The following is a 229,589-nucleotide window of genomic DNA, read 5'->3' on the forward strand; positions in this document are numbered from 1 at the left end:
TTCAGTGACGGCAATTCTATCGCGCAGCATCCTGCGACACCGGCCGAGCCCTATCAACAGCCGCTGATGGTGCCGCAATTTCTGACTGAGCAAGTGCTGCGCGAGCGTCTGTTGGAGCTGGGGCATCGGCCTGAATTCGGCTGTGAACTACTGGACTTTGTTCAAGACGACGACGGCGTCACGGCGCAGGTGATGGGGCCGACGGGCGCCGACACCGTTCGCGCGCGCTGGCTGGTGGGCGCCGATGGCGGTCGCAGTTTTGTGCGGCATGCGCTGCAGATTGGCTTTCCTGGCAAGACGCTGGGCGTACGCGCGCTGGTGGCGGACGTGGTGCTCACCGGGCTGTCGCGTGACCATTGGCACCGTTTTGGCGAGGGCGATGTGCAGCGACAAGTCGCGATATGCCCGTTGGCCGGCACCGATCTGTTCCAGATCCAGGGCCCGATTCCTCTGGAGGTTGATGTCGACATGAGTGCAGAAGGGCTGACGGCGCTCATCGCCCAGCGCACCGGGCGTGAGGATATTGAAGTGCATTGCGTGTCCTGGGCATCGGCCTACAGCATGAATGCGCGCCTGGCCGACCACTACCGCGTCGGCCGTGTGTTGCTGGTGGGCGACGCCGCCCATATCCATCCACCCACCGGCGGCCAGGGCCTCAATACCAGCGTGCAGGACGCCTACAACCTCGGCTGGAAACTCGCCGCGGTGGCCCACGGCGCGTCCGATGATCTGCTCGACAGCTACGAGGCAGAGCGCCGTCCCGTCGCCGCGTCCGTACTCGGCCTGGCCACCCAACTGCTGGGCGCGATGGCCAACGGCGACTTGCGCCGGGGCAGGGAAGTGCACCAGCTGGATATCGGCTACCCGCAGTCCTCGCTGGCCCTGGCGCAGCCGACACGTACCGCCAGCCTGCGCGCCGGCGACCGGGCACCGGATGCACCGATCCGGGGGGCGGCAGGCCAATCGTTGCGACTGTTCAACCTCTTCCAGGGCACGCATTGGACATTGCTCGGGTACGGGGTAAAACGCGGCTCGGTGGCCGCGCGGCCGGGGCTGCATATCCATCGGTTCGGCCTGCAAGGCGACATGATCGACGCGCAGGGACACTTTCAGCGCGCTTATGAACTGGCGCTCGGTGACTGGGTGCTGGTGCGCCCTGACGGGTATATCGCCGCGATTGTTTCATCCGCGCAGGTTGACGTTCTTGAGGGTTACCTTCAGCGGGTCTTGCTCTAGACAGCGCCACCGCCATCGCAGCCTCGCTGGCGCTACACGGATTGTCGTGGGCATTAAACGAGTCCGAGCAAACGCCCCGATCCCCTCCTGTGGGAGCCGTCGAGCCCTGGCGAGGCCGCGAAGGCGGCGGCATTGCCAATGAATTTAGTGCCTGACCCACCGCTTTCGCGGCCTCGCCGGGGCTCGACGGCTCCCACAGGGGATCGGCGGTGTTGGCCTCGATACGGGCCCACCCCAAGCAGCCTTGAGTCACACCCCATAATCCGCCGCCCCAAAGATCAAATGTGGGAGCCGTCGAGCCCCGGCGAGGCCGCGAAGGCGGCGGGTCAGGCAACGAAGATATCGCCCGTGCCGAAGGATCCAGATGCAACCCGCTTCAGCCAAATCAAGGACACTTTATGGCGCTCATCACCGAGCGCCTGGAACAAGCCCGCAATGGCATCAACCCCAAGCCCGATCTTGGTGTGCGTTCAAACCGCGATTTGTTTGAAAACAACCGCTACACTGCCGCCCCCCAATTTCAGCAAGGATGCTCAGGATGCGTGCGTACTTCGCCGGCGTAATCCTCTTTCTGGCCCTGGCCACCGCCGCCATGGCCGAACCCCGATCGTTCTCGGTCAATGAGCCCAGTGGCAAGTTCCTGGTCGAAGTGCTGTTCCCCGAGGTCCCGCAGGACCTGCAAACGTTGGCACCAGCCTTGATCACCGTGCGCGACAGAGCGACGCTCGCGATTCTCCAGCAGTTGCAAACGCCCGCCGGCAATGTGCCGCTGGATCGCCACGGCAAAACCGACGCGGACCATCTGGTGGGCGAGTACGGGCTGTTGTATTTCGCCGATATCAACGGTGATGGTCGTCAGGACCTGGCTATCCGCAATGGCAGCGGCGCCGCTGAAGATTTTCAATTCAATTACGATGTGTACCTGCAAGACCCGCAACAGGTGCAATGGATCTTGAACCAACCCTTGACCGACCTGGCGAACGAGACCTCCGGCGGGATGTTTTCGATCAATCCCACGGATGGCGTTATCCATTCGCAAACCGACCGCGGTTGTTGCTGGATGCGCGCCAGTCGCTGGCAGATGCAGGGCGACCAATTGGTCCGGCTGAGCTTCTACACCCAGGAAGAAGTGCCGGCAACAGACAGCAATGAAAATACCAGCATGCCCAGCGGCTACATGCTGCGCACCACCGGCGAATGGAAGGATGGCCAGTGGCTGGAAACACCCAGGCTTGAGGGGCCGGTCAACGAGGACGCGCAGCGACTGGTCGGCACGCTCGATGGCAAGATTCCGGTGGAAATCTGGTACCAGCAACAGGGCGCGGTCTTGATCGGCGAACTGCGCTACACCAAAAGTGGCAGCGGCCAGCCGATCAAGCTGGTGGGTGACCGCGGTGAGTATGCTGGTGAACCCTTCTTCTACCTGCATGAATACACCGATGACGGCCATCAGACCGGCATCTGGCGCATCACCCGTGATTACACCGGTACCTGGGTCAGTGGTGCGAAGGGCGACACGCGCGAACTGGCCATCCAGTTGCACGATGAGCACCAGCAACCGGATTACGATAAATTCGATGAAGTCGCCCGCGACCAGCGCGACGGTCACTACCAGATGCGTGATGATTTCCTGGACCGTGACGGCGACCTGGACTTGAAAATCCTGCCCGAGCGCGATGCCCAGGGGCGCGAAGTCGCGGAGTTCACCGTGACGCTCAAAGACACCGGCACCTCAAAAGTCATCGTCACCGCCCACCACCGCGTGCCGATGGAAACCGAAAATCTCATCATCGTGCCGGAACCGCTGGCGACTCGCCGTGCAGGTCCGTACCACATTCAATTGGTGAAAAACTTCGCGGTAATCGAACACAACTCAGCGCCGGACAGCCCGGATTACCTGACCGGTTATTACCGCAAGCAGCCCTGAGTCACCCCCCATAATCCGCCGCCCCAAAAACCAAATGTGGGAGCCGTCGAGCGCCAGCGAGGCCGCGAAGGCGGCGGCATTGCCAATGAATTTAGTGCCTGACACACCGCTTTCGCGGCCTCGCCGGGGCTCGACGGCTCCCACAGGGGAACGGCGGTGTTGGCCTCGATACGGGCCCACCCCAAGCAGCCTTGAGTCACACCCCATAATCCGCCGCCCCAAAAACCAAATGTGGGAGCCGTCGAGCCCAAGCGAGGCCGCGAAGGCGGCGGCATTGCTAATGAATTTAGTGCCTGACCCACCGCTTTCGCGGCCTCGCCAGGGCTCGACGGCTCCCACAGGGGATCGGCGGGGTTGGCCTCGATACGGGCCCACCCCAAGCAGCCTTGAGTCACACCCCATAATCCGCCGCCCCAAAGATCAAATGTGGGAGCCGTCGAGCCCCAGCGAGGCCGCGAAGGCGGCGGCATTGCCAATGAATTTAGTGCCTGATACACCGCTTTCGCGGCCTCGCCAGGGCTCGACGGCTCCCACAAGGGATCGGCGGTGTTAGCCTCGATTCCGGCCCACCCCAAGCAGCCTTGAGTCACACCCCATAATCCGCCGCCCCAAAGATCAAATGTGGGAGCCGTCGAGCCCCAGCGAGGCCGCGAAGGCGGCGGCATTGCCGATGTATTTCGCGCCTGACCCACCGCTTTCGCGGCCTCGCCGGGGCTCGACGGCTCCCACAGGGGATCGGCGGTGTTGGCCTCGATACGGGCCCACCCCAAGCAGCCTTGAGTCACACCCCATAATCCGCCGCCCCAAAGATCAAATGTGGGAGCCGTCGAGCCCCAGCGAGGCCGCGAAGGCGGCGGCATTGCCAATGAATTTAGTGCCTGATACACCGCTTTCGCGGCCTCGCCAGGGCTCGACGGCTCCCACAAGGGATCGGCGGTGTTAGCCTCGATTCCGGCCCACCCCAAGCAGCCTTGAGTCACACCCCATAATCCGCCGCCCCAAAAACCAAATGTGGGAGCCGTCGAGCCCCAGCGAGGCCGCGAAGGCGGTGGCATTGCCAATGAATTTAGTGCCTGACCCACCGCTTTCGCGGCCTCGCCAGGGCTCGACGGCTCCCACAGGGAATCGGCGGTGTTCGCCTCGATACGGGCCTACCGCAAGCAGCCTTGAGTCACACCCCATAATCCGCCGCCCCAAAGATCAAATGTGGGAGCCGTCGAGCCCCAGCGAGGCCGCGAAGGCGGCGGCATTGCCGATGAATTTAGTGCCTGACCCACCGCTTTCGCGGCCTCGCCGGGGCTCGACGGCTCCCACAAGGGGGGGCTTTGTCTCACCCGGAGAATTCAGTCATGTTGGCGTTACGCGTGGTTCGGAGAGCGAATGGCTCAGCGCCTGCTGAACGCCAGCCGCGCGGCAAACAACACGAAGATCACGCCGGTGGTGCGGTCCATCCACTGGATGACTTGCTCGCGACGCAGAAAGCCGGACAGTTGCTGCGTGGCGCCGATCAGCATCAGCGACCACAGCAGCCCGAGCACCACGTGGATGCTCACCAGGCCGAATGTCCAGGCGATCAGCGAATGCCCTTGCGGAATGAATTGCGGCAGGAAGGACACGTAGAAAATTCCCACCTTGGGGTTCAGCACATTCCCCAGCATGCCCTTGATAAACCAGTTGCCGCCGGGTTTCGCTTCGGGCGAAGCCGGCGCCAGTGAGCGACGTGGACGCAGCAGCATGTTCAAGCCCAGCCAGGCCAGGTAGGCCGCGCCACAGTATTTGAGCAGGTTGAATGCCACCTCGGACACCGCAATCAACGCGCCCAGGCCGAAGGCCACCGCCGCGCCCCACAGCAGGCAACCGGCGTTGATTCCCAGGGTGGCCTGCAGCGCCTGGCGTTTGCCTTCTACCGTGGCGGTCCGCAGCACCAGTGCGGTGTCGAGCCCGGGCGTGAGCGTCAGCAGGGTGGCGGCGAAGGTAAAGGCGATGAGGTTATCGGCAATGGACATGGCGAGGGGCTTCATGAGGGCGCGTGGGTGGACGTTACCTCATGCAGGTCCAGGTCGCAAAGGCGCGGGTAGCTTATGGGGGATAGCGTTGCTGGGGTGGGGGGCTTGTCGAGTCGTTGCACTGCTCGAGTTGGGTTGGGCAGGGGCCCTAATCAAGCAGAATGTGCAATGTCAGGCGAGGGTATTGGGGCTGCTGCGCAGCCCAACGCGGGCGGTGCGACGATTCGACAAGCCCGCTCGCCACAGGGGGCGCCTCTGCCACAGGAAGGTCCTTTGCCACAGAGGGCGCCTCTGCCACAGGAAGGTCCTTTACCACAGAGGGCCCCTTTGCCATAGGAAGAACCTTTGCCACAGGAAGAACCTTTGCCACAGGGGCCCCTTTGCCATAGCAGGGTCCTTTGCCCAGGGCTTCCTATGTCACAGGAATGTCCTATGTCACAGGAATGTCCTATGCCACAGGAAGCCCGCTGCCCCCATCGCACTCAGCGGTTGAAGCGTTCAACCAACGCGTATTGGGTGGACGCGGTATGGGTCAGTTCCTTGCTCAGGTCCGTGGATTGATGGGCTTGGATCGAGGTCTGGTCGGCCAGTTCGGCGATGGTGGTGATGTTGCGGCTGATCTCCTCGGCGACCGCGCTTTGTTCCTCGGTCGCGGCGGCGATCTGGGTGGTCATGTCGGTGATATGCGACACCGCTTCGCTGATGCCCACCAGTGCCTGGTCCGCTTCCAGCACCCAGGCCACGCCTTCCTCGGCCTGGCGCTGGCCGTGTTGCATGCTTTGCACGGCATTGTTGGAAGATGCCTGCAACTGAGTGATCAGCGCGTGGATCTGGGTGGTTGATTGCGTGGTGCGCTGGGCCAACTGGCGTACTTCGTCGGCCACCACCGCGAAGCCACGGCCCATGTCGCCGGCGCGCGCAGCCTCGATCGCGGCGTTGAGCGCGAGCAGGTTGGTTTGGTCGGCGATGCCCTTGATCACATCCACCACGCTGCCAATTTCGTCACTGTCCTTGGCCAACTGCGCCACGGTGACGCCCGTCTCGCCGACCACGGCAGACAGGCGCTCGATGGCTTCGCGGGTATCGCGCGCCACTTCGCGGCCACGCCCGGTCAGCACGTTGGCTTGCTGGGTGGCATCGGCGGTGCGTTGCACGTGACTGGCGACTTCCTGGGTGGTCGCGGCCATCTGGTTGACGGCGGCCGAGACCTGCTCGGTTTCGACGCGTTGGCGGTCCAGGCCGTTGGAGCTGGCCGTGGCCAATTGATCGGATTGGCCGGCGAGGGCGCTGAGTTGTTCGGCGCTGTCCTGCAGGCGGGTCAGGCACGTCTTCAGGCGTGCAGTCTGGCTGAGAAACGCGGTTTCCAAACGGGCTTGAGGCCCGCGTGCGTCACTGTACATCTGCGCGATCAAGGCATCCGAGGTCGACGGCTCGACACCCGCCAGCAGGCGCAAGGTGCTGCCCTGGCGAACTTGCGAGCACAGCACACCCACCGGCACTGCGACCGCCACGGCCACCGCAATAGCCAGCGGTGCACTGAGGAACAACCCGGCAACGCTGCCGGCAACGGCGGTCGCCACATAGGGTACGCAGCTCAAGGCCGCCGGCAGCCATGCATCCTGGCGCGGCACGCCTGGCTTGCCTTGGCTGATGCGCCGGTACAGCGCCTCGGCGCGACGGATTTCATCGGCGCTGGGTTTGACCCGCACCGACTCGAAACCCACCACATTGGCGCCTTCGAAGATGGGGGTGACATAGGCGTTGACCCAATAATGGTCGCCATTTTTCGCACGGTTCTTGACGATGCCCATCCAGGGCAGGCCTTGCTTGAGCGCGCTCCACATGTGCGCGAACAAGGCGGGGGGGACATCGGGGTGACGCACGATGTTTTGCGGCGCGCCGATCAGGTCGGCGCGGTTGAATCCGCTGATGGCGACAAAGGCATCGTTGCAGTAAGTGATCACACCCCGGACATCGGTGGCGGAGATGAGTTTTTGCGAAGACGCGAGTGAAATCTCGCGTTGTGTAACAGGCTGGTTGTTGCGCATTCCGACTACTCCCTGGTTGCACTCAGTCCATCGGCGCCAACTGCCAAAAGGTTAATGCACATTCGACAATTCGCCAGCCACTGGTCAAAAGCCTGAAACTTCCCGGTGAAACACTTCATAATGGCGGCCATTTTTATATAGCCCGTTATTCTGGTGTGCCCGCATGGAAATCAAGGTCAACTTTCTCGACAATCTCCGACTTGAAGCCAAGTTCGATGATTTCACGGTCATTGCCGACCAGCCTATTCGCTACAAGGGCGATGGCTCGGCGCCGGGGCCTTTCGATTACTTCCTGGCGTCATCGGCATTGTGCGCGGCGTACTTCGTGAAGTTGTATTGCCAGACGCGCAATATCCCCACCGACAATATTCGCCTGTCGCAGAACAACATCGTCGACCCGGAAAACCGCTATAACCAGATCTTCAAGATCCAGGTTGAATTACCCGCCGATATTTCTGACAAAGATCGCCAGGGCATCCTGCGTTCCATCGACCGTTGCACCGTGAAGAAAGTCGTGCAGGCCGGTCCCGAGTTTGTGATCGAGGAAGTCGACAACCTCGACGCCGACGCCCAGGCGTTGTTGATGCCTGGCGTGGGCACCGAAGCCGGCACCTATATCGCCGGCAAGGACCTGCCGCTGGAGCAGACCATCGCCAACATGTCGGCGATCCTCGCCGGCCTGGGGATGAAGATCGAGATCGCGTCGTGGCGCAATATCGTGCCCAATGTTTGGTCGCTGCACATCCGCGACGCGCATTCGCCGATGTGCTTCACCAATGGCAAGGGCGCGACCAAAGAGGGCGCACTGGCCTCGGCGCTGGGCGAATTCATCGAGCGGCTCAACTGCAACTTCTTCTACAACGACCAGTTCTGGGGTGAAGAGCTGGCCAACGCGCCATTCGTGCATTACCCGGACGAACGCTGGTTCCAGCCGGGTCGCAAGGATGAGCTGCCGAGCGAAATCCTCGATGCCTACTGCCTGAAGATCTACAACCGTGACGGCGAGTTGCGCGGCTCGCACCTGTACGACACCAACTCCGGCAATGAAGCACGTGGCATCGTTTCGCTGCCCTTCGTGCGCCAGTCGGACGGCGAAGTGGTGTACTTCCCCTCCAACCTGATCGAAAACCTCTACCTCAGCAACGGCATGAGCGCCGGCAACACCCTGGCCGAAGCCCAGGTGCAGTGCCTGTCGGAGATCTTCGAGCGCGCGGTGAAACGCGAAATCATCGAAGGCGAATTCGCCCTGCCGGATGTGCCGGCCGAGGTGCTGGCCAAATACCCGAGCATCCTCGCCGGTATCCAGGGCCTGGAAGCCCAGGGCTTCCCCGTACTGGTCAAGGACGCGTCCCTGGGCGGTGAATTCCCGGTGATGTGCGTGACGCTGATGAACCCGCGCACCGGCGGCGTATTCGCCTCGTTCGGCGCACACCCGAGCCTGGAAGTCGCGCTGGAGCGCAGCCTCACCGAGCTGCTCCAGGGCCGCAGTTTCGAAGGCTTGAACGATCTGCCCCAGCCGACTTTCGAAGGCCACGCAGTGACCGAGCCGAACAACTTCGTCGAGCACTTCATCGATTCCAGCGGCGTGGTCTCGTGGCGCTTCTTCAGTGCCCAGTCGGACTACGAATTCGTCGAATGGGACTTCTCCGGCCAGGGGGAAAACTCCAACGCCGAAGAAGCCGCGACGCTGTTCGGCATTCTGGAAGGTATGGGCAAAGAGTCCTACATGGCGGTGTACGAACACCTCGGCGCTACGGCATGCCGCATCCTGGTGCCGGACTACTCGGAAATCTACCCGGTGGATGACCTGATCTGGGACAACACCAACAAGGCGCTGTTTTTCCGCGCCGATATCCTCAACCTGCACAGCCTCGACGACGAGGCGCTGCAGGCACTGGCCGAGCGCCTGGTGGAAAGCGAGCTGGACGACTACACCGACATCACCACCTTGATCGGCATCGAGTTCGACGACAACACCGCGTGGGGCCAACTGACCATCCTGGAGCTGAAGCTGCTGATCTACCTCGCCCTCAAGCAGTACGAAGAGGCCAAGGAGTGCGTGGAGATGTTCCTGCAGTACAACGACAACACCGTGGAACGCGGGTTGTTCTACCAGGCGGTGAACGCGGTGCTGGAGATGGAACTGGACGAAGACTTGGAGCTGGCGGACTACGAGGCCAACTTCCGCCGCATGTTTGGCAATGAGCGGATGGACGCGGTGATCGGCTCGGTCGAGGGCAGCGTGCGTTTCTACGGGCTGACGCCCACCAGCATGAAGCTGGAAGGGCTGGACCGGCATCTGCGCCTGATCGACAGCTACAAGAAACTGCACAGCGCACGGGCCAATGTAACGTCAAGCTGATGGACTTATGTGGGAGCTTGGCCGGCGATTGCATCACCGCGAAGCAACTGGTGCCCCGAGGTGTCTGCATCGCCGGCCAAGCTCCCACAAAGGCCCGTTTCCTCGGTTAGATCTGCGCCAACGCCTGGGCCAGGTCGGCGCGCAAATCCTCCACATCCTCGACCCCTACCGACAACCGCACCAACCCATCGCCGATCCCCAACTGCGCGCGCGTGGCGGCGGGGATGCTGGCGTGGGTCATGATCGCCGGGTGCTCGATCAGGCTCTCCACGCCGCCGAGGCTTTCGGCCAGGGCGAAGATCTTGACGTTCTCCAGGAAGCGCGTGGCGCCCGCCAGGTCGCTGTTGAGGTCCACCGAGATCATCCCGCCAAACCCACGCATCTGTTTACGCGCCAGTTCATGCTGGGGGTGGGACGTGAGGCCCGGATAGTACACCCGCGCCACTCGCGGTTGCTGTTCCAGCCAGGTGGCGAGGTCGAGGGCGTTGCTGCAATGGCGTTCCATGCGCAGCGCCAGGGTTTTCACGCCGCGCAGGGTCAGGAAGGCGTCGAAGGGGCCGGCGATGGCGCCGACCGAGTTCTGCAGGAAGCCCAGGCGCTCGGCGAGCGCGGGGTTGTCACCGACGATGGCGATGCCGCCGATCACGTCGGAGTGGCCATTGAGGTATTTGGTGGTGGAGTGCACCACCACATCAAAGCCCAGCTCCAGCGGACGCTGGATCCAAGGGCTGGCGAAGGTATTGTCGGCCACGCAGATGATGTCGCGGTCGCGGCAGATACGTGCGATCGCGCTGAGGTCGGTGAGGCTCAGCAGCGGATTGCTCGGGGTTTCGACCCAGACCATGCGCGTGTCGTCCTGCAACGAGGCTTCGAAAGCCGACAGGTCACTCAGGTCGACAAAGCTGAAGCGGTGCCCGGCGCTGCGTTGGCGCACTTTGTCGAATAAACGGAAGGTACCGCCGTACAAGTCATTGCCGGAGACGATATGAGCGCCGGCGTCGAGCAGTTCCAGCACGGTGGAAATCGCCGCCAGCCCGGACGCAAAGGCAAACGCCTGGCTGCCGCCTTCGAGGTCGGCGACGCAGCGTTCCAGGGCAAAGCGCGTGGGGTTGTGGGAGCGGCCATAGTCGAAGCCCTTGTGTACACCGGGGCTGTCTTGCAGGTAGGTGGAGTTGGCGTAGATCGGTGGCATCAGCGCGCCCGTGGTCGGGTCGGGTGATTGCCCGGCGTGGATCACGCGGGTGGCAAATGCACTTTTATCGGGCTGACTCATACAAGGGATCTCCGCAGGTGGTTAAGCAGGTCGACGCGCGTGATCAGGCCGTGGAAGCCCGAGGCGTCGGCGATTATGGCGACCAGGCCGCGATCCAGTTCCGCCTGCAGTTCGGCGAGGCTGGCGCTGGGGGCCAGGGTCTGCAGGTGATCGGTCATGGCGCTGGCGACGACCATGGAAAAATCTGCCGCGTCGTGATGCAGGCCGAGCAGGATGTCGGACTCGTCGATGACGCCGACCAGGGTCTGGCCGTCGACCAGTACCGGCAGTTGCGAGACATCCGCCAGGCGCATGCGCTGGAAGGCGGTGAGCAGGGTGTCATCGGGGCTCACGCTGATCACGCGGCCATCTTCGAAGCGGCGCGCGATCAGGTCGCGCAGGTCGCCGTAGTGTTTGTATTGCAACAAGCCGGCGTCGTTCATCCACTGGTCGTTGTAGACCTTCGACAGGTAGCGCGTGCCGGTGTCGCACACAAAGGTCACCACGCGCTTGGGTTCGGTCTGTTCGCGGCAATAGCGCAGGGCGGCGGCGAGCAGGGTGCCGGTGGAGGAACCGCCGAGAATGCCCTCGGCCTTGAGCAGTTGGCGCGCGTGGTCGAAGCTTTCTTCATCGCTGATGGAGTAGGCGTGGCGCACGCTGGAGAGGTCGGCAATCGAGGGGATGAAGTCTTCGCCGATGCCTTCCACGGCCCAGGAACCGGGAGTTTCCAGCTGGCCGCTGCGGCTGTATTCGGCCATCACCGAGCCCACCGGGTCGGCCAGGACCATTTCCAGTTCCGGTTGGACGCGCTTGAAGAAGCGGGTCAGGCCGGTGAGGGTGCCGGCCGAGCCGACACCCACCACGATTGCGTCGACATCATGCTGGGTCTGCGCCCAGATTTCCGGCGCTGTGCTGGTTTCGTGGGCCAGGGGGTTGGCCGGGTTGTTGAACTGGTCGGCAAAGAATGAACCGGGAATATCCTTGGCCAGGCGCGCGGCCACGTCCTGGTAGTACTCGGGGTGGCCCTTGCCCACGTCGGAGCGGGTGATATGCACTTCGGCGCCCATGGCCTTGAGGTGCAGCACCTTTTCCGTGGACATCTTGTCGGGCACCACCAGCACCACCCGATAGCCCTTCGCCCGGCCGACCAACGCCAGGCCCAGGCCAGTGTTGCCGGCGGTGGCCTCGATAATGGTGCCGCCCTCGCGCAGGCGGCCGTCGCGTTCGGCGGCGTCGATCATGGCCAGGCCGATGCGGTCCTTGATGGAGCCGCCGGGGTTCTGTGATTCAAGTTTGAGAAAGAGTGTGCAGGGGCCGGTATCGAAACGGCTGACCCGAACCAGCGGCGTATTGCCGATCAGCTCGAGGACGGCGGGGCGGGAAAGCGTGGGCATGTCTTCACCTGATTGCGAATGGGATGGACAGCAAAATGCACGGCATGGCTTGGAACATAGGCCGGTATCGGGCGGGTCGCAACCGCGCGGTCCGCTGAATGTCTTTTTTTGGCGCATGGGCGATGGGTGGGTGCGCTATCAGCGGGCAGGGTTTGAGTGCATGTCCGCGCATTCATTGGGTTTCGAGGTTGGCCTGGGGTTTGCTTCCACTTATCCAAACTTGGATACAAGATGGAGTTTCCCATGCACAACGCGTTTGGCTGGACCCTCGCCGAGTGGCTTGACGGCTACCGTAGCGGCAGCATCACCCCGGATATTCTGCTGACCCTCGCCGCTGAGTACCCCGGCGATGACAACGCCTGGATCGCCCGTGCGACCCCGGCGCAGTTGACCGAACAACTGGCGCAGTTGAGCGCGCGCCTGGCGGCGGTGGACGGTGATGTCACCCAGCTGGCGCTGTATGGCGTGCCATTCGCAATCAAGGACAATATCGATGCGGCCGGCTGGGACACCACGGCGGCCTGTCCAGAATTTGCCTACACGGCGGCGCAGGATGCATCTGTAGTCCAACGGCTGCGCGAAGCCGGCGCGATCCTGATGGGCAAGACCAACCTCGATCAGTTCGCCACGGGCCTGGTGGGCACACGCTCGCCCTATGGCGCGGTGGGCAATAGCTTTGACGCGGATTACGTCAGCGGAGGCTCCAGCTCTGGCTCGGCGTCGGTGGTGGCGCGTGGGCTGGTGGCGTTTTCCCTGGGCACCGACACCGCAGGCTCCGGGCGCGTGCCGGCGGGGTTCAACAATATCGTCGGGTTGAAGCCGACCAAGGGCCGCCTGTCCAATACCGGGCTCGTGCCGGCGTGCCGCACCGTGGATTGCATCTCGGTGTTTGCGTTGACCGTCGAATGCGCCGAAAGCGTGATGCGCGTTGCTGAGGGCTACGATGCCAGCGACGCCTATTCGCGTGTGAACCCGCATACCGCACCGGTCGCGGTGGGGGCGGCGATCAAGCTGGCGATTCCGGCGAGCCTGGAGTTTTTTGGCGATACCCTCAACCAGGCGGTGTTTGAGCATGCGGTGCAAGGCTTCAAGGCCCTGGGCGCGGTGATCACCCCGGTGGACTTCAGCGCGTTCAAGGCCCTCGCGGACCAGTTGTATTTCGGCCCGTGGGTCGCCGAGCGTACCGTCGCCCTGGAACGCATGCTGGAGCAGCAACCGGAGGCGATCAACCCGGTGGTGCGCGGCATTGTCGAGAGTGGCCGCCAGTACAGCGCGTGCGACGCCTACAAGGCTGAGTACTTGCGGGCCGAGCTGAGCCGGCGCATCAACGACACGCTGGCGGGTATCGACGCGTTGCTGGTGCCCACGTCGCCAACGCTTCGCACCCAGGCGGAAATGGCCCAGGAGCCGGTGCGCTACAACTCGCAGTTCGGCTATTACACCAACTTCACTAACCTCGCCGACCTGTCGGCCCTGGCGCTCCCGGCGGGCCTGCGCAGCGATGGGTTGCCCAGCGGGATTACCTTGCTGGCACCGGCCTGGCACGACACGGCCTTGGCCCACCTGGGCAAACGCTGGCAGGCCAGCCTGGACCTGCCCTTGGGCGCCACCGAACGTTATTTGCCCGCGCCGGCCACCGCGCTGCAGGCGCCTGGCAGCGTGCGGGTGGCGGTAGTGGGCGCGCACCTGACCGGCATGCCGCTGAACGTGCAACTGACCTCGCGCAACGCGGTGTTGGTAGAGCAAACCCTGACGGCCGACAACTATCGGCTCTATGCCCTGCCGGGCACCGTGCCGCCCAAGCCGGGGCTGGCCAGGGCAGACAGCGGGCGTGCGATTGTTGTCGAGCTGTGGGATATGCCGATTGCGCGCTTCGGTGAATTCGTCGCCGAGATCCCGGCGCCCTTGGGAATCGGCAATCTGCTGCTGGCGGATGGGCGCAGCGTCAAAGGTTTTATCTGCGAGCCTTGGGCCCTGGCCGACGCCCTCGACATCACCGAGTTTGGCGGCTGGCGCGCCTTTATTGCGAGCCGGGGGTAGGCATGCAACTGGCGACGATGACAACCGCCAAGCCACGGCCGCACAGCCTGGCTGAACAGGTCTATGCGCAGCTCAAGGCGGATATTTTCGAGTTCCGCCTGCTGCCGGGCGATCGCTTCAGCGAAGGTGACGTGGCCATGCGCATGCAGGCCAGCCGTACCCCGGTGCGCCAGGCGCTTTATCGCCTGGAGAAGGAAGGGTACGTGCAGGTGTATTTTCGCAGCGGCTGGCAGGTCAAGCCGTTCGACTTCGCGTATTTCGAAGAGCTGTATGACGTGCGCATTGTGCTGGAACTGGCAGCGGTCAGCCGCTTGTGCGCGATGGACGAACCGAGCCCTGTATTGCAGGCCTTGCAAGCGATCTGGCAGGTGGAAGCGGCGGAGCGGTTGCAGGACACCCAGGCCGTCTCGGCACTGGATGAGCGTTTTCATTGTGACCTGGTGCACGCCACGGGCAATGGCGAAATGGCGCGTATGCATTACGCCATTACGGAAAAAATCCGCATCATCCGCCGGCTCGACTTTACCCAGGCGTCACGCATTGCGGCGACGTACGAGGAGCACGGGCAAATCCTCGCGGCCATCCTGCAACGCCAGACCGATCAGGCGCAGCACCTGCTCAAGCGCCATATTGAACTGAGTAAACAGGCCGTGCGCGAGATCACGCTGCACAGGTTGCATATGGCGAGGCAGGGTTGAGGTTCTGAATCAGGCTGAGCTGTTGTGGCAAGTGGGCGGATTGTGGCAAGTGAGTTTTTTGTGGCAAGCAGGCCTTTTTGTGGCAGGCAAGCTTTTTTGTGGTGAGCGCGCTTGTTGTGGCGAGCGGGCTTGCCCCGCGTTGGGCTGCGAAGCAGCCCTAAAACCATCCACCGAGAATTGCCTGACACACCGCATTTTGCTGGACTGGGGCTGCTGCGCAGCCCAACGCGGGGCAAGCCCGCTCACCACAAAAAAGCCTGCCCACCACAAAAAAGCCTGCTCACCACAAAAAAGCCAGTTCACCACAAAAAAGCCTGCTCACCACAAAAAAAAGCCCACTCACCAGAAAAATGCGGGCCCTGGCAACAAGAGGCCTGTTTATCAGCGCTTATGCGCGAACTCCTTGAAGCTCGCGCAACCGTGTCACCACCGCCTCGCTGGCCCGTTGCATCGGGGCGCGCAGCTCGTCGCTGATCAAACCTTCGAGGGCCAGCGCTGCCTTCACCGGTGCCGGGTTGGGCTCCATGAACATCGTGTTGATCAACGGCACCAATTCCAAAAACGTCGTCCGGGCCTCGGCCAGTTGGTTATCGCGCACCTGCTGCCACAGCGCCACAAACTCTGCGGTACGCACATGCGCCGATGCCGCAATCGCACCGCTGGCACCCAGGCACAGCGCATTGAAGATCTGGATATCCTCGCCGCACAACACATCCACCGCACCACTGGCCAGCAGCGCCAGGGTGGTGTCCAGGCTGCCGCCGCAATCCTTGATCGCCACGATGCGTTCGTGCGCGACGATGTTGAGCAAGGTCGCCTGCTCGAAGGTCACGCCGGTGCGGTAGGGAATGTCGTAGAGAATGATCGGCGCGCTGGACGCGTCGGCCACTGTGCGAAAGAACGCCTCAAGGCCGGCCTGGGACGGGCGGATGTAACTCGGCGCAGGCACCAGCAGGCCAGCCACTGGGCGCTTGAGGACCTCGCCCTGGAACTGCAGCAGTTCACCCTGGTTATTGCCCGCCAGGCCCATTACCACGCGGTGCGCCGGCACCCATTGCAACACCGCATCGAGCACGGCCAGTTGTTCCGCACGGCTCAGCGACGCCGCTTCGCCGGTGGTGGTACACACCATGATTCCGGCTACGTGCTGTTCCAGCAGATGGCTGACCAGCCGGTGCAGGCCGATGAAATCGATGGCGCCGTCCTGGAACGGCGTGACTACGGGAACCCAGATACCTTGAAACGAGGACATGCATTTTCTCCTGATGATTGACCGCTTGAGTCACCGTCAGAAGGGCATGGGAAATTGTGCAAAGGGGGAGGGAGTCCGTCGCGCTCAATGTCCTGTCAGCTCATCTGACGGGACAGCGCGCCCCGGTCACATGAGCGACTGTTTCTTCGATTTGAGGGCGTGCGCAACGCAACCTTGCGCCTTGGCAATCAAGCCAATGACGGAAAGGTTAACGGAGGACATTGCGGACATTGACTGACACACCCTGAATAAGGCCTCCATCTTCATGGAATATTACAGGGTGTGTCAACGATGTTTATTTGGCGCTGTTATTCGAATCGATCGATGCGCGAATCGGAGTAGAAAAACTCATTCTTGTCCGTGCTGGACTCGTGGAAATACGCATAGTCGGTCAGGTAGAACAGGTGGTTGACGCGGTTGTACTTGTCGTCGTCGGTACGGCACGACAAGGCCTTAGCGCTGCCCAGCAGCTTGGGATTGAGTTCACTCGCCGGCAATTCGCGCTCGACCACGCAGCGCGTGACCTGCTGCTTGTTGTAGCTGCCGAGCAAGCTGTTGAGGGTCGAGCGATTGATCTGGTAGACCACCGTGTCGCCGACCGGCAGTTCCTTCCAGTTACCGGTGAGGCTCAGCTGGGTCAGCGTCGAGCTTTCGGCCATGCTCGAGAAGGTCGACTTGGACACCAGTTCGATCAGGTTGCGCCAGCTCACCGACTGCGACTCGTAGCCATCGCCACGCAGGGCGATCGCCTGCTGGCCGCTCGCCGCGTCCTGGCTGATGAACTGCTCGATGGTCGAATTGCTGGTCTTGCCTTTCATGGTCGAGGTGCCGGTGAAGTGCACGTACTTCAGGGTCCGCGCCGGCTTGTCCTGCTTGAACGGCGCCAACGCGGCGAGGACTTGTGGCTGCACCGAGGTCAAGGCGATGTTGGCCGGCGCTTTCAGGCGCGGCTTGAACACCGGCAGTGCGGCGATTTTCTCTGGGGTGGCGCAGACATGCTTGAACAGCAACTCGTAGTCGTCATTGCTGCCGGCCATCGCGCGCGGCGTCGGGAAGCTGTCGACGCGGCCGTCGCTGACACGATTGCGTGCGTCCAGGTCATACCCGGCCAGTTCCTTGTAGGTGCCGTTTGCGCAGGACACCGCAAAGTGCTCGCGTTTTTGCGCGTACGGCGCGTCGTAGGGCAGGTCGTTGAGCACCGTGGGGTTATCGAACGCCGCCCAGAAGCGGGTTTCACCCTGCACGGTCTTGACGCTGGCGGCGTCGATCAGCACCCAGTTATCGCGATCGTCGCTCTTGACCAGGCGCCAGTCAGGCTTGGGCGTCTCGGCACAGGCACGCACGAAGGTCGGGTTGGCGGCCAACTTTGCATACAGGTCGGCGGACAGCTCGCGCGCTTTGCTGTAGCGCCCGGCTTTCAGCGGATAGACACGCTGCGAGCCGTCGATGTACAGCAGGTACAGTTGTGGCGACGAGCACGCGGCTTCGAACTGCATGGTAGGGCGCATGCCGGTTTTGAATTCGGGCATCAGCACTTCGAAACTCAGCAGGTCGCCTTCGCGCACGATGCTGTTCTCGACCAGCGGTTGGCCCAAGGTAACGGCGAACATTTGGTCGACTCTGTTGGCCTGGGTGGCGCAACCGGACAAGGTGGCGATGCCACCGGCAAGCAATAGGGAAGTTAAAACGCGCACAAGAGCCTCATTGAGTCCATTCGGGGATGTAAGGGTGACGGCAGGGGAGTGTCAATCTTTAAGGTTATCGCATCGGGGCCTCAGGGACCTAACCCCAAGGCCCGCCGTTGTTTAGCCCTTGATGGCGGCTTCAATGGCGGCAATGTCGATTTTGGTCATGGTCATCATCGCGTCGAAGGCACGCTTGGCGATCTTCTGGTCCGGATTGGAGACGGCGGCGGTCAATACCCTCGGCGAGATCTGCCACGACAGCCCCCATTTGTCCTTGCACCAACCACAGACGCTGGCCTGGCCGCCGTTGTCGATGATTGCATTCCAGTACCGGTCGGTTTCCGCCTGATCATCGGTGGCCACCTGAAAGGAAAACGCCTCGGAGTGCGTGAAGATCGGGCCGCCATTCAGGCCGATGCACGGGATGCCCATCACCGTGAATTCCACGGTCAGCACATCACCCTGCTTGCCGGAAGGGTAGTCGCCGGGTGCCAGGTGCACGGCATCGACCGTGCTGTCCGGGAAGGTGCTGGCATAGAAGCGGGCAGCCTCCTCGGCGGCGCCGTGGTACCAGAGGCAGAGGGTGTTCTTGCTTTTCATGGTCGGTCTCCACAGGTGACGGGTGTATGGAGTCTAGACGCCGAGCTGCGCTTCGATAGCCGCCTTGTCGATCACCGACCATACGTGCGCAAACCGGCCGTCGAGCACTTCATAAAACACGTTTTCATCGAATTTCACCTGCCGGCCATTGATCGGCAGCCCGAAGAATTCGCCCCTGGGCGTGACGTTGAAATTCAGCCGGCTGGCCACCGTGGGCGGGTCGGCGACCAGCAGTTGGATGCGAAATACCAGGTCGGGGATTTCGCGGAAGTCACGCTCCAGCATCGCGCGGTAACCGTCGAGGCCGACCCGTGTGGCGTTGTAGGTCACGTCCGGGTGGACGAAGTCGCCCAGGCGATCCCAGTCCTGCTGGTTGAGGCAGTCGATGTAGCCTCGGTAAAGGTCGGCGAGTTCGTTGCGGGTCATGCGCAGGCTCCTCGGTCAAAAGCGCTCGTCCAGAATCGCCGGCAGGGTGATGTCCTTGACGAAACTGGCGGAAGACAGACTCAGCGTCATGCGCACCACCTGCACCACATCGTGCACGGGAATCGAGTGGCCTTCACCGCGTTGCTCGGCCACCGCACGCGGTGTGCTCAAGGGGTCTTCGGTGTTGAGGTAGCCGAGGTTCAGGCAGGTGACGCCCAGGCGTTGCTGGCGATAGCCTTCACGCAAGGCATCGGCGATACCGCGCAAGGCGAACTTGGAAGCTCCGAAGGCAACCTCAGGCCGGCCACTTTGCGGCAGGCCGGAAGTGGAGCCGGTCAGGATGATGCGTGGATTTTTGCTCTTCAGCAGCACCGGCAACAGCCGCTTGATCAGCAGGATCGTCGAGGTGATGTTGCAATTGACGATGGCTTCCAACTGGTCATCGTCGTCAGCCAGGAACGCGTAAGCCGGGTCAAACGCCAGTGCCTCCCAGATGCCGAGGTTGTAGATCAGCGTGTCCAGGCCGTCATCGGCTATTGCGTCTGCGATGACCTGTGCCGCCTTGGCCGGCTCCGCGAGGTTGGCCTCGACCCAGCGCACCTGCACGCCGGCCCGTTGCTCCAAGTGTCCGGGATGGGAGCGGGACACGCCGATCAGTGTGTCCCCAGGCTCACCAAGCCCCTCGATCAGGGCCTTGCCCAACCCTTTGCTTGCACCGACCACCATGGTTTTCATTGAGTGTCTCCTTGACAGGGAAATCCGCTGAGGCGAGCAAGCTTACGCCCGACGCGCCATCAACAACACCGTCGCCGCTGCCGACAACAGCCCTGCGCAGCAACGATTGAAGATCCGCTTGCCGCGTGGCTCGGCGAACCAGCGCCGCATATGCAGGCCCATATAGGCGTAGGCGCTGATAGCAATCCATTCGAGCATCAGGAACAACGCACCCAGCAGCGCAAATTGCGGCGTGATCGGCTGCCCCGGCACCACGAACTGCGGGAGGAACGCGGTGAAGATCAAAATTGCCTTCGGATTACCGGCCGCGACCAGAAACTCCTGGCGCGCCAACGCCCACAATCCCACCTTGGCCGCGGTCGATTGCGCCTCTGCCTCGGGATTCGCCCGCCACAGCTGAAACGCCAGGTAGAACAGATACGCCGCGCCCACGATCTTGATCGCGTAGAACAACAACTCCGAGGTTTGCAGCACCACCGCAAGGCCGGCGGAGGCGAGGGCGATCATGCCGGCGAAGGCCAGCAAGCGGCCGATCCCCGCGAGGCAGGAGGTGCGGTAGCCGTAGCGGGTGGAGTTGCTCACGGACAGCAGATTGTTCGGGCCAGGCGCCATGTTCAGGGCGAAGCAGGCAGGGAGGAAAAGGGCGAGGGTGGCGAGGTCCATGGCGGCTCCGGTTCTCGGGTCTGGGGAGAAGGAGGATAACGGCAGTCGGTGCGGTTGAGCCAGCGCAAGGGCGGCCGTCGTAGAGACTCACACCTCGGTGTGCGTGGCGAGGTTGCAATATTGTCCTTTGAAATACAGCAATGGCTGCGTGGCAGCGGTCTCTTGCAGGTTCAACGCTTTCACTTCACCGATCACGATCAGGTGGTCACCTGCGGCGTATTCGGCATGAATTTCGCAATCAAGCCAGTGCAGGCTGCCGCCAAGGAGCGGATTGCCCAGCGGCGATGCCTGCCATTCGACGCCGTGCCATTTGTCGGTGCCTCGGCGAGCGAACTGGTTGGAAATCGTGACTTGCTCACCGGACAGGATATTCACGGCGAACCGACCCGCCTGGCGGATTCTGGGGTAGCTGGCCGAACTCGACATCACGCTGAAAGACACCAACGGTGGGCTCACCGACACGCTGTAGAACGACTGGCAAGTGAAGCCAATGGGCTCGCCATCCACGTGTGAAGTAATCACGGTGATACCGGATGCGTAGTGCCCGAGCGCTTCGCGAAAGCTCAATGGCTCGATAGCCATGTTGGCGAGTGACATAGTAGGTCCTGGATAAGGGCGGCAGCTTGATCGTAGTGAGAAAAGCCTGGGGGCGACTGGATGTTTGGCGGGCTGCAGGCTTCAGGAAGTCTTTTTCAGAATCTCCCTGAAACCCTCGCCGGCCTGGATCACCCGCCTATGGCTGGAGCCATGAACTCACGCGTTCAAGAGTTCTCGTCGAACGATTTCTGCGCCTGCACTGAGCGCGTTCAGTTTGCCTCTCGCTACGCGACGCGGTAGGGGCGCCATGCCGCAGTTGGTGCACGGATAGAGCTTGTCGGCATCGACAAACTGCAGGGCTTTGCGCAGGGTGTTGGCGACTTCCTCGGGTGTCTCAATGGTGTCGGTTGCCACGTCGATGGCGCCGACCATCACCTTTTTACCCCGGATGAGTTCAATCAACTCCATCGGGACATGAGAGTTGTGACATTCCAGCGAGATGATGTCGATGCTGGATTTTTGCAGCTTGGGGAAGGCCTCTTCATATTGACGCCATTCCGAGCCCAGGGTCTTTTTCCAATCGGTATTGGCCTTGATGCCGTAGCCATAGCAAATATGCACAGCGGTTTCGCACTTGAGGCCTTCGATGGCCCTTTCCAGGGTTGCCACTCCCCAATCGTTGACTTCGTCAAAGAAAACGTTAAAAGCGGGCTCGTCGAATTGAATAATGTCGACGCCAGCCGCTTCCAGTTCCCTGGCTTCCTGATTGAGGATTTTGGCGAATTCCCACGCGAGTTTTTCGCGACTCTTGTAGTGGTTGTCATAAAGCGTATCGATCATGGTCATCGGGCCTGGCAACGCCCACTTGATCGGCTGCCGGGTCTGCTGACGCAGAAACTTGGCATCTTCAACAAACACGGGCTTTTGGCGGCTCACCGCGCCCACCACCGTCGGCACGCTCGCGTCATAACGATCACGAATCCTGACCGTCTCGCGTTTCTCGAAATCTACGCCGCTGAGGTGCTCGATGAACGTCGTGACGAAATGTTGGCGCGTCTGCTCACCGTCACTGACGATGTCAATGCCGGCGTGTTGTTGCTCCTGCAGCGCCAAACGCAACGCATCCTGCTTGCCCTCGATCAATGCCTCATCCTGCAGCTTCCAGGGTGACCACAGTGTCTCTGGTTGTGCGAGCCAGGAGGGTTTCGGCAAGCTGCCAGCCGTGGAGGTGGGTAACAATTTTTTCATTCGGGATAACCTTGTATTGGCTGAGTCAAAGCGCGCAGTTGGCGGACCATTGTTCAAGAATGGCGTGGTACGGCTTGATGAAGTTCTCTTCAACAAACTGGCCCTGCTCAATCGCCAGGCGGCTACGTTCCTCACGGTCATAAACAATGCGCGTCAAGGAGTAGTCCTGGTGCTTCAAGCTCGGTTGATAGGACTTTCCGGCTGCAGAGTTCGCGTTGTAGATCTCGGGCCGGTAAATCTTCTGGAACGTGTCCATCGTGCTGATAGTGCTGATAAGTTCAAGGTTGGTGTAATCACCCAGCAGGTCGCCGGAAAAATAAAACGCCAACGGCGCAACACTGTTTGATGGCATGAAATAACGGACTTTTAAACCCATCTTCCTGAAATAGTCATCGGTCAAGGAGTGTTCATCTTGCTGATATTCAACCCCAAGTACCGGGTGCTGGTTTTCAGTTCGGTGATAAGTCTTGGTGTTTGAAACGCTCAGGCATATCACCGGCGGTTTATTGAAGTTGTCCTTGTAGGTGCTGGAGTTCACGAAGTATTTGAAGAGCTTGCCGTGCAAGTCTCCGAAATTCTCTGGCGTGCCAAAGGTGGGCTGATGCTTGTTGTGGTCCAGCAGTACCACGCTGAAATCATAGTCGCGCACGTAGGAAGAGAAGTTGTTGCCTACGATGCCGTCGATGCGCTCGTTGGTGTTCAGGTCGACGATGGTGGTTTTCAATACTTCAATCAGCGGAATGGCACGGCCACTGTGTTCGACATCAATGCCCATTTCAACCGAGATGATTTCAAGTTCAACGGTGTAACGATCGCCTTTGGGATTGTCCCAGTGCGCCAGGGCATTGAAGCGATTGTCAATCATCCTTAGTGTATTGCGCAGGTTCTCTTGACGACTCTGGCCCCGGGCCAAGTTGGCGAAATTAGTGGTGATGCGTGTATTTTCCGAGGGGTGATAGTGCTCGTCGAAGCGAAGGCGCTTCAGCGTAAATGTAAACTCGTTGTTCATTTTGATCTGACACCCTGATGCCTGAGATAAAACCCGACGACATGAAATGCACTGATGAGTGCTATTCCGCCGGCCTGTTTGGTTTTGGCTCAGTAGTCTTTATATGATCTGTCTTAGAGGTGTAGTTTAGGCCGGGGGTTAGAGTTAGAGATAATGAATTGATTTCACTGAAGCGTTAGCCCTCCTCATGATGGGGTGGGTGGGTTCAGAGTTGATATCTTCAGTGCCTGACAGGGCCTCTTCGCAGCCTCGCTGGGGCTCGACAACTCCCACAGGGGATTGGGGTTGTTTGTGGGGTTGGGGTTGGCTTGATGATGGGGCGGCGCCTGGGATTTTTTTCATGGTGCGGAATAGCCTGCTGATAAAACACGGGCCCCCTGTGGGAGCTGGCTTGAACTGGTCAAGTAATCTTGGACACCGATTAAGGTTTCACGCCACCAGCTTCTCCCTGGCGACTGGTGACCGATAGTCGTTGTAGCTATGCGGCCTGGTGATGTTGTAGCGCGATACATAGCGCTGCACATCCGCTCGGGCCTCATGTTCCGACCCGTAGCCTGCTTCTGGCACCCACTCTGATTTCAAACTTCCAAAGAAACGCTCCATCGGAGCGTTGTCCCAGCATTCGCCTTTACGGCTCATGCTTTGTCGGAGTCCATGTTCCAGCAGTTCATTTCTGAATTTATGGCTGGTGTACTGGCAACCTTGGTCGGAGTGAAACAGTACGTCTTTTGGGCGACCGCGCAGTTCAATCGCCATGCGCAGGGCTTCGCAGGTCAGCGTGGCATCAGAGATCATCGAAAACGACCAGCCCACAATCCGGCGAGCGAACAAGTCCAGAACCGCCGCAAAATACAGCCAACGCTTGCCGACTTTGATGTACGTCACGTCCCCACACCACACCTGATTGACCGTCGCAACATCAAACTTGCGTTTGAGCACATGCGGTGCCACCAAAGCCTCCACGCCAGGTGACTTGTACTTATGGCGCCGGCGTTGACGGCTGACAATGCCTGCTTCTCGCATCAAGCTGCGAGCCATGAACCGCCCGACATCATGCCCGCCGGCTTGCAGCTGTTTAGCCAAGGTACGAGCGCCCGCAGACTCTCTCGACGCCCTGTAGTGCTTGACCAGCATAGCCTTGAGTTTCTCTCGCTTAGGGCTCACCTTGCCTTGGCGCTGACGCCATGCGTAAAAGCTACTGCGGTTTATTCCGAACACACGACAGCAATCGTTAACGCCGTACTGCTCGCCCAGCTCACAGATCAACGAGAGTGATCTTTGGCGTCCAAAAGCAGGAGAGCACTGGCCTTTTTTAGGATTTCGATATCCCGGTCTCTTTGCCTGAGCAAGGCTTTAAGTTCCTGGATCTCTCGCTGATCCGCGGTAATCGCCTTGGCTCCCACCGGAGTCGAGCCCAAGCGTTCCTTGCGAACTTGATCGACCCAGCGGCGCAAGGCCGTAGGGCCAATATCCAAGCTGGCACAGACCTCGGGAACCGACTGCCCCTCGTCCAGCACCATGCTGGCAGCCTTGAGTTTGAACTCACATGAATAAGATTTACGCATATCCAAACACCTCAGATTTGGACGCCATCATAGCGCCCGATTGAGGTGTCCAAAATCATTAGGCCAGTTCAAGCCCGCTCCCACAGGGGATCCTGATATGGCTCGGGTATGCGGGTGTATGGAGATCAATTGTGGGAGCAAGCTGTCGAGCCCCGGCGAGGCTGCGAGGGCGGACTCACAGTCGACATCTCTATCGGCTGACTGGACCTCTTCGCAGCCTCGCTGGGGCTCGACAACTCCCACAGGGGATTGGGGTTGTCTGTGGGGTTTAGCGCGAGAGCAGCGGCGCGGGGGCTTTTTCCTGTGGGCCTACATCATGCAGGGAAATCCGCGAGGTCTCCGGCAGTGCCAGTCCGCCGGCCAGCGCGAGCAATGCCACGGCAATCAGGTAAAACGCCGGTGACAGGTTGCTGCCGGTGGTGCTGATCAGCCAGGTCGCCATCAACGGCGCGGTACCGCCGAAGATCGTGTACGCCATGTTGTAGGTGATCGCCGAAGCGGTGTAGCGCGTGCGGGTCGGGAAGGTCTCCGAGAGCAAGGCGGCGGTGACCACGCCGCACAGCACGGCGCCGACCGCGAGCAACATCACCCCGACCACCGAGGCTGCGAACGAGCCGGAGCTGGCCATCAGGAACGACGGATACACCACCACGATCAACAGCGCACAGGCGGTCATCACCGTGACCCGGCGCCCCACCCGATCCGAGTACAGCCCGGCCAGCGGGCAAATCGCCGCGGCGAAAATCAGCGCAATCAGCGACACCAGCAACGCCATCGCCCGACTCAGTCCGCCGGCCACTTGCAGATACGTCGCGAAGTAGGTGGTGAACATATAAAACGACAGCGCCGTGAGTGACACAAAAGCGCCCAGGCAGCAGATCGCCGCACCATGGTTGCGCAAGGTTTCCTTGAGCGGGGAGTGGGCTACCGCATGCTCCTGCTTGACGGCCTGGAAGGCGGGCGTCTCATCCAGCTTCCAGCGCAGGTAAAGCCCGACCAGCCCCAGTGGCGCCGCGATCAGGAACGGCAGGCGCCAGCCCCAACTGCCCATCGCTTCGGCGGACAACGACGCCTCCAGGGCGTAGGCCACCACGGCGGCGGCAGCGAACGCGGAAAACGTCGACACCGGCACGAAGCTGCCGTACCAGGCGCGCTTGTCACTGGGCGCGTGTTCCATCAGATAGGCGCAGGCCCCGGCGTATTCGCCGCCAGCGGAGAAACCCTGGGCGCAGCGGATCAGCGACAGCAAAATCGGCGCTGCAACGCCGATGGCGGCGTAAGTCGGGAGCAGGCCGATCAAGGTGGTGGCGCCGGCCATCAGCAGGATCGTCATGGCCAGCGTGCGTTTGCGCCCGATGCGGTCGCCGAGCATGCCAAAGAACACCCCGCCCAGGGGCCGGAAAGCGAAGGCCACGGCGAATACCGCGAAGGTCTTGAGCAGCGCGGCACTGGTGTCGCCGCTGGGGAAGAATTGTTGCGCGATGGTGGTGGCGAGGAAGCCGTAGACGGCGAAGTCGAACCACTCGACGAAGTTACCGATGCCGGCGGCGATGATGACCTTTCGCAGGGTGTGGGGGCTGACCTGTTCGGTGGAGGGGCTCGTCATGGGGGAAGGCCTCGGGATGGGATCGGGGATGCTTGATTATCGGGGGAGGGGCTTGCGCGGCGGGGCTCAAAAGAGTCGTCCGCGTAGTCAACAGCGACGTGTCGACGCAGGAGAACGCAGGAATTGGGCCAGGTGCCGCGAGGGGACTATCGATGGGCGAAGCTGGATGATGTTGACACGCAGGCGTGACGAAAAAAACGGCCTGTGTCGATCTGAAAACACACGCCGTTCAAGCCTGCATCAAGCCTTACACGGCCTTGGCGACAGGCTGCGCAGACTTGCGATACGTCAGCAGCACAATCCCGGTTACCACGATGACGCCACCGGCGATCTGCCCGGCGCTGAGCATTTGATCGAGCACGATCCAGCCCATCAGCAGCGTCGCCAGCGGCTCGATGTTCATCACCGGCGCGTTTCGCGGCATATCCAGGCGCGGCACCGAAATGAACAGCACGATGAAGCCTGTGCCGTAGAGCACGACCAGTGTGGCGAGTGCCAGCCAGCCGGTGCTGGTTGCCGGCAGGTTCAGGCCGTCGGCGAGGGCACCACTGACGCCGGCAAGGTTGACGCTACTGAACACGATGAAGATCGTCAGCAGGCTGCGCACGGAACCGCGTACCTGCGACAACTTGTGGTCGGTGATCCACAGGGCGCAGGCGAACACAAAGGCGGCGCAGAACGCCAGGGTGATACCGAGCAGCCATTGCGGGCCGATCTCTGCGCTGGCTGAGAGGCGCCCGGGAACGTCCAGCACGAACACCAGGCCCAGCAGGATCAAACCCATCAGCAGTGCGGTGCGAGCAGTGGGGCGCGGGCCGCCGAATGCCCAGGTGAGCAGCGCGAGCAAAATCGGAAAGACATTCGCCACCAGTAACGCCAGCGCGACCGGCACGCGGGCCACGGCCGAGTACAGGCACAGGCTTTGAGTGGCGATGAGCAGGCCCAGCAGCACTTGCCAGCGCCATGCACCGGGCGGCAGGCGCAGGCTTTGGCGTTGCCATAGCACCAGCACGGCGAGTACCAACAAGGTACCGCCCGAGCGCATCAGAATCGCCAGCAGCACGCCGGCCCCATCATCAAACGCCACGCGAGCGGCAATGTGGTTACCGGCAAAGGCGCAGCCCATGCAGAGCAGAATCAACACGGCGATGTGCCGCGAGAACAGGGCAGGCGTGGTTTGAATGGGGGCAGGCGCAGTCATGATGGGGGCTCGAACAGTGGGCGCCATCATCGGGGATGGCGATTTATTGTTAGGACGTCGTACAACTTGCTGAGGGCTTTGTAACGTGTTTGTCGCGAAGGTGCAAGGATGTCGTTTTATTCAATCAGGGTGGATTTAGGCTATCGTGCGGGCCTCGAAATCGATGTGTCTCCAGGGAGGAAAAATGCGCGTTTACATCACCGGTGCTTCGTGCGCGGGCGTGACCACGCTGGGCCAGAACCTCGCAGCGCGGCTGGGCGTGCTCCATGTCGATGTCGATGATTTCTACTGGATGCCCACGGACCCACCGTTCACCACCAAGCGTGCCGCGCCTGAGCGCGTGTCATTGATGCAGCAAAGACTCGGCGACGAAGACTGGGTGTTGACGGGCTCGTGTATGAACTGGGGCGACGAATTGATCACCCAGGTCGAGCTGATCGTCTTCGTGGACACTGCAACGCCAGTCCGCCTTCAACGCCTGACCGCGCGTGAACAGCAACGCTTTGGCGACCGGATCGCACCCGGCGGCGACATGCACGCGATCCATGTGGCCTTTCGCGAATGGGCCTCGCAGTACGACGATCCGCACTTTGGCGGCCGCAATCGAGCCTGGCACGCGCGATGGCTGGCCAGTCAAAGCGCTGCGGTGCTGCAGGTTGACGGGACCCACAGCACCGACAGCCTGGTGGCGCAGGTCATTGAGGCGTTGTCGCTGCGCCTGGCCCCGGATTAACGCACGATTGAGTTTCCAGCGGCAGCCACCTCAACCGTGCGGGCCTGGGAGCGCGTTGCGCGCACGGCGATCACCAGCGTCACGCCGTGAGCATCAGGTGTGACGCTTGGCGCTGCAGGCATGCGCGCTCGCTGATAACGCCCGAAATAGCCAGGCAATGCTCGAGCCTTTCGGGGGCCTGGAGCCTTAGTGCATGCCCTTGCTCACCACTTCCCCCGTCGCCGAATCCTCCAGCCAGATCTTCAGCCGATTCAGTCCAATGTACTGCGAGCGCGCGATGATCTTCTGCCCGGGTTTTCCCTCGAATTCCAAGTCCGCAAACATGAAGTACCGCGGCAGCCGGTACTCCAGTTGAATTGTGTAGCTGCCCGGCACCAGCACGGCGCGTTGCGGTGAGTCATTTTTGTAGTAGTAGGTCGAGAACGGAATATTGCCGACCTTTTTATCGTTGACCCGGATGATGTTCAGGTCCGGCTGCAGGTCCAGGAAGCTGCGGTCGCGCCTTCCCGCGTAGGTGTCGGTTTCGACGATGGTGTAGCGAGACTCATCGCGCGGTTCACTGGGATCCACATTCGAGTAGGCCGGCATTTCGGCGCAGCCTTGAAGGCACAAGAGGGTCAAAAACGGCAGGGCAATTTTGCGCATGAAAAAACCTGAATCCATGTCAGAAAGTACAGTCGATGATCGATGAGGGGCCGCGGCAGGCTTACTCGTGTGCCGTCCATACGGCCAGTTCATAGCCGTCGAGGTCGGTGAAGTGGAACCTGCTGCCGCCGGGGAAGGCGAAGGTCTGGCGGGTGATGACCGCGCCGAGGGTGTGCAGCCGCTGTTGTGTCTCAGCGAGGTTGTCCGCATACAGGATGATCAAGGGACCACCCGGTCGAACCGGTTCGCCGGTGGTGAAGCCACCCGTGAGGCGGCCGTCGGTGAACTCGGTATAGGTGGGCCCGTAGTCGACGAATGTCCAGCCGAATGCGCCACCGTAAAAGGCTTTGCTGCGTGCAATGTCGCCGACGTTGAACTCGATATTGTCGATTTGTCGGTCTTTACCGCGAACGCTCATGGTCGCCTCCCTGGCAGATGTTTAGGGCGGCGAGTGTAACGTATCCGCCGATGCCTGGACCCTATCGATTACGCGGGCAACGCTGGGGTTCATGAGCGCTCGGGCCTCAAGCGTGAAATTTGCGCCCCAGTGCGTCCAGCCGCACCGCAATAGGTGGCAACTGCTCGCTGCTGCGCGCCAGGGTTTCCACGTCATTGGCGGTGCTCTGCGCAATGCTCTGCACGGCCTGCAATCGCCCGACTATCTCCAGGTTCGCCGAGGTCTGCTCGCGGGTGGTGCTGACGATGTGGCCGTTGAGCTGGTCGATCTGCGCGATGTCGAGGCCGACCGCCTGCAGCATTTGCACGGCGACCTGGCTGTCTTGTACGCAGCGCTCCACACCCTGGCGACTGTCGTGCATGGCCTCGACGGCTTCGCGGCTGCCTTGTTGCAGGCTTTCGATGATGGTTTTGATCTCTTGGGTGGAGACGGCGGTGCGTTGCGCCAGGCTGCGGACTTCGTCGGCGACCACGGCAAAACCACGGCCTTGCTCGCCCGCGCGGGCTGCCTCGATGGCGGCGTTGAGGGCCAGGAGGTTGGTCTGGTTGGCGATGCTGTTGATCACCTCCAGCACCGTGCCGATCTGCTCGGCTTGCACCGCCAGGCCTTCCACGGTCTGGTTGGCACCGCTGAGGCGCGAGGCCAACTGGGTGATTTCCTGCTGGGCGCGGCCGACGCTTTCCTGGCCGCGAATGATCTGTTGGCTGGCCTTGCCGGCGTGTTCCACCGCGTGCTCGACGTGCACCGCGATGTGGCCCATGGCGTCTTCCATGCGTTGCATCGAGCCGGTCATCTGGCTGATTTCGGCCAGTTGGTGCCGCGCGCCTGTTTCCAGGGTGCCGCTGGTACTGGCGAGGGCCTGGCCGAGTTGGCCGAGGCCGTGGGAGTCGCGGGCGACGCCGTCGATCAGATGGGTGATCTGCTGCAGGAAGTGGTCGAAACGCTGGGTGAGGGAAACGTGCACCTTGCCTTCGCCCTGGGCGGTTGCCACGGTGAATTGGGAGGTGACGGCGAGCATTTTCTCGAGCATTTCCTGGCTTTCTACAGCCTCGGCCTGGCTGTGCACGGCCAGGTAGAGCAGGGCGATGGTTTCCATCACCACATAGAAGGCGTGGACGAACACCATGCCCCAGCCGCCGTGATGCTCCATCACGAACACCGGGAAACCCTGATGCTGCAGCGCATGGAAGACCACGTGGTGCACGGCGATGGTCAGCGCCGCGATCAGGATCGGCAGCCAATCGCGGTAAAATGTCAGCACTGCCAACAGCGCGAAGATGCCGAAGTGGGATTCGATCACGCCCTGCGCCTGGTTGATGTGCAGCGCGGCCATCACCATCAGTCCGGCCCCGAGCGCGCAACGCATGACGCGGCGGCCGCCAACGGCGCGATACAGCGCAGTGAGCACCACGCTGGTGCCGCCGCCCACGATCACCGCCTGCAGCAGGGTGTCGTGCCAGAACGCCAGGCCCAGCGAGAACAGGAACATCAGCCAGATCAACGCCAGCATGATGCGGTCGGCCTTGCGGTAGTGCTCCAGGAAACGCGTGCGGACGGGCATTCACTCTTACTCCATGTGGACTGGCCAGGAACAAAGCATGCGGCGTGCCACGTGGGCCCGCAGGTAGAGCAAAGCAGGTATCAGGATTTGTGCAGGATCAGGGATGCCAAGAGTTTATCGGCATCCCTGTGGGGGACTTTAAGCGCGGCGAGCAGCGTGACCCACAAGGCCTATTGGGGCACGCCGTGGGCGTCCAGCCTGGATCAGAAGCTGTACTTGGCCGTCATCATCATGTTGCGCGGGGTGCCGTAGGCGTCGCCGCCGTAGCTCACCGAGTTGGCGATGGACGAGTAGTAGCGGCGGTCGAAGATGTTGTTGGCGTTGAGCTGCAGGTCCAGGTGCTCGTTGACCTTATAGCCGGCCATCAGGTCGGTGACCGCGTAGGCGCCCTGTTTGAGCCGGTAGTTGCCACCGTCATTGAGCGGCACGTCGTTGTACATGCGGCTCTGCCAGGAAATGTTGCCGCCGACCCGGAGTTTTTCCAGCGGGCCCTGGAAGTTGTAGCGGGTGGTCAGTTTGAACAGCTGCTCCGGGGTGTCGGTGTCGAACTGCTTGTTCACTTTCTGCGGGTTGGCGTCGTCCTTGATGGTGTGGGTTCGCGCGTAGGTGTAGCCCCCGCCGACCTGCCAGTTCTCGGTCAGGGCGCCTTGCAGCTCGACGTCGATACCCTGGCTGCGAATCTCACCCGAGGCTTCGTAGCACGTGGCCTGTGGGCAGGTTTGCGGGAAGATCTGGACGGCGCGGTTTTCCTGGTCGACGTTGAACAGCGCGAGGCTCGCATTCAGCGCACCGCCGAGGTATTCGCCCTTGATGCCGACTTCATAGTTCTTGCCGACGATTGGCTTGACCGGCGTGCCCGCGGTGTCTTTTTCGCTCTGCGGCGTGAAGATGTCGCTGTAGCTGACATAGACCGAGTGATGGTCGTCCAGCTCGTAGATCAAGCCGGCGTAGCGGGTCAGGTTGCGGGTGACATGGTAGTCGCCGTCGCCATCACGGTTGTTGTAGTCATACCAGTCCAGGCGCGCGCCGAGGATCAGCTTCAGCGGGTCGGCCAGGCTCAGGCGGGTGGTCACGTAGACGCCATCCTGGGTGGTGACTTCGTGGTCGTTGTTGGTGTGCACAAAGTCCGGCTTGCCGGCCGTGAGCGGCCAGTTGGTGTCGTACGGGCTGTAGTTGTGGGTGGTCAGGTCGTAGACCCGCTTGCTGGCTCCCACTACCAGTTCGTGGGTGCGCCCGAAGGCCTGGAAAGGCCCGCTGGCAAAGGCGTCGACGCCGGCCTGGTCTTCATCGAAGGCGGCCTGGTAGACCGTCCGTGCCGGTGTGTTGTTGACCCAGCGCGACTGGTAGGAACCGGAGAACAATGCGTTCTGCTGGGCGTAGTTGGCGTTAACCTGGAGGTTCCAGTCATTGGCCAGGCGCTGGCGCAGTTCGGCGAAGACCGTGTTGATTTCCTGGTCCTTGTTTTCCCAGTCGGTGCCGGGGTTGTAGGAGCGCGGCAGGTTCAGGTGGTGGCCGTCCTGGCCGATCATCGAGGAACCCCAGAAGTAGTTGGTCTTGTCCTTCTGGTTGGAGAAACCCAGGGTCAGGGTGGTGTCTTCGCTGAGGTCGGCTTCGGTGACGGCATAGAACAGGCCGTGATCTTCCTCGACCTTGTCGATGAAGCTGTTGGCGTCTCGGTAGGAGGTGACGACCCGGCCACGCAGGGTGCCGCTGTCATTCAGTGGGCTGGAGGCGTCGAGTTCGCCACGGTAGTCGTCCCAACTGCCGGCGGCACCGGTGAGGGTGACTTTCTGCTCATCCAGCGGGCGCTTGCGGATCAGGTTGATGGCGGCTGAAGGGTTGCCTGCGCCGGTCACCAGGCCGGTGGCACCGCGCACGACCTCGACGCGATCGAACATCGCCAGGTTCGGCTGGGCACCCACGTTAACGCCGTTGTAGCCACTCGGGATGCCGTCGTACATCAGGTTGTCGATGTCGAAACCGCGTGAGGTGTAGGACTGCCGGCCAGGGCCGCTGGAGTAATTGAGGAACAACCCCGGCGTGGCGTTGACCACGTCGTTGATGCTGGTCATGGCCTGGTCGTCCATGCGCTGGCGGGTGATGACGGTGACGGCCTGTGGCGTTTCACGCATCGTCAATGGCAGCTTGGTCGCGGTTTTCATCGCGCCGGTGGTGTAGGACTGCGTGCCTTCAGTGGTTTCGCCGAGCTGGCTGTCACCGGAGATTTGCGTGGCACCCAGCTCGAGCGTGGCCGCTGGCGCTTCGGTGTCGGCCGCAAAGACCGCTTGGGAGCTGGCCAGGCAGACTGCGAGGGCCATCAGGTTGAATGAAAAACCGTTACCGCCGTGTTGTTGCACAGACATGAAGCTGACTCTCCCCGAGCGCCCTCCATGGCGAATAATAAAGATGTTGATAATTATTCGCATCAGTGTGCCAGAAGCTTCTGTCGCAAAAAAGCCATTGGGGAGAATTAGTTAACGAATTTTTCACATCTGCAGTGGATGGCATTTGGCTATGCGCTGCAGCAGTGACCTTTGGGGCGAGGGGTCAGTCGCGTCGCGCGATCGCCACTCGGCTGGTTGCCTTGACCTCCCTCAGCGCCAGGCTCGATTGGATCGACGCAATCCCCAATTGCCGGCGCAAAACGCTTTCGACGAACTCGCTGTAGCTGTCGAGATCCGCGGCGAGCACCTGCAACAGGTAATCGGCATCGCCGGTGATCTTGTGGCACGACAGCACTTCGGGCAGGTCTCTGACCACCGCCTCGAAGGCGTCCGGCGCATGGTCGGTATGGATCGCGAAGCGCACATGCACAAACGCCAGGATGTCGAGCCCGAGCATCTTGCGGTCGAGGTTGGCCTGGTAGTCCTTGATCACGCCTTCCTCTTCCAGGCGTTTGCGGCGCCGCCAGCAGGGCGTGAGGCTCAGCGACAGGCGCTCACTCAGTTGCGCATTGGAAATGCTCGCGTCCTCCTGCAAGAGAGCGAGGATGGCGAGATCAGTGTCGTCGAGAGCGACCTGTTTGGTTTTATTTTTCATGATGGGCAGCCGAAGAGGTAAAAATTCCCGATAAACCTAACAGTGGCGCAAGTAAAAGCAAAGAAAGCCCGGCTCTGCCAGAACAAAATAGAGCCTGTCTTTTACTGGCGGATACCGACAAATGCTGACTGTTTTTAGTGATGACCACCGTTTGCACCATGGCACCGAACTCAAGGACGGCGTGCTCAAGCCCTCATTCGAACAACCCAGCCGCGCCGACACCGTGCGTGACCGCGTCCGGCATGTCGGGCTGGGCGATATCATCGTGCCGCGCCATTTTGATCGGGCCTGCTACGTCAACGCGCACAGCGAACGCTATGTGGCGTTCCTTGAACATGCCTGGGCCGAATGGACCGCCATCGGCCGCAGCCACGACGCACTGCCGCTGGTATGGCCGGTGCGTGACCTGGCCAATCAACAGGTGCCGGAATTCATTGATGGCAAGCTCGGCTTCTTTGCCATGGACGCCGGCTCACCGATTACCCGTACCACCTGGAACGCGGTGAAAACCAGCGCTGACATCGCACTCACCGGCCTGGCCCTGATCGATGAAGGCCATCACAGCGCCTTCGCCTTGTGCCGTCCGCCGGGACACCACGCCGCCCGCGAGTACATGGGCGGTTATTGCTACCTCAACAACGCCGCGATTGCCGCGCAACAGGCCATCACCCAGGGGGCCCAGCGCGTGGCGGTGCTGGATGTGGACTTCCACCACGGCAACGGCACGCAGAACATTTTCTACTCGCGGCCGGACGTGCTGTTCATCTCGCTGCACGGTGACCCGGCCGTCTCCTACCCGTACTTTTCCGGCGCCAGCAGTGAGCGCGGGGACGGCGCGGGGGAGGGCTTCAACCTGAACTACCCGTTGCCGAAAAACACCACGTGGGCCGACTACCGGGTCGCGTTGCTCGACGCCTGCCGCCAACTGCGCGCCTTCGCTCCCGAGGTTCTGGTGATCTCCCTCGGCGTCGACACGTTCAAGGACGACCCTATCAGCCACTTCCTGCTCGACAGCCAGGACTTCGTCGGCATGGGCGAGATCATCGCCAGCGTAGGCGTGCCGACGCTGTTCGTGATGGAGGGTGGCTACATGGTCGATGAGATCGGCATCAACGCCGTCAACGTGCTGCACGGATTCGAAAGCGCGACCGCCTGATTCCAACAACCCTCGCTGCTCGACTTTTTTTCTGCCAAAACTCAAAAACATAACAAGAGGTTTTGTGATGAAAACAACCACGCCCGGGCTGGACGAAAAGCCTGCGTTGCAACGCACCCTGAGCAACCGCCATATCCAGCTGATGGCGATGGGCGGTGCGATCGGCACCGGCCTCTTCATGGGCTCCGGCAAGATCATCGCGCTGTCCGGCACCTCGATCATCCTGATCTACATGATCATCGGGCTGTTCGTGTATTTCGTAATGCGCGCCATGGGTGAGCTGCTGCTGTCGAACCTCAACTTCAAGAGCTTCGCCGACTTTGCCGGCGCGTACCTGGGCCCGCGTGCGGCGTTCTTCCTGGGCTGGTCGTACTGGCTGAGCTGGAGCGTGGCGGTGGTCGGGGATGCGGTGGTGGTCGGCGGATTTTTCCAGTACTGGTTCCCGGACGTGCCCGCCTGGATGCCGGCCGTGGGCATGCTGCTGACGCTGTTCGCGCTGAACGTGCTGACGGTCAAGCTGTTTGGCGAAGTGGAGTTCTGGTTCGCGATCATCAAGATCATCGCCGTGGTCACGCTGATCAGCGTCAGCGTGGTGATGATTGCCAGTGCGTTTGTCTCGCCCACCGGTGTGACAGCCTCCCTGGGCCACTTGCTGGATCGACAGGCAGCGTTTCCGAATGGGCTGTTCGGCTTTTTCGCCGGCTTCCAGATGGCGATCTTTTCCTTTGCCGGCACCGAGTTGATCGGCACCGCAGCCGCCGAAACCCGTGCGCCGGAGAAGACCTTGCCGAAGGCGATCAACTCGATTCCGTTGCGCATCATCCTGTTCTACGTGCTGGCTTTGGCGTGCATCATTGCAGTGACGTCCTGGCAGCAGGTATCGCCGAGCAAAAGCCCGTTTGTGGAACTGTTCCTGGTGGCCGGTTTCCCCGCGGCCGCAGGCATCGTGAATTTCGTGGTGCTGACTTCGGCGGCGTCGTCGGCCAACAGCGGGGTGTTTTCCGCCAGCCGCATGCTCTTCGGCCTGGCCGACCTGGGCGATGCACCGGGCATCTTTCGGCGACTGTCGACGCACAGCGTGCCGTTTATCAGCCTGGCCTTCAGCACCGTGTTGATGCTGCTCGGCCTGGTGCTGCTGTTTGTGGTGCCGGAGGTGATGACGGCCTTCACGATTGTGTCGACGGTGTCGGCGATCCTGGTGATTTTTACCTGGTCGACTATCCTCGCGTCCTACATCGCTTACCGCAAAAAACGCCCGGACCTGCATGCCAAATCCACTTACAAGATGCCCGGTGGTGTACCGATGGCATGGTTTTCCCTGGGGTTCCTGGGGTTCGTGCTTTGCCTGTTGGCGCTGCGCCCGGACACGCGCCTGGCGCTGTGCGTGATGCCCGCGTGGTTTATCTGGCTGGGGATTGCCTATCAATTGTCGCGTTTTCGTCAGCGCTTCAAGGCACAGGTGAACCGGACTGCGGCGCTATGAGTTGCCGAGTGCGGTGTTGATCAAGTAAGCGCGGCACTGGAAGTGCTTGAGCGACTCGGCGTTGGTCATGTGCTCGGTTTCCGGGTGCAGCGGACCGTTCAGGGGCACCATATCGCAGGTCTTGGCCAGGCTTTCCAAGGTTTCGTGATCGGTCAGCTTGAGCTCTTTTTCCACGGCGTCCGGCAGGCGGTGACGGTGCCCACATGCATGCCTTCCACGTCGTAGGAACGACCACGCACTCGGCGATGTTCCAGCCACCCTTGAGCACCCACGGGGGTTGATGGCAGGTAGTTGAGCACCAGCGCCAGTACGCTCATCACCAGATGCTCGGCGACGCTGTTGCTCAAGGTAGTTGCGCAGGCCCACTTCTCCGCAAGCACTGCCAGGCAACGTGCCGGGCCGAAAGTCTATGGCCTTGGGCGTCGGCACGGTCTGGCCGTTGGGGGCGCATTACAGGTGCGGTAGGTCATCACCCTTCGCGATGTCATAAAGGCGATAGTGAAAGGTTGCGCCTCACAGGTGATCCGCATCGATCACCGCCCTGGCAAATGCCTCCGGGGCTTCCTGCGGCAGATTGTGGCCGATCCCACCCTTGACCAGGCGGAACTCATACTTGCCGGTGAAGCGCTTGGCGTAATCTTCGGGCGCCGGGTGCGGGGCGCCGTTGGCGTCGCCTTCGAGGGTGACGGTCGGCACGCCAATGGCGGGGGCCTGGGCGAGTTGCTGCTCCAGCCCGGCGTATTGGGTTTCGCCCTGCACCAGGCCCAGGCGCCAGCGGTAGTTGAACACGGTGATGGCGACGTGATCGGGGTTGTCCAGGCCTTTGGCGCTGCGTGCGAACGTGGCGTCGTCAAACGCCCATTTTGGCGAGGCCAGTTGCCAGATCAGCTTGGCGAAATCGTGCGTGTTTTTCTGGTAGCCGGCGGCGCCGCGCTCGGTGGCGAAGTAGAACTGGTACCACCACTGCAGCTCGGCCTTGGGCGGCAGTGGGGTCTGGCCGGCGGCCTGATTGCCGATCAGATAGCCGCTCACCGAGACCAGCGCCTTGACCCGCTCTGGCCACAAGGCCGAGACGATATCCGCCGAGCGCGCGCCCCAGTCATAGCCACCGAGCACGGCTTGCTGGATGTGCAGGGCGTCCATGAAGTCGATCACATCGCGGGCCAAGGCCGCCGGTTCGCCGTTGCGCAGGGTCGTGTCCGAGAGAAAGCGTGTGCCGCCATAACCTCGCGCATAAGGGATCAACACCCGATAGCCCTTGGCGGCGAGCAGCGGGGCGACCTGTGCGTAGCTGTCGATATCGTAGGGCCAGCCGTGCAGCAGGATCACCGCCGGGCCAGTGGCCGGGCCGACTTCAGCGTAGGCCACCTCCAGTTGCCCGGCCTTGATGTGCTTGAGCGCACCCAAGCCTGCCTGAGGGCTCGCAACCGGCGCACGCACGGGCGGCTCGGGCATTTCGGCCTGCGCCAGGCCACTGGCACCGAAGGACAACAGGGCCAGGGCCAGGAACAGCGGGTGACGTGTGGGGCGACGGTTCAACTGAGCGTGCATGGCGAGCCTCCTACGGCTTGATGTGTGCCTGATGCTCAGTTGAACGCTGCGCTGTATCTGGGTTGTTTCAGGAAACCCGTCGAATCAAACGCTGTGTATCACCGCCGGTCCCGTACACAGTGCGATACATACCTAGAAGGCCACCTTCACGCCCAACGTGCCTTGGCGCCCGTTGAACAGGTTGCTGTCGAGGTTGCGGTCATAGCCGACTTCGCCATACAGGTTCACGCCATTGGCCACCTCCAGCGTGGCGCCGGCACTCAGGTCGAGGGTGGTGGACTTCTGCTCGGTGTCGATATCCGTGACGTCATTGAAGGTGACGGTGTCAGTCCCGGCGCGTGAGTGCCAGACGTTCGCGCGCACATAGGGCTGCAGTGGCAGGCCGCTGACCGTGTACTGGCCGCGCAACCGCACGCCCAGGCGCGTGGTGATGCGGGTGTCAGCATCGTACGAAACATCCGCGATGCCGTCGTTTTGCTTGTCCAGCCAGGTCTTGCCGACGATCACCTGGGCCTGGGGCTCGACCACCCAGTTGTTGACCAGCGCGAACGGCCAGCCGACTTCGGCGGATGCGCTTACGTTGTGGCCCTGGGTGTCCATTTTCACCCCGCGATCCGACGCGTTGTTGCCGTCGAAGCGGGTGCCCATCAGGACCAGATCGAGGTAAGCCTGGTTGGCGCCGATCAGCGTCCAATAGACCCCCAGGCTGTCACCGCGCAAGGTGGTCTTGCCGGCGTCGCGGTCTTCCCAGCCGCCATTGAAGCCTTTGACGTTGCCCCTGAGGGTGCTGTGGCCGACAAAAAAACCGGCGCGCTGGGTCTGGCCGCTGTCGCTGCTGCTGGCGTAGACGTCGCTGCCGACCTGGAAAGCCGTGACCGAACTGTCCAGCGTTGGGCTGACGGTCCCGGCGGAATGCTGGCGACTGCTGCTGCCGTACACCCGTCCCCAACCCGCCGGGAACGTACCGACCGGTTGTGGCTGGTCCTGGTCCCCCATGCGCTGGTGATAGGTGCCCAGCATGCCCCGCACGATTTGGTCGGCCGCCGGAAACAGCGCAGCGTAGATCGGCACTTCCTGGCGGTAGATCGGGATCGGGGTCAGCCCGGGGTTGGATGGCAGGGGCGGCTCACCGGGGCCCGGCACGGGCACGAGCACGGGATCGGCCGGCGCCACGGGGACGGTAGAGCGCAAGTAGTAGTTTTCTGCCGTGCCGGCCGATACGCCGCCCTTGAACAGGCGATAGTCGAACGCCCCGGCGGACACCGGCCCTGCGAGGCTGAACGCGGTGCCGCTGCCGCTGGCGCCGTTGATGGCCTGGACGACCTGGATGCCGTCCTGCAGCGTAGCGCCGCCGACCCCGCCCAGGTTGCTGACGCTGATCGCGGTAGTGCCGCCGAGGGTGCCCTGGCTGACCACCAGTTTATCGCTGGGGGAACCGTCAGCGCCGAGCACGCTTTGCAGCGCGAGCCCGCCGCCGTTGCCGTTGTAGTTGCCATTTACGGTCAGCGTGTCGCTGGCGATGGCGCTGCCGCTGGTCATGTCGATCAGGCCACGGTTGTTCACGTTCACCAGCTGGCCAGCGGTGAACGCACTGATAACTCCGGTATTGACCAGCAGCGTGCTGCTGCCGTTGACCGACATCGTGCCGGTGCCTGTGTCGACATCGCCCAGCACGAAAGTGCCGCCCAGTGTGAAGCGGGCATTGTTGTCCAGTATCACCTGTTCCCAGTTGGCATAGCGCCCGGGCGTGCTGGCCTGGGTATTGTCGAACGTCAGCGTGTCGGTGCCCGTGCCACCATCGATCAACGCGGTGGATGACAGTTGGGTTTCAGTCAGGTTTTGCAGGAGGGCAGTGTCGTTATCGTTGCCCATCAGGATTGGCCCGCGGATTTGCCCGCCGCCGATCCAACTGAACAGGTCATTGCCGGCACTGGCCAGGATCTGCCCGTTGATGGTGCCGCCGGTCACCGTGATGATATCCGCGCCGCCACTGGTGCTGACGTTGCCGCCGATCAGGCTGGTGCCCGAGACCAGGATGGTGTCTTGGCCAAAGGCGGTCAGCAGGTTGCCGATGATCGTGCCGCCGCGCATATCGAAAATGTTGTTATCGAGCTTCATGTCCACCCGGCCGATGGTGCCGCCGCTCATCAGTGCCTGGTCGCCGTCCTCGAACGCGCCGGTGATCGTGCCACCGCTCATGAAGAACTGATCGCGCCCGTCGCCCTGGGCCAATGAGGCAATGGTGCCGCCGCTCATGGAGAAACTGTCGATGCCTTCACCCTGGATGATCGCGCCGGCCAGGCCGCCAGTGACCTGCGCCACATCATTGCCCGAGCCTTGGGTCACCGAGCCGGTGATGCTGCCCAGGTTGAGGCGGAAGATATTGCTGCCGTCGCCTTGGTTCAAGTTCCCGTCGATCCCGGCGCTCGGGCCTTCCACATCCACCAGGTCATTGCCGGCGCCATAGGTCACCGCCCCGGTGATACGGCCGGTGGCAGTGAGATTCAGGGTGTTGTTGCCGCCAGTGTCGGTAAAGCCCGGCGCGGTGCCGCTGTCACAGGCAGAGGTGTCGTCGCCGGCGGTGTTATTGATGACGCAGGCTCCGTAAGAGCTCAGTGGCGTCGCTGCCAGGGCGACCAGGTACAGCCAGGCAAAGGTCCGTGTGCGCATGATCCGTCCTCGATTGAGGGGATAATTGCCCCGGCACCTGCAACGGCAGGCGCGGGCCAGACCATGACAACGAAATGCACGATACAGATCAGGAAATACCGGTCACCTGTTCGAAAACACCGGCCAATGCAACAGGTTGGCATGGCTTTCTCGACTGCGCTTCAAGCGGCACAGTCCTGTCGCAGCATAGCCGTGTATGGACAGGGCGCCACTGTTAGAAATAACAGGTATAGACGAGTCAGAAGGATGGCGGCAGCACGATCTCGTAGGGTTCGCGCATTCGCTCCAACAACACCTGGGCGAGAATCGGCGCCAGGCCGATCTGTGGGTCGCCGGCCAATTGGCTGGCATACGCGTGGGCGGCGTGGAGTTTGCGCGCCACGCTCCACGTATCCAGGCGTACCTTGCGCGCGCGCTGCCAGGGGATCACCGCTCCTTCGCGGGCTGGCCAGTGCCAGGCCCAGATCGGCACTTCATACAGGTGCGCGCCTACCAGGCTGCAAGCCTTGGCGCTGGCGCGGCCGACGGCGTCATGGTCGTCATTGCCGTCGTTGCGCCAGGTGGAAAACACCACGTCACCGGGGTGCAGGTAGCGGGCGATGAACTGGCTCAATTGCGGTTCGCGGGCGGCGAGGGCGTTATCGCAAAAGCCACCGCGAATCCACTTGAGGCTGTGCAGCGGCATGCCCAGGCGGCGCAGTGCTTCGGCGCTTTCCTGGGGCCTGACCACGCTCAGGCGACTGGCCGGCCACACGTGCGAGCCGGGGTGGCTGGCGCTGCCGTCGGTGATGGAGATCAGTTGCAGCGGGTGTTCCAGGGTGCTGAGCAGTTGCAGCAAGCCGCCGCAGGCCAGCACTTCATCGCCAGGATGGGGGGCGATGATAACCACGCGTGCGCCAGGAGGCACCAGTGAATGAGGGGCGATCGGCGGGATTTGCGCCAGCTGCGGTGCGCTGTTCCAGATTTGGGCGGGGCCACGGCGGCCGTCGCCTAATGAGGCAAGCTTCATGGGTGACAGATCCTTGTCAATTGATGCTGGGTCGTGCTCCGTTGACGGGACGACGCTCTTTTTACCCACCACAGGCTCCGTCGTGGTGGTTGCATGGCAATCCAATCCTGGATTGCCAGCAAGGCGTCCTCAGCATAGCCAAGGTTTGGTCGCTTTTACATTCAGTAATGGCGTTTTTTTCAAGAGGCCAGCATCAGGCTCTTCAAATAATCGCCAAAGCCGCCCTGGGCCCGCGCTTCCAGGCGTGCACTGGTGATCACCTGCGGCGAGTGGCTCCAGGCGATCGAGGCGCCGCAGCGCTCCAGGTTGCGCACCAGTTGCACATCTTCATGACAGGCCAGCGGTTCGAAACCGCCGGCCCGCACATAGGCCCCAGCGCTGATGCCCAGGTTGGCGCCGTGGATATGCCGGTGGCCGTCGCGGGCCTGGTAGGCCTGGTTGTAGCGGATCTGCGCGGCCGGGTCGAACCCTTCGCTCCAGGCGTCCACCGTGACCGTGCCGCACACGGCGTCGGTACCCAGGGCCAACTGTGCGACCAGCCAATCCGGGGCCACGCGGCTGTCGGCGTCGGTGCACGAGATCCAGCGCGCGCCCTGGTTGAGCAGATGCCGCGCACCCACCCCGCGTACGTGGCCGACATTGCGTGCCTGCACTTCCAGACGCTGCACCTGGAAGGCTTCGGCAATCGCGGCGCTGCTATCGGTGCAACTGTCGAGCACCACCAGCACCTGCACCGCTTCGCCTGCCAGGCCTGGATGGCTGGCCGCGATCAGCGCCGCGTCCAGGCACTCGCCGAGCAATGCTTCTTCATTGTGTACCGGGATCAGGATACCGATCATCGCAGGCCCTCCAGCGTGGCAACCGAGGTCGCGTCGCGGCTCCACAGGTCGAGGAGAAAGTCGTGTTCGTGATGCCGGGCAACCAGCGGCATCGCCAGCCGTTCGTGCAGCAATGCATGCACCTGCTCGGCGGTCTGCGGGCAGCCGTCGATGGGCGGGCGCCAATGGCAGGCGAGGACTTGCCCGTTGGGGGCGAGGCTGGTGAGGGCGCGGTCGATCAGGCCGCCGAGGTCATCGGCGTCGAGGTAGTAGCACAGCTCGCTGAGCACGATGAGTTCGAACTGTCCCTGCGGCCATTGCTCGGGCAGGCGGCTCTGTTGCACCTGGGCATGGGCAAAGCCCAGCAGGCGACCACGGGCCAGGGCCACGGCGGCCGAAGCGGTGTCGCAACACAACAGGCGATCGCAGCGCGGTGCCAGTTCGGCGCTGAGTTCACCGTTGGCGCAACCGGGCTCGAAGATCGAGGCATACCGTGGGCGCGTCAGCATCGCCAGGGTCAGCGCGCGCTTGCGGCGCTCATACCAGCGTTGGCGAAAGGCCCAGGGGTCATCGTTATCAGCGAACAGTTGATCGAAATACGGCGTGGCCACGCTCATACAAACACCACTTCAAAAGGTTGCAACAGCCGCTCGACCACGTACGGCGCCAATACAGGCGGCAAGCCGATCTGCGGATCGCCTTCCAACTGGCTGGCGAATGCATGGATGGCGTGGCGCTTGCGGGCCACGGCTTCGCAGGTCAGCGGAATCTTGTGGGCGCGGTGCCACGGCACTTGGCTGTCTTCGGGAGACGCCCAGTGCCAGGTCCAGACTGGCAGCTCATACAGCGTGGCGCCCACGGCCTGGGCCGCCTGGGCGCTCGCGCGGCCAACGGCTTCATGGTCGCAATGGCCGTCTTCGCGCCAAGTGGTGAACACCACGTCGGTCGGCTTGAGGTAGCGTTGGATAAACGCAGTCAGCTCGTCCTCACGTGCTGCCACCTGGCTGTCGCTGAAGCCGGCGCGCAGCCATTTCAGACTGTGCAGCGGTAACCCCAGGCGGTGCAGGGCCTGCGCCGATTCCTGCGGGCGCACCACGCTCAAGCGTTCTACCGGCCAACGCCGGGATCCAGGGTGACTGGCACTGCCATCGGTAACGGAAATCAGCTGCATGGGCCGGCCCAGCGCCGCCAGGCCTTGCAGCAGGCCGCCACAGCCGAGCACTTCATCATCCGGGTGCGGGGCAATGATCACGGCGCGATGGCCCTCGGGCACCAGCTCTTCGACACTGATGTGCGGCAGCTCCGCCATCAGGCTAGAGGCCTGCCAATGTTGCAGCGGCGTGCCCTGGCCGACGATCGGGTTGGGTCTCATAACTGCCACCTCCCTGTGGGTTCGCCGGCAACCAATTCGCCCAGGCCGGCCAGGTCGCGCTCGGCATGGCTCTGGCGCACATACACCGGCAGGTCCGTCATCAATTGGGCAAAGTGTGGGTCCTTGCAGTACGGCCCCGCGCCCACGGCCCGGCCAACATGGCGCATGACCTGCTCGACAGCCTCCTCGATACACGCGCGGGTCTGCTGGGCCAGTTGCTGGGCGTCAGCCTTGGGGTCGCGGTCGATCTGTTCGGCGCTGGCGCGCAGTACGCAGGCGGCCCCGTTCAAGGCGCTGTCGACGGCGCCGAGGTGGGCGAGGGCATGCGGTTCCGGACGTTTGCTGCAGTGTTCGCGCAGGGCCTCGGCCAGGCGTTGCGCGGCGCCGTACCAGCACGCGGCGATGCCGACGCCGCCCTGCCAGAAACCCGGACGGGCGAGGTAATCGCCGGGGCCGCCCACGGCAATCCCGAGGGCCCCGTCAAACAGCACCTCGACACTGCCGGTGGCCGCCATGCCCACCGCATTCCAGCCTTCGTTGGTGACGGTGATACCCGGTTGATCCATCTGCACCGCCACCAACTGCTGACGGCCCTGGTCATCCCAGGCCGTCAACAAGCCATGGCTGACCACCGCCGCGCCTGAGCACCAGGCTTTGCGCCCGTCCAGGCGCAAACGGTGCCCGTCCTGGCGCACCTGGACCCTGGCGGTCGGCGGTTCGGCCGCCCACATGCCCCATGTGCTGCCCAAGGGCGGCAGTGGGCTGTCGAGTTCGGCAATGATCGCCAATGCATCGGTATGACCTTCGAACAACTTGCACAAGCGCAGGTCGTGGCCTGCCACCTGCGCCAGGCGACTGAATCGCGCCAGGGTCTCGCCGCTGCCAGGCAGCGGCAGTTGGTCGAGGCCTTCTTCCTGAAGTGCCTTCAGCGCCTTGCCCAGGTCTTGCGTGTCCGCGTAACCCTGGAAGCTCTGAAGGAATCCATGCAGTGCCATGTCACACCTCTTCGTCACGCTGCAGTTCGAACAGTAGCAGCGAGCGGCCGGTCACCGCGTACTCGTGATCAAAATCAAACCGTTCCTGGCCGCGTACCGCCGGCTGGTTGGTGTCGAGCATGCAGGTCCAGAACTCACCTTCAGGCACCGACGGCAGGCGGAAATTGACCATGTCGTGGTGCGCGTTCACCACCAGCAACAAGGTGGCGTCGGCACCGGCACGTCGAATCCCGGTTTCCTGCGCGCGACCATCCATCAGCATGCCGAGGCAGCGGCCATGGCTGTCTTCCCACTGTTCGGTGGTCATCTCGTTGCCATCCGGCGACAGCCAGGTCACATCCTTGACGCCGATGTCTTCGTTATAGTCGCCCACCAGGAAGCGGCCACGACGCAGGATCGGATAGGCCAGGCGCAGCTTGATCAGGCGTTTGACAAACTTGAGCAGCGCCTTGCCGTCATCGTCCAGCTCCCAGTTGACCCAGCCGATCTCGCTGTCCTGGCAGTAGGCGTTGTTGTTGCCGTGCTGGGTGCGGGCGAACTCATCACCGGCGACGATCATCGGCGTGCCCTGGGCCAGCAGCAACGTGGCGAAGAAGTTGCGCATCTGGCGCAGGCGCAGCGCGTTGATTTCCGGATCTTCGGTCGGGCCTTCGACGCCGTGGTTCCACGACAGGTTGTTGTTGCTGCCGTCCTGGTTGTTCTCGTCGTTGGCTTCGTTGTGCTTGTCGTTGTACGACACCAGGTCATGCAGGGTGAAACCGTCATGCGCGGTGATGAAGTTCACCGAGCTGTAGGGGCGGCGACCCCGATGGTTGAACATCTCGCCCGAAGCGGTCATGCGCCCGGCGAAGTCCGCCAACTGGCCGTCATCGCCTTTCCAGAAGGCACGTACGGTGTCGCGGAAACGGTCGTTCCATTCGACCCAGCCCGGCGGGAAGTTGCCCACCTGATAACCGCCTGGGCCACAGTCCCAGGGTTCGGCGATCATTTTCAACTGGCGCAGTACCGGGTCCTGGCGGCACGCCACGAGGAAGCTGTGGCGCTCGTCAAACCCGTCGCGGTAGCGGCCCAGGATGGTCGCCAGGTCGAAACGGAAGCCGTCGACGTGCATCTCGGTGGCCCAGTAGCGCAGGGAGTCGGTGACCATCTGCAGCACGCACGGGTGGCTCAGGTCGAGGGTGTTGCCGGTGCCGGAGTCGTTGATATAGAAGCGCTTGTCATCGGGCATCAGCCGGTAGTAAGAGGCGTTGTCGATGCCACGCATGGACAGGGTAGGGCCGCGCTCGTTGCCTTCGGCGGTGTGGTTGTAGACCACGTCGAGGATCACTTCCAGCTTCTGCTCGTGCAGGTGCGCGACCATCTCCTTGAACTCGGCGATCTTGCCGCTGGCCAGGTAGCGCGGGTCGGGGGCAAAAAACGCGATGCTGTTGTAGCCCCAATAGTTGGTCATGCCTTTTTCCAGCAGGTGCTGGTCGTTGACAAAGGCGTGTACCGGCAACAGTTCGACCGACGAGATGCCCAACTGGCGGATGTGCTTGAGCACGTCATCTTCCATCAGGCCGGCGCAGGTGCCGCGCACCGATTCGCCGACCGAAGGGTGGCGCATGCTGATGCCGCGCAAATGGGTTTCGTAGATGATCGTGCGGTCCCACGGCACGCGTACCGGCTGGTCGTTGCCCCAGGTGTGCGCGGGGTCGATGACCTTGCACTTGGGCACGAAAGGCGCGCTGTCGCGTTCGTCGAAGCTGAGGTCGTCGTCCGGGTGGCCGATGGTGTAGCCGAACAGTGCCTCGGACCATTTGAGTTCGCCCACCAGCTGTTTGGCATAGGGGTCGATCAGCAATTTGTGGTGGTTGAAGCGATGACCGTTGGCCGGGTCATAAGCACCGTACACGCGGTAGCCGTAAATCAGCCCTGGGTGGGCGTCGGGCAAGTAACCGTGGAAGATTTCGTCGGTGTATTCGGGCAGTTCGATGCGTTCCAGCTCAACTTCGCCGGCGTCGTCGAACAGGCACAGCTCCACTTTGGTGGCGTTGGCCGAGAACAGCGCAAAGTTGACGCCCAGTCCATCCCAGGTGGCGCCGAGGGGGAAGGGCAAACCTTCACGAATCCGCGACGGCTCGTTGCCCGGCGTCGAAGGGGTTTTATGGGGTTTGCTCATGGTGTTGCTCCTGCAAGGGTCTTTTTTCGGGCCGAACGGGGCCGTGCTGACGAATATTCAGCTGACAATCGGGGTGGAAAAATCACCGTTTGCCGGCAGGGCCGGCAAACGGTGCGGGGGTCAAGGCTTGGGCTTTTTCGGCGCCGCTGGCTTCTTCGCCGCCGGGGCTGCCGGCTTGCTCGCGGCCGGTGGTGCAGGCTTGGCCTTGGCCGGCGGTTTAGGCGCGGTCTTGGGTTTGGCCGAGGCCTTGGGCTTGCTCGGCGTCAGGGCTTCGGCTTCGGCAAGCTTGCGCGCCATCTCCCAATGACGTGCGTCCTCCCCATGGGGTTTGCCTTCAGATTCCCAGATCTGATGCGCCAGCTCGCGTATGCGTTTGTCTTCAGTACTCATCACAATGCTCCTCACAGAAAATTTTCAGCTTTCTTGATCATCAGGATTGATAAAGACATTGACCGGGAAATCCCCCAGGGCAGCGCTGATCAACAGCTCCTTGTCTGGTGTGACTGCGCCTGTATGAAAAAGTCCCTTCCAGTTTTGAGTTGGCGCGGCGAACGGTAATTTCACCCGTGTATCGCCCCAAACCTGCGCATTGATCTGGGGATGCACACCGTTTTCAAGCAGGTCAAACGGCCAGCGCGGCACCACCACCAACAGATGGCGGCCCTGGTGTTCGCGGTGGAACGCGACCACCCGCCCGGCGTGTTGGCCGAGCACTTCCAGCGGCGTATAGCTGCCTGCGCGGAACAGTCCGGGATCGGCCTTGCGCAAGGCCAGCGCCTGGGCAATCACGGCCTGCTTGATGCGCCCGTCTCGCCAGTTGAACAGCAGTTCGCCGGGATCCGGTGGGGTATCCAGCGCGCGTTGCCGTGCGTTGAAATCCACCGGGCGACGGTTGTCCGGGTCCACCAGGCTGAAGTCCCAGAACTCGTCGCCCTGGTACAAATCCGGCACACCCGGCACGGTGATGCGAAGCAAGGATTGCGCCAGGCCATTCACCGCGCCGGCGGGGGCGATCACCTGGGCTGCGTTGCCGATTGCCGTGCGCAACGGACGGCCTTCCTCGCTCAGCAGCAGGCGTGACAGGAAGGCTTCGACGCCCTGTTCATAGGCTTCGTTGGGCGCGCTCCAGGCGCTCTGCAGCTTGGCCTCGCGCAGGGCTTTCTGTTGCCATTGCCACAGGCGCTGATGGTAGTCCTCGAAGTCATCGGCCTGGTCCAGCGGCCAGCTGCCGAGCAGCACTTGGTAAAGAATCAACTCGTCGCCGGCGGACGGCGCACTGGCGTCAGTGCGCAGCGGCGCGGCGAGCCTGCGCCACTGCTCGACCTGCTCGACGTACCACGCTGCGCACTCGCTGAGTACCGCCAGGCGCGCGCGGGTGTCTTCGCCGCGTTTGTGGTCGTGGGTCGCCGTGGCCAACAGGTTATCGGGGAAGGTCTGCAGGCGTTGCTGGTTGACCGCATGGAACTCGGCCAGCGGCGCGCTGAACTGCTCGGTGCTGAAACCCACGTCATTGCGCGACAGCAGCACGCCCGAGCGATAGAACGCAGTGTCTTCCACGGCCTTGGCGGCCGCCGGCGACGTCAGTTGCTGGAAGCGCACGCAGGCATGCTTGAGCATCTTGCGCTCGCGGCCCACCGGGCGATGGCGCCAAGGCTGGCCGCCGAGCCATTTTTCCAGGTGTTCGAGCACCGGCCAGTCGCCTTCGCCGAGGGTGCCGCGGGCACCGTCCATGGCGTGCTGGAAGACTTTGTCGTCAGCCGCGCTGCGGCCCAGCGCGCTGATGTAGGTGCGGTACACCGGGAAGTGCACGATCAGCTCCTGCAAGGCACGGCGAATTGCACCGAGGGTCAGGTCGCGGGTCATCACATCGTCGCGCGCGACTTGCAGCAGGGCCCGCGCCACGCTTTCGAAATCGCCGCCGAGGGAGCCATTGAGGATCTGCTGACGTGCCAGCCGCGCCTCTTCGATAAACGCCGAGGGCCGTTCGCTGTGCTGCGTCCACAACGCGGCCAGCGGCGCAAAGCCCTCCGGGTGGTGTTGCAGCAGTGACAGCTGGTTCATGAATTCGTAGCCGGTGGTGCCGTCCACGCGCCAGTCTTCACGCAGGGTTTCGCCTTCGCCGAGAATCTTTTCGACAAAGATCGGCAGGTGCCGCTCCGGCGACAGCGAATCCACGCGCCGGCGCAGCTTGCGGCAGTAGCCGCGAGGATCGGCGAGGCCGTCGATGTGGTCGATGCGCAAACCGTCCACCAGGCCTTCACGGATCAGCTCGAAGATCTTGCCGTGGGTGGCTTCGAACACGGCGCTGCGTTCCACGCGCAGGCCGCCAAGTTCGTTGACGTCGAAGAAGCGCCGCCAGTTGATGTCGTCCGCCGCGGTGCGCCAGCTGGCCAGGCGATAGGTCTGTTGCTCAAGCAGTTGGTGCAGGCGCTTGAAGCCTTCAGGCTGGCGCCCGTCGAACTCGGTCAGCCGGCTTTCGATGGAGGGCATCACTTCGGTAGCGCGCTCGGCCAGCGCCTGCTTGAGCCAGGCGGCTTCGGCGTAGGCGTCATCCTGGTAGGCGAGGGCGCTGAAGCGGTCGGCCAGCGGCTTGAGCAATGGGTCGTTGCCGAGGATCAACGCGTAGTCGCGTGGGCAGATCGGAAAGCGGTGTTGGTAATGCTCGACGTAGAACGCCCCATGGGCTGCGTCGAAATGCAGGGTCAGGGTGCCGGTCTGCAAGGCTTCGCCGTAGTCGCTGCCGAGGAACGGCATCAACAACTGGCCCTTGAGCAGCGGGTCGGGTGAGTGCCATTGGATGTCGAAGAACTCGCTGTAGGGGCTCAGGCGCCCCCACTCCAGCAGGTCCAGCCACCAGGGGTTGTCGGCGCCGCCCACGGCCATGTGATTGGAGACGATATCGAGGATCAGCCCCATACCGTGCTCACGCAAGGCCGCGACCAGACGGCGCAGCGCCGCTTCACCGCCAAGCTCGGGGTTGACGCTGGTCGGGTCGACCACGTCGTAGCCGTGCATGGAACCGGCACGTGCGCTGAGCAGCGGCGAGGCATACAGGTGGCTGATGCCCAGTTGGGCGAAATACGGCACCAGCGGCACCGCGTCATCGAGGGTGAAACCTTTATGGAATTGCAGGCGCTGGGTAGCGCGCAGGGGCAGTGCTTTCATCGGTCACGCTCATAGGCTTGGTTGCGCGCGACGGCCAGCAGTTCGAGGCGGCGGGCGGCGCCGGCATTGTCGAGCAGGCTGGAAGCCTCGCCCGCCAGGCGGCGGCGCCAATTGGGATGGGTATCGGTGGTGCCGGGCAGGTTGGCTTGTTCTTCAATGCCCAGCGCGTCCTCGAGCGGCAGCAGCACCAGCGGCGCACGGGTGTGGCCGAGGTAGCGCACGCTGGCGTCGATCATGTGGTCGGTTTCATTGCGAATTTCTTCGACGAAATTCTGCGGGTCCTGGCTCAAGGCCTGGCGCAGCGCCTGGCGTTCGCGCAGGCGGTGTTCGCTCCATTGCTCCACGGTGGGCGCATCGATGAGGCCGAGCTGGATATTCCAGTCGATATCGCGGCTGTGCCACCAGCCGTTGAGGGTCGGCAGGTCATGGGTGCTGGTGGTGGCCAGGGCGTTGTCCGGCCAGTCGAGGATCGGATTGAACTGGCCATCGTGGCCTTGTTCGAACAACAGCACGCGCATGCCCAGGATCGAGCGGCCGCTGAGTTTTTCGCGCAGGCCGTCGGGCACGGTGCCGAGGTCTTCGCCGAGGACGATAGCCTTGTGGCGGTGGGACTCCAGGGCCAGCAGCCGCAACAGGTCATCCACCGGGTAATACAGGTAGGCGCCTTCGCGCGGCGAGGCATCCATGGGAATCACCCACAGGCGCTGCAGGCCCATCACATGGTCGATGCGCAAGCCGCCGGCGTGGGCGAAGTTGGCGCGCAGCATTTCGATGAAGGCGCGAAAACCGTTGCGCTTGAGGCCTTCGGGGGAGAACGCGGAAATCCCCCAGCCTTGGCCGGAGCGGTTGAGAATATCCGGCGGCGCGCCCACGGTCAGGTCGGCCAGCAGTTCATCCTGGCGGCTCCAGGCCTGGCTGCCGCCGCCATCAGCGCCAACCGCCAGGTCGGCGATCAGGCCGATGCCCATGCCGCTGCCTCGGGCGGCTTGCTGGGCTCGCTCCAGACAGCGCGCGATCAGCCATTGGGCAAAGGCGTAGTAGCCGATTTCCTCGCGGTTGGCTTCAGCGAACTGTACCAGTGCCGGGCTTTGCGGATTGCGCCACTCCTGCGGCCAGTGACGCCAGTCGAGATCCTCGCCGGCGGCGGCACGCTGTGCCTGCACGGCCTCAAAGCGGCAGTGGTTCTCCAGTGCTTCGCCACCGGCCTGGCGGAAGCTGAGGAAGTCGGCCTGTTGCGGGTGCTGGCCGTGGCGGAAATCTTCATACAGCGCGCGCAGCAGGCGTTGCTTGGCGTTGGCGGCGGCGGGCCAGTCGATCAGCGTGTGTTGCTCCAGCGTGTGCAGTTCATCTTCCAGGCCAAGGGCCTCGATGGTGCTGCGCACTTCGCGTTCGCCGAGGATGCAGGCCGGGGAGGCATACAAGCTGTTGAGGAACAGGCGACTGGATGGCGAGTACGGGCTGTAGCGGCCGGTGTCGGCACTGAACATCGCGTGCATCGGGCTGATCGCCAGGGCGTCCGCGCCACGTTCTGCAGCGGAACGCGCCAGGTGTTCCAGGGCCAGGGTGTCGCCGAAACCACCATCTCCCAAGCGGCGCAGTGCGTACAGCTGGGCACTCAGGCCCCAGGCGCGGGCGGGCTGGCTGTCCACCGCTTCGGCCACGCTGTAGCAGTGCGTGGGCGCGACGGCCAGGGTGAAGCTCTGGTCGTTGATATGCACCTGGTGATAACCCAGGGCGATCACGCCAGGCAGAACCGCGTTGCCGTCGAGGCGCAGCTCCAGGCTTTCGCCGCCTTCGAGGTTGACCCGGCACAGGGTATCGGGCTCGAAGTAACGTGCCAGGTCGAGGCCTTCGCCGGAGTCGATGGTCATCAAGGGGGGCAGGTGTTTGTCGTGTTGCACCTGCTCCAGTTCAAGCAGGCTGGCGTCGATCTCGGCATCGGTGTCGGCCGGGTGGCCCAGGCCTTTGAGAACGGCGCGCAGGGCGTCGGGTTTCACTCGTTGCGGGCGGCCGTTTGCGTCGATCCAATCGACGGCCAGGCCCGCGCGGCTGGCGAGGATTTCCAGGTTCGCTTCGCTCAAGGGTGCTCTCCAACAGGGGATAGGGTCACGCGTGCGCTGTACGGCGGCAGTTGTGCGCCGTGCTCGGCAGGCGTTTGAAACAGAACGTGGGCGGCCGCCGGGTGGTCCACGGCGGTTGTGCTCAGGTTCAGGTCGATCTGCAACAGGCTGCTGTTGCCCAGGCGCCAGCGCGCACTGACGGCGCCGTCGGCCAATACCTGCGCACCCAAGGCCACGGTGCCGGGCAGGTGCGGCACGATATGCGTGTGGCGCAGGTTCAACAGATGCCGGTAGAGCTCGGCGTGGGGGTGATCGGCCAGCGCCGGGGAGGATTGCTTGAAAGTGGCCAGGGCGTTCGGGTCCGGGATGCGGTCACGACGCTCCGGGTCCTGGAAGGCGGCAAAGTCGGCAAATTCGCCGCGCCGGCCCTCACGCACCGCTTCGGCCAGTTCGCCGTGGTGATCGGTGAAAAACAGGAACGGCTCGCTGGCATTCACTTCATCGCCCATGAACATCAGCGGGATCATCGGTGACAGCAGCAGCAGGGCGGTCGCCGCCTTGAGCGCCTGGGGCGGGCACAGCTGGTGCAGGCGCTCGCCCATCGCGCGGTTGCCGATCTGGTCGTGGTTCTGCAGGAAGGCTACAAAGGCGGTGGGCGGCAGATCGCCGCTGGGTTCGCCGCGCTCATGGCCGTGGCGGGTAGTGTGGCCCTGGTAGACAAACCCCTCGCCCAGGCAACGCGCCAGTTGGGCGGTAGGTTCCTTGGCAAAGTCGCTGTAGTACGCGTCGGTTTCGCCGGTCAGCAGTACGTGCAACACGTTATGAAAGTCATCATTCCATTGCGCGTCGAAATCCTGCTTGAGCAGGCTGGCCTGGTTGAGTTCGTTCTCCAGCACCAGCCACACATGCCGGCCGGTGTCGACCTGCTGGCGCACCCGCTGCGCGAGCTCCTGCAGGAAGCCTGGGTTGTCGATGGCGTGCACGGCGTCCAGGCGCAGGCCGTCGAAGCGGTATTCCAGCAACCACATCAGCGCGTTGTCGAGGAAGAAATTGCGCACTTCACGGCGGTCGAAATCGATACCGGCGCCCCACGGCGTGTGCACGTCTTCCTGAAAGAAGCCGGCCGCGTACTGGCCCAGGTAATTGCCATCGGGACCGAAGTGGTTATAGACGACATCCAGGATGACCGCGAGGCCATGCTCGTGGGCGCAATCGACCAAGTGCTTGAGCTGTTCGGGAGTGCCGTAGGAGGACTGGGGCGCATACGGCAGCACGCCGTCATAACCCCAGTTGCGTTCGCCGGGAAATTGCGCCAATGGCATCAACTCAATGGCGGTGACGCCCAGCTCGGCCAGGCGTGGCAGATGTTTTTCGACCTCGGCGTAGCCCCCCATCGCGCCCACGTGCAGCTCGTAGATCACCGCTTCGTGCCAGGGGCGGCCTTGCCAGTGGCTGTGACGCCACGGGTAGGCGAGTGGGTCGACGACTACGCTCCAACCATGCACGTCCGCAGCCTGGGCCCTGGACGCGGGGTCGGGTACATCCATTTCTCCATCGATGTTGAAGCGGTAGCGGGTGCCGGCGGGGCACTTCACTTCTGCCTCGAACCATCCCTCTGCCTGCGGCAGCATGGCGATGGATTTGCCGTCTTCCAATTCAACGCTGACATAAAACGCGTCTGGCGCCCACAAGGCAAAACGCGTGTGTTGCGCGTCCAGCATGATTGCGCCGTGGGGCCAGGTTTCCAAAGTCCGTAACGGCATCTATGAAGACCTCCCTTGATTATTTAGTCGATTTCCCCAAGGCCTTGGCCACCAGTTGTTCATACAGTTCGGCGTAGGGTTCTACCGCCTGGCACCAGTTGAAGGGCTGGGTCATGGCGCGGCTGCGCATGGCGTTGAGCAGGCCCTTGTTGGCGAACACGCGAAACGCGCGGCTCAGCGCCTCTTCGTAGCTTTCTACCGTGGATTCATTGAACAGGAACCCGGTGACGCCATTCTCGATGGTGTCCGCCAGCCCGCCGGTGTTGCGTGCCACCGGCAGCGAGCCGAAGCGCTGGGCGTACATCTGGCTCAGGCCACAGGGTTCGTACCGTGAAGGCATCAGCAGGAAGTCGCTGCCGGCGAACATGCGGCGGGCGTCGGTTTCGTTGAAGCCGATGCGCACGCCGACCTGCCCAGGGAAGCGCAGCGCCAATTCACGCATGGCTTGCTCTTCTTCGGGCTCGCCGCGACCGATGATCGCGATCTGGCCGCCGTTTTCGACGATAAAGCTCGACACGGCCTCGGTCAGGTCCAGGCCTTTCTGGTAGACCAGGCGCGAGACCACGGCGAACAGCGGGCCGGTGGAGTCATGCAGGCCGAACAATTCGCGCACGTGGCCGGCGTTGATCGCCTTGCCTTCCCAGTCGCCAATGTTGAAGTTGTGGGTCAGGTGCGTGTCGGTGGAGGTTTCCCAACTTTCATCAATGCCGTTGGGAATGCCACTGAGCAGGCCTTGCTGGGTCTTGGCGGCAAGGAAACCGTCGAGGCCGCAGCCGAATTCCGGGGTGGTGATCTCCTGGGCGTACGTCGCGCTCACGGTGGTGATATGGCTCGAGTAGGCCATGCCGGCCTTGAGGAACGACATCTTGCCGTAGAACTCCATGCCTTCCTGTTGCAGCGCGTGGGGTGGAATGCCCAGCTCCGGCGTCGAGGCCAGGCTGACCACACCTTGGTAGGCCAGGTTATGGATGGTGAACAGGGTCGGGGTGCGTGACCCACGCCAGTGCATATAGGCCGGGGCGAGGCCAGCGGGCCAGTCATGGGCGTGCACCAGGTCCGGGCACCAGTGGATCTGTGCGAGGTTGGCGGCCATGTCGGCGGCGGCCAGGCCCAGGCGGGCGAAGCGAATATGGTTGTCGGGCCAGTCTCGGCCGTTATTGGCGCCGTAGGGCGTGCCTTCACGCTCATAGAGCTCAGGGCAGATCAATACATAGATAACCAGGCCGTCCTTGAGGTCCATGCGCCCGATCTTGCACGGCGGCAGCGCGGCATGGCCACCCAGCTCACCAATGATATGGATCGGGTTGTCACTTTCCATTACCTGCGGGTAGCCGGGGATCAGCACACGCACATCGTGCAGGTGCGCCATGGCACGGGGCAGGGCGGCAGACACGTCGCCCAGGCCGCCGGTCTTGACCAGGTCGGCGAATTCGGAGGTGACGAACAGGACTTTCTTGCGATTGGGATTATGACTCGGGACCGGCCGCACCGTGTTGAGGTCGACTAAAGCTGTCGACCCGCCAACTGGCTGACTAACACGCTCTCCTTGAATACTTGCAGCGGCACTGATCATAGTTCTCTCCACGTGTTGGTCGGCTAGTGGCCCGCTGCCACTAGCTCCGTTGACCGCATCCTGCGGCCAGGCGCACAAGCGCAATGACAAACTGGCAAGGCGTATGCCAGTTGCACGGTTAGCTCAAAAAGAATGGATAGACGGCATCTGGTGTGAACCGCTTGTGCGCGCCTTACCCTAAACCTGACCTATGGCAGAGTTGGAAAGTTTCGATTTTTTCGCGGGGTTTTTGTTTTGAAACGGACCCATCGGTCATCAGTCTAGGACAGATCCTAGAGCCTGTAGGGTTTGTGGGGGATTTTTGTAGGACAAAATACTTGTAACGATATGCAAAGCTGGGAAAATGGGGGTGGGGTTGGTGGGCGGGTTAGGCGGAGGTAGGGTTGCAGGGGGTGTGACGGTGAAGTGCTCCGATGTGGTGCGTGTGGTGCATCAGGTTGGGCGGGGGGGCAGGTTTTGGGGCTGCTGCGCAGCCCAACGCAGGGCAAGCCTGCTCGCCACAGGGGGAGCGGCTTGCTAAGGAGCAGGGGTTCCCTTACGAAGTTTGCTTGCTAAGGGGGAGGGGTTCCCTCATGAAGTTTGCTTGCTAAGGGAGGAACGGTTCCCTGATCAAGTGTGCTTGCTAGGGGAGAATTGCTGCTCCCCACGCTGTCAGTTGAGCGGTCGGAGGGGGGCCTGATTGGCCCAGGCTTGGATGTCCTCGATCATCTGCTGGTAGAACTGCCGGTAGTTCTGCTCGCTGACATACCCCACGTGCGGTGTGGCCAGGACATTGTCCAGTTGGCGAAACGGATGGTCGGCGGGCAGCGGTTCTTCGCTGAACACGTCCAGCGCGGCGCCGGCCAGTTGGCCGTTTTGCAGGGCCCGTACCAGTGCCTGCTCATCCACAATCGGACCGCGCGCGGTGTTCACCAGGCGTGCGCTGGGTTTCATCCAACCCAGCGCCTCGGCATCCACCAGGCCGCGGCTGCGGTCGCTGAGCACCAGGTGAATGGTGAGAATGTCGGCCTGTTCAAACAACTCGCGTTTGCTGACCCACGTCACGCCCGAGGCGGCTGCGCGTTCCGGCGTGAGGTTTTCACTCCAGGCAATCACGCGCATGCCGAACACCTGGGCGAACTGCGCGACTTTCTGGCCGATGCTACCGAGTCCGAGAATTCCCAGGGTCTTGCCATACAGGTCGCCGCCCAGTCCCACCTGCCAGCCGCCCGCTCTCAGCGAGTTGGCTTCGGCCACCAGGTTGCGCGTGGAGGCCATGATCAGTGCCCAGGTCAGTTCCGGCGCGGCCTGTTTGTAGCTGTCGGTGCCACACACCTGGATGCCCAGCGCCTTGGTCGCCGGGATGTCGATGGCCGCGTTGCGCATGCCGCCGGTCACCAGCAGTTTGAGCTTGGGCAAGCCCTGCAGCAGGGCCTTGTCGAAAGTGGTGCGCTCGCGCATCACGCAAATCACCTCAAACCCCTGCAACCGCTCGATCAGAGTGGCGGTGTCCGCCGGGTAGTCGTGCAGGAAATGCACCTGGCCTACCGACTCCAGCACCGACCAGTCCACCACGCCACTGGCTACGTTCTGCCAATCATCAATGACTGCGATCTGTACCGACATTCACGCGTGCCTCGAAAAAGGTTGGATTAAAGGGCGTTCAAGCCCTGCAACAATGCTTTATTGAACTGTGCCGGTTCTTCCATTTGCGGTGCATGGCCCAGGCCCGGGAATTCCACCAGGGTGGAATGCGGGATCAGCTTGGCCACCTGCTTGCCGAGTACCGCGTAGTTGCCGAGCTTGGCCTTGACCTCCGGCGGCGCCAGATCCTTGCCGATCGCGGTGTTGTCCGCGGTGCCGATCCACAGCAGGGTCGGCATCTGCAGGTCCTTGAACTCGTAGTACACCGGCTGGGTGAAGATCATGTCGTAAATCAAGGCCGAGTTCCATGCCACCTGGGTATGGCCCGGGCCTTTGTTGAGGCCGGCGAGCATATCCACCCAGCGGTCGTATTCGGGCTTCCAGCGCCCTACATAGTAGGTGTTGAGCTCGTACTTGCGAATGCCTTCGGCGCTGAGTTTAAGCTCGCGCTGGTACCACTGGTCGACGCTGCTGTAGGGCACGCCGAGGGCTTTCCAGTCTTCCAGGCCAATCGGGTTCACCAGCCCAAGCTGCTCGGTCTGGGCCGGATAGAGCAGGGCGTAGCGGGTGGCGAGCATGCCGCCGGTGGAGTGGCCGATAATGGTCGCCTGGTGAATGCCGAGCTTTTCCAGGAGTTGATGGGTGTTTTGCGCCAGTTGCTGGAAGCTGTACTGATAATGATCAGGCTTGCTGGAGGTGCAGAAGCCGATCTGGTCGGGCGCGATCACCCGGTAACCGGCCTCGCTCAAGGCCTTGATCGAGCCTTCCCAGGTAGCGCCGCAGAAGTTCTTGCCGTGCATCAGCACCACGCTGCGCCCGTTGGCCTTGCCGGTGGCGGGGATGTCCATGTAGCCCATCTGCAGGGACTTGCCCTGGGACTGAAAGTTGAAGTGCTCAAGCGGATAGGGGTACGCAAAGCCTTGCAGTTCAGGCCCGTAGGCAGGGCCTTCAGTGGCTGCGAACACCGGGGTGACACTGGCGGTGAGCAGGCCGGCAAGGCAGAAGGTGCGGATCAGAGGCATGGGCGGGGCTCCAGACAAGATGTCTCGGATGCTGTTGGGAGGCGATTAAGTGGGGATTAACACCCACTGCAAGGTCAGGGCTGCCAGCACCCCGTAACGCACGCCCTTGGCCAGGGTCACCAGCAGCAGGAAACGCCACAACGGCTCGCGCATCACCCCGGCCACCAGCGTCAGTGGGTCACCGATGATCGGCACCCAACTGAGCAGCAGTGTCCAGTGCCCCCAACGCTGGTAATGGTGCCGGGCTTTGGCCAGTTGCGGGTCGCTGACCGGAAACCAGCGCCGGTGCTTGAAGCGCTCCACCCCGCGCCCGAGCAGCCAGTTCAGCACCGACCCCAGCACATTACCCAGCGTCGCGACCACCAGCAGCCACCACAGGCTGTAATGCCCGCTGAGCAGCAGGCCAACCAGCACGGCTTCGGATTGCAGGGGCAGCAGGGTCGCGGCGCCAAACGCAGCGAGAAACAGCCCCAGGTAACCGGCAAGCATCGGTCAGTGTGCCGGGTACTCGGCCACCACCACATCCTGGCCGTCGCGGGTCAGGCCGATGACCTGATACGCCTCGCTGCGCCCTTCGACTTCCATGCCCGGCGAACCCATGGGCATACCCGGTGCGGCGATTCCCAGCAGGTCGTTGCGCTTGCGCAGCGCCAGCACCTGCTCGGCGGGCACATGGCCCTCGACGAACTTGCCGTCGATCACGGCGGTGTGGCACGAGCCCAGGCGCGGCGCCACGCCAAGGCGTTGCTTGACGTCACTCATATTGGCTTCGACATGGTCATTGACCTTGAAGCCGTTGCTTTCCAGGTGGCTGATCCATTTCTTGCAGCAACCGCAGTTGGCGTCGCGGTGTACGTCGATGGGGATCAGGTCGGCGGCCTGGGCCAGGGTGGTGGTGAACAGGGCCGACAGCAGGGCCAGGCGCAGGGTGGTTTTCATCAAAAGGCTCGCAAGCAGGAAGTGGCGATTGGGATGGCGGCGATCATGACGACGTCATCGCAGGCAAGCCAGCGCCCACCGGCGAGCAACCTTCGCGGTAATGTTTCAAAATTATACGAAGGGCGGATTTTCCAGCCGATGCTTGAGTTGGTCCAGGGCAATCGCGGACAACTCGATCATGCGCTCATGCAGGGTGGCCAGCTGCAATTCGGTCTCATAGGTCAGCACGCGCTTGAACAGCGTGCCGCCGCGAAACGGCTGCAGGAAGTAGTGAATGGAGCCATCGACGGCGAGGGAGGTAAACACGGTCTTGAACTCGCCGGGGCGGCGGGCGACCTGTACGCGGTAACTCATGGGCACGCGCACGCCCAAGAGGTCGATCATTTCGGTAAAGCGCGTGCCGACGGGGAGTGAACCGGTGGTGCCGGTGTCGGCACTCAGGGATGTGGGGTGCCATTCGTGCCAGCGATCCGGCTGGGTCACATAGTCGTAGACGGCATCGATGGGGGCCTGGATAAAGCGTTCCTGACTGATCCGCTCCAAGCGGACTGACTGCTCTGCAGCGCGCATGGCACACCTCCTGTGTGGCTGTGAACTGTCAGAATAGTCCGACTCCCGCGCATTGCACGGGAGTATCCAGGCCATTTATCAGCTCACCTTGAAACGCCCCATCAAGGCAATCACGCGTCCATTGGCGTCCAGCAGGGTCTGCGTATTGGTTTGCGTGGCATGGCCGCTCTGCACCAGTTCCTCGACCATATGTCGGATCTGCACCATGCTGCGGTTGATCTCCTCGGTCACCGCGCTTTGCTGCTCGGCGGCCGTGGCGATCTGCGTACTGAGGTTGTTGATATGGCTGACCGAGCCTGCCATCTCGTCCAGGCCGGTGTTGACCCGCGCGGTGGCATCCGCCGCCGATTGGCAACTGGCCTGGGTGTTTTCCATGGCCGCCACCGACGAACTCACCCCGGTGGTCAAGCGCGCGAGCATTTCGTTGATCTGCGAGGTGCTGGCCTGGGTGCGCGCGGCCAGTGCTCGGACTTCGTCGGCGACCACGGCAAACCCCCGGCCTTGTTCGCCGGCCCGTGCCGCTTCGATTGCGGCGTTGAGCGCCAGCAGGTTGGTCTGGCCCGCAATCGCGCCGATCACGCCCAGGGTTTCGGTGATGCGCGCGGCGTCCTGGCGCATGTTCTCCACGGTGTGGGTGGCGCTGGCCACTTCGCCGATCAGGGCGCTGACACTGCTGGAGGCTTCGCCGACCACCACGCGGGAACGGTCGGCGTGTTCGTTGGCGCGTTGAGTGAACGAGGCGGTTTCTGCGGCGTTCTGCGCAACCGTGTCGGCGGTGGAACTCATCTCGGTGATGGCGGTGACGGTCTGGTCGGTCTCCGAGGCGTGGCGCACCAGGATCTGGTTGGTGTGCGCCGAGGTTTTCTGCAGTTGTTCAAGGCCCGACGACATGGCGCCGGTGGCCTGGGTGACCTCGCCGATCATGTTTTGCAGGTACACGATAAAGCGGTTGACCGAGTGGCCGATGGCGCCGAGTTCGTCTTCAGCACGGATGGTGATGCGTCGCGTCAGGTCGGCGTCACCGGCGGACAACGCGTCAATATTGGCTTTCAGCGTGTTCATGCGCTGCACCAGTTGGCGGATCGCATAGGCCGCCAGCAGCACCAACAGCAGCACCATGGGGATTTGCACCAGGGCCAGGCTGCCGAGCACGTCGTCGCGCTGGGCGGTGATCAACGAGGTGGGCAGGGCGGTCGCCAGGAACCACGGCGTGCCTTCGATGGGGCGCATATAGAACGTGCTGGCCACGCCCTGGTTGTCGAACTCGCTGCGCTGCAAGGCCTGGTCACGGTGGGCCAGGGCTTTGCTGACCTGGGCGGCAAATGCCGAGGTGCCGGTGAGTTCGCTGATGTTCTTCAACACCACCGGGCCACTGAGGCGCGTGCTGTTGCTGATGATCTTGCCGTCGCCTTCGACGATCAGCATCTGCCCGCCGATGTCTTTTTCCTTGCTGGCCACCAGCGCGTTGAAAAAGCCCAGGGTCACATCAATGGTGGCGACGCCATACGCCGCACCGTCCCGCTGGATCGCCATGGCGCAGTTGGTGCGCGGCTCCTGGCTGGCGTCGTCCTTGTAGGCTGCAGCCCAGGCACATTGGCCACGCGGCGCGGCGAGGCCGCCCTTGTACCAGCTCTGGTCGTAGTAATTGGGGGCAGGGTCGCTGTTCCAGAACGTGTTCACTACGAGCTTGCCCGACGCATCGCGGTGCCAGAACGTGCTGTGCTTGTTGCGCCCCGGCGTGCGCTGGTTGGGCAGCGGCCAGATGCCGCCGCCGAAGACTTTCAGCTCGCCGTACTGGTCCACCAGGCCGGGCAGGACCTTGTCGATGGCATCGCTGTCGAGCAGCACAATGGTCTGGGTGATGCTGCGTTGCTGGGCCTGGACCTTGTTCAGTTCGCCCTGGATCTGCTCGGCCACTTCACTGATGCGGTTGAGCACCACCTGTTCTTCGGTGTACTGCAGCTTGGGCGCAACCAACTGGCCGATACCCACGACCGTCAAGACCAATAACACCAGGACGAACAGCACCAGAAACAGGGTGTAGCGAGTTTGGATGGAGCGCAGTGGGGGCATGGGATTCGTCCTTACGAAGCGTTTATTGTCGACGCGGCTTTTTGGAGCTTCGTAGGGCTATCGGCGTGGATGGGCGGAGCTTTAGGTACGATGGTGCTAAATAGCTGGGGCTGACCAGAGCGAGGCCGACTACCCGCCGCGCTCCGTGTCAGAACCGATATTGAGGCGCCGCTCTACGTCCCACGACCTTGATCGCTAGGTGACCATAAAACGGTCTTCCTCAAGGGTTTGCCCATCTCTTCATTCAGGGCGTTTTCGGTGAACGGTCTCGGATTGACGGTGCTCGGCGGTGTCGAGGGGTCATTGTCGAAATCAAAAGGTTCGGCATCGCTGGGCAGGCCAATGGCTTGACGTACTTCATTCCTGGCGAGACCCGATTCTCCCGGCGCTTCGCGGGTTTCCCCCGGCAGAAATGTTCCGGTTGCGCCATTGTAGGCGGAGGCCACCTGAGCGAAGAGAGCGGTGGCGGGTACCCGTGTGTTGGTGCGGTCGGCGTTTTCGAGCGTAGCCGGCGAGTCAAAGTGAATGATGCCGCGATCGGCGCGGGCACCGGGCACGCCATTGGTGATCGTCCCGAAGGCCCCTTCGCCTGCGCTTTCGGACTCCTCAGGTGTCATGTTTTCCAGTCCAGTGCTGCCAAACAGATATTCGTTACCGCCGTGGTTGATCGGCCGTATGCTGACCTTGGCGCCATTTATTGCCGCAAGTTCATCCATTCGCTTGAGTGCCTGTTGCCCCGTGGGTGAACTGCGCAGAAATTCAAAATCGTCGGCGACGCTCTGCTTGAACTCCTGTGCCTGGTCCTCGTTGACTTCTGGTGGGACGTCCACGCTGAAGCCGCGGTTGCCGGCATTGCTGGGTTTGACCTCGGTGAAAGCCGATCCTTGAGTACGGTCGAAACTATCCCCGGCCTTGGCGTAGATACGGTCATTGGGCTGGTTGTTCCAAATGCTGTCTTTGCCTTTGCCGGTGTAGAAGGTCGTGCGTGCGTTCCCGACCAAGTTGTCATCGCCATTGCCACCATGTGCAACGGTGTGCCCGCTGCCGGAGAAGAGCACATCGTCGCCGTCGCCACCGTCCATGTAGGTTTGCTTGGTGGCGGGGCCAGAGCCCGCGATGAGCAGGTCATTGCCCTTGTTGCCGTACATCACGCCGTTGCCGCTGCCGCCGATGATCGTGTCGTCGCCCTCGCCGCCGGCGGCATAACCCAAGCCACTGCCCAACACCAGGGCATCGTTGCCGCGCCCTCCGAACAGCCTGCTGCGACCGCCGCCAGCCTGGATGCGATCGTCACCATCACCGCCTTCCACTCTTGTACGAAGCTTGACGTCATCGTCGATGATGATCGTGTCGTCGCCGCCGTGGGTATCGATCGCCAGCTCCTGCTCGCGGTCTTCCTTGCTTTTGACGTCGAATACATGCGGTTTATCGTTGATTGTGATCTGCAGCTTGTCATTCGGTAAATTGCGCACATGGACCCGGTCAGCGCGATCACCGGTTTCTACGTGCAGGAAATTGTTCAGGATCTGCGGCTTTTTCGGGTCACTGGGGTCCCAGTCGATTGACCGGCTGATTTTGTTGCCACCTTCGTCAAACAGCACCTGTGTCCGGCGGTTAACCATGTCTGGCTTGAGGTCGGTCGGTGGGGTATAGGGCGAGGTGGCTGTCTCGGGAGGCTTGGGTAGCTGGGCGTAAGGCTGGGTGGCCGAGGGGTTGGATGGCGTGGATATCATGACAGGTCCTTTTTATCGACTCTTGAGGCGCGCCTGATGACGCATCAGGGCTGCTCTTACGTGGCATCGCGCCTGCAAACGTTCCTCTCGCCCGGGGCCTATTGAGTGCCAAACGTTTCGTCGTGGGGGCGCCTCCCTCCAGGCGCCCCGTGGGTTTGGCGGTCAGATATCCAGCATCGCCATTACCGCCTCGGGATAACGCAGGCCGGCGGTGGCATCGGCCGGGAAGATCGCCTCCAGCGCGGCCAGCTCGCGGGTGCTGAGGGTCAGTGAGACGGCGGCGACGTTTTCTTCCAGGTACTTGCGCTGCTTGGTGCCGGGGATCGGCAGAATGAATTCGCCCTGTGCCAACACCCACGCCAGTGCCAGTTGCCCGGCCGTTACGCCTTTTTCGGCTGCGAGTGCCTGGACCTGTTGGACCAGCAGCAGGTTTTTCGCAAAGTTGTCGCCCTGGAAGCGCGGGCTGAAACGGCGGTAATCATCGGCAGCGAAATCATCCGGGCTTTTCAGCGCGCCGGTGAGAAACCCCCGGCCTAATGGACTGTACGGCACAAAGGCGATGCCCAGGCGTTGGCAGGCAGCCAGGCAGCCGTTGAGTTCCTGGTCGCGGCTCCACAGTGAATACTCGCTTTGCAGGGCGCTGATGGGGTGCACGCGATGGGCGCGCTCCAGTGTGACGGCAGACGCTTCGCTCAGCCCCAGGTAACGCACCTTGCCCTGTGTGACCAGATCGGCCATGGCGCCGACGGTTTCTTCGATGGCCACGTCGGGGTCGATACGGTGCTGGTAGTACAAATCCAGGGTGTCGATGCCCAGCCGTTGCAGGGTGCCGTCGATAGCATTGCGAATGTATTCGGGCCGGCCATTGACCCCGCGCACTGCCGGATTCGCCGGGTCACGGACGATGCCGAACTTGCTCGCCAGGAACACCTGGTCGCGCTTGCCGGCGATGGCTTTGCCGATCAGTGCCTCATTGGTGTGCGGGCCGTAGATGTCGGCGGTATCGAGGAAGTTGATTCCCAGTTCCAGCGCGCGATGCAACGTCGCGACGGCCTCCTGGGTATCACTGCCGGTGGTGTAGAAATCCGTCATGCCCATGCAGCCGAGGCCGATGGCGGAGACGTGCGGGCCGTTTTTACCGAGTTGACGAGTGTGCATGGGTCCAGCTCCTGGGTGGGGAAGGGCTCCATTGTCATCCTCGACAAAACCTTGATAAACCGGCTAAAAGCACTATCACTATTCGTAATTTCTAAATAGTCAGCCAGGAGCCGGCCCGTGGACCGTTTTAATGCGATGCGTGTGTTCACCCGGATCGTCGAATTGGGCGGGTTCGCCAAGGCGGCCGACAGCCTGCAATTGCCACGCGCCTCAGTGACCATCCTGATCAAGCAACTGGAAGCGCACCTCGGCGTCCAACTGCTGCAACGCACCACGCGCCAGGTCAGCCCGACCCTGGACGGTGCGGCGTACTACCAGCGCTGCGTGCAATTGCTTGCCGACCTTGAGGAAACCGAGGCAGTGTTTTCCACGCGCCGGCAGAACCCGCGCGGCACCTTGAGCGTTGATATGCCCTCGGGTATCGGCCGCTTTCTGGTCATTCCCGCCTTGCCGACATTTACTGCTCGATACCCGCACATTGATTTGGAAATTGGCCTCAACGACCGCCCGGTGGACCTGATCCGCGAGGCCGTGGATTGCGTGTTGCGCGGTGGCCTCGCCTTGGACGAATCGCTGGTGGCGAGGCCGTTGGCAATGATGGATCAAATCACCTTGGCGAGCCCCGGTTATCTGGCGCGCAAGGGCGTGCCGGCAAGTCTTGATGACCTGGCCGGGCACCACATGGTCGAGTACGTTTCCAGTGCCAGCGGCAAACGCTTTGGCCTGGAGTTTCAATTCGGCGCTGAACTGCGTGCGGTCAACCTGCCCAAGGTGGTTGCGGTCAACAGTGCCGACGGCTACTTCTGTGCCTGTGAAGCGGGCTACGGGTTGATCCAGGCGCCGTACTACCACGCGATGCAGCGCCTGGCGCAGGGCAGCCTGGTGGAAGTGCTGGGGCAGCTTGCAGTGCCGAAAATGGCGCTCACGGCACTGTACCCGCCACACCGGCAGCTGTCGCAGCGGGTGCGGGTATTTGTCGATTGGCTGGTGGAGTTATGCGCCCAACCCGGCACCGGGCTGCAACGTCAGCGTCTCAGGTGAGGTAGGTTTTGCGCTCTGGAAGACCCATTTCGCGCCTCATGCCATTCTCCGTGAAATGCTCGGGGTTGATGCGGGTGGGCGGGGTGGATGGATCGTTATCGAAATCGAAAGGCGACGCGCTGCTCGGCAAACCGACGACCTGGAACTCAGTGTTCCTGGTAGGAATTGAAATGTCAGGGCGTGCTGGCGGGTGCTCTATGGTTGTGCCTGGCAGGTTTGTTCCCGTCGCACCGTTGTAGGAATGCCCCACTTCATGAACCAGCCCGATGAGTGGAAATCCAAAGGTGCGTCCATCCGGTGCGACCGTAGTGCTTGTGTCGTAAGCGATCACCCCCTTATTGGCGCGCGAGCCAGGTTTATTGTCGGTGATCTTGCCCCTTTTAGGGTCATCACCGTCTATACGGCGACCGTTTTCCCAAGCCTTATCCAGTTCCAAACTCCCGAAATTGTAAGCGTTGCCTCTGTCTGTTTGTTCCTCGATAGTGACTTTTCCCCCTGCCACGGCGGCTTCCCTGTCCATATCCGTGAGCATCTTTTGCCCAGTGGGAGAGCCGCGCAGAAACTCGAGATCATCCTCTACGCGTTGTTTGAATTGTGGCGTGCCTACGACCCCAAATCCCGCACCGCCAGCAGTGCTGGGTTGCACCGGGGTCAATGTTGAGCCTTGCGACCGGTCGTACACATCGCCGGTCTTGGCATATATATGATCGCCTTGCTGGTTGTTCCAGACTCGATCCTGACCTTTACCGGTGTAGAACGTCGTTCGATCGTGCCCGACCAAATCGTCGTCACCTTTGCCACCATGGAGTACCGTATGCCCATTACCGGCGTACAGCCGGTCGTTGCCTGCTCCCCCATCCAGATAGCTCTGTTTTGTGGCGGGGCCGGCGCCCGCATACAGCCGATCATCCCCGTTGTTCCCGTACATGGCTGAATTGCCGGGGCCGCCGATGATGGTATCGTCGCCGTCGTTGCCTTCGGCATAGCCTGCATGCGAGCGCAGCTTAAGCGTGTCGTTGCCCGGCCCGCCCAGAAGCCGAGTGATGCCACCGCCGCCAGTGAGCGTGTCATCCCCTTTGCCCCCTTCAATCGTCAGCGGGTTTTTCACGTCTTCACTGACGGTTACCTGGTCGTTTCCGCCGTGGGTTTTGATCAGCAAATGCAGGGGCTTCCCGTCTCGGTCCTTGTCATCGAGCGCGTATGACTTTCCATTGATCTGGACCTTGAGACGGCCATCAGGGTTTTTGCCGACATGGACCGCGTCGGCAGCATTGCCCGTTTCCATCACCAGTGTGAGTTGCTTTAACTCCGGCGGTCTGCTCAGGAAGTCCCACTTGGCCTGCCGTGAAATCTTTGAGTAATCGTCGTTGTGCAAAACCTCGGTCTTGGTTTGCATCGGGCCCTTGCTCGGGTCCAAACGCGGCTGGACGTAGATGGAATCCTCGGACGCTGAATGTTTTGCATCGCGCAGCGGATCATGGTTTTGGCGGCTTGTCGGAGGTGCTGCGGGGTTGATCATGGGTGAGAAGTTCCACAGTTTGCCGAAGATGTACTCCTTGTGTGTGAGCGCCGGAAAAACAGTTCCATATTTTCTTACAGCTTGATTGGCGTAAAACTACACACTTGCATTTTATTTCGACGCCAAACCCTTGCGGTAAGCCCCGGGCTGCTGCCCGGTGACCTTATGAAACGCGCGCGTAAACGCCGCCACTGATTGATACCCCACCGCCAGCGCTACATCGGCCACGGTCTGGTCCTGCTTGAACAGTTGGCAGGCATGGCGCACGCGCATCATCAGCAGCACTTGCCCCGGCGATTGCCCGCACAGCTCATTGAACCGCTTGAAAAACGCCGAGCGCGACAGCCCGGTGCAGGCGGCCATGCTTTCCAGGCTCCAGGGTTGCTCGGGGTGGGCGATCAATTGCTCGAGCAAATGCGCAAATGTCGGCTGCCGGGCCAGCGCGGCAAGGCCGCCAAGTTCGGTGTTATCCAACACCTGTTGGCGCAGCACATACAGGAACAGCAGATGGCAGAGGCGTTCCAGCAAGGCGGAAGAGGGCGGAGTGCGTGCGCATTCTTGCAGGATCAGGTCGAACAGGTTGCGCGCAGCCGTGAGTGACGGATCGCCGGCTCGCAGCACGATCCAGGCGGGCAGGGTGTCGACAATCATCGCCGACAGGCCGGACTGGAAATGGAAGAACCCGCAGACCAAGCCCACGCCGTCGGTGGCGCTGCTGTCCAGCGGCTCCATTGGGCGACGCGGGCATTCCTGCGCGCCCGCCGCCGTGGCTTCACCCGACAGTCGATACTCAAGGTCACGCAGCAGGAACACCGCGTCGCCGTTGTCCAGCGCCACCGGGGTGGGCTCGCCATCGATGTGCAACCAGCACTGACCCTGCACGATCAGGTGGAAACTGGCCCGGGCCAGGCCGTGGGTACTGGCGTGCCAGTCGCCGCAATAACGCCCGACGTGGAACAGGCTGGTGTTGAGTTCGAGGCTGTCTAATAACCAATCGACAAGTGCACTGGACGAATTCATCTAATGGAAAGACTCAAGAGCAAGTAATCGCTACTTTAGCCTATTGAGGGGTTTTTTTATAACCAACAGACTGGTTACACCAACCCCCAAGGAGACCACTCCATGTCCCGTGTACCGCTGCTCACCCCCGAAACCGCCCCGGATGCGGCCAAACCCTTCCTCGAAAACGCGCTGAAAGGCTCGGGGTTTATTCCTAACCTGCTGGCGGTGCTGGCCAATGCTCCGGCGGCGCTGGAAACCTACATCACCGTCTCCGGCCTGAACGCCAAGACCGAACTGAGCCTGGCTGATCGTGAAGTGGTGCAATTGATTGCCGCGACGACCCATGGCTGCGACTTCTGCGTTGCCGGTCACACCGCCGTGGCGCGCAACAAAGCTAAGCTGCCGGAGGCGGTGATCGAGGCCCTGCGCCAGCGTGGCGAATTACCCAATGCGCGGTATGAGACACTCGCCGCCTTCACCCGTGAAGTGATCGCCACCCGCGGCGATGTCAGCGATGCCGGTTATGACGCGTTCCGTGCGGCAGGCTACTCCGAAGGCCAGGCCCTGGAAGTTATTTTGGGCGTCAGCCTGGCAACCCTGTGCAACTTCGCTAACGTGTTTGCCCGTACCCCGCTGAACCCGGAGCTGGCGCAATACCGTTGGGAAAAACCGGCCAGCTGAAGTGGCGATGGTCCCTCTGCGTTAACAAGGAGAAACATGAATGCTTGACCCTATCTTGAGCCGTTGGCTCGATGTTCAAGCGCAGGCCCTGGATGTGGGCAGTTGCGATCCACAGGAAGTGCTGCCACGGCTGGCAGAAGCCAATGTATTGCGTATCGGTGTGCCCACGGCACTCGGCGGGCTGGGCGGGGATGTGGCCGGCGCCGTGGAGGCCATCGCCAATGTCGCCAGCCATTCGCTGGCGGCGGCCTTCGTGTGCTGGGGCCAGCGTTCGTTTATCGAGTATTTGCTGCAAAGCCCAAATGCGCGGCTGCGCGAGCAACTGCTGCCGGACCTGCTCAGCGGCAAGCTGGCGGGGGCGACCGGATTGTCGAATGCGATGAAGTTTTTGTCGGGCATCGAGACGTTGCAGATCAGCGCCGAGCCCAACGACCACGGCTGGACCCTCAACGGTCGCCTGCACTGGGTGACCAACCTGCGCAAGAACGGCTTTGTTGCCGCTGCGGCGATTGAACATGCCGGCGGTGGCGCACCGTTTATCCTGGCGATTCCGGACTCGGTGGCCGGCTTGCAGCGCTCGCGCGACCTGGAGTTGCTCGGCCTGCAATCGAGCAACACCGCGGCGTTGGGCCTGGAAGGCGTGGAGCTGAGCCGCGACTGGTTGCTGCATGACGATGCGCGCAAGTTTCTGCCAGCGGTACGCCCGGCGTTCCTTGGCCTGCAGTGCGGCATGTCGATCGGCCTGGCGCGGCGCTCACTGGCTGAAGTGGCCAACCATCTGGGGGCCAGCCGTACGGTGTTGCGTGAAGAACTCGAGACATTGCGCGTGACCCTCGATCATTTAGTCAGCGAGTTGAAGAGCGGTCTGTTGGCCGGGCGCTTTGCCGCCGAGCCGGTGCCGTTGTTCAAGCTGCGCATCGCCCTGGCCGAAACCGCCGCCAGCGCTGTGCAGCTGGAGTTGCAGGCCAGCGGTGGCAAAGCCTATCTCACCGCGCATGGCAGTGGGTTTGCGCGACGCTGGCGTGAGTCGGCTTTCGTGCCGATCGTCACGCCAAGCCTGGTGCAATTGCGCACCGAGTTGCAGCGTCAGGCCAACCTATGAGCCCGGCGGTATTGACGGCCCAGGGGATTTGCCTGGGGTATTCCAGTGGCCCGGTATTGCAGGGATTCGACCTGCAGTTGCAACCTGGCGAAGTGGTGTCGATCCTGGGTCCCAGTGGTGTCGGCAAGTCCAGCCTGTTGCGTGTGCTGGCCGGTTTGCAGGTGCCTCAAGGCGGCAGCGTACGTGTGCTCGGTGAGCCTTTGAATGGCCCGCATCCACGCGTCGCGGTGGCGTTCCAGGACCCCAGCCTGTTGCCTTGGCTGAGCCTGGAAAAGAACGTCGCCTTCGGCCTGGATTTCGCTCGCCAGCCGCACCTCAGCCCTGAAGAACGCCGCCACCGCGTCGACCACGCCATCGCGGCCGTAGGTCTTGAGCACGCGCGCCAGCAGTTTCCGGCGCAGTTGTCCGGTGGCATGGCGCAGCGCACGGCGTTGGCGCGCTGCCTGGCTCGCCAGCCGCAGGTATTGCTGCTGGATGAGCCATTCGGCGCCCTCGACGAAGTTACCCGCGCGGACATGCAGCACCTGTTGCTCAAGGTCAATCGCGAGCAAGGCGCGGCGGCGGTGCTGATCACCCATGACATTGATGAAGCGCTGTTGCTGTCCGACCGCATCCTGCTACTGGGCAACCGCCCGGCGCGGACGCTGGGCGAATGGCTGATCGACCTGCCGCAGCCGCGTGAAGAACAGGTGGAAGCCATCGGCACGCTGCGCATCGAGATTCTCAAAACCCTACGGCAGGCGAGCCGCCCCCAACCCAACCCCCTTGACCTGCCGGAGCCCTGCCATGTGCCTGGATGACCTGACTCACTCGCGCCGTGATTTTCTCAAACTGTCTGCCGTACTCAGCGCCGCCGGCGCGTTGCCCCTGTTGAGCAGCCTGCAGGCGCGCGCCGCCAGCGAGCCGGATGCGCCGGTACGCATCGGCTACTTGCCGATCACCGACGCCACGCCGTTGCTGGTGGCCCACAACAATGGCCTGTTCGAAGCCGAAGGCATCAAGGCCGAACGCCCGGTGCTGCTGCGCAGTTGGGCGCAGGTGATCGAGGCGTTTATCTCGGGCCAGGTCAACGTGATCCACCTGCTGTCCCCCATGACTGTGTGGGCGCGCTATGGCAGCAAGGTGCCGGCCAAGGTGGTGGCGTGGAACCACGTCGGCGGTTCGGGCCTGACCGTGTCACCGGGCATTACTGAGGTGAAGCAACTGGGTGGCAAGTCGGTAGCGATTCCGTTCTGGTATTCGATCCATAACGTGGTGGTGCAGCAGCTGTTTCGTGACAACGGCCTGACCCCGGTCGCCCGTGCGGCCGGCAGTGCGATTGCCGCGAACGAGGTCAACCTGATCGTGCTGCCGCCCTCGGACATGCCGCCGGCCCTGGCCAGCAAGCGCATCGATGGCTACATCGTCGCCGAGCCGTTCAACGCCTTGGCGGAGAACCTCAAGGTCGGCCGTGTGCAGCGCTTTACCGGTGACGTGTGGCGCAACCATGCGTGCTGCGTGGTGTTCATGCATGAACATGACCTGACCAACCGCCCTGAATGGTCGCAGAAGGTGGTGAACGCTATCGTCAAGGCCCAGGTCTGGACCCGCGACAACCGCGAGGAGGCGGTGAAACTGCTGTCCAAGGACGGCCCGAACCGCTACACGCCGCATGCCGAACCGGTGCTCAGCAAGGTGCTCGCCCCGGTGGCCGGCGACCGCGCGGCCTACCTCGCCGATGGCGCTATTCAGCACGCCAATTGGGATGAGCACCGCATCGACTTCCAGCCCTATCCGTTCCCCAGCTACACCGAGGAACTGGTGCGGCGCTTGAAAGACACGCTGATCGAGGGCGACAAGAAATTCCTCGCTGACCTCGACCCGGCCTTCGTGGCCAAGGACCTGGTGGACGACCGCTTCGTGCGCAATGCCATCGAGGCGGTGGGCGGCATGAAGACCTTTGGTTTGCCGGACGGCTTTGAGCGGACCGAGGAGATTGGCGTTTGAACAACCGCAGAGTCCCGGGCTGGTTGCTCGGGTTGAGTGGCCTGGCCGGTTTGCTGGTGCTCTGGTGGCTGGGGGTGAAGGTATTGGGCGACGCGGACGGCCTGTCCGCGCGCTTTTCGCTGGCGGCGACGTTCACCAGCCTGTGGGAATTGCTCGGGCGGAGTGAGCTGTATCTGCACATCGCCGTCAGCCTCAAGCGCATTTTTGTCGGGCTGTTCCTGGCCTTGCTGGTGGGGGTGCCACTCGGGCTCCTGGTGGGCAGTTCGCGCAACCTGGAGGCGGCGACCACGCCCGCGTTCCAGTTCCTGCGGATGATCTCGCCGTTGTCCTGGATGCCCATCGTGGTGATGCTGATGGGGGTAGGGGACCCGCCGATCTACTTCCTGCTGGCCTTTGCCGCTGTGTGGCCGATCATGCTCAATACCGCAGCCGGCGTGCGTCAGTTGGATCCGCGCTGGTTGCAATTGAGCCAGAGCCTGAGCGCCACGCGCTGGGAAACCTTGCGCCGCGTGGTCATCCCCGGGGTGGTCGGGCATGTGCTGACCGGCGTGCGCCTGGCCATCGGGATCCTGTGGATCGTGCTGGTGCCGTGCGAAATGCTCGGGGTCAGTGCGGGGCTGGGGTATTACATCCTGGATACGCGTGATCGGTTGGCTTATTCGGAACTGATGGCGATGGTGCTGTTGATCGGGGTGTTGGGGTTTGCGCTGGACGCGCTTGCACGCGGGCTGCATCAGCGATGGGTGCATGCGGGCTGACAGGCCCTGAAACGAAAGCCCGGCATTTCGCCGGGCTTTCGTGGGTCGGTTCATCGACCCGGCTTACGCCGCCACTGAATTCCTGGGTGGCGCTTTTTCCTGTTTGAAGATGTGCAGGTCACCAGGCAGGTCGTCCGGTTTCAAACGCTGGGCTGGATCAGGCACGTGATTGGTTTTCCTGAGCCCGAGGCTTGGCCCCGGATCGGTCCTTTTAAACACCCCGACACCGATGCTGCCCGTCAACTCTGCCACGCCCGGGATACCTTGGCTGGTTTTCATGTGGGCGTTGCCCACCAAGGCAATCCATTTTTCGCCCGCGGAGTTTTGCCGGATGGTCTGCGCGGCGTAGTAGTTGAATTCCTTTAGCCTTGGCACAAAGTCCTCGGCCTTCATCGCTTGCTTGTACAGCTCGCGTTCATCCTTGTGCCGGGTCAAGTAACAATGGTCCAGCGGCACGACTTCAATGCCTGCATCGGAAAACTGTTTAACCAGTTGATTGAAAGAGGGGAACCGTGGGGTTATGCCATCCCCAAGGTAGCCGATGCCGTCGTCGACGAGCTTCATCTGTGCGTCATAAAACGTGGCTTCCATATACAGCTTCTTCACGCCTTTTTGCTTGAAGGTGTCCACGTTGTCGAACAGTGTCTGGAAGCTCGCCAGGTCTTTGTGAACGTCACCAAAGACTACCCCATCTGCCGCGTCCAGCGCTTTTTCGATCAGTTGTGAAGGTGTGACACTTTTGGGGATCTCGGGAATGGTCGGGCGTGCTGGCAGTTCGCCAGAGGCCATGCGTTGGTAGAAGGCGTCCATTTCCCGACTAAACTTTTCGCGGGTCGCGGCTTTTCTGCTGGGGGTGAAATGGGCGTCATTGCGCGCACCGTTGATGCTCGTTACGTACTCTGCGTCAGGCAAGTGGTCGGTTTTGGGCGCGGTGTGGACGTGACGGCCCTGCCGGTCGATGGGGTTATAACGGGCGTTACCTGGCCGTCCTATGGCGCCCTCCATCCTAGGCGAGGGCGGCATCATTGCATCCAGAGGGTTGAAGTCGTCCAACGGGGTGCCGTAAGGCCTCATCTGGACCGGATCGTAGGCATAGCGTTGGCCATTCGCCAGGATGGTGTCGGCCTCGTAGGTCTGGCCTGCGTACTTGAACGAACCGTACGTCAGGGGCCCATGTTCGCGGCTCATCGTATTGGCCAGGTTCAAGGAGTCTGTCGCGCCCTTGATCTTGTCCACACCCTTGCCGATCAGCTTGGCGCCACCTTCCACCAGGTCGCCGAGCCCACCCAGCGGGTTGAGTTCACTGATGACGGTGGTCCCGAGGATTTTCGCGACCTTCAAGGCCTTGCTCGCCGCGCCGGCAGCTTTAGCGCCGACCTTGGCAACCTTCCCCGCGCCGGCGGTGACAAACCCGAAGATATCCATGCCCAGGTCGATTGCGCCGTCCAGGTGGTTACCGTTTTGAAAGTTGACGATCGCCGACCTGAGGGGAATCAGGTCGAGAAAAAAATCCGCCAGTTTCCCCTCGGTTTCCATTTGCTTGTCGAACGTCGTGGTGCCCTTGGCCTGCTTGACCACATCGTTGTTATCAATATCCAGGTGTTCGACAAAAGCATCGGCAATGGCCTGGGTTCGCGTGCTTGCAAAGCTGTTGGGGGTGGCGCGTGGCTCGCTCGCTTGACCGCCTGAAGCCAGGGCTGCGGCAACGGTATCGGAGGGTTTGAACGACTCTATCGGAAAGACACGGTTGGCTTCGCGCTCGCGTTCTTGAGTCAGGACGGTGTTCGGCACCGCGGTGATGGACCCCCGTTTAAAGTCGATCTCATAGACCTTTTCGCCGTCTACCCCCGTGGTTTTGACCAGCAACGCCTGGTTTTTTTCTGCGAGGGTTCGATCGGTAAAGCCCAGGCCCAACTGGTAGGTATGATTTTGAAAGAACTCGAGCTTGCCGTATTCGAATTGTTCCCTGTCAGGCAGAGGGAGCTGGGCAATCATCTGTTTGACGGCCGTCTTGAGGCCTTGTTTGCGCTGGTCGATGGCTGTGGTGAATTGAGTGTCGAACTCGGTTTTCACCTCCAGATTGAGGGACTTGCCTCGTGTCGCCTCAACGATCCGATCATCGGTGGATTCCCATTCATACTGGTGCAGGCCGCTCATGGCGATATCCAGCAGCGAATGCGGGCCGGCGGGCGCGCGATTGGGGTCGTAGAGCGGCTGGGCGTGAGGCTGCACGGTCTGCTTGACCGTCAGGAGTTTCTCTTCAAAAGGTACGTTCTCGCCAAACCGTTCTTTCAGCTTGGCCAGCGCAATTTCCTTGCGGCTGGGAATAGGGGCCTCAATCTGGCTGCTGGCGTCGACGCGCATGCGTGCCTGCTGATTGAAGGCACTCCTGACCTTCTCAACGTCGGTGGTGTTGTAACGGCCAGCCTCTGTTTCAGAAAGCACGCCGTTGACCACCCCCCAGACTCGCAGCGCCGCGGTCTGTGCCTGTTGGGTCATGGCAAGGTTTTGCAGGCCGGCATTCTCGGCCTCCAGCATGACTTGGGCAAAGGTCATATTGGGCACCTTACCAGGTGCCTGGTGTTCTATCGTGGCCGCTGCGATCGATAGGCTGACCCAGGCAGGGCTGCCATAGGTGACATTGGCGGGGATATCTTTGATCAGCAGTTCAGGGGCTGTCCTGGCCAGTAGCAGGTAAGCACCGACCTTGGCCATTCCAGATGTGGTGTAGCGTTTGGTCTCCAAATGCTTGCTGAGGTTGTCCACTATCGTGGAAGCGGGTTTGCCCCAATGACTTTGCTGGACCAGATCGAAGCCAGCAACCTTGGTTTTATTGGGCTCAGCAATCGATGTCGGGTCCAGAAACAAATTCATCGCCGCCAACGTGTAGTCGTTTACGCTGGTATCGGTGGCAATCCCGTTCAATTGGGTCTGCAAGGCTTGGCCCAACCCTTGCGCACGCGCGGTGCCAAGGAGTGTTTCCAGTGCCTTTGCCGGGTCCTTCAGGGCCTCGGCAGACAGTGGCTGGTTGCTGTTCAAGTACTCCAGAAGCCCCTGGCTTGTCACCATCGGTGGGGGATTCGGATGCTCTGTCACATAGAGCCGCGCGTTTTCCATCAGCGAGCGCTGCGCCTGGCTACTCAACGGCACTGGCCAGGACAGCGCGCCACCAAAGTTGCCCAGTGGGTGTTCCATGGAGCGGTCGAGCACCGCGTCGGCCAGCGCGGTCAGGGAAAAATGGCTGTTGGGCATCTTCAACCCGTAGTCGGTGATGAAGTCTTCAAGCGTCGATGCGGTGTCTACTTGCGAGGCGTAGGTTGAGGCCGGATGAATATCCATGAGAGCGGTCGTCAGCGCGGAGATGATGGCCTGGGGCGTGGTGTTCACACCCAGGCGGGCGGCTATCTCGTTGAGCTTTTGCCCCAGGGTCCGCAGGTTCTGGTTGTCCGCCAGGGACCGTGACAGCCCGGTATGGCTGGTGTCGGTGGGTGAGCGCCGCTGGCGCCCTGTAGGTGTCTGGTCGGCGTCCTCTGAAGGCTGAGGTGTCGGTGCAGGGCTGACCAATAATGCGGGTGTCGCAGCGGGAGTGGGAAGCGGGAGAGTTTCAGCGCTGGGCTGGTGGGGAGGTGTATAGGCAGATATTGACATCGGTGGGTACCTTTTTGACTTGCCAAGAAAAGCGCCTGTCATTAGGAGGTTCCCTGTTCCTCAGGCGCCTCTTTGGGTGTGGAAAACACCCGCCGAGGTTCCTCCTGAGGAGACTGCTGTGTGTAAGACCGAGTGTCGGTGAATCAGAGAATTTTCTGATACCGCTCAGGCGTCAGCGGTGGTAGTACCCCGGCCCGCCTTCTGAATAGCGATGGTCGTGCCAGCCGCCTCCGTGCGGGAAAAAGAAGCAGCCGCTCATGCTCAACATGACCAGCAAGGGGATCAGCAGTGCGATACGACGAAGCATGTCCAAGTCCTCCGGGGGCTTACAGGATCAATCAGGCGTCAGACAAGCCAAAGCTTTTCATCGCCTGTAACATAGGACCCTGCCGACCCGCGTCCATCCCCGTTGCCGGGTATGTACTTGGCATGTTCGGCGATACAAAGTGGATACATTTTTCAGGTTCAGGAACCCGTCATGACCCAAAAGCAACGTTTGAAATACTCGATTCTGATCGCCCTGGCGGTACTGGCGACGATGTTTGGCCTGTCCTATCTGCAGAACATCGGGGCGATCAGTGAGAAGACGTTCCAGACCATCGCCATTGCCGTTGCAGTGGTCGTGGTGGTGATCAACGGCATCATGCGCCGCAAGGTCAAGCTCTAAGCCTGCGACGCAACGTCAGGCGCGACCTTCGAGTACCTTCGCAGCCTCTTCATGGAGGCTGTAGCTTTTATCTGCATTGAGGGTAATCACGCCCTCGCTGCACAGGCGCTTGAGCACCTCGCGCACACTCAGAAACGACAGCGGGATGCCCAGTTCGAGCAAATGGCTGTGCACGCCGCGCACGCCCAGCGTGCGCTGGTTGTCGGCGGCGGTGAGCAGGGCGTCGATGACCTTCAGCCGAATCAGGCTGGTGCGCAAACCGAAACACTTGAGCAAATGGCGAATACGCTGGTTGCCTTGCTGTTCGGGCGCTTTGCCGAACGTCTGTGCGCCGCTGCCGTAATGGGCGTCGGCTGCCGGTGAATGTCCGTCCGTGGGCACTTGCGGGTTGTACATGCAAAACTCCTTATCAGAGCCTGATCAGGAAAATGATGGCGCTCTTAGTTAATAAGACGTACGAGCGAGCAAAATCATGAAGTCTCGGATGTAGAAATTTTGTCGGTATCGGTTTTGTCACAGTCGCGCCGCCTTAAATAAACCTCGGCGCGCGCTAAATTGTCCGCGGCTTTTTGCGTCCTTACGGTGGGGTAGCTACCCCTGGTGAGGGTGTTCAATTTGACTGTGGAGTCTGCGTGATTATTTCCAACGGGTTGTCCAGGGTGTGCGTGGCGGGGCTGTTGCTGGGGTTGAGCCTGGCCGCATCGGCGCGGGAACAGTCGACACAAGCGTCGGCGGATATTCGGCGGACCAGTTTCGGCGTGCCACATATTCGTGCCAGCGACGAGCGCGGCCTGGGCTTGGGCATTGGTTACGCGTATGCCCAGGACAACCTGTGCCTGCTGGCCAATGAGGTGGTGACGGTGAATGGCCAGCGCGCCAAATTTTTCGGTCCCGAGCAGTCGACCCTGGAGGAACGCAACAACCTGGCCAGTGACGTGTTTTTCACCTGGTTGAACACGCCGCAGGCCGTCGCCGCGTTCTGGAACGCGCAAAGCCCGCAGATCCGCCAGCGCATGGAGGGCTACGTCGCCGGCTACAACCGATACCTGAAAGAGCAGGGCGCTCCCGCGCAGTGCCAGGCGGCATGGGTGCGGCCGCTGGAGGTTGGCGACCTGGTGAAGCTGACGCGCAGGTTGTTGGTTGAAGGCGGTGTCGGCCAGTTTGCCGAAGCCCTGGTGGGCTCGGCGCCGCCTCAGGCGACCGCCAGCGTGCGGCCGACCGCCAAGGCTTTTGCACTGGCAGACGCCCAGCAACAGCGCTTTAGCCTGGACCGCGGCAGTAACGCGGTCGCGGTCGGCCGAGAGCGTTCGTTCAATGGCCGTGGCATGTTGCTGGCCAACCCGCATTTCCCGTGGGTGGGTGGCATGCGTTTCTACGAGATGCACCTGACCATCCCCGGCCAGCTCGATGTGATGGGCGCCGCATTGCCCGGCCTGCCGGTGATCAATATCGGTTTCAACCAGCATGTGGCGTGGACCCATACGGTGGATACCTCCAAGCACTTCACGCTGTATCGCCTGACGCTGGATCCCAAGGACGCCACGCGCTACCTGCTCGACGGCAAATCCATCGCCCTGGAAAAAAACACGGTGACCGTGCAGGTCAAACAGCCGGACGGCAGCATTCAACCCATGGTGCATCCGGTCTACAGCTCGCAGTTCGGCCCGGTGGTGCAATGGCCGGGCAAGCTCGATTGGGACAACCACTACGCCTTCAGCCTGCGCGATGCCAACCTGGGCAACGACCGCGTGCTGCAGCAGTGGTACGCGATGAACCAGGCCAGCGACCTCAAGGCCCTGCAAACCTCGGTGCATACGCTGCAAGGCATTCCATGGGTCAACACCGTGGCCGCCGATGATCAGGGCCAAAGCCTGTACATGAACCTGTCGGTGGTGCCCAACGTCAGTGCGGCGAAGCTGGCGCAATGCAGCGACCCGCGTGCCGGCCTGCAGATGATCATCCTCGACGGCGCCCACAGCGCCTGCGCCTGGGATGTGGATCCGCGCGCGGCCCAGGCCGGCATCTTCGCCGCCGACCAATTGCCACAACTTGCGCGCACCGACTACGTGCAGCACTCCAACGACTCGGCCTGGATGGCCAATCCCAAGGCGCCGCTGACCGGCTTCTCACCGGTGATCAGCCAGGACCACATCGGCCTTGGCCCGCGTGCGCGTTTTGCCCTGCAGCGGCTGCAGTCCCTGGAGAAGCAACCGATCCGCGTTGCCGACTTGCAGAACATGGTCATGGACAATCAGGTCTACCTCGCCGGCCAGGTCATGCCTGACCTGCTCGAGTTCTGCGCCAAGCAACTCGGCGCCGACGCCACCACGTTGCAACCGCTGTGCAGTCGTCTGAACACCTGGGACCGGCACGCCAACCTCGACAGTGGCCTGGGCCTGGTGCACTTCATCGATCTGGTCGAACACCTGCAGCAAATCCCCGACGCCTGGCGCGTGCCTTTCGACCCGACCCAGCCGCTGACCACACCACGCGGCCTGGCCATCGACCGCGCGCCTGTTGCCCAAGCCCTGCGCGAAGCCATGCTGGCTTCCAGCGCAGCGGTCGCCAAACTCGGCCTGGGTGCCGACAGCCGATGGGGCGATATCCAGGTGTCCGGCCAGACCCCGGTGCATGGCGGCCCGCAGGAGTTGGGGATCTACAACGCCATGCAAACCGTGCCTCGCGCCGACGGCAAGCGCGAAGTGGTCAGCGGCAGCAGCTACCTGCAAATCGTCACCTTCGACGACCAGGGCCCCCATGCACAAGGCGTGCTGGCATTCTCCCTGTCGAGCAACCCCGCGTCCGCGCATTCCAAGGACCAGACGCAGCTGTTTTCACAGAAAAAACTGCGCACGCTGCCCTTCACCGACGCCCAGATCAAGGCCGACCCGGCGTATCAGGAACGGCGCGTACAGGAGTAGGGCAGGCACGCAACTCCTTGATCCCCATGCGAAATATTTTTGAAATCAAGGGGTTGCAGGCAAAAGCAAATGAGTACATAATGGCGCCCATCGAACGCAACGAAGCATTAAAAACTTCAATGTATTCAATGAGTTAGAGTAGAGGCAGGGTTTTATAGCCCACTCAAGTTTTTATGCGGTGAATGTCAGTGGTAAGGGCATTGATCGTTTGAGGCCGAGTAGCAAAATGGTTATGCAGCGGATTGCAAATCCGCCTACGCCGGTTCGATTCCGACCTCGGCCTCCACTCTTAGAAACCCCGTAGATTAACGTCTACGGGGTTTTTTATTGCCTGGGATTTGGGCAATCACTTCCGCAATTTTTTGGATCGCTTCCACAAGTAGCCTGTTTTTAGCATCGAGCTGACAGAGAACTTTCACCGTTTTTGTTATGAGCTGCCTTCGCTCCCTAGCCATAGCTGCATTCAGATTAGGTTCTTAGGAGCGACAGCTTTCGGCCCAGAGTGTGTAAAAACGCTTCGCCAAAATTGAAGTGTGCGCGTCTACGTTAAATCTGAAATTTATCGGCACGTCAGCAGTAGCCTTGAACTCCCCCTCGCTATCTCCCCCTCAACCCTTTATGATGAGATCTATTCTCATAAACGCCAGTTCTCGGAATGCCCACACATCACCCCCTGATGGCCGCCCTGGCTCTCCATTACGACGACCTAGTTGACTACATCAAGCGTCGCTTCCACGGCCGAGACTTCGCACGCGACTTGATGCATGAAGTGTGCGTGCAGATGCTGGAGAAACCACCCCGCGACCCCATCGCCACGCCTTTGGCGTTCCTGCGTAAAACGGCGTTCAACCGCGCCATCGACCGTATTCGCGCCGAGCGTACGCGGCAGGCTCATTTAAATGGCCATGTGCCCGAGTACCTGAGCGTCGACGATTGGGACGGCGCCCAGGCGCTGGATTTCGAGCAGCAGCTGGCGGCGTTGCTAGACATCATCCAGGCGTTGCCCGTGCGTCAGCGGCAGGTATTCCTGCTGCATCGCATCCATGACATGTCGCAACGGGAGATCGCAGAGGAGCTGGGAATTTCGGTGAACATGGTGACCCAGCATTTCGGGCGGGCCATGAAGACCATCGGTCAGCATTGGGAGCCGGCGCGCCGAGCCCTTCGGAAAAACCCATGAATTCCTCGCCTTCCCGTGACCCCAAAAACGATCTGCTGCAGCCGTTCGCGGACGCTTTGCGTGAGCGCGTGCCGTCCAAGGAAACCTTGCTGGCCGAAGGTAAAGCCTTCACCAAAAGCTGCCGCAGCAAACAGAAATCCCTGGGTGCCGGATTGTTGGTCCTGGCGCTGGCAGGTGGCTTGTGGCAGTTGGATCCGGCCTGGCAGACGGAGGATGTGCAGGTCGCCATCGGCCAACGTCAGGAAGTGCGTTTGCAGGATGGTAGCTTGGCGATGCTCAATTCCGGCGCTCATCTGCGTATCGAAAAACGCCTGCGCAGCCGTCAATTGGAATTGCTGAACGGCGAAGCGATGTTCACCGTGGTACATGGCGATTCGCCGTTTATTGTGCGTAGCCAGGGCGTACGAGTGCGGGACATAGGCACAATATTCAATCTACGCAGCGATGAGCGTGGGGTGGATGTGGGTGTGATCGAGGGCAGTGTCGAGGTCAACAATGACCACACCGCGCCACGCCTGCTGAAGGCGGGCGAGCAGGTGCGTGCCACCGCTGAAGGGGTCGGCACGGTGGCACCGGCAAGCCGCGAGGCGCTGACGGCCTGGCAGCAGGGTAAGTTGCGCTTCGACGGTACGCCACTGAGTGAGGTCGTGCGCGACCTTCAGCAGTACCGCGAGCAGCGTATTAAAGTGGCCAACACAGCCACCGGTGAACTGCGCCTGTCGGGGGAGTTCGACAGCAAAAGCGTCGAGACACTGATCGAAATGCTGCCGCGGATTCTACCGGTGAGCCTGATACGTACCGCCGATGGCCGCGTGATTCTCAACAAGACTCGCTAACAGACAAGAATTATTTTCAACACGACATCAAGATTCCTACAGCGTCATACGCCATTGCCCATAGAGAGCACTTTCATCACTGGGGATCACAATGGGTAAGAACACGCGAGTGCAACGTCTGGCATTACTGGCTTCCAGCCTGTTACTGGCGGGGGCCGCCAATGCGCAATCCGCCACCTACCGCTTGGATATTCCCGCGCAAGCGCTGGATAAGTCCCTCAATGCGCTGGCGCAACAAACCGGCAGCCATGTGCTGTTCGCCACGGATATCGCCGAGGGCCGGCAAGCCCCGGCGCTGCACAGCCAGATGACCGTGGAGCAGGCCCTGCAAAGCCTGATCGGCCAAAGCGGCCTGCAGGTGCAGAAGGTCGACGACGGCAGTTATTTGATCGCCCCATCCGCCAGCGATGACGCGCTCAACTTAGGCGCAACCACGATTCAGGGGCACGCGCTGGGTGTGACGACGGAGAACTCCGGGTCCTACACTACGGGCGCGACGAGTACGGCAACCAAGTTGCCGCTTACCCTGCGCCAAACACCACAATCAGTGACGGTGATCACCCGCCAACAAATGACTGATCAGGGCTTGGGCACAATCTCTGAAGTATTGGGGCAAACCCCCGGTGTGTCGGTGATGCATGACGACAGCGAGCGCTTCAACTTCTATTCCCGTGGTTTCGCGCTGAATAGCTTCCAGTACGACGGCGTGCCTACTTCAGATTTCACCACTAACACCAACGGCCTGGGTGTGCGGGACATGGCCATCTATGACCGGGTGGAGGTCGTACGCGGCGCCACTGGATTGATGAGCGGCGTCGGCAGCCCGGCGGGCGTGGTCAACTTAGTGCGCAAGCGTCCTACCACGGAATTCCAGGGGTACGTGTCTGGCAGTGGCGGTAGCTGGGATCGCTATCGCACTGAGATGGACCTGTCCGGGCCACTCACGCAAAACGGCGCAGTGCGGGGTCGGGTCGTCGCGGCATACGACGACTCCAACTCCTTCATCGATTACTACTCGTCGAAGAAAAACGTGTTCTACGCCATCGGTGAAGCCGACATCAGCGACAACACCATGGTGTATGGCGGTATCGACTATCAAAAGATCAACTCCAACGGTTCCAGCTTTGGCCAGTTGCCGTTGTTTTACGCCGATGGCACGCGTACCGATTTTTCCCGCTCGAAAAACCCGGCGGCCAGATGGGCCTATGCCGACAGTGAAAGCACCAAGTACTTTGGCGGTGTCGAGCATCATTTCGACAATGACTGGATGCTGCGTGTCGAAGCCAGCCACTGGAAAGGCGACACCGAGCAACTGCAAGGCAACCTGATCGGTTGGGGCCCTTACCCAGACCAAACGACCCGTCAAGCCCAGTTGTTCCGTAGCCACAAGACCTATGTCATCAACACCGATTCGGTGGATGCTTATTCCACCGGGCCGTTCTCCTTGCTCGGTCGCACCCACGACTTGATCCTGGGGCTTAATGTCAGCGACCGCCGCTCGGATTACTTCTCGCAAAATGCCGATGCAACCTCTGCGCGCCCGAGCGTGGACTTTGACAACTGGGGCAATAATGCGCCTCGCCCTACGTCCTACGTAACCTGGAGCTCCCAGGATTATCACATCAAGGAAGTCGGCGCTTTTGGCGCGGTGCGCCTCAAACCTACGGACGATCTGTCCGTTATCCTAGGTAGCCGCGTCGTCAACTACAAGCGCGAAGGCGAACTGGGTTATAACTCTGACCCGGCCAACCCTGACCATGATGATGCCAAGAAAACCGGCAAGGTCATCCCCTACGCTGGCGTGGTCTATGACCTGACTGAGCAGCATTCGGTCTATGTCAGCTATACCGACATTTTTGAACCGCAAAGCAACATCGATATCAGCGGCAAAGTCTTGGAACCCATGGCCGGCAAGAACTACGAGGCTGGCCTCAAGTCCGAGTTCTACGGCGGTGCATTGAACACCAGCATCGCGGTGTTCAAGACCAAGCAGGACAACTTTGCGCAGTACGTAGGCAGCACCGACGACGGTCGTGATGCTTACGAGGGTGTGACCAATACCACCAAGGGCTTTGAGTTGCAGGCCTCCGGCGAAGTATTGCCGGGCTGGCAGGTACTGACCGGGTTCACCTATTCCCAGCCGCGTGATGAGCAGCACAACCGTATCGACTCCCAGCGCCCTGAGCGCCAGTTCAAGCTGGCAAGCACCTACAAGCTCAACGGTGCGCTCAAGGACCTGACCGTTGGCGGCAACGTTATCTGGCAGGGCAAGACATACTTCGTCAACGAGTCACTGGAATCGGAGGCCAAGGAGGGTAGTTTTGCCGTGGTCGGTTTGTTGGCACGTTATGACATCGATAAGCACCTGAGTGCCTCGCTTAACTTCAATAACATCTTTGATCGCGAGTACTACACAGGCTACGGCCTCTACAACAGCTACTACAGCGGTGATCCGCGCAACGTGATGGTGGGGCTCAAGTACCAGTTCTGAAGACGCCTGCGCCATTCAACTGCCAGAACACCCGTCGATGGTGGCCAGGGAGAGTAGACGACTACGCTCCACTGGCCTATGGCACGATCAGTAAGCTGACTTTCCAACACGCATTATCGAACAACCAACATTTCAGGATCTTGTCCGCTTTGACGCGATATTCGCCTTGAATGAAGCATTTCATCAGGCAGTTCCTGCGTTAAAATCTCCAGCAATCATACACACGATGACATTTATGAAAGCGCCGAGAATGACTAAGACACATTCCTCTCACATGGCTCGAAAGCTAGTGAGACTTGGCAGGACTGTTAAACATGAATTCAAGGCTGACAACGAGACATACGAATGGTATTTGGAATGGGAGCACGTTGAAGAGCCTCCATTACTTTCCTCACAAGATAATTAGGATAAACCCAGCCACGAACGCTCCTGTGACTGATTAAGGTTGGAAGATTTAACGCTGCAGATCTAAGCACGATGGAAGCCTTTTTACACAGTCTCGGCCAAGCGCTGTCATCGCTCAACTCCTGAGTTATGCGACGATTCGCTCGCACCGCTGGGTAAAGCTTTGCGATGTCGTGCGAGTCTGTCGCAGGTGCTCAATTTTCTGCGACATGAAATGCGATAGCTGTGGCTCTGCGACGGATTGGGTGCAACTCTGACACGCTCGCCATTTCTCAGGGCAGGGATCAGCAACCGAAGCCTGTCACACAGTCGATTTTATGCCTGACACAAATGTCCGGACATGGCCGATTGCCGCCTTTCGCGAAGGGCAGCTTAGGGTCGATTGTAGCCGGTCGCAAAAGACCGGAACCGACCCGAAGTGACCCTCATCATGTTGCATTATTATAATGCCGATGTCCGAGCTGTTCATACCGCCGATACTCCGGACTTGTTAGGCTAAGGGTGGGGGCCACGGTCAATAAGGTGCGAAGAGTGCTAGTCCAAGTGTCAGTAAATGAGGTCCGGCTGGTAGGGACCGCATCAGAGTTCAACAGTATCTCAAGGGCGATTCGCAAGTGTAGAGTCGGAGCCTTGACCCTCTTGCCGATTGAGATTCGGCGATGTGAATACAGTGCATTCGAAATCAGATGCACGACGGGAGCTGCGGCTGTGGGCACGCAGGGAGATGCATTTTTCATTGCTTATCCTGAAAGTCTCAGGCGCACTCTGTCGCCACTATTTTCAATGCCGCTGGAAACCCCACCTCGCTCCTCGTTCTTCCTGAGCGCATCGCAATTGGATGCTTTACGTGTTCTGATGGGCGATTCGCTGACTATGGTCCTACAAGTTACCGACTCAACCCGGTGATGAGCCTGTGCTCTGTTGGTCATTTCTGTCCGTCGCGAGAGGCAGAAATCGGCCAGAAGCGGTCCTTTGAAAGCGTATACGGAAGAAGGACCGATTCAAACCATTTGGCGTAAGGTGCAGGTTATGCCGCATTAAGAATCTAGTACCTCAATCGGTGACGATTACCCCGAATCAATTTGTGATGTCGAGCGCCGAAAATGGCTTACTCACTCACATCGTGAGCATCCGATTTAGGATGCACGATGGTTTACGGGCCTTCCCCGGCCGCTCGCGCTTTTTTCGATGTGCCCTCCCTATAGAACAACGGCAAGTGATTCTTGGCAATTCGCGGATGCGCGCAGACTCCAAACGGTAACAATTAACGCTCTACACTCCTTGCCGATTTGCGATACCTGTAGCCCCACGAATGCCGAGAGGCATCGTTTTGAAAATGGATTTTCATGAGTAACTGCACAAGGATTTGCTGTGTGATTGTCTGTGTATTGGGCGTTTTCAATCCGGTACTGGCCGAGGATCAGCTTCGGCGCGCAGACCTGATGAGTGTTTACCAGCAAGCAGCCATTAACGATGCAAAGCTTTCCGCCGCCCGACACGCGTTCGGTGCGCAACGTGAGGCTATCCCTCAAGCGCGAGCGGGGTTACTTCCCACCCTCAGCGCTGGCGGGTCGGTGGAAGCAGTGCGACTGGAACGCGACCAACCTTCGTTGACGCGTACCCGTAATCAAAAAGTATTCCAAGCCAATCTAAATCAACCGGTGTTCCGGCTTGATCGCTGGTTTGCGCTTGAAGCATCGCAGGCGAGTACCGCTCAGGCAGAACTGGAGCTGTCGGCAAAAGAGCAGGAATTGATGTTAAGCGCTGCGCAGGCTTACTTTGAAACGCTGCGCGCACAGGATTTATTGGCTGCATCCAAGGCTGAAGAGGCAGCGTTGCTGCGTCAGCAGCAAGCGCAGGCTCGTTTGGACAATGGCGCTTCCAGCATTACCGATTTACTGGATGCACAGGCTGCCTTCGACACGGCCACCGCTAATCGCAAGCTGGCTGAGCGAAAAGTGGAGGATGCCTTCGAGGGGCTTTCTCGACTGACGAAACAGCGCTATTCGTCCATCGAGGCGATTGCGCATCAACTTCCCATAGAAACGCCTCAGCCCAATGACCCAAATGTGTGGGTCGGCCGGGCTGTGCAACAAAATCTTGCATTGTTGGCAAACAATTATGCCGTCGCCGCCGCCGAGCATACGCGTAGCCAACGCAAGGCAGGTTTTGCGCCGACGCTGGATGCGGTGGTCTCCTATCGCAAAGGCGATAACGACAATTTCGGCTACAGCAATCCCACGGACTTTGGGCGTTCCGGCTATTACGGCGACGTCGCGCAACGCAGTGTGGGGCTTGAGTTGAATATTCCGCTGTACTCGGGTGGTTCTACGCGTTCCCAGGTGCGTGAAGCCACCGAGCGTCTGGCACAGAGCGAGGATGAGCGCGAAGACCAACGGCGTGAAGTCGTGCAGAACGTGCGTAATTTGCACCGCGCCGTCAACTCCGATACCGAGCAAGTGATCGCGAGGCGCCAGACTATCTTGTCCAGCCAGGCGTCTGTTAAAGCCAACCAGGTTGGGCGTGAACTGGGCTCACGCAATACGGCCGACGTGCTCAATGCCCAGCGTCAACTCTACAACGCGGTCAGGGATTACAACAACGCGCGCTACGACTGCATCATCAACACGTTGAAACTCAAACAGGCCGCTGGGACGCTGAGTCCAGCCGATCTCTCCAGCCTGGCTATGTACCTGACTAAAAACTACGACGCCGATAGAGACTTTCTGCCGGTGGATGCACGAAATCAGCGTTAATCAAAATGCGCACTTCAAGCTTCCACAAGACCCCACTGTCACACAACCACCATGAATCTGGCGTAGAGGTGTGCTGCACTTTTTGATTGAACACTTTTGAACTGGCATGGATGCGCTATGAGCGAACAAGGCTCACATACGGAATTACCTGTAGACACGGGGCTGGCCTGTTTGGTGGTGCTGGCGCGCCTGCATGACATTGCGGTGAGTGCCGAGCAGTTGGCTCACGAATTTGGCCCCGAAGGCCGCTCTTGTGCAAAACAGGAATTGCTATTGGCGGCGATGAAGTCGGGCCTCAAGGCCAAGGCTATCCGCACGACGACGGGGCACCTCAACCAAACCCCACTTCCGGCGATTGCGACAGACCTTGACGGCACTTTCTTTATCATTGCCAGGGTCGACCAGGGAAAGGCGCTGATTCACGATCCCCGTCAGGCGCGTGCCGAAGTCATCGACTATGAAACGTTGCAGTTACGATGGACCGGCGAGTTGATTCTCCTGCGATCCGAAACGGGGTCGTCCAATCAACCTTCTCGGTTTGATTTCACCTGGTTTATTCCAGCCATCATCAAGTACCGCAAGTTGCTCGGTGAAGTGCTGTTGGTGTCGTTCGTACTTCAAGTGTTTGCGCTACTGACGCCACTGTTTTTCCAGGTGGTGATGGACAAGGTATTGGTCCATAACGGACTGACGACTCTGGACGTGGTTGCCACCGGATTACTGGGCATCATGATTTTCGAGTCGGCCTTGAGTGGCCTGCGCACTTACCTGTTTGCCCACACCGCCAGCCGCATTGATGTCGAGCTGGGTTCGCGGCTGTTCCGTCATTTGGTCAATCTGCCCTTGGCGTACTTTCAAGCTCGGCGGGTTGGGGACTCCGTGGCCAGGGTGCGTGAGCTCGAAAACATCCGCAGCTTCCTCACCGGCAACGCCATTACGGTGGTGCTCGATGTGCTGTTCTCAGTGGTTTTTATTGCTGTGATGTTCTACTACAGCGCGTGGCTGACCTTGATTGTCCTGTTGTCGCTGCCCTTGTATTTCTTGGTATCGCTGATAGTTACACCCGTCCTGCGTGCGCGTTTGCAGGATAGCTTTGCACGCGGTGCGGAAAACCAGGCATTTCTGGTCGAGACCGTGAATGGCATCGATACGGTGAAGTCCATGGCGGTTGAACCTCAGGTCGTCCGCAAATGGGAGGGTCAGATTGCTGGCTACGTTGCCGCAGGTTTCAAGACCCAAAACCTGTCGGCGATTGCTAACGAGAGTGTGTCCTTTATTGGAAAACTGGTCACGGTAGCGACGCTTTGGATGGGCGCACGCCTGGTGATTGACGGTCAATTGACGGTGGGCGCGCTGATAGCGTTCAACATGATGGCCGGCAGGGTCTCCCAACCGATTATGCGTCTGGCGCAGCTCTGGACCAGTTTTCAGCAGACCGGCGTTTCTGTGCAGCGCCTGGGGGATATTCTGAACTCGCGCACGGAAATGGCTCAGGCGGCGCGCAGTGCCCTACCACCGTTGAAAGGTCATATTGAATTTGACCAAGTGCATTTCCGGTATCGGGTGGATGGCTCTGAAGTCTTGCGCGGTATCAGCGTGCAGATCGAGGCAGGGCAAGTCATTGGCGTGGTGGGGCGTTCGGGTTCTGGAAAGAGCACGCTGACGCGTTTACTCCAGCGCTTGTATGTTCCGGAACGTGGGCGAGTACTGGTCGACGGCATGGATCTGGCGTTGGCCGATGTGTCGTCGTTGCGCAGGCAGATTGGTGTGGTGCTCCAGGACAACATGCTGTTCAACCGCAGCATTCGGGAAAACATCGCACTCACAGACCCCGGTATCGCGTTGGAGTCGGTCATGCAGGCCACACAGATGGCCGGCGCCCACGAGTTCATCCTGGAACTGCCTGAAGGCTACGACACCGTGGTCGGGGAGCACGGGGCCTCCTTGTCTGGCGGCCAGCGTCAACGAATCGCCATCGCTCGCGCGTTGATCGGCAACCCGCGCATCCTGATTTTCGACGAAGCCACCAGCGCGTTGGACTATGAGTCGGAGCGCGTCATTCAGCAGAACATGCAAAGCATTTGCGCCGGTCGCACCGTCATCATCATTGCGCATCGGCTGTCCGCAGTGCGTGACGCCCACCGCATTCTGGTGGTGGACCGCGGACAAATTGTCGAGCAGGGATCCCATGCTGAATTGTTGGCACATCAGGCAGGACATTACTCACGCCTGCACCGCATGCAACAAGGATAAAAACAGGGCAGGGAGATAGTCAGCATGGCATTGGCACTGCTACAGCGTTATCGGCAAGTCTGGAGAGAGTCCTGGGGCCAGCGCAAGAGGATGGAAACGCCCAAGCGATTACCCCATGAGCTGGCGTTTATGCCGGCTGCTTTGACCTTGCAGGACAGCCCGGCGCATCCGGCCCCGAGAGTCTTCGTTTGGGGGATCATGCTGTTTTTTGTCCTGGCGCTTGCCTGGGCTTACTTTGGAACCATCGAAGTGGTGGCCGTCGCCCCCGGAAAAATAGTCCCCAGTGGTAAAACCAAGCTGGTCCAATCCAGCGAAACTGCGGTGGTCAAGGCGATCCACGTCAGTGACGGGCAGCGTGTGCAAGTGGGTGAAGTGCTGATCGAACTGGATGCGACTTCGGCTGATACTGAGGTACGACGCACGCAGGGTGACTTATTGGCAGCGCGTATAGATCGCGCCCGTAGTACGGCGATGTTGCAGGCTATCGAGCACCAACAAGAGCCGATGCTGGCGCGTGACAGCATGGTGGATCTCAGCCCCGAGCAGACGCTGAGTGCCCAGCGTTGGTTGCAAGGGCAATATCAAGAGTATCGAAGCCAGTTGGCGCAGGCAGACGCTGAGATCCTACAGCGCACTGCGGACATCCAGGCTGCGCAGGTGCAGGTGGTCAGCTTGCGTCAGGCGTTGCCGATCGCGACACAGTTGGCTGAGGACTATCAACGCTTGCTAGCCCAGCAATATGTTGCCCGCCATGAGTACCTGCAAAAGGAACAAGCACGCTTGGATGTGTTGCGCCAACTGAGTGTGCAACAGGCCAGCGTATTGCAATCCACGGCTGCCCGGGGCGAAGCACAACGTCGACGCGAAGGCGTGGTGGCGCAGACTCGACGCGCCATGCTGGATCTGCAACAAGAGGCTGTCCAGAAGGAAGCGAGCCTGGTTCATCTGCTGACCAAGGCCCGCTATCAAGAAGCCCTTACCCAGCTCAAGGCGTCGGTAGCTGGCACTGTCCAGCAACTGGCGGTGCATACCGTGGGTGGTGTGGTAACGCCAGCGCAGGCATTGATGGTCATCGTGCCTACCGACCAGCCCGTTGAAGTGGAAGCCCTGCTGGAAAACAAGGATGTGGGTTTTGTCCGCGCCGGCCAGGCGGTGACGGTCAAGGTGGAAACCTTCACCTTCACCCGTTATGGCACCGTTGAAGGGGAGGTGATCGGGGTGTCCAACGATGCGATAGACGATGAAAAACGTGGGCTCGTCTACAGCAGTCGGATTCGACTGAAAGAAGATTATTTGAATATCAAGGGAGAACGCGTTGCGCTGTCGCCGGGTATGTCGGTGACGGCGGAGGTAAAGACGGATCAGCGTCGGGTGCTGGATTACTTCCTGAGCCCTTTGCGCCAGCATGTTCAGGAGAGTTTGAGAGAGCGCTAGGCGGACTATTTTCATGGATGGGGGTTCGGTCTTGCGCGGCTCGAACAGTCTTAGGTTCAAGGTCCTCACTTTCGATGGCGTGCTCTGTGCAGCTAAAACTGAAAATACTCCTCACGGCGATACTTCTTACGACGATTCCACTTATAGGGAGCGCCACAGTGCCATGTACTTTTGAAAATAAGGGGCTGGGTGGTGGGCCGTCTTTTAAGTTTGATTTTTCAAAAGAAGAGTGCCGGCTCGTGGAGACCCGTGACGGCAGTGTTGTGACGCTTACAGTTCAATATCCGGAGATGAAATTGATAGGTGCCAGAGTGGTGGATGACTCTGTGGTTGTCTTGCGGATGAGCCATATTGATTCTGAAAGATACGACCAAAATGGAATCGTCGGAACGCGGGAGCCAGATAGGCGCTTGGGCACTATCGATATTTATGATGTTGGATCTGTCGAAATGTATCGTTTTCGTGGCAAGGACGGTGAAGTTGTCTTTGTGACGAATATGGGAAATACCTATTTGGCTAAAAGGCTTGTGGCGGGAGACGTATTTGTTTTTTATCAATATTCGACAAGCCACCAGGATCTTGAATATTTAGATGCGACTATCACGGATTTTTTAAGTCAGAAACTGGTTCGCTGAGGGGCTAAGTATGAACCTTGTTGAGTTTGATTCGAATCAAAAGGCTGTGTTGCAGGGGTTTCAGGATGCCAAGAACTATCCTGCCGCCTATGAATATATGAGAAATATTGTCAATGAGAAGCTCCTTTTAGCGTCTGATGAAGCCACGAAAAGGGATCTAATCATCGCCTCTAATTGGCTCAAGGCTGCAAAGTCGATCAATAGTAATGATGGTTCTTTTTCAAATGAGATGGTGCGCGGTTCAATGTATGTCGCCGTCGATCTTACTGGGCGGAATTTGACTGATGCTGAATTTCAGAAGGCATCCGATCAGTTGGCGGCTTCTGTTGTGGGTTCGGTCGTAACTGTCCGCTTATGGCTGTAGATTCAACCGGTCGCTAGCTAACGTCAGCTTTTGGCCGACAGCTGTCGGCCGTACCGTAGCCTGCCCGCCATCTGTGCAGCCGGCAGCAACGGCCCGAGGAGGGGAGATCAAGGTTGATTCAGGCACAACCATTTGGATGTCAAAAAGCTGGATCAGTCACGTGATTGCCCTTGTCAGCCCGTACTGTCCGCCTCCAATCGTCAATCATCCTGGCGGAACGTACTCAACCACCATTAGCCCGGTTGGACTGCCAACGCGTGGAACGACCCGCTATGCCTGTAAGTCTACCTGTATCTACTCATGGGTAAGGTACAGCGCAATGGATAAGACAATCACCGTCGATCAACTAGCTACCATCGACCTTAGATCAATCAACGAAATATGGCTCGGCGAAACGCATACCCAGTTATGCCTATGGCGTGGCGAACAGGTCTTTACCCACGAGATGATGAGCGAGGGCACCCACGATCAGAATGTCCGACGCCTGTGCGTGCAGTTGGTCAACTCTGACGATCAAGCCGCCGTGGCCAGCGTTGAGGTAATTGTGCGCGAACGGCTGGAAAAAATCGGGAAGGAGGGCGAGTTTTATCCCGCAGAGGAGGCTGATACTCATCAATAAGAAAAGGAGTATCGGCCATTCATGGGGAGGTAACCCAAGGCCTGTTGTCGCTTGCAAGCGTATCTTCCACTGGTGAGCGTGGAACGCTTAGGATTACTCACTCAATTCAGTAACACCATGGAGCAGTGAACAGGTTATGGAGATTGAATTTCGCGGTAATGGCATGCGTGACAACCCGTCTGTAGGTACATGCGATGAGTACGCTGTGAGCGGGATTATCAGCTTTGACGATCTCGCCGAAGCTCGTCGTAAGATTGCTGAGGCGCACCCTGGATTTACACCTCTGTTCTCGCTCGATGATCTGCACCAAGCCCGCTACACCTCGGGACATGCGCGCAACAATTCAGGGATGGACGATGCATCGGAGCAGGACATCGCGGGTTTACCGCCAGAGTGCTTCGAGAATGGTGAATACATAGGTTATCCGACTACGAAAGCGGAGTTCGCAATCTGTCTTCGCAATTTCATGAACCTGGTTGTAGCCACGTCTTTCGAAGACGCTTGCGCTCATGGTTTGACGCTGGATGAGCAGGCCGTGCAGGAGTGGATCGGTTATCAGAACAACCCTGTCTCTCTGCTGGAACAACCCCTTTCAGCTGTCGTGGTGCCCGTTCAGCAGTCTTGCCAGGCACTCGCGGCTTTTCCGAATGGCTATTTCACTTCCGACCTGGATCCAGCGAAGAACTTTGCGGTTGCGCGTCATTTTTCGAAAGCGCATGGCTTTGAGTTGATGGGCGTAGGTGCTTCTTACATCGGCTTCATTCGTGCTGAGCCGCTTGATACATCCTTGGCTGACGTCGTAGCCAGAGACTTCTGTGCGCTCTACAACACTCGCGATGAAGACCTACAAGCACGCGTTTGCGCAGTTGCACAGGCGATCTCCGGTCGGACGCATTTGTGGCTCCGTTACGTGGAATGAACTCTGTGCGCAGTAAAAGTGCATCGCCGCTGATTTCATAGATGCCCTGAGTAGATCGCCCAGCACCAATGCCCAATCCATCAAGCCGGCCCCTCGCTCCTGAGAATACGCTGCTCCTTCACCTCTCCGGCGTACCCGCCAATTTTCGCTTGCTGGGCCGTCAGTAATGCGCTGATCTTCATCAGCGCCACCGCTTCGTGCGGGGTTTTCGCGTTGGCCGCCATGGCCGTCAATTCGACCACGGACCAGCCTATGACCGCTGCCGCATCTTCCAGGTCGTAGAACAGTTCCTGCTGTGCCGTCCTGGGGCCATCGAGGCCTTGTATCAAGTCTTTCATCTATGACTCCGATGACGTGAGTTCAAGCGCCATGACCACCATGCCGATTTCTGCCAGGTCGGTGCTGAAGGGAATTTCTGCGACCTGCTGGAAACCCGACGCGGCGTAAAAGCGACGGGCATTGGCATTGCTCTTGAGGACATCCAGCCAGAGCAAGCGTTCTCCACGTTGCAATGCCCATTGGCGAATGAACTGCAGAAGTTGCTTGCCATACCCGCGCCCTGCGGCGCTGCTGAGGAAGTAGATTTTTTGCAGTTCGGCGCCGGGTTCACCGGTCACGGGGGCAGGGGTGGACCGGTTGACCTTGGCAAAGCCTACGAGGTGGCCGCTGTCATCGGCGGCGATAAACCAGGCGTGCTGGTCGGGCTGGGCGAGTGAGCGGCTGAGCGCGCTGGTTGAGAAGTCCTGGTCGAGAAAAGCCTGCAAGCCGGCGGGCGACCAGATGGCCGAGAAGTGTTGCCGGTAGGTTTCGCAGCCGACTTCGCGCAAGGCGTCGAGGTCGGCCTGGGTCGCTTGCCGAATGGTGAGCATGTTCTTCCCTGAGTGGCGCGCCGGCGCGCTTTATTGCGCTGCCGAGTCGCCAGTGTGTCTCAGGCAGCAAGGGCGTGTAAACGCCGTCGTCACAGGCTCCATCCCAGTCCCAGGGCCTTGTGCAGCGAGGCAAAGTCCTTGAGCAATTCGGCATCGCCGGAAATCCGGCTCTCCTGCGCCTGGTAGCGCGTGCGCTCCGCATCCAGCCAATCCAGGGTGCTCGCCGTGCCCGCACGATAACGTTGGCGCGTCAGGTCCGCCGCGCGTACCGCTGAAGATTCGACGTTGCGCAACAGCACCACGTTCTGGCGTTGATGCCCGTAGCGTGCCAGGGCGACGTCGGCATCGCGCAGTGCACTCAAGACCACGCTCTTGTACTGCGCGAGCGCTTCATCGCGACCGGCTTCGGCGCCTTTGACGCTGGCGGCGACGCGGCCGAAATCCAGCACGTTCCAGGTCAGGCGCGGCAGGATCAGCCAGGTGCCGTTGTCCTTGCGGGCGAGGTGGCCGGGGTCGCCGGCTGAGAAGGACAGGTCGCCCATCAGGCTGAGCTTGGGAAACCAGTCGGCGGTTTTCTCGCCGATCTGCGCGTTGCTGGAGGCCAGTTTGCGTTCGGCGACGCGGATGTCCGGGCGGGCTTTCAAGAGAGCGGCGGGATCGGCCACGGGTACTTGGGCGGGAATGGAAGGCAGTGCCTGCGGTGTGGCGAGGCGCTCATCCAGTTCGCCTGGCTCCAGGCCGCACAGCAGGCTCAGCTGGTCCTGGGATTCGACGATGGCGGCTTGCAAGGGCAAGCGCTGGGCCTGGGTATTTTCGGCCTGGGTGAGCACTTGTTCGAGTTGCAGCTGGGAGGCCACGCCTCGGTTGCGGCGTTGTTGAGTGAGGTCCAGGGCCTGGTTTTCGATGTCGACACTCGCCTCTACCAGCGCCAGGCGCGCCTGTTGATCACGCAGGTCGGTGTAGGCCTGCACGATTTCGGCGGCCAGTTGCACCTGGGCATCCGCCAGTTGTGCCTGTGCGGCGTCGGCTTCGGCCTGTGCGGCCTCGACGGCGCGGCGCGTGCCGCCGAACAGGTCGGCTTCCCAACTGGCATCGAAGCCGGCGAGATACAGGCTCAGCGGGCCGCGCCCACCGCCACCACCGCCCAGCGCCGAGGTATCAGGCGAGCGCAGTTTGAGCATCGCCGCATCGCCCGTGACCTTGGGCATCGCCTGCGCACGCGCGCCGCTGAGGCTGGCGCGCGATTGGCGCAGTCGGGCCCGGGCGGTGGCGATGTCCGGGCTGTTTTGCAGGGCCTGGCTGATCAGCGCGTTGAGCTGCGGATCGCCCAGCCCCTGCCACCACTGAGCGACGGCAGGTGCGTGTGGCACGTCGCTGTCGGCATGCGGTAAACGTGCGGCGGCGAGGGTTTTCGGCGCAACGTCGGGGGCGCCGTGGTAATCCGGGCCCACGGTGCAGGCGGACAGCAGCCCGACGGTCAGGAGGAGGGGAAACGAGCGAGCAATCATCGTTGTACCGTGCGCTTTTTCAGAATGAAGATCAGGGGCAGGCACGCCAGCATCGCCAGGCCCAGTAGGTAAAACGCGTCGTTGTAGGCCATCACCGAGGCTTGCCGTGCGATGTCGCTGGCCAGTTGGGTCAACGCCTGCAAATGTGCGGTGGACGGGTCGCCGGTTTGCGCCAGGTAGCTGGCGGCGTTGCTCGCCATGTGGTCCTGGGTCAATTGGCTGTTGGCAAGGATGCCTTCGCGCAGCCGGTCGTCGTGGAAGTGGCTGCGTCGGTCCATCAGCACGCCCAGCAGCGCCAGGCCGATGGTGCCGCCGAGGTTGCGCGACATGTTGTAGAGCCCGGCCGCGTCGCCGGCATCCTGGGTCTCGACCGAACGCATCGACAGCTGACTGAGCGGCATCATCACCAGGATCTGTCCGAAACCGCGCAGCAGCTGTGACCAGACAAAGTCATGCCCGACGCTGTCGGCGGTGAGCTGGGTATCGACAAAACAGCTGGCCCAATACAGCAACAGGCCGATACCGACCATCCAGCGCAGATCATAGCGGCCAAGCATCCTCGGCAGGATCGGCATCAGCAGGAACGCCGGGATACCGGACAGCAGCATGATCGCGCCGGATTGCTGGGCGTTATAGCCGGAGAGAATGCCGAGGAACTGCGGGACCAGATACGCCGTGCCATACAGGCCGGCGCCAACTGCCGTGCCGATCAGCAGCACGCTGCCGAAGCTTTTGTTGAGCACCAGTCGCAGGCGCAGGATCGGCGTACTCGAACGAAATTGCCCGACGGCGATCAGGAAAAAACCAACCAGCGTGGCGATGCTCAACCAGCTGATCAGCAGCGAGTCGAACCAGTGCTCGCGCTGGCCTTCTTCCAGCACCACCGTGAGCGAACTCAGGCCCATGGCCAGGCCGAGAATGCCCAGCCAGTCGGCGCTGATGAAACGTTGCAGGTTCATGCGCTCGGTGGGCAGGCCGGTGATCAACAAGGTGATCAGCGCGATGCTGATGGGCAGGTTGAGAAAGAAGCACCAGCGCCAGTTGATGTTTTCGGTCAGCCAGCCGCCAATCACCGGGCCGAGCAGGGGCCCGAGGATCACCGTCATGCCGAACATCGTGGTGCCGATCGCCAATTGATGCGGGGGCAGGCGGGTGCGCACGATGGTCTGGGCGGTGGGGATCATCGCACCACCGGCGAACCCCTGGCCGATGCGCCCGGCGATCATCGCGCCGAGGCTGGAAGACAGGCCGCAGAACATCGAAAACAGCGTGAACATCAGCGCCGTGCCGATCAGGAACCGGCGCAGGCCGAAGACCCGGGTCAGCCAGGCGGCGAGGGGGATCATGACGATTTCCGACATCAGGTAGCCGGTAGCAATCCACGTGCCTTCGGTGCCGGTGGCGCCGATCTGGCCCTGGATCTGCGGCAATGCCGAGTTGGTGATCGAGACGTCCAGGGTGGCGAGCAGCGCGCCAAGCGCCCCGGCGGCGACGGCGATCCAGTCGGTCAGCGAGGCGTTGCGCGGTGTCTCGGCGGCCACCCCGGCCATGAGTGCCTCAGCCATGGTTGGCGTCCGCGCCGTGGGTGCGGGTGTCCACGTCCACGGTGGCCGACAGGCCGGGCATCAAGGCGGCGCGAATGTCGTCAGGCAGATCGAGGGAAATCCTCACCGGCACACGCTGGACGATCTTGGTGAAGTTGCCGGTGGCATTCGACGGCGGCAGCAACGCGAACTGCGCGCCAGTGCCGGGGGAGAGGCTGTCGATATGGCCCTGCAGGTCATGGCCGGGCAGGGCGTCCACGTGCACGTTCACGCGCTGGCCGGGGTGCATCGCGCCGATCTGGGTTTCCTTGTAGTTGGCCGTCAGGTAGATCGCGCTGACCGGTACCACCGTCAACAGGCGCGTGCCGGGCTGCACGTATTGGCCGACACGCACGCCGCGATCGGCGATGCGGCCATCCAGCGGGCTGCGAATCACCGCGTCATCCACATCCAGCTGGCTCTGCGCCTCACTGGCCTTGGCCACGCCGAGTTGCGCCTGGGCCTGCTTGAGCTGGGCCTGCAGCGTGCCATAGCGGGTCTGGCTGGAACGCAAAGCGGCCTGCTTGGCCGCCACCGTGCTGCGCGCCTGCGCCAATTGGTTGTTGAGTTGCGCCAGGCGTTCTTCCGGTTCGGCACCCGAGCGGGCCAGCGGTGCATAGCGGGCGACTTCGGTCTGCGCATGCTGGGCATCGGCCTGCGCCCCCTGCAATTGCGCGCGGGCTTCGGCGATGGTTGAATCCTGCTGCACCAGGTCGGCCTGGGCCTTGGCGAAATCGGCTTCGCGCGCGGCAATCGTTGCCGAGGCCTCGTCGCTGACGGCCTGGTATTTACGTGCATCCAGGCGCACGAGAATGTCGCCGCGCTTGACGTCCTGGTTATCGCTGATCAGCACCTCGGCGACGTAGCCGTTGATCTTCGGCGCCACGCTGATGCTGTCGGCCTGCAGGTAGGCGTCGTCGGTGGTCTCGATGAAGCGCCCGGTGATCCACCACCAGGCGGCCCATGACACACCGACCAGCACGGCCACGGTCGCCAGTGTCAGCAGGATCCGCCGGGCCTTGCCGCGTTGGGTGGTGACGCTGTCTTCAGGCATGACCTGAGGGGAGGGAGGTGCGGCGGACATCGGGTCACTCCAGAATTTATATCAGGTGGAATAAATTCCTTTTTTCGCGAATTTTTGTCAACTGGTATATTTTGCTTCGGGTATTCGAAGGGAGCAGCACATGGCACGACATAAACCGGCCGCCGAGGGTGGCTATCAGCGCGGTGAAGAAACCCGCGCACGCATTGTCGAGGCGGCGGTCGTGGTGTTTGGCGAGCGTGGCTACGACGGTGCGTCTACCCGCGACATCGCCACCGCGGCCGGCGTCAACGCGCCGGCGATCCAGTACTACTTCGACGGCAAGGAAGGCGTGTACCTGGCGTGCGTCGAGCACTTGATCACGTTGTTGTGGCGCAAGATGAGCGAAACCGTCGAGGCCGCTGAACAGGCGCTTGCGGATGAAAATACCGCTGATGCGGCCTTGATCGAGGTGTCACTGGGCATCCTCGGCGCGGTGGTCTCGACCATTCAGGACAGCCCCCAGACCAGCGCATGGCGGGCGTTCCTCGACCGCCACCAGGCCGGTTTATGCCCGGCAAGTGCAACCACGGCGTTCGACGAGCGTTTCAAGGCACGCATCGCCCGGGTCATCCGGCTGCTTATCGCGCGCCTGGCCGGGTTTGCGCTGGAGGATGAACGCACGGTCATTCATTCGATGGCGCTGTTTACCCAGGGCCTGGCGTTCCGGGTGCAGAAGCCCAAGCTGCTTGAGGCGTTGAAGTGGACCGAGGTCAGCGTCAAGGAGATGGAACTGGTCAGGGACGTGGTGCTGATGCAGGCACGGTTTACGCTGGAGGGGTTGGTTCGGCACCGGGACCTGCGCGCTGAATGAGTACGCGGTCGACTGGGCAACGCCGCCGTTCTACGTTCACCTGATGACGGCGTTGGGCAAGGCGGATTACGTGCCGCCTATGTTTGCCTATCTGCGCAAGGGCTAGCCTCGACGAGTGTTTCCTGTCACGGTCACAGAGCCCAAGCTATTGAAAAACAATGGGTTGTATCGCCATGCATACAAACCTTACCCACGTGTTACACGATAGTCATGACGCACTTCATTTTGCACGGTCATAGCCTGCGAGAAGTTAATCTCATCAAGCAAGAGAGTGCAGAATGAAGTTGAGTTACGTAACCAAGGCGGCGGTGGTTGTCGCGCTGTTGTCGAGCCTGTCGGGCTGCTGGATGTTCATGCCACCGGGAGGCGGCGGTGGTGGCGGTCATGGCGGTGGCCATGGTCAAGGCGGCGGCCCGGGTGGGCCAGGTGGCGGTCCGCGCTGACCGATAGGCACTAAGACAGGCAAGTCATGCACCATGACTTGCCTGTTTTTTTGCCCGCGATAAATCTCAGGCAAAGAAAAGCCCGTGATGGGGGCACGGGCTAAAGGGATGTTCATTAGGAGCTGGATTGACCATAGGCGCTCGTCTGTGAAAGGTTCGTGAAAGACAACAAGTATTTCACTGTGGGCGTTCGTCATCCGTTCAGCGCGGATTCAAGCACGCTGGGCAACTATAGCGTTGAGCCATTTCTGCTGGTGGAGACGCGTAGATGCTAGTGATCGTTGCCTTGCTCGCCCTCGTGGGGCTCGGGGTGTGGTTGACCTACCCACGGGTGGGCAATCTGCTGTTTGTGCTGATTGCACAGGTGCAGGCGCGGCGCGCGCGCTTGAAGGGCGTGGTGGTGCCTATCAAGGGCATGACGCTGGCCACCTGGCAGGGCGGTGATCGCCAGTCGCCGGCGCTGCTGCTGATCCACGGCTTTAGCGCGGACAAGGGCGTATGGCTGGATTTCGCGCGGTATTTTACCGACGACTACCGGGTGATCATTCCGGACCTCGCTGGCCACGGCAGCAACGCCTTTGTGCCCGGCGGCGACTACAGCATCGCGGCCCAGGCGCGGCGGATGGTGGCATTGCTCGACGCGTGCCAGGTCGCGCAGGTGCACGTGATCGGCAGTTCGATGGGCGCCTACATCGCCAGTTGGCTGGCTGCGCAGTATCCGGAACGGGTGCTGTCCATGGTGCTGATCGGCGCGGCCGGCGTGCAATTGCCGCAGCCCAATGAAGTGGAAGAGCTGGTCAATGCCGGCGACAACCCTTTCCTGATTCACACGCGGGCGCAGTTTGATCGGTTCTTCGCCATGACCATGGCGTCGCCGCCGTGGATTCCCGAGGTGCTGCTGGCGGCCGAGGCGGCGGTGTATATCAAGCGGCGTGCTGAGCTTGCAGAGATTTTCGCAGACTTCGAAGGCAGCCCGCGCATGGAGCCGTGGCTACCCGAGGTGCGCGTGCCCAGCTTGATTCTGTGGGGCCGCGAAGACCGCATGGTGCCTGTCGCCAGTGCGCAGACCTGGCTCGCCGGCCTTGCGCAGGCGCAACTGCAGATCATCGACGGCGTGGGGCACTTGCCGATGGTCGAATGTCCCGAGCTGGCCGCGCAGTATTGCCGGGACTTTCTCGGCGGCGCCAAAGTGTACAGCTCGATCCGCTCCTAGCTGTACGGGGCGGCGGCGCGCGGATGGCTTTACTGTCGCAGGCCTGCCACCCCCGTTTGGATGCCGCGTCATGGTCATGTCTACCAGCCTGCTGTCAGCTTTTGTGTTGTTTGCCTTCGTATCCTCGATCACCCCCGGTCCGAACAACACCATGTTGCTTGCCTCCGGCGTGAACTTCGGGTTTCGCCGCTCGATTCCCCATGCGCTGGGCATCAGCATCGGCTTCATGCTGCTGGTGATTGCGGTGGGCCTGGGCCTGGGTGAGGTGTTCAAGGTCTTTCCGTGGGCCTACACGGTGTTGCGCTACGTGGGCGCGACGTACCTGCTGTACTTGGCGTGGAAAATCGCCACGGCAGGCGGCATGTCCGACAGCAACGATGAGCGCGGCAAGCCCATGACCTTCCTCGGCGCGGCGGCGTTCCAGTGGGTCAACCCCAAGGCCTGGATCATGGCGCTCGGCGCCATCACCACCTATACGCCGGCCGAGGGCTATGTCACCAACGTGCTGGTGATTGCCCTGGTGTTCGCCATCGTCAACCTGCCCAGCGTATGCGTGTGGGTCGGGTGTGGCACGGGCTTGCGCAATGTGCTGCGTGAGCCGCGCTGGGTGCGGCTCTTCAACGGCGTGATGGCGGGGCTGCTGGTGCTGTCGCTGTACCCGATGCTGTTTGCCGGTTGAGATAGCCGCTGCCGCGATTGAGGCTGGATCAGACCGGCGAGATGGTTGCCAGCAGGCCGATGCCGATGGTCAATACCAAAAAGCCGAACAGGAAAAGTGCCATCTTGGTCATAAGGCCTCCGAAGGGAAGGGAGTGGGGATGGCGCTATTGTCCGCCCAGGCGGCTTTTCGATACAGATGCAGATAACAAAGAAAAAACCGTATCAGATGCGTGTGCCGCCGTTCTGCCACGGGCTTTGATCGAGGGCGCTTTTCTCAAGATCAGCGCGTGAGACAGCCACTGCATTTGCCCCTAAGATGGCGCCCACTGCATCAACAATAAACGTGGGCCAACCCTCGATGGAAAGACGCCAATTCAGCGGTGGCATGCAAGGCAAGAACCTGCGCTACCTCAACGAAACCTCGCGGCAGCCGGTGCCGCTCACCCGCGTCGGCTTTTTGCTGCTCGAACACTTTTCGCTGCCGGCCTTCACCCAGACCCTCGACACCTTCGTCACCGCCAACCTGCTGCGGCCTGAACTGTTCGCCACGCGCACCTTTGCTTGCGCGGATGACGAAGTGATCAGCGACCTCGGACTGGTCATTCGTCCTGATGCACGCCTGGGTTCGTCGGCGCTGCAGGATCTGGAGCTGCTGGTGATCTGCGGCGGCTTTCGCACCGAACTCAAGGCCAGCGAAGACTTCATCCACCTGCTGCGCAGCGCTGCCGAGCAGGGCGTAAAACTCGCCGGACTGTGGAACGGCGCGTGGTTCCTCGGGCGTGCGGGCCTGTTGCAAGGCTATCGCTGCGCCATCCACCCCGAACATCGGCCGGCCCTCGCCGAAGTGTCCAAGGCCACCCACGTCACCAGCGAACCCTACGTGATCGACCGCGACCGCCTGACCGCCTCCAGCCCTTCCGGCGCCTTCCACATGGCCCTGGACTGGATCAAGGCCCTGCACGGCAAGGCCCTGGTCGAAGGCATCGAAGACATCCTGGCCTTCGAAGAGTCGCGCTACCGGCGCATCAAGCCGACCGAAAATGTCAGCGTCAGCGCCCCCCTGCGTGAGGTGGTGAAACTGATGGACGCCAACCTCGAGGAACCGCTGGAACTCGACCAACTCGCGGTCTACGCCGGTCGCTCGCGACGCCAGCTCGAGCGCTTGTTCAAAGAGCAACTGGGCACCACGCCGCAGCGCTACTACATGGAACTGCGCGTGACCGAAGCGCGGCGCTTGCTGCAGCACACCGAGCTGTCACAGGTGGAAGTGCTGGTGGCCTGCGGCTTTGTCTCGCCGAGCCATTTCAGCAAGTGCTACAGCGCGTATTTCGGATATCGCCCCTCGAAGGAGAAACGGTTGGTCAAGTAGCATGGGCGCGGTAGACAAAAATCCGCACGAATGCTCAGTCAAGGAGAGCTAATGACCATCACGCTTATCGATCGATATCGCGGCAGCTTGCTGGGGCTGGCGTGTGGCGACGCCGTGGGCACGACAGTCGAATTCATGCCGCGCGGCACGTTTGCGCCGGTCACCGATATGGTCGGCGGCGGGCCTTTCCAGCTCAAGCCGGGACAGTGGACCGACGACACCTCCATGGCGCTCTGCCTGGCCGAGAGCCTCCTGCGCAAGAACGGCTTTGACGCGGCGGACCAGATGGCCCGGTACCTGAACTGGTGGACGTGGGGCTACTTGAGTTCGACGGGTGATTGTTTCGATATCGGCATGACCGTGCGTGAGGCGCTGTCGGCGTTCCAACAGCACGGCGACCCGTTTGCCGGTTCGACCGCGCCGTTTTCGGCCGGCAATGGTTCGATGATGCGCCTGGCGCCAGTGGTGCTGTTTTACTTTCCAGACCTTCAGCGTATCGAGGACTTTTCCCGCCAAAGCTCGCGGACCACACACGGCGCCCAGGAAGCGATCGAATGTTGCGTGGTGCTCGCGCGGGCCATCGCCGGGGCGTTAGGCGGTGCCGCCAAAGAGCAATGGCTGACGATCCCAAGTACCGGGCTGCAGGCGCCCAAAGTGCTGGCGATTGCCCAAGGCGGCTACCGCGAAAAGACCCGCGAGCAAATCACCGGCTCCGGCTACGCAGTGGCGTCGCTGGAAGCCGCGCTCTGGTGCGTCCTCAACACGGACAGCTTCGCCGAGGCGGTGTTGGCGGCCGCCAACCTGGGGGATGACGCCGACACCACGGCGGCCATCGTCGGCCAGTTGGCCGGCGCCCACTATGGCGTGCAAGGGATTCCGGCTGGCTGGCTGGAAAAATTGTGGATGCGTGACGACATCGAGGAAATGGCGGAGGCACTGTTGAAGACCTCCACCGGCAACCCGGCGGCTTAAAACCTGTCCAGTCGATAGGGCGCCAAGCCCGACGGCAACTGATCGCCGCTTGCCAACGCGCCAACCATCTCCGCCGTCACCGCCGCCTGCGTCAATCCCAGGTGCTGGTGACCAAACGCCAGCAGCACCTTGCCGTCACACACTCGATCAATCACCGGCAGCGAATCCGGCAGCGACGGTCGAAAACCCATCCAGGGCGTCGCACCTTCCTGGCTCAGGTCCTGACGAAACAGACCTTTGCTCAGTCGATGCAACTGCCAGGCGCGCTGCATGTTGGCCGGGCGCTCCAGCCCGGCGAATTCCACCGTGCCGGCCAGGCGCAGGCCGCCCGTCATGGGCGTCATGATGAATTTGCGCTCCAGGGAGGTCACCGCGAAGGGCAGGCGCTGATGCTCATGCGGCAGCATCAGGTGATAGCCACGCTCGGTGTCCAGCGGCACGGTTTTGCCCGTCAGTGCCGCAGTGAGCCTGGCCGAGTGGGCGCCACAGGCGATCAGCACCTGACGCGCGGCCAATCGCCCTTGATCGGTGCTCAGCGTAACGCCTTGATCATCTGTGCGGCCGTCCAGCACCTGGCGCTGGAGAAACTGCACACCCGCAGCTTTCGCCGCCTCGACCAGCTCGCAGACCACCTGATAGGGATCGAGAAAGTGCCCGGTACTCGGAAAAAACAGCCCGCCCTGAATGGCATCGCTCAATTGCGGCGCCGCCTCGCGGATTGCATCGCCGGTCCAGAAAGTCACTGGCACCTGCTGCTGGCGCATGCGCTCCTGCACTGCCTCCAGTGCCGCGCGCGACTCCGGGCGTTCGAATACCAGCAGCGAGCCGTCTTCGCGCAGCAGTTGCGCGCGGTCGATGCTGTGCAGCAAGCGTTGCCACGCCGCCAGGCTGGCTTCGTTCAACGCGCGGATGCCCGCTACCGTACGCCGGTAGTGGGCCGGGCGCAGGTTCAGCAGCAGGCGGATAAACCAGGGCAGGGCGCGTGGCAGGTATTTCCAGTCCAGGCGCAGCGGGCCCATCGGGTCCATCAGCATGCCGGGCAAGCGCTTGAGGATCGATGCATCGGCAATCGGAAACACCTGCTCGGTGGCCAAGTGGCCGGCGTTGCCATAAGAGGCGCCCAGGCCGGGCGCCTGCGAGTCGATCACCACCACCTGGCGCCCTTGACGCGCCAGCTGCAACGCGCAGGCGACCCCGATAATGCCGGCGCCGACCACGGCGATCTCTGTACGCTCTGGCATTGTTCAGGCCTCCCGTTGGCCATCGAGCAGGCGGCGCAGCAGCAACGGGTTGCCCTGTTGCAGCGCCGTCGGCAGCAAGGCGTCGGGGAAGTCCTGATAGCACACCGGCCGCAGGAAACGCAGGATCGCCGCCGTGCCCACGGACGTGCTGCGGGCATCCGAGGTGGCCGGGAATGGCCCGCCATGCACCATGGCATCAGACACTTCCACGCCGGTCGGCCAGCCGTTGACCAGCAGGCGCCCGGCCTTGCGCTCCAGCACCGGCAGCAGCGCCTTGGCGTTTGCCAGGTCGGCTTCATCCATCTGAAGCGTGGCGGTGAGCTGGCCTTCGAGCTGTTCGGACACCTGGCGCACTTCTTCACTGTCGGCGCACGCCACGAGCAGCGACGCCGCGCCGAACACTTCGGCCTGCAAGTGTTCGTTGGCCAGGAAGGCGCTGGCTTCGGTCACGAACAGGTGCGCCTGGCCCTGGTTGGGACTTTGCCCCGGTACGCCGCGGGCCACCACCTTGGCGTGCTGGCTCAAGACACCGACACCGGCTTGGAAGGCACTGAAAATACCCGGTGTGAGCATGGTCTGTGCTGCGCTGCGTGACAGCAGGTCTGCCGACTGTTGGATGAACCGATCCAGGGCCGGGCCCCGAACCGCAATCACTAATCCAGGGTTGGTGCAGAACTGTCCGGCACCCTGGGTCAGCGACGCCACGAACCCCTGGGCCAGGGCGGCGCTGCGTGCTTCGAGCGCCGCTGCAAACAGGTACACCGGGTTGATCGAACTCATTTCCGCATACACCGGGATCGGTTCCGGCCGCGCCTGTGCCGCCTGGGTCAGCGCGATGCCGCCGCTGCGCGAACCGGTAAAGCCGACGGCCTTGATGCGCGGATCGGTCACCAGTGCGATGCCCACTTCGCGGCCCGAACCGTAAAGCAGGGAAAACACGCCCTCTGGCAAGCCACAATCGCTGACCGCCTTGGCCACCGCGCGGCCGACCAGCTCGCTGGTGCCGGGATGCGCCGCGTGGGCCTTGACGATCACCGGGCAACCGGCCGCCAGTGCCGATGCGGTATCACCGCCAGCGACGGAAAAGGCCAGGGGGAAATTGCTCGCGCCAAACACCGCCACCGGGCCCAGCGCCACGTGGCGTTGACGCAAATCCGCACGCGGTAGTGGCTGGCGTTGCGGCTGCGCGGTGTCGACGCGCACGTCCAGCCATTCACCGGCGCGCACGGTCCGTGCAAAGGTGCGCAGCTGCGCGCAGGTGCGGCCACGCTCACCCTGGATCCGTGGCACCGGCAAACCGGTTTCGGCCGCCGCGCGCTCAATCAACGCATCGCCCAAGGCTTCGATGTTCTCGGCAATGGTTTCGAGAAACTGCGCGCGCTGCGCCAATGAAGTCTCGCGGTAGCGATCAAAGGCGGCCCACGCCAGTGCGCACGCCTGCTCGACATGCTCGCCGCTGCCACCGGCGTAGGCCGGCTCCAAGAGCGCGTCGGTGGCGGGATTGATGGCCCGGATCACATCGCGCGTACCGCCAAGGAGTTGCTGGCCGATCAGCATTTTGCCCGTCAGAGTCATGGGGTTTTCCTGGAAAAAAGAGAGGATGGCCGCCGTGAGCACCACGGCGGCGCGTCACGCATCAGTCGCGGTTCTGCTCGGCCGACCAGTCGGCGTACCACTGGCGGAACAGCGCGTACTGGGCCTCGGCATAGCGCCGCTGGGCTTCGCTGAGCACATCGCTCGGGTTGAAATGCAAGGCGTAGCCCTGGTCACCGTTGAGCACCATCAGGTGCTTGTAATACAGCACCAGGTCGCAGCCTTCGTCGAAGGACGACAGCACCGCCAGCGCAGCTTCCAGCTCGCGCGCCAGGCGGCGGGCCTTGGCATCGCCCTTGGCCGCTTGCTTGCTCAGCGCCACCAGGTGCAGCACTTCGCGCGGCAGGGCGTTGCCGATGCCGGTGATCGCGCCGGTGGCGTTGCAGTTGACGAAACCGTGCACCACCTGGGTATCGACGCCGACCATCAGGGTCACGCTGTCGTCCTGGGAGGTGATGTGTTCTGCCGCGTAGCGCAAGTCGGCACCGCCGCCGAACTCCTTGAAGCCGATCAGGTTCGGGTGTTCGCGGCGCAGTTCGAAGAACAGCTCGGCACGGGTGGCGAAGCCGTAGTAAGGACTGTTGTAGATCACCGCCGGCAAGTTGGGCGCGGCCTTGAGGATCGCCGAGAAGTGCGCCTTTTGTGCGGTGGCGGAGGCACCACGCGAAAGCACGCGCGGGATCACCATCAAGCCATGGGCACCGACCTTCGCCGCATGGGCAGCATGGGCCACGGCCTCACGGCTGTTGACCGCACCGGTGCCGACGATGGTCGGCACCCCGGCGGCGACCAGGCGCGCGACGCCTTCCTGGCGCTCGGCTTCGGTCAGCAGCGGCCAGTCACCCATGGAGCCGCAATAGACCACGGCGCTCATGCCGATATCGATCAACTCGCGGCCCTTGGCAACCAGGGCGTCGAAGTCAGGCGTGCGCGCGGCGGTGCACGGGGTCATCAGGGCAGGGATGCAGCCGGTGAAGATGTTGTCGCTCATTGGGTAAACTCCTAACCACGTTCAATCAAAAGGGATGGGCTCAAATGCCCCAGGCGAAAGGGTCTTGCGCGTCGATCAGCAAGGTGCTGTCGGCGGTGATGTAGGCGCGGCCGGTGATGAACGGGCGCACTCGCTCGCCGTCCCATTCATAGCGGCCTTCGAATTGGCTGCCGGTGATGCTGGCTTGTACCCAGGTTTCGCCGGGTGCGAGCTTGGCGTCTGCGGCCAGGCACGCCAGCTTGGCGCTGGTGCCGGTGCCGCACGGGGAGCGATCGTAGGCTTTACCGGGGCACATCACGAAATTGCGGCTGTCGGCCTCGGCATCGTCGGCGAACAGTTCGATATGGTCGATCGGCGCGCCATCCGCACCCTGGATGCCCTGGGTTTCCAGGGCCTTGAGCATCGCCCAGGTGTAATCGGTGAGGGCGTCGACGTTGTCCATCTGCAGGCGTTGGCCATGCTCGGACACCAGGAAAAACCAGTTGCCACCCCAGGCGATATCGCCCAGCACCACACCATGGCCCGGCACGTCCACGGCGACCTGGCGGCGATGGCGGTAGGCGGGCACATTGCGCAGGGTCACTGCGCCGTCGGCGTGCAGCGTCGCGGCCACCGGGCCGACGGGGGTGTCCACGGTGTGCACGCCCGGCGTGATACGGCCCAGATGGTGCAGGGACGCGATCAGGCCAATCGTGCCGTGACCGCACATGCCCAGGTAGCCGGCGTTATTGAAGAAGATTACCCCGCAGGTGGCACCCGGCGTGACGGGCGCGCAATACAGCGCACCGACCAGCACCTCGTTGCCGCGCGGCTCCAGAATGCAGGCGCGGCGCCATTGGTCATGCTCGCTGCGCAGGTGCTCCAGTTGGTCGGCAATGGTGGCGCCACTCAGGGTGGGGAAACCGCTCATCACCAGGCGCGTTGGTTCGCCGCCGGTGTGAGAGTCGATCACATGCAGTCGCTTCATAAAACGCTCCAATCAGTGGGTAGCCGGGGCCAGCGGTGCGTGGGATGGGGACTCATCGACGGCTTCACTTTCATCCGCTTCGTGTTCCAGGCGCACCAGGTGGGCCGGCACGCCGGTGGCGGCGCCCCAGTAGTAGATGCCGAGTGCGCAGACCGCGACGACGACGGTGTCGAACGGATGACTGAGCACGCCGATGCCGCCGAAACTGCCGAGTTTGGACAGCAGGATGGTCACTGCGTAGAAACCGATCAGCCACGCCGACGAGCGCACTTGTTGCTTGAGGTTCAGGTGCGCGGTCGGCACCCAGCGGGCGCACAGCAGGTACACCACGAACATCAGGATCTGCAGGCCAAGCAGCCACGACACGGTGCTCCAGCCCGACCAGTACACGATCAGTGCGGCGATGATGAACGACAGCGGGCCGAGCACTGCCATGCCCTTGACCCGGAACGGCCGCGCCATGCCCGGTGCATTGCGACGCAGCGCGGCGACGGTCACCGGGGCCACGGCGTAGCTGAGGATCAGCGCGGCGGACACCACGTTGATCAGCGCTTCCCAGGACGGGAACGGCAGGGTCCAGAACACTGACAGGGCAAAGGTCAGCCACAGTGCCGGGCGCGGGATGCCGGATTTCTCATCGATGCGCGTGAAAATCTTGAAGAACGTGCCGGTCTGTGCCCAGCCGTACACCACGCGCGGCGTGGCGTTCATGTAGATGTTGCCGCAGCCGCTGGGCGAAATCACCGCGTCGGCCACCACCAGGTAGGCCAGCCAACCCACACCCAGCGCGAGGGCGATATCGCGATACGGCAGCGCCAGTTCCTTGCTGATCCCGGCCCAGCCATTGGCGAGCATTTCGGTGGGTACGCCGCCGAGAAACGCGGTCTGCAGCAGCACATAGATGGCGGTCGACAACAGCACCGAGAGGATCAGCGCAATCGGAATCGTGCGTTGCGGGTTCTTCACTTCACTGGCCACCGAAATGATCGGCGTCAGCCCCAGGTAGGCAAAAATCACCCCGCCTGCCGACACCGCCATCTCGATGCCCGAGAGGCCGAACGGTGCAAAGCCGTGCACTTGGAAATTCGCCGGCTTGAAGAAGGTGAACAACACGCCGATCACCAGCAACGGCACGATGAACTTGAACACGCTCACCAGGTTGTTGGCGATGGCGAAGGTCTTCACGCTGCGGTAGTTGAGCACGAAGAACAGGCACAGCAGGGCGAATTGCACCAGCCAGCCGAGGGTGGTCGGGTCACTGGAGCCGGTCTTGGTCAGCTCGGGAAACCACGCGGCGGCGTATTGGCGCGAGGCGACCACTTCAATGGCGACCAGGCTGGAAAACGCGATCAACGTGATAAAGCCCATCAGGTAGCCCAGCAACGGGCCGTGGGAGTACACCGGGTAACGCACCACGCCGCCGGCGCGGGGCAATGCCGCGCCCAGTTCGCAGTAGACGATGCCCAGCAGCAGCACCGCGAAACCACCGATCAACCAGGAGAAAATCCCGGCTGGACCGGCGATTGCCGAGACGTGGCTGGCCGCGAACAACCAGCCGGAACCAAAGATCGCACCCAACCCGATAAAGGTGAGGTCCATCAACGAAAGTTGCTTCTTGAACTTGCCTTGACCTGACATAGCGTCGCCTTCTTGTGAGTTATTGGATAGGCATGCAGTGGCGCTATCGTGAACGCATCGGCAGGGCGCCGATTGATGTTTTGCGCAAGCGCGAATGACGAATTCAGCACAGTTTTCCGCGCTCGACAGCGCCCCGGGCATGCGGCAATCTGCTCGGCGTCCGCGTCAGAAAGTGGGGAGAGAGACCATGCTGCACAGCGCATTTGCGACCCTTTGCCAAGGGAGCGAGGCCAGCCGCCCGCACAGCATCGAGCAGCTATTGGCCGGCGTCGCCCAGTTGCTGCCGATGCTGGATGTGATCCCCAACGCCGCGATCTTCATCAAGGACATGGACGCCCGTTACCTCCTCGCCAACCGCACCCTGGTGCAACGCTGCGGCCTCAAGCAGCTGCAGCCGCTGCTGGGCAAGACCAGCGCCGAGGTGTTCCCCGCGCAGTTGGGGCCGGGCTACACCGAGCAGGATCGGCGCGTGCTGCAAGAAGGGTTTGTGCTCGAAGACCAGCTTGAACTGCACCTCTATGGCACCCGCGAACCGGGCTGGTGCCTGACGCACAAATGGCCGCTGTACAACCACACGGGCCAAATCATCGGCCTGGCCGGCCTCTCGGTCGACCTGCAATCGGCCAGCGAAACCCACCCGGCCTACCAGCGCCTGGCGGCGGTGGACGAGCACATCCGCGCGCACTTCAACCGTCGCGTGACCCTTGGTGAACTGACGCGGATCGCCGGTATTTCCGTGGCCCAGCTGGAGCGTTACTGCAAGCGCGTGTTCCACCTCACCCCCCGGCAGATGATCCAGAAAGTGCGCCTGGAACACGCCCACCGGCTGTTGCACTCGGACATGCCGATTACCGAGGTGGCGCTGCAATGTGGCTACACCGACCACAGCGCGTTTACCCGCCAGTTCAAGGCGTCGACGGGGTTTACGCCGAGGCAGTATCGGCAGGCGACCGGCGGACCGGATTAGCCCCCGAACATCGCAATGCAACGAATGGCCCGCGTACGCCTCATATGTCTACGAGTAATGTTTCACGACGACAGGTACCAAACTTATGACGGCGGCTGAAAACAACCATGTGAACTGGCTGGTAGAACAATCGATGCTGCATGCGGCTCGCCAGCGCGCCAAGCTCTATTCGGGGCAGGGCCGGTTGTGGCAGCAGCCGTACGCCCAGACCCGGCCGCGTGATGCGTCGGCTTTGTCGTCGGTGTGGTTTACCGCCTACCCGGCGTCGATCGTGACCCGCGAGGGCGGTACCGTGCTGGAGGCGCTGGGGGACGAGAGCCTGTGGCATGCGCTGTCGAAAATCGGCATCCAGGGCATTCATAACGGCCCGCTGAAGAAATCCGGCGGCCTGACCGGCAGCACGCACACGCCGACCATCGACGGCAATTTCGACCGCATCAGCTTCGAGATCGACCCGCAGCTGGGCACCGAGGCGCAGTTGCAGGCGTTGACGCGCATGGCCGCAGCGCACAATGCGGTGATCATCGACGATGTGATTCCGTCCCACACCGGCAAGGGCGCGGACTTTCGCCTGGCCGAGATGGCCTACGAGGATTATCCCGGCCTGTACCACATGGTCGAGATCCGCGAGGAAGACTGGCCGTTGCTGCCCGACGTGGCCGAAGGGCGCGATGCGCAGAACCTCAGCCCTGCGCAGGTGGATGCGCTGCGCGACAAGCACTACATCGTCGGCCAGCTGCAGCGGGTGATCTTCTTCGAGCCGGGCGTGAAAGAGACCGACTGGAGCGCCACCCAGGTGGTGATCGGCGTGGATGGCAAGCCGCGTCGCTGGGTGTACCTGCATTACTTCAAGGAAGGCCAGCCATCGCTGAACTGGCTCGACCCGACCTTCGCCGCCCAGCAGATGATCATTGGCGATGCCTTGCATGCCATCGACGTGATGGGCGCGAAAATCCTGCGCCTGGATGCCAACGGCTTCCTCGGGGTGGAGCGCAAGCTCGACGGCACGGCCTGGTCGGAAAGCCATCCGCTGTCGATCACCGGCAACCAGCTGCTTGGCGGCGCGATTCGCAAGGCGGGCGGCTTCAGTTTCCAGGAATTGAACCTCACCGTAGATGACATCGCATCGATGTCCCATGGCGGCGCCGACCTGTCCTATGACTTCATCACCCGTCCCGCGTACCAGCATGCGCTGCTGATGGGCGATGCCGAATTCCTGCGCCTGATGCTGCGCGAAATGCATCGCCAGGGCATCGACCCAGGCTCGCTGATCCACGCGCTGCAGAACCACGATGAACTGACTCTCGAGCTGGTGCACTTCTGGACCCTGCACGCCCACGACACCTTTCTCTACCAGGGCCAGACCTTCCCCGGCAACATCTTGCGCGAGCACATCCGCGAGCAGATGTACGAGCGCCTGGCCGGCGAGCATGCGCCCTACAACCTCAAGTTCGTCACCAATGGGGTGTCCTGTACCACCGCCAGCATCATCACGGCGGCGTTGGGCATTCGTGACCTGGAGGCGATTACCCCGGCGGATATCCAGCAGATTCGCCAGATCCATTTGCTGTTGGTGATGTACAACGCCATGCAGCCGGGGGTATTTGCCTTGTCGGGCTGGGACCTGGTGGGCGCGCTGCCCTTGGCTGCCGATGAGGTGGCACACCTGATGCAGGACGGCGACACGCGCTGGATTCATCGCGGCGCCTATGACCTGGTAGAACTGAACCCTGAGGCCGAACTGTCCGCCGGGCAGATGCCGCGCGCGAAAAGCCTCTACGGCAGCCTGAACAGCCAGTTGCAGGACCCTGAGTCATTCGCCTCGCAACTGCAGAAAATCCTCGCCGTACGCCGCGCCTACGACATCGCGGCGAGCCGCCAGATCCTGGTGCCGGACGTGCAGCATCCAGGCCTGCTGGTGATGGTCCACGACTTACCGGCGGGTAAAGGCACGCAGATTACCGCGCTGAACTTCGGCGCCACGCCGATCACCGAAACCCTGCACCTGCCCGACATCGCGGCCGGGATGGTGGTGGACATCATCAACGAGCGGGTGGAGGGCGATCTCACTGCCGAAGGCGAGTTCACCATCACCCTGGATGCGTATGAGGGGCTGGCGCTGCGGGTGGTCAGCAGTTCGCCGATGCTCTAGGGCCCGAACGCCGCCATCGCTTCATCAATGAAATGCCGCAGCTTGGCGGTGCGCTGGCGGTCGGCGGGGTAAATCAGGCTCATGGGCTTGGAAGGCCCTTCAAAGGTGGGCAGCACCCGCACCAGTTGGCCGCTGGCGAGTGCCGGGGCCAACAGGTCGAGTGCTGCCATCACCACGCCAAAGCCGGCAATCGCCGCCTTGAGCTGCGCGTCGGCACTGTTGACCCGCAACCGGCTGCCCACCTGCACCGGGTAGGCTTTGCCGTGGCGGGTGAACGTCCACTCCTTATCCATCACGCGGTCGGTGAACACATACCCCAGGCAGGCATGGTCGGCGAGGTCGCTCGGCTGTGCGGGGGTGCCGTGTGCCAGCAGGTAGGCCGGTGACGCGCATACCAGCAGTTGGTAGGGGCGCAATGGCCGTACCACCAGGCTGGTGCTGTCGGCTACGCCGGGATCGCCGATGCGAAATGCCGCCTCTATGCCCTCGGCAATCAGGTCGACGTAGCGGTCGGTCAGGTCGAGGTCGATCTCGACGCGCGGATGCTGCGCCAGGAAGTGGTTGATCACCGGCATCAGGCTCTGCGCGCCAAAGTTCTGCGGCGCGCTGATCTTCAGCGCGCCCATCGGTTGGGCATGCGACTCCAGCGCCAGCGCATCCGCGGCTTCGACATCCGCCAGCACGCGCACGCAGCGCGTGTAGTAGGCGCGACCGAACTCGGTGAGTTGCTGGCGCCGAGTCGTGCGGTTCAACAAGCGCACTTGCAGGTGCTGTTCCAAGTGATCGATGTAGCGCGCGATCATCTGGGGTGACAACCCCAGCGTGCTGGCGGCGCCCGCGAAGGAGCCGGCATCGGTAGCCGTGACGAAGACGTGCATGGCGCGAAATTTATCCATCATTCATCACTTTCAGTTGTTAATGTGTCAATTAGTGGTCTGTTTATCTTGATCAGGGTGGCGAATAGGCTAGCACCTTTTCCAGGAGACCTCCGATGAACCCGCCAGAAATCTTCCAGCACATTGCCCGCAGTCGTCGTGTAACGCGGCAGTTTTTATCGACGCCGTTGACCGAGCAACAGATCAATCGCGTGCTGCTCGACGCCCAGCACAGCCCGTCCAACTGCAACACGCAGCCGTGGCACGTGCACATCGTCAGTGGCCATACCCGTGACCGTCTCTCGGCCGCATTGCTCGACGCCGACAACCGCCAGCACTTCACCGCCGATTTCGAGTTCGACATCGACGCCTATACCGGCGTGTTCGCCCAACGTGCGCAAGACAGTGGTCGCGCCCGCTATGAGGCGATTGATATCGGCCGTGATGACCACGCCGCGCGCCTGGCCTGCCTGCGCCACAACTTGACGTTCTTTGATGCTCCCCACGTGGCCTTCTTGTTCATGCCGCACATCGGCGATCACGTGCGTTCGGCCGGCGATATCGGCATGTATGCGCAGACCTTCCTGCTGTCGTTGCAGGCGCGCGGGCTAGGCGGAATTCCGCAGACCTTGTTAGGGATGTATGCCGATACGGTGAGGGAGGTGTTGGGGGTGAGTGAGGACTTGAAGCTGATGTTCGGCATTTCATTCGGCTATGCCGATGCGCATTCTGCCTCCAATTTTGTCGAGGTGGGCCGCGCCGCGTTGGAGGACAGCGTGGTGAGGCATTATTGAGCCCTGCCAGTGAACGGCTGGAGCGCGCTCGCCAGCGCTCCAGCACGTTGCGCCTTCAGGGTTGCGCGCGCGCCTGCGCCGCCTGCAACACCCGCAGCAGATTCCCGCTCCAGATATTCGCCACCTGCTGCTCGTTGTACCCGGCATCCAGCAAGCGCTGGGTTACCACCGGCAATTGGCTGACGTCTTCCAATCCGCTCACGCCACCGCCGCCATCCCAGTCCGCACCGATACCGACATGATCCGGGCCGGCCACTTCCAGCAGGTGCAGCAGGTGCTGCATGAAGACATCGAGGTCGGCCTTGGGCTGGGCAAAGCGCTGGTTGATCGTGTCGCGTTCCTGGTAAAGGTCCTTGATTTGCTTCGGACTGAGGGCGGCGAGGTTGTGAAAGCGTGCGCCGAGCGCGGCCATGGCTTTGTTGCGCTCCGGTTTGGGCGTCAGCGGGATCAGGTAGTCGCTGTAGGCGTTGACCTGAATCACGCCACCTTTTGCCGCCAGTTGGCGCACGCGGGCGTCGTCGAGGTTGCGCGGGTGCGGGTTGACCGCGCGGCTGCTGGAGTGCGAGGCGATGATCGGCGCGCTGGACAACGCGAGCATCTGGTCGAACACCGCATCACTGGCATGCGACACATCCAGCAGGATGCCCAGGCGGTTGGCCCGTTGCACCAGGTCGCGGCCCTTGGGGCTCAGGCCTTTCCATTCGGGCAGTGCGGTAGCGGAGTCGGCCAGGTCGTTGTTCATGAAATGCACCAGGCCGAGCATGCGCAACCCCTGGCGATAGTAGGTGTTGAGCAACGCGGGGTCGGAGCTGAGCGGGTCGGCGTTCTCCATGCTGATGAAGACCACGCGCTTGCCCTCGGCGGCGATACGGCGGGCGTCGTCGGCGGTGAGGGCCAGGGCGAAGCTGTCGGGATTGCGGTCGATCACATCGCGGATGCGGGTCAGGGTCGCCAGCCCATAGGCGCTGGCATACGCACGGCCTTCCTCGGTGCGCGGGCCCTGGGGCGTGTACACCGCGAAGAAACCACCGTCCAGGCCACCTTCGCGCATGCGCGGCAAGTCGACCTGGCTGCCATCCTGGCGGTAGTCATGGCGTTCGAGAATGTTCCAGCCGGGGCGGGTCAGGGTCAGGGGGGTATCCAGGTGGCTGTCGAGTACCAGCAGGCGTTGGTGCAGGGCCAGGGTCGCGGGGCTGACCACGGTGTCGGCATTGGCCAACAACGGCAGCAAGGCGAGCAGCAGCAGGCGCTTGTTCATGTTCAGAACTCCATGCTCAGGGTGCTTTGGAAGGTGCGCGGCGAGCCGGGGCGGAAGACCGCGGGGCCGCTGGTGCTGGTGAGGATGTAGCCCAGGTAGTCCTTGTCGAACAGGTTGTCGACGTTGAAGCGCACCTTCACATTTTTCAGCGGCCCGTAATGCAGGCGCTCGCCACCCAGGTCCAGGTAGGCGTTGTAGAGGGTGTAGCCGGGCACCGATTCGCTGTTGGTGAAGTTGCTGTAGCGCTCGCCGATATAACGCGCCGAGAAATTCAGCACTGCCCATGGCGCCAACTCATAGGTCACGCCGGCCTGGGCCAGCCAGCGCGGGCTGTCGGGTACCTCGTTGTGCTTGATCGAAAGGCCGCCGGCATCGTTCTGGAACGTCGAGGTGTTGTAGGTCAGGTTGCCGTTGAGCACGACTTTGTCAGCCAGGTACGGCAGCTTCCATTGTCCGCTCAGTTCACTGCCGTAGGCCTGCACCTTGCCGACGTTCTGGTAGTAGGTTTCGACCTGGCTGCTGCCGGGGACCGGCGAGGCGAAGGCTTGCAGGCGGTTGTCGAAGTCGGTGCGGTACAGCGCCCACGCAGCGTTGAAGCTTGGGCGATTGATGCGGTAGCCGACTTCATAGTTCTTCGCGCGCTCGGCTTCCGGCGGTGGTGCGCTGGGGCTGGCGGCGCGGAAGATATCGTCGGCACCACGCGGCAGCGCCATGTTTTCCGAGTAGGAGGCGAACACCTGGGTGTCGTCGGTCAGGTTGTAGACCAACCCGGCCTGGGGCAGGAACGCGTCGTTCCACTGGGTCGCGATACGCGGCTGGCGGTTGTTGATGTAGTCGCCGGCATTGCGGTAGCCCTCGATGCGGTATTTCAGGTGCAGGCTCTTGAACCCGTACTGCAGGCGCAGGCGATCATCGAGCAGTGTCCAGGTGTCCTTGAGGTGGTACTGCAGCGAGTCGCGAGTGGAGCTGAAATCGCCTTGCAGGTGCACCGGCTCATTGAACAACGGCTCACCGGCCGGGCTGCCGTCGGTGAGGTTGTAGCGCGCCTGCTGACGGTTGAACACATCGGTCTCGGCCCACAGGCCGGTGTCGATCTGGTGCTGGCCGACCTCCCATTGCAGGCCGGTGCGGCCGCCAAATCGATGGCCGCTGAGGGACGACAACCCGTATTGCACGCCGCGAGGTGCGAACAGGCCATCGACGTTACCTTCGGCGTTGTGCAGCGCCAGGGAAGTGGCGTAGGCCTCGGGGGATACGCCAAAGCCTTTCTTGGCCTCGTAGTACAGCGTGGTGTAGTTGAGCAGGTCGGGGCGAATCTCGAACTGGCCGCCGAGGCTGTACAAGGTGTCGCGCCGCTGGTTGACCGCCTGCTTGTAGAACTGGTTGTAGTTGGTGTTGCTGTAGCGCACGCCGGGCACGGTCTCGGGCAAGTCGGGCAGGCTGCCGAGATAGGCGAAGTAACGGCCCGAGCGGCCGAACGGGTCGTTGGCGCTGCCGTCGTACTGGGCGATGCTCACGTACGGCGAGTCATAGTCGTAGAACGCGTTGTGCACCGCGCGCAGCCATACCTCATCACGATCACCGAAGCGGTAGCGCACCTTGGCTTCCAGGTGCTCGCGGTCAATGGTGCCGGGACCGCGCCACAGGTCGCCGTCGATTTTCGAACGGCTGAAATACGCCGACAGGCCCTGGTACTCACCGCTTTGCAGCTTGACGAAACTGCGCCGCAGGCTGTCGCTGCCTAGGGTGTAGGAGAGGCTCGCGCCGGGCTCGACCGTGGGGTTGCTGGTCTGGTAATCCACATACGGGCCCAGGGACGCGTAGCCCGATTGCGAGACATCGCCGGCGCCGGTGGAGGCGGTGACCCGCTCGGTGTTTTCGTTGTCGACATAGCGATAGATCGGGCTGCCGCCAAACTGGTCGGTGCGCCCCAATGGGACACCGTCAATGGAAAAACCGATCTGCTGCAGGTTGAACGCGCGCACGAACACCGAGTTGCCGAACTCATACAAGCCCAGCGCATCGTTGACCTGCACATTGAAACCGGGCAGCGCCTCGAGCATTTTCAGGCCCGAGGTACCGGCCGGTGCCGACAGCAACGCCTGGTGTGAAATGGTCAGGGTATTGCTGATCTTGTCTTCGCCGATGGCGGCGCTGGCCTCGGTCACGCGCGCGCCGACCACCTCGACTTTGCTCAGTTGCGGTTCGGTGGAACTGGCGGCCTGCGCCGCCCAACTGGAATCGGCCACCAACAGGCTGGCGAGCAGGGTTTTACGGTACTGAGCAATCATTGTCTGTCCTTGGCAAAGAGGTGGCGTCAAAAACCGGCGTGGGCCTTGGCGAGAAACTCGGGCTGGGCCCACTCGTGCACGCTGAAGTCGTTCTGCAGGAAGCCCCGTTGCACCAGGAAGTCCTTTTTCAGCTCCAGGGCGGCGAGGTTCTGCGCGGCCAGTTGCGGCACGAAGTCCAGATCGGCGATGGCGCGGCGGATAAACCCGGCATCCGGCAGGAAGGTCACCCGCGTGAACAGCTCGGCGGCGGCATCGCGGTGCTGGTTGATCCAGTGGCCGGCGCGGATTGCAGCGCGCAGGAATGCCACGACGACCTCGGGGTGTTCTTCGGCAAACGCGCGATTGACGGTGGTGGCGTAGGGGCCGTTGTGGTTTTTCAAGGTCCAGTCCGGGTAGCGCTCCAGGTCCTCGATCACCGTGAATTCGCCGCTGGCCAACAGCGCCGGCACGTGCCCGGCGGCCACATGCACCGCGTCCACACGCCCTTCGGCCAGCGCCTGGACTTCATGCCCAGGCTTGCCATGCAACCCATGCAGTTGCGACCAGAACGCCGAAGGCCGGATCGCCGGCTGCAACGTCTGCGGATCACCTTCGTCCTCAAGCTCGATCAGCCGCACCTGCGACGGTTCCAGCCCCGCCAGTTGCAGGGCATTGAACAAGCCGTGTTCGGCCAGGGCCTTGAGCACATCGACCCGCGCCTTATTGCGGCTGACCGGCACCCCGATGCGCTTGCCAAACAGGTCGGCGACCTGGCGGATGCGACCCTCGGCGCGCACCAGGATCTGCCCGGCGCGCTGCGTGGCAGTGGTGGCGACCAGGAGCGTGTCGGCCTGGTCGGCGCGCGCCCACAAGGCCGGCACGGCACCGCCGTCGCGAATCAACCGCGATTCGCCATGGGTGAAGTGCGGCAACCAGCCAAGGTTTTCCGGCAGTGAACGCAGATAGATGGCGGCGGCGCCGACGCGTTGGTATTCCTCATCCAGCCAGCCGAATTCCACGGCGATGTTCGACGCGACCAACAACGGGCAAATGCTGTAGTGGGTGGACAGTTTATGGCTCATGACAGATTCCTCGAGGCAGGTGGGGTGACACTCAGGCGTTCCAGGCCTTGTTGCAGGTCGGCGATCAAGTCCTCGACCGCTTCAAGGCCCACATGCAGGCGCAGCAACACGCCGGGTTTGATGTGCGCGGAAGGGTGGCGTTGTTGCGGGCGGATCAGGCTTTCGAAACCGCCCCAGCTGGCACCCATGGCGAACAGCTGCAGGCTTTCCAGAAAGGCCTTGGCCTGGGGCGCGTAGACGGGCTTGAGCACCACGCCGAAGAGCCCGGTGGAGCCGAGAAAGTCGCGCTTGAATAACGCGTGCCCGGTGGCCTCGGGCAAAGCCGGGTGTAGCACCTGGGCGACTTCGGGGCGCTGCTGCAACCACTGCGCGACCGCCAGTGCCGAACGCTGGTGCTGACGCAGACGTACACCCAGGGTGCGCAGGCCGCGCAGGCCGAGGTAGGCATCGTCGGCGCTGGCGATATAGCCGAGCTGGCGCACGGTTTCGCGCACTGACGCGTACAGCGTTTCGGTGGTGACGATCACGCCGAGCATGGCGTCGCTGTGGCCTACCAGGTACTTGGTGGCGGCATGGATCGAGATGTCCACGCCGTGCTCGAACGCCTTGAAGAACAGCGGCGTGGCCCAGGTATTGTCGAGCATCAGCAGCGCGCCATGGGCATGCGCGGCCTCTGCGAGGGCGGGAATGTCCTGCACTTCAAAGGTGCTGGAACCGGGTGCTTCGGCGTAGACCAGGCGGGTGTTGGGGCGCAGCAAACCGGCGATGTCGGCACCGAGCATCGGCGCGAAATAGGTGGCCTGGATGCCGTAGCGCGGCAGTACCTGGTCAAACACCTGGCGGGCATGCCAGTAGCAGTTGTCGGTCACCAGAATATGGTCGCCGGCCCGCGCCACAGCCAGCACCGCGCCGACAATCGCCGCCAGCCCGCTGGGCATGATCAGCCCGCGAAAGCCGCCTTCCAACTGTGCCACGGCGTCTTCGAAGGCGGCGGTGGTGGGGTTGCCGTTACGGCCGTAGATGTGCCCGCGATAGTGCGGGTCGTCGGCCTGTTGCAGGTGGTTTTCGAGAGTGCCGGTGTCGGGCCAGATAAAGGTCGAGCTGCGGTACACCGGGGTGTTGACGGTGCCGGCGTGGTTGGCAGGATCGCGGCCCAGGTGAGTCAGGCGGGTATCGTCGCGCAAGGGGGGCGTACTCCAGGAGGGGCTCATGCGCGTTCCAGCCGCTTGGCCCAGCGTGAAAGGGGGTAGATGTAGATAAAGAACGCGATGAACACCAAGCCGTAGGCGGGCAGCAGCAGGTCGTTGCGTAGTTGGGTCGAGAGGTGCGACTGCACGGTGGTCATCAACTCTTCCACCCCCAGCAGGTTGGCGAGGGAGGTGGACATGGTCACCGCGCAATACAGGTTCATCCACGGCGCCACCAGGCTCGGCAGTGTCTGCGGGATGATCACGTGACGCAGCGCCTGGCCGTGGCGCATGCCCAGGGCCTGGGCGGCTTCCCATTGTCCGGTCGGCACTGCACGCACGGCGCCGCGCACGATCTCCGAGACGTAGCCGATGGCAGGCATGGCCAGGCCCAACGCGACCTTGAGCCAGTCCGGCAGTTGCCACCAACGCCCGGCCCACTGCACTTCATAGGGCAGCAGGTAGGCCACATAGAACATCACCACCAGCCACGGCAGGTTGCGCAGCAAGCGGCTCAGATGTCCGGCGCCACGCCGCAGGCCGGGGTGGGCGCTGACCTGCAGGCTGCCGAGCGCCACACCACCGAGCGTCGCCACCAGCATCGCGGTGATGCCCATCAGGATGTTCAGGCCGAAGCCTTGCAGCAGGGCCGGTGCCCACTGCCACAGCAGTTGGAAAAGGCTCGACTCAGGCGGCATCGGGCAGCTCCTGGCCAGGCAGGCGCAGATAGTCTTCGAGGCGGCGCAGCAGCCAACTGCTGAGGCCGATCAACAGCAGCCAGACCAGCAGCAGTACCTGCATCATTTCCGCGACGTTGAAGTTGTCCGACCAGATCCGGTTGCTCGCATAGAGCAGTTCCGGCACCGCAATCGCGTAGGCGATCGAGGTCGACTTGATGGTTTGCACCACCGTATTACCCATCGCCGGCAGGCTGTTGCGCAGGGCCAGCGGCAGCACGATGTGGCGCAACACCGTGCGCCCGTGCAGGCCCAGGGCGGCGGCCGCGTCGAGGGTGGCGCGCGGCACCGCGTCGATGCCGGCGCGCAGGTTTTCGGCCTGGAATGCGCCGCTGTGCAGGGCAATCACGATGATTGCCCACTGCGTGCCATTGAGCAGGCGCACACTGGCGCCGTCCACCAGCGGCAACAATGCGCCGACGCCAAAGTAGAAAAAGAACAGCTGCACCAACAGCGGCGTATTGCGAAACAACGCGATGTACGCCGCACTCAGGTGACGCCACAACGGCCGGCGCGAACCCAGGCCGGCGGCGCCGAGAATCCCCATGACCAGCGACAGCGCGATACTTGCCACCGACAACAACAGGGTCAGCCCCAGGCCGAGCAGGAAGCGCTGGCGGTCCATCGGGTCCCACAGGATGCTCAGCGACAGCCCATGCTGTTCCAGCCATAGGCGCAGATTGATTTCACTCATGGCTGGCCCGTGCATGCTGCTGCGCGACCCAGGCATTGGGGGCCAGGCCGTAACGCTGTTCCAGGTCAATGATCACGCCGTGGGCATGCCAGCCTTCGACGATGCCCGACACGGCGGCCAGCAGCGCCGGCTGGCCCTTGCGCAGGGCGATGCCCCAGGGCGCCGGGTCCTGGCCTGGCAACTTGACTTCGTAATCGGCCCATTCCGGCTGGCGCGCCAGGGCGCTGTACAACGCATCGTCACCCATCGCCCCGAGGCAACGGCTGTCGGCAACGGCCTTGCGCACTTCGGCGGTGCCGTTGAACGAGGCGAATTGCACGCCATAGCGGCTTTCAAAGGGTCGCACCCAGACACTGGTGGCAGGCGCGCACAGGGTTTTGCCGCGCAGGCTTTGCCAGTCCGGCACGGCGGTGCTTTTCGGCGCGAATACCGTGGCGGCCGAGCTGTAGAAACCCGGGCTGGCAAAGTCCACTTCACGCCGGCGCGCCGGGGTGTCGAGCAACGAAGTGACCAGCACTTCGCAACGCCCCTGGTCGAGGAACAGCAAACGGTTCAACGGGTTGACCTGCACCAGTTGCAGCTTCAGCGGCTGGCCGACCTCGGCGGACAGCTGCTGTTGCAGGTCGACGATCAGGTCCATGATCAAGCCGGCGGGTTTGCCTTGGGCGTCCAGGGTCTTGAACGGCGGGAATTCGTCACTGGTGCAGACGTTCAGCGTGCCGCGCGATTGCGCACGTTCCAGCAGGGGCTCGGCGTGGGCGGGCACGGCGAACGCTGCCAGGAGCGCGAGGGCGGCGACCGTCCGGCTCATGTCGCACTCCAGCCCAGCCGCGAACGCTGCGCCGCGCCGCTGGGGAAGGGCTGTGGCGTGCCGAGTTGCTGGGCCAGGAAGGTCAGGTAGGCGGCTTCTTCAAGGTTCACCAGCAAGCGCGTCGCCGCGAGCACATCACGCTCCGACCAGGCAAACGGCCCATGATTGGCCAGCAACGCCGCCGGCGCGTGGGGATGCTCACGCAGCGCCGCGACCACCGGCTCCGGGGCATAACGCGGGCCCCAGGCGGTCAGCGGGATTTCCTCATCTTCCGCCAGGATCCCCAGCAGCTGTGCGGCGTGGGCACGCAGCGGGCGCCCGGCGATGGCGAAGGCGGTGAGGTACGGCGAGTGGGTGTGGATCACCGCATTGACTTGCGGGCGCTCGCGGTAGATCGCCACATGCAGCGCGGCGACTTCCTGGAGGTTGTCGGTGAGGCTGCCCTGGCTGTGGCGCAGGTCGAAATCGACGATGGCCGCCACGCCACTGTCGGCGCCGCTGAGCGAGGCGATCACCAGCCGCTCCTCGCCAGGAATGCGCAGGCTGATGTTGCCCGCCTCGTTGCTCGACAGCGCCTGGTGCTTGATCAGCAACTGCTTGGCCAGGGCAAATTCGTGTTCGAACACTTGGGTAAAACGCACAGGATCAAAGCTCATCGGGAACTCCTTGTGAGGGTCAGAAGCGGTAGTCGGCTTTCACGTAGTAGAAGGCGCCTTCGGCACCAGCCGGCGAGATGCTCTGGTAGGCCACGCGCCCGCCGACAAAGCGGTTGGCGACGTCGATCTTGTCCGGGTAGCTGTCGAAAATATTGTTGCCGCCCAGGGTCAGGGTGAGTGCCTGGCTGATGTCGTAGGACACGCTGGCGTTGCTCACCCATTGCGCCGAAAAGGTCTGGTCGCGGGCTTCGCCGAGGTTGGAATCGAGGGTGTAGGTGCCGTAGCGAATGGTGTTCCAGCTCGCCTGCCAGGCCCCCTTGCGCCAGTCGGCACCGAGGATCAGCTTGCTGTTGGGCGAGGCGCTTTCCACGTAGCTCAAGGCTTCACGATTGATCAGGGTGATGCCGGTGCCGGCCAGGGGGCCGGGGTTGTCCTTGATGTCGGTGACCTGGGTCTTGCTGTAGTTGAAGGCGCCGTTGAGGGTCAACTGGCTGGCATCGGCCAGGTCCAGGCGATAGTGGGCAGCGACGTCGACGCCGCTGGTCTTGGTGTCCAGCGCATTGGTGAAAAAGCTCACCCCGGAGTAATTGCCATAGCCTTGGTTGGCGAGAATCTGGCTGACCTGGGTGCCGCTGAGGGTTTCCGACAGGGCGATGCGGTCCTTGATGCGGATGTGGTACGCATCGACGCTGACGCTGGCGCGCTCAATCGGTTGCCAGACCACGCCGAGGGACAGGCTGGTGGATTTTTCCGGCTTCAGGTCAGTTGCGCCCAAGGCCCGCGCCACGGGCGTGTTCACGCTGACGGTGCCGACCTGGTAGGCGGTCGGGTCGCCGGCCTTGAATTCGGTCTGGGTCGCCGAGGTACCGATCTGCCCGAGGGTCGGCGCACGGTAGCCGCTGCTCAGGGTCGAGCGCAGGCCCCACTGCGGGGTGAAGTCATAACGCGCGGAAAACTTGCCGGTCGTGGTGGTGCCGAAATCGTCGTAGTGCTCGCTGCGTCCGGCCAGGCCCAGTTGCAGCTTTTCGGTGACCTGCTGCTCGAGGCCCAGGTAGCCGCCGAACACGTGGCGGGCATAGCGGCCTTCGTCGCTGTCCTGGGTGCCAGGGAAACCCTGGGCGCCACCCGCGCGGGCGGGCAGCGCCATGCCGTGGGTCCAGGAAGCGAGGTCGCCGGCGATCACTTCATAGGACTCGTTGCGCCAGGCCAGGCCACTGGAAAACACCAGGGGGCCGGCGCCCCAGCCGACCTTGAATTCCTTGACGTGATCAAGGCCGACGTTGGTCTGCTCATTCACCAGCGCCCCGGCGTTGAAGCTCGTCGGGCTGGCGGGGCCAAGGCTGGCATTCAGCGAATCGCTGAGGTGATAGTCGATGCGGTTGCGCCCGTAGTTGGCGCTGAGGTCGAAGCTGCCGAGCTGTTCATCGCGGATCTTCACGCCGCCGGTGACCGAGGCATCCCGCGAGCGCACATCCAGCAGTGGCAGGAAACCGTTGGGGTACACGGCCACCAGGTTGTTGGGGTCAATCGGGCGGCGAAAAGTCGCCTGGGATTCACCGGTGCGGTCCTGGTAGGTGGCAAAGCCGTACAGGTCGACTGCGTCGTTGAGTGCCAGGCCGCTGTTCAGCGCCAGGTTCCAGTCCTCAAGGCCCGGGGAACCGTAGCGCCAGTGACGGTCGGCATCCGCTTCGCGGGCATCGCCGGAGGGGTAGAACTGCCGACCATCGGTGCCGCCGGTGGAGGTGCGTTCGCTGCGAAGGCCTTCGCCACTGAGGGTCAGGAAACCGTCGCCAGGCAAGGTGAAGCCGGTCCAGCCGCCTACCGAGCGACGAAAGCCATCGCCCTTGGTGTACTGGCCAAAAGTGCTCTGCACCGCGCCGCCGTGGTCCTGCTCCTTGAGCACGATGTTGATCACCCCGGCAATCGCGTCCGAGCCGTACTGCGCCGAGGCGCCGTCGCGCAGCACTTCGATATGGTCGACCGCGCTGACCGGAATCGTCGACAGGTCCACCGCCTGGGAGCCACGGCCCAGGGTGGCCTTGGTGTTGACGAAGGCCGAGGCATGCCGACGCTTGCCATTGACCAGCACCAGCACCTGGTCGGCCGCCAGCCCGCGCAACGACACCGGCCGCTGTGACGACACGCCGTCGGTGCCGTTGACTTGCGGGTAGTTCACCGACGGCACCAGGGTTTCCAGGGCCTTGGCGAGGTTATCGGTGCCGGCACGTTCCAGCTGTTCGCTGCTGATCACATCCACCGGCGCCGCGCTTTGCAGGGCAGTGACGTCGCTGCGGCGGGTGCCGATCACTTCGACCGATTTCAGTCGCGGTGCCTGCGGCTCGCTGTTGATGGCGGCAGCGGGGGCGGCGGTGCTGGCCAGTCGGTGGATCAACACCGCACCGCTGGCGGTCTGGCTGAAGCCCAATTGGGAGCCACTCAAGGCAATGCCCAGCGCCTGTTCCTGGCTCAAGCGGCCCTGGATCGAGCGGCTGGCGCGGCCTTCTACCAGCGGCGGGTCAAACGCAATCGGATGGCCGCTTTGCTGGGAGATGCTCAGCAGCACCTCATCCAGCGGCCCTGCGGGGATATTGAAATCAATCACCGTCTGTACCGACGTCGCCTCGTTTTGAGCCAACGCCAGGGTCGGCAGCGTCAGCCCGCCGAGGGCCAATGCGCAGGCCAGCGGCGCCAGGGTGAATCCTGTTTTCAACATGCAAATCTGCTCCGGGTCGTGATGTTCTTTACGACCTTGAGCAACTTCGCGGGCGGATTTTCACCACTAAGTTAGAACGATTAGTTGGGTGTCTAGATGATTTTGTTGTGCGCATAAGCTTCGATCAAACTGATCTAAGTGCGCACTGAAAATATAAGGGAGTATTCGCACAAGGGTACTGACAGCCAGATCGGGTTGTCCGCGCACAGCATACAAAGTTCACCGATGTGAACATGTACGGCGGTCTGCACGCTTACGGAAAAGCTCATCAGGAGACAGATGCCCATGTCTGACGTATCAGTTTTGAACCCGCTTGGCTCGGTGCCGAGCCTGCATTGCGAAAACACCGTTCCGCGCAGCATGGTGCACCGTGCCGCCGTCAGCGAAGTATTCCTGACCGGCGCCGAACGCATCAAGGACGGACACTTTCGCTGCAGTGCGCAATTACCGCGCACCCACAGTTACTTCAGTGAACATACGCACCGTGCCGCGCACTACGACATGTTGTTATTGCTTGAAGTGTTCCGGCAGGCGTCGATTTATATCTCCCACGCGTTTCTGCAAGTGAATGCCCAGGACAAGTTTATTTATCTGGACAGTGTCACTCGGGTGACCGAACGGCATTTGCTGGTGGTCGGCGATCGCCCGGCGTCAGCGTCGATCGATGTGTATGTCGTGGATGAATACCTGCGCCATGGCGAGCGCAGCGGCGTCACCCTCAACATGTCGCTGAGCATCAATGGCGAAGTCGCCGCGCGCCACGAACGCATGAGCATTCGCTGGATGAGCGGCGCGGCCTGGAACAAGATGCGTGCCCGTGGCTTGGCGGCTATTCCGTTGGACGCCGACCCATTGGCACAACTGCCGCCGCCCTTGAGCCCTTCGGCGGTGGGGCGCCACTGGTTGAATAACGTGGTGCTCGGCCGGGACCTGGAGCAGGGTGCCGAGAGCCTGGTCGCGCCGCTGATCGTCGACCTCAACAACCCGGCGATCTTCGACCATCCGCTGGATCATATCCCCGGCATGCTGTTGCTCGAAGGCTTTCGCCAGGTCGCATTGGTGGCGGCTGACCGGCAACTGCAGGTCGCCCCCGAGCAACTGTTGCTGTCGCGCTGCCATGTGGTGTTCACGCGGTTCGGCGAGTTCGGTCTGCCGACGCGGGTGCGTGCAGATCTCGCCTCCTTGTCCCGTGATGAACACGGCCAGATCACCCTCGCGCTGGATGTCGAGCAGGACGGCGTGGTGATTGCCACCGCCGAACTGGAGTTGCTGCCGGTGGCTGCCAGCCAGCCCTTGGCCCTGGTGGCAGGGGGTGTGCGATGAGCGCGCCGGAGTTTATCTGGTTCGATTTCGGCGGCGTGCTGTCGCCGCCGATCCCGGCATTGTTCGATCAGTACCAGGTCAAGACCGGCCTGGCCCCGCGCGTGTTGCAGCTTGCCATGAGCGACGTGGCGGACGAGTTGGGCGTGCCAATGCTCGCACCGGTGGAGAACGCCTTGCTGACCGAGCGCGAGTGGGGCGCACGGCTGGAGCAGGCGCTGCGTCGCCGCGATCCGCAGATCGACCTGTCGCGTGCGCGCCTGCAAGGCTTCGGCGAGCAATGGTTCGCCGGGGTGCCCGCGAATGCGCCACTAGTGGCCGCCGTGCGCGCGTTGAAACGTAGCGGTTTTCGCGTCGGTATTCTCACCAACAACGTGGTCGAGTGGTCGCTGCATTGGCGCGGGATGGTCGGCCTGGATGAGGTCGTGGACCTGATCGTCGACTCCAGCCAGGAGCGCACCCGCAAGCCGGACACGGCGTTTTTTGAGGTGGCCACCGCACGTTCGGGCGTGGCGCCGCAGCACAGCCTGTTGATCGATGACGTGGCGGAAAATATTCACGCCGCTGCAGCGTTGGGCTGGCAAGTGCTGCACTTCACCGACAACCACCAGGCCCTCGCGCAACTGCAGCGCGTCACCGGTGTAAGCCTGTTGCAACCTGCCGTGGAGCCTGCCTGATGAATATCGCCGTGACCGCCACACCTGAAGTGACCGTGGCGCGCATCCCGCACCTGGATGCGCCGCCGGCTTATCAACCTGCAAGCCCGGCCAATGGCTTGCCGAGGATCCTGCTGCCCAGCGGCCACCTGGCCTTTCACTTGACTCGATATGAACACGTGCAGGCGCTGCTGTTGGATAACCGCGCGATTCGTGCCCCGTGCAACGAAGAAGACGGCGCGAGCTTTTTGCCGACTATTACGCCGCCCGAACTGCTGCTCAACAATGACATTCCCGACCACGGCCGCCTGCGCAAAGTGGTCGCGCGTGACTTCAGCCCGAGCGGCGTGGCGGTGCTGCGTGAGAAGGTCGAGCAAACCACCCACGAACGCCTGGACGTGCTGCAACGCCAGGCGCCCGGTGCCGACCTGTTTGCCCAGGTGCTCGACCACATTCCCGCGACGGTGGATTGCCAGTTGCTCGGCATTCCCTTGAGCGATCGCGAGTACTACCGACCCCTCAGCCATACCGTGCAGGTGGCGTCGGACGCGGATGTGCCGGAGCTGCTGAACCAGTTCTGGGGCGTCTACAACTACCTGACCGACCTGGTCACCGGCGCGCGGCCAACCTATCCCGATGGGTTGATCCAGCGTTTCGTCGCCAGCCGTGCCGACAGCGAACCGCCGCTCAACGACAAGGAACTGGTGGGCATCCTGCTCGGTGTGTTGATCGGCGGCGACCAGAACATCCTCACCGTGCTGACCAAGTCGGTGTACACCTTGCTGGCTGCGCCCCAGCTGTGGCAGCAATTGGTGGAGGACCCGACGCTGATTCCGGAGGCCGTCGAAGAACTGCTGCGGCTGATCCCGCTGGGCACTATCTCGACCTTTCCGCGCCTGGCCAGTGTCGACCTGGAAGGGCCGTGGGGGCTGATCCCCGAGGGCAGCATCATCTACGCCGATGCGTTTGCCGCCAACCGCGATCCGGCGGCATTCCCCGAGCCGCTGGCGATTCGCCTGGACCGCAAGGGCGCGCGGCATTTGCAGTTCGGCTATGGCATGCACAACTGCATGGGCGCGGCGCTCGCCCGGCTGGAAATCACCACGGTGTTGCAGATCCTCGTGCAACGCTTTCCCAACCTGCGCCTGGCGGTGCCGGCGGACCAGGTGCCCTGGATCGACGGCATCATCCTGCGCCGTCCGGCCCGTTTACCGGTGCTCGGCTTTACTTCAACCTGACCTGGAAGGACCCATGAAAACGACCTTTGCCGATACGGCGCTACTGAGCATCATCCTGCTGGCGATATTTGTCGTGCCCAGTTCCATTTCCGGCACGGCCCTCGCGCTGCCGGCCATCGGCGCGGATATCCAGGCACCGCTGACCAGCCTGCAATGGGTGGTCAACGCCTTCAACCTGGCGTTCGCCTGCTTCACCCTGGCCTGGGGCGCGCTGGCGGATCGGCTCGGGCGCAAGCGCTGCTTCGTCGCCGGTGCGTCGCTGTACGTGGTCGCTTCGGTGCTGTCTGCGGTGGCCGAGAGTGCCTGGCTGCTGGACGCGGCACGGGGACTGGCGGGCATCGGCGCGGCGGCGATTTTCTCCTGCGGCATCGCTATTTTGTCCACCCACTTCAGCGGCCCGGCGCGGCTGCGCGCATTTGCCCTGTTCGGCACGGTGGCGGGGCTGGGTGTCAGCCTGGGGCCGACCTTGTCCGGCCTGTTGCTGGACAGTGTCGGCTGGCGCGCGATTTTCTGGGCGCATGCGGTGACCCTGGTGATTGTCCTGTTGGGGAGCCCGCTGATTACCCGCGACGGGGCATTGGCTGAGCGCACCGCGCGCTTCGATGTGCCGGGGGCGACGCTGTTCGTGCTGGCGTTGCTGGCGCTGATGGTTGCCATCGTGCAGGGCTCGCAATGGGGCTGGAGCAGCCAGGGCGTACTCGGCCTGGTGGCCGTGGCAGCAGTGTTGCTGGCGGTATTCACCTGGCAGGAGCGGCGTCATCGCCAGCCGATGCTCGACCTGTCGCTGCTGGCGCGCGGGCCCTTTGTCGGCCTGGCGCTGGTGACGGTCGCGGCGTCGTTCGGCTTCGTGACGTTGCTGACCTACCTGCCGAGCTACTTGTTCGGCGTGCTGCAACTGAGCGCGACCCACGCCGGCCTGGCGATGTTGCTGCTCACGGTACCGATGCTGTTTTGCCCGATCCTGGCCGGCAAGTGGGCGGCGCGCGGGGTGTCGGCGATCGGCATCCTCAAGGCCAGCCTGATTGCCTTGCTGGTCGGCGTGGTCGCGCTGGCGCTGGTCAGCCAGGTGGGTGTGGCGCTGTGGCAATTGGCGCTGCCCTTGCTGCTGGTAGGCATCGGCATGGGCCTGTCGGCGGGGCTGGTGGATGGGCTGGCGCTGAAGACCGTCCCGGAGCAAAAGGCCGGGATGGCCGCCGGGTTGCTCAACACATTCCGCCTGGGCAGTGAGGCGATTGCCGTGGCCTTGTACGGCTCGCTCCTGGCGACCTTGCTCGACAGCCAATTGCGCGCCACCTTGAGCCGCCTGGCACCGGACCCCGGCACCCTGCAACGCTGGATCGACGAGGTAGCCGCCGGCAACCTGACCGGTTCGCTGCAGGCGCTGGGCACAGAGCAGGCTAGCACCGTGCACAGCCTGTTTATCGGAGGCTATGACAGTGCCTTCCACGGCGTGCTGTGGGTGTTGGCGCTGATCCTGCTGGTGTTGACGGTGGTGGTGACCTGGCTGGTACGGCCACTGCGTGAACAGGAGCGCAGCGAGGCGCAACTGGCCGCTCAGTAAGCGCAGTTTCACACTGCCCGCGATGGTTGCGGGCGGTGACTTTGCGTGCCTGGAAGGTTGTTCAGGGTTATGCAAAAAATGCAGTTTGATGGCTTTTTTTATTCTTTTATCTGGTGATGCCCACTGGGGCAAACTGGATTCACCTGCCCGGATGCAGGTCTACCTCAAACCGACAGGCCCACCACCACTTGTCCGCTGGCGTGTGCAGTCCATGAAGATTATGGACCTATGGACCCGAATGCTTTGCTCAAGACCCGCCTCATCGGCCAGATTTTCCAGCAGCACTACAGCTGGTTGTGCGCGCGGTTGTCCTACCGCACCGGCTGCAGCCATAGCGCTGAGGATATCGCCGCCGAGACGTTCCTCAAGGTGTGGATGCTGCCCGATCCCACTGCAATCCGCGAACCGCGCGCGCTGCTGACCACCATCGCCCAGCGCCTGATGTACGAGAGCTGGCGCCGTCGCGACCTGGAGAGGGCGTACCTGCAGATCCTCGCCGAGGTGCCCGAACACGTGCACCCGTCGCCGCAGGAACAGTTGATCCTGATCGAGAGCCTGCTGGCCATCGACCGTCTGCTCGATGGCCTCTCGGGGCAGGCCAAGGCGGTGTTCGTGCACAGCCAGCTGGACGGCATGACCTACACACAGATCAGTGAACGGCTGGGCCTGTCCCTGGGGCGCATCCACCAATTGATGACCCAGGCCCTGCGAGCCTGTTACCTGGGGTTGAGTGAGTGAGCAAACACCCGTTGAACGACCCGGTGGCCGAAGAGGCCATCGGCTGGCTGGTGCAAATCCAGTCCGGCGACTTCAGCCCCGCGCAGCAACAAGCGCTGGATGAATGGCGCAGTACCTCGGCGCACCATCGCCAGGTGTACGCGCAACTGATCGCCGGCCTCGACCAACTCAAGGCCTCGCCGTGGCGTGGACGCTCCAGCGCGCAGCTGTTGCGCAGCCTGGAGCAGCCGAGCAGCCGGCGTTCGTTCCTGCGTACCAGCCTGTGTGCGGTGGGCCTGGCGGCGGGCGCGGGCTGGGTCTCGCGTTTCGACGACGCGGGGCAGTCCTATGCCACGGGTACCGCCGAGCGTCGCACCTGGCAACTGGCGGATGGCAGCACACTCAAGTTGAATGCGCGCAGCCAGGTGCTCGCCACGCTGAAGGGGGAGCCGCGCAGCCTCGAGCTGCGCGCCGGGGAAATGCTGGTGAATGTGCTGCGCCCGCTGCGGGTCGACACCCGCGCCGGCCGCATCAGCGCCAGCACCGGCCGCCTGATGCTGAGCGAACAGGGCGCCGCGATACGCCTGGTGACCCTGGATGCGGACGCGGTGTTGCACTTCGAAGGCGGCACGCAGCAGCGGGTGGCGATGCACCAGAGCACGCTGTTCGATCATCAGCGCATCCTTACCCAGGTGCCCATGGCCGCCACCGATACCGCCTGGCTTGACGGCTGGCTGGTGGTGCGCAACCAGACCCTGGCCAGCGTGGTCGACGCAATTCGCCCGTATCGCAACGGCATCGTGCGCCTGGACGCCGCTGTAGCCGGTCTGCGCGTGACCGGGCGCTTCCCCCTGGACGATGCGCGGCAGACCCTCGAGGCCCTCGAGCAGAGCCTGCCGATCAAGGTGCGGCAATGGGGTGGGGTGGTTGTGTTGATTGGCGCGCGGGCCTGATTGGCGGTTGATGCACGTGCTGAATGGCTTTAGGATCACGCCCTTTTCAAGGGATTGAAAGCATGCTTGCCAAACACGTTCGTGCGTTCTCGATGCTGGGCTTCAGCCTGGCGCTGACCGGCTGTATTCATTACGAGCACCAGAGCGCAGAAGGAAAACCTGCGGACCAGGTTGCGGTCATCCAGCAGTTCGATAAACACCTGACGATCACCCGTATTGATAACAACGGGACGCTGTTCTGGCTGGGTCGCCAGAACGAATACCGCCTCGGCGCCGGCACCCACACCCTGCAAGCTACCTGGTCGATTGGGGAGGGCCGAACCGCGCCCCTCGCAACCACGGTGAGCCTGGTCGGTGGCCGAACCTATGGGCTGTATGGCGAGGCGTCGAAGGGCCGCTGGAGCTATGACATTCGTGATGTCGAGACGGGGCAGAGCGCGACAGTCAAAGCCCCGTCGAACTAAGCATCTGCTTCACGGCAACGGGTTGGCCACCGGCGCCGGCTGTTTGCGAAAACGCGACGTGCGCACGTACCGAGCCAGCATCCACAGACCGGCGGCAATCGTGGTCAATATCGCACTGGCAAGTAAATAGCCGAGCACGCGGCCAATTTGATAAGGGGTCAGGAAGCCCGCCAGCAAGATCATCCCCGCATCGAACAGCGGCTTGAGAGTGAGCAGGGACGTGAGGATGGACGCGGCGTAAATCGGCAGGGAGACTACCAGGCGCAGCGCGCCAGACAGGTTGTTCATGCGTGATGTCTTCCATGAGGTGTTGAACGAAGGCCGCATGTTACGGCTTTTTCGCGTTCGGTTCATGCAAGCGCCACAGGTCATGCGGCTTCAATATGCGTAATAATCATATTTATTATTGCTGAATATGCGATTGATGAATTGTTCGCACAGGCCTAGGGTAGTGATCACGGGCCGCCGCTGTGGAATGGCCACCGACCTGCCAAGGATTCTGCCATGCCTTTAGTTCGAATCGACCTCGCCGCCGACACTACCGAAGCAACCGCTGCCGCCATTGGCGACGTGGTGTACGCGGCGATGACCAGCGTTGCGAATGTGCCCGAGCACGACAAATTCCAGATCATCAATCGGCATGCCCGCGATAAACTGGTGTATCCCGCCGCTGGCTACCTGGGCGTGACTTACACCCCCAGCATCGTGTTTATTCAGGTCACCTGGAATGCCGGGCGCAGCGTGGCGGTGAAAAAGGCCTTCTATCAATTCATCGCAGAAGGCATTCACGCCAAGACCGGGCTGCGCAAGGAGGATGTGTGGATCAGCCTGGTGGACGTGAAGCGCGAGGACTGGTCGTTCGGCAACGGTGAAATGCAGTACGCGCCGACCGAATAAGCAAAAACCGGCGACTCATCCAGGAGTCGCCGGTTTTTTTCATGGGGCCGTCAGCGCCTGCAGAAACTGCGTGTGTTTCAGCGTCTGCGAAAACATCGGCAGTGTGAAATTTTCCGCCGCCTGCTGTTGTTCCTCGGTAAACGTCGCCGTGCAGTCGGTCAGGGTGACAACGTTGTAGCCTTTCTCATACCCCGAGCGCACCGTGCCCTCGACGCAGCAGTTGGTCAGGAAACCCGCCACCACCAGCGTCTGGATGCCGTTGTTGCGCAACACCAGGTCCAGGCCCGTGGTGGCAAAGCCATCCAGCCCGCGCTTGCCTTCGACGACGATATCGCTGCTGTCCTGGGACAGCGTCGCAGTGATCTCGGCGCCCCAGGTGCCCGCACTGAAGGCGTTGCCGTCGGCCACGCCCTTGAGAATCCCATAGTCGCGCGTGGTCAGTTCGGGGTACCCCGCGGCGAAGCTGATCGGCAAATGCACGATCTTCACCCCGAGCTTGCGGGCTTGCTGCACCGTGGTGGCGGTATTGGCGAGCATGTCGGTGGCGTGCATGACGTCTTTGACGGCGTCATGGAACACGCCACCCTGGGTAGTGAAATCATTCTGGAATTCGATCAACACAAGCGCGGTGGTGTGCGGGTTCATGCGGATTCTCCGAGAGGCGGGCGGTGGGCTTTTAATCGTAGATCAAGTGCGGGCCGGAGGCTGGATTTGTTTGACTGCAGTGCGCGTCTCGCCGTTCGTCCATTGCCCGGCACTCTCGTGCACCCGCTGCCTCTCATGTTTAAGCCCGGATTCCCCGCGCGCCAGACTGGAGAGACAGCATGCACATTGACGAAAAAGCGCCGGGCAACCAATCCCAACAGGTGGTAACGCGCACCACTGACAACGAAACCGGCCCGGACCCGAAGCGCACGGAAGGGGAGATCCCGCTGCCGCCGGAAGACGGTGCGCCGCTTGAAGAAGATATGTCGGACGTGGACGCCGCCGATTCGGTCGCGAGTGAACACCCGGATGCCTGACGACGGCACCTCCGTCAGTCGTCCACGGTGAACGTCACCCAGCCAGGGCCGTCCGTGGTTCGTTCGATCTCGACGATCACGCCGCCTACGGATGAGCCATCGGGCAGGTTGACCGCGACAAAGTTCGGGTGCCCAGGCCATTGAAGGGGCCGGTCGAAGTTCAGGCGCGCGATTGTCGGCTTGCCGCTGCTGGTCAGTTGGATTTCCACCGACTCATTGAGGTGTTCATCTGAAGCGGTACCCAGATGACGAGAGGCCGTGATGACACTGGCGGTACCCTTTTAATCGTAAGACATGGACTGACCTTTTGTGAGTGGACGTGGACGCGACGCGCTGAAATTCTGCTGCGCGCGCTGCTCTAGTGGATAGAGCCCGTGCGCCAACGCATCGTTCAATCGACATCACACAAAGGCAGGCGCTGCGCTCGCCTGCAATCAACCGCAGCGGTCACAAGGCGCCGGGCAGGTTTTCCTCGATGATGATTTTCATCGCCAGTGGCAGCAGCGCAGGCGTGTCGATCATGCCGTGGGTGTGCAGCAGATAGTCGATGCTGGCCTGCACCTGACCTTCCGGGTCCTGATCGAGCACCAGCGACATCACGCCCTGGCGCAGCAGCGCGGCGTGCTGGGGGGTGGCCTCATGGCCGATCCATACCGGATCGACCTGCCTGTGCGCCAACGCCGCATAGATACCCTGCGAACCGCTGCCGGTGTCATACAGCCCTGCCAAGGGCCCGACGGCGAGGCACTGCGCGACGGCCACGCGGCTCAGTTCATCGTCATCAAAGCACTCGACCGGGCCGACAATGCGCGTAGCCGGTGCGCGCTGCGTCATTACGTCGATGAAGCCTCTGGCGCGCTCCTGATGAGCGCTGTAGGCGAGCGAATTGACCGTCAGCAGCACAGCGCCGGGGCGTTGGCCGATCCATTCGCTCATCAAGCGCCCGGCACTGCGCCCGGCGGCGTGATTGTCGATGCCGACATACACCGCGCCCTCGACCGTGCTGAGGTTGGTGGTCAGCAAGATGGTGGGCGTGCCGTTCTGCACGATGGTGTTCAGCGCCTGGTGCACGTCCGGCGTGTCGGGCGCGACGACAATCATGCCATGGCGCCGCGAACGCGGTTTGCGCAGGGCGTCGAGCAGTTGCCCGGGGGCGTTTTCCGGCCAGCGCTGGCGGCGCAACGTGAGGTCCGAGCGCAGGCGTTGTGCCTGGCGCTCGAACGCCGCATCCAGGCGCTTGAAATGGTCAGTGGCGCTGTCGGCCAACAGTACATCGACGACCATCGGGCCGGTGAACGGCGCGGGCAGGCCGCGACGCACACCCAGCGCACGCGCCATCGCCAGGACCTTGCGCCGCTTGGTGTCGGACACGCCCCCGCGATCATTGAGGACCCGGTCCACGGTGCTCAGGCTGACGCCGGCCAATTCTGCGACCTTGATCAGGCCGTGACGCTTGAGGGTGTTGCCCATGCTGCGTGCGTATCCTGTGGCCGGTTAAAACTGCGATTGTACTTGCAGGCCCAGTACCAGGGCATTCTTGACCTGACGAACGCCGTCCGGGTCCTTCACGTACTGCAGGTTCGGCATGATGTTCAACCAGCGTGTGGCCTGGATCCCGTAGTTCAGCTCGGCAACATATTCACTGTGCTGCTCGGGCAAGTCACCGCCAGCGGCGTTTACCGCGCGGGCATTGCGCAGGAACACCGAGCTGGCGTGAACACGTGCAATGCCGGCGCCCAGCGTGTCGGTGGGACGCGCATCCCACAGGCCCTTATAGACCAGGCTGAGTTTCTGGTAGCTGTCGATCGCCGTCGTGTTGCGATCCTGGAACGTTGCGCTGGCCGTCAGGGTCAAACCGCGAGAAGTGTCGCCGTTGACCGAGGTCAGCTGCTGCTTGGCCACGACCCACTCGCCATGCCGTGTGGCATCGGTGCGATAGGCGTTGCCACGGGTGGCCGCCGCTTGCCCGAACTGATCCTTGTACACATCCTCGGCCTGTGCGGTGCTGTGGTAATAACCCACACGGTATTCGCCGGGCAGTTGGTTGATAGTCGGGCTCCATACCAGTTCGAGCGGCGTGAAGGTGCCGGTGGTGCCGTGGGTGTTGAGCTTGAGGCCGTTGTCATTCTCCAGGTTCGACGGGTTCACATTGAACGCGCCGACCTGTGCATACACCGTCGGGCTCAAGCGGTAGCGCAACCGTGCGGCCCATTGGCTGATCGGGCCGTTGTAGATGCTGTTCACGTAGTTGCCCGGTTGCGAGCCACAGAACGCCAGCCCCTGGAACAGGCAGTCTTCCACGGCGAAGTCATCGCTGACGGCGAACCGGCCCAGCTTGATGTTCACCGCATCGTCAAGCCAGCCCTTGCTCAACCACAGTTCGCTGAGGCGGGTCACGCTGCCACGGCCCTGGATCTCCTGGGTCGAGCCCATGCCGGCGGCGCCGGGTGCGCTGATCTTTTGATTAAGGTTATTGGCGCCGTTGCGGTTGGTCAGCCCCAGGCTAAAGGCTGCGTCCTGCCAGCCCAGCAGCTTTTGCAGGTCGATGTCGACGCCTGCGTTGAATTGGTCGGCGTAGCGGGTCGAGCGGTCTTTGTGCTGGTAACCGCCACGTAGCAAGGTCGAGGTTTCGCCGGTGTAACCCAACTTGATATCCACCCCCTGGGCCAGCCAGGCGCTGCGCAGGCCGCCCCAATCGCCGCTCATCCAGGGTGAGTCGATGGCGAACGCATCCGCAGCGTGTGTTGCAGGTACGCCCATGGCAACGCAGGCCGCCAGGCAGCGCAGTGGAAAACGTAGCATCTGATTGTTCCTTCAAAGGCAGGGACGCGGCCTGGAGCAGGCCGCGTCACGGGTTCAGCGGGAGGTGCCGTCGGCGCTCAGTTGGGCTGGCAGCTTGCGGTCTTCGCGTACAGCGGCGACCTGTTTGGCGCTCACCTCGGGGGCGGTGTTGCCCCAGCTGTTGCGGATATACGAGAGCGTCGCCGCAATTTGCTGGTCCGACAATTTCCACGCAAAGCTCGGCATCGCACCGCTGGTGGGGTTGTCGACGGTCACCGCGCTACGGCCGCCTTCGAGCACCGTGGTGATCAGGCTTTGTGGATTTTCTGCCTGGATGCCGGGGTTGCCGGCCAGGCTCGAGGCCAGTTGGTTGATGCCCTTGCCGTCGCTGCTGTGGCACGCCGAGCAGTTGGCCGAGTACACATTCGCGCCTTGCTGCATCAATGTGCCGGAGGCGTTGAGCGGCCGCGGGCTGCGGGTGTCCGAGCCAGGCAAGGTCTTGAGGTAAGCCGCGATGGCGTACAGGTCCTCGTCGCGCAGGTGCTGGGTGGAGTTGGTCACGGCTTCGGCCATCGGGCCCGACGCCACGGCCACGTGGTTGCTGCCGGTCTTGAGGTACTGCACCAGTTGCGCATCGCTCCAGCCGCCGATACCGACGTAGGGGTTGCCGGTAATTTCCGGTGCGTGCCAGCCAGCCAACTCGCCGCCTTGCAGGAACGCGCCGCCCTTGTCACCGCCGAGGAAGTTCTTTGACGTGTGACACGCTGCACAGTGGCCCAGGCCCTGTACCAGGTACGCGCCCCGGTTGACCTGCGCAGACGCCTCAGCCTGCGGTTGGAACGGTGTGTTATCAAAGAACAGCAGGTTCCAGCCCATCATCATCAGGCGGATGTTGAACGGGAATGGCAACTGGTTGGATACCACCTCGTTGTTCACCGCCGGGACGGTCTGCATGTAGGCCCAGAGGTCATGCATGTCCTGGTCGCTGACTTTCACGTAGGCGTTGTAGGGCATCGCCGGGTAGAGGTTTTCGCCATGCCGGCCTTTGCCTTCGCGCACCGCGCGGGTGAATTCCTGCTCGGTCCAGGCGCCGATGCCGGTGTTCTTGTCGGAGGTGATGTTGCTGGCGAGCAACTTGCCAAACGGCGTTTCCAGTGCGTAGCCACCGGCGAACGGCTTGCCGTGATGCGGATCGGTGTGACAGGCCGCGCAGTCGCCGGCAATCGCCACGTAGCGTCCGCGCGTCACCGCCGGGTCTTCCTGTGCCTGGGTGGCAGGCGCCTTGACCCCGGCGCCGTCAGCAGATTGCTGCCCGGGTTGCGCAATGCTGTCCGCTGCATCGGCAATGCCGAATGCACCATACAGGCCGATGGCGGAACCCAGGGACAATACGGCGGTGGCCGTCAGGGCCATGCGAAAGCGCGCATTCATACCGGTACCTCCACCAGTGGGCCGCGTTTGGCCAGGTATTGGTCAATGATCGCCTTGGCGGTCCACAGGCTCAGCGCGCCAATGGTCGACGTCGGGTTATAGCCGGCGTTGTTCGGGAATGAAGAGGCACCCAGGACGAAGACGTTGTGCACGTCCCAGCTCTGCTGATAGCGGTTGAGTACGCTGGTTTTCGGGTCCAGGCCCATCACCGCGCCGCCGATGGTGTGGTCGCTGGAGGGCAGGTAAGGCCCATAGTTCACGGCTGCCGAGTCAAAGCCGTTGACGATTTTTGCACCCATGGCCTTGCCGATTTCCACCGCTTTGTCTTCGGTGAACTTGGCCATGCGCCGGTCGTTCTCGTTGTAGTCGAAGGTCACGCGAATCAACGGGTCGCCATTGGCATCGTTGTATTCCGGGTCCAGGTCCAGGTAGCACTCATCATGGGAAAAGCTGGTGCCCTGGTTGAAGATGAACGTGCCGTTCTGGAACGCGTGGGTATAGGCTTTTTTCCATTCGCTGCCCCAGCGTGGAGTGCCTGGTGGGACAGCGTCTGCGTTGCCGATCGGACGCGCACCACGGGCTACCACGAGGATCCCGGCGCCGCCGATGAAGCCCTTGCCGGTGTGGTCGAAATTGTCGCCGTTGTAGTCGTCCACCTGGGCGGAGAGGGCGCCTGCACCGATGTACTGGTTGAGCTGCTCGTCCTCGAAAAACAGGTTGGCGCCGGACACGGTCTGGAAACTGTAGGCGCGGCCCACCACGCCTTGGCGGGTCTCGGGATTGTAGGGTTTGCCGATTTTCGAGAGCAGCAACAGCCGCACGTTCTGCATCTGGAAGGCGGAGAAAATCACGATGTCCGCCGGTTGCTCCCACTCCATTTTGTTGCGGTCGAGGTAGCTCACGCCGGTGGCGGTCTTGCCGTCTTCGGCGAGGTTGGCGCGCAGCACGGCCGATTCGGTCAGCACGGTGAAATTACTGCGCTGCATCAACGCGGGAATCACACAGGCATTCGGGCTCGACTTGGAGAAGTTGCCGCAGCCGTAATACAGGCAGTAGCCGCAGTAGGTGCAGGGCCCCATCCGCACACCCAGCGGGTTGGTGTAGGCCTGCGAGGCCTGGCCTGCGGGCACCATGAATGGGTGCAAGCCAAGCTTTTTGCTGCCTTCGGTGAACAGGTCGGTCAGGCGGGTGGTGGCGAGTGGCGGCAGCGGGAATTCACTCTTGCGGTTGCCTTCGAAGATGTTCGCACCGTCGATCTTCTCGCCATTCAATACGCCGGCCTTGCCCGATACGCCGGCGATTTTTTCGAAGCGCTCGTAGAAGGGTTCGAGGTCGTCATACGTCACGCCCCAGTCTTGCACGATCAGGCCTTTTTCGATTTGCTGCTGGCCGTAGCGCTTGAGTGTGAAACTATAGGGCTCGAAGTCGAACGGCAGGAATCGCCAGGCCATGCCCGCCCAGTGCGTGCCCGATCCGCCGACGTTGTAGCCCAACTCGTTCAGGCTCCAGTCGCGGGTCGGCAGCGCGGTTTGCGAGCGGTTGTTGCGAAACGTGGTGGTTTCGATCGCGGGCGGCAGCAGCATGCTGCGGCGGGTGTCCCAGCGCAGTTCATCGGTGTCCACCGAGGGCGGGAAGTCGGTGGCGGTCTCAAACCACGGACCGCGTTCGATGGCGACGACATTCAAGCCGGCACGGGTCAGTTCTTCGGCAATCAGCGAGCCGCACCAGCCGAGGCCGACGATCACTGCGTCGACTTTGGGGCGTACATTGGCCATTCGGGAATTCCTCTTCGTTACAGCAAATCACGGTCAGTCGGCGATGATGGCCAGGCCTCATCGCTCAAATGTTCTGGGGACTCAAAGCGTGTTGTCGATCAGGCTGGTGGGGATGATGTTGAGCTTCTGGCCCTTCTTGGCGATGACGTCACGAAAGTCATACCGCGCGCCGGGGAAGCCGAGCATCTTCCAGCTCGCCATGCCCTTGTTGCCGCCGTAGAGCGGGTCCGACAGAAAGCCTTCACGCATGTTGGCCAGCACTTGTTCGAAGATCTCCTTGGCGCCGTCATCAAACTCGGCTCCCACCTGCACGGCGTTCTGCTCGAAGCGGGTCAGTACCTGGTCCTGTTGCTCGCCTTGCAGCTGCACGAATGGCTTGCCGAATTGCGCCTGGCTGTCCGCGTCAATCGCGACCAACCCTTTGCGCCAGCGCTCGGCGGGGGTGAGTGCCGATTGGGTGCCTTGTTCAAAGGTCCCTTTGACGAAGCGGCCCAGCCGGTACAGCGTGGCGCCCTTGCCGTAGTCGCCCGCCAGCTGGCGATCGATAAAGGTCGCGCAGCCGGCGTCCTTGCCACCGATGGACAGCGCGTCGGTGGGGATCAGCCGTTCGGCGATGGCTTCGGCGGTCTGGAACTCATGTTGATTGAAAAACGCCAGGCCTCCCTGGCGGACCGGGGGCAGGGCCGGCAGGCTGGCAGTGCCTGGCTCCCAGGGTTGGCCGCCGGTGATTTCCGCAGCGCGGGCGGCGGGCAATGTCGAGGCAGCCGCCAGCGCTATGGCCGAGGATAAGAAGTCTCTGCGCTGCATGAAGGTTCCTTTGCGAGTCTGGCGCGTTTCCCGTGCGCACACGGCAGCGCCCGCAGGGTTTTATGCCTGCGACACTCACACCAACAGGGGCGGCGCGGGGGACGAGCGGGATGATTCAGAATGTTTCGATCTGGAGTTTAGGCGGCGACAAATCACGGTGCTATTAACAATTTTGACGTAAAACCCTCAAAAACTGACGCGTTGGGTCATCGCAAATCATTGATAGGAAACAGCATTTTTTCAGTGGCGGGATTTAACGGTTTCCACTGGAGGCTAAAAACGCCTGTGTGCGCCGGATCTGCTGCCATAGAGGGAGTACACGCATTGGTGACGCGACAGTAGGTTGCAGTGCAGACAGTTTTCCTTACCCGTTACCAGATGTTACCGCTCGTCGGAAAATGAGCACTATCAGAGAGTTGGAGCGGTCGATGTACTGCGAAGAATAATCACAGGTGGCTATGCGATCCCTAATTCTTGATATGCCGAATGGACGCGAGCTCGTTGAGGAACTCGATCTTGCGACCGAATTGATGATGTCCATTCCCATCGAATTGGTGGGCGGAGATGAGTGGCTGGAGGCTTTTGCCAGGCAACAGCGCGCCTTCAAGGAATGGCGCTCGTACCTGCATTGCAAGGCCAAACATTCGGTGTATGACATCGCCCGCAAGATTGCGTGAGGCAAGGTCTGGCGGGTCAAAAGCGTGATGTAGAGGCCATTGATAAGGGGTGTGCACGTGTGTTCACACCCCGTCCTGCAGGAAAAATGGCGCTGGCTTCAGGCCGTCGGCCTGACCCGGAAGGCCAGGAATACCGGGCCGTAGGGAAAGGTGCTGACTTCCAGCTCGTCCAGCGGGTTGAGCGTGTGCGTTCGGGCCCCGGCGTTGCTGTAGATAACATGGCTGCTGGACACCGCAATGTTGATCTTGCCGGCCGCCGCCTGGATCAATGTGGCCTTGAACCCTTCAATCACATCGTCGCCCAGCGTCAGCGTGACGTCCGTGTCGCTGATGACCAGGATCGACTTGCCGGAGTCGGCCATGGTCAGGGACCTGCTGGCGGTGATCGAGACATTGGTGTGCACGTGCCCTCCAGCGTGGTAGCTGACCATCCTGGGGTCTGCAAAGACGCGGCTGAAAGTGCCGACGTAATTGACACTGGCGCGCATGTCATCAAATTGCTCGATGACGTAGGTGCCGATACTGCCGGAGACGTCGGCGTCGGCGTCCAGTGCCCATTTACGTCCCACCATCAGCCCGATCTGGGTGCTGGCGCGCACACCGGCACGCATCTCCTCGAGAAACAATTGGCTGATCTGGCCACCGCCCTTGCCCTGGGCATAGGTGAACCGTGCAATGGAGTGACTGTCCCCGGTAGGGCTGCCCTGGGAAGTATCGACCTCGTAGTCGATGAAGTCCGCCGAAACGACGGTGGTGGTCGTATTCGCGTTAGGCGCCCAAGTGAAATCCAGCACCCTTCCGGTCTTGACCTGCTCCAGCGTGGTGGTGGGCTGGGACGTCGTGGTCGAACCTGATTGCTTCAAATCATCGGTCATGATGCTCATCCTTAAGTGCAATGCGAGTGGGTGTGGGTCGAGCGAGGAAGTGCGATTTGCGCGTGCTGTGCGACTATTGATTTGATCCAGCATGCGCCTCAGTAAAGCAGCATCCGTACGGCCTTGCCGTGGTTCAACCCGCGACGATAAAACGGCTCGACGCGTGCTCGCTTGATCTTGGTTCCTGGGGCGACGGGCTTTGCTGCTGAAGTCCGCCCAGGCGGCCATGACGACGCGAGCGCCACTCTGGAACTAAAAAACCACCGCCAGGCTCTCAGTTTTATCTTTTCGATTGGGATGAGTCATGAGCATTGGTGCAAGGTTGAAGGCGGAGAGACTGAGGCTGGGTCTATCGCAGTCAGAGATTGGAAAAATCGGCGGCGTCGAAGTGAACGCCCAGGGGCGTTACGAGAACGGCATCCGGCACCCGCGCGCGGATTACCTGGCCGAGGTGGCAAAAGCCGGGGTTGATGTACTGTTCGTCATCACCGGGCAGCGCGCGCAGAGCGGCGCTGATGATTCCCTGAAAGCCGTCGAGGCGCTGGACAGCGCCACCGAATGCCTGGAAAAGGCCAGGGAGCTGATTCATTGAGTCTCAGCGACCCACCGCCCATCTCGGGCGCACCTGCTACGCTTTGTTTGAAGGATTATGGACTTTCAACAAGATGACAGGACGTCATGGATAAGCGACTTGCAGGTCTCTCGTTTCTGCTGACCCTCGGCTGGGTAGTCGCCGTGGTGTCGGTCATTTGGTATTTCTACGAAAACTAGGCCGATTTTCGCACTCTATTGCTCAGACCCCAGCGGCTCTGGCGGCCTCAACACCCGGCAAACCGCGCGTCTGCCGGGAATGACGAGTGTTTAAGGCATCAAGACCGAGTCGACAACGTGGATCACGCCGTTGGACTGCATCACGTCTGCGATGCTGATACTGGCCTTGCCGCCCTTGGCATCGACTACCCAAAGCTTGCCGTCATGCAGCTTGATGTTCAGCGACTCACCTTGAACTGTTTTCAATACTACGGTGCCACCGTTCTTCTTGGCGTCGGCCATGAGCTGTGCCGATGTGTGAGTGCCGGGCACGACATGGTAGGTCAGGATTTTAGTCAAATCGGCTTTGTGCTCCGGCTTGACCAGAGTATCGACGGTACCGGCTGGAAGCTTTGCGAAGGCTTCGTTGGTTGGCGCGAACACCGTAAAGGGGCCTTTGCTGTTGAGTGTATCAACCAACCCGGCAGCCTTGACGGCTGCGACGAGTGTCGTGTGGTCCTTGGAGTTGACTGCGTTCTCGACAATTGTTTTGCTTGGGTACATCGCTGCACCTCCGACCATCACTGTGTCGGCGGCAAAGCTGAGCGTTGCGGTGACGGAGAGAATCGCGAAGCAGGCTGCTGCTGCAAGTTTCTTGTAAAAAGCGTGCATGATGTATCTCCTTGGCTCTTATGCCCTCCGGGTGAGGGTATTGAATCTACGAGCCAGCGATCAAAGTGGATGCACCGGTTGACGAAATAATTCTTGGCTCCCAACTTTCCTGGCTGACCAGCGTCTCGTCCGGGCTCGGAAGCGAGGTTCGTGGAGGCTAAGGGGCTTCGTTCACTTCCGAGGGCATTATGCAGTCACAACAGAACAGGCTTTGGCGCTGGGATTAATTGCGGACCGCGCGTTGATGTCCAATTGCTTTGGAAGTGACATGAATGCCCCGATGACAGTACGGGCTGCAGCCCACATAGCGTATGCACTGCATAATGAGGCCGAAGTGTTCAGCAACGGCGCAGACTTCAATCTTGAGCAAGCCTTTTCAACGGTCGGCGCTATCGACCGAGTCCTGGGTGGCGGTGTGGTCTGGCCACTCTTGAGCCAACTCGATAGAGACGCTGAGCCCCCAAGCCGGGGCGGGTGATGGTAATCCGTCATCCATCGCTAGACGTTTTAACGTGCCTGTTGTCGAAAACTGCTACCCCGATCTTAAATATCAGTGCGAAGTGACGCACAATAAACCGCGCCTATACGGATGTAGTGCCACTCCCTCTTCATGACTAAGGACGGTAATCATGAATTTCAAATGCGTGTTTTCCCTTCTACTATTGGCCGGTTGCGCTTCGCAACCCAATCACCAAGGTGTCAATTGGGGGGAGGGCAGCTGCACCAAACCAGCCCCTGAAGACGTCTCCGCCACTCACCACCTGATTATCCAGGATGGCAAAACCCTCAAGTGCCAAATCCGTCCATACGTATGGAACATGGCTTGCCAAGGAATCGTCGACGGAGAAACCGAAGGCGTTGTTTGCCAGGATGGTGGGGGAAACCAGATGATTTTCCTGTTCGATAAGAGCGGGGTGCTGACTACGCATCGCAGCCTGAGGGCAGGCTAGGATCGGATTCAAAAAGGATAGCGAATCATATGTACTCTAAAACGTCGTTGATATTGACGGGGCAAGCCGTCTTATTCATGTGCATGCTCGCGACCGGGTGTTCAACGCACAAAAACTCACATTCATTGCCGAATCTTGCGGGTGCACAAGGCACGCTCAAGCTCGCGCAACAGGCAATTTCAGCGTATGAGCGAGGCGATAAAGAACGATGGCAGTCACTGTTATGCCTTGAATCTGTTGATGACCCGCTGACGGGGTGGAATCAAATGCGTTCGCTGGTGGGTGATATTTCTGAAGTTAAATTGGTAAAGGTGTCTGAGGCATCAAACGCGGGTAATGGATCTGATGCAGACAGCTTTACCAACGTTGTTTATGAAGTGAAATCGCAGCATTACCCTCTTAAAACGCTTCTCCTGAAGTTTTTCCCTACTGAAAAAGATCAATGTGTGGGGTTGGTTTATTAGCCGGAGACAGCGGGCGGCCTGTTAATGTGTGCCGGCCCCTGCCAGAGCGCATCGGTGATTTCACGCTGAGGCATGACGTTTGATGGCGTATGGGGCGGTAAAATCTACACTTTTTGTTTTTTCAGGGAGATGAAAGAAATGTTCCACAGGTACGTACGCCCGGTTGGCTATGGTTTGGCGATAGTAGGCACCTTCTCACTGCTGTTTTCGGCGTTCGAGTTGTTTGCGGGAAGAGACACCCTGTTTGCCGTGGCTAAATCAGCTGTATTTGTTGCGCTTGGCATTTGGGTGATCAAGAACTCAGTAAAGGCCTGATACGCAGGATCACTCCGGTGACATCAGCACGGCCAGGGTGAGCTTGATGAACTCTTCGTTTTCATCGATGGTGTGCAAAGCGCTGCGCACGTTTTCTGCCACCTCAGCGGAACCGCGTTGCTCGACCCAGTTCGATAGCTCCATGACAGAAGCCTCGAGGGCCAGTTGGTTCTCGTAGAGTTTTGATAGCAGGGAGGGCAATAGATCTGAGTTTGGCATGGCTGATTCTCCGTGGATTTATCAGCGTAGCAGGTGGTGAAACAGGGACTTTGATTTGAGTCGGCAGAAGGCCGGGAGAGGGGCGTTGCGGACGCGAGCACCAGAATGTTGTTCAGTCGCTCGGGAGTAGCTTCCGACTTATTAGTGGGGAGATCCTGGGCAAGCGCCACAGTCAGCGCGTCTAGCCAATCCCTAGATTTTTGGGAGGCCGGCTGATCTGTCGGCAAATGTTCATCAGAGATATCTCACTTCTCCACTGGCCAGTCGATAAGTGAGGCTACGAGTCCGTCTCTCAGAGCCTGGAACTGTGAGTAGGTGTTGTTTGGCGTCTGATTGAGCGCGGATTTTAACTTTGTCAGGCGATGCGGCATTGCCACTCCTTGGCATTTCGGAAAGGCACAACGCTACTACGCTACTAAGAGCTCCAGTTACTGGCATTCCATCCACGCTGGATGCCTGGACAGGGCCGGGGTACAGTGCTTGGATTCCAATTTTCACTATCCGCCTGAATCGCAAGGATGCCCATGCGTAAAATCTTGATAGCTATGTCGCTCGTTATTCAAACGCTCCTGCTGGCTGGCTGCTCCTCTGTGTCGACTTTCGACAAGTATGCAACCTTGCGCTTTTATGAGTTGAATCGAACGAGCATTCAGTACAGTCGCTTTGATGGTGAGTCAGGCATGCTGAGTTCGAATCCGAATTTTCGGAATAGAATGCTGCCCGCACGGATAGCCGATAACAATCAATGGATGGACTTCACCGATGACATGGGGCGAGTTCTTAAAACGTTTGGGAATACCTTACATCGCGACACATTTCCAGCTGGGCTGGAGCCGATTAAAGAGTTTGTTGCCTGGAGTCAGCTTCCGCCAATTCAGCGCCTGACCATGCGCGATACGCTGAATGCCAAGCCTGAGTTCACATCGATTAAAGCTCGACTTGTGCTTGAGCGCGGCACGGATGAGCCGCTGCTTGTTTTTACAGGCAGTTCGCTACCTTGGGAGACAGCCCCGCAGTACGCGATTGACGAAATTAACGCCGTCAGAATGCTGGCCAATGCGCGTATTTGGTATGAGATCTTGAAGTAGCATTCCTTCGAGAAAGTCGACGGCAGATCTGGCAGCCCAGCCCCGCGCTGGGCTTTTCGCATAAGCCGTGAGGCACTCAGGACCCACTCGAATACTGTGAGTATTTTCAAGGATGAACAATGGCAACTCAGTTAGTTAACCACTCCCAAAAGCATCTGGCTGTCCTGATTGACGCCGATAATGCGCCTGCTGCTATCGTCGAAGGCTTGTTCGAGGAGATAGCAAAATACGGAACTGCTAGCGTAAAGCGTATTTACGGTGACTGGACCGTTCCTCAGCTAGGAAGCTGGAAGAAAGTGCTCCTCGACTATTCCATTCAGCCAATACAGCAGTTCGCTTATACCAAAGGAAAGAACGCCACGGACAGTTCGCTGATTATCGATGCTATGGATTTGCTGTATACCCGTCGCTTCGACGGTTTCTGCCTTGTGTCGAGCGACAGCGACTTCACTCGACTTGCGACCCGATTGCGTGATGAGGGTCTGACGGTCTATGGCTTTGGCGAAGAGAAAACACCTAAACCATTCGTGGCTGCGTGCGATAAATTCATCTACACAGAGTTGCTGCGTGAGGATGCCTTGCTGGCTGGCAATGAAGGTGCCCAGGCCGAGTCTGATACGGGCAAATCGGGAGCGGCTTGCGAGGCACGCAAACGACCCAAAGCACCTATACGGTTCATCGTCAAAATCCTGGACGACATCGCTGATGAAGACGGGTGGGCTAACTTAGGAACGCTGGGCGCGAACATAACAAAGCTGCGGCCCGAGTTTGATCCGCGTACTCATGGGTTCAAAAAACTAAGTGATTTGATTAAAGGGCATCCCCAGGCCTTTGAGCTGCAGGCACGGCCAGCGGCAGGAGGGACAGCGGTCATGTATGCGCGTCACAAATAGCCTGGCTTTAAGCGCTCCCTATTTTCGCAAGAGTAGGGCTGCCGAGTGCTGGGCTTTTTGCATCTGTCACCCGAGTGCTGCAGTCCCGCCAAACCAAAGAGGGGACGTTGTACGGATTTTGATAGCGGCGGTAGCGGTGGTGATGTTGGCGGGATGCACCAGGCCTGGCGAGCTCAAAAGCGGAAAGGCGACCATCAGCACCTTTTCGGATAAGGCTCCCAAGCACTATCGCTCAGGTGCCACGATTGAAAACGGGGTTGGAGTTGAGTCAGCAGAGCGCCGGTAGATGGGATAAATAAGCTCGCCCCGCGACAGCACGAGGCGAGATTGCAGCTATTTTCCGAGCTTCTTACGGACATCGGTAACCATCGGGCCCACCGCCTTCACGGCGTCCTTAAGCTGTTGCTCAGTAACGCCGAACTCTTTGGTCCAGTGCTTTACCTCCCAGGGTTCGGAGGTATTCACGCGAGCTCGGTCCTGAGGGCCACGGTTTTTCAGATCGTCAGACATAATTCCACTCCCTGCGGGTTGGCCTGGAGGCGTCCAGGCGTCTCTCGATAGAGCATCGTCGGTTTAGTGGAGTTCGGTTGGAGTTATGAACGGTTAACTATCGGCAGGACGCCGGAGATGGGAATTGCGGAGTATAAAAAGATAAGGGCCTGCATGAAGTTCATCATGCAAGCCCTTGATATTTTTGGTGCCCGAACCCGGAATCGAACCGGGACGCCCTTACGAGCGGGGGATTTTAAGTCCCATGCGTCTACCAGTTTCGCCATTCGGGCGGCAGCGCGTTGTAGCAGGGTTGGGAATATATAGATCCGCACGCTTGGGCGCAAGGTCGAAGGGTAGCTTTATTGCTGAAGGCTTGAGTGAAAAAGCTCGGCAGATCAGTGATCTACAGGGGGTATTGAGGCTAATCGGACGATTCCGCTGGCGACAGAACAAGAGCCATAAATGACAGCTTTGGCTACTTGCCATACCCGCCGGCCAGGTAGTAAATCAGCTGCAGCTTGGTGTTCATGAATGCCGCCATTTCGGTACGACACATGGTCGACCCCTGAGCCCGTTGCGGGTGTAAGGTGGGGCTGCAACGCCAGAAAATCTCAGGAAAGCGAGGTGACTATGAGCGCTCCAATGCTGACGAAGCTGCATCTGAATGGCTACGACATCGTGCAGGTCAACCATGGACCGTGGCGGGTATGTACGCCCCAGGACCGGTTGGCGACCTTCAATTCCCGCGAACAGGCATTTGCGTATGCCGCTACCTTGCCAGGGTACAAGGCACGCAACCGACCGGTGTCCAATGATGATTGAGTGCAACAAAAAAGCCCCGGCCTGGCCGGGGCTTTTGCATGGGCAGCCTAGACGAAAGGCTGGCCGCTGAACCCGCGTGGCAGGCGCTGCAGGCCTGGCAAGTCGGTCAGGCGTTGTGTCCACGCGCTGCGCCAGTCGGTTGCGGTGTGAGTCTTGGCTTTGCGTGACGCGCGGCGAGCGGCGTTGCGCTGGGTGCGGCGCGCTTCCTTGTAGGCTTCGGTGTTGCGGCAGGTGCGGCATTTGACCCGGTTCAACTCGGTGCTGGACGGGAGGTTGGTGCCGTGATGGCCGCAAGCCAGATGCCCGGCGACCTTGAAGTGAATGACCATGTATGCGTCTCCTTCTTATGGGGTACGCGCATCGGTAGACCCACGATGCGCGCGGGGAGGGCGGGAGCGGAAAAATCCCGGCACCTGAAGTTACGACCCCATCGGTGGTGTGACGTTCGTTTATCCCCCCAAACGGATAGGTACGCGGCCACGGCTAGTCGATCAGCGCCAATAGATCGGTATCGCCCACATCCACGCCGGCCTGGGTCAGCAACGTCGTCACCTGGCCGCGGTGATGGGTCTGGTGATTGAAGAAATGCACCAGCAGGCTGAAAAACGGCTTGTCCGCCGCGACTCCGCGCATGTTGTGGTAGTGCAGGCGATGGTCGAGGTCACCATCGCTCAAGCCGTGGGCCCACTCGATGATCAGTTCATCCAGCCAGGCGCGCCGGGACGCGAGTGCGCACAGATCGGCGAAGGCCAGGTGCTTGAGGTCGCGTGGTGCCTTGATGGCGCTCAACGGGGCCAGTGCCGAAAAGCCGGCAGGGTGCAGCGCAAAGCGCTTGAGCCAGACCGTATCGCCCAGCACCAGGTGGTTCAGCGTGCCGAAGATCGAGCCGAAAAACGCTTGGCGGTCCTCCAGCAATGCGGCGTGGTCCAGGGTGCCGGCCGCGTCATAGACCTTGCGATTCATCCACTGGTTGTAGGTCGCCATCAGCGCGATCTGTTCGATACGGTTCACGGGGTGTGTCTCTTGTTGGCGGGGTCGCGCCATCATAAGGCGTGGCCGCCCGGCGGTCATGGTGTTCCCGCAGTGGCGGGCTATGGTTGGTAGACGCCAACACCACGCCCTGGGAGGGTGAAACCATGAACACCAGCGACTTACTTGAACAACTGCTGCGCGCCGGGCAGCCGGGCGGTGGCACCGCGGGCGGCGGCCTGGGCGGGCTGCTTGGTGGTCTGTTGAAAGGCACCCACAGCGCGAATGCGCCTGCGGGTGGCGGCCTCGGTGGGTTGTTGGGTGGCTTGGGCGGCATGCTCGGGGGTGGAGCTGCCGCGCGCCCGGCCCAAGGACGTTCTGGCGGGATGAATTATGCGGCGTTGGCCTCCCTGGGAATGATGGCTTTCCAAGCGTATCAGGCCTGGCAGAGCCAGCAGGCGGCCAAGCCACAAGCGGCATTCCAGACCGTCGACCAGCTCCACGGCGCCGAAGCCGAAGCCCACAGTCACGCAGTCTTGCGTGCATTGATCGCGGCCGCGAAGGCCGACGGCGAGATCGACGAAAAAGAGCAGCAGTTGATCTCGAATGAAGTACTCCAACATACCGACGACCCACAGTTGCAACAGTGGCTCGACGCCGAAATCGCCAAGCCCCTGGATGCGGCGGATTTTGCCGAGTTTGCCAAAGATCCGGCAGTGGCGGCCGAGATGTACCTGGCCAGTGTGCTGCTGGTCGATGACCAGCAGGAAGCCGAACGCAACTACCTGGATGACCTCGCGGGGCAGTTGCAGATCGACCCGCAGTTGCAGTTGCGGTTGGAGCAACAGGCCAAGGCCTAGAACCGCAGTGTCGCACCGGTGGTCAGCCACTGGTCGCGCGTGCCGGTCAGGTTGCGCCCCAGTATCAGGTCGACGTCGACAAATTCCCCCAGGTGCAGGCGCGGTCCGGCCTGCCAGGCCTGGTCGCCGCCGGCCTGGCCGTAGCGCTCGGCGATCAGCGTCAGGGCGTGCGCAAGCTCGTACTCCAAGCCGCTGCCCCAGGTCAGGCGATGCTGCTGATCGCCGTCGTTGTAGGCATGGGTCCAGCCGGCGTTCAGGTTCAGGCGCAAGGCTTCAAGGGCTTGCCAGGTGAACGGGACGTTCAGGTCAGCGCCATCAAACCCGTGTTGTCGATCCATTGCCAGGTGCGCGCCAGCGGAAACGGCGATTTCCACGCCCAGGTCTTGTCGGGACAGCACTTGGGCCTTGAGTTGTGGGCTGACCTGAGTCTCATGGTCGGCCCGTGACAGCGCCGCGCCCCATTGCACAGAGGGCATGGCGGCGAAGGTGCAGGCCGGCGACAGCGTCTCGCTGTGGGTGCTGCCATCGTGGCGATTGGCGCTGTACCAGGCGTCGACGTTGCATTCTCCTGGCGCATTGATCGCGCCGTCGTCGACCACGTAGGCACCGCCGGCCGCGTGGGCTTTCGACACCAGGGCCACCAGCAGGATCAGACCCAGCGTGAGGCCGATAAAGATCAAATTGCGCCGCAGCGCCCGACGTTTCGCCGGCGGCAACAGCAGCAGGCTATTGCGCGCACCGCGATAGTGGCGCGCACGGTATTTGGCAAACCCGTCGGGGCGTTGAGGGGTGTGTTTTTTGTGCATGATGCACCTCGCGTGAATTCAGCTTTCTACGGTAAGTACCGAGACACCGCTGGCGTTGGCCTGGCAGACCAGCTCGAAGGTGTCATCGCCACCGGGCAGGGCGATGACCACATCGGGGCGGCTGTCGGTCAGCATGAAATGGTTGCGTTGGCGTTCCGCCTGCTTGCCGTGGTGTTGCCAGTTGGGCGGGTAGCGCACCACGTCGATGCCCAACTCGCGTGCCCATTCCTCGATGTCGCTGCCCAGGAACTGGTTGCCGCCGTGGATCAATACCAGCACCGGGCGCAGACGGTGGTAAGCGTCCAGCACCTGGCGGGACTTTTTGGTGTCGGCGTAATGACGACCTGCACAGATCAAGACGCGCATAAGAAATTTCCTTGCAATGCAAACGCTGCCTGGGTGTAGGAGCCGGCTTGCCGGCAAGCCGGCTCCTACGAGGCATGGCAGGGTGAAACTCAGTACCACTGCTTGAAGCGGCGGATGTAGAGGGTTTTCATCAGTTGGGCCACGCAGCAGTAGGCGAGCAGGGTGCCGACCAACCATGGGAAGTACGCCAGCGGCAGCGGTTGCAGGCCGACCAGGGTGCCCAGCGGCGAGAACGGCACGTAGATCCCCAGCCCGATGACCACGGCGGTCATCATCAGCACCGGCCACGCGGCTGTGCTCTGGAAGAACGGGATCTTGCGCGTGCGCAACATATGCACCACCAGGGTTTGCGAGAGCAGCCCCTCGATAAACCAGCCGGACTGGAACAGGGTCTGCATCTCGACACTGTTGGCGGCGAACACGTACCACATCAGTGCAAACGTGGTGATGTCGAAGATCGACGAGGTCGGCCCGATCCAGATCATGAAGCGGCCGATGTTCTTGGCATCCCACTTGCGCGGCTTGGCCAGGTATTCCTTGTCCATCTTGTCCCACGGCAAGGCCAGCTGGGAGATGTCGTACATCAGGTTCTGCAGCAGCAAGTGGATCGACAGCATCGGCAGGAACGGAATGAACGCACTGGCGACCAGCACCGAGAACACGTTGCCGAAGTTGGAGCTGGCGGTCATGTTCAGGTACTTCATGATATTGCCGAAGGTTTCGCGGCCCTTGAGCACGCCTTCTTCAAGCACCATCAGGCTCTTTTCCAGCAAGATGATGTCGGCCGATTCCTTGGCGATATCGGTACCGCTGTCCACCGAGATACCCACGTCGGCATCGCGCAGCGCCGGTGCATCGTTGATGCCGTCACCGAGGAAACCGACCGTGTGACCGTTGGCCTGCAAAGCCTTGAGCACACGGGATTTCTGCAGTGGCGTGAGCTTGGCGAACACCGTGCGCTCTTCCACGCGGCGCAGCAGGGTCGCGTCGTCCATCGCTTCGATTTCCACCCCCAGCAGCGGCTGGCCTGGATCGAGCCCGACCTGGCGGCAGATCTTGCTGGTGACCACCGCGTTGTCGCCGGTCAGCACTTTGACCGCCACGCCGATTTGTTGCAGCGCGGCAATCGCCGGGCCCGCGGTTTCCTTCGGTGGATCGAGGAAGGTCAGGAAGCCCTGGATCACCAGGTTGCGCTCATCAGCGGTGGTGTACTGCTGGCGCGCCAGCGATTTAGGGATGTGACGGTTGGCCACCACCAGCACCCGGAAACCGTCTTCGTTGTAGTCGTTGGCAATTGCCAGCAACGCTTCGCGGCGGTGCTCATCCAGCGGCACGGCCTTGCCTGCCTCCATCACGTGGGTGGAAATGCCCAGCATCTCCTCCACGGCGCCCTTGCACACCAGCAGGTGGTCGTCGGCGGCGTCCTTGACCACGATCGACAGGCGACGGCGCACAAAGTCGAAGGGCAATTCATCGACCTTGCTGTAGGCAAATGGCACCTGGAACTTGGGGTTCTGCTCGGCGAACTGCACCACGGCCTGGTCCATCAGGTTCTTCATGCCGCTCTGGTGATAGCTGTTGAGCCAGGCCAGCGACAGCACCGCGTCATCCCGCTGGCCAAAGGCGTTGACGTGATGCTCGAGGATGATTTTGTCCTGGGTCAGCGTGCCGGTCTTGTCGGTGCACAGCACGTCCATCGAACCAAAGTTCTGGATCGCGTTGAGGCGCTTGACCACCACCTTGCGCTTGGCCATGGCCGTGGCGCCCTTGGCCAGGTTGGCGCTGACGATCATCGGCAGCATTTCCGGGGTCAGGCCCACGGCCACCGCCAGTGCGAACAGGAACGCATCGCCCCAGTCGCCCTTGGAGAAACCATTGAGCAGGAACACGATCGGCACCATCACCAGCATGAAGCGGATCAGCAGCCAGCTGACGCTGTTCACCCCGCGATCAAAGGCGGTTTGCACCCGCGAACCGACAATCGCCTTGGCCAGCGAGCCAAAGTAAGTACGTGGTCCGGTGGCGACTACCACGGCTTTGGCGCGGCCGCTGACCACATTGGTGCCCATGAAGCAGATGTTCGGCAGGTCCAGCAGGTTGCCCTGGTCGGCGGCCAAGGCGCTGGCGGATTTTTGCGTGACCTCACCCAGGGTGTCGTATTTCTCCACCGGCAAGGCTTCGCCGGTGAGCACGGCCTGGCTGATGAACAGGTCGCGGGACTCGATCAGGCGGATATCGGCGGGGATCATGTCGCCGGCCGACAACTGCACGATGTCGCCGGCCACCAGTTCACGCATCGGCACTTCGCGCAGGGCGGGCTGGCTGCCCACTTGCTCGCGGCGCAGCACGGTCGCCGTGGTGCGCACCATGGCCTTCAAGGCTTCGGCGGACTTGGCCGAGCGGTGCTCCTGCCAGAAGCGCAGCAGGCTGCTGAGCAGCACCATGGTCATGATGATGATGACTTTGGTGGGGTCGGCCTCTTCGCCATCCTGCATCGGCAGCCAGCAGTCAGTGAAGAAACTGATGCCGCCCAGGGTCAGCAGCACATAGATGAACGGGTTGTTCAGGGCCTGCAGGAACTGGACGATGGCGTGAGGCGGCTTGTCGTGCGCCACTTCGTTGTAGCCTTCGCGTTGCAGGCGGGCAGCGGCGTCCAGTTCGGTCAGGCCATCCTGGGTGGCGCGAACATTAGCGAGGGTGGCGGATAGGCCGTTGTGGGCTTCGCGGGCGGCACGCATCGACAGTTTGGTGTCGGCGTCGGTGCCCTTGTTCTTCTGCAGTGGCGTGTTTTTTACGGCGCTCATGGTGTGTACTCCTGTCGCCAGTTGTCGACAAAACAGGCCCGTTACTTGCCTGCATACAGGCGAGTGAAAGCCGGCCGAGCCGCTAACTTGGCGATCGGTTCAAATAAGGTGTTTACCTAACTTTGATGGCGGCGTTAGTTAACTAACGCGCAGCCGATTACATCTGGAAGTGTTCATGAGGAACTCCAGGGTATTGATCAGATAGTTGCTGTTTCCAGCGGGGTTAAGCTGCGCGAGCGCTCACATACAGACCGAGCATCAAGCCAGCTTGCGCCAGGCCGGAAACGGTCGGTCTCTGTGGGTCTTGAGGGTCGGCGTGATCCCAGTGCTGCTGCAATTGGCCAGTGGCTGGGCAGATACGCCAGTGCGCCAGTGGTTGGGCCGGGCGCACTTGAGGGGAGGGTACGGCAAGCGGCGAGCGGGTCGGCGAAAAGCCCACGGGCTCGCGGCACAGCTTGGCGCGCAGGGCGACGGCCAGTGTGCGTACATCAGGTAAAACAAAGGCTTGGAAGGTCATAACACACCTCGGGACCGGATACGCATCCGGCGAGGCAGTTACGGAGGAGCATCAAGCTCTAGCGCAGCTTACCGGACCTGGAAGGCGAGTCCTGTCATATTCTGGGTTTGGCGCCCGATGCCCGCAAACGCGGTGCTCGGACAGCGACTAGATACTGTGTCCATTGGCTTCTTTTGTGAGGTTTAAAAAAGGCCCCAGTAGCGGGCACGGGCAATCTACTCAGGCAGTTACAAAATGTCAACGCATGATTAATTAAATAACCCGCGGTTCAGAGTTCATTCAGATAAGAGGCACTCTGAAGTTGCCGGTTATATAACTTCATATGCCCTGTGCCGCGAGAATAGCCAGATAGATCAAGACCACGCCGCAGGCGCCGTAACTGATGCGTTGCCACAACGGCGAAGCGTTCTGGCGCAACAGATTCACCAGCGCCGCAATCAAAAAGCACGACAACACCGAGGCCAGCATGAACCCCGCAAAAAACATCAGCGTCTGCCCGTGGCTGGGTGTCGCGCCGACGATGCCGGACAAGGCGCTGCCCAACGCGCCCCAATAGACGATGTTCTTCGGGTTGGCCAACGAAATCGCCGCGCCTACCGCCAGCGCATTGTTACCGGAGCGGGCTACGTTGCTGTCAGCTTCGGGCAGGTGCCAGGCGTCGAGCAGGCTGCGCACGCCCAGCCAGGCCAGGTACAGCGCACAGACCACCGTCAGCGGCACGCGCACCGCGTCATGCTGGATCAGCAACGCGATACCGGTGAGCCCGATCACCGCCCAGACGGCATCGCCCACCAGCGAACCGACCTGCACCAGCAAGGCCGGGGTAAAACCGTGCAATAGGCCACGGCGCAGGGTTTCCGCCAGCACCGCGCCGGGAGAGAGGCAAAACACAAAACCGAATACCAGCGCGTAAAAGAAGATCGTCAGCATGCCCGCGTTCCTTCAAATGATGCCGGGCAGTGTGCGCAGGGATGGGTGTGCAGTCTTGAACCAGATTGCGCTGTTCAGCGTTTCACTACGCTCTGGTAGCGACCGGGAGTGATGCCGTAGGCCGCGCGAAAATGCCGATTCAGGTGGCTCTGATCGGCAAAGCCCAGCGTGTGCGCGACTTCACTGGCCGCCACGCCGTTGCGCAACAGGCCCTTGGCACGGCGAGTGCGCAATTGCATGGCCCATTGCCGGGGACTGAGCCCGGTTTCTTTCTGGAAGGTGCGCAGCAGATGGAATTTGGACAATCCCAACTCATCGCCCAACTGCTCCAACGGTACGGACTGATGCAGCTGTTCGGCGAGCAGCTCCTGGGCGCGGCCGATCAGGCTTTTGCCGGTGGCCGCAGTGCCGGGCAGGCGCACACCACTGAGGCCGACCACTTCGCCGAGCAACAGCAGCAAAGCCTCTTCGTGCAACTCGCGCACCTGCGCATCGCTACTCAATGCGCCTTTCACCGCCATCGCCAGGCGCTGGGCCAGGTCCGGCTGGACACACAGCGAGCGGTCGAACTCCACCTGTGCCAGCCCCAGATCACCGGCCAATTGGTCGGCGGTCACGTACAGGCTGACAAACTCCCAGGGCGCGCCCTCGGCAGCGCCGCCGCCCTGAATCTGCCCGGGGTTATACAGGGTGATCGAGCCCGGCCCCGCCGCAAACTCGCGGCGGTCCAGCCAGACTTTTTCCTCGCCCAGCAGGTTCACGCCGATCACGCACTCATCATGGCTGTGGCGCGCAAAGGTCAGGCCGGTGCAGGTCGTGCTGCTGAGTTCGTAGTTGCCCAGCCAGGCGTGTTGCATGGCGCTCATCGAGGTGGCTCGTTAGGAGTGAGGGCCTCAGCATACGCTGGCAGCGCGGTTCAAATCGACCGTTGATTGTTCGCGGGTCGACCCGTGCAGCAGCAGAATGCGCGGGGCCTGGGTCGAATCCAGTGGGCCGGGCGGGAGCAGCGATACATCCAGGTTTGGCAGGGGGCTCATGGGTTCTGCGGTGACAACTGCGCAATGCGCTCAAGTTGTGTTTTCAGGTCAGCAGGGCTGAGGTCGGCGACAGGCAGGGCGAAAAATGCACGGCAGCGTGCGGCGATAATCGCCAGCGTGGCATCAAATGCGGCTTGGATCGAGGCTTCATCGCCTTGCACGTCGGAGGGATCCTCCAGACCCCAATGCGCCTTAACCGCCGGCCCGAAATACACCGGGCAGGCCTCGCCGGCGGCTTTGTCACACACGGTGATGACCACGTCCGGCGGGCTGCCTTCAAAGGCCTCGTTGCCTTTGCTGTACAGCCCCTCGGTGCTGATGCCCGCCGCCTGCAACGTGCCGAGGCTGCGTGGCAGCACCTGGCCCTTGGGGAAACTGCCGGAGCTGATCGCTGCAAACCCGCGCGGCGCCAGGTGATTGAACACGGCTTCGGACAAGATGCTGCGGCAGCTGTTGGCGGTACACATGAACAGGACTTTCATGACTCGATTCCTTCAAAGACTCAGGCGCAAGGCGAGGGCGGCAAGGGTGATCAACAGCACCGGCAGGGTCAGCACGATCCCGACCCTGAAGTAATAGCCCCAGGTGATGGTGATGCCTTTGCGCGCCAGGATGTGCAGCCACAACAACGTGGCGAGACTGCCGATCGGGGTGATCTTCGGACCCAGGTCACTGCCGATCACGTTGGCGTAGATCATCGCGTCCTTGACGACGCCCACGGCATGGCTGGACTCGATGGACAGCGCGCCGATCAACACTGTCGGCAGGTTATTCATCGCCGACGACAACAACGCGGTCAGCACGCCCGTGCCCATGGCTGCGCCCCATACGCCGTGCTGCGCAAAGGTATCCAGCCAGGTCGCCAGGTAGGTGGTGAGCCCGGCATTACGCAGGCCATAAACCACCAGGTACATGCCCAGGGAGAAGATCACGATTTGCCAGGGCGCTTCCTTGAGTACTTTGCGCGTGGAAATCTTGTGGCCCTTGGCGGCAATCACCAGGAGCAGCACGGCGCACGCCGCCGAGATGGCGCTGATCGGAATGCCCAGCGGTTCGAGGGCAAAGCAACCGACCAGCAGGATGCCCAGCACCCACCAACCGGCGCGGAAGGTGGCGCGGTCGTGCACGGCACTCGCAGGATCTTCCAGGTCAGCCGGGTCGTAGGTCTGCGGGATGTCGCGGCGGAAAAACCACAGCAGCACCGCCAAGGTCGCCGCGACGCTGACAAGGTTCACCGGCACCATGACGGCGGCATATTCGTTGAAGCCGATCTTGAAATAATCCGCCGAGACGATGTTCACCAGGTTCGACACCACCAGCGGCAGGCTCGCCGTGTCGGCGATAAAGCCTGCGCCCATGACAAACGCCAGGGTCGCGCTCGGGGAAAAACGCAGCGCCAGCAGCATCGACATCACAATCGGCGTGAGGATCAGCGCCGCGCCGTCGTTGGCAAACAGCGCCGAGACCAGGGCACCGAGCAGCACCATATAGGCAAACAAGCGCCGGCCGCGTCCACGGCCCCAGCGCGCCACATGCAAGGCGGTCCAGGCAAAGAAGCCGGCTTCATCGAGCAACAGGCTGATGATGATCAGTGCGACAAACGTGGCGGTGGCGTTCCAGATGATGTGCCACACCACCGGGATGTCGGCCAGGCTGATCACGCCGCAGGCCAGGGCCAGGATCGCGCCCAGCGTGGCACTCCAGCCCACGCCGAGGCCCTTGGGCTGCCAGATGACCAGCACGATGGTGAGGATAAAAATAGCAACTGCGACAAGCATGAATAAACGCTCCGTTGGCTCAGCAGCAGGCGCTGGCCCGTTGTGGTCTGTCGCCCATTGCCGCCAGGCGTTGTGCGTCGCTGTGCAACCAGGTCTGGTTGGCTTGCAGGGTGGTCTGCAACACCTCGGTCACCCAACCAGGCAGCGCCGGGTTGAGGCGGTAGTAGATCCATTGGCCCTGGCGACGATCCAGCAGCAGCCCGCAACTGCGCAGTTGCGCCAGGTGGCGGGAAATTTTTGGCTGGCTGTCGTCCAAGGCATGGATCAGTTCGCAGACGCAAAGTTCGCCTTCGCGCAGGATCAACAACGTCAGGCGCGCGCGGGTAGCGTCAGCCAGGCATTTGAACAATGTGGGTGGAGAGAAGAGGTCCGACATGCGCAGGCCTGTTTGTAATATGTGGAAATACGAATATACGGATATCCATATATTCTGGTCAAACCTTGTTTCAATTGACGTGGATCAAATCCGCGGAAATGAGCCACAAGTGTTTGAAATTAAAATGAAACAAGAATGTCCTAAAGTGCCTGCCCATTGCTGATGAAGGATGACCCCGCGTGACCCGTGCCACTCGCAACCTGCGCAAGACCCTGGATTCCGTCGCGGAAAATAACGAAACCGCGGCGTTCGACCTGATGCGCGCCGTCGAAAAACTCGGCGATGAAGTCCTGCGCCAACGTCTGCTCAATACCATCCACCGCCTCAACCAGGATGCCCACGAACTGCGCGAAGCGCGGGATTCGGTGGAGCAGGTGTCGGTACGCCTGGCCTGAGCAAGATCGTTCAAGACAAGCCCCTCGTTGCGCTGGCATGCTTGTCGACTGTCTGTCGATGAGCCGTCTCCATGCCTACTGCCTTACCTCATTACGCCTTCGCTCGCGGCGCGATCGCCGTCATTCCCCTGTCCCTGGCCTGTGCGCCCTGGGGCTTGCTGGCCGGTTCGATGGCCATCGATGCGCAATTCACCCCACTGCAAGCCCAAGGTTTGTCGGCCATCGTGTTTGCCGGCGCGGCGCAGTTGGTCGCCATCGGCATGGTCAAGAGCGGCGCCAGCCTGATCTCCATCGTGCTCACCACGCTGCTGCTGACATCCCAGCACTTGCTCTACGGCATGCACCTGCGCCCGATTATTTCCCCGCTTAAAAGCCGCTGGCGCATGAGCCTGGGCTTTCTGTTGACCGACGAATTCTTCGCCCTGGTCAGCCACTACGACCGCGAAACCTTCAATCGCTGGTATGCGCTGGGGGTCGGCCTGACGTTCTACATCGCCTGGAACCTGTTCACCCTGGCCGGCATCGTGCTCGGCAAAAGCATCCCCGGCCTGGATCAACTGGGCCTGGAGTTCTCGATTGCCGCCACCTTTATTGCCTTGATCACGCCGGTGGTGCGCGACGTGCCGACGGTGGTCTGTGTGGCCGTGTCATTGTTGTGTTCAGTGTGGTTGAGCTTCCTGCACTGGGAATCGGCGGTGGTGGTGTCCGGCGTGCTGGGCATGAGTGCCGGTTTTGTGTGCAAACGCCTGGGAGTAGGGCAGCGATGATCTACCTGATGATTGTGGCCATGGGCCTGGTGGTGTTTCTCAACCGTTACCTGTTTATCGAGCCGCGCTTGCCGGTGCGCCTCAATCGCGGGGCGCGCGAGTTCCTGGGGTTTGCGGTGCCGGGCATGCTCACGGCGATCTGCGGGCCGATCATTTTTCTCGCCGACCACCAGCTCAACCTGAGTCCGTCCAACCCTTACCTGCTGGCAGCCATCTGCGCGGTAGGGCTGATGTTCTGGACGCGTAACGTGTTGATCACCGTGCTGCTGAGCATGGCGTTGTTCTACCTGTTTCGTTGGTGGCTCTGACGCACAGGCGAAAAAAAGCCCGCGGGAGAGCGGGCAGAAGGGAGACTTCTTAAAAATGAGCCTGCCGACTATAGGCGGCGCGGTCGCCCCTCACAGTGAAACTAAATTCACGCTGCGTGCGGGGCAGGTTTCTGCCTGGCTTTCGCCTCGACGGTTCCGCTAATGGTAGAGTCGCGTTTTTTTCCAAGGAACGATGGCATGCACAAGGTCGTAATAGGCGCATTGGTACTGGCCGCCCTGGCCGGTTGCGCGGGCTCGAAGATGAAAGAGGCGCGCGCCGGCAACCCCTACAAGACCATGACCTCGGACAAGGCCACCCTGGTGGTTGCCGAGTGCATTCAGTTCGGTTGGCAGGATGAAAGTGTATTCGGCGTCGACGCCGGCGGCTTCAAGGAGCCCACCGGAGCGGGTGGTTTTACCGTCTACACCACCGCTGGCGATTACTTCGTCGACGTGCTGAGTGCCGGCGCCGGCTCGACCGTCAAGTACTACGCAGCGCAAGACAACATGCCGGCCAAACGCCGCCTGGCGGCCCTCGCGACCTGTCTGTAATCCATTGCCTTAGTGCTTTTAGGAATCGCCCGGCGGGACAGCCGCCGGACATTCGCTTATGATGCACGCGCTCGCCCGACATGATGGCTCTTTACCAGTACACGGACGTCGAGGCCTAAACGTCGGGCGAGCATCCTTTCAACCCTTAGCGCGGCATAAAACCCAGGTGCCAGCGACGGGGAATCTTCAGCGACACCAACCCCAGCACCCCCGCCAATGCGCCGCTGACCCACAGCGCCCGCAGGCCCAGCTGTTGTTCCAGCAGCGCGCCAATCACCGCTCCGATAAACATCCCCGCCCATGGAATCAGTTGCACCCGCCAGCCGTTGCGGCGTTCGCCGAGCATCCAGCGACCCAGCCCACGCCCGAAGCGTGACAGCGCTCCGGTGACGTAGGTGAGACCCACCGGCAAGCCGTTGACCTCTTCCACTGCCGCATTGAGCATGCCCATCGCGATGATCGCCGCCAGCAGCGCGGGCAACGTGTCGGCGAAGGGCAGCAGCGCGCCGCCGCAGAGCAAGGTTGCAATGCACAACAGCAAAGGCAAGGCATGCCGCCGGCTGAGGCGGCTGACCACTACGCCCAAGGCGTTGCCCACCACGAATGTCGCAACCAGCAACAGCAGGTGTGCGGTCAAGCCGAGATCGCCGGCACTGATCGCCACCGCCAGGCGCGTGGTGTTGCCGCTCATGAACGACACAAAGTCACCGCTGGCCATGAAGCCGATGGCGTCGGTCATGCCCGCCAGCACCGACAGGCTGGCCACCAGCATCAGGCCGACGCGACCCCGCCAGCGCTGTTGATGGGCGAGTGCGGCATTGGCGAAGGGCTTGCGCGGCGAAGGCAGCATGGGGCCGGGTTCCTCGGTGAGATTATCCGGCCACTACCGTAGGACGCTTTGCGGCGCCATGCAATGACCTCAGACACTCTCCAGGCGCCACCCCTCCGGCTGCCAGCGTAAATGATGCGTCGGCCGAATCGCCTGCACGAACGCCGGGTCATGCGAGACCACCAGCATCGCCCCGTCGAACCCCTGCAGTGCCTGCTCGAAGGCGAGCACCGATTCCAGGTCAAGGTGGTTGGTAGGCTCGTCGAGCAACAGCAGTTGCGCGGGCGTTGCTCGCCACAGGGCAATTGCCATCGCGGCCTTCAAGCGCTCGCCGCCGCTGAGTTGGCCGGCCGGCTGGGTGACCCGTAATGCATCCAGTTGCAGCAAGGCCAGGCGCGTGCGCAACTGGGCTTCGGCCAAGGGGGTGTCGAGCAGGTTGAGTTGGTCGATGATCGAGCATTGGTCGTCGAGCAGCGCCAGATGCTGGTCGATGTAGGCGCTGGGTACCGGCACTGAACATTCTCCCCTGACCGGCTGCCACAGGCCTGCCAGCACTTTGAGCAAAGTGGATTTTCCACAGCCGTTCGGCCCTTGCACCGCCACGCGCACCGGCCCGATCAAATCGAGTGTCAGCGGCGGCTGTGCCAGCCAGGGTAATTGAACCTCGGCCAAGGCAATCACACGGCGGCCATTGGGTACTGCCGAGCCGGGCAAGGCCAGCAGGGTCGGTGTTTCGTCCTCGACGCGCGCGTAGGCCTCGCGCACCTGATCATCCAGCTCGCTTTTGTGCGCGTGATGCGCGCTGCGCACGGTACTGACGATTTCGGTGGCGGCGCCTTTCCAGCGCGCCTTGGTAAAGCGGTCGACATTGGCCGTCTCGGCATGTTTGCGCGAGCGCGCGGCATTGCGCTGCAGGCTGTCATGATCCTTTTGCAGGCGCCGGCGTTCGCGGCTGCGCTGCAGGCGCGCGTGTTCCAGCGCGGCGATGGCGGCGTGCTGCTCGGTGTCGCGCTGCAGGCGATAGGCAGCATAGTTGCCGCCATACACCTGGGTACCGAGCGGCGACAGCTCAATGATGCGCCCGAGGGTGTTGAGCAATTGCCGATCATGGCTGACCACCACCAGGCCGCCGCGCCATGCCTGCAGCACCTGCAACAGCCAGGTGCGGCCGTCGCCGTCGAGATGATTGGTAGGTTCATCGAGTACCAGCAGTTGCGGTTCCGCGAGCATCGCACCGATCACCGCGACCCGCGCCAGCTGGCCGCCACTGAGCTGATCGGCGCGCGTGTCAAAACCAAGCGCGGCCAGGCCTGCGGCGTCCAGGGCGGTGCGCAGACGTTCGGCCAGGTCCCACCGATCATCGATCACCTCAAGATCATCGACCCGCGCCACGCCCGCCGCCATACGCGCCAGGGCCGCAAGGGGCTCGGCGGTGCCGGTGATAGCGGCGACGGTTTGCCCCGCATTCACCACCACGGCCTGCGGCACGTAAGCCACGCGAGCCGAACAGTCGAGCGAACCGGAGGAGGGCGGCAATACCCCGGCGATCAATTGCGCGAGGATGCTTTTGCCGCGGCCATTGCGCCCGACGATCCCCGTGGGGGTGTGATCGATGGACAGGGACAGGTCGTGCAGCAAGGTTTCGCCATTGGCGAATTGGAAGCTCAGGTGTTGCAGTGAAACCAGGACGGGCAGCCGGTTGACGTCAGTCATCAGCACCTCCAAAAAAATGTCGGACAGGCCAACAAGCACGCCAGGCGGCTCGTTGCAGATACATTTTGGAAGGCTTAGTGGTTCACGTCGGCGGTCATCCCGGGCGTCAGAAGGGAGGCAAAGCCTAACCTGCCTTGGCTTTTTCTGGCAAGTCGGCGCTCAGTTTCTCCAGGAACATGGCCAGCGCAACTTCCTCGGCTTTCAAACCTTTGCGCAGGCGCGGCTTGGGCAGGCGGGACAGTTCACCCAGGCTGAAATGCTCCAGCACGGCCGGGTGGATATAGCACTTGCGGCACACGGCCGGGGTGTTGCCGAGCTGCTTGGCGACATCCTTGACCATCGCCACCACATGCCGTTTGGCGTCGGATTCCGGCTGCCATTCCAACTCGCGCAGCACTGCCAGCGCCATCGCGGTACCGGCCCAAGTGCGGTAATCCTTGGCGGTGAAATCGGCGCCGGTGAGGCTGTGCAGGTACGCGTTGACGTCATGCGAGCTGACCGTGTGGCGCTCGCCGTCCTCGTCCAGGTATTGGAACAGGTTCTGTCCCGGCAACTCCAGGCAGCGCTTGACCACTGTGGCCAGGCGCCGGTCCTTGACGCTGACCTGGTGCTCCACGCCGCTCTTGCCGCGAAACTGGAACTGGATCTCACTGCCTTTGATGTCGACATGGCGGTTGCGCAGGGTGGTCAGGCCGTAGGATTTGTTGTCCCGCGCGTACTGGGTATTGCCGACGCGGATCAAGGTCGCATCCAGCAGCATCACCACGGTAGCCAGGACCTTCTCGCGGGTGAAACCGGGCTCGGCCAATTGCGCTTCGAGTTGCTTGCGCAGTTTGGGCAGGGCGTTGCCGAATTCCTGCAGGCGTGAATATTTGTCGGTGTCACGCACTTCGCGCCAGCGCGTGTGGTAGCGGTATTGCTTGCGTCCACGCGCGTCGCGCCCGGTGGCCTGCAGATGGCCGCGCGGGTCGGCGCAGATCCACACGTCGGTGTAGGCCGGGGGCACCGCCAGGGCGTTCAGGCGCTTGATCTCGTCGGCATCCTGGATGCGTTCGCCCTTGGCATCGAAATACTGGAACTTGCCGCGCAGGCGCTTGCGGCGGATGCCGGGTTGGGTGTCATCAACGTAATGCAGGTCGCGGGGCAGGTCGGCGGGCAGCGCGGAGTCGGGCATGGTGCAGGTTCCTTGGCAACAGATCAGGCCGGTATTCCTGATTGACCGCAGCCGTTTGCGGTCGTGCCAAAAGGTTTTTTACGCGAGCACCGCCACCGCCTTGATCTGTGCCCATAGCCGCTGGCCCGGGTGCAGTTGCAGCTGATCGCGAGAGAATCGCGTGATCCGTGCGAGCAGCGGCGTGCCATCGGCTTCCAGGCGCACCAGCACGTGGGCACTGTTGTCTGCCGGGATTTCCTGGGTGACCGTCACCGGCAGGCGATTGAGGATGCTGCTGGCTTCCTCGGCTTGCAGGCTGAGGCTCACATCCCGCGCCTGCACCTTGACCCGCAACGCCTTGCCCAGCGCCAGCGGCGCATGCGCCACGCGCAGGTGCTGGGCACTATCCGGCAGTTGCAGCGTGAGCAATTGGTAATGATCGTCGTAGGCGCTGACGCTGCCGTTGATGACCACGCCGGCGTCGTCGCCCAGCGCCATCGGCAGGTCGAGACGCGCCAGGGTTTCGCCAATCGGGCCGCTCGCCAGGGCCTTGCCGTCGCTGAGCAGCACGATGTGATCGGCCAGGCGCGCGACTTCATCCTGGGCATGGCTGACGTACAGCACCGGGATGTCCAGTTCATCGTGCAGGCGTTCCAGGTACGGCAGGATCTCGCCTTTGCGCTTGCTGTCGAGCGCGGCCAGCGGTTCGTCCATCAACAGCAGGCTTGGGCTGGTCAGCAATGCACGGGCGATGCCGATGCGCTGGCGTTCACCGCCGGACAAGTGCTGGGGATGGCGATCCAGTAGATGGCTGATCCCGAGCAATTCGCTGGCCTGGGCCATATCGACCCGCCGCTGCGCGCGCGGGATGCGCTTGAGGCCAAACTCCAGGTTCGCCCGGACCGACAAATGCGCAAACAGGCTCGCCTCCTGGAACACGTAGCCAAGGGCCCGTTTGTGCGGCGGCACGAACAGCCCGGTGCGGCTGTCCTGCCAGACTTCATCGTTGATCTGCACAAAGCCCTCTTCGGCACGCTCCAGCCCGGCGATACAGCGCAGGCAGGTGGTCTTGCCGGAGCCGGAGTGCCCGTACAACGCCGTCACGCCGCGTCCGGGCAAATGCAGGTCCACGTCCAGCGCAAAGCCTGCGTATTTCACATTGAGGCGCACATCAATCATCGGTATCAGCTCCAGCCCATCTTGGATTTACGGCTGGAGTAGAGCGCCAGCAACACGAGGAACGCGAACACCACCATGGAGCCGGCCAGCCAGTGGGCCTGGGCATATTCCATGGCTTCGACATGGTCGTAGATCTGCACCGAGACCACGCGGGTCTTGTCGGGGATATTGCCGCCGATCATCAGCACCACGCCGAATTCGCCGACGGTATGCGCGAAGCCGAGGATGGACGCGGTGATAAACCCCGGGCGTGCCAGAGGCAGGATCACGGTAAAGAAGGTATCCCACGGGTTGGCGCGCAAGGTCGCGGCCACTTCCAGCGGGCGTGTGCCGATGGCGGAGAAGGCGTTCTGCAACGGCTGCACCACAAACGGCATGGAATAGATCACCGAGCCAATCACCAGCCCGGCGAAACTGAAGGTTAGGGTACCCAGGCCCAGCCATTGGGTGAACTGGCCGAAGTAGCCATGGGGGCCCATCGTCAACAGCAGGTAGAACCCAATCACCGTCGGTGGCAGCACCAACGGCAAGGCCACGACTGCACCAATGGGGCCGCGCCACCAGGAGCGGGTGCGCGACAACCACAGGGCAATCGGAGTGCCGATGACCAGCAGGATCACGGTGGTCAGTGACGCCAGTTTGATGGTCAGCCAGATAGCGGAAAAATCGGCACTCGACAGCGGCATTTACTGGGCCAGCTCGTAGCCGTAGGACTTGATCACCGCAGCGGCTTTCGGGCCCTTGAGGTACTCGACCAGGGCTTTGGCAGCGGCGCTGTCCTTGCCTTTGTTGAGGATCACTGCGTCTTGCTTGATCGGGTCATGCAGGGACGCCGGGACGATCCAGGCCGAACCGCTGGTGACTTTGCCGTCCTTGTAGATCTGCGACAGTGCGACGAAACCCAGCTCGGCATTGCCGGTGGAGACAAACTGATACGCCTGGGTAATGTTCTGGCCTTCGACGATCTTGTCCTTGACCTTGTCGGTCAGGCCTTCTTTGGCCAGCACTTGGGTCGCGGCAAGGCCGTAAGGTGCAGCTTTCGGGTTGGCGATGGACAGGTGCTTGAATTGGTTTTTCTTCAGCACTTCGCCCTTGGCGTCTACGTAACCTTCCTTGGCCGACCACAATGCCAGGGTGCCCACGGCGTAGGTAAAGCGCGAGCCTTTGACGGTGTCGCCTTCGGTTTCAAGTTTTTGCGGGGTAGTGTCGTCGGCACTCAGGAACACTTCGAACGGCGCGCCGTTCTTGATCTGGGTGTAGAACTGCCCAGTGGCGCCGTAGGCTGCGACCAGCTTGTGGCCGGTGTCTTTTTCGAAATCGGCGGCAATCGCCTGGATCGGTGCGGTGAAGTTGGCGGCAACGGCCACCTGGACTTCATCGGCGTGGGCCGAACCGAAGGCGAGGGCGGCGACCAGCATGGCCAGGCGTGAGGCGTGAATCTTCATGAAGCAGCTCCTTGAGGATTGTACGGCTTGTTATAGGGAGAAGGCTTAACCGCTATGTATGGGAATATATAGCGGTTGGCCATTGCCGGTACAGTGCAAAGTTGCTTCAGCTGCTGCCGCTAGTTGAGCTTGGCCAGGGCCTGTTCGGCCAGTTCGCGGGTCAGTTCGTATGTGGGGGTTTCCTTGCCCAGGCGTAATGCCTGGCCCGCCCACAGGTTGCTGAACCCGGCTTCGTCCTTGGCCTTGAGCGGGATCAACGCGCCGCCGGACGTGGGAAATGCCGGCGCTGCCGGGTTGATCGCCCCCAATTCACGCATCACGCGGTTGACGATGCCTCGCGCCGGGCGGCCGGTGAAGAGGTTGGTCAATGCGGTTTCGCTGGCCTGGGCAGTGCGCAATGCATGGTGGTGGGAGGCGTTGACGTTGGCTTCAGGGGTGAACAGGTAGGCGGTGCCAATCTGGACGGCCGAAGCACCGAGGGCAAATGCCGCGACAATCCCGCGCGCATCCCCAATCCCTCCGGCGGCAATCACCGGCACGCTGACGGCGTCGACGATTTGCGGCAGCAGGGCGAACAGCCCGATCTGGGTATTGAGGTCGTCGCTGAGAAACAACCCACGATGGCCGCCGGCCTCGATGCCCATGGCGATGATGGCGTCGCAGCCGTGCTGTTCCAGCCAGATCGCTTCTTCAACCGTGGTGGCAGACGACAGCACTTTCGCGCCGGTGGCTTTTACCCGGTCCAGCAGAGATTTTTCCGGCAAGCCGAAGTGAAAACTCACCACCTCGGGGCGAAACGCTTCGACCACCTGGCACGCGGCTTCGTTGAACGGCTCACGGTTGGACACCGGTGTCGGCGCATCGAAATCGGCGCCCAGTTCGCGGTAGTAGGGTTCCAGCAGCGCTTTCCAGCGCTTGTCACGGGCGGCGTCGGCCGGGGCCGGCTGGTGGCAGAAGAAATTCACGTTGAGGGCGCGCGTACTGGCTTGGCGGATAGTGCTCAGAGCCTCGCGCAGTTGCTCGATGCTCAGCGCCGCAGCGGGCATCGAGCCCAGTGCGCCGGCGTTGCTGGCGGCAATCACCATGGCGGTGGTGGTAGCTCCCGCCATCGGGGCCTGGATGATGGGTACGTCGATGCCCAGCAGGTCGAGAATGCGCGTGTCTGGCCAGGTGCTCATGGGGTGCGTCTCCAGCGATAGTGAGGCTTTGCGCTGTTTTAGCAGGGCCCTTGGCACCCGGCCAGTCTGTTTTATTCACTGGACGAAGCGGGCGTTTCGTGGTGCGCCATCAGTTGATGGCATCCCCCAGCACGGCATGGATACGCTCGGCGATATGGCTGGCATGGGTTTCCAGGGCAAAGTGGCCGGTATCCAGCAGTTCGACTACCGCGTTCGGGTTGTCGGTTTTATACGCGTGGGCGCCAGGCGGGATGAAGAACGGATCGTTCTGGCCCCAGATCACCAGCGTGGGGACTTGAGTGGCCCTGAAGAACGCCTGGAAGTCCGGGTACAGCGTGAGGTTGTTGCGGTAGTCGAGGAACAGGTCCAGCTGGATTTCGTCATTGCCGGGACGCTGCATCAGCAACACGTCGAGCATGTAGGACTCGGGGGCAACCCATTCCGGGTGGTCTACACCGTGCAGGTATTGGTAGCGCGTGCCTTCCAGGCTGATTACCGCATTGCGAATCACCTCGCGATTAGCCTGGCTCGGCTCGGCCCAGTAAGCCTGGATCGGAGCCCAGGCAGCACCCAGGCCTTGCAGGTACGCGTTGCCATTTTGCGAGACCAGCGCGCTGACCCGCCCTGGGTGCGCGACTGCCAGGCGCAGGCCGACCGGTGCGCCGTAATCGAAGACGTACAGCGCGTAGCGGCTCAACGCCAACGCATCGACAAAATGCCCCACGGCAGTCGCGAGGTTGTCGAAGCTGTAGACGTACTCGCGTTCATCCGGCACCTCGGTGAAGCCGAAGCCGGGGAGGTCCGGCGCGATCACCCGATAGCGGCTGGCGAGCAGTGGGATCAGGTTGCGGTACATATGCGACGAGCTGGGAAAACCGTGCAACAGCAGGATCACCGGGGCGCCAGGGTCGCCGGCTTCGCGGTAGAACATGCGTACGCCATCGACGTCGACGTGATGGTAGTGAACAACGGGGGCATGCGTGGTCATGGTAAGTACGCCTATTGTAACTTGATAAAGTTGATATACGGGTTACCGCGTTAAAAAGCTGCGCTTAAAAATGTAACCTGTCAAATTCTTTTATCAGGTTAGCTATTTTTCGTGAGTAACTATCCTGGCGAGCCAATAGCGGTTACCATTCCAGCGCTCTCAAGAGGATCGACCATGGCCATTTCCCCACCCCCTGCCGTCCCGCTGGAACCCTACGTGCTCGCCGATGACCCGGTGCTGGACATGCTCAACACGCGCGCCAATGTCGATGGCCAGCCTTTCGAGTTCTGGCAACACGATGCGGATGTCGAGCGCTGGCTGGTGCGTCTGGGATGGGCCGAGGAGGGGCGCGTGCCGACGTTTGAGCACGGGGATTTGCTCGCGGCGGCCTTGAAGTTGCGTGAAGTGGTTCGGCTGTTACTCGAACAGCGCAAGGCCGGTACGCAAGGCGACCCCGAGCCCCTCAACGGTTTCCTGCGCAAGGCCGTGAGCCATCCGCAATTGGCGTGGCCGGCGCCCGGTGAACTGCGGCTGGAGCGTCAGCGCAAACTGCAAACCGCTGAACAATTTCTCGCACCGATTGCCGAGGCGGCTGCGGGTTTGCTGGTGGGTGGGGATTTCAACCTGATCCGTACCTGCGAACATCCGGAATGCGTGCTGTGGTTTTACGATCGCACCAAAGCCCACAAGCGCCGCTGGTGCAGCATGGCGTTGTGTGGCAATCGGCATAAGGTTGCGCAGTTTCGCAAGCGCCAGTCGCTCTAGACTTCGCTTTCGCGCGCGAGCAACTGGCGTTTACGCTCGACGCCCCAGCGGTAGCCCGACACATCGCCATTGCTGCGCACCACGCGATGGCAGGGGATCGCCACCGCCAGGCTGTTGGCCCCGCAGGCCTGGGCCACGGCACGAAATGACTTGGGCGCGCCGATACGCTCGGCGATCTGCGCATAGCTGGCCGTGCTGCCCACCGGAATCTCGCGCAGGGCTTGCCAGACCCGTTCCTGAAACGCCGTGCCGCGCAGGTCCAGCGGTAAGTCCAGGCCCAGCGCGGGTGCCTCGATAAACCCGACCACCCGGGCGATCAGTTGCTCGAAACGGCGGTCGGCGCCGACCAGGTTGGCCTTGGGGAATTGATCCTGCAGGTCACGCACCAGTGCGTCCGGATCATCTCCGAGCAGAATGGCGCATACGCCGCGCGTGCTTTGCGCCACTAGGATGGCGCCCAGCGAGCATTGGCCGACGGCGAACAGGATCTCGCTGTTGGTGCCGCCGGCCTTGTAGTCGCTGGGCTTCATACCGAGCAACCGGTTGGCCGACTCGTAAAAGCGGCTGTTGGAATTGAAGCCTGCGTCGTACAGCGCGTCCGTCACCGAATGCTGGCCCTTGAGCCCATCGCGCACTTTGCGTGAGCGGTGGGCGCTGGCGTAGCCCTTGGGGGTCAGGCCGGTCACGCTTTTGAACACGCGGTGGAAATGAAAAGCGCTGAGGCCGGCCTGCGCCGCCAGCGTGTTGAGGCTGGGCGCGGTGTCGGCCGACTCGATGTGCCGGCACGCATCGGCCACCACTTGCGCGTGGTGCGCAGCCAATTGCGTCTGGTCGCCGGCCGCGCGTTTGCTCGGGCGATAACCGGCCGCCTCGGCGTGCGCGGCAGTGTCGAAGAACTCGATATTTTCCGGCCGCGGCAACCGCGAGGCGCTGCTGGGGCGGCAATACACGCCGGTGGTCTTCACGCCGTAGACGAACAGCCCATCGGCCTTCGGGTCGCGGGCGAGAATGGCAGCCCAGCGCGGGTCTTGTTCGGTAGTCATGCTCGGCACTCTTGACGGGTTCTGGCCAGATTAGCCCTGCCGCGAGAGCCTGGCACTCCGAAGCTTGCGGTCAAATCAGCCGGCGGCGCGAAAGGTCAGGTTGATGCGCTGCGGGCCCATGACCGGATGTACGCCTTCCTTGATCGGCAGCACCCCGTGAAAGCGCAGGCGATCGACGCCGCCCCAGACCACCACGTCGCCATGGAACAGCGAAATCTTCTGGGTCTTGCCGCTGCGTTCATGGCCACCAAACAGGAAAATCGCTGGCAGCCCCAGGGAGACCGACACCACCGGTTCACTGTAGCGGCGTTCGTTTTTGTCCTGGTGCAGGGACATCTTCGCGCCGGGCACATAGCGATTGATCAGGCAGGCATCCGGCCTGAAGTCGACGAAGCCAGCGTCTGCCGCGGCTTCCATGGCCAATTGGCGCAAGGTCTCCGGCATGGACGGCCAGGGCTGCTGGCTCCGCGGATCGAGGGGGGTGTAGCGGTAGCCGGTCGCGTCGGTGGTCCAGCCCAGGTCGCCGCAACTGCTCAAGGCCGCCGACATGGTGAAGCCGCCGGGCGTGACCATCTGTCGAAACGGCGATTGCGCCAGCACGCGGCGCAGCTCTGGCAGCAGTCGCTCAATCCAGGGCAGGGCGTAGCCCCTAAGGACGTAGGACTCTTCGCCGATTTGCTCGCGCCCAGCCGGTTGCTGCAGGGCGTCATCGGCGAACAGGTCGGCGGTGGGGCCGGGCATGGCTTACAGCGCCTTGCTCACATTGATGTCGGTGATTTCATCACTGGCATCGTGGATTTTGGCCAGGGCTTGTTTGGCTTCCTCCACGCTATTGGTGTGCAGTTGCGCGAATTCGAAGCGGCGTTCGCCGTTGAGTTTGTACTTGATGACGTATTTGGTAGTGGCAGTCACGATCATTTCCTGGAAAGGGTACGGGTCAGCTCAGTTTCGAGCTGGTACGGCGCACGATGCGAATCTTGTGCGACAGCGCGGGCTTCTTGGTGACGCTGATCGCGCGGCGCGTGACCACGTCGAGGGTAATGTTCCAGAACCCTGTGCTCGGTGCGGTGATCTTGGCAGGGAATTTGTCGAAGGCGCCACCGTGGTAGGTATGGCGGCCGCCATTCTTGAAGCTGCGAAAGTTCGCATCACTCATCAGACGAATATTACAAGTCTGCGAGCATTCGATGACGACAATGTCTCCCTCGTTGAGGTGCTCGCGCTGGTGGATGAATTTCATGCGGGTGTCTCCAGAAGGGCTTTTTCTGAAAAATCAGAACGATACGTAGGTTAAGATGGAGTTTATCAGCCCCAGCGCGTTTATTATCGGCCCGTGTTCGACCGCGTCGACAATTTAAAACAGTTATTTACCGAGTTATCAGGGATAAATCCTACTTGGGCGGGAGAAATTTACCATCCCCGCTGTCGTAGGGTCTTTATCGGAGGTTTTATATGAAGTGGAGTGTGTTGGTTCTGGCCTTGGCGATAGGTGGGTGTGCTTCGGTTGCAGATATCAAGCAGACGCCGCCGACATTGGCTGTCATCTCAGGGAAAAAACCGCAGGAATATGCCGCTTGTGTCGTGCGCAAACTGTCCACCACGCGCCGTCCGCCACAGATCGAGCCGCATAAGGACGGTGTCCAGGTCATCGTGCCGCAGAAGTTCTCGGCAGATCCGTCGGCCATTTTCGAGATCGAAGAGCGCTCCAGCGGCAGCAGCATCAAGCTCTACGAGAGCATGTCCAATGTGCCTATTCGTCCGGGTGACGTGAAGAAGGCTGGCGAAGAGTGCATTTCCGGCTGAAACCGGCCCTTCACCCCGCAAGTTCGAATTCGATAAAAGCCTGACCCTGCCCCTGGCAGCGTCAGGCTTTTTTTTGGGTGTTGTTCCTACGCGTTCATTCCCCTACCATTTGTAGGCTTATGCCATAAATGCCTAAGCATATAACTATAAAAATGGAGTCGTGATGATGTCATTGGAACGCATGCTGATGGGCAGCGCGCTGTTGTTGATGTTGGGCAACGCCCACGCGCTGGAGGGGAACAAGATTTTTACCGAGGGAGGATCGCAGCCGGGCGCCATGCCCTGTGTCGCCTGCCATGGCGCTGACGGGCTGGGCATGGCGGCTGCGGGCTTTCCCCGCTTGGCCGGTTTGCCGGCAGCGTACCTGCGTAAACAGCTGGAAGACTTCAAGCGCGCCAGTCGCAGTCATCCGGTGATGCAGCCGGTGGCGAAAGCCCTGACTGACGCGGAAATCGACGCGGTGAGCCAGGCCTTGGCCGCGATGCCCGCGCCTGCGCCGACCTCGGCGCAGCGCAGCGAAATGCCGAGCAACCCCACGCAGAAGCTCGCCCTGCAAGGCGCATGGGAGCGGCAGATTCCGGCCTGTGTCAGTTGTCATGGACCGGCCGGCAGCGGCGTCGGCGATGCCTTTCCGCCGTTGGCCGGCCAGCCTGCGGCCTACCTGAAGGCGCAATTGTTGGCTTGGCAGGGCGGCACCCGACACAACGATCCGAATGATCTGATGGGACACATCGCCAAATCGCTGACGGCAGACGAGGTACAGAGCGTGGCCGAGTATTTCGCGGGGCTCAGCCCGGAGGTGAAGCCATGAAGGCCTTTATGTTGCTCGGAATGCTGGTCGTGTTGCCCGCGCATGCCGCGACCATCGCCATGGAAGACCAGTCGCAACTTCAACCGGCGACCGCCCAGCCGCCAGCCGCGCCTTTCCAGCCACCCCAGGAAAACGAACTGCCTGACAACGCCTACGGCAAGCTGGTCCGGCAAGGCTACGCGTTGTTCGTCGATACCCAGCGGCTCGCGCCACAGTTTGTCGGCAACGGCCTCAATTGCAGCAATTGCCACCTCGACCAGGGACGCCTGGCCAATTCGGCGCCGCTGTGGGGGGCTTACCCGATGTACCCGGCCTATCGAAAGAAGAACGACAAGGTCAACACCTTTGCCGAGCGCTTGCAGGGCTGCTTTCAGTTCAGCATGAATGGCGGTACGCCGCCCGCAGCCGACAGCCCCGAGATCACTGCGCTGTCGGTGTACGCTTATTGGTTGGCCAGCAAGGCGCCCTTGGGCGTCGAGTTGCCGGGGCGCGGCTATCCCGACGTGGCGCAACCGGCCAAAGGTTACGACCTGGCGCAAGGCGCGCAGGTGTACAAAGGGCAGTGTGCGGTGTGTCATGGCGCCGAAGGGCAAGGGCAAAAAGTCGGTGACAGCTACGTGATGCCGCCGCTCTGGGGTAAGGATTCCTACAACTGGGGCGCGGGCATGCACCGAATCAACACGGCGGCGTCCTTCATCAAGCACAACATGCCATTGGGCAAGGGCGGCAGCCTGAGCGATCAGCAGGCGTGGGATGTGGCGGCCTACGTCAACAGCCATGAACGTCCGCAGGACCCGCGGCTGATCGAGGGTTCGGTGGAGAAAACCCGGGTGAAGTTTCATGCCAATGATGGGGTGAATCTCTACGGGCAAACCGTAGATGGCGTGCTGATCGGGCAGGGCATCCGTTAAACTATCGGCCATTCACTGCAAAAATGCCGCGCAACCCCTGGGTTTGCGCGGCATTGGTCTTTTCCTGGAAATAATCTCATGAAGCGCGAACACGTCAGGGCTCACCACGCCGAGGGTCAGATCTCGGCCACCCATGTCATCCAGAATCCCGCCGACCTGGGTGAGTGGATCGTATTCTTCAAGAAAAGCGGCGGGCGCAGTTTCTTCCTGGTCGATGATCAGGATGAAGTCGAGTCATTCGAGCGCCTGGATGACCTGATCGAGACCATTCGCGGCCTGGGCATCAAGTTCGCCGAAATCCACATGTAGGGCACGCGTGCCTACTTGCACACCACCACGACGCTGCGGCTCTTGAAGTTGCCGACATCCTTGCCCAGGGTCTTGTCGTCCTCGCTCAGCGCAGGGGTGCCTTCGGTACCGACGATGCGGTAGCCGGTGCCGGCGCAGGACGCATCAGCCTTTTCGTAGCAACTGGCCCAGGAGTTGGCCTCGCCGGAGCAGTCGATTGTCAGGCCTTGTTCACCGTTCTTCAGGTAAACGTCAGAGGTCGTGGTGCAGCCGGCCAGCGCCAGTACCGCAATCAGTGCCAGGATCTTGTTCATGTGGGTTCGTCGTCAAAGGGTGTTGGGAGGGGCGCGCTGACAGTGTCGTTGGGCGTTTTCGGCAGATTATAGCGATCTGCCACCTAGGTACAGACAATCGCAAAAAAGCCCCGTTCAACGGGGCTTCTGGTAGTGTCGCGAGCCTTACTTGCCTTTGGGGCGCTTGCTCGACGCGTGGCCAGCTTCGTCCACAAACACTTCGGCTACCGCAATCGCTTCACGCTCGGTAGCGAACGTCCCTGCGACGCTGTCTCCGTGGAAGTTGATCAAGTGCCAGCCATCTGCTCGCTGAGTGATCAAGTAGCCGTTCACGCCTTTTGGTTCTGACATCTATTAAGAATCTCGTGGTCTGGTTCAAGGGCCTAATGATAGCGCCAAATGTCGCGGGTCAGCGCAAGTTATTCTAGGTCAGTGTTACGGGTTGAAAAGCGTGCTAAAAAGGTTGCAGGCCTTGGTGACGACAAGGTGCAGGCAGTTTTTGCCGTGTTGGTGATAACGCTCTTCGTAAGATAAGCGGAACTTACGCTGACATTTTTTCTCTATGTTGACATCGCAACGCCAGCAGGACCCATTGTAAGGTGACTGCGGCCTGATTAGACTGCGCCGAATTCGTACGCACAGCCCTTTGTAAGGACCCATATGATCAAGAAATGCTTGTTCCCAGCAGCCGGTTACGGCACTCGCTTCTTGCCAGCGACCAAGGCCATGCCCAAAGAGATGCTGCCGGTGGTGAACAAGCCACTGATTCAGTACGGCGTCGAAGAGGCACTGGATGCCGGTCTGAACGAAATCTCCATCGTGACTGGCCGTGGTAAGCGCGCGCTGGAAGACCACTTCGACATCAGCTACGAGCTGGAAAACCAGATCAAGGGCACCGACAAGGAAAAATACCTGGTCGGTATCCGTAAACTGCTCGACGAGTGCTCGTTCTCCTACACCCGTCAGACCCAGATGAAAGGCCTCGGCCACGCCATCCTGACTGGCCGCCCGCTGATCGGTGACGAACCGTTCGCCGTGGTCCTGGCGGATGACCTGTGTGTCAACCTGGAAGGCGACGGTGTGCTGACCCAGATGGTCAAGCTCTACCAGAAGTACCGCTGCACCATCGTTGCAGTCATGGAAGTGAACCCGACCGAAACCAACAAGTACGGCGTTATCGCCGGCGACGACATTGGTGATGGCCTGATCCGCGTTCGCGACATGGTTGAGAAACCAGCACCGGAAGACGCGCCTTCGAACCTGGCGATCATCGGTCGTTACATCCTGACCCCGGACATCTTCAAGTTGATCGAAGAAACCGAGCCAGGCAAAGGCGGCGAGATCCAGATCACCGACGCCCTGCTCAAGCAAGCCAAAGACGGTTGCGTGATTGCCTACAAATTCAAAGGCCAGCGTTTCGACTGTGGTGGCGCTGAAGGCTACATCGAGGCGACCAACTTCTGCTACGAGCACTTCTACAAGACTGGCAAGGCTTACTGATTCACGGTTAGCGTCGCCTGTTCTAAAAAAGCCACCTTCGGGTGGCTTTTTCGTTTTTCAGCCCCATGTAAGTCGGTATGCTGATGTCCTGCCGAGGAGAGTGAAATGGCCTACGATTTTGACCTGTATGTAATTGGCGCCGGTTCCGGCGGTGTTCGCGCGGCGCGTTTTGCTGCGGGCTTTGGCGCCAAGGTGGCCGTGGCGGAAAGCCGCTACCTGGGCGGTACCTGCGTTAACGTCGGCTGCGTGCCGAAAAAACTGCTGGTCTACGGCGCGCACTTTGCCGAGGATTTCGAGCAAGCCAGCGGTTTCGGCTGGTCGCTGGGTGAGGCGAACTTTGATTGGGCGACGCTGATCGCCAACAAGGACCGCGAGATCAATCGCCTCAACGGCATTTACCGTAATCTGCTGGTCAACAGTGGCGTGACGCTGCATGAAGGGCATGCGCGCCTGGTGGATCCGCACCAGGTGGAAATCAATGGCGAGCGCTTCACCGCCAAGCACATCCTGATCGCCACCGGTGGCTGGCCGCAGATTCCGGAGATTGCGGGCCGTGAGCACGCAATCGGTTCGAATGAAGCGTTTTTCCTCAAAGAGCTGCCCAAGCGCGTGCTGGTGGTGGGCGGTGGCTACATTGCCGTCGAGTTCGCGGGGATTTTCCATGGTTTGGGTGCGCAGACCACGCTGCTGTACCGCGGTGACCTGTTCCTGCGCGGCTTCGACGGTTCGGTGCGCACGCACCTGAAGGAAGAGTTGACCAAGCGCGGCCTGGACCTGCAATTCAATGCCGACATCGAACGCATCGACAAACAGCCCGATGGCAGCCTCAAGGCCACGCTGAAAGATGGCCGTGTCCTGGAAGCTGATTGCGTGTTCTACGCCACCGGCCGCCGCCCGATGCTGGACAACCTGGGGCTGGAGAACACCGCGGTCAAGCTCGACAAGCGGGGCTTTGTCGAAGTCGACGACCTGTACCAGACCGCTGAATCATCGATCCTGGCAATCGGCGATGTGATCGGTCGCGTACAACTGACGCCGGTGGCCCTGGCCGAAGGCATGGCCGTGGCGCGGCGCTTGTTCAAGCCTGAGCAGTATCGCCCGGTGGATTACGCGATGATCCCGACGGCGGTGTTCAGCCTGCCTAACATCGGCACCGTTGGCCTGACCGAAGAGGAGGCCAGGGACAAGGGGCATAAGGTCCAGATCTTTGAAAGCCGCTTCCGTCCGATGAAGCTGACCTTGACCGATTGCCAGGAGAAAACCCTGATGAAGTTGGTGGTCGATGCCGACACCGACAAGGTGCTGGGCTGCCACATGGTCGGTCCGGATGCCGGGGAAATCGTGCAAGGCCTGGCGATCGCGCTCAAGGCGGGCGCGACCAAGCAGCATTTCGACGAGACCATCGGCGTGCATCCTACGGCGGCGGAAGAATTCGTCACCATGCGCACGCCTGTGGCCAACTGATCAGGCGTTGGGTGTTGCCTCTGGCGTCGTCGCAACGACGGCGGCCAGGCGCAACGCCTCTATCGTCGCCTGGGCCTTGATCAGGTCCAGTTCCAGGGTTTTATGGTTGTGTTGTTGTTCGGTCAGCGCGTCCTGGCGTGACTGGCTTTCCAGCACGGCTACGCGCAAACGCTCTTGCAGCAGCGTGCGCTCGCTGTCAATCAGGCTGACCTGTTCGCTCAGCGCGAGCTGTCGAGCCTGATCCTTGCGGCTTTGCTCCTGCAAGGCGCTCAGTTCCTTCGCCGTGACCCGGTGCTCGATCAATAGCCGCTCATTGTCGCGGTGCAGCTGGGTGATTTCATCCTGACGCACCATGGCGCTCTGCTGGGCCTGGCGCAATTCGGCTTGCAGTTGTTGCAGCTGGCCCTCGTGGCGGCGCTGTTCCTGTTCGCGCTGCTCCTTGATGGCGTTGCGGTAGTGCTCCAGCGCATCGCGGGCGTGCAGGTGCTTTTCTTCCAGTGAACGAATCTGTTCGTCCTTGTCATTGATGCGTAGCTCGTAATCGCTGCAGGCCTGGCTGAGCCCGGCGTTGCGGGTTTGCTCGGTCTGCAGGCTGGTGCTGGCGGTTTGCAGGGCTGCGCTTTCTTCCGCCAGGGCGGCGGCCTGGATATCAAATTGCTGCTGGAGCTGGCCTTGGGCTTCTTCAAGTGCCTCTACCTGGGCGAGCAGGGCGGTTTTCTGCTGCTCGAACTGCGCCAGGGCCAGGTCGATGGGCTCCTGGGCCTTGTCTTTCAGGCGCTGGGCCAGGCGCGCGACCAGCTCGCCAAGCTCGTCATCAATCGGCGCCTCGGTAATGGTGAGGCGGCTTTCACTGTCGTCCAGCTCCTTCAAATAGCGATGAATCGTGGTTTTCGAGCCGGTATTGCCCATTTCGATGCGTACTGCATCGATGCTGGGGTTTTCGCCACGGGCGAGGATTGCCAGGCGTGCCGTTTGAACTACTGCTTTGTTGATGCCGCCGCGAGCCATGGGGTCTCCGTCGATTTAGTACTGTGGTATGTAGTATGTATATACGTACTATAACATGAATAAAATCGCCTTTAAATTCATGATTTAACGGATGGGATATTCGCGTATTATCCCGTGTCATAGCCGTTTTGGTTGTCGACACACCCCATTGCCGTACGAATAGGCCCTGCATGAGCGATCTGGATCGTTACCTCAACGCGGCAACCCGCGATAACACGCGCCGCAGCTATCGTGCGGCGATCGAGCATTTCGAGGTGAGTTGGGGCGGGTTCCTGCCGGCCACCAGTGACAGCGTCGCGCGGTATCTGGTGGCGCATGCCGGGCTGCTGGCAGTCAACACCCTGAAGCTGCGGCTCTCGGCGTTGGCGCAATGGCACGCCAGCCAGGGGTTTCCCGACCCGACCAAGGCGCCGGTGGTGCGCAAGGTGCTCAAGGGCATCCGCGCCGTGCACCCTGCGCAGGAAAAGCAGGCTGAGCCGCTGCAGCTCCAGCAACTGGAGCAGGTGGTCGCGTCTCTCGAAGCCGAGGCTGTCCGCGCCAGCGCCGATCAGGATCAGCCGCGCCTGCTGCGCGCCAAGCGCGACACCGCGCTGATCCTGCTGGGCTTCTGGCGCGGCTTTCGCAGCGATGAGCTGTGCCGCCTGCAGATCGAACACGTACGCGCCACCCCCGGCGCGGGTATCAGCCTGTATCTGCCCCGCAGTAAAAGCGACCGCGACAACCTCGGCAAAACCTACCAGACCCCGGCGCTGCTGCGCCTGTGCCCGGTGCAGGCCTACAGCGAATGGCTCAGCGCCTCGGCCCTGGTGCGTGGTCCGGTGTTTCGCGGGATTGATCGCTGGGGCAACCTGGGCGAGGAGGGCTTGCACCCCAACAGTGTGATTCCACTATTGCGCCAGGCGCTGGAGCGCGCCGGCCTGCCTGCCGAGCAGTACACCAGCCACTCACTGCGGCGCGGCTTTGCCACGTGGGCGCATCGCAGCGGCTGGGACTTGAAGTCATTGATGAGTTACGTCGGTTGGAGCGACATGAAATCTGCCATGCGCTATGTTGAAGCGACGCCCTTTCTCGGCATGACCTTGGCGACGCAACCGCTGCTTTGAGATTTCTTCTATTAATACAGTTACCTGATAGGGAAAACCAATCGTCAGCATCAGGTTTGCCAATGAGCCAACCGCCGAGAAGGTGGGTAGGATTCACTTCATCAACTTCTTAACCCCTGACGGAGAGTCAACGATGCCTATCATCAACAGCCAAGTAAAACCGTTCAAAGCTACCGCATACAAAAACGGCAACTTCGTAGACGTGTCGGACGCTGACCTGAAAGGCAAATGGTCGGTAGTCTTCTTCTACCCAGCCGACTTCACCTTCGTTTGCCCAACCGAACTGGAAGACCTGGCTGACAACTACGCCGAATTCCAGAAACTGGGCGTCGAAATCTACAGCGTTTCCACCGACACCCACTTTGCCCACGCTGCCTGGCACAACACCTCGCCAGCCATCGGCAAAATCCAGTACACCATGATCGGCGACCCAACCCTGACCATCTCGCGCAACTTCGACGTGCTGATCGAAGAAGCTGGCCTGGCAGACCGTGGCACCTTCGTGATCAACCCAGAAGGTCAGATCAAGATCGTTGAGCTGAACGACGGTGGTGTTGGCCGTGACGCTTCCGAGCTGCTGCGCAAAATCAAGGCTGCCCAGTACGTTGCTGCCCACCCAGGCGAAGTGTGCCCAGCCAAGTGGAAAGAAGGCGAAGCCACCCTGGCTCCGTCCCTGGACCTGGTCGGCAAGATCTAAGTCTGTGAAGTATCAAGGGCGGGTTTCCGCACTTAAGTAAGCTGCATCCGCCCTCAAAACGCCCGGGCGAGATTCGCTCGGGCGTTTTTTTGTCTGCAATAAACCGAATTAATAGGAAATCGCCCGTATGTTGGACGCCAATCTTAAAGCTCAGTTGAAGTCATACCTGGAACGGGTCACCCAGCCGATCGAGATCGTCGCCTCCCTCGACGACGGTGCGAAATCCCAGGAAATGCTGGCCCTTTTGCAAGATGTAACCAGCCTCTCCACGCTGATTACCCTGATCACCGATGGCAACGATGCGCGCAAGCCTTCGTTCTCCATCAACCGCCCGGGTGCCGATATCAGCCTGCGTTTCGCCGGCATCCCCATGGGCCATGAATTCACTTCGTTGGTGCTGGCCCTGCTGCAAGTCGGTGGCCACCCGTCGAAGGCCAGTGTCGAAGTAATTGAACAGATCCGTGCGCTCAAAGGCGAGTTCAGCTTCGAGACGTACTTCTCGCTGTCGTGCCAGAACTGCCCGGACGTGGTCCAGGCGCTGAACCTGATGGCCGTACTCAACCCGAACATCCGCCACGTCGCCATCGACGGCGCGCTGTTCCAGGCTGAAGTCGACGAGCGCCAGATCATGGCGGTGCCAAGTGTCTACCTCAACGGTGTGAACTTTGGCCAGGGCCGTATGGGCCTGGAAGAAATCCTCGCCAAGCTCGACACCAGCGGCATCGAAAAGGCTGCCGAAAAAATCAGCGCCAAAGATGCCTTTGATGTGCTGGTGGTCGGCGGTGGCCCAGCCGGTTCTGCGGCGGCTATCTACGCCGCACGTAAAGGTATCCGCACCGGTGTAGCGGCGGAGCGTTTCGGCGGCCAGGTGCTGGACACCATGTCCATCGAGAACTTCATCTCGGTGCAGGAAACCGAAGGCCCGAAACTCGCCAGCGCCCTCGAGGCCCACGTGCGTCAGTACGACGTGGATATCATGAATCTGCAGCGCGCCAGCAGCCTGGTACCAGCGAAAAATGCCGGCGACCTGCACGAAATCCGTTTCGAAAGCGGTGCGACGCTGAAGTCCAAGACCGTCATCCTGGCGACCGGCGCGCGCTGGCGCGAAATGGGTGTGCCAGGCGAGCAGGAATACAAAGCCAAGGGCGTATGCTTCTGCCCGCACTGCGATGGCCCGCTGTTCAAGGGCAAGCGCGTGGCGGTGATCGGCGGCGGTAACTCCGGCGTTGAAGCGGCCATCGACCTGGCCGGTATTGTCAGCCACGTGACCTTGCTCGAGTTCGACAGCAAGCTGCGCGCCGATGCGGTTCTGCAGCGCAAGCTGTACAGCCTGCCCAACGTTGATGTGATCACCAGCGCGCTGACCAGTGAAGTCAAGGGTGACGGCCAGAAAGTGACCGGCCTGGCCTACAAGGACCGTGACAGCGGCGAGTTCAAGACCATCGACCTGGAAGGGATCTTTGTCCAGATCGGCTTGCTGCCTAACACCGACTGGCTCAAAGGCACCGTCGAGCTGTCGCCCCGTGGCGAGATCATTGTCGACGCCCGTGGCGAGACTTCACTGCCAGGCGTATTCGCCGCCGGTGACGTCACGACCGTGCCGTACAAGCAGATCGTGATTGCCGTAGGCGAGGGCGCGAAGGCTTCCCTGAGCGCTTTCGATCACCTGATCCGCACCTCCGCCCCGGCGTAAATCCGGCGCCGCAAATGAAAAACCCCATGAGCGATCATGGGGTTTTTTATTGCGTGGGGCTTTTACAGCGGCGCTGGCTGAATGATCTCGACCCAGTACGCATCCGGGTCCTTGATGAACGCCAGGCTTTTCATGCGGCCATCGCTCAGGCGTTTCTGGAAGTCGCAACCCAGGGCTTCGAAGCGCTCGCACGCGGCCACGATATCCGGCACCGAGATGCAGATATGGCCAAAACCACGCGGGTCGGTGTTGCCATTGTGGTAGGCGAAGTCGGCGTCGTTTTCGGTGCCGTGGTTATGGGTCAGTTCGAGGATGCCCGGGATCGACTTCATCCATTGGGTCCGTTGTGCGGCATCGGCCGGGATCTGGGATTTGTCGACCAGGGCCAGGAAGTACAGGCTGAATTCGGCTTCCGGGAAGTCGCGTTTCTCAACCAGGGAAAAACCCAGGACGCGGGTGTAGAAATCCAGCGACTTGGTGATGTCCTTGACCCGCAACATGGTGTGGTTGAACACAAAGTTTGCAGTGGCGGTGTCAGGTTGGGCGGTGACGCCCGGGAAGGTGTTCAATTCGTGCAGGCTCATGGGCCCTCCAGAAAAAAATGGGGCAAACGCGGCTCCAGTGAAAAGCGAGGAGCGATCCCTTGGCTTGCGGCAGGCATCCGTGCAGCCGAGCCATGATACGCAAGGCTCGGCGGTGGCGCCAAATGAAAAAGCCGCTGCAAGCCTTGCGAGCTGCGGGTGGCGGGCTCACACTTTGTCGCTTGAACCTTGGGTATTTGTCGCAATGATCGAATTTCGTAAACCGCTGTTGAGTGCCGTATGCGTGCTGTTGGCCAGCCCCGTGGTCATGGCGGCCGATCCGGAAATCCATTGGCCCAGCGGCTGGCAAGTTGAAGAAGTCGTGCCTGACGACCAGGCCCCGGCAGCGCCTGCCACGGTGTCGCGTCAACGGGCGATCAAGAACGATGAAAACGGCACGACCTTGATGGTCATGGAACTGACCGGCACCCCCATCGAGGCCGGGCATAAAGTTAATCTTCAGGGCGTATTGCTGGAAATGCGCAAATCCATCCAGAAGGACTTTGCCCAAGGTGGCTATCAAAGCGTCTGCACCAAGATGCACCCAACAACATTGAGCCGACTTGACGCGTTGGAAACTACTTGTGTGATTACCGAGAACGGACGACACGTGCTGTCACAAACATTGGTGGGCGCTGTTGATACCGATAAGGCCTATGTTTTTTCATATGCGGGGCAGGCGCAAACCTACGAAGCGAGCGAGGATGAAGTCAGTTCGGTGCGCGACAGCCTGAAACTTTAAATCGGTTATGTCGATCGATCTTGAATACGGTGAAATGTTATTTAAGTTTGCGTTCGAATCCTCCAATAAAAAAGCCCCGCATCGGCGGGGCTCTTTATGGGTAGTGCCTGATCACTTGCGCAGCCATGACTCTACAGTGGCTGCACCGTGCTCTTCTTTCCAGGCCTTGAGGCCGCGGTGGTTGCCGCCTTTGGTCTCGATCAGCTCGCCGGTGTGCGGGTTCTGGTAGACCTTGACGACGCGTGCGCGGCGCTGTTTTGGTGCGGCGGTGGCTGCAGCGCTGGTCTTGCCCAGGTTAGGGTCAAGGATGGCGATGATGTCACGCAGGCTCTTGCCGTAAGTCTTCATCAGGCCCTGGAGCTTTTCTTCGAATTCGATTTCTTTTTTCAGGCCGGCGTCGTTCTTCAGGGATTCCAGCTGGGCGAGCTGCTCTTGAAGGGCTTTTTCTGCTGCGCGAAATTCGGCGAGTCTGGACAAAATAGGTACTCCAATAGTGTTGTTGGCTGATATCAATTACAGACAAAGCTATAAGCCAAGCGCTTTAAGGCAACTCAGGAAAGACGCCTTCCTGCGAGTTCTGCACAGGCAGGAAAAATTGTAGTAGTTAATGCGCTACGAGTAAATCACGTCTTTTGTATTACTTACATTATTTCAACCTGTCTAGTACCGGGCTATTCATTGGTGGTCCAGGGATTTAATCAATTCATCGCTGGGCACAGGCTTTCCGAACAGGTAACCCTGCAGGAAATCCACGCCACGCGCCGCCAGGTATTCGCATTGCTCGACTGTTTCCACGCCTTCGGCAACGATGCCCAGATCGAGCTTGCCGGACAGTTCTATGATGCTGTCGAGAATATGCCGGGAGAGTGCATCGGCGCCGATCATGGCGACAAAACTCTGATCAATCTTCAAATAGTCCACATTGAAGTTGCGCAAGTAGCCCAGGCTGGAATGGCCCGTACCGAAGTCGTCAATGGCGATCATCACCCCCAGTTCATGCAACGCATCGAACAGGCGGCGGGTAATATCCGTGGGTTCGATCAGCTCGCGCTCGGTCAACTCCAGTACCAGGGTGACCTGGCCAACAGGAAAGGCTGCCAGAAACTCTCGGCAATCGTCCACCAGCGCCAGGTCCTGGCAGTGGCGGGCGGTAATATTCACGCCAATATGAAACCCCGGGCTGAAGCGCGCCGCGTGGGGTGCCAGTTGCGCGGCGGTCTGGCGGAGCAGGGCGCGCGTCATCGGCACAATCAGCCCGCATTCCTCGGCGAGTGGAATAAACAGGTCCGGCCGTACCAGGCCTTCCTTCGGGTGCTTCCAGCGCATCAGCACTTCACAGCCCGCCCACTCCCTTGTGTCGCCGCGTACCACGGGCTGGAAGTACGGGATGAATTCATTCGCCCCCAGCGCCCGTTGTAATTCATGGGTTGGCGCAGTCACGCGCTTTTGCAGGGCGTGCGCAAGTACGCCGGCCAACAGGCCAAAAAACACCACCAGGCTGAACATTGCAGGGTATCGGTCCTGCATATAGCGCCACACTTCACCGGCCGGCATACCGGCGTCGACACTGTAGCGATAGCGCTCGGACGCCAAGTGATGATGGGCCACGGCAAACACCGGTACCTGCGTGTTGCGCACTTTGCCGTCGGCACCCAGCCAGTTGGGCCCGACCTGCAGGATCAGATTCGCATAACGGCTGATCAGGCGCAGCGCGTTGGTCAGGTGGTAGCCGTCGATCGAGGCAAACGCGGCCTTGTCGCCCTCCACCAGGCGGTACACCAGCAAGGCCGTATCCGGCGTCACCGGGTTGCCGTTCATCAACCACAGCCGCCCATCCACGTAGTCATCCGGGTTCACCCGCGACTCGTACTGGCTGCCGAACAGCGAACTGCAATAGATGTTTTTCTGCCAGGACAATGTGGTTGCGCGCACAAACGGCCGGCGTGTGACCTGCTCGCGCAGTGCCAGCTGTGCACTGCTGTCGCACGGCTGTCCGGCGAGTGGCAGCAATTCCTGGGCGGCGAGGGCGGTGTTGTCGAGCATCAGGTCGAATTGGCGCACGGCTTCCTGCGCGGTCTGCGCGGTGCTTTTCTCAAGGGTGCGTTCGGCTTGCCAGTGCAGGATGAGCACACCCAGCAGGATGGGCAGCAGCCCGCACAGCACACTGATCGAATGGCGAGTGAAGGACTTTCGAGGGCCTGTGACAGTCAGGGGCATGAATTCCGGGCCTGTTGCGCGAGAGGGCGGTGACGGTAGGGCAGTCAGGGATGCCCGGATGATAGACGGCCCGGTTCAAATATGCTCGTCAGCCCCAGCGATTCTGCGATCTCGATAAAGGCCTGGGCGGCAGGCGAGGACTGCCGGCGGTCCAGCACCGCCAAGCCGAGACGGCGCGTCACCCGGGCGACAGGCGCCGGTATACGTAGCGCGGGTCAAGATCGCGCGGCAACGCTGCTGGGCAGTTACCTGTGCAACAAACCGCTTGCGCAGGCCAAGGCAATAGGGATTTGATGAAGACTGCGGACAAACACGGTTACGCTGTGTAGAATCGATTTACGCATACAAGAATATGGACTTGCGCTCACGCAAGCCTCGGCCGTCAGAGACTGATGACACCATGAAGCTACTCGGCTCCCCCCTCATCTTTGGTGATTTCCTCGCCCGCAGTGTGCGAGGCCTTTCCTGCGCGCCTCCCTTCGACCTCATCCTTGCTCGCAACTAATCAATTGCTACCCAACAAGAATGATGAGGCACCGAACATGACCGACCATTTAGACAACCCAATGGGCCTGATGGGCTTTGAATTCATCGAATTCGCATCGCCGACCCCGGGCACCCTGGAGCCGATCTTCGAGATCATGGGCTTCACCAAGGTCGCGACCCACCGCTCCAAGAATGTGCACCTGTACCGCCAGGGCGAGATCAACCTGATCCTCAACAACGAGCCCAACAGCATTGCCTCCTACTTCGCGGCGGAGCATGGCCCGTCGGTGTGCGGCATGGCGTTTCGCGTCAAGGATTCGCAGCAAGCCTACAACCGCGCGCTGGAGCTGGGTGCGCAGCCGATCCATATCGAAACCGGCCCGATGGAACTGAACCTGTCGGCGATCAAAGGCATCGGCGGCGCGCCGCTGTACCTGATCGACCGCTTCGGTGAAGGCAGCTCGATCTATGACATCGACTTTGTCTACCTCGACGGCGTAGACCGCAACCCGGTCGGTGCCGGCCTCAAGGTCATCGACCACCTGACCCACAACGTGTATCGCGGCCGCATGGTCTACTGGGCCAACTTCTACGAGAAACTGTTCAACTTCCGTGAGGCGCGCTACTTCGACATCAAGGGTGAATACACCGGCCTGACGTCCAAGGCCATGAGTGCGCCGGACGGTATGATCCGCATCCCGCTGAACGAAGAGTCGTCCAAGGGCGCCGGGCAGATCGAAGAGTTCCTGATGCAGTTCAACGGCGAGGGCATCCAGCACGTGGCGTTCCTCACCGATGACCTGGTCAAGACCTGGGACGCGCTGAAGGGCATCGGCATGCGCTTCATGACCGCACCGCCAGACACCTACTACGAAATGCTCGAAGGCCGCCTGCCGAACCACGGTGAGCCGGTCGATCAACTGCAATCGCGCGGCATCCTGCTGGACGGCTCGTCGATTGAAGGCGACAAGCGCCTGTTGCTGCAAATCTTCTCGGAGACCCTGATGGGCCCGGTGTTCTTCGAGTTCATCCAGCGCAAGGGTGATGATGGCTTTGGCGAAGGCAACTTCAAGGCGCTGTTCGAATCCATCGAGCGTGACCAGGTGCGTCGTGGTGTACTGACCGCCGACTGAGGGTAAAAAAGCCCGGCCGGGATTGCTCCTGGCCGGGCTTTTTATTGCCTGCGGATCAGGCTTTGCGCTGACGCACCAGATGCTTGAAGCCTTCATAGACCAGCACCATCACCGCCAGCCAGATCGGGATATAGGTCAGCCATTGACCACCCTTGATGCCTTCACCCAGCAGTAACGCCACTGCCAGCAACAGCACCGGCTCGACATAGCTGAGCAACCCGAACAGGCTGAACGCCAGCAACCGGCTGGCGATGATGTAGCTCACCAGCGCCGATGCGCTGATCAGGCCTAGCGTTGGAATCAAGGCATACAGCTTCGGATAGGCGTCGAGCACGGCAAACCCCTGTTCGCCGCTCTGCACGAACCACCAGGCCACTGGCAGCATCAGTGCCATGTCCAGCCATAGACCGCCCAGGTGATCGGTGGACAAGTATTTACGCACCACGAAGTAGACCGGATAGCCGATGATCACGACCAGCGTGGCCCAGGAGAAACCGCCGGCTTGATACAGCTCATTGAGCACGCCGAGTGCGGCAAACACGACGGCGATCTGCTGCAGGCGCGACAACCGCTCGCCGTACACCAGGCGTCCCGTCAATACCATGGTCAGCGGCAACAGGAAGTAACCGACCGACACATCCAGGCTGCGCCCGTTCAGTGGCGCCCACATGAAGAGCCACAACTGCACGCCGAGCAATGCCGAAGACAGCACCACGCCGCCGATCAACCGCGGCTTGGCCGCCAGCCTGCGCAGCAATTCCCACACACGGCGCCATTCGCCGCTGACGATCATGAACACCGTCATGCACGGCACGGTCAGCAACATGCGCCAGCCGAAAATCTCCAGGCCGCTCAACGGCGTGAGCAGCGACGTGAAGTAATACATCACGGCAAACAACACCGACGCCGCCACGGATAAAACAACACCTTTAGACACACTGTCCTCGCCAAAACCGGTTGCTACAAAAGAAGAGAGAAATTCAGGAGGGGATTATGGAGCTTTTGACGGGAGACGGTTGCGCTGTTTTGGGGCGTTTTGCGCGAAAATTTTCATGGGGTGAGGTTTGGAGGAGGGTGAAGGGAGCAAACCTCCTTGGGTGAACCCACTTCCCGTGGCGGGCCAGTTTGTTGTGGCGAGCAGGCTTCCTGTGGCAGCCGGGCCTGTCCTGGCGAGCATGCTTGTTGTGGCGAGCGGGCTTGCCCCGCGTTGGGCGGCGAAGCAGCCCCAGTCAGCGAGCACGCGGTGGATCAGGTACTCCTCGCCGACTGGTTTTGGGGCGGCTTCGCCACCCAACGCGGGGCAAGCCCGCTCACCACATGAAGCCCGCTCACCACATAAAGCCTGGTCACCACACCAAGCCTGTTCACCACACTAAGCCTGTTTACCGCCACGAGCCTGTTCACCGTGTTGCGCGGAAATTTTCATGGGCCAAGGTTTGGATCGGGTGATAGAGACAAACCTCCTTTGATGAACCCACTTCCCATGGCGGGCCAGTTTGTTGTGGCGAGCAGGCTTCCTGTGGCAGCCGGGCCTGTCCTGGCGAGCATGCTTGTTGTGGCGAGCGGGCTTGCCCCGCGTTGGGCTGCGAAGCAGCCCCTGTCAGCGAGCACGCGGTGGATCAGGTACTCCTCGCCGACTGGTTTTGGGGCGGCTTCGCCACCCAACGCGGGGCAAGCCCGCTCACCACATGAAGCCCGCCCGCCACAGGAAGCCTGTTTGCCACATGAAGCTGTTTGCAGCCACAAGCCTGTTCACCACAGTAAGCCCGCTTGCCTCAACAAGCCCGCTCACCACAGGAAACAGCTCAGCACAAAAAGCCCCGCTTGCTACAAGGCCCTATTCCCCGCTTACAAACGAGCTATCCGCCCGGACACAAAGTGCCCCACATCATTGAACCCCGGCGTGGACGAGTGCCCGGGCGTCACCAGCGAGTCGATGAAGGCTTCATCTTCCGCCGAGATCTTCACGTCGAGCGCGCCGATGTAGGCATCCCATTGTGCTTCCGTGCGCGGCCCGACAATCGCCGAGCTCACCGCAGCATTGTTGAGCACCCAGGCGATCGCAAACTCGACAATCCCCACGCCACGGCCTTGGGTGTACTGCTGGATCTGCTGGGCGATGCGCAACGACTCCACGCGCCATTCGGTTTCCAGGATGCGTTTGTCCTGGCGCGCCGCGCGGCTGCCGGCCTCGGGGGTTACATCCGGCGCGTACTTGCCGCTGAGTACGCCACGCGCCAATGGGCTGTAAGGCACCACGCCCAAGCCATAGGCGGCGGCCGCAGTGATCTGCTCGACCTCGGCCTGGCGATTGACGATGTTGTACAGCGGCTGGCTGATCACCGGCTTGTCCACGCCCAGGCGCTCGGCGACGCGAATCACTTCGGCGATGCGCCAGCCGCGATAGTTGGACAAGCCCCAATAGCGGATCTTGCCCTGGCGGATCAGGTCACCTATCGCCGACACCGTGACGTCCAGCGGCGTGTCGTGGTCTTCGCGGTGCAGGTAGTAGATGTCGAGGTAGTCGGTATCCAGGCGCGTCAGGCTGGCTTCCAGCGCATTGAAGATGCGCTTGCGGCTCAAGCCACTGCGATTGGGCAGGCCGTCGGTGGGGCCGATGGCGACTTTGGAGGCCAGCACCCAATCCTCACGATGGCGCGCAATGGCTTCGCCGACGATCTCCTCGGAGCGTCCGCCGGTGTAGACGTCCGCGGTGTCGATAAAATTGATGCCCTGGTCCCAGGCCTTGTCGATGATGCGCAGCGAGTCCTCGGTGTTGGTCTGTTCGCCAAACATCATGGTGCCCAGGGTCAGGGCGCTGACCTTCAGTCCGGACTGGCCCAATGTGCGGTAAATCATGCAAAGCTCCTCAAGGCAGGGAAACGTGACCTATGCAATACCAGAGAGGGAGGCTCTAGAACAAGCCTGATGTCGCGTTTTGCTGCTCGTATGTGCGTACACGGCCCTACCGCCGATAACACTTGCTTGAGGAGCAAGCGAAATCAGCGGGTGGTGATTCAAGGCAATCGCTGAGTATCCAGCAGGTCAGGCGGTATAGAAGGGCGCGCGGACGTCAAACTTACCGTCGAACTGGAATTCCCCGCCTTGGGGATTAACGAAACTGCAATTCAGCTTGCCTTTTGCGTGACCGGTGCCGGGTAATGAATCGAAATGCAGTGTTCCCTTGCGGTGGACATAAAACGTCCACCCAGGCAGGGCGCTGCAATTAACGTACACCCCTTTGGCTTCTGGGCCGATGACATAGTCATGCTCGGTCAGGTTCTTATCTATTTGAATACTGACAATAAGATTTGAGGGCAGGGGTAGGGCAATGCGCTGCGAGCCAAAAACTTCCCACACGTGCGGAAAGACGGGCGATTCGTGACTGATGATGCCCGCACTCTCGGCGACAAACTGCTTATGTAAAAAAGGGCTGTTGGTGAATTTTCCCTCGAAGGTTCCCGTATTGAGCCTTGGATAGGAAACTCCCTTTAAATGGAGCACGCCGGCAGTCACATCCACATGGTCATTGTTCAATGCTGAGGAGAAGTGAAAGGCTGCTTTCATCTCGTCATTTTGTACGGAAACGGTAATCTTGCCGCTGACAATCGTGTAGACCGAAATCCCTGCGCGATGGGGCGTAAAGACGAAACCAGTGGCCTCGCCGGGGAAGCTGTAGGTGTGGTCCTTGCCATTTTCCTCAAGGCTGGCTGGCAATACCACACTGAGTCCGTAGTAGTTCTGGTGCGGATCGCTGCTTTGCAGTTGTACTCCGCTGAAACGCCATTGGCCGCCCGCTTTGAAAATGTGTTGCCTGTCAGTATCCGATACGAATGAGTGATTATGGCTGCCGCTGAACTTTGCGGTCAGCGTGCCTGTACTGGTGAGTGCCTCTGTCTCAGCTTTCATCTCGATGTTCCTTGCGTAACGTGAAGGGTACCTCGGGATGACTATGCTAATCGGGGTCAATGAACTCAGATACTGTCATAAATGACAGGTTTAAACGGCCGCGTTTTTATCGCCAAATTGTCACTGGTGCGTCGTGTTAAGCAACGACTGGCAGCGCCTCTGCAGAAAATCATGCAGTACTTTCACGCGCTCCGAGACCTGCAGGCGATGAGGACACATCAAGTTGAACGGCGCGGGCTCACCTTGCCAGTCAGTTAAGAGAGGCACCAGCCGGCCTGCTTTGATGTCGCGGGCAACATCCAGGTTGGCCTTATAGGCGATACCGTGGCCGGCCAGGGCCCAGCGCCGCACGATCTCACCGTCATCGCTGAGGTAGTCACCGCTGACCTCGACCTCCTGCAACTGTGCGCCCTGGCGGAAATACCAGGTGCTGTTGGCGCGGCCGCGACGCATATAGCGCAGCGTGCTGTGCTGCGCCAGGTCCGCCGGTGTGCGGGGTGTGCCGTGGCGTGCGAGGTAGTCGGGGCTGGCGCACGCGATGCGGTGGTGGCCGGGCACCACCGGCAGCGCTACCAGGCTGGAGTCCTGCGGCACGCCAAAGCGCAGGGCGATGTCGACGGTGTCGCGAAACAGGTCGGCGTTGCTGTCATTGAGCAGCAGTTGCAGGCGGATAGCCGGGTGTTCGACCTTGAATTCATCCAGCCAGCCCAGCAATACGTTGCGCCCGAAGTCCGAAGGCGCCGCCAATTGCAACAAGCCGCTGAGGCTCTGGCCTTGCTGCTTGATCGCTTGCTCGCCCTCGGACAGTGCTTCCAGCGCCACGCGCACGCTGTCCAGATAGCGCCGGCCTTCTTCGGTGAGGCGCATGCTGCGAGTCGAACGCGCGAGCAGGCGAATACCCAGGCGGGTTTCCAGGCGTTTGAGCGCGATGCTCGCCGCGGCCGGCGTCAGGTTAAGGCTGCGTGCGGCGGCCGAGAGACTGCCGGTGTCGGCGGTGCGTACAAACACGTCCAGATCGAGGATCGAGCTCATTTGTAAAAATCCTTTAAAGATCTTGTCGTTTTACCGGGATTTTTCGTCGATTGCCAAGCTGGGAAGATGAACGCTCACTTTCTGACCCAGGACACTTCTTCATGACTTCTTCCCTCAACGGCAAAACGGTGATCGTCATCGGCGGCAGCAGCGGTATTGGCGCCGCCGTGGCCAAGGCCGCCGCAGCACGGGGCGCCCAAGTGGTACTGGCCGGGCGTCGTTTGTCTGCGGGCAACGAAAACGGCCTGCGCAGCGAGCCGGTAGACGTTACCGATGCCGCTTCGCTGCAGCGACTGTTCGAAAGCGTGGGGCGGTTTCATCATCTGGTCTATACATCGGGGCCATCGGTGCACGCCAAGACGCTGGCCGAGACCGACCTGGATGAGGCCCAGGCAAACTTCAATGTGAAACTCTGGGGTTCACTGCGGGCCATTCAACTGGCGCTGCCGTTTCTCGACGAGCATGGCAGCATCAGCCTGACCTCCGGGCAGTTGGGGCGTAAAGCGGCGGCTGGCCAATTCATCAAGACCGGCATCAACGCCGCGACCGAGGCATTGGGCAAGCAGTTGGCTAAAGAACTCGCGCCACGGCGCGTCAATGTGATCAGCCCCGGGGTCATTGATACACCGGCCTATGCGGGGTTGACCGAAGAGCAGCGCCTGGCGATGTTCGCCAAGGCCGGCGACGCCTTGCCGGTAGGGCGTGTCGGGCAGGCTGGGGAAGTGGCGGCGGGGTATGTGCTGGCCATGGAGAATGGCTTCATGACCGGCGCCGTGATCGACATCGACGGCGGCGGCTTGCTCTGACGGAACCGGCAGGAGCCGGCTTGCCTGCGATCGCGCCCTCTGGCGCGCAGCAAGGCTTTGGGCCTTATCGCCGGCAAGCCGACTCCTGCAGGATGAAAGTTACGCCTTCAGGGTTCGCGTCATCCGCAACGCCAGCACGCTGCCCGCCACGATCACCGCCGCCAGCAAGTACAGCGCCACATCCGTGGAGCCGGTGGCATCTTTCACGAAGCCGACGATATACGGGCTGAGGAAGCCGGCCATCTGGCCCATGGAGTTGATCAACGCCAGGCCCCCGGCCGCTGCGCCGGCACTGAGCATGGCGGTCGGCACTGGCCAGAACATCGGCAGGCCGGTGAGGGCGCCCATCGTCGCGATGGTCAGGCCGAGGATGGCAATGGCCGGGGTGGTGGCGAAATTCACCGCGATCACCAGGCCAATCGCGCCCATCAACATCGGCACCACCAAGTGCCAGCGGCGCTCTTTGCGCAAGTCCGCCGAACGACCGACCAGCAGCATGAAGACTGCGGCCAGCAGGTAGGGGATCGCGCTGAGCCAGCCAATCACCAGGTTATCGCTGAACCCCAGGTTCTTGATGATCGACGGCAGCCAGAAGTTGATCGCGTACACGCCGCTCTGGATGCAGAAGTAAATCAGGCCGAACGCCCAGATCGCCGGGTTCTTGAACACTTCCGCCAACGAGTCGGTGGTGGTTTTCGGCTTGTTCGCCAGGTCCGTCGCCTGGTCGGCTTCCAGCACCGCGCGTTCGTGCGGCGTGAGCCACTTGGCGTTGGCGAAACTGTCGCTGAGCAGGAAGTAGGCGAGGGCGCCGAGGATCACGGTCGGGATGCCCTGCAGCAGGAACATCCACTGCCAGCCCGCCAGGCCGCCTTGGCCGGCGGCGAAGTGGTTGAGGATCCAGCCGGAAAACGGGCTGCCGAGCAGGCCGGACACCGGGATCGCCGACATGAACAACGCCATGATCCGCCCACGGCGGAAGGTCGGGAACCACTGCGAGAGGTACAGCACCACACCCGGGAAGAAGCCGGCTTCGGCCGCACCGGTAAACAGGCGCAGGGTGTAGAAATGCGTCGGCGTGGTGACGAACAGCAGGCAGGTGGACAGGGTGCCCCAGACGATCATCATCAACGCGATCCAGCGCCTCGGACCGAATTTGGTCAGCGCCAGGTTGCTCGGCACGCCGCACAGCACGTAGCCGATAAAGAAGATCCCGGCACCCAGGCCGTACACGGTTTCGCTGAATTTCAATGCATCGAGCATCTGCAACTTGGCGAAGCCAACGTTTACCCGGTCGAGGTAGTTGAACAGATAGCAGATGAAAATGAAGGGGATCAGGCGCAGGGTAATGCGCTTGTAGATGGCGTTTTTATCGTCATCGGTGGCCAGTGTGGCAGCGGCGCTCTGTGACATGGGGAGTCTCTCTTTATTATGATTTTTCGCGATGCGCAGGTAACGTTGATCGCCCAAAGAGTCTCAGCCACGTGGCAGGGTGCTGTCTTTGTGCTTGCGCACAGTGAAGCATCAATTGCGCTGTGCTGATGAACAACCTGCGTTTTCAAGCACTTCTTTCAAGGAGATGGCCCCATGTTCGAGCTGGATCATGACCTGGCTCAGGATATCGTCGATCGCACCATGGCGATCCTGCCGCACAACGTCAATGTCATGGACAGCCAGGGCCTGATCCTTGGCAGCGGTGAACCGGAGCGCATCAATACCCGCCACGAGGGCGCTCAACTGGTCCTGGCCAATGGGCGCGTGGTCGAGATCGACGGGCAGACCGCCAAGCACCTCAAGGGCGTGCAGCCGGGCATCAACCTGCCGCTGATGCACGATCAGCGTCTGATCGGCGTGCTGGGCATCACCGGTGAGCCGGAAGGCCTGCGCACTTACGCCGAGCTGGTGCGCATGACCGCCGAGATGCTCGTCAGCCATCGGCACCAGCAGGTCGAACAGCAATGGCGACGCCAGCGCTGCGATGACTTGCTGGCCTTGCTGCTCGCCGACACTGGTGACTCGCCGCGCCTGGTGGATGAGGCGCAACAACTGGGCCTCAAGCCGCAGCTGCCGCGCACCCCGTACCTGTTCGAGCTGGGTGTGGGGCAATCGGCGGAGGCGTTGAGTGCCTGGCTGACCTCGCGCTATCCGGACAGCTGGTGTGTCAGCTCGGCGCAGTTTTCGCTGCTGTGGTGTCGGCCCGCCGCGCTGCAGGTCGACAATCCGCGCTTGTTGGAAAAGCTCGAAGGCCTGGGCTGGCAGGTTCTGCGCGTGGCCGTGGGTGGGCAAGCCGATGGCTTGGCGGGGCTGCGCCGCTGTTACCGGCGTGTGGGTGATCTGCTCGCGTATGGGCGCGATATTCTGCCGCAATCGCGGCTGCTGACCCTCAACCGTTATCGCCTGCCCGTCATGCTCTGGCGCCATCGCAATGACGATGCCCTGGACGAATTGCTCAAGCCGCTGCACAAGGTGCTGGCCAAAGACACTAACGGCCAGTTGCTCGCGACCTTGCGCAGTTGGTGCGACCACGACGGGCAAAGCCAGGCGTGCGCCGACGCCCTCGGCATTCATCGCAATAGCCTGCGTTATCGCATGGAGCGCATCGCTGAGCTGAGCGGCGTTGATCCGCTGACCCTTGACGGCATGCTGGCTCTTTACCTAGGCGTACAGCTGCTGCCCCAGGCTTTGTCGGAATGAACAACAAACCTGAGCCAGACTTGTGCATCGGACCGGCGTCATTCCCGAAGCCAACTGGCAGCATGGGCGTCATAAAAACCGGAGAAAGCCCATGAAAATCATCATCGCCCCCGACTCGTTCAAGGACAGCCTGAGTGCCGAGGGCGTCGCCCAGGCCATTGCCGCCGGGCTGGCGCAGGTCTGGCCGGATGCGCAGAGCGTCTTGTGCCCCATGGCGGACGGTGGTGAAGGGACGGTGGATGCGGTGCTCGCGGCCTGCAACGGCGAGTTGCGGCGCCAGGCGGTGCGGGGTCCGTTGGGGGCCACGGTGCAAGCGCGTTGGGGGTGGTTGGCTGACAGCCACACCGCGATTATCGAAATGGCCGAAGCCAGCGGCCTGCAACTGGTGCCGCCGGGCCAGCGGGACGCCTGCAGCAGCAGTACGTTCGGCACCGGTGAGCTGATCCGCGCCGCCCTCGACCTGGGTGCCCAGCGCATCATCCTGGCGATTGGCGGCAGCGCCACCAACGATGGCGGGGCCGGCGCGATGCAGGCGCTCGGCGTGCAACTGTTCGACGCCGATCACCAGGCCCTGGCACCCGGTGGCCTGGCCTTGGCTGGACTGGCGCGGATCAGCCTGGAGAACCTTGATCCACGGCTGGCGCAGGTACGCTTTGAAATCGCCGCCGATGTGAATAATCCACTGTGCGGCCCCCACGGCGCGTCGGCGATATTCGGTCCGCAAAAAGGCGCCAATCCCGAGCAGGTGCAACAGCTGGACGCCGCCCTCGGGCACTTCGCCGACCAGTGTGCCCAGGTGTTGCCCAAGGATGTGCGCGATGAGCCCGGCAGCGGCGCCGCCGGCGGCCTGGGTTTTGCCGCCAAGGCGTTTCTCGGTGCGCAGTTCCGGGCCGGGGTGGACGTGGTCGCCGAGCTGGTCGGCCTGGACGACGCCGTACGGGGCGCCGACCTGGTGATCACCGGTGAAGGCCGCTTCGACGCCCAGACCCTGCGCGGCAAAACCCCGTTTGGGGTCGCGCGCATTGCCCGCCAACATGGGGTGCCGGTGATTGTCATCGCTGGCACCCTGGGCGATGGCTACGAACAGATGTACGCCCACGGCGTGAATGCCGCGTTTGCCTTGCCGTCGGGCCCGATGAGCCTGGAGCAGGCCTGCAGTGAAGCCCCGCGATTGTTGGCCGAGCGCGCGGCGGATATTGCGCGGGTATGGCGCACGGCTGCCGGGCGCTGACTTGAACCCTTGAACATGGGACAATCCGCGCCTTTTTGACACGGAGAGTCCCCATGCTGCGCCCCGCATTCCTGGCCATGCTGCTGGCTGGTATCAGCCCTCACGTCCTCGCCCAACCCGCGACTGAAACCGTACCGCTGCTGCGGGAAATCAAAAACTGGGTCACCGGTTGCGACAACTTGCGCAATTGCCACGCGCTCAGTTCACCCAGCGGCGTCGATGAAGAAGACTACAGTTCGCTGACCTTGCATATCTTTCACCAGGCAGGTCCCGAAGGGTACTTGCGCCTGCGCTTTGATCACCGCGGCGAAGACCTCGACCTTTCCACTTTGCTGCTGGATGGCCAACCCTTGGGGCAGGCATTGACGCGCGACTTGCATGTGGAGCTGGACGATGAAGGCGGCGACCCCGAGATGCACTTCTACAGCGTCATCGAGGACGCGCCGGCGCGGCGCTGGTTGCAGCGGTTGCGCAATGGCCAGCGCCTGCAGTTGCCTGGCGATGAAAACGCCAAGGTGTCGCTGAGCGGGCTGAGTGCTTCGCTGTTGTTGATGGACGCGGTGCAGGGGCGGGTAGACAACGTCACCGCGCTGGCCCGGCCGGGCAAGGCCGCTGCCAGCGAGGTGCCGGCTCGCCAGCCGACCCCGGTGCTGCGCAAGTTCCCGACCGCCCCCGCACTGACCGCGCAAGAACAGGCCGGCCTGGCTGCAGCGGCGATCAAGGCGCTGACCAACACCGACACTGAAATGAAACCCGACGCCGAGGCCGGGGCCTTGAGTGCCGACCAGGCCATGATGGTGGTGCGCACTGACTGCGCGGCCTACAACTGCGAGTACGAAATCAGCAGCCGTGAGCGCAAGTCGCCTTACACCGAAACGTTGCTGAGCATTCAGCCTTTGCCGTTGGACGGCGCCGCGTTCGAAGGCTCCGTGGGGTATGACGAAACCACCGGCACCTTGAGTTATTTCTACAAGCTGCGCGGGATCGGTGATTGCGGTGCGGGCGGGGTCTGGGTCTTTGACGGCAAGGCGTTCCAGTTGCGTGAGTTTAAGATGATGCCGCGCTGCACCGGGAGCCCCTACGGGGATTGGCCGGCGTTGTGGACAACCCTGCCGGCGCCCTAGCCAGGCAGCGCGCGTGGCCTCTACACTAGTCGGCCACGTGTCTTTCAAAGGATGAAACACCATGCACGCCCCTGAACCGCATATCGTGATCCAGCGCTTTGGCGAAACCCACCTCGAAGGCGTGGCTGCGCTCTATAACGATCCGGCCGTGTGCCGACAGGTGCTGCAGATGCCGTTTCAGTCGGTAGAGGCCTGGCGCAACAAGCTGGTCACCGACAATGAGCGCCGGCTACAACTGGTCGCCGTGCACGGCGGCGAGGTCATTGGCCAGCTGGGCCTGGAACAGTACCCGCGCGTGCGCCGTGCGCATGTCGGCTCGTTCGGCATGGGCGTGGCGCCGGCCTGGCAGGGCAAGGGCGTCGGTTCGCGCTTGTTGGCCGCCGCGCTGGACGTGGCCGACAACTGGATGAACCTGCGCCGCGTGGAACTGACGGTGTACGCCGACAACGAAGCCGCGCATCAGCTGTATCGCAAGTTCGGCTTCGAAGTCGAAGGGCGCATGCGCGACTACGCCCTGCGTGACGGTGTTTTTGTCGACACCTTGAGCATGGCGCGCCTGCGCCAATCGGCTTAATCCTGCAGTGCAAACGCCACCGCAGCCTGCGCATGCAGCTCGGTGGTGTCCAGCAGCGGCAGCGTGCTGTGCTCGGGCTTGACCAGCAGGCTGATTTCCGTGCAACCGAGGATGATCGCCTGGGCGCCCCGTGCGGCCAGGCCTTCGATCACCCGCAGGTAGACCGCGCGTGACGCATCGCTGATCACGCCGACACACAATTCGTCATAGATGATCCGGTGCACGGCCTGGCGCTCGTCGGCGTCCGGCACCAGCACGGTCAGGCCCTGGGCGGCGAGGCGCGCCTTGAGAAAGTCCCGCTCCATGGTGAACGCCGTGCCGAGCAAGCCGACGGTCAGCGTGCCGGCGGCCACGGCAGCGGCGCCGGCCGCATCGGCAATATGCAGGAAGGGAATCGACACCGCCGCCTCGATGCGCGGCGCGACCAAATGCATGGTGTTGGTACACAACACCACACACTCGGCGCCACCGGCCTGCAGGCGAAGCGCGGCATCTTCGAGGATCAGCGCGGCGTCATCCCAGCGCCCGGCATGCTGGGCTTGTTCCATCGGGCCGAAATCCACGCTGTACATCAACAGTTGCGCCGAGCGCAGCGGGCCGAGCTGGTCGCGCACGCGCTGGTTGATGATGCGGTAGTACTCGGCGCTGGACTCCCAGCTCATGCCGCCGATAAGGCCGATAGTGCGCATGCGATGCTCCTGACAAGGAAAGTCGCTTCACCTTACCCAGCGGCTGCCGAATAGTCATACGCAGTTGCCAACTCATTCACCATAGCAGTTCAAACAACGGCGTTTGCCGACCGCAGCCAGCGTGCTGGGGGACTCGTCCATACCTGTAAGAAATGACAGTATATTTCGAATCAATGCGCGTATCTAATCAGCAGTGGCGAGCAATCAATACACCTGCCAGACCGCTGGGACGGGAGGAGTAGGGATGGCGGTTCACCCCCCCCCACACTCTGAGAGGCATTGTCCGGGTCGACTTAAGGCAATGCCCACATTTCAAGAGATTAGCTTCAAGTAAGATCAGGCCGGTTGAAGAAACTACGATCTATTCTGCTTCGTCGTGACGGCAGGCGTTGCAGCCGGAGCCCAATCTTATAAAAAGTTGATTCAGGAGGAATCCCTCATGGCATCGCAACCCTGCGAAGGCGATCCCGGCACCGGCCAACGCGATCACTTATCACCGACACCGCTCATTATTCCCGAAATCCATCTGCCTTTCGCTGGTCCGCCACCGCGTTCCGACCGTGAGCCGTTGCGTGCACATGCTCTCGCCTGGGCGCAGCGGTATGGCTTGATCGGACGCCGCGGTGCGCATCGGTTGAGTACCACTGCGCTGCTCGAACTGGGCATTGCGCTGTGCGGAAGGGCGCCCACGCCACAAGCCGAGATTCTGGTCTGCTGGTACCTGTGGGCGCTGATCCTCGATGACCGAATCGATGATGGCCCTTGGGCGGAAAAAGGTGCACTGGATCGTTTCATCACCGCAGTACAGGCTTTGACCGACGGTTGCGAGGCTGATCCTGCAGCTGAAACCAGCCGTTTTGATGACCCGATGCTCAGTGTTCTGGTCGATGACCTGTGGCCTCAGACCCAGCGCTTGGGGGACGACCACTGGCGAAATAGGCTCGTGCGGCATTTGATCCAACATCTGCGAGCGCAGGCGACGCTGGTCCGCGTGCGGGAAACCGACACGGCGCTCACGTTGGCCGAGTACCTGCCTTTGCGCCGTAACTCTTTCGGCGCACTGTTCTTCTTTGATCTCATCGATGCGGCTGAAACGCTCGATCCGTACGCGGATGCAGCGGACACCGAATGGTGGAACACGCTGCGTGAGCACGCTGCCGATATAATTGCCTGGACGAACGACATCCATTCGATTGCCAAAGATGTGGTGTGTGGTGAGCGCTTCAACCTGGTGTCGATCCTTGCCGATACCAGAAGCCTGGACTGCCCTGCCGCGATTGAATTGGCCCATCAGAGGGTGAACACGGCGGTTGCGCAGTTCACCGCGGTCGCCGCCCAGCCTGCGAATCATCGGCGGTCCGCCGCGACTGACCCGGATCGGCTGCGCCAGATTGTCCGGGCGGCGGGCGACTGGCACCGGAGCGTTTCTCGCTATCACCTGCAAGCTGCCGACGCTTCGGCACAGGATAACCGGCAAGTGGATCTGAAACTGACCCCGCCGACTCTTAAATCCCGTCAATTCGAAGTCGACCCGTACCCATTGTATGAGCGTTTGCGTACCTCGCTACCGATCGTTTACGACGAGCCTACTGATGTGTGGCTGGTCAGTCGGTATGTGGATGTGAAGGCGGCGCTGACCCATCCTGGGGCGAGCAACAACAACTACAGTTGGCAGATTGGACCGTTGCTGGGACACACAATTGTCACTATGGATGGATGCGAGCACGCTCAGCACCGAGCGTTGCTGAGTCCATCGTTTCGCAGCAATGCCCTCGCGGCGCTTGAGAACTCCATCATCGCGGTAACCACAGACCTTCTGGCGCAAATGCAGGGTCGACCTCAGGTGGACCTCATTGCCGATTTCACCGCGGCACTGCCCGTGCAGGTGATGGCTCGTGCACTGGGTCTCCCGGCTGAAACCCGCGAGGAAGTGGAGCGGCTTAAACGTTGGTGTGCCGTGGGCTTTGCTTATATGGGCAACTATCGACAGGACCCGGCACTGTTGACCGGTGGGTTATCCAACCGAGACAGTTTCTACGACTTCATCCAGCCACACATCGACGCCCGCCGTTCTGAACCCTCAGATGATTTGATTTCGCAGCTCCTGGCGGCTCAGATCGACGGCAAGCCGTTGTCGGAGACGTTCGTTCGGTCCTACTGTGCGATCCTGATGACGGCGGGTAGCGAGACCAGTCACGGTGCGCTGGCGAATCTGATTGTCAACCTGCTGAACGAGCCGGGTGTCAAAGACGCGGTGATGACCAATCCAGAGCTGATGGATAATGCGCTCGCCGAAACCCTGCGACGCAACCCGCCTTTGCAACTTGTACTGCGGGAGGCCCGTGAATCGCTGGAGCTGCCGTCGGGAACGATTCCTGCCGGAGCGACCCTGGCCTGTCTGATCGGCTCGGCCAACCGTGATCCAGACCAATTCACCGATCCGGACACTTTCAACATGTCGCGCACCGAACACGCAGCCAGCCATTTCGCCTTTGGCGCGGGGCGCCACTTCTGTCTGGGCTCAATGCTGGCGCGGATGGAGATTACGATCAGCGCTCGCATGCTGCTACAGGCCTTTCCGAACCTGCGCTGGGCTCCTGGGTTCAAGCCTACCGAGCACGGATTCCTCAATCGGTGCCCTGAGCAACTGGAGGTCACACTATGAGCACTACTGACTTCACTGAGGAAGCAGGCTACACCAGCAGTTATCTTGCCGATCAGCACGCAGGCCAGTTGGCCCGTTTACGCACCCTGGAGCGTGCCTTTGACCCCTTGAGCCAGGAGGTTTTTAATCAGTTGGATCTTGCGCACACGCCCGCCATCCTCGATCTCGGCGCCGGTGCCGGATCCCTCGCGAGATGGCTGAGCAAGCGATATCTCGACGCGACGGTCACCGCCACTGACATCGATACCCGATTCCTGGCCGATATTCCCGGCATTCGGGTGCTGACCCACAATGCGGCGACTGATGGTTTTCCTGTTGCCTCCTTTGACGTGGTGCATGCTCGGGCGCTGCTGTGTCACCTCAGCGAACGCGAAGAAATCTTGACGCGAGCCGCAACCTGGGTCCGCCCGGGCGGTTGGTTGGTGATCGAAGACGTGAGTCTGCAACCGAGCTTGAGCACTGCGAACCCGCTGTTTCGAAAAGTCGCCGAGGCCGGAGTCACCCTCCTGGAGCAGACCATCGGCTCCAACATGCGCTGGGCTGATACGCTTGCCGCTGGATTACGTGCTCGGGGACTCTCCAGCGTCGGGCAGCGTACCCTCGAAGGTCGAATCGGTGACAACAGCCTCGCCGATGCCTTTTGGGCTGCAACCACCGCCCAGGCTGGACCGGCGCTGCTGAAACTGGCGTTACTCACTCAAGACGACCTTGACGCCATGGCCCGCCTGCGTGCCGATCCAGGGTTCGACGAGGCAGCGCTGACGTTCGTCAGCGCCTGGGGGCAAGTCCCCTTACCTGAGTAAACCTCGCGCACTGAAAGCAGTGTGCGGGGGAGGGCATGCGTAATTGCACGGAAGGGAATGCACAATGAACAATGATGTAGTGTTAGTTGACGCCCAGGATGTACAGATTGGAGTGTGTGACAAACGCACAGCACACCTGGGAGCGGGAAAGCTTCATCGCGCATTTTCAGTGCACCTGATCGACAGCGATGGGCGTCATCTACTTCAGCGTCGTGCCGCCGGAAAAATGCTCTGGCCAGGGTTCTGGTCGAATGCGTGCTGCAGTCATCCGGCTCCGGGAGAGACTATCCTGGATGCCGCAGCTCGTCGTCTGCGTGAGGAATTAGGCGTCACGGCCTCGTGCCGTTTTTTATACAGTTTTGAGTACCATGCGCGCTTTGGTTCAATCGGCGCGGAACACGAATTTTGTCATGTATTGGTTGCGCAATCTGACGCTTTGGTCAGCCCGGCACTTGAAGAAGTCAGCGAGATCAAGTGGTGGACACGAGCCGAAATATCGGCGCGCCTTTCAGAATCGCAAGGACAGTTCACTCCCTGGTTTCGAATGGAGTGGCGTCAGCTTTTATCGGAGCATCCCTCTTTCGATACACCTGTATTGCAGGCCTGATCAAGCCGCAATGGGCGTCATGCGAATCCCCTGAAATCCTCAATCCCAGGCGAGAATCTTGCGCGTGCTGCAGGGTGTACCTGTAGCACGCACCACCGTCATGACAGGTATAAACCTGTTAATTCTAACAGTAGACGGTAAGCGTTTTGGCGCTGTTAATGGAGGTCAGGCCTATTCCATGCAGGCTTGATCCATTGATACGAGGAGGATTGCCAGATGCCAAATACCTACGAGTTTCTCAGCTTCGACGCCCTGCCTGCGGTCACGGTTACCGAGACAGACGATAAACTCACGATCACCGCGCCGGCGATTCCTGGCCTTGATGAGAAACAGGAAGTGGTGTTCTTCCTGCGTAAGCCGACGGGTCAGGGAATTGCGATCTACCTGACCTTGCAACCAGACAATTTGAAGCGGCCAATGGTGATTGAGCTTGATAAGAGCCAGCTTCCCAAGACGAAGGTATTGCATATCGACTACGGCGCTTACGTTAACAGGCGCGCCGTTCATCGATCAGCCGTGGCGCAATATCCCGCCGCTGAAACGCCAGCCCAGGGCTGACACGTCAACCGCACCTTCCATTGCATTCCACGTTGAGGCCGGGGCGCCCGGGTTGGAGTTGATCCAACGGTCAGCGACGAGCCGCGCCTCACGCTGGTGTTTAGTCATACGCTGAGTGGCCGCATCTGCCATGATCGGGCTTCGCAATCTGGCTCACCCAAGGAAATCCGCAATGGACGATGTACAGCAACTGGGCGAGATGCTTCGTCATTACGCTGATAGCGAAGCGCACAAAAAACAACAATTTGACCTGCAGTCGGCGCGCTGGACGCACAAGCTCAGCGAGTTGTTCGGGCAGATCGAGCAGTGGCTCGAACCGGTCAAGCAGGTGGGGTTGCTCGAAGTCCACCGTGAGCCCTATGTGGCCAGCGGGCCGAGCGTGCCGGTCGAGGCCTCGACCTTCAAGACCGAGAAGCTGACCGTGCAGATCACCGGCAAACCGGTGGAGTTCGTGCCGGACGTGATGGGCGTGGGCGGCTTGATTTCCGTGGCCGTGATGGGCCTGACCGCTGCGCGCCACGGCAGTGTGTCGCTGGTGCTGGCGGCGGATAAAAATGACTGGATCTGGAAGAAAACCAACGGCCTGAAAGACCCGGACACTTTTGCCTTCGACGCCAACTTCCTCGCCTCGCAATTGCAGAGCCTGATTCCGCGCGAACGCGGCTGAGGCACACAGGCCTCGCCGGCACGTCGGTGCCGACTGAGGACGTGTCTATTTCAGCGCCGGGTCGCCGGGGTTGAGCGCCTTCCAGCTTTGCAGCACGGCCTGCGCCTTGGGTTCCTGGCCATTTTCCAGGTAGTACTGGATCAGCGACAGCCGCGCAGTGCGGTGATAGGGCTGACGCTTGAGCAGGTCTTCCTCAAATCCACGGTAAACCCGGCGTGCACCGCATCAGTGTTTTTGGCGGTCCACTGCAGGTGGTTGGAGGCCGGGCCATGACAGGCCAGGCAGCCCACGCCGAGGCTGTTCCATTGACTGTTAAAGCGGTTGTTGAACGCATCGAAGTTGCGTTTGTAGCCGGTGGTGTGGCATTCCACGCACATGAAGTTGGCGTTCTGGTTGGGTTTGCTCCAGTGCAACGGGTTCTTGAAGGTGACGCCCTGGCCTGGATAGAGATGAAACCAGCGGCCTTTCTGTGTATCCCAGGCCACGCCCAGGGCCTGCAAGCGCCCGTCGCCGCCTTCGAGCAGATATTGCTGCAACGGCGCGATGCCAAAGGTGTAGGCCACCTTGAAGTCGGCCGCCTTGCCATCGCTGCCCGGCGTGTTGACCCAGAACTCATCGCCGCGTTGATAGAACCGCGTGGTTTCACCTTCGGCACTGAACGAGGCGTTGTTGAAATCCGCCGGGACCGTCTGCGGCGTGGCGGGCTGCATCGCCAGTTGGTGGTGCGAACCTTGCCAGTCCTTGGCCTGGGCCTGGTGGCAGCCCTGGCACTGCTGCTCGTCGACCATCTGCGCAGGGGGCGCGATGACCACCGGTTTGGTCGCCGCCACGGGCGCCGGAGCCGGTAACCGAGGCGCGCTGGCCTGCAGGAAAAACCAGATCCCGGCCATGGCCGCCAACAGCAGCACAATCAGCACGGGGTACAGGTAACGACGGGGCGAATCACGGTGGGGTACGACAGGCGCTTGTTTGGGCTTGGGCATTCCGACTTCCGCTGTCTTGATGCATGGACGCTCTACGGCGCGCTTAAGCTCCGTGCAGCTATGACGCTGGCCGCAGTCCTGTCAAACGGGCAGGTGAAAAAGCACTATTTCTCCAGGATTGGCTATACCTACAGCTCAGTGTTTTGACGAAGACCGCCAGGGAGTTCAATGATGAAACTAAGGCTAATGATGAGCACCGTGTGCATCGCAACCCTCGCCATGAGCGGTTGCGCCAGCAAGGTCACGCAACCGGATGAGTACTCGGGTTTTCTCTCCGACTACAGCCAGCTCAAGGAGGCCCAGTCGCCTTCGGGGGCCGAAGTGATGCGCTGGGTCGATCCCAAGCTGGACCTGAGTCGCTACAACGCGGTGTACATCGAACCGACCCAGTTCTACCCCAAGCCCCAGGCCACCGCGAAAATCCCGGACAACACCCTCAATGGCATCAACACCTACTACAATCAGGCGCTCAAGCGTGAGCTGGCGAAGTCGTTGCCGCTGGCCAATGCCCCCGGCCCTGGCGTGATAGTGGTGCGTGCGGCGATCACAGCGATAAGCAGCAAGACCGAGTCCCTCAAGCCGTATGAGTACATTCCGGTTGCCCTGGTGGCGGCGGCGGTGAGTACCGGCACCGGCATCCGCGACCAGGAAACCACCCTCGGCACCGAGGCGCAGTTCCTCGACGGCGCCAGTGGCAAGGTGCTCGCCCAAGTCGTGCGCAAAGGCACCGGCAAGCCACTGGCGAACGACTCGCAGGTGATGAAGGCCGACGATGTCAAAAGCGTCATTGATGGCTGGGCATCGGACCTGCATCAGTCTTACCTGAAGCTGAAAAAGCACTGACGCTTAAAACGCATTCCTGGCCGGTTTGTTGTAGTAGCTGAGCAGGGCATCGTAGCGGCGGGTGACGAGGTAATAGTCGTCACTCAGTTGCTGCGGTGGGGCGTGTTCGTGCCAGTGTTGGGTGAGCGTGCGCAAGGCTGAGAGGTACGCGTCGGCCGGCTCGTTCAGGGTGTACCAGAGAAAATGGGCTTCTTCGTCGAGCTTGTCGCCCGGATGGGTACGCACATAGGCCCGGGCGCTGTCTGCCGCCTGTTGCACGGTGTCGGCCAAGGCTGCCACGGCAGGCGGCGTCAGGCTGGCGTTGCGCATGCCTTGCTCGATCTGGTTCACGGCCTGGCGCGCGGCGATCATGTAATTGAGCACCTGCCAGTGCATGTCCCGGCCGAAGCGTGCCTCGATCAACGCCAGCTGCGCCGGGCGCACCGCCATGTCGGCCTGCTCCAGCGGCGTGCGCAGCGCGGTCGAGGCCGCCAGGTAGTCCTGGCCTTTCTCGGCCAGTTGCAACGCATACTGTTTTCTCACGGCTTCGACGAGGATTTGCTGTGCGGCAGACGTCCACTCCGGCAGCGTGACCCGATCAGCCAGCGAGGTGAAGCTGTTCAGGCTGGCCGCGTAGGTCGCGGCGGGCCCGAGCAGTGGGCTGTCGGGTTGCTGGCGCCGCAGTTTCAGGGTGTACAGCTCAGAGCAGACCGACGCGCGGATATAGCGGGCATCGGGCTCGCTGCGGTCGCCGAATTTATCGTAGCTGCGCACTTCCTCCTGCCCGGTACTCATGAAGTAGTAGGCCAGGCGTGTTTCGCGATCGACGCGGTTTACGCAATCAATGATCGGCGCAATGGCGCTGGCCGCCGCGGTGTAGGGGCTGTCGCGCTGGTCGAGCCACAATTGCGCGTATTGCAGCGGTTTGGTGGCGCCGGCTACGCCGAGCAAGCCTAGGCCGAGCACCAGGCCGATAGGCACCAGCCATTTCGGATTCATTGCGTAGCCTCCTGTCCATACCACTGCGCCTCGGTGGCGGGGGCCTGGCACGCGGTGTCGGTGCGCGGCATGCGACTGCACAGGCGTTCGGTCCAGGGTTGCAGGCCCTGGTTGCGGGTGACGCGGTTCTGGCTGTCGAGCAGGGCCAGGCCCGCGTACAGCGCAATCCCCAGGATCACCAAGAGTGCCATGCCCAGTGCGGCCCAGCGCGGATTGCGCGCGGTCCACGGGGTGTGACTGTTCATCAAGGGTCGCTTGATCACGCCGATAAGCGCCAGCACCGCCACCAGTGTCAGGCTGGCAAACGGGCTGAAGACATACCCCAGCGTGGCGGCGAGGATCAGTCCAGGCACCAGGTCCCGTATCGGCAGCAATGGCAAGTGCGTAGGGCTGAGCCAGCGGGGCAGGCGTTGACTGAGCTGCTCATCCAGCACGCGGTACTGATGGGCCAGCGGGCGCCAGGCCTGCCAGGCCACACCGGCGCCTATCACTGCGGCGAATGCCCATAACACGCCGTAGCCCAGCGTCGGTACCACGTTGCCGGCCAGGGTTTCGGCCTTTGCCAGCGCGCCGACCAGGCAACTCAGCACCAGCGCGACGATCCACGGCCAGGTGTCCATCGCCGTGTCCCAGCCTTGCCAGAAATACACAGTGCCGCCGGGCATCGCCTCGGCCTCGGCCACGTGGTCGGCGTAGATGTCGGCGCTGAGCGCCTGGCAGGCTTTCCAGTCGTGTTCGTTGAAGCGCTGGGCGAAGGCACGCCGCTGGCCCAGGCTCAGCGGTGCCAGCAGCAACCGCGCGGCCCGTTGTTGCGGGGTGTTGGGAGCTTCGGCCGCCAGGGCACGCTGGCGCGCCATGAAGATTGGCGCTTGCTGGCGCCGCAACAGCAGCGTCCACTCGTCTGCCGGGCACTCATGGCCCGCGCCGCCGTGCCAGTGCTGGCCGGCGCAGACTGCCTCGAATACGGCGCTCGACCAGTAGTGACTCTGCGCCAGCAGCCGCGCCAGCCACTGGTTGAACCACTCGGCATGCGGGTGATTGTTCACCCAAGGGTGCTCGTCGCGCGCTGCATAAGCGGCCAGGAACGCTGCCTCATCCTTGTGCTCCAGAGCCTCGCGCAGCGGTTGCTGCAAGGCCGCGCGGTGCTTGCGCTCGAGCTTCCCGACCAGCTCGGCGGGCAACTCCAGGCGCTGCCAGGCGGTCAGCCAGTTGAACGTTTCAAAGGCCCAGCGCGTGTCTTCGGGGTTGAGGTCGCCTTCGATGTCGCGCAGCAGCAGGTGGATTTCGAAGTGCAGCGCGCCGCCATGACCGAGCGCCGCCTGGTAACGCTCGGCCAGGGTCTCGCCATGGGGCTCGATGATGACTTCGTCGGCTTCCTGCGGGTCCTCGCTCCACGTCAGCGCGGCCTCATAGGCTTCGCGCAGGCGCTGGAAACCCTCGGGGTCGTCATCCGGCCGGGTCTTCTTCAGCAGCGCCGCGTAAGTGCGCTTGATCGTGCGGCTATCGGCATCCGGCGGCAGGCCAAGGACATTCCAGCAAGTCATGTGCGGTGCAACTCCCTAAACAATCGCGCGCACATTACCTGTTTTACGGGGTGATAAACCAGCGGTAGTAGGGGTTGGCGCTGTCTTGCTGCAAAACATCGCGAATATCCCGGCCCCAGGCATCGCGGTCGCCGTCGTAGGCATGCAGGCTCGCGCGGTAGAACTGCAGCAGGCGTTGCTGCTCGGCGGCCAGGGTGCGGGTGAAGGCTGCATCGGCATTGACCAGCGGCGCCGGCACCCGCAGGTCGAGCAACGTCGGCAGCAACCGCGTGATCTCCTGGCTGCGCACCCACGGCGCGTATTCGATGCGCGGCTGGTCGTCGGTGACCGGCAATGCATCGGCAGCCATTGCGCCAGCAGGCCCTGTTTGCCCAGGCGCGTGGCCGCCAACGGGTAGAAGTCCTGGGAATACAGGTTGACCATGCCAGCGGCGGAGGGCGGCGGCGGTTCCAGGGTGATCAGGTCATAGGTTTGCGGGTTGCGCAGCAGTTCCTGGCGACCGTCGCGCAGGCGTACCTCCACGCCCGGGTCACCCGCCGTTGTGCTTGGTACCGTCGAAGAAGCGCGCATTGTCGAACGACGCCGAGACATCCGCGTACGGCTGGATGAACTGAATGGCGCTGTTGCGCCCGTCAATGCCGAACGAGCGCGCGTAGCGGAACAGGTAGAGGTCGGCATTCAACGACAGGCCGGTGATCGGCAGCGTGGTGTCGATGGGGGTGTTGGTGTCGACTCGGTTGTAATAGCCGAACACCATGTTCAAGTCAGTGGGCGTGTTCTGCCAGTCCCTGGCGTTGTCGGCAAATCCCATGCCTGGCACCAGGGCCAATGTCGATGCACAGAACGCACTCAGTCGGGCACGTGAAATCATGGCGCTACTCCTTGTCGGCCTGATATCTGGGGCTACATGCCCGGTCTACCCCTGTTGCGACCGGGCAGGCAGTGCTACTTCAACGGGGTCAAGGGCGGCAGTTTCCATTGACCATTACCTACCTCAGGCTTGGGCAGGTAAATCCGCAGTACCGCGTAAAACGGACCGGGTGGGGCCGGCAGCCAGTTGCTCTGCTCGGCCTTCGGTGGTTCGTGATGCTGCAACGCCAGGGTCAGGCCGCCATCGGCGTCCAGCTTGAGGTTGGGCAGCATGCGCGAATTGATCAGGTAGCGTTTCTTGTGGTTGGGCACCAGCAGCTTGGTCTTGCCGTCGTACATGGTCAGCGACCAGAACGCGTCGGCTGGTGGCAGCTGGTCCTTGGCGAAATGCACGGTGTAGCTGTGGCGTGCGCCGTTGGCCGGCTTGCCCTCGCTGTCGACGAAATAACCCAGGTAGGCGGCCTCATCGGTGGAATTGCCGAAAATCCCCATGTCCGCACCGGCGTAGCGGTACAGGTAGTTGTTCTGCAGGTGATCGCGGCTGCCGAACAGGTCACCGCTGCTGACCTGGTGGGTGTCGACCTTGTCTTTCTTGAAGGCGGCGAATTCGGCGCGGGCGTCGGCAATCCCTTCTTCCAGGGACTTGCGCTGTTCAGCCGTCAGGTCCTTGACCTTGAACGGCGCGCCGGGGGCGATACCAATCTTGGCAAAGCGCGCCAGCAGGTCTTTTTCACTGTCCTGGGGAGCGGCGAAGGCCAGCATGAAGTTGAGGTAGCGAAACAGCTGCGGGCCTTCGGTCATGGTCGCCATGGGCTTGGGCCATTCGATCTTCGGTGCCTTGGCCGGCGCCGCTTGCTTCACGTAGCTGCTCAGCGGCTGCACCTTGTAGCCATTCTGGATCTGCTTGACCTTGTTCAGGTCCTTCTCGTCAAACAATTGCGTGCGGTACAGGGCATAGGCGATGTTGCTTTCGCTGTAGACCACGCGGTCGATGTCGACCGGCTGCTGACCTTTCCAGTCCGGGCCGGCGATCATGTAGTGGCCGCCGTTATTGCCGGTGCTGCGCGTGCCCAGGTAGGCGAAGTTCTGCGTGTAGAGGTCGATCAACTGCACCGAGTAGTAACGGTTGTCTTCGATCTTGGGCAGGGTCAGCACTTGCGGCTCGCTGCGCAGGTCCAGCCAGACGAAGGAGTAGGGCGTGTCCGAGTTCGGGGTGACGAAAGCGCTGTCCTTGGGCGTGAAGACCTGGGCGGTGTTGCCGATGTGGTTGAACGGTGCCTTGAAGTTGGCACCGCCCTTGTCGACGGCTTGGGTGTAGAGCGTCTTGTACATTTCCACCACCGGGTAGCCATACAAGTAGGCTTCCTTGGCAATGGCCCGGGCTTCGCTGGGCGTCGCGGTGAAATCGGCCCAGGCGCCGGTACTCATGAGTATCGAGAGGCTCGCCAACAGCAGGCGCGTCGGTTTTCTGATCATGTTGTTGCGTCTCTTAGGGAACTGGGGTGATGTCGTCGAGTTTCCAGCTTTTATCGAAGTAGGCCTCGGTCGGCGCGTACAGTCGGAAATAGCTGAACCAATGTTTGCCGGGGAGAGTTTGCACCCAGTTGCTCTCGAAGTCTTTTGGCGCGTGCGGTCCGAAGTAAAGATCGATCGATCCATCGGGGTTTTTCTGTAAATCCTGGCGTGAAGACAGGTCGGCCTTGCGTTGTGGGTTGTCGATCAGGCAGCGGCTGTCGATGTCGTAGACCGTCAGTGACCAGAATTGCCTGGCGGGTGGATTGGCGCCTACATGCAGCGTGTAGTGTTTGCCGCCGTCTAGCCATTGGCCGTCTTTATCGGTGTCGGCGCCGAGGTAGGTCTGGCCCAGGCCCGGGGTCTTGGACACCATGCCCTTGGTGTTGGTGACCGCCTCGTAGAACCAGGCGCTACGTTCCCACCGCTGGTCGTAGTAGCCAAGATGCTGGGAGGGTTCGACGATGTTCAGCACTGTGTCCCACTGCCGGTCTTGAGCAGGAAAATATCGAACAGGTTGAGGTCGCCGATGCCGGTGCTGTAGCCACTGTGCGGATCCGGGCGGGTGCTGATCGGCAGCGTGGCACGCAACAACTGCGGCACGCCGATGAAGTCCGACGGTGCAATCGGCAATGTACCGCGCAGCAACAGGTCATTGGTGTGCGCGTTACTGTCATACAACCTGGGCGTGTAATAGTCCTGCAAATTGGCGCCCGGCGCCAGATTGAGCGGGTTGTTACTCTTGTTGGCGGTATCGGCGTTATCGGCGTGTGCAGAAAACGTCGGCAAGGTGAACGCGGCCAGCATCAATGCCGGAACAAGCGGTGATCTGGACATGACAATTCCCCAATTCCATGGCGACTTGCCCGACTACATCTACGTGCTCGGGCTGCCCTGCGTCATAAACGCTGTAGGACCTGTCGATTGAAATTAGCAGCTATATCCAGACGCGCTAGCAACCCGAATGAATTAGTTGTTTAGGAAGGGGAAGAGCAGTGGGCCTACCGCTCCAAAGAGCGATAGGCGGCAACGGGGAAGTGTCATGCTGCCAGTATGGCTTTGACTTTGTCGCGCAGTTGATCGATGGAAAACGGCTTGCCAATCACGTGCATGCCCTCGGGCACATCGATGCTGTCGGCATAGCCGCTGGCAAACAGGATCGGCAGTTCAGCACGTAGTTCGCGCACTTTGGTCGCCAGTTGCTTGCCATCCATGTCCGGCAGGCCGACATCGGTCATCATCAGGTTGATGACATTGCTGGAGTCTTCCACCACTTTCAGGGCCTCTTCGGCGTCGGCGGCCTCAAGCACCTGGAACTCCAACTCTTCAAGCACATCGACGATCAACATGCGCACGATGGCATCGTCTTCGACGACAAGGATGGTGGGGGCGGTGGCGGACATAATGAGGGTTCCCGAAAAGTGAGGTGCAGGTCGTGCTCAGTGCAAAGACCATCTTCTAATGAGTGGCTTCGATCCTGGCAAGTTCCCGCAGCAGGTCTTCATTGTGAAGGCAATGGACAAGAATGTCCCGCTCGGGAGAGGACCCTGCGCCTCACGTGGTCGAGTGAGGCGAGGGCTATTCACGTGCCAGGCATTATAGCGGCGTCATCAACTGCGCTACGGCCGCACCGTCAACCTTGTCGGCAGCCAAATCGCGCGCTTGGAATTCGCTGACGTTGTAGGTCAGCGTGCCGTGTTTTTTGCCATAGGGCCTGCGCGTCACCGCAGTCAGCCCGCTGCTTAACGCTTTATCCAGGCCTTCCTGCATCGATTGCAATGTTTGGAATTTCACCAGCCCTGCGTCCGGGTCGTAAAAAAACCATTCTGTTTCTCCGTTCTTGACCTTGATGCCGGCTAACAGCCCATGATCTTTCTCACCGATCCTCAGGGTTTTCGAGGTGGGGGAGTTGGTCAGGTCTTCGATGATTTGCGCGGCCGTGCATTTTGTGACGGTTTGGTCCAGGTGAAAGCTTTTTTTGTCGCCGACCACATCTTGAAAAGTTCTCAGGGTCTTGATGAAGGTTTGCGCTTCGGGGGTCAAGGGCGCGTCGGCGGCGCGGTACAGGTTGGTGAGGAACACGTCTTCTTTGCCATGCTCGATCGCCAGCGCCATCGTATTTGCCATTGCCGCGCACTCGCCGCGGGAGGCGGGGTCGACATGCGCGTGGTAGTGGGTCTGTGACGCCGGGAATAACCGCACACCGGGTGCATCGACGTCACAGTTCAGAAGATGTGAGGCGTATTGTGCATTCTCTATGGCCTTCGACTTGATTTCCTTGGCAAGCATGCCAATTTCTTCCGCAGTCCGGCCGGGCTTGGAAATCAGTTCGATGAGCCCTTGCGCGCTGATATCTGGGTAATAATCGCGAAGACGGGTCACATCGCCACTTTCAAAGCCGCGATTGAAATCAGCGCGATTATGCGGCCACTGCGCACGCTCGAGGTTGTTCTTGAACCCTTCGTGATGAGGCCCGATCGGTGCTCCAGCGTCGATAGGGCCTGGCCTGCCATTCAGAGGGGTGAAGTGCTGCAGGGGCGCGCCAAATGCCTCCTGCTTGAGCGGATTGTAGGCGTACCAGTTGCCATTGCGATGGACAGCGACCCCGTCGACGGAACCCTCGGCGACTTTATACGACCCCAGGGCTGCCGCCCCATATTCCTTGTTGGCCGCCTTCAGCAGGTCATAGCTCCCCGATGCGCCCCGAACCTTGTTGATCAGCCATTGGCCTGAATGGCTGAACATTCTGGCGCCCTGGGTCGCCAATGCGGCTGTACCGATGGCCAGGCCCTTGGCGCCGCTCAAAGGGTTGAGTGCGCTGATCAGGGCGCCGCCGATGATGCGTCCCGCGTGCGCAGCCTTCACCGCGGCGGAGGCACCCGTCGAGGCTACCTTGGCGACTTTTGCGCCGGCTCCGTAGCCCGCGGTCAAGAGACCGAACGCATCCAGGCCAAGGTCGATAAGGCCCGACTCGTAGTCACCCTGGCGAAAATTGACAATGGCCGACCTCAAGGGAATCAAATTGAGGAAAAACTCCTTGACGCGCTCACCCCCGGCTTTCTGCTGATCCAGTGTCGTGGTTCCAAAGGCTTGCGTGCGTTGGTCATGGCCACCGATATCCAGATGTTTAAAAAAAGCGTCGGCGAGGTAGTGTGTGCGTGCGGAAGTAAAGCTCAAAGGGACTGGCGCCGAATCCACCGGCGTTCTCTCAGGCGCTTGGCGGTCATGGTCATCCGGTATGAATTTTTCTATGCGGGTCTGGATATTGCTGTTGCGTTGATCGCCCCGGGTAATGGCCGCTTCCGAGCGCTTGATGATGCGGCTGTTTAAAATGTCCACTTCATACACGCACACCTGCGGTTTTCCATCCACCATTCGCTGCGTTCTTATCAGCAACTCATTGCGTCTGGAGCGAAAGACGGGCGGGTTTATAAACCCTGTATCAATGACATATTGGTTTTTTTGGTAAAGATCAATTTTACCCAGTTCGAGGTTTTTTCGATCTTCCAGGGGCAGTTCAGAGATCAAGTGCCTTATTTGGGTCTTGACGCCTTTTTCCAGGGAGTCGACAGCGGTTTCGTACTGGCCGAGAAACTCGCCGTTGACGTTAAGCCTGGGCCGCTCGTTGATCGCGTCTATGGGGATCCGGCTATCGTCGGTTTTCCAGCGGACATTGATCCCCATCATCGCCATGTCGAGCATCGAATGCTTGCCATCCAACTGCTTGGATTTGTCATCCGAAACCGTCGTGAGACATTTCTCCTCGAACGGTAGGCCTTCGCCAAACTGTTGCTTGAGCTTCTCCAGGGCAATCGCTTTGCGACTTGGAATGCTGGCCCCAAGTAATTCAGAGGCCGTGGTTCTTTCGTTGATTTGCTGATTGAACGCGGTCCTGACGGTTTCCACCTCCTGCGGGGTGTAGAGCGCGTCCTCTTTCCTGGCGACAAGGCCATTGATCACGCCCCAATCCAGCAGCAAGGCCTGGGTGATGTGGTCCGGGGGATCATTCAGCGCTTGTGCCGCGCTCATGACATGGCCGTAGCTCATCTGTGACGCCGTTCCCGGCGCAATCGCCTCGATCTTGGCCACTGCCCGACAGAAATTGACCCAGGCCTGGCTGCCATTGACCACGCTGCCGGGAATATCCTGGACCAGCAACTGCGGCGCCACGCGTGCCAGCAACACGTGGGTGGCGAGTTTGGCTTCGGCCTGCGTGACCCGGCCGGCAGTCACCAGATGGCGACTCAGCCCATCGACGACAGTGGCCGCGGGCATGCCCCAATACGCTTCCTGACTCAGATCAAAGCCGGCGACCGACTGCCGCCGGGGTTGCTCGACGGACTCACGATCCAGGCCAATGTTAATGGCGGCCATCACGTAATCGCCGAGGCTGGTGGGCGTGGCAATGCCATTCAGGCCGTCCTGTACGGCTTGGCCTATCGCCTGGGCCTTGGGTGACTTGAGCAGGGTTTGCAGGGCCTGGGCCGGTTGCTGCAATTGGGCCTCCGACAACGAGGCGGCGTTTATCAGCGCACCCAATGCGCCTCGGGCCAATTGCGTCTGGGTGTCGGAGGAGGGGGTCTGGTTATCACTGCGCAGGATGCTGGAATCGACAATGACCCGGACCTTGCGTTGCTCCTCCTGCGTCAGGGGATGGGGCCAGGACAGCGCTCCGCCGAGATTGCCCTCTGGCTGTTGCAGGGCGTGAGCGTGAGCGGCTTCGGCCAGGTGAGCCAGGTCGGATCGGGTCTGAGGGATGGGCAAATCATGATGCTTGATAAACATTTCGAGGCTGACAGAGGGCGCGCCGCCCAAGGCGTTGAACCGATGATCGTCGGAGCGCGCATCAATCGCGACCTGAGTGTTTTTCAAATGGGCCAGCACGGCAGAGGGCGCCGCGTCCTCGGCCAGGCTTTTAGCCGCGCGGGTCAGTTGTAGTGCCAGGTTCTTCCAATTGTGTGCATTTGCTTGCGCACGCGCCTGGGATGAATCCGATGGGGGCGTACTTGGCGTGTTCGCCGGGGGGGTGTCGTTTACGTCGGCAGCAGTGTGGGTGGATTGCGCTGACGTTGCAGGATGGGCGTGCTCTGTGACCCGGGGCTGTAGTTGCGAAACGGACGAAGACATCATCGTTATCACCTTTGCAGATTAGGATAATCGCCTACAAAAAAGCCTCACTGCGCGTGAGGCCTACTGCAAATGAGTGACGAGCCGAACTGAGCAGTTCCGGTGGGACCGCCTGCAGAAATGTCATAAATGTTTTGGTTGGGCGGATGTAAGGGACTTGGCGGGCGGCACAGGTCGTGGCGCAGGAATCTGTACGCTTAATCCTCAATACACATTAGAAACGTAGCCCTGTACCGCCACTTTGGGGCAAACTCCCGGTTTTTCCATACTTGGCCAAGGCATGCCCATGACTCCTGCGTCGTCCGTCGATGAAAAGAGCTTTCGTACACTGCTCAGCCGAAACGTGGCTTTGCCCCTGGGTGTGGGCGTGCTCAGTGCGGTGTTTTTCGTCTGTCTGATCACCTATTTGCTCTCGGTTATCCAGTGGGTGGAGCACACCGACCGGGTCATCAACAACCTCAACGAGTCGTCCAAGCTGACGGTGGACCTGGAAACCGGCTTGCGCGGCTTCCTGATCACCGGTGACGAGCATTTCCTCGACCCGTATGAAGTGGCCAAGCCGCGCATCATTGGTGATTTACACAATTTGCAGGAGCTGGTGGCGGATAACCCTCAGCAAGTGGATCGGCTCAAGCGCCTGGAGGCGATGCAGGCCGAGTGGAACAAGTACGCCCAATCGATGATTGACCTGCAACGCCAGAGCGGCGATTACCGGGGGGCGGTGAAGTCCGGTCGCGGCAAGAGCCTGACCGACGCGATTCGCCAGGAATATGCAGACGCCGTGGAGATGGAGCAGCAGTTCCGCGTCACGCGCAATCAAGATGTCACCCGCACCACCGTGATCAGCGTGACCGCATACCTGGCTTTCGTGCTGGGCCTGAGTGGTTTTCTCGCCTATATCGGTCGTAAGAATTTACTAGCGCTTTCAGACAGTTATAGCGCAAACCTCGCGTCACAACAGAAGATCGCGCGGCGCCTCGAACAACAGGCCTGGCTGCGTAACGGCCAGACCGAACTGGCCGAACAAGTGCTGGGCCAGCTGACCCTGAACATGCTCGGGCGCAATATCCTGCAATTCTTCGCCCAGTACATGGGCTCGGCCGTCGCCGCGTTGTATGTGCGTGAGGAGCACGGCGGCCTCAAGCGCGTGGCCACTTATGGCTTCTCCCGCGAGCAGGAGCAATTGGAACAGTCGATCTACAGCGACGAGGGCATCGTCGGCCAGGCTGCCCAGCTGGACCGCCTGATTCGCCTCGACGACGTGCCGGTGGATTACTTCAAGGTCAGCTCCGGCCTTGGCGATGGCCCGACCCGCAGTGTGCTGGTGGTGCCGACCAGCGACGACGACCGCGTCAATGGAGTGATCGAGCTGGGGTTCCTGCGCCCGTTGGAAGAGCGTGATGTAGAGCTGCTGGAGCTGATTGCCGGGAACATCGGCACATCCATCGAGGCCGCGCGTTATCGCCAGCGTCTGCAGGAAGTCCTCGCCGAAACCCAGCAGCTCAACGAAGAACTGCAGGTGCAGCAGGAAGAGCTCAAGACCGCCAACGAGGAACTGGAAGAACAGTCGCGCATCCTCAAGGAGTCCCAGGCCCACCTGGAAACCCAGCAGGCGGAGCTGGAGCAGACCAACGAGCAGTTGGCCGAACAGACCCAGACCCTGGCCGAGCAGCGCGACGCCATGGACCGCAAGAACGTCGAGCTCAACCAGGCCCAGCTCGAGCTGGAAGACCGCGCCGAAGAACTGCAGCGCTCGAGCAAGTACAAGTCCGAATTCCTCGCCAATATGTCCCACGAGCTGCGCACGCCGCTGAACAGCTCGCTGATCCTGGCCAAGTTGCTGGCGGAGAACCCGCAGGAAAACCTCAGCGCCGAACAGGTCAAGTTCGCCGAGTCGATCTATTCGGCCGGCAATGACCTGCTCAACCTGATCAACGACATCCTCGATATTTCCAAGGTCGAAGCCGGCAAGCTCGAAATGCGCCCGGAAAATTCCAGCGTGGCGCGCCTGGTCGACGGCCTGCGCGGCATGTTCGAACCGCTGGCTGCCGACCGCAAGCTGGGTTTCCAGGTGGAGGTCCAGGAAGGCACACCGGCGATGTTGTTCACCGACCGCCAGCGTCTGGAGCAGATCCTCAAGAACCTGCTGTCCAACGCGGTCAAATTTACCGAGCAGGGCCAAGTGAGCCTGTCGGTGTACCGTGCGGCAGGCGAAGGCATTGCGTTCAGCGTGCGCGACTCCGGCATCGGCATTGCCCCGGGCCAGCAGGAAAGCATCTTTGAGGCCTTCCGCCAGGCCGACGGCACCACCAACCGCCGTTATGGCGGCACCGGCCTGGGCCTGTCGATCTCGCGCGACCTGGCCAGCTTGCTCGGCGGCTATATCAGCGTGACCAGCGAGCCTGGCAAAGGCAGCGTGTTTACCCTGGTCTTGCCTGAGCAGTACGTCGAACGCCAGGAAGATGCCCCGCCTATCGAGCAGCCGCGCCAGGTGGTGGCCGCCCCTGTGCCCAAGCCCATCGCGGTGTCGCCGCTGCCGGTGGCCGATGCGCAACTGATCCCGCGGTTTGCCGATGACCGCGACAAGGCACCGTTTACCACACGCTGCATCCTGGTGGTGGAGGACGAGCCGAATTTCGCCCGTATTCTCTTCGACCTGGCCCATGAACTGGGTTACCACTGCCTGGTGGCCCACGGCGCCGACGAGGGCTACAGCCTGGCCGAGGAATACACTCCGGACGCGATCCTGTTGGACATGCGCCTGCCGGATCACTCCGGGCTGACCGTGTTGCAACGCCTCAAGGAGCACGCCAATACCCGCCACATCCCGGTGCATGTGATTTCCGTGGAAGACCGCGTCGAAGCCGCCATGCACATGGGCGCGATCGGTTATGCGGTGAAGCCCACCACCCGTGAGGAGCTCAAGGACGTGTTCGCGCGCCTGGAGGCCAAGCTGACCCAGAAGGTCAAGCGCGTGCTGCTGGTGGAAGATGATGACCTGCAGCGCGACAGCATTGCCCGCTTGATCGGCGACGATGACATTGAAATCACCGATGTTGGCTATGCCCAGGCCGCCCTCGACCTGCTGCGCACCAATATCTATGACTGCATGATCATCGACCTGAAGTTGCCGGACATGCTCGGCAACGAATTGCTCAAGCGCATGGCCACAGAGGATATCTGCTCGTTCCCGCCGGTGATTGTCTACACCGGGCGCAACCTGACCCGCGATGAAGAAACCGAACTGCGCAAGTATTCGCGCTCGATCATCATCAAGGGCGCGCGCTCGCCGGAGCGCCTGCTGGATGAAGTCACACTCTTTCTGCACAAAGTCGAATCCCAGCTGTCCCATGATCGCCAGAAGATGCTCAAGACCGCCCGCAGTCGCGACAAAGTCTTCGAGGGGCGCAAGATCCTGCTGGTGGACGACGATGTGCGCAACATCTTCGCCCTGACCAGCGCCCTGGAGCACAAAGGCGCCGTGGTGGTGATCGGGCGTAACGGCCGCGAGGCCATCGACAAACTCAACGAAGTCGAGGACATCGATCTGGTGCTGATGGACGTGATGATGCCGGAAATGGACGGTTACGAGGCCACTGCCCTGATCCGCCAGGACCCGCGCTGGAAGAAGCTGCCGATCATTGCCGTGACGGCCAAGGCCATGAAGGACGATCAGGAACGCTGCCTGGCGGCGGGTTCCAACGATTACCTGGCCAAGCCGATTGATCTGGACCGTCTGTTCTCGCTGATTCGCGTATGGCTACCGAAGATGGAACGCATTTAAGTGGAGCGAAGTTTTTTGGAGAAGAGCAGCGATATTGAGCTGCGCCTGTTGATCGAGGCGATTTACCTCAAGTACAGCTACGACTTTCGCGACTACTCCGGTGCGTCAGTCAAACGCCGCGTGGCGCACGCCTTGCGCCAGTTTGATTGTGCGACCATTTCGGCGCTGCAGGAGCGGGTGCTGCACGACCCGGCAGCGTTCATGCAACTGCTGCAGTTCCTGACGATTCCGGTGAGCGAGATGTTTCGCGATCCGTCGCACTTCCTGGCAATCCGTCAGGAAGTGGTGCCGCTGCTCAAGACCTACCCGTCGATCAAGATCTGGATCGCCGGCTGCAGCACGGGGGAGGAGGTGTACTCCATGGCCATCCTGTTGCGCGAGGAGGGCTTGCTGGAGCGCACGATCATCTACGCGACGGACATCAACCCGGCGTCCCTGGACAAGGCCAAGCAGGGCATCTTTTCCCTGGAGAATGTGCGGGCCTACACCGCCAACTATCAGCAGGCCGGTGGCCAACGTTCATTTGCCGACTACTACACCGCGGCTTACGATTACGCGATCTTCGACAAGTCGCTGCGTGAGAACGTGACATTCGCCGATCACAGTCTGGCGACCGACAGCGTGTTCTCAGAAACACAATTAATTTCATGTCGTAACGTATTGATTTACTTCAATAAAAAATTGCAGGATCGAGCATTCGGATTGTTTCATGAGTCGCTGTGCCATCGCGGCTTCCTGGTGCTGGGCAGCAAGGAGACCCTGGATTTCTCCGCCTTCGGCAAACAATTCGAACCCTTGGTCAAACAGGAACGGATCTACCGAAAACTATGACTCAAGCGACTGCCAACCCGCCATTGGTCGCGGGTATAGAGGCTATCGTCATCGGTGCATCCGCCGGTGGTGTCGAGGCGTTGCTGAAGGTTTTTGCCGAACTGCCCAGAGGGTTCGGGTTGCCGATCATCACGGTGTTGCACCTGCCCGATGAGCGCCGCAGCCAGTTGGCCGAAGTGTTTGCCCGCCGCCTGGCCATGCCGGTGGTGGAAGCGCGCGACAAGGAAGTGATCCAGCCTGGCACTCTGTATTTTGCCGGCCCCGGCTATCACCTGTCGGTAGAGCACGATCGCAGCCTGTCGTTGAGCCAGGAAGAGCGCGTGCACCATTCGCGACCCGCGATCGATTTCCTGTTCGAGTCCGCCGCCGATACCTACGGCCCGGGCCTGCTCGCCATACTGTTGACCGGCGCCAACCAGGACGGCGCGCGTGGCCTGGCCCACGTCAAGCAACAGTGTGGAACTACCGTGGTGCAAGAACCCACTGAAGCACGTGTTGCCATCATGCCCCGTGCAGCCCTGGCGCTGCATACACCTGACCACATTCTTACGTTGAGCCACATTGGTTCACTGTTGGCTTCCCTGGAATATTCCCCATGTTAAGTACTGTCCAGGCCAAACTGCTGATCGTTGACGATCTGCCGGAGAACCTGCTGGCCCTCGAAGCGCTGATCAAGCGCGAGGATCGCCAGGTCTTCAAGGCATTGAGCGCCGATGAAGCCTTGTCCCTGTTGCTGGAGCACGAATTCGCCATGGCGATTCTCGACGTGCAGATGCCCGGCATGAATGGTTTCGAGCTGGCCGAGCTGATGCGCGGTACCGAAAAAACCAAGAACATCCCGATTGTGTTCGTCAGTGCCGCCGGCCGCGAACTCAATTACGCCTTCAAAGGCTACGAAAGCGGCGCCGTGGACTTCCTGCACAAGCCGCTGGATATCCATGCGGTGAAGAGCAAGGTCAATGTGTTCGTCGACCTGTATCGCCAGACCAAGGCAGTCAAGCAGCAACTCGAAGCCCTGGAGCGCGCGCGTCGTGAGCAGGAACTGTTGCTCACGCGCCTGCAGGCCACCCAGGCCGAACTGGAGCAGGCGGTGCGCATGCGCGATGACTTCATGTCGATCGTCGCCCATGAAGTGCGTACGCCGCTCAACGGCCTGATCCTTGAAACCCAACTGCGCAAGATGCACCTGGCGCGGGACAATGCGGCCGCGTTTACCCTGGACAAGATGCACGCCATGGTTGACCGCGATGAACGGCAAATCCAGAGCCTGATCCGCCTGATTGAAGACATGCTCGACGTGTCGCGCATCCGCACCGGTAAATTGTCGATTCGCCCGGGGCGTTTTGACCTCGCGCAACTGGTGCGCAACCTGGTCGAGAACTTCGCGCCGCAAGTGGCGGCGGCCGACTCGTCCATGCACCTGGTGGCTGAAGAACCGGTGGAAGGCAACTGGGACGAGTTCCGTATCGAGCAGGTGGTCACCAACCTGCTGACCAACGCCTTGCGCTACGGGGCCAAGAGCCCGGTGGATGTGCGCGTATACCGCGAGCATGGCGAAGCGCGGGTAGAGGTGCGCGACCGTGGCATCGGTATCAGCCAAGAGAACCAGAAGCGTATTTTCCAGCAGTTCGAGCGGGTTTCCGCCAGCCAGGTGGCGGCGGGCCTGGGCCTCGGGTTGTTTATTTCAGAGCAGATCGTTGCAGCCCACGGCGGCACCATCGAGGTCGAGAGCCAGATAGGCGAGGGCGCCTTGTTTCGGGTGTGCCTGCCCCTTGAGCCGTCCGTATGAAATCAATCGTCACCCCGACGCAACCTCTGCGTGACCCCATGGTCGTAATTGCAGCAATTGACCGGACAAAGGCTTCCCATGAGTGAAGATGCACAAGATGTCGTACTGATCGTCGAGGACGACGAATCCATTATGTTTGTGCTGGGTGAGTACCTGGCAGGCCTGGGCTATCGGGTGTTGAAGGCAATTGACGGGGAGCAGGCGTTCCAGATCCTGGCGACCAAGCCGCACCTGGACCTGATGGTCACCGACTACCGCCTGCCGGGCGGAATTTCCGGCGTGCAGATCGCTGAACCGGCGGTCAAGCTGCGCCCGGAATTGAAAGTCATCTTTATCAGCGGCTACCCGCAGGAAATTCTCGACTGCAACAGCCCGATCACGCGCAATGCACCGATCCTGGCCAAGCCGTTCGATCTGGATACGTTGCAGGAGCATATCCAGCGCTTGTTGGCTTGACTCTATTCGCTGTTTTTACATGTTTTTGAATCCCAGTTACGCGTCGTCCGCGCACCACGGACGACGCGGAGCTGTTTTCGTACACACCGATCTAACGCGCTAGCCGGCAGTATTCCATGGTTTTTTGCCGTAGAACGCGGGGCGATAGTTGATCACTTGTTTTACCTGTTTGTTGCCAGATAGTCCGTCGCTGACGATGTCGACTCGCTTGTGTTCATTATCGACTTTTAGGATTCTGTCGACTTTTCCTTCGAAGTCTCTTTTGAGTTTCTCTTCCGCGATGGTTAAAAGAGCGTTCTCATCGAGCTTTGGATTTTTGATTTTAGCGATGTGCAGATTAGTTTTAAATGGTATCTCGAAATCATTGATGTTGACCGTGACGGTGCCTTCGAAGGCTGCCACAGGCTTGCCGGTCAGCTCACCAAACTTGGCAGCAAAAGCATGGGTACCGGCCTCGCCAGAAAAACAGGTAACAAATCTTACGCTGTCGTATTTCTTCGGATCGATACCGTGTTTCTCAAGTAGTTTGATAAATTGTGCTGGCGTGTAAGAGTGCTCGGCGAAGTCTGATACAGTCGAGCCAAGATTGAATAATTTTTTTAGCGGGTTTCTTTCCCAACCATGCGCAACAATCGTCAATCGGGACGTGCCTTGAACGTCGTTTACAAAAGTGAATATTTCTTTGTCAATCGCTTTTATGTCCCTCATCGTGCCGCCCATATCCACGACGTTGTCAACTGCCAGTTGCCTTCCGAGTAAAGAATAGCGGTCATTCGCGCCGCCGGGGTTCATGCTGAAGCCCTCGAGCGGTCGCCCATAAACCTTATCCGCCTTGGCCGAGTAGCGGTATACTTTTCCGGTACGGGTATCCACTTTGGCGAGTGTCTTGTACTGGCTCACCCCATTGGCCCCTTTCACCGTCAGTTCGGCGACATCCGCTCTCGTCGCCAAGTGCAGCAAGTCCGAGTTGCGAATGGCACCACTCAAGGATTTTGCGCCCTTGCCAGCCAGCTTGGCACCTCCAATCGCCAAGTCACCCAGCCCGTCGAGGGGGTTAAGGGCGCCAATGGCCCCTCGGCCGACTATTTTGCCCACATGAAGCGTTTTGCCCAGCAATGAGGCGCCGACTTGCAGGGCTTTGGCGCTCTTTGCCGCAGCACCTATCCCCGCCATAAATCCAAATATGTCCAGCGACAGATCAAGAATACCCTCGCCAATTTTCCCTTCCTGAAAGTTGATAATTGCCGATCGCAGCGGAATCAGGTTGAGCATGAACTCTCGAAACTTCTTGTAGAAGGGCACTTCGGTATCAAAGGTCGTCAGTCCCTGCGCTTCTTTTTCAAAAGTTTCGATATCCGAGTTGGTTATAAATGCATCCGCTATGTAGGACGTCCGCTCACTGCTGTAGCTGTTGGGAACCACGGGAGCGTCGTGTTTTTCATCGGTTAAGCCTGGGGGGTACGGACGTGACGAAACGGGTTTTACTTCTACGAAATTTGTGCCTGGGTGGGTGTGATCGAGTGGAAACTTGCCAGGCTGGAAATCTCCAAGGTCAGTACGTTCGAGGATTCGATCATTCTTTAGGTCCACCTCATAGGTGCGAGGCGCCTTCCCGGTTCGTTCAATTTTGAACAGCAAGTTATTATCGGTATTTCTCTTTGGTATCGGCCCCATTGAGTAGGGTGTGTAGGTTATGCTGTCCTCTCGGACAATAGTGATTTTGCCTTCCTCAAAATCTTTCCGAATGGCCAACGGCTGTTTAGATATCAAGCTTTTGAATTGAACGCCGAGGCTTTTCTTGATTGCCGTACTGTAGTCTCGAAACGTTGCTTTGAAACTACCCGACACATCAGGCAGTTCTTTTAAGACGGCAAGCACGCTGCGGGCATCAATATCAGCGGATGAAGAAACTAATGCAGCGACGACGTCACCGGTATTATGACGAATGTTATCGCTGACGTTGTTTCGTACAATCGGTGCATCCCGCACACTTCTGCCGTCGAGATACAGGTCCATGATCGAGTAAGGCCCTGGGAAATCGGGCACGTCAGGTTCGAAGCTCATGCATTTTTTATCAAACAGCGCCGGATCCATGTCAGGCAACGCGTTCTTCAACGCTGCCAATGCGATGTCCCTTGCGATCGGCATCGGAGTACGTTGCGCCTGGGAAGCAGCGCTCAGCTCTTGAATCTGGCGATTGAACGCGTCACGCACGGTCTGCATCTGTGCGTCGTTCCGGGGGTATCCCAGGCCATTGGCCAGCGCCCAATCCTTGAGGGCGTTTTCCTGGGCAACATATTCAATCTGGCGCTCCTCGGCAGAGACCGGTGCAATGGATGCGTGGAGCATGACCTGCGCATAGTTCATGGTTGCAGTCGAACCGGGTGCGCTGGCTTCAAGCCGATCTACGGCCGTGACAAAGCTGACCCAACTGTGAGTGCCATAGATCAGCTTGTCAGGGATGTCCTTGACCAGAAACTCAGGCGCCCGGGTCGATAGCAGCAGGTGTACTTGAATCTTCGCCTTCTCGGGCGACGAGGCTCTGCCCAAGGTCGTGACAATTTCCTTGATTATTTCTGCGGCGTTCTTACCGTAATTGTACGAGGTTGCCAGCATGCACCCGCCAAGATTGGCTTTTGGTGACACGCCCGGTGGGCTTCTGCGAAAGCTCTCATCAATGCTCAAGGCTGCCAGCAACCAATCTTCGGCACTGCCTTTGATCGCCATCGTTTCGAACTCGGCCATGATCGCTTCGCCCAATGCCTGGCCTTTCGGAGACTGGATCACCCGGTCGATCACCCGTTGCGGGTCCTGCAACTCGGCGGGCTCAAAGTTCATGCCCTGCATCAAATATTCCAGCACGTTATTGAAACGGCTCACATCTGGGTCTGTCCTGAGGTACGTCAGCAGTTGCTGCTTGCCGTTGCGATCAAGCGGAACCGGCCAAGTGAGTGCGCCCCCATAGTTTCCATAAGGTGAGCTTTTGGGTTCTGGAGCGAGCAGGGCACTCACAAG

General features: G+C 61.4%; 210 protein-coding genes, 2 tRNA genes and 7 pseudogenes (2 of these 219 running past the window's edge). 87 read left to right on the forward strand and 132 right to left on the reverse strand.

Translation table 11 applies throughout. The annotated features are described in order from the left end of the window. The 3 genes from C9990_RS14270 to C9990_RS14275 form a co-directional block, all read left to right on the forward strand. Positions 1–1,236: the 3' portion of an FAD-dependent oxidoreductase gene (locus C9990_RS14270; protein WP_106803679.1), read on the forward strand. Its footprint begins 255 nt before the window's first position; 1,236 of the gene's 1,491 nt are visible here — the last part of the coding sequence; its start codon lies off the left edge, out of view; its stop codon occupies positions 1,234–1,236. A gap of 398 nt (positions 1,237–1,634) precedes the next feature. Next, positions 1,635–1,799: a hypothetical protein gene (locus C9990_RS32315; protein WP_157955075.1), complete on the forward strand. Its 165-nt coding sequence runs from the start codon at positions 1,635–1,637 to the stop codon at positions 1,797–1,799. Continuing rightward, entirely contained in the window at positions 1,775–3,163 is a 1,389-nt protein-coding gene (locus C9990_RS14275) for a hypothetical protein (RefSeq protein WP_106803680.1), read from the forward strand. The genes C9990_RS32315 and C9990_RS14275 overlap by 25 nt, the downstream gene beginning before the upstream one ends. Positions 3,164–4,548: 1,385 nt before the next feature. Here C9990_RS14275 and C9990_RS14280 read toward each other — a convergent pair. Both C9990_RS14280 and C9990_RS14285 read right to left on the reverse strand, forming a co-directional pair. After that, positions 4,549–5,169, reverse strand: a complete 621-nt coding sequence (locus tag C9990_RS14280; protein ID WP_106805654.1) for a LysE family translocator — start codon at positions 5,167–5,169, stop codon at positions 4,549–4,551. Between the two features lie 482 nt (positions 5,170–5,651). Next, on the reverse strand, positions 5,652–7,133 hold the full coding sequence (locus tag C9990_RS14285; RefSeq protein WP_371920698.1) for a methyl-accepting chemotaxis protein: 1,482 nt from the start codon (positions 7,131–7,133) through the stop codon (positions 5,652–5,654). A 247-nt stretch (positions 7,134–7,380) separates the two neighbouring features. Between C9990_RS14285 and C9990_RS14290 the strand changes: the two genes are divergently transcribed. Next, positions 7,381–9,579: an OsmC domain/YcaO domain-containing protein gene (locus tag C9990_RS14290; RefSeq protein WP_106803682.1), complete on the forward strand. Its 2,199-nt coding sequence runs from the start codon at positions 7,381–7,383 to the stop codon at positions 9,577–9,579. A gap of 106 nt (positions 9,580–9,685) precedes the next feature. On the opposite strand, the gene C9990_RS14295 is transcribed toward C9990_RS14290, so the two are convergent. Both C9990_RS14295 and C9990_RS14300 read right to left on the reverse strand, forming a co-directional pair. Further along, positions 9,686–10,852: a cystathionine gamma-synthase gene (locus tag C9990_RS14295; protein WP_106803683.1), complete on the reverse strand. Its 1,167-nt coding sequence runs from the start codon at positions 10,850–10,852 to the stop codon at positions 9,686–9,688. Next, positions 10,849–12,225: a cystathionine beta-synthase gene (locus tag C9990_RS14300; RefSeq protein ID WP_106803684.1), complete on the reverse strand. Its 1,377-nt coding sequence runs from the start codon at positions 12,223–12,225 to the stop codon at positions 10,849–10,851. Before C9990_RS14300 ends, C9990_RS14295 begins: the two co-directional genes overlap by 4 nt. Before the next feature lie 243 nt (positions 12,226–12,468). Here C9990_RS14300 and atzF point away from each other — a divergent pair, with 243 nt between their 5' ends. Beyond that, entirely contained in the window at positions 12,469–14,265 is a 1,797-nt protein-coding gene (gene atzF, locus C9990_RS14305; RefSeq protein WP_106803685.1) for an allophanate hydrolase, read from the forward strand. A gap of 2 nt (positions 14,266–14,267) precedes the next feature. Continuing rightward, positions 14,268–14,963 carry a GntR family transcriptional regulator gene (locus tag C9990_RS14310; protein WP_106803686.1) on the forward strand — a complete coding sequence of 232 codons (696 nt, stop codon included), beginning with the start codon at positions 14,268–14,270 and terminating at the stop codon, positions 14,961–14,963. Between the two features lie 388 nt (positions 14,964–15,351). Here C9990_RS14310 and dapA read toward each other — a convergent pair whose 3' ends face one another. The 13 genes from dapA to C9990_RS14370 form a co-directional block, all read right to left on the reverse strand. Continuing rightward, the gene (dapA, locus tag C9990_RS14315) at positions 15,352–16,215 is read right to left on the reverse strand and encodes a 4-hydroxy-tetrahydrodipicolinate synthase (protein ID WP_106803687.1); all 864 of its coding nucleotides are present in this window, start codon (positions 16,213–16,215) and stop codon (positions 15,352–15,354) included. Positions 16,216–16,523: 308 nt separating this feature from the next. Next, the gene (locus tag C9990_RS14320; protein WP_106803688.1) at positions 16,524–17,909 is read right to left on the reverse strand and encodes a hypothetical protein; all 1,386 of its coding nucleotides are present in this window, start codon (positions 17,907–17,909) and stop codon (positions 16,524–16,526) included. Positions 17,910–18,020: 111 nt separating this feature from the next. Beyond that, positions 18,021–18,500 carry a VOC family protein gene (locus C9990_RS14325; RefSeq protein ID WP_065908073.1) on the reverse strand — a complete coding sequence of 160 codons (480 nt, stop codon included), beginning with the start codon at positions 18,498–18,500 and terminating at the stop codon, positions 18,021–18,023. A gap of 33 nt (positions 18,501–18,533) precedes the next feature. Then, positions 18,534–18,926 carry an ester cyclase gene (locus C9990_RS14330; RefSeq protein ID WP_106803689.1) on the reverse strand — a complete coding sequence of 131 codons (393 nt, stop codon included), beginning with the start codon at positions 18,924–18,926 and terminating at the stop codon, positions 18,534–18,536. 15 nt (positions 18,927–18,941) lie between these two features. Next, entirely contained in the window at positions 18,942–19,661 is a 720-nt protein-coding gene (locus C9990_RS14335) for an SDR family oxidoreductase (protein ID WP_065908077.1), read from the reverse strand. A gap of 42 nt (positions 19,662–19,703) precedes the next feature. Then, on the reverse strand, positions 19,704–20,324 hold the full coding sequence (locus tag C9990_RS14340; RefSeq protein WP_065908079.1) for a LysE family translocator: 621 nt from the start codon (positions 20,322–20,324) through the stop codon (positions 19,704–19,706). A gap of 87 nt (positions 20,325–20,411) precedes the next feature. Beyond that, the gene (locus C9990_RS14345; RefSeq protein WP_106803690.1) at positions 20,412–20,921 is read right to left on the reverse strand and encodes a flavin reductase family protein; all 510 of its coding nucleotides are present in this window, start codon (positions 20,919–20,921) and stop codon (positions 20,412–20,414) included. Between the two features lie 156 nt (positions 20,922–21,077). Next, positions 21,078–22,109, reverse strand: coding sequence for a methionine synthase (locus C9990_RS14350; RefSeq protein ID WP_106803691.1), 1,032 nt, complete (start codon positions 22,107–22,109; stop codon positions 21,078–21,080). 25 nt (positions 22,110–22,134) lie between these two features. Further along, positions 22,135–23,118: a DUF1852 domain-containing protein gene (locus tag C9990_RS14355; protein ID WP_106803692.1), complete on the reverse strand. Its 984-nt coding sequence runs from the start codon at positions 23,116–23,118 to the stop codon at positions 22,135–22,137. 429 nt (positions 23,119–23,547) lie between these two features. Then, positions 23,548–24,384 carry an IS3 family transposase gene (locus C9990_RS14360; protein WP_256595084.1) on the reverse strand — a complete coding sequence of 279 codons (837 nt, stop codon included), beginning with the start codon at positions 24,382–24,384 and terminating at the stop codon, positions 23,548–23,550. Beyond that, positions 24,381–24,683 (reverse strand): IS3 family transposase, encoded by a 303-nt coding sequence (locus tag C9990_RS32760; protein ID WP_065899480.1) that lies wholly within the window; start codon positions 24,681–24,683, stop codon positions 24,381–24,383. The genes C9990_RS14360 and C9990_RS32760 overlap by 4 nt, the downstream gene beginning before the upstream one ends. 268 nt (positions 24,684–24,951) lie before the next feature. Further along, positions 24,952–26,289, reverse strand: coding sequence for an MFS transporter (locus tag C9990_RS14365; protein WP_065908086.1), 1,338 nt, complete (start codon positions 26,287–26,289; stop codon positions 24,952–24,954). 247 nt (positions 26,290–26,536) lie between these two features. Then, positions 26,537–27,490: an EamA family transporter gene (locus tag C9990_RS14370; protein WP_106803693.1), complete on the reverse strand. Its 954-nt coding sequence runs from the start codon at positions 27,488–27,490 to the stop codon at positions 26,537–26,539. Between the two features lie 184 nt (positions 27,491–27,674). Here C9990_RS14370 and C9990_RS14375 point away from each other — a divergent pair, with 184 nt between their 5' ends. Continuing rightward, positions 27,675–28,223 (forward strand): adenylate kinase, encoded by a 549-nt coding sequence (locus tag C9990_RS14375; RefSeq protein ID WP_106803694.1) that lies wholly within the window; start codon positions 27,675–27,677, stop codon positions 28,221–28,223. A 186-nt stretch (positions 28,224–28,409) separates the two neighbouring features. On the opposite strand, the gene C9990_RS14380 is transcribed toward C9990_RS14375, so the two are convergent. The 5 genes from C9990_RS14380 to C9990_RS14400 all read right to left on the reverse strand — a co-directional run bounded on the left by C9990_RS14380 (position 28,410) and on the right by C9990_RS14400 (position 33,925). After that, positions 28,410–28,868 carry a hypothetical protein gene (locus C9990_RS14380; protein WP_106803695.1) on the reverse strand — a complete coding sequence of 153 codons (459 nt, stop codon included), beginning with the start codon at positions 28,866–28,868 and terminating at the stop codon, positions 28,410–28,412. Positions 28,869–28,929: 61 nt separating this feature from the next. Next, entirely contained in the window at positions 28,930–29,286 is a 357-nt protein-coding gene (locus C9990_RS14385; protein ID WP_106803696.1) for a VOC family protein, read from the reverse strand. A gap of 106 nt (positions 29,287–29,392) precedes the next feature. Next, on the reverse strand, positions 29,393–30,886 hold the full coding sequence (locus C9990_RS32925; protein ID WP_106803697.1) for a methyl-accepting chemotaxis protein: 1,494 nt from the start codon (positions 30,884–30,886) through the stop codon (positions 29,393–29,395). A gap of 203 nt (positions 30,887–31,089) precedes the next feature. Next, the gene (locus tag C9990_RS14395; RefSeq protein WP_065908103.1) at positions 31,090–33,249 is read right to left on the reverse strand and encodes a TonB-dependent siderophore receptor; all 2,160 of its coding nucleotides are present in this window, start codon (positions 33,247–33,249) and stop codon (positions 31,090–31,092) included. Between the two features lie 184 nt (positions 33,250–33,433). Then, entirely contained in the window at positions 33,434–33,925 is a 492-nt protein-coding gene (locus tag C9990_RS14400; protein WP_065908104.1) for an Lrp/AsnC family transcriptional regulator, read from the reverse strand. A gap of 121 nt (positions 33,926–34,046) precedes the next feature. Between C9990_RS14400 and C9990_RS14405 the strand changes: the two genes are divergently transcribed. After that, positions 34,047–35,081 (forward strand): histone deacetylase family protein, encoded by a 1,035-nt coding sequence (locus tag C9990_RS14405; protein ID WP_106803698.1) that lies wholly within the window; start codon positions 34,047–34,049, stop codon positions 35,079–35,081. Positions 35,082–35,148: 67 nt separating this feature from the next. Next, a complete protein-coding gene (locus tag C9990_RS14410; RefSeq protein WP_106803699.1) occupies positions 35,149–36,564 on the forward strand; it encodes an amino acid permease in 1,416 nt (471 codons plus the stop codon). Here the strand turns inward: C9990_RS14410 and C9990_RS32550 are convergent. The 23 genes from C9990_RS32550 to C9990_RS14520 form a co-directional block, all read right to left on the reverse strand. Then, positions 36,559–36,738, reverse strand: coding sequence for an NAD(P)-dependent oxidoreductase (locus C9990_RS32550; protein ID WP_218277275.1), 180 nt, complete (start codon positions 36,736–36,738; stop codon positions 36,559–36,561). The genes C9990_RS14410 and C9990_RS32550 overlap by 6 nt on opposite strands. Then, positions 36,717–36,911, reverse strand: coding sequence for a hypothetical protein (locus C9990_RS32555; protein WP_205571646.1), 195 nt, complete (start codon positions 36,909–36,911; stop codon positions 36,717–36,719). The genes C9990_RS32550 and C9990_RS32555 overlap by 22 nt, the downstream gene beginning before the upstream one ends. 166 nt (positions 36,912–37,077) lie before the next feature. After that, on the reverse strand, positions 37,078–38,115 hold the full coding sequence (locus C9990_RS14420; protein WP_106803700.1) for an alpha/beta fold hydrolase: 1,038 nt from the start codon (positions 38,113–38,115) through the stop codon (positions 37,078–37,080). A gap of 132 nt (positions 38,116–38,247) precedes the next feature. Continuing rightward, entirely contained in the window at positions 38,248–40,785 is a 2,538-nt protein-coding gene (locus C9990_RS14425) for an autotransporter outer membrane beta-barrel domain-containing protein (RefSeq protein ID WP_106803701.1), read from the reverse strand. A 238-nt stretch (positions 40,786–41,023) separates the two neighbouring features. Next, positions 41,024–41,794 carry a PIG-L deacetylase family protein gene (locus C9990_RS14430; RefSeq protein WP_065908112.1) on the reverse strand — a complete coding sequence of 257 codons (771 nt, stop codon included), beginning with the start codon at positions 41,792–41,794 and terminating at the stop codon, positions 41,024–41,026. 179 nt (positions 41,795–41,973) lie between these two features. Then, on the reverse strand, positions 41,974–42,633 hold the full coding sequence (locus C9990_RS14435) for a glycosyltransferase family 2 protein (protein WP_106803702.1): 660 nt from the start codon (positions 42,631–42,633) through the stop codon (positions 41,974–41,976). Then, on the reverse strand, positions 42,630–43,229 hold the full coding sequence (locus C9990_RS14440; RefSeq protein WP_106803703.1) for an SAM-dependent methyltransferase: 600 nt from the start codon (positions 43,227–43,229) through the stop codon (positions 42,630–42,632). The genes C9990_RS14435 and C9990_RS14440 overlap by 4 nt, the downstream gene beginning before the upstream one ends. Next, the gene (locus tag C9990_RS14445; RefSeq protein ID WP_065908115.1) at positions 43,226–43,984 is read right to left on the reverse strand and encodes a PIG-L deacetylase family protein; all 759 of its coding nucleotides are present in this window, start codon (positions 43,982–43,984) and stop codon (positions 43,226–43,228) included. Before C9990_RS14445 ends, C9990_RS14440 begins: the two co-directional genes overlap by 4 nt. Next, positions 43,981–44,979, reverse strand: coding sequence for an acyl-CoA dehydrogenase family protein (locus C9990_RS14450; protein WP_106803704.1), 999 nt, complete (start codon positions 44,977–44,979; stop codon positions 43,981–43,983). The genes C9990_RS14445 and C9990_RS14450 overlap by 4 nt, the downstream gene beginning before the upstream one ends. A gap of 1 nt (position 44,980) precedes the next feature. After that, positions 44,981–47,140, reverse strand: coding sequence for a glycogen debranching protein GlgX (gene glgX / locus C9990_RS14455; protein ID WP_065908119.1), 2,160 nt, complete (start codon positions 47,138–47,140; stop codon positions 44,981–44,983). 120 nt (positions 47,141–47,260) lie between these two features. Continuing rightward, positions 47,261–47,530, reverse strand: a complete 270-nt coding sequence (locus C9990_RS14460) for a DUF2934 domain-containing protein (protein WP_065908120.1) — start codon at positions 47,528–47,530, stop codon at positions 47,261–47,263. Between the two features lie 24 nt (positions 47,531–47,554). After that, positions 47,555–50,305, reverse strand: a complete 2,751-nt coding sequence (locus C9990_RS14465) for a malto-oligosyltrehalose synthase (protein WP_106803705.1) — start codon at positions 50,303–50,305, stop codon at positions 47,555–47,557. Then, on the reverse strand, positions 50,302–52,386 hold the full coding sequence (malQ, locus tag C9990_RS14470) for a 4-alpha-glucanotransferase (protein WP_106803706.1): 2,085 nt from the start codon (positions 52,384–52,386) through the stop codon (positions 50,302–50,304). Before malQ ends, C9990_RS14465 begins: the two co-directional genes overlap by 4 nt. Continuing rightward, positions 52,383–54,128, reverse strand: coding sequence for a malto-oligosyltrehalose trehalohydrolase (gene treZ / locus C9990_RS14475; RefSeq protein WP_106803707.1), 1,746 nt, complete (start codon positions 54,126–54,128; stop codon positions 52,383–52,385). The genes malQ and treZ overlap by 4 nt, the downstream gene beginning before the upstream one ends. Positions 54,129–54,147: 19 nt before the next feature. Next, positions 54,148–55,701, reverse strand: coding sequence for a glycogen synthase GlgA (glgA, locus tag C9990_RS14480; protein ID WP_065908128.1), 1,554 nt, complete (start codon positions 55,699–55,701; stop codon positions 54,148–54,150). A 651-nt stretch (positions 55,702–56,352) separates the two neighbouring features. After that, the gene (locus C9990_RS14485; RefSeq protein ID WP_106803708.1) at positions 56,353–57,306 is read right to left on the reverse strand and encodes a D-2-hydroxyacid dehydrogenase family protein; all 954 of its coding nucleotides are present in this window, start codon (positions 57,304–57,306) and stop codon (positions 56,353–56,355) included. A gap of 26 nt (positions 57,307–57,332) precedes the next feature. After that, positions 57,333–58,346 (reverse strand): alpha/beta fold hydrolase, encoded by a 1,014-nt coding sequence (locus C9990_RS14490; RefSeq protein ID WP_106803709.1) that lies wholly within the window; start codon positions 58,344–58,346, stop codon positions 57,333–57,335. A gap of 45 nt (positions 58,347–58,391) precedes the next feature. After that, complete coding sequence (locus C9990_RS14495) at positions 58,392–58,835, reverse strand: YqaA family protein (protein ID WP_106803710.1); 444 nt, start codon at positions 58,833–58,835, stop codon at positions 58,392–58,394. 3 nt (positions 58,836–58,838) lie between these two features. Beyond that, positions 58,839–59,285 carry a DUF411 domain-containing protein gene (locus C9990_RS14500; RefSeq protein WP_065908136.1) on the reverse strand — a complete coding sequence of 149 codons (447 nt, stop codon included), beginning with the start codon at positions 59,283–59,285 and terminating at the stop codon, positions 58,839–58,841. A gap of 111 nt (positions 59,286–59,396) precedes the next feature. Continuing rightward, entirely contained in the window at positions 59,397–59,855 is a 459-nt protein-coding gene (locus tag C9990_RS14505) for an SRPBCC family protein (RefSeq protein WP_106803711.1), read from the reverse strand. Positions 59,856–59,933: 78 nt separating this feature from the next. Continuing rightward, positions 59,934–61,928 carry a methyl-accepting chemotaxis protein gene (locus C9990_RS14510; protein WP_106803712.1) on the reverse strand — a complete coding sequence of 665 codons (1,995 nt, stop codon included), beginning with the start codon at positions 61,926–61,928 and terminating at the stop codon, positions 59,934–59,936. 173 nt (positions 61,929–62,101) lie between these two features. Further along, on the reverse strand, positions 62,102–63,661 hold the full coding sequence (locus tag C9990_RS14515) for a M91 family zinc metallopeptidase (protein ID WP_106803713.1): 1,560 nt from the start codon (positions 63,659–63,661) through the stop codon (positions 62,102–62,104). A gap of 162 nt (positions 63,662–63,823) precedes the next feature. Then, positions 63,824–64,819, reverse strand: a complete 996-nt coding sequence (locus tag C9990_RS14520) for an aldo/keto reductase (protein ID WP_106803714.1) — start codon at positions 64,817–64,819, stop codon at positions 63,824–63,826. Positions 64,820–64,936: 117 nt separating this feature from the next. Between C9990_RS14520 and C9990_RS14525 the strand changes: the two genes are divergently transcribed. Beyond that, positions 64,937–65,860: a LysR family transcriptional regulator gene (locus tag C9990_RS14525; RefSeq protein ID WP_106803715.1), complete on the forward strand. Its 924-nt coding sequence runs from the start codon at positions 64,937–64,939 to the stop codon at positions 65,858–65,860. Here the strand turns inward: C9990_RS14525 and C9990_RS14530 are convergent. Both C9990_RS14530 and C9990_RS14535 read right to left on the reverse strand, forming a co-directional pair. Further along, complete coding sequence (locus C9990_RS14530; RefSeq protein WP_256595087.1) at positions 65,853–67,379, reverse strand: M91 family zinc metallopeptidase; 1,527 nt, start codon at positions 67,377–67,379, stop codon at positions 65,853–65,855. The two genes, C9990_RS14525 and C9990_RS14530, sit on opposite strands and share 8 nt — an antisense overlap. A gap of 111 nt (positions 67,380–67,490) precedes the next feature. Further along, positions 67,491–68,399 carry an AraC family transcriptional regulator gene (locus C9990_RS14535; RefSeq protein WP_065908148.1) on the reverse strand — a complete coding sequence of 303 codons (909 nt, stop codon included), beginning with the start codon at positions 68,397–68,399 and terminating at the stop codon, positions 67,491–67,493. 102 nt (positions 68,400–68,501) lie between these two features. Between C9990_RS14535 and C9990_RS14540 the strand changes: the two genes are divergently transcribed. The 5 genes from C9990_RS14540 to C9990_RS14560 are packed head-to-tail and all read left to right on the forward strand — an operon-like array spanning position 68,502 to position 72,908. Further along, complete coding sequence (locus tag C9990_RS14540) at positions 68,502–69,062, forward strand: carboxymuconolactone decarboxylase family protein (RefSeq protein ID WP_106803716.1); 561 nt, start codon at positions 68,502–68,504, stop codon at positions 69,060–69,062. 40 nt (positions 69,063–69,102) lie between these two features. Beyond that, complete coding sequence (locus tag C9990_RS14545) at positions 69,103–70,164, forward strand: acyl-CoA dehydrogenase family protein (RefSeq protein ID WP_106803717.1); 1,062 nt, start codon at positions 69,103–69,105, stop codon at positions 70,162–70,164. After that, on the forward strand, positions 70,161–70,964 hold the full coding sequence (locus tag C9990_RS14550; RefSeq protein WP_106803718.1) for an ABC transporter ATP-binding protein: 804 nt from the start codon (positions 70,161–70,163) through the stop codon (positions 70,962–70,964). The genes C9990_RS14545 and C9990_RS14550 overlap by 4 nt, the downstream gene beginning before the upstream one ends. Then, the gene (locus C9990_RS14555) at positions 70,951–72,150 is read left to right on the forward strand and encodes an ABC transporter substrate-binding protein (protein WP_106803719.1); all 1,200 of its coding nucleotides are present in this window, start codon (positions 70,951–70,953) and stop codon (positions 72,148–72,150) included. Before C9990_RS14550 ends, C9990_RS14555 begins: the two co-directional genes overlap by 14 nt. Further along, positions 72,147–72,908, forward strand: a complete 762-nt coding sequence (locus tag C9990_RS14560) for an ABC transporter permease (RefSeq protein WP_106803720.1) — start codon at positions 72,147–72,149, stop codon at positions 72,906–72,908. Before C9990_RS14555 ends, C9990_RS14560 begins: the two co-directional genes overlap by 4 nt. A 63-nt stretch (positions 72,909–72,971) precedes the next feature. On the opposite strand, the gene C9990_RS14565 is transcribed toward C9990_RS14560, so the two are convergent. Both C9990_RS14565 and C9990_RS32770 read right to left on the reverse strand, forming a co-directional pair. After that, a complete protein-coding gene (locus C9990_RS14565; RefSeq protein WP_157955076.1) occupies positions 72,972–76,556 on the reverse strand; it encodes a membrane-targeted effector domain-containing toxin in 3,585 nt (1,194 codons plus the stop codon). A gap of 172 nt (positions 76,557–76,728) precedes the next feature. Beyond that, positions 76,729–76,863, reverse strand: coding sequence for a hypothetical protein (locus C9990_RS32770; RefSeq protein ID WP_256595088.1), 135 nt, complete (start codon positions 76,861–76,863; stop codon positions 76,729–76,731). A gap of 171 nt (positions 76,864–77,034) precedes the next feature. Between C9990_RS32770 and C9990_RS14570 the strand changes: the two genes are divergently transcribed. Further along, a complete protein-coding gene (locus C9990_RS14570) occupies positions 77,035–77,223 on the forward strand; it encodes a hypothetical protein (protein ID WP_016978057.1) in 189 nt (62 codons plus the stop codon). Between the two features lie 15 nt (positions 77,224–77,238). On the opposite strand, the gene C9990_RS14575 is transcribed toward C9990_RS14570, so the two are convergent. Then, positions 77,239–77,619: a fe2+ zn2+ uptake regulation protein gene (locus tag C9990_RS14575; RefSeq protein WP_065908163.1), complete on the reverse strand. Its 381-nt coding sequence runs from the start codon at positions 77,617–77,619 to the stop codon at positions 77,239–77,241. A gap of 236 nt (positions 77,620–77,855) precedes the next feature. Between C9990_RS14575 and C9990_RS14580 the strand changes: the two genes are divergently transcribed. The 12 genes from C9990_RS14580 (at position 77,856) to C9990_RS14635 (ending at position 94,036) form a co-directional block, all read left to right on the forward strand. Continuing rightward, on the forward strand, positions 77,856–80,144 hold the full coding sequence (locus C9990_RS14580; protein WP_106803722.1) for an acylase: 2,289 nt from the start codon (positions 77,856–77,858) through the stop codon (positions 80,142–80,144). Between the two features lie 212 nt (positions 80,145–80,356). Beyond that, positions 80,357–80,430, forward strand: a tRNA-Cys gene (locus C9990_RS14585). Between the two features lie 390 nt (positions 80,431–80,820). After that, positions 80,821–81,324, forward strand: a complete 504-nt coding sequence (locus C9990_RS14590; protein ID WP_003210521.1) for an RNA polymerase sigma factor — start codon at positions 80,821–80,823, stop codon at positions 81,322–81,324. Then, on the forward strand, positions 81,321–82,160 hold the full coding sequence (locus tag C9990_RS14595; protein WP_106803723.1) for a FecR family protein: 840 nt from the start codon (positions 81,321–81,323) through the stop codon (positions 82,158–82,160). The genes C9990_RS14590 and C9990_RS14595 overlap by 4 nt, the downstream gene beginning before the upstream one ends. A 91-nt stretch (positions 82,161–82,251) precedes the next feature. Further along, positions 82,252–84,651, forward strand: coding sequence for a TonB-dependent receptor (locus C9990_RS14600; RefSeq protein ID WP_216864358.1), 2,400 nt, complete (start codon positions 82,252–82,254; stop codon positions 84,649–84,651). 1,751 nt (positions 84,652–86,402) lie between these two features. Further along, positions 86,403–87,812: a TolC family outer membrane protein gene (locus C9990_RS14605; RefSeq protein WP_106803725.1), complete on the forward strand. Its 1,410-nt coding sequence runs from the start codon at positions 86,403–86,405 to the stop codon at positions 87,810–87,812. A gap of 117 nt (positions 87,813–87,929) precedes the next feature. Continuing rightward, entirely contained in the window at positions 87,930–90,065 is a 2,136-nt protein-coding gene (locus tag C9990_RS14610) for a type I secretion system permease/ATPase (RefSeq protein WP_106803726.1), read from the forward strand. Positions 90,066–90,089: 24 nt separating this feature from the next. Further along, positions 90,090–91,499, forward strand: a complete 1,410-nt coding sequence (locus tag C9990_RS14615; RefSeq protein ID WP_106803727.1) for an HlyD family type I secretion periplasmic adaptor subunit — start codon at positions 90,090–90,092, stop codon at positions 91,497–91,499. An 86-nt stretch (positions 91,500–91,585) separates the two neighbouring features. Continuing rightward, positions 91,586–92,134 carry a hypothetical protein gene (locus tag C9990_RS14620; RefSeq protein ID WP_106803728.1) on the forward strand — a complete coding sequence of 183 codons (549 nt, stop codon included), beginning with the start codon at positions 91,586–91,588 and terminating at the stop codon, positions 92,132–92,134. A 10-nt stretch (positions 92,135–92,144) separates the two neighbouring features. Further along, entirely contained in the window at positions 92,145–92,498 is a 354-nt protein-coding gene (locus C9990_RS14625) for a hypothetical protein (protein ID WP_106803729.1), read from the forward strand. A 319-nt stretch (positions 92,499–92,817) separates the two neighbouring features. Further along, positions 92,818–93,117 (forward strand): hypothetical protein, encoded by a 300-nt coding sequence (locus C9990_RS14630; RefSeq protein WP_106803730.1) that lies wholly within the window; start codon positions 92,818–92,820, stop codon positions 93,115–93,117. A gap of 136 nt (positions 93,118–93,253) precedes the next feature. After that, complete coding sequence (locus tag C9990_RS14635; protein ID WP_256595090.1) at positions 93,254–94,036, forward strand: hypothetical protein; 783 nt, start codon at positions 93,254–93,256, stop codon at positions 94,034–94,036. A gap of 80 nt (positions 94,037–94,116) precedes the next feature. Here C9990_RS14635 and C9990_RS14640 read toward each other — a convergent pair whose 3' ends face one another. The 5 genes from C9990_RS14640 to C9990_RS14660 form a co-directional block, all read right to left on the reverse strand. Then, positions 94,117–94,374, reverse strand: coding sequence for a hypothetical protein (locus tag C9990_RS14640; protein WP_106803731.1), 258 nt, complete (start codon positions 94,372–94,374; stop codon positions 94,117–94,119). Then, on the reverse strand, positions 94,375–94,905 hold the full coding sequence (locus C9990_RS14645; protein ID WP_106803732.1) for a GNAT family N-acetyltransferase: 531 nt from the start codon (positions 94,903–94,905) through the stop codon (positions 94,375–94,377). An 89-nt stretch (positions 94,906–94,994) separates the two neighbouring features. Next, positions 94,995–96,413 (reverse strand): efflux transporter outer membrane subunit, encoded by a 1,419-nt coding sequence (locus C9990_RS14650; protein ID WP_106803733.1) that lies wholly within the window; start codon positions 96,411–96,413, stop codon positions 94,995–94,997. Continuing rightward, positions 96,410–97,978, reverse strand: a complete 1,569-nt coding sequence (locus tag C9990_RS14655; RefSeq protein ID WP_106803734.1) for a DHA2 family efflux MFS transporter permease subunit — start codon at positions 97,976–97,978, stop codon at positions 96,410–96,412. Before C9990_RS14655 ends, C9990_RS14650 begins: the two co-directional genes overlap by 4 nt. Further along, positions 97,971–99,080 carry an HlyD family secretion protein gene (locus C9990_RS14660; RefSeq protein ID WP_106803735.1) on the reverse strand — a complete coding sequence of 370 codons (1,110 nt, stop codon included), beginning with the start codon at positions 99,078–99,080 and terminating at the stop codon, positions 97,971–97,973. Before C9990_RS14660 ends, C9990_RS14655 begins: the two co-directional genes overlap by 8 nt. 100 nt (positions 99,081–99,180) lie before the next feature. On the opposite strand from C9990_RS14660, the gene C9990_RS14665 reads away from it, so the two are divergent. From C9990_RS14665 to C9990_RS14690, 6 genes are all read left to right on the forward strand, one after another. Beyond that, positions 99,181–99,891: a CerR family C-terminal domain-containing protein gene (locus C9990_RS14665; RefSeq protein ID WP_065908270.1), complete on the forward strand. Its 711-nt coding sequence runs from the start codon at positions 99,181–99,183 to the stop codon at positions 99,889–99,891. 278 nt (positions 99,892–100,169) lie between these two features. After that, entirely contained in the window at positions 100,170–100,334 is a 165-nt protein-coding gene (locus tag C9990_RS32480; RefSeq protein WP_177410332.1) for a hypothetical protein, read from the forward strand. Positions 100,335–100,602: 268 nt separating this feature from the next. After that, positions 100,603–101,547 (forward strand): alpha/beta fold hydrolase, encoded by a 945-nt coding sequence (locus C9990_RS14675; protein WP_106803736.1) that lies wholly within the window; start codon positions 100,603–100,605, stop codon positions 101,545–101,547. 70 nt (positions 101,548–101,617) lie between these two features. Continuing rightward, complete coding sequence (locus tag C9990_RS14680; RefSeq protein ID WP_065908275.1) at positions 101,618–102,226, forward strand: LysE family translocator; 609 nt, start codon at positions 101,618–101,620, stop codon at positions 102,224–102,226. A gap of 366 nt (positions 102,227–102,592) precedes the next feature. Beyond that, complete coding sequence (locus C9990_RS14685; protein WP_177410371.1) at positions 102,593–103,576, forward strand: GlxA family transcriptional regulator; 984 nt, start codon at positions 102,593–102,595, stop codon at positions 103,574–103,576. A gap of 51 nt (positions 103,577–103,627) precedes the next feature. After that, complete coding sequence (locus C9990_RS14690; RefSeq protein WP_106803738.1) at positions 103,628–104,548, forward strand: ADP-ribosylglycohydrolase family protein; 921 nt, start codon at positions 103,628–103,630, stop codon at positions 104,546–104,548. On the opposite strand, the gene C9990_RS14695 is transcribed toward C9990_RS14690, so the two are convergent. The 5 genes from C9990_RS14695 to C9990_RS14715 form a co-directional block, all read right to left on the reverse strand. After that, positions 104,545–105,789: an FAD-binding oxidoreductase gene (locus C9990_RS14695; RefSeq protein ID WP_106803739.1), complete on the reverse strand. Its 1,245-nt coding sequence runs from the start codon at positions 105,787–105,789 to the stop codon at positions 104,545–104,547. The two genes, C9990_RS14690 and C9990_RS14695, sit on opposite strands and share 4 nt — an antisense overlap. A 3-nt stretch (positions 105,790–105,792) precedes the next feature. Beyond that, positions 105,793–107,364, reverse strand: coding sequence for an aldehyde dehydrogenase (NADP(+)) (locus C9990_RS14700; RefSeq protein ID WP_106803740.1), 1,572 nt, complete (start codon positions 107,362–107,364; stop codon positions 105,793–105,795). A gap of 61 nt (positions 107,365–107,425) precedes the next feature. Further along, positions 107,426–108,373 carry a dihydrodipicolinate synthase family protein gene (locus C9990_RS14705; RefSeq protein ID WP_065908289.1) on the reverse strand — a complete coding sequence of 316 codons (948 nt, stop codon included), beginning with the start codon at positions 108,371–108,373 and terminating at the stop codon, positions 107,426–107,428. A gap of 40 nt (positions 108,374–108,413) precedes the next feature. Next, positions 108,414–109,340 (reverse strand): 4-hydroxyproline epimerase, encoded by a 927-nt coding sequence (locus tag C9990_RS14710; RefSeq protein ID WP_106803741.1) that lies wholly within the window; start codon positions 109,338–109,340, stop codon positions 108,414–108,416. 12 nt (positions 109,341–109,352) lie between these two features. Then, positions 109,353–110,978, reverse strand: a complete 1,626-nt coding sequence (locus C9990_RS14715) for an APC family permease (protein ID WP_065908293.1) — start codon at positions 110,976–110,978, stop codon at positions 109,353–109,355. A gap of 187 nt (positions 110,979–111,165) precedes the next feature. Here C9990_RS14715 and C9990_RS14720 point away from each other — a divergent pair, with 187 nt between their 5' ends. Together C9990_RS14720 and treS are read left to right on the forward strand one after the other, a co-directional pair. Further along, the gene (locus C9990_RS14720; protein WP_065908295.1) at positions 111,166–111,945 is read left to right on the forward strand and encodes an AraC family transcriptional regulator; all 780 of its coding nucleotides are present in this window, start codon (positions 111,166–111,168) and stop codon (positions 111,943–111,945) included. Between the two features lie 85 nt (positions 111,946–112,030). Further along, the gene (treS, locus tag C9990_RS14725) at positions 112,031–114,097 is read left to right on the forward strand and encodes a maltose alpha-D-glucosyltransferase (RefSeq protein WP_065908298.1); all 2,067 of its coding nucleotides are present in this window, start codon (positions 112,031–112,033) and stop codon (positions 114,095–114,097) included. Here the strand turns inward: treS and C9990_RS14730 are convergent. Next, positions 114,094–114,993, reverse strand: coding sequence for a LysR family transcriptional regulator (locus C9990_RS14730; RefSeq protein WP_106805657.1), 900 nt, complete (start codon positions 114,991–114,993; stop codon positions 114,094–114,096). The genes treS and C9990_RS14730 overlap by 4 nt on opposite strands. Before the next feature lie 95 nt (positions 114,994–115,088). Here C9990_RS14730 and C9990_RS14735 point away from each other — a divergent pair, with 95 nt between their 5' ends. After that, positions 115,089–115,766: a nitroreductase gene (locus C9990_RS14735; RefSeq protein WP_065908300.1), complete on the forward strand. Its 678-nt coding sequence runs from the start codon at positions 115,089–115,091 to the stop codon at positions 115,764–115,766. A gap of 55 nt (positions 115,767–115,821) precedes the next feature. Here the strand turns inward: C9990_RS14735 and C9990_RS14740 are convergent, their stop codons facing one another. From C9990_RS14740 to C9990_RS14780, 9 genes are read right to left on the reverse strand one after another with little or no spacing between them, the layout of a single operon-like run. Beyond that, positions 115,822–117,024, reverse strand: a complete 1,203-nt coding sequence (locus tag C9990_RS14740; RefSeq protein WP_106803742.1) for a dipeptidase — start codon at positions 117,022–117,024, stop codon at positions 115,822–115,824. Positions 117,025–117,026: 2 nt separating this feature from the next. Next, on the reverse strand, positions 117,027–119,315 hold the full coding sequence (locus C9990_RS14745) for a TonB-dependent receptor (protein ID WP_106803743.1): 2,289 nt from the start codon (positions 119,313–119,315) through the stop codon (positions 117,027–117,029). Between the two features lie 26 nt (positions 119,316–119,341). Continuing rightward, positions 119,342–120,376 carry an ABC transporter substrate-binding protein gene (locus C9990_RS14750; RefSeq protein ID WP_106803744.1) on the reverse strand — a complete coding sequence of 345 codons (1,035 nt, stop codon included), beginning with the start codon at positions 120,374–120,376 and terminating at the stop codon, positions 119,342–119,344. Further along, positions 120,373–121,587, reverse strand: coding sequence for a cystathionine beta-lyase (gene metC / locus C9990_RS14755; RefSeq protein WP_177410333.1), 1,215 nt, complete (start codon positions 121,585–121,587; stop codon positions 120,373–120,375). Before metC ends, C9990_RS14750 begins: the two co-directional genes overlap by 4 nt. Beyond that, positions 121,584–122,261, reverse strand: a complete 678-nt coding sequence (locus tag C9990_RS14760) for an amino acid ABC transporter permease (RefSeq protein ID WP_065908310.1) — start codon at positions 122,259–122,261, stop codon at positions 121,584–121,586. Before C9990_RS14760 ends, metC begins: the two co-directional genes overlap by 4 nt. Next, a complete protein-coding gene (locus C9990_RS14765) occupies positions 122,251–122,994 on the reverse strand; it encodes an amino acid ABC transporter permease (RefSeq protein ID WP_201144629.1) in 744 nt (247 codons plus the stop codon). The genes C9990_RS14760 and C9990_RS14765 overlap by 11 nt, the downstream gene beginning before the upstream one ends. Next, positions 122,987–123,805, reverse strand: a complete 819-nt coding sequence (locus C9990_RS14770; RefSeq protein ID WP_106803746.1) for a transporter substrate-binding domain-containing protein — start codon at positions 123,803–123,805, stop codon at positions 122,987–122,989. Before C9990_RS14770 ends, C9990_RS14765 begins: the two co-directional genes overlap by 8 nt. Beyond that, complete coding sequence (locus tag C9990_RS14775) at positions 123,802–124,461, reverse strand: class II aldolase/adducin family protein (RefSeq protein ID WP_065908315.1); 660 nt, start codon at positions 124,459–124,461, stop codon at positions 123,802–123,804. Before C9990_RS14775 ends, C9990_RS14770 begins: the two co-directional genes overlap by 4 nt. A gap of 19 nt (positions 124,462–124,480) precedes the next feature. Further along, entirely contained in the window at positions 124,481–127,174 is a 2,694-nt protein-coding gene (locus tag C9990_RS14780; protein WP_106803747.1) for a TonB-dependent receptor, read from the reverse strand. Positions 127,175–127,459: 285 nt separating this feature from the next. Here C9990_RS14780 and C9990_RS14785 point away from each other — a divergent pair, with 285 nt between their 5' ends. From C9990_RS14785 to C9990_RS14815, 7 genes are all read left to right on the forward strand, one after another. Continuing rightward, entirely contained in the window at positions 127,460–128,497 is a 1,038-nt protein-coding gene (locus C9990_RS14785; RefSeq protein WP_177410334.1) for a ScbA/BarX family gamma-butyrolactone biosynthesis protein, read from the forward strand. Then, positions 128,494–129,171, forward strand: a complete 678-nt coding sequence (locus tag C9990_RS14790) for an HAD family phosphatase (protein WP_106803749.1) — start codon at positions 128,494–128,496, stop codon at positions 129,169–129,171. Before C9990_RS14785 ends, C9990_RS14790 begins: the two co-directional genes overlap by 4 nt. Further along, entirely contained in the window at positions 129,171–130,388 is a 1,218-nt protein-coding gene (locus tag C9990_RS14795) for a cytochrome P450 (protein WP_106803750.1), read from the forward strand. Before C9990_RS14790 ends, C9990_RS14795 begins: the two co-directional genes overlap by 1 nt. Positions 130,389–130,401: 13 nt before the next feature. After that, positions 130,402–131,949 (forward strand): MFS transporter, encoded by a 1,548-nt coding sequence (locus C9990_RS14800; RefSeq protein ID WP_106803751.1) that lies wholly within the window; start codon positions 130,402–130,404, stop codon positions 131,947–131,949. A 228-nt stretch (positions 131,950–132,177) separates the two neighbouring features. Further along, complete coding sequence (locus C9990_RS14805) at positions 132,178–132,687, forward strand: sigma-70 family RNA polymerase sigma factor (protein WP_105696888.1); 510 nt, start codon at positions 132,178–132,180, stop codon at positions 132,685–132,687. Continuing rightward, positions 132,684–133,619, forward strand: a complete 936-nt coding sequence (locus C9990_RS14810; RefSeq protein WP_106803752.1) for a FecR domain-containing protein — start codon at positions 132,684–132,686, stop codon at positions 133,617–133,619. Before C9990_RS14805 ends, C9990_RS14810 begins: the two co-directional genes overlap by 4 nt. 62 nt (positions 133,620–133,681) lie before the next feature. Then, the gene (locus C9990_RS14815) at positions 133,682–134,083 is read left to right on the forward strand and encodes a hypothetical protein (RefSeq protein WP_106803753.1); all 402 of its coding nucleotides are present in this window, start codon (positions 133,682–133,684) and stop codon (positions 134,081–134,083) included. Positions 134,084–134,092: 9 nt separating this feature from the next. Here the strand turns inward: C9990_RS14815 and C9990_RS14820 are convergent, their stop codons facing one another. Further along, complete coding sequence (locus C9990_RS14820) at positions 134,093–134,371, reverse strand: hypothetical protein (RefSeq protein ID WP_106803754.1); 279 nt, start codon at positions 134,369–134,371, stop codon at positions 134,093–134,095. Positions 134,372–134,587: 216 nt separating this feature from the next. Between C9990_RS14820 and C9990_RS14825 the strand changes: the two genes are divergently transcribed. Then, positions 134,588–134,980, forward strand: coding sequence for a tautomerase family protein (locus tag C9990_RS14825; protein ID WP_106803755.1), 393 nt, complete (start codon positions 134,588–134,590; stop codon positions 134,978–134,980). A gap of 39 nt (positions 134,981–135,019) precedes the next feature. Here the strand turns inward: C9990_RS14825 and C9990_RS14830 are convergent, their stop codons facing one another. Next, positions 135,020–135,625, reverse strand: coding sequence for a cysteine hydrolase (locus C9990_RS14830; RefSeq protein ID WP_106803756.1), 606 nt, complete (start codon positions 135,623–135,625; stop codon positions 135,020–135,022). Positions 135,626–135,804: 179 nt separating this feature from the next. Here C9990_RS14830 and C9990_RS14835 point away from each other — a divergent pair, with 179 nt between their 5' ends. Then, complete coding sequence (locus C9990_RS14835) at positions 135,805–136,002, forward strand: hypothetical protein (RefSeq protein WP_065908330.1); 198 nt, start codon at positions 135,805–135,807, stop codon at positions 136,000–136,002. A 14-nt stretch (positions 136,003–136,016) separates the two neighbouring features. Here the strand turns inward: C9990_RS14835 and C9990_RS14840 are convergent, their stop codons facing one another. The 6 genes from C9990_RS14840 to C9990_RS14865 all read right to left on the reverse strand — a co-directional run bounded on the left by C9990_RS14840 (position 136,017) and on the right by C9990_RS14865 (position 142,796). Then, positions 136,017–136,265 (reverse strand): hypothetical protein, encoded by a 249-nt coding sequence (locus tag C9990_RS14840; RefSeq protein WP_256595157.1) that lies wholly within the window; start codon positions 136,263–136,265, stop codon positions 136,017–136,019. Positions 136,266–136,449: 184 nt separating this feature from the next. Further along, entirely contained in the window at positions 136,450–137,472 is a 1,023-nt protein-coding gene (locus C9990_RS14845; protein ID WP_106803757.1) for a LacI family DNA-binding transcriptional regulator, read from the reverse strand. Positions 137,473–137,496: 24 nt separating this feature from the next. Beyond that, on the reverse strand, positions 137,497–138,804 hold the full coding sequence (locus tag C9990_RS14850) for a carbohydrate porin (protein WP_106803758.1): 1,308 nt from the start codon (positions 138,802–138,804) through the stop codon (positions 137,497–137,499). 54 nt (positions 138,805–138,858) lie between these two features. Next, a complete protein-coding gene (locus C9990_RS14855) occupies positions 138,859–140,214 on the reverse strand; it encodes a cytochrome c (protein ID WP_256595091.1) in 1,356 nt (451 codons plus the stop codon). Beyond that, a complete protein-coding gene (locus tag C9990_RS14860; RefSeq protein WP_106803759.1) occupies positions 140,211–141,989 on the reverse strand; it encodes a GMC family oxidoreductase in 1,779 nt (592 codons plus the stop codon). The genes C9990_RS14855 and C9990_RS14860 overlap by 4 nt, the downstream gene beginning before the upstream one ends. A gap of 81 nt (positions 141,990–142,070) precedes the next feature. Then, entirely contained in the window at positions 142,071–142,796 is a 726-nt protein-coding gene (locus tag C9990_RS14865) for a gluconate 2-dehydrogenase subunit 3 family protein (protein WP_106803760.1), read from the reverse strand. Positions 142,797–143,248: 452 nt separating this feature from the next. Between C9990_RS14865 and C9990_RS14870 the strand changes: the two genes are divergently transcribed. Next, positions 143,249–143,473, forward strand: coding sequence for a hypothetical protein (locus C9990_RS14870; RefSeq protein WP_371920651.1), 225 nt, complete (start codon positions 143,249–143,251; stop codon positions 143,471–143,473). Positions 143,474–143,571: 98 nt separating this feature from the next. On the opposite strand, the gene C9990_RS14875 is transcribed toward C9990_RS14870, so the two are convergent. Then, positions 143,572–144,348 (reverse strand): hypothetical protein, encoded by a 777-nt coding sequence (locus tag C9990_RS14875; RefSeq protein ID WP_177410335.1) that lies wholly within the window; start codon positions 144,346–144,348, stop codon positions 143,572–143,574. A gap of 304 nt (positions 144,349–144,652) precedes the next feature. Here C9990_RS14875 and C9990_RS14880 point away from each other — a divergent pair. Beyond that, positions 144,653–144,841: pseudogene (locus C9990_RS14880) on the forward strand (helix-turn-helix domain-containing protein); the annotation flags it as partial. 368 nt (positions 144,842–145,209) lie between these two features. Here the strand turns inward: C9990_RS14880 and C9990_RS14885 are convergent. Beyond that, a complete protein-coding gene (locus tag C9990_RS14885) occupies positions 145,210–145,770 on the reverse strand; it encodes a fasciclin domain-containing protein (RefSeq protein WP_065908348.1) in 561 nt (186 codons plus the stop codon). Between the two features lie 629 nt (positions 145,771–146,399). On the opposite strand from C9990_RS14885, the gene C9990_RS14895 reads away from it, so the two are divergent. The 3 genes from C9990_RS14895 (at position 146,400) to C9990_RS14900 (ending at position 147,499) form a co-directional block, all read left to right on the forward strand. After that, positions 146,400–146,720, forward strand: a complete 321-nt coding sequence (locus tag C9990_RS14895) for a hypothetical protein (RefSeq protein ID WP_106803762.1) — start codon at positions 146,400–146,402, stop codon at positions 146,718–146,720. A gap of 29 nt (positions 146,721–146,749) precedes the next feature. Next, complete coding sequence (locus tag C9990_RS32320) at positions 146,750–147,184, forward strand: hypothetical protein (protein ID WP_157955077.1); 435 nt, start codon at positions 146,750–146,752, stop codon at positions 147,182–147,184. A 72-nt stretch (positions 147,185–147,256) separates the two neighbouring features. Beyond that, complete coding sequence (locus C9990_RS14900) at positions 147,257–147,499, forward strand: hypothetical protein (protein ID WP_106803763.1); 243 nt, start codon at positions 147,257–147,259, stop codon at positions 147,497–147,499. Between the two features lie 9 nt (positions 147,500–147,508). Here C9990_RS14900 and C9990_RS14905 read toward each other — a convergent pair whose 3' ends face one another. Next, entirely contained in the window at positions 147,509–147,718 is a 210-nt protein-coding gene (locus C9990_RS14905) for a hypothetical protein (protein ID WP_065908355.1), read from the reverse strand. A 524-nt stretch (positions 147,719–148,242) separates the two neighbouring features. On the opposite strand from C9990_RS14905, the gene C9990_RS14910 reads away from it, so the two are divergent. After that, complete coding sequence (locus tag C9990_RS14910) at positions 148,243–148,806, forward strand: hypothetical protein (RefSeq protein ID WP_106803764.1); 564 nt, start codon at positions 148,243–148,245, stop codon at positions 148,804–148,806. A gap of 119 nt (positions 148,807–148,925) precedes the next feature. Further along, positions 148,926–149,699, forward strand: a complete 774-nt coding sequence (locus C9990_RS14915) for an NYN domain-containing protein (RefSeq protein ID WP_106803765.1) — start codon at positions 148,926–148,928, stop codon at positions 149,697–149,699. A 333-nt stretch (positions 149,700–150,032) separates the two neighbouring features. Here the strand turns inward: C9990_RS14915 and C9990_RS14920 are convergent, their stop codons facing one another. Further along, positions 150,033–150,209 carry a DUF3606 domain-containing protein gene (locus tag C9990_RS14920; RefSeq protein WP_106803766.1) on the reverse strand — a complete coding sequence of 59 codons (177 nt, stop codon included), beginning with the start codon at positions 150,207–150,209 and terminating at the stop codon, positions 150,033–150,035. A 185-nt stretch (positions 150,210–150,394) separates the two neighbouring features. After that, positions 150,395–150,481 (reverse strand) — tRNA-Leu (locus tag C9990_RS14925). A 340-nt stretch (positions 150,482–150,821) separates the two neighbouring features. Between C9990_RS14925 and C9990_RS14930 the strand changes: the two genes are divergently transcribed. Next, positions 150,822–151,013: a DUF2188 domain-containing protein gene (locus C9990_RS14930; protein WP_065905477.1), complete on the forward strand. Its 192-nt coding sequence runs from the start codon at positions 150,822–150,824 to the stop codon at positions 151,011–151,013. A 47-nt stretch (positions 151,014–151,060) separates the two neighbouring features. On the opposite strand, the gene C9990_RS14935 is transcribed toward C9990_RS14930, so the two are convergent. After that, positions 151,061–151,342: a hypothetical protein gene (locus C9990_RS14935; protein ID WP_065905476.1), complete on the reverse strand. Its 282-nt coding sequence runs from the start codon at positions 151,340–151,342 to the stop codon at positions 151,061–151,063. 154 nt (positions 151,343–151,496) lie between these two features. Continuing rightward, positions 151,497–152,024 carry a DinB family protein gene (locus C9990_RS14940; protein WP_106803767.1) on the reverse strand — a complete coding sequence of 176 codons (528 nt, stop codon included), beginning with the start codon at positions 152,022–152,024 and terminating at the stop codon, positions 151,497–151,499. A gap of 125 nt (positions 152,025–152,149) precedes the next feature. Between C9990_RS14940 and C9990_RS14945 the strand changes: the two genes are divergently transcribed. Next, positions 152,150–152,842 (forward strand): tellurite resistance TerB family protein, encoded by a 693-nt coding sequence (locus C9990_RS14945; protein ID WP_106803768.1) that lies wholly within the window; start codon positions 152,150–152,152, stop codon positions 152,840–152,842. Here the strand turns inward: C9990_RS14945 and C9990_RS14950 are convergent. The 10 genes from C9990_RS14950 to C9990_RS14990 all read right to left on the reverse strand — a co-directional run bounded on the left by C9990_RS14950 (position 152,839) and on the right by C9990_RS14990 (position 161,456). Further along, positions 152,839–153,648 carry a hypothetical protein gene (locus C9990_RS14950; RefSeq protein WP_106803769.1) on the reverse strand — a complete coding sequence of 270 codons (810 nt, stop codon included), beginning with the start codon at positions 153,646–153,648 and terminating at the stop codon, positions 152,839–152,841. The two genes, C9990_RS14945 and C9990_RS14950, sit on opposite strands and share 4 nt — an antisense overlap. 18 nt (positions 153,649–153,666) lie before the next feature. Beyond that, positions 153,667–154,014, reverse strand: coding sequence for a DUF2493 domain-containing protein (locus tag C9990_RS14955; RefSeq protein WP_106803770.1), 348 nt, complete (start codon positions 154,012–154,014; stop codon positions 153,667–153,669). Positions 154,015–154,103: 89 nt separating this feature from the next. Continuing rightward, a complete protein-coding gene (mgtA, locus tag C9990_RS14960; protein ID WP_106803771.1) occupies positions 154,104–156,818 on the reverse strand; it encodes a magnesium-translocating P-type ATPase in 2,715 nt (904 codons plus the stop codon). Between the two features lie 223 nt (positions 156,819–157,041). Next, positions 157,042–157,335, reverse strand: coding sequence for a hypothetical protein (locus C9990_RS14965; protein WP_106803772.1), 294 nt, complete (start codon positions 157,333–157,335; stop codon positions 157,042–157,044). Between the two features lie 318 nt (positions 157,336–157,653). Further along, positions 157,654–158,265: a LysE family transporter gene (locus C9990_RS14970; protein WP_106803773.1), complete on the reverse strand. Its 612-nt coding sequence runs from the start codon at positions 158,263–158,265 to the stop codon at positions 157,654–157,656. Positions 158,266–158,339: 74 nt separating this feature from the next. Further along, positions 158,340–159,131 (reverse strand): AraC family transcriptional regulator, encoded by a 792-nt coding sequence (locus tag C9990_RS14975; RefSeq protein ID WP_106803774.1) that lies wholly within the window; start codon positions 159,129–159,131, stop codon positions 158,340–158,342. A gap of 27 nt (positions 159,132–159,158) precedes the next feature. Further along, on the reverse strand, positions 159,159–159,302 hold the full coding sequence (locus C9990_RS32325; protein ID WP_157955078.1) for a hypothetical protein: 144 nt from the start codon (positions 159,300–159,302) through the stop codon (positions 159,159–159,161). Beyond that, positions 159,299–159,784: an arsenate reductase ArsC gene (locus C9990_RS14980; RefSeq protein WP_106803775.1), complete on the reverse strand. Its 486-nt coding sequence runs from the start codon at positions 159,782–159,784 to the stop codon at positions 159,299–159,301. The genes C9990_RS32325 and C9990_RS14980 overlap by 4 nt, the downstream gene beginning before the upstream one ends. A 12-nt stretch (positions 159,785–159,796) precedes the next feature. After that, on the reverse strand, positions 159,797–161,080 hold the full coding sequence (locus tag C9990_RS14985) for an arsenic transporter (protein ID WP_065905467.1): 1,284 nt from the start codon (positions 161,078–161,080) through the stop codon (positions 159,797–159,799). A gap of 19 nt (positions 161,081–161,099) precedes the next feature. Then, complete coding sequence (locus C9990_RS14990; RefSeq protein ID WP_106803776.1) at positions 161,100–161,456, reverse strand: metalloregulator ArsR/SmtB family transcription factor; 357 nt, start codon at positions 161,454–161,456, stop codon at positions 161,100–161,102. Between the two features lie 179 nt (positions 161,457–161,635). On the opposite strand from C9990_RS14990, the gene C9990_RS14995 reads away from it, so the two are divergent. The 4 genes from C9990_RS14995 to C9990_RS15010 all read left to right on the forward strand — a co-directional run bounded on the left by C9990_RS14995 (position 161,636) and on the right by C9990_RS15010 (position 163,478). Next, positions 161,636–161,851 (forward strand): hypothetical protein, encoded by a 216-nt coding sequence (locus C9990_RS14995; RefSeq protein WP_025856028.1) that lies wholly within the window; start codon positions 161,636–161,638, stop codon positions 161,849–161,851. Between the two features lie 71 nt (positions 161,852–161,922). Next, on the forward strand, positions 161,923–162,618 hold the full coding sequence (locus tag C9990_RS15000; protein WP_065905465.1) for an AzlC family ABC transporter permease: 696 nt from the start codon (positions 161,923–161,925) through the stop codon (positions 162,616–162,618). Beyond that, entirely contained in the window at positions 162,615–162,926 is a 312-nt protein-coding gene (locus C9990_RS15005) for an AzlD domain-containing protein (RefSeq protein WP_065905464.1), read from the forward strand. The genes C9990_RS15000 and C9990_RS15005 overlap by 4 nt, the downstream gene beginning before the upstream one ends. 198 nt (positions 162,927–163,124) lie before the next feature. Then, entirely contained in the window at positions 163,125–163,478 is a 354-nt protein-coding gene (locus C9990_RS15010; protein ID WP_065905463.1) for a hypothetical protein, read from the forward strand. Between the two features lie 145 nt (positions 163,479–163,623). Here the strand turns inward: C9990_RS15010 and C9990_RS15015 are convergent, their stop codons facing one another. From C9990_RS15015 to C9990_RS15050, 8 genes are all read right to left on the reverse strand, one after another. Beyond that, complete coding sequence (locus C9990_RS15015; protein ID WP_106803777.1) at positions 163,624–164,328, reverse strand: YoaK family protein; 705 nt, start codon at positions 164,326–164,328, stop codon at positions 163,624–163,626. Between the two features lie 69 nt (positions 164,329–164,397). Next, positions 164,398–166,020, reverse strand: a complete 1,623-nt coding sequence (locus C9990_RS15020) for an ATP-binding cassette domain-containing protein (protein ID WP_106805661.1) — start codon at positions 166,018–166,020, stop codon at positions 164,398–164,400. Positions 166,021–166,144: 124 nt separating this feature from the next. Beyond that, on the reverse strand, positions 166,145–167,194 hold the full coding sequence (locus tag C9990_RS15025) for a DNA topoisomerase IB (protein WP_065905461.1): 1,050 nt from the start codon (positions 167,192–167,194) through the stop codon (positions 166,145–166,147). 78 nt (positions 167,195–167,272) lie between these two features. After that, complete coding sequence (gene modC / locus C9990_RS15030; protein WP_065905460.1) at positions 167,273–168,352, reverse strand: molybdenum ABC transporter ATP-binding protein; 1,080 nt, start codon at positions 168,350–168,352, stop codon at positions 167,273–167,275. Between the two features lie 5 nt (positions 168,353–168,357). Next, a complete protein-coding gene (gene modB, locus C9990_RS15035; protein ID WP_065905459.1) occupies positions 168,358–169,038 on the reverse strand; it encodes a molybdate ABC transporter permease subunit in 681 nt (226 codons plus the stop codon). Further along, entirely contained in the window at positions 169,039–169,797 is a 759-nt protein-coding gene (gene modA, locus C9990_RS15040; protein WP_065905458.1) for a molybdate ABC transporter substrate-binding protein, read from the reverse strand. Between the two features lie 119 nt (positions 169,798–169,916). Beyond that, positions 169,917–170,975: a nitronate monooxygenase family protein gene (locus C9990_RS15045; protein WP_106803778.1), complete on the reverse strand. Its 1,059-nt coding sequence runs from the start codon at positions 170,973–170,975 to the stop codon at positions 169,917–169,919. Between the two features lie 109 nt (positions 170,976–171,084). Then, positions 171,085–171,963 carry an alpha/beta fold hydrolase gene (locus C9990_RS15050; protein WP_106803779.1) on the reverse strand — a complete coding sequence of 293 codons (879 nt, stop codon included), beginning with the start codon at positions 171,961–171,963 and terminating at the stop codon, positions 171,085–171,087. 174 nt (positions 171,964–172,137) lie between these two features. Between C9990_RS15050 and C9990_RS15055 the strand changes: the two genes are divergently transcribed. Next, positions 172,138–172,728: an ABATE domain-containing protein gene (locus C9990_RS15055; protein ID WP_106803780.1), complete on the forward strand. Its 591-nt coding sequence runs from the start codon at positions 172,138–172,140 to the stop codon at positions 172,726–172,728. On the opposite strand, the gene ada is transcribed toward C9990_RS15055, so the two are convergent. The 4 genes from ada to C9990_RS15070 form a co-directional block, all read right to left on the reverse strand. After that, entirely contained in the window at positions 172,725–173,771 is a 1,047-nt protein-coding gene (gene ada / locus C9990_RS15060; RefSeq protein ID WP_106803781.1) for a bifunctional DNA-binding transcriptional regulator/O6-methylguanine-DNA methyltransferase Ada, read from the reverse strand. The two genes, C9990_RS15055 and ada, sit on opposite strands and share 4 nt — an antisense overlap. Positions 173,772–173,846: 75 nt before the next feature. Next, positions 173,847–174,512: a DNA oxidative demethylase AlkB gene (gene alkB, locus C9990_RS15065; protein ID WP_106803782.1), complete on the reverse strand. Its 666-nt coding sequence runs from the start codon at positions 174,510–174,512 to the stop codon at positions 173,847–173,849. Positions 174,513–174,515: 3 nt separating this feature from the next. Then, complete coding sequence (locus C9990_RS32485) at positions 174,516–174,683, reverse strand: hypothetical protein (protein ID WP_098467678.1); 168 nt, start codon at positions 174,681–174,683, stop codon at positions 174,516–174,518. Between the two features lie 25 nt (positions 174,684–174,708). Beyond that, the gene (locus C9990_RS15070; protein ID WP_065905452.1) at positions 174,709–175,011 is read right to left on the reverse strand and encodes a DUF1883 domain-containing protein; all 303 of its coding nucleotides are present in this window, start codon (positions 175,009–175,011) and stop codon (positions 174,709–174,711) included. 212 nt (positions 175,012–175,223) lie between these two features. Here C9990_RS15070 and C9990_RS15075 point away from each other — a divergent pair, with 212 nt between their 5' ends. From C9990_RS15075 to C9990_RS15090, 4 genes are all read left to right on the forward strand, one after another. Next, a complete protein-coding gene (locus C9990_RS15075; protein ID WP_065905451.1) occupies positions 175,224–175,574 on the forward strand; it encodes a hypothetical protein in 351 nt (116 codons plus the stop codon). Positions 175,575–175,737: 163 nt separating this feature from the next. Continuing rightward, on the forward strand, positions 175,738–176,385 hold the full coding sequence (locus tag C9990_RS15080) for a c-type cytochrome (protein WP_106803783.1): 648 nt from the start codon (positions 175,738–175,740) through the stop codon (positions 176,383–176,385). Further along, complete coding sequence (locus C9990_RS15085; RefSeq protein WP_106803784.1) at positions 176,382–177,296, forward strand: c-type cytochrome; 915 nt, start codon at positions 176,382–176,384, stop codon at positions 177,294–177,296. Before C9990_RS15080 ends, C9990_RS15085 begins: the two co-directional genes overlap by 4 nt. A gap of 78 nt (positions 177,297–177,374) precedes the next feature. Continuing rightward, positions 177,375–177,605: a hypothetical protein gene (locus C9990_RS15090; RefSeq protein WP_065905448.1), complete on the forward strand. Its 231-nt coding sequence runs from the start codon at positions 177,375–177,377 to the stop codon at positions 177,603–177,605. 11 nt (positions 177,606–177,616) lie between these two features. On the opposite strand, the gene C9990_RS15095 is transcribed toward C9990_RS15090, so the two are convergent. Both C9990_RS15095 and C9990_RS15100 read right to left on the reverse strand, forming a co-directional pair. Continuing rightward, positions 177,617–177,898, reverse strand: a complete 282-nt coding sequence (locus tag C9990_RS15095) for a hypothetical protein (RefSeq protein WP_065905447.1) — start codon at positions 177,896–177,898, stop codon at positions 177,617–177,619. A 144-nt stretch (positions 177,899–178,042) separates the two neighbouring features. Further along, the gene (locus tag C9990_RS15100) at positions 178,043–178,228 is read right to left on the reverse strand and encodes a hypothetical protein (RefSeq protein WP_016969599.1); all 186 of its coding nucleotides are present in this window, start codon (positions 178,226–178,228) and stop codon (positions 178,043–178,045) included. A 309-nt stretch (positions 178,229–178,537) separates the two neighbouring features. On the opposite strand from C9990_RS15100, the gene galU reads away from it, so the two are divergent. Both galU and gorA read left to right on the forward strand, forming a co-directional pair. After that, positions 178,538–179,377 carry a UTP--glucose-1-phosphate uridylyltransferase GalU gene (gene galU / locus C9990_RS15105; protein ID WP_003173830.1) on the forward strand — a complete coding sequence of 280 codons (840 nt, stop codon included), beginning with the start codon at positions 178,538–178,540 and terminating at the stop codon, positions 179,375–179,377. 105 nt (positions 179,378–179,482) lie between these two features. Next, entirely contained in the window at positions 179,483–180,841 is a 1,359-nt protein-coding gene (gorA, locus tag C9990_RS15110) for a glutathione-disulfide reductase (RefSeq protein ID WP_106803785.1), read from the forward strand. Here the strand turns inward: gorA and C9990_RS15115 are convergent, their stop codons facing one another. After that, positions 180,842–181,849: a DNA-binding protein gene (locus C9990_RS15115; protein ID WP_065905445.1), complete on the reverse strand. Its 1,008-nt coding sequence runs from the start codon at positions 181,847–181,849 to the stop codon at positions 180,842–180,844. It abuts the gene before it with no gap. 170 nt (positions 181,850–182,019) lie between these two features. On the opposite strand from C9990_RS15115, the gene C9990_RS15120 reads away from it, so the two are divergent. From C9990_RS15120 to ahpF, 3 genes are all read left to right on the forward strand, one after another. Then, complete coding sequence (locus tag C9990_RS15120) at positions 182,020–182,952, forward strand: site-specific integrase (RefSeq protein WP_106803786.1); 933 nt, start codon at positions 182,020–182,022, stop codon at positions 182,950–182,952. Positions 182,953–183,085: 133 nt separating this feature from the next. Further along, positions 183,086–183,649, forward strand: a complete 564-nt coding sequence (gene ahpC, locus C9990_RS15125) for an alkyl hydroperoxide reductase subunit C (protein ID WP_010210361.1) — start codon at positions 183,086–183,088, stop codon at positions 183,647–183,649. Positions 183,650–183,776: 127 nt separating this feature from the next. Continuing rightward, entirely contained in the window at positions 183,777–185,342 is a 1,566-nt protein-coding gene (gene ahpF / locus C9990_RS15130) for an alkyl hydroperoxide reductase subunit F (protein WP_065905443.1), read from the forward strand. Positions 185,343–185,404: 62 nt separating this feature from the next. On the opposite strand, the gene gloA is transcribed toward ahpF, so the two are convergent. After that, entirely contained in the window at positions 185,405–185,926 is a 522-nt protein-coding gene (gloA, locus tag C9990_RS15135; protein ID WP_106803787.1) for a lactoylglutathione lyase, read from the reverse strand. A gap of 202 nt (positions 185,927–186,128) precedes the next feature. On the opposite strand from gloA, the gene C9990_RS15140 reads away from it, so the two are divergent. After that, positions 186,129–186,665: a DUF4946 domain-containing protein gene (locus C9990_RS15140; protein ID WP_106803788.1), complete on the forward strand. Its 537-nt coding sequence runs from the start codon at positions 186,129–186,131 to the stop codon at positions 186,663–186,665. A gap of 111 nt (positions 186,666–186,776) precedes the next feature. On the opposite strand, the gene C9990_RS15145 is transcribed toward C9990_RS15140, so the two are convergent. The 3 genes and pseudogenes from C9990_RS15145 to C9990_RS32775 form a co-directional block, all read right to left on the reverse strand. Beyond that, positions 186,777–187,142 (reverse strand): histone-like nucleoid-structuring protein, MvaT/MvaU family, encoded by a 366-nt coding sequence (locus C9990_RS15145; protein WP_106803789.1) that lies wholly within the window; start codon positions 187,140–187,142, stop codon positions 186,777–186,779. 198 nt (positions 187,143–187,340) lie between these two features. After that, on the reverse strand, positions 187,341–188,882 hold the full coding sequence (locus C9990_RS15150) for an EAL domain-containing protein (RefSeq protein WP_065905434.1): 1,542 nt from the start codon (positions 188,880–188,882) through the stop codon (positions 187,341–187,343). Positions 188,883–188,926: 44 nt separating this feature from the next. After that, positions 188,927–189,120: pseudogene (locus C9990_RS32775) on the reverse strand (LysR family transcriptional regulator); the annotation flags it as partial. Positions 189,121–189,424: 304 nt separating this feature from the next. On the opposite strand from C9990_RS32775, the gene hppD reads away from it, so the two are divergent. Next, a complete protein-coding gene (gene hppD / locus C9990_RS15155) occupies positions 189,425–190,501 on the forward strand; it encodes a 4-hydroxyphenylpyruvate dioxygenase (RefSeq protein WP_106803790.1) in 1,077 nt (358 codons plus the stop codon). A 55-nt stretch (positions 190,502–190,556) separates the two neighbouring features. Here the strand turns inward: hppD and rarD are convergent, their stop codons facing one another. The 4 genes from rarD to C9990_RS15180 all read right to left on the reverse strand — a co-directional run bounded on the left by rarD (position 190,557) and on the right by C9990_RS15180 (position 195,442). Beyond that, positions 190,557–191,438 carry an EamA family transporter RarD gene (gene rarD / locus C9990_RS15160; RefSeq protein WP_065905429.1) on the reverse strand — a complete coding sequence of 294 codons (882 nt, stop codon included), beginning with the start codon at positions 191,436–191,438 and terminating at the stop codon, positions 190,557–190,559. 911 nt (positions 191,439–192,349) lie between these two features. Next, the gene (locus C9990_RS15170) at positions 192,350–193,360 is read right to left on the reverse strand and encodes an aldo/keto reductase (protein ID WP_106803792.1); all 1,011 of its coding nucleotides are present in this window, start codon (positions 193,358–193,360) and stop codon (positions 192,350–192,352) included. A 186-nt stretch (positions 193,361–193,546) separates the two neighbouring features. Continuing rightward, positions 193,547–194,410, reverse strand: coding sequence for a hypothetical protein (locus tag C9990_RS15175; RefSeq protein WP_106803793.1), 864 nt, complete (start codon positions 194,408–194,410; stop codon positions 193,547–193,549). A 120-nt stretch (positions 194,411–194,530) separates the two neighbouring features. Continuing rightward, positions 194,531–195,442, reverse strand: a complete 912-nt coding sequence (locus C9990_RS15180) for a LysR family transcriptional regulator (RefSeq protein ID WP_106803794.1) — start codon at positions 195,440–195,442, stop codon at positions 194,531–194,533. A gap of 101 nt (positions 195,443–195,543) precedes the next feature. Here C9990_RS15180 and C9990_RS15185 point away from each other — a divergent pair, with 101 nt between their 5' ends. Next, positions 195,544–196,248 (forward strand): SDR family oxidoreductase, encoded by a 705-nt coding sequence (locus C9990_RS15185; RefSeq protein WP_106803795.1) that lies wholly within the window; start codon positions 195,544–195,546, stop codon positions 196,246–196,248. A gap of 99 nt (positions 196,249–196,347) precedes the next feature. Here the strand turns inward: C9990_RS15185 and C9990_RS15190 are convergent, their stop codons facing one another. After that, complete coding sequence (locus C9990_RS15190) at positions 196,348–197,658, reverse strand: MFS transporter (RefSeq protein ID WP_106803796.1); 1,311 nt, start codon at positions 197,656–197,658, stop codon at positions 196,348–196,350. Between the two features lie 174 nt (positions 197,659–197,832). Between C9990_RS15190 and C9990_RS15195 the strand changes: the two genes are divergently transcribed. The 4 genes from C9990_RS15195 to C9990_RS15210 all read left to right on the forward strand — a co-directional run bounded on the left by C9990_RS15195 (position 197,833) and on the right by C9990_RS15210 (position 201,868). Next, positions 197,833–198,939, forward strand: coding sequence for a sugar diacid recognition domain-containing protein (locus C9990_RS15195; protein WP_106803797.1), 1,107 nt, complete (start codon positions 197,833–197,835; stop codon positions 198,937–198,939). Positions 198,940–199,030: 91 nt separating this feature from the next. Beyond that, positions 199,031–200,170: a glycerate kinase gene (locus C9990_RS15200; protein WP_106803798.1), complete on the forward strand. Its 1,140-nt coding sequence runs from the start codon at positions 199,031–199,033 to the stop codon at positions 200,168–200,170. A gap of 53 nt (positions 200,171–200,223) precedes the next feature. Continuing rightward, the gene (locus C9990_RS15205) at positions 200,224–201,294 is read left to right on the forward strand and encodes a DUF1176 domain-containing protein (protein WP_106803799.1); all 1,071 of its coding nucleotides are present in this window, start codon (positions 200,224–200,226) and stop codon (positions 201,292–201,294) included. Positions 201,295–201,355: 61 nt separating this feature from the next. After that, complete coding sequence (locus C9990_RS15210) at positions 201,356–201,868, forward strand: GNAT family N-acetyltransferase (protein ID WP_106803800.1); 513 nt, start codon at positions 201,356–201,358, stop codon at positions 201,866–201,868. Here the strand turns inward: C9990_RS15210 and C9990_RS15215 are convergent. Next, entirely contained in the window at positions 201,865–202,557 is a 693-nt protein-coding gene (locus tag C9990_RS15215; protein WP_106803801.1) for an aspartate/glutamate racemase family protein, read from the reverse strand. The genes C9990_RS15210 and C9990_RS15215 overlap by 4 nt on opposite strands. A gap of 439 nt (positions 202,558–202,996) precedes the next feature. On the opposite strand from C9990_RS15215, the gene C9990_RS15220 reads away from it, so the two are divergent. The 5 genes from C9990_RS15220 (at position 202,997) to C9990_RS15240 (ending at position 207,857) form a co-directional block, all read left to right on the forward strand. Beyond that, entirely contained in the window at positions 202,997–205,222 is a 2,226-nt protein-coding gene (locus tag C9990_RS15220) for a cytochrome P450 (RefSeq protein WP_106803802.1), read from the forward strand. Beyond that, positions 205,219–206,025, forward strand: coding sequence for a trans-aconitate 2-methyltransferase (locus tag C9990_RS15225; RefSeq protein WP_106803803.1), 807 nt, complete (start codon positions 205,219–205,221; stop codon positions 206,023–206,025). The genes C9990_RS15220 and C9990_RS15225 overlap by 4 nt, the downstream gene beginning before the upstream one ends. A 64-nt stretch (positions 206,026–206,089) precedes the next feature. Beyond that, complete coding sequence (idi, locus tag C9990_RS15230; RefSeq protein ID WP_106803804.1) at positions 206,090–206,632, forward strand: isopentenyl-diphosphate Delta-isomerase; 543 nt, start codon at positions 206,090–206,092, stop codon at positions 206,630–206,632. A gap of 216 nt (positions 206,633–206,848) precedes the next feature. Then, complete coding sequence (locus C9990_RS15235) at positions 206,849–207,190, forward strand: hypothetical protein (protein WP_106803805.1); 342 nt, start codon at positions 206,849–206,851, stop codon at positions 207,188–207,190. Positions 207,191–207,362: 172 nt separating this feature from the next. Beyond that, positions 207,363–207,857 (forward strand): hypothetical protein, encoded by a 495-nt coding sequence (locus tag C9990_RS15240; RefSeq protein ID WP_065905406.1) that lies wholly within the window; start codon positions 207,363–207,365, stop codon positions 207,855–207,857. A gap of 45 nt (positions 207,858–207,902) precedes the next feature. Here C9990_RS15240 and C9990_RS33080 read toward each other — a convergent pair whose 3' ends face one another. Further along, positions 207,903–208,043, reverse strand: coding sequence for a tetratricopeptide repeat protein (locus C9990_RS33080; protein ID WP_371920699.1), 141 nt, complete (start codon positions 208,041–208,043; stop codon positions 207,903–207,905). After that, positions 208,010–208,840, reverse strand: a pseudogene (locus C9990_RS15245) (multiheme c-type cytochrome); the annotation flags it as partial. The pseudogene C9990_RS15245 and the gene C9990_RS33080, both read right to left, overlap by 34 nt. A 171-nt stretch (positions 208,841–209,011) precedes the next feature. Between C9990_RS15245 and C9990_RS15250 the strand changes: the two are divergent. After that, on the forward strand, positions 209,012–209,683 hold the full coding sequence (locus tag C9990_RS15250; protein ID WP_106803806.1) for a DUF3313 domain-containing protein: 672 nt from the start codon (positions 209,012–209,014) through the stop codon (positions 209,681–209,683). A gap of 3 nt (positions 209,684–209,686) precedes the next feature. Here C9990_RS15250 and C9990_RS15255 read toward each other — a convergent pair whose 3' ends face one another. The 9 genes and pseudogenes from C9990_RS15255 to C9990_RS15295 form a co-directional block, all read right to left on the reverse strand. Further along, on the reverse strand, positions 209,687–210,661 hold the full coding sequence (locus tag C9990_RS15255; RefSeq protein ID WP_106803807.1) for a DUF3829 domain-containing protein: 975 nt from the start codon (positions 210,659–210,661) through the stop codon (positions 209,687–209,689). Beyond that, positions 210,658–212,205, reverse strand: coding sequence for a J domain-containing protein (locus tag C9990_RS15260; RefSeq protein ID WP_106803808.1), 1,548 nt, complete (start codon positions 212,203–212,205; stop codon positions 210,658–210,660). Before C9990_RS15260 ends, C9990_RS15255 begins: the two co-directional genes overlap by 4 nt. Before the next feature lie 43 nt (positions 212,206–212,248). Further along, positions 212,249–212,742, reverse strand: a pseudogene (locus tag C9990_RS15265) (hypothetical protein); the annotation flags it as partial. Beyond that, positions 212,738–213,076: pseudogene (locus C9990_RS15270) on the reverse strand (transporter); the annotation flags it as partial. The pseudogenes C9990_RS15270 and C9990_RS15265, both read right to left, overlap by 5 nt. A 74-nt stretch (positions 213,077–213,150) precedes the next feature. Beyond that, positions 213,151–214,551 (reverse strand): DUF1254 domain-containing protein, encoded by a 1,401-nt coding sequence (locus C9990_RS15275; protein ID WP_065905394.1) that lies wholly within the window; start codon positions 214,549–214,551, stop codon positions 213,151–213,153. Positions 214,552–214,564: 13 nt separating this feature from the next. Beyond that, positions 214,565–215,080, reverse strand: a pseudogene (locus C9990_RS15280) (DUF1214 domain-containing protein); the annotation flags it as partial. Next, positions 215,077–215,394 (reverse strand): annotated as a pseudogene (locus C9990_RS15285) (hypothetical protein); the annotation flags it as partial. The pseudogenes C9990_RS15285 and C9990_RS15280, both read right to left, overlap by 4 nt. 233 nt (positions 215,395–215,627) lie before the next feature. Then, positions 215,628–215,990 carry a response regulator gene (locus C9990_RS15290; RefSeq protein WP_106803809.1) on the reverse strand — a complete coding sequence of 121 codons (363 nt, stop codon included), beginning with the start codon at positions 215,988–215,990 and terminating at the stop codon, positions 215,628–215,630. 193 nt (positions 215,991–216,183) lie between these two features. Continuing rightward, positions 216,184–219,717, reverse strand: coding sequence for a hypothetical protein (locus tag C9990_RS15295; protein WP_157955079.1), 3,534 nt, complete (start codon positions 219,715–219,717; stop codon positions 216,184–216,186). Positions 219,718–220,000: 283 nt separating this feature from the next. Between C9990_RS15295 and C9990_RS15305 the strand changes: the two genes are divergently transcribed. From C9990_RS15305 to C9990_RS15325, 5 genes are all read left to right on the forward strand, one after another. Continuing rightward, on the forward strand, positions 220,001–223,498 hold the full coding sequence (locus C9990_RS15305) for a response regulator (RefSeq protein WP_106803812.1): 3,498 nt from the start codon (positions 220,001–220,003) through the stop codon (positions 223,496–223,498). Then, the gene (locus C9990_RS15310; protein WP_371920652.1) at positions 223,499–224,329 is read left to right on the forward strand and encodes a protein-glutamate O-methyltransferase CheR; all 831 of its coding nucleotides are present in this window, start codon (positions 223,499–223,501) and stop codon (positions 224,327–224,329) included. It begins immediately after the preceding gene. Next, positions 224,326–224,931, forward strand: coding sequence for a chemotaxis protein CheB (locus C9990_RS15315; protein ID WP_106803813.1), 606 nt, complete (start codon positions 224,326–224,328; stop codon positions 224,929–224,931). The genes C9990_RS15310 and C9990_RS15315 overlap by 4 nt, the downstream gene beginning before the upstream one ends. Then, complete coding sequence (locus tag C9990_RS15320; protein WP_065905381.1) at positions 224,925–226,118, forward strand: hybrid sensor histidine kinase/response regulator; 1,194 nt, start codon at positions 224,925–224,927, stop codon at positions 226,116–226,118. Before C9990_RS15315 ends, C9990_RS15320 begins: the two co-directional genes overlap by 7 nt. Positions 226,119–226,196: 78 nt before the next feature. After that, the gene (locus C9990_RS15325; protein WP_065905380.1) at positions 226,197–226,574 is read left to right on the forward strand and encodes a response regulator; all 378 of its coding nucleotides are present in this window, start codon (positions 226,197–226,199) and stop codon (positions 226,572–226,574) included. Positions 226,575–226,673: 99 nt separating this feature from the next. Here C9990_RS15325 and C9990_RS15330 read toward each other — a convergent pair whose 3' ends face one another. After that, positions 226,674–229,589, reverse strand: the 3' portion of a protein-coding gene (locus C9990_RS15330) for a hypothetical protein (RefSeq protein ID WP_106803814.1). 975 nt of this gene lie beyond the right edge of the window; 2,916 of the gene's 3,891 nt are visible here — the last part of the coding sequence; its start codon lies beyond the right edge, outside the window; the stop codon is at positions 226,674–226,676.

The organism is Pseudomonas sp. S5D5 (genome assembly GCF_003013355.1).
Lineage (GTDB): Bacteria > Pseudomonadota > Gammaproteobacteria > Pseudomonadales > Pseudomonadaceae > Aquipseudomonas > Aquipseudomonas aylmerensis.

Coding starts and splice junctions, on each gene's coding strand:
- C9990_RS32315 (WP_157955075.1), top strand. CDS start 1,635: ATGGCGCTCATCACCGAGCGCCTGGAACAAGCCCGCAATGGCATCAAC.
- C9990_RS14275 (WP_106803680.1), top strand. CDS start 1,775: ATGCGTGCGTACTTCGCCGGCGTAATCCTCTTTCTGGCCCTGGCCACC.
- C9990_RS14280 (WP_106805654.1), bottom strand. CDS start 5,169: ATGTCCATTGCCGATAACCTCATCGCCTTTACCTTCGCCGCCACCCTG.
- C9990_RS14290 (WP_106803682.1), top strand. CDS start 7,381: ATGGAAATCAAGGTCAACTTTCTCGACAATCTCCGACTTGAAGCCAAG.
- C9990_RS14295 (WP_106803683.1), bottom strand. CDS start 10,852: ATGAGTCAGCCCGATAAAAGTGCATTTGCCACCCGCGTGATCCACGCC.
- C9990_RS14300 (WP_106803684.1), bottom strand. CDS start 12,225: ATGCCCACGCTTTCCCGCCCCGCCGTCCTCGAGCTGATCGGCAATACG.
- atzF (WP_106803685.1), top strand. CDS start 12,469: ATGCACAACGCGTTTGGCTGGACCCTCGCCGAGTGGCTTGACGGCTAC.
- C9990_RS14310 (WP_106803686.1), top strand. CDS start 14,268: ATGCAACTGGCGACGATGACAACCGCCAAGCCACGGCCGCACAGCCTG.
- dapA (WP_106803687.1), bottom strand. CDS start 16,215: ATGTCCTCGTTTCAAGGTATCTGGGTTCCCGTAGTCACGCCGTTCCAG.
- C9990_RS14325 (WP_065908073.1), bottom strand. CDS start 18,500: ATGAAAAGCAAGAACACCCTCTGCCTCTGGTACCACGGCGCCGCCGAG.
- C9990_RS14330 (WP_106803689.1), bottom strand. CDS start 18,926: ATGACCCGCAACGAACTCGCCGACCTTTACCGAGGCTACATCGACTGC.
- C9990_RS14335 (WP_065908077.1), bottom strand. CDS start 19,661: ATGAAAACCATGGTGGTCGGTGCAAGCAAAGGGTTGGGCAAGGCCCTG.
- C9990_RS14340 (WP_065908079.1), bottom strand. CDS start 20,324: ATGGACCTCGCCACCCTCGCCCTTTTCCTCCCTGCCTGCTTCGCCCTG.
- C9990_RS14345 (WP_106803690.1), bottom strand. CDS start 20,921: ATGTCACTCGCCAACATGGCTATCGAGCCATTGAGCTTTCGCGAAGCG.
- C9990_RS14350 (WP_106803691.1), bottom strand. CDS start 22,109: ATGAAAAAATTGTTACCCACCTCCACGGCTGGCAGCTTGCCGAAACCC.
- C9990_RS14355 (WP_106803692.1), bottom strand. CDS start 23,118: ATGAACAACGAGTTTACATTTACGCTGAAGCGCCTTCGCTTCGACGAG.
- C9990_RS32760 (WP_065899480.1), bottom strand. CDS start 24,683: ATGCGTAAATCTTATTCATGTGAGTTCAAACTCAAGGCTGCCAGCATG.
- C9990_RS14365 (WP_065908086.1), bottom strand. CDS start 26,289: ATGACGAGCCCCTCCACCGAACAGGTCAGCCCCCACACCCTGCGAAAG.
- C9990_RS14370 (WP_106803693.1), bottom strand. CDS start 27,490: ATGACTGCGCCTGCCCCCATTCAAACCACGCCTGCCCTGTTCTCGCGG.
- C9990_RS14375 (WP_106803694.1), top strand. CDS start 27,675: ATGCGCGTTTACATCACCGGTGCTTCGTGCGCGGGCGTGACCACGCTG.
- C9990_RS14380 (WP_106803695.1), bottom strand. CDS start 28,868: ATGCGCAAAATTGCCCTGCCGTTTTTGACCCTCTTGTGCCTTCAAGGC.
- C9990_RS14385 (WP_106803696.1), bottom strand. CDS start 29,286: ATGAGCGTTCGCGGTAAAGACCGACAAATCGACAATATCGAGTTCAAC.
- C9990_RS32925 (WP_106803697.1), bottom strand. CDS start 30,886: ATGCCCGTCCGCACGCGTTTCCTGGAGCACTACCGCAAGGCCGACCGC.
- C9990_RS14395 (WP_065908103.1), bottom strand. CDS start 33,249: ATGTCTGTGCAACAACACGGCGGTAACGGTTTTTCATTCAACCTGATG.
- C9990_RS14400 (WP_065908104.1), bottom strand. CDS start 33,925: ATGAAAAATAAAACCAAACAGGTCGCTCTCGACGACACTGATCTCGCC.
- C9990_RS14405 (WP_106803698.1), top strand. CDS start 34,047: ATGCTGACTGTTTTTAGTGATGACCACCGTTTGCACCATGGCACCGAA.
- C9990_RS14410 (WP_106803699.1), top strand. CDS start 35,149: ATGAAAACAACCACGCCCGGGCTGGACGAAAAGCCTGCGTTGCAACGC.
- C9990_RS14420 (WP_106803700.1), bottom strand. CDS start 38,115: ATGCACGCTCAGTTGAACCGTCGCCCCACACGTCACCCGCTGTTCCTG.
- C9990_RS14425 (WP_106803701.1), bottom strand. CDS start 40,785: ATGCGCACACGGACCTTTGCCTGGCTGTACCTGGTCGCCCTGGCAGCG.
- C9990_RS14430 (WP_065908112.1), bottom strand. CDS start 41,794: ATGAAGCTTGCCTCATTAGGCGACGGCCGCCGTGGCCCCGCCCAAATC.
- C9990_RS14435 (WP_106803702.1), bottom strand. CDS start 42,633: ATGATCGGTATCCTGATCCCGGTACACAATGAAGAAGCATTGCTCGGC.
- C9990_RS14440 (WP_106803703.1), bottom strand. CDS start 43,229: ATGAGCGTGGCCACGCCGTATTTCGATCAACTGTTCGCTGATAACGAT.
- C9990_RS14445 (WP_065908115.1), bottom strand. CDS start 43,984: ATGAGACCCAACCCGATCGTCGGCCAGGGCACGCCGCTGCAACATTGG.
- C9990_RS14450 (WP_106803704.1), bottom strand. CDS start 44,979: ATGGCACTGCATGGATTCCTTCAGAGCTTCCAGGGTTACGCGGACACG.
- glgX (WP_065908119.1), bottom strand. CDS start 47,140: ATGAGCAAACCCCATAAAACCCCTTCGACGCCGGGCAACGAGCCGTCG.
- C9990_RS14460 (WP_065908120.1), bottom strand. CDS start 47,530: ATGAGTACTGAAGACAAACGCATACGCGAGCTGGCGCATCAGATCTGG.
- C9990_RS14465 (WP_106803705.1), bottom strand. CDS start 50,305: ATGAAAGCACTGCCCCTGCGCGCTACCCAGCGCCTGCAATTCCATAAA.
- treZ (WP_106803707.1), bottom strand. CDS start 54,128: ATGCCGTTACGGACTTTGGAAACCTGGCCCCACGGCGCAATCATGCTG.
- glgA (WP_065908128.1), bottom strand. CDS start 55,701: ATGATCAGTGCCGCTGCAAGTATTCAAGGAGAGCGTGTTAGTCAGCCA.
- C9990_RS14485 (WP_106803708.1), bottom strand. CDS start 57,306: ATGTCGGTACAGATCGCAGTCATTGATGATTGGCAGAACGTAGCCAGT.
- C9990_RS14490 (WP_106803709.1), bottom strand. CDS start 58,346: ATGCCTCTGATCCGCACCTTCTGCCTTGCCGGCCTGCTCACCGCCAGT.
- C9990_RS14495 (WP_106803710.1), bottom strand. CDS start 58,835: ATGCTTGCCGGTTACCTGGGGCTGTTTCTCGCTGCGTTTGGCGCCGCG.
- C9990_RS14500 (WP_065908136.1), bottom strand. CDS start 59,285: ATGAAAACCACCCTGCGCCTGGCCCTGCTGTCGGCCCTGTTCACCACC.
- C9990_RS14505 (WP_106803711.1), bottom strand. CDS start 59,855: ATGCGCGCTGCAGAGCAGTCAGTCCGCTTGGAGCGGATCAGTCAGGAA.
- C9990_RS14510 (WP_106803712.1), bottom strand. CDS start 61,928: ATGCCCCCACTGCGCTCCATCCAAACTCGCTACACCCTGTTTCTGGTG.
- C9990_RS14515 (WP_106803713.1), bottom strand. CDS start 63,661: ATGATATCCACGCCATCCAACCCCTCGGCCACCCAGCCTTACGCCCAG.
- C9990_RS14520 (WP_106803714.1), bottom strand. CDS start 64,819: ATGCACACTCGTCAACTCGGTAAAAACGGCCCGCACGTCTCCGCCATC.
- C9990_RS14530 (WP_256595087.1), bottom strand. CDS start 67,379: ATGATCAACCCCGCAGCACCTCCGACAAGCCGCCAAAACCATGATCCG.
- C9990_RS14535 (WP_065908148.1), bottom strand. CDS start 68,399: ATGAATTCGTCCAGTGCACTTGTCGATTGGTTATTAGACAGCCTCGAA.
- C9990_RS14540 (WP_106803716.1), top strand. CDS start 68,502: ATGTCCCGTGTACCGCTGCTCACCCCCGAAACCGCCCCGGATGCGGCC.
- C9990_RS14545 (WP_106803717.1), top strand. CDS start 69,103: ATGCTTGACCCTATCTTGAGCCGTTGGCTCGATGTTCAAGCGCAGGCC.
- C9990_RS14550 (WP_106803718.1), top strand. CDS start 70,161: ATGAGCCCGGCGGTATTGACGGCCCAGGGGATTTGCCTGGGGTATTCC.
- C9990_RS14555 (WP_106803719.1), top strand. CDS start 70,951: ATGTGCCTGGATGACCTGACTCACTCGCGCCGTGATTTTCTCAAACTG.
- C9990_RS14565 (WP_157955076.1), bottom strand. CDS start 76,556: ATGTCAATATCTGCCTATACACCTCCCCACCAGCCCAGCGCTGAAACT.
- C9990_RS32770 (WP_256595088.1), bottom strand. CDS start 76,863: ATGCTTCGTCGTATCGCACTGCTGATCCCCTTGCTGGTCATGTTGAGC.
- C9990_RS14570 (WP_016978057.1), top strand. CDS start 77,035: ATGACCCAAAAGCAACGTTTGAAATACTCGATTCTGATCGCCCTGGCG.
- C9990_RS14575 (WP_065908163.1), bottom strand. CDS start 77,619: ATGTACAACCCGCAAGTGCCCACGGACGGACATTCACCGGCAGCCGAC.
- C9990_RS14590 (WP_003210521.1), top strand. CDS start 80,821: ATGGCCGCCCTGGCTCTCCATTACGACGACCTAGTTGACTACATCAAG.
- C9990_RS14595 (WP_106803723.1), top strand. CDS start 81,321: ATGAATTCCTCGCCTTCCCGTGACCCCAAAAACGATCTGCTGCAGCCG.
- C9990_RS14600 (WP_216864358.1), top strand. CDS start 82,252: ATGGGTAAGAACACGCGAGTGCAACGTCTGGCATTACTGGCTTCCAGC.
- C9990_RS14605 (WP_106803725.1), top strand. CDS start 86,403: ATGAGTAACTGCACAAGGATTTGCTGTGTGATTGTCTGTGTATTGGGC.
- C9990_RS14610 (WP_106803726.1), top strand. CDS start 87,930: ATGAGCGAACAAGGCTCACATACGGAATTACCTGTAGACACGGGGCTG.
- C9990_RS14615 (WP_106803727.1), top strand. CDS start 90,090: ATGGCATTGGCACTGCTACAGCGTTATCGGCAAGTCTGGAGAGAGTCC.
- C9990_RS14625 (WP_106803729.1), top strand. CDS start 92,145: ATGAACCTTGTTGAGTTTGATTCGAATCAAAAGGCTGTGTTGCAGGGG.
- C9990_RS14630 (WP_106803730.1), top strand. CDS start 92,818: ATGGATAAGACAATCACCGTCGATCAACTAGCTACCATCGACCTTAGA.
- C9990_RS14635 (WP_256595090.1), top strand. CDS start 93,254: ATGGAGATTGAATTTCGCGGTAATGGCATGCGTGACAACCCGTCTGTA.
- C9990_RS14640 (WP_106803731.1), bottom strand. CDS start 94,374: ATGAAAGACTTGATACAAGGCCTCGATGGCCCCAGGACGGCACAGCAG.
- C9990_RS14645 (WP_106803732.1), bottom strand. CDS start 94,905: ATGCTCACCATTCGGCAAGCGACCCAGGCCGACCTCGACGCCTTGCGC.
- C9990_RS14650 (WP_106803733.1), bottom strand. CDS start 96,413: ATGATTGCTCGCTCGTTTCCCCTCCTCCTGACCGTCGGGCTGCTGTCC.
- C9990_RS14655 (WP_106803734.1), bottom strand. CDS start 97,978: ATGGCTGAGGCACTCATGGCCGGGGTGGCCGCCGAGACACCGCGCAAC.
- C9990_RS14660 (WP_106803735.1), bottom strand. CDS start 99,080: ATGTCCGCCGCACCTCCCTCCCCTCAGGTCATGCCTGAAGACAGCGTC.
- C9990_RS14665 (WP_065908270.1), top strand. CDS start 99,181: ATGGCACGACATAAACCGGCCGCCGAGGGTGGCTATCAGCGCGGTGAA.
- C9990_RS32480 (WP_177410332.1), top strand. CDS start 100,170: ATGAAGTTGAGTTACGTAACCAAGGCGGCGGTGGTTGTCGCGCTGTTG.
- C9990_RS14675 (WP_106803736.1), top strand. CDS start 100,603: ATGCTAGTGATCGTTGCCTTGCTCGCCCTCGTGGGGCTCGGGGTGTGG.
- C9990_RS14680 (WP_065908275.1), top strand. CDS start 101,618: ATGGTCATGTCTACCAGCCTGCTGTCAGCTTTTGTGTTGTTTGCCTTC.
- C9990_RS14685 (WP_177410371.1), top strand. CDS start 102,593: ATGCAAGGCAAGAACCTGCGCTACCTCAACGAAACCTCGCGGCAGCCG.
- C9990_RS14690 (WP_106803738.1), top strand. CDS start 103,628: ATGACCATCACGCTTATCGATCGATATCGCGGCAGCTTGCTGGGGCTG.
- C9990_RS14695 (WP_106803739.1), bottom strand. CDS start 105,789: ATGCCAGAGCGTACAGAGATCGCCGTGGTCGGCGCCGGCATTATCGGG.
- C9990_RS14700 (WP_106803740.1), bottom strand. CDS start 107,364: ATGACTCTGACGGGCAAAATGCTGATCGGCCAGCAACTCCTTGGCGGT.
- C9990_RS14705 (WP_065908289.1), bottom strand. CDS start 108,373: ATGAGCGACAACATCTTCACCGGCTGCATCCCTGCCCTGATGACCCCG.
- C9990_RS14710 (WP_106803741.1), bottom strand. CDS start 109,340: ATGAAGCGACTGCATGTGATCGACTCTCACACCGGCGGCGAACCAACG.
- C9990_RS14715 (WP_065908293.1), bottom strand. CDS start 110,978: ATGTCAGGTCAAGGCAAGTTCAAGAAGCAACTTTCGTTGATGGACCTC.
- C9990_RS14720 (WP_065908295.1), top strand. CDS start 111,166: ATGCTGCACAGCGCATTTGCGACCCTTTGCCAAGGGAGCGAGGCCAGC.
- treS (WP_065908298.1), top strand. CDS start 112,031: ATGACGGCGGCTGAAAACAACCATGTGAACTGGCTGGTAGAACAATCG.
- C9990_RS14730 (WP_106805657.1), bottom strand. CDS start 114,993: ATGGATAAATTTCGCGCCATGCACGTCTTCGTCACGGCTACCGATGCC.
- C9990_RS14735 (WP_065908300.1), top strand. CDS start 115,089: ATGAACCCGCCAGAAATCTTCCAGCACATTGCCCGCAGTCGTCGTGTA.
- C9990_RS14740 (WP_106803742.1), bottom strand. CDS start 117,024: ATGAACAAGCGCCTGCTGCTGCTCGCCTTGCTGCCGTTGTTGGCCAAT.
- C9990_RS14745 (WP_106803743.1), bottom strand. CDS start 119,315: ATGATTGCTCAGTACCGTAAAACCCTGCTCGCCAGCCTGTTGGTGGCC.
- C9990_RS14750 (WP_106803744.1), bottom strand. CDS start 120,376: ATGAGCCATAAACTGTCCACCCACTACAGCATTTGCCCGTTGTTGGTC.
- metC (WP_177410333.1), bottom strand. CDS start 121,587: ATGAGCCCCTCCTGGAGTACGCCCCCCTTGCGCGACGATACCCGCCTG.
- C9990_RS14760 (WP_065908310.1), bottom strand. CDS start 122,261: ATGCCGCCTGAGTCGAGCCTTTTCCAACTGCTGTGGCAGTGGGCACCG.
- C9990_RS14765 (WP_201144629.1), bottom strand. CDS start 122,994: ATGAGTGAAATCAATCTGCGCCTATGGCTGGAACAGCATGGGCTGTCG.
- C9990_RS14770 (WP_106803746.1), bottom strand. CDS start 123,805: ATGAGCCGGACGGTCGCCGCCCTCGCGCTCCTGGCAGCGTTCGCCGTG.
- C9990_RS14775 (WP_065908315.1), bottom strand. CDS start 124,461: ATGAGCTTTGATCCTGTGCGTTTTACCCAAGTGTTCGAACACGAATTT.
- C9990_RS14780 (WP_106803747.1), bottom strand. CDS start 127,174: ATGTTGAAAACAGGATTCACCCTGGCGCCGCTGGCCTGCGCATTGGCC.
- C9990_RS14785 (WP_177410334.1), top strand. CDS start 127,460: ATGTCTGACGTATCAGTTTTGAACCCGCTTGGCTCGGTGCCGAGCCTG.
- C9990_RS14790 (WP_106803749.1), top strand. CDS start 128,494: ATGAGCGCGCCGGAGTTTATCTGGTTCGATTTCGGCGGCGTGCTGTCG.
- C9990_RS14795 (WP_106803750.1), top strand. CDS start 129,171: ATGAATATCGCCGTGACCGCCACACCTGAAGTGACCGTGGCGCGCATC.
- C9990_RS14800 (WP_106803751.1), top strand. CDS start 130,402: ATGAAAACGACCTTTGCCGATACGGCGCTACTGAGCATCATCCTGCTG.
- C9990_RS14805 (WP_105696888.1), top strand. CDS start 132,178: ATGGACCCGAATGCTTTGCTCAAGACCCGCCTCATCGGCCAGATTTTC.
- C9990_RS14815 (WP_106803753.1), top strand. CDS start 133,682: ATGCTTGCCAAACACGTTCGTGCGTTCTCGATGCTGGGCTTCAGCCTG.
- C9990_RS14820 (WP_106803754.1), bottom strand. CDS start 134,371: ATGAACAACCTGTCTGGCGCGCTGCGCCTGGTAGTCTCCCTGCCGATT.
- C9990_RS14825 (WP_106803755.1), top strand. CDS start 134,588: ATGCCTTTAGTTCGAATCGACCTCGCCGCCGACACTACCGAAGCAACC.
- C9990_RS14830 (WP_106803756.1), bottom strand. CDS start 135,625: ATGAACCCGCACACCACCGCGCTTGTGTTGATCGAATTCCAGAATGAT.
- C9990_RS14835 (WP_065908330.1), top strand. CDS start 135,805: ATGCACATTGACGAAAAAGCGCCGGGCAACCAATCCCAACAGGTGGTA.
- C9990_RS14845 (WP_106803757.1), bottom strand. CDS start 137,472: ATGGGCAACACCCTCAAGCGTCACGGCCTGATCAAGGTCGCAGAATTG.
- C9990_RS14850 (WP_106803758.1), bottom strand. CDS start 138,804: ATGCTACGTTTTCCACTGCGCTGCCTGGCGGCCTGCGTTGCCATGGGC.
- C9990_RS14855 (WP_256595091.1), bottom strand. CDS start 140,214: ATGAATGCGCGCTTTCGCATGGCCCTGACGGCCACCGCCGTATTGTCC.
- C9990_RS14860 (WP_106803759.1), bottom strand. CDS start 141,989: ATGGCCAATGTACGCCCCAAAGTCGACGCAGTGATCGTCGGCCTCGGC.
- C9990_RS14865 (WP_106803760.1), bottom strand. CDS start 142,796: ATGCAGCGCAGAGACTTCTTATCCTCGGCCATAGCGCTGGCGGCTGCC.
- C9990_RS14875 (WP_177410335.1), bottom strand. CDS start 144,348: ATGACCGATGATTTGAAGCAATCAGGTTCGACCACGACGTCCCAGCCC.
- C9990_RS14885 (WP_065908348.1), bottom strand. CDS start 145,770: ATGCACGCTTTTTACAAGAAACTTGCAGCAGCAGCCTGCTTCGCGATT.
- C9990_RS14895 (WP_106803762.1), top strand. CDS start 146,400: ATGAATTTCAAATGCGTGTTTTCCCTTCTACTATTGGCCGGTTGCGCT.
- C9990_RS32320 (WP_157955077.1), top strand. CDS start 146,750: ATGTACTCTAAAACGTCGTTGATATTGACGGGGCAAGCCGTCTTATTC.
- C9990_RS14900 (WP_106803763.1), top strand. CDS start 147,257: ATGACGTTTGATGGCGTATGGGGCGGTAAAATCTACACTTTTTGTTTT.
- C9990_RS14905 (WP_065908355.1), bottom strand. CDS start 147,718: ATGCCAAACTCAGATCTATTGCCCTCCCTGCTATCAAAACTCTACGAG.
- C9990_RS14910 (WP_106803764.1), top strand. CDS start 148,243: ATGCGTAAAATCTTGATAGCTATGTCGCTCGTTATTCAAACGCTCCTG.
- C9990_RS14915 (WP_106803765.1), top strand. CDS start 148,926: ATGGCAACTCAGTTAGTTAACCACTCCCAAAAGCATCTGGCTGTCCTG.
- C9990_RS14920 (WP_106803766.1), bottom strand. CDS start 150,209: ATGTCTGACGATCTGAAAAACCGTGGCCCTCAGGACCGAGCTCGCGTG.
- C9990_RS14930 (WP_065905477.1), top strand. CDS start 150,822: ATGAGCGCTCCAATGCTGACGAAGCTGCATCTGAATGGCTACGACATC.
- C9990_RS14935 (WP_065905476.1), bottom strand. CDS start 151,342: ATGGTCATTCACTTCAAGGTCGCCGGGCATCTGGCTTGCGGCCATCAC.
- C9990_RS14945 (WP_106803768.1), top strand. CDS start 152,150: ATGAACACCAGCGACTTACTTGAACAACTGCTGCGCGCCGGGCAGCCG.
- C9990_RS14950 (WP_106803769.1), bottom strand. CDS start 153,648: ATGCACAAAAAACACACCCCTCAACGCCCCGACGGGTTTGCCAAATAC.
- C9990_RS14955 (WP_106803770.1), bottom strand. CDS start 154,014: ATGCGCGTCTTGATCTGTGCAGGTCGTCATTACGCCGACACCAAAAAG.
- mgtA (WP_106803771.1), bottom strand. CDS start 156,818: ATGAGCGCCGTAAAAAACACGCCACTGCAGAAGAACAAGGGCACCGAC.
- C9990_RS14965 (WP_106803772.1), bottom strand. CDS start 157,335: ATGACCTTCCAAGCCTTTGTTTTACCTGATGTACGCACACTGGCCGTC.
- C9990_RS14970 (WP_106803773.1), bottom strand. CDS start 158,265: ATGCTGACGATCTTCTTTTACGCGCTGGTATTCGGTTTTGTGTTTTGC.
- C9990_RS14975 (WP_106803774.1), bottom strand. CDS start 159,131: ATGAGCGCCATGCAACACGCCTGGCTGGGCAACTACGAACTCAGCAGC.
- C9990_RS32325 (WP_157955078.1), bottom strand. CDS start 159,302: ATGAGCCCCCTGCCAAACCTGGATGTATCGCTGCTCCCGCCCGGCCCA.
- C9990_RS14980 (WP_106803775.1), bottom strand. CDS start 159,784: ATGAAAGTCCTGTTCATGTGTACCGCCAACAGCTGCCGCAGCATCTTG.
- C9990_RS14985 (WP_065905467.1), bottom strand. CDS start 161,080: ATGCTTGTCGCAGTTGCTATTTTTATCCTCACCATCGTGCTGGTCATC.
- C9990_RS14990 (WP_106803776.1), bottom strand. CDS start 161,456: ATGTCGGACCTCTTCTCTCCACCCACATTGTTCAAATGCCTGGCTGAC.
- C9990_RS15000 (WP_065905465.1), top strand. CDS start 161,923: ATGCCTACTGCCTTACCTCATTACGCCTTCGCTCGCGGCGCGATCGCC.
- C9990_RS15005 (WP_065905464.1), top strand. CDS start 162,615: ATGATCTACCTGATGATTGTGGCCATGGGCCTGGTGGTGTTTCTCAAC.
- C9990_RS15010 (WP_065905463.1), top strand. CDS start 163,125: ATGCACAAGGTCGTAATAGGCGCATTGGTACTGGCCGCCCTGGCCGGT.
- C9990_RS15015 (WP_106803777.1), bottom strand. CDS start 164,328: ATGCTGCCTTCGCCGCGCAAGCCCTTCGCCAATGCCGCACTCGCCCAT.
- C9990_RS15020 (WP_106805661.1), bottom strand. CDS start 166,020: ATGACTGACGTCAACCGGCTGCCCGTCCTGGTTTCACTGCAACACCTG.
- C9990_RS15025 (WP_065905461.1), bottom strand. CDS start 167,194: ATGCCCGACTCCGCGCTGCCCGCCGACCTGCCCCGCGACCTGCATTAC.
- modC (WP_065905460.1), bottom strand. CDS start 168,352: ATGATTGATGTGCGCCTCAATGTGAAATACGCAGGCTTTGCGCTGGAC.
- modB (WP_065905459.1), bottom strand. CDS start 169,038: ATGCCGCTGTCGAGTGCCGATTTTTCCGCTATCTGGCTGACCATCAAA.
- modA (WP_065905458.1), bottom strand. CDS start 169,797: ATGAAGATTCACGCCTCACGCCTGGCCATGCTGGTCGCCGCCCTCGCC.
- C9990_RS15045 (WP_106803778.1), bottom strand. CDS start 170,975: ATGAGCACCTGGCCAGACACGCGCATTCTCGACCTGCTGGGCATCGAC.
- C9990_RS15050 (WP_106803779.1), bottom strand. CDS start 171,963: ATGACCACGCATGCCCCCGTTGTTCACTACCATCACGTCGACGTCGAT.
- C9990_RS15055 (WP_106803780.1), top strand. CDS start 172,138: ATGGCCATTTCCCCACCCCCTGCCGTCCCGCTGGAACCCTACGTGCTC.
- ada (WP_106803781.1), bottom strand. CDS start 173,771: ATGACTACCGAACAAGACCCGCGCTGGGCTGCCATTCTCGCCCGCGAC.
- alkB (WP_106803782.1), bottom strand. CDS start 174,512: ATGCCCGGCCCCACCGCCGACCTGTTCGCCGATGACGCCCTGCAGCAA.
- C9990_RS15070 (WP_065905452.1), bottom strand. CDS start 175,011: ATGAAATTCATCCACCAGCGCGAGCACCTCAACGAGGGAGACATTGTC.
- C9990_RS15075 (WP_065905451.1), top strand. CDS start 175,224: ATGAAGTGGAGTGTGTTGGTTCTGGCCTTGGCGATAGGTGGGTGTGCT.
- C9990_RS15080 (WP_106803783.1), top strand. CDS start 175,738: ATGATGTCATTGGAACGCATGCTGATGGGCAGCGCGCTGTTGTTGATG.
- C9990_RS15085 (WP_106803784.1), top strand. CDS start 176,382: ATGAAGGCCTTTATGTTGCTCGGAATGCTGGTCGTGTTGCCCGCGCAT.
- C9990_RS15090 (WP_065905448.1), top strand. CDS start 177,375: ATGAAGCGCGAACACGTCAGGGCTCACCACGCCGAGGGTCAGATCTCG.
- C9990_RS15095 (WP_065905447.1), bottom strand. CDS start 177,898: ATGAACAAGATCCTGGCACTGATTGCGGTACTGGCGCTGGCCGGCTGC.
- C9990_RS15100 (WP_016969599.1), bottom strand. CDS start 178,228: ATGTCAGAACCAAAAGGCGTGAACGGCTACTTGATCACTCAGCGAGCA.
- galU (WP_003173830.1), top strand. CDS start 178,538: ATGATCAAGAAATGCTTGTTCCCAGCAGCCGGTTACGGCACTCGCTTC.
- gorA (WP_106803785.1), top strand. CDS start 179,483: ATGGCCTACGATTTTGACCTGTATGTAATTGGCGCCGGTTCCGGCGGT.
- C9990_RS15115 (WP_065905445.1), bottom strand. CDS start 181,849: ATGGCTCGCGGCGGCATCAACAAAGCAGTAGTTCAAACGGCACGCCTG.
- C9990_RS15120 (WP_106803786.1), top strand. CDS start 182,020: ATGAGCGATCTGGATCGTTACCTCAACGCGGCAACCCGCGATAACACG.
- ahpC (WP_010210361.1), top strand. CDS start 183,086: ATGCCTATCATCAACAGCCAAGTAAAACCGTTCAAAGCTACCGCATAC.
- ahpF (WP_065905443.1), top strand. CDS start 183,777: ATGTTGGACGCCAATCTTAAAGCTCAGTTGAAGTCATACCTGGAACGG.
- gloA (WP_106803787.1), bottom strand. CDS start 185,926: ATGAGCCTGCACGAATTGAACACCTTCCCGGGCGTCACCGCCCAACCT.
- C9990_RS15140 (WP_106803788.1), top strand. CDS start 186,129: ATGATCGAATTTCGTAAACCGCTGTTGAGTGCCGTATGCGTGCTGTTG.
- C9990_RS15150 (WP_065905434.1), bottom strand. CDS start 188,882: ATGCCCCTGACTGTCACAGGCCCTCGAAAGTCCTTCACTCGCCATTCG.
- hppD (WP_106803790.1), top strand. CDS start 189,425: ATGACCGACCATTTAGACAACCCAATGGGCCTGATGGGCTTTGAATTC.
- C9990_RS15170 (WP_106803792.1), bottom strand. CDS start 193,360: ATGATTTACCGCACATTGGGCCAGTCCGGACTGAAGGTCAGCGCCCTG.
- C9990_RS15175 (WP_106803793.1), bottom strand. CDS start 194,410: ATGAAAGCTGAGACAGAGGCACTCACCAGTACAGGCACGCTGACCGCA.
- C9990_RS15180 (WP_106803794.1), bottom strand. CDS start 195,442: ATGAGCTCGATCCTCGATCTGGACGTGTTTGTACGCACCGCCGACACC.
- C9990_RS15185 (WP_106803795.1), top strand. CDS start 195,544: ATGACTTCTTCCCTCAACGGCAAAACGGTGATCGTCATCGGCGGCAGC.
- C9990_RS15190 (WP_106803796.1), bottom strand. CDS start 197,658: ATGTCACAGAGCGCCGCTGCCACACTGGCCACCGATGACGATAAAAAC.
- C9990_RS15195 (WP_106803797.1), top strand. CDS start 197,833: ATGTTCGAGCTGGATCATGACCTGGCTCAGGATATCGTCGATCGCACC.
- C9990_RS15200 (WP_106803798.1), top strand. CDS start 199,031: ATGAAAATCATCATCGCCCCCGACTCGTTCAAGGACAGCCTGAGTGCC.
- C9990_RS15205 (WP_106803799.1), top strand. CDS start 200,224: ATGCTGCGCCCCGCATTCCTGGCCATGCTGCTGGCTGGTATCAGCCCT.
- C9990_RS15210 (WP_106803800.1), top strand. CDS start 201,356: ATGCACGCCCCTGAACCGCATATCGTGATCCAGCGCTTTGGCGAAACC.
- C9990_RS15215 (WP_106803801.1), bottom strand. CDS start 202,557: ATGCGCACTATCGGCCTTATCGGCGGCATGAGCTGGGAGTCCAGCGCC.
- C9990_RS15220 (WP_106803802.1), top strand. CDS start 202,997: ATGGCATCGCAACCCTGCGAAGGCGATCCCGGCACCGGCCAACGCGAT.
- C9990_RS15225 (WP_106803803.1), top strand. CDS start 205,219: ATGAGCACTACTGACTTCACTGAGGAAGCAGGCTACACCAGCAGTTAT.
- idi (WP_106803804.1), top strand. CDS start 206,090: ATGAACAATGATGTAGTGTTAGTTGACGCCCAGGATGTACAGATTGGA.
- C9990_RS15235 (WP_106803805.1), top strand. CDS start 206,849: ATGCCAAATACCTACGAGTTTCTCAGCTTCGACGCCCTGCCTGCGGTC.
- C9990_RS15240 (WP_065905406.1), top strand. CDS start 207,363: ATGGACGATGTACAGCAACTGGGCGAGATGCTTCGTCATTACGCTGAT.
- C9990_RS15250 (WP_106803806.1), top strand. CDS start 209,012: ATGAAACTAAGGCTAATGATGAGCACCGTGTGCATCGCAACCCTCGCC.
- C9990_RS15255 (WP_106803807.1), bottom strand. CDS start 210,661: ATGAATCCGAAATGGCTGGTGCCTATCGGCCTGGTGCTCGGCCTAGGC.
- C9990_RS15260 (WP_106803808.1), bottom strand. CDS start 212,205: ATGACTTGCTGGAATGTCCTTGGCCTGCCGCCGGATGCCGATAGCCGC.
- C9990_RS15275 (WP_065905394.1), bottom strand. CDS start 214,551: ATGATCAGAAAACCGACGCGCCTGCTGTTGGCGAGCCTCTCGATACTC.
- C9990_RS15290 (WP_106803809.1), bottom strand. CDS start 215,990: ATGTCCGCCACCGCCCCCACCATCCTTGTCGTCGAAGACGATGCCATC.
- C9990_RS15295 (WP_157955079.1), bottom strand. CDS start 219,717: ATGATGTCTTCGTCCGTTTCGCAACTACAGCCCCGGGTCACAGAGCAC.
- C9990_RS15305 (WP_106803812.1), top strand. CDS start 220,001: ATGACTCCTGCGTCGTCCGTCGATGAAAAGAGCTTTCGTACACTGCTC.
- C9990_RS15315 (WP_106803813.1), top strand. CDS start 224,326: ATGACTCAAGCGACTGCCAACCCGCCATTGGTCGCGGGTATAGAGGCT.
- C9990_RS15320 (WP_065905381.1), top strand. CDS start 224,925: ATGTTAAGTACTGTCCAGGCCAAACTGCTGATCGTTGACGATCTGCCG.
- C9990_RS15325 (WP_065905380.1), top strand. CDS start 226,197: ATGAGTGAAGATGCACAAGATGTCGTACTGATCGTCGAGGACGACGAA.